Raw genomic sequence first — 177,879 nt, 5'->3', positions numbered from 1 at the left:
ACTTTTGCCTTGAATGCTGCGCTAAACTTTCTGCGTTCCTTCTTCATTTTACAACTGCTAATTTAGAAATTAATTCAGTTGTCTAATATTTGGGGGAAACCGCACTGAGACTAATTAATTCGGAATTTCTATCTTTGTAGTCTGTTATACGATAACTAACATATTATCTGCGTCTCCCTTATGAGACGAACTCGAAATGAGTAATTAACGCATTGAAATCTTCTGATTTTTAATGCTCAGATAATAGTATCCCACTTACTTTATTAAATCTTGAACAAAGCAATTGATTATCAAATCGATTACCTCATCGCTTGGGCTATATCCATCAGGTCAACGTGTGGTGATAATACAATGTCAAAAAATGAATAGTAAACAATTAATAAGTAGAGGTATCGAACTATTTTATAATAAAGCTTCCGAAGAAACGCGACTTGAAAAAGGAATGGGGATATTTGAGTTTGAACGGATTAAGTCACTCATTGAACGATACCTACCAACCTACCCAATAAAAATATTGGATATAGGCGGCGGTACCGGTAAGTACTCGGCATGGCTCGCTCAAAAAGGACACCAGGTTCATTTAGTAGAGCCAGTGTCAAAACATATCGGAATAGCCCAAAATAGGGCAAATAAACTAAAGAACAAGTTTTCGATACACTTTGGAGAAGCTCGCAAACTGGATTTTCCAAGTCGATTTGCAGACCTGATCATATTGCATGGACCGCTTTACCATCTTCAAAATAAAGTGGATAGGGATCAAGCGATTTGCGAAGCTAAACGCGTTTTAAAAAACAACGGAATAATTTTGGGTTTTGCCATTAACTACACGGCATCAACATTGGTTGGCCTCTTACAGGGTCTAATACACAAAAAGGCGTTTTTTGAAATGTGCAAGGAAGAGCTAACAACGGGGTTACATAATCCGCCGGACGATTTTCCTTGGCTTTTAGCTGAGGCATTTTATCATCAACCTGAACAGTTAAAAAGTGAATTTTTATACCAGGATTTAACCCACTTAAATACCTACGCGGTCGAAGGTATGGCTTGGTTAGATAAAGATTACTTCTCCAACATGCTGAATAAAAAACGGCAAAAGACATTAATGGAGCTTATCCAAATTACCGAAAACGACAGTTATCTTTTGCCCTTTAGTCCGCACATCATGATCGCTGTGCAAAAAATATATAACCATGGAAAATAAAGAAAAATACTACAACGCATTAATCGGAAATGATGGTCAACTTAATGAAATTGACCTCGGCGAGAAAATTGGACTTAACGAAGATGAAACACGGACAATAATTGTACGGCTGCTATCCGAACATAAAATTGAACATGCGGAAAATAGAGCTTGTAACTACAGTCCTAAGAAAAAATTGAATAGGAATAAGCAGCATCACTACTTTTTTGCGGGCACATCTAACGCCTCTATTTGTTAGTTATGTCGTTGCATCGTTTGGCGAGACCCTGAACTGACAGTTTGCAGGGTCTCGATAGGGTCTCGCTGGAACATGGAATTATTGAATGATTAGGAAGGCTTATAAAAGAAAAAACCCTATAAACGTGCTGTTTATAGGGTTTTGATAGTAAATGATTCCTTTTTTGCGGAGAGTGAGATATTGGTTCAGCCCCACATGACCCAAACACAAGCGTGAACCTTCACGAATCGAACCCCGGCCAACCCTTCTGGTTCGAATCCTCACCACGCAAAAAAGCCTCCCATTTCTGAAAGGCTTTTTCTGCGGAGAGTGAGGGATTCGAACCCCCGGTCCTGTTACAGACAACGGTTTTCAAGACCGCCGCATTCGACCACTCTGCCAACTCTCCGCCGCAAAAGTACAAACTCTGCTACATTTTGCAAATTCAATTGTGCTTTTTTTGTTAAGGTGCAGATTTCCATCGAAATATATTGTTCCGCAAACAAAACAGGGCGGTGAGGGGTTCTATCAATAAAAATAACGTAATATGAGAAGTTTCCTATTCATTTTAGCCGTCATCTTACTGATCGTTTGGGGTATCGGTGTGTTTTTGTATGCATTGAAAGGCCTATTCAACATCGTGGTTGTGCTGGCCGCAATCGCATTTATCGTAGCCATTTTCAATAGGCCCCGAAGGGCATGATTAAGCCTGTGCTGTAGGCCCTCCGAAATTCATCGGGAATGGAGGCTCGTCATGCGCATCGATCTTGCCGTTTACCGATTCGTATTTTGCAATGTTGTCATCCAGGGCATGCAACAACCGTTTGGCGTGTTCTGGTGTAAGGATTATCCTCGATTTTACTTTGGCCTTTGGCACACCAGGCATCACACGTATGAAATCAACCACAAACTCCGTATTTGAGTGGGTAATGATCGCGAGATTGGAATAAATGCCCTCGGCTACATCTTCTGTCAACTCGATATTTAACTGGTTTTCCTTGTTATCTGTCATATTCTTGGTGTTAATTATTTCCCTTATTCGGGAACGTGTTTTCAATCCCACAAATGTGCAAAGAAAATTTTATTTAATGCTCAGATATACACCTCTAATGCCGAGCTTTCAGCATTACGAGCCTTGCGACTATCCTTTGAATGCCCTGAAATCCTGACCAGACTTAATTGACAACAACGTTTCATATATGAGTCGGACTACATTGTCTACATCGTCCTTGTGAATCATCTCCACGGTGGTATGCATATACCGTAGCGGGAGAGAAATCAGCACAGATGGCACGCCTTCATTGGAGTATGCAAATGCATCGGTGTCTGTGCCCGTCCAACGTGAGGAAGCCTGCCGCTGAAATGGGATATTCTTTTTTATTGCGGTGTCAATCAACAGCTTGTTGAAATTGATCTGCACGGATGGTGCATAGGATACCACCGGACCATTTCCGCAGGCAAGGTCGCCCTGTGTCACCTTGTTGATCATCGGGGTCTGCGTGTCGTGGGTCACGTCCGTGACGATAGCTAGGTCGGGCTTGATGCGATGCGCGATCATTTCGGCACCACGCAACCCGATTTCTTCTTGAACGGAATTGACGATATACAGGCCAAACGGCAACTTTTTCTTGTTTTGCTTCAGTAGACGGGCTACTTCGGCAATCATGAAGCCACCAGCCCGGTTATCAAGTGCACGCCCCACGTAATAGCGGTCATTTAGCACCATAAATCGATCTTCGTACGTGACGACGCATCCCACATGAACGCCCAGCGCTTCTACTTCTTCCTTGCTGGCACAACCGCAATCTAAAAATATGTTCTTTAATGTTGGGGCTTCCTCTTTTTCTCCCGAGCGTGTGTGGATTGCGGGCCAGCCAAATACTGCTTTAACCACGCCCTTATCCGTGTGGATGTCCACCCGTTTGGATGGCGCAATCTGATGATCTGACCCACCGTTGCGGATTACGTAGATCAACCCTTCTTTGGTAATATAGTTAACGAACCATGATATCTCGTCGGCATGTGCCTCAATGACCACCTTGAAATCGGCTTTCGGGTTGATAACAGCGACGGCAGTCCCATAATGGTCTGTAAACGTTTCATCTACATAAGGCTTTAGGTAATCCAACCATAAACGTTGGCCAGCCCATTCATACCCTGTAGGCGAGGGATTGTTTATGTACTGCTCGAAAAACCTGAGCGATTCAGGCGTCACGACAGGAACGTGTTTTTTTGGTTCTTTTTTTGCTTTTACCATGTTACTAACTGAATTTGATTAGCTAAAAGTAATGAATTAGCTGCAAACAAATATGAATAAAATACATTGATCATCATGCGTCTTGCATGACAATTGGAGGAATAGATATGAAAAAGTATTTTTTTAAGTTACTTGTCAGGATCAACAACAAGCTGCTGCCAAAATACAGCGGCAAAGATCCTTCCCGGCTGACCAAAGGCCAGCAAGCTATACTGGGCTTCCGCTATTGGGCGCTAATCAATTCACTTTGAGATCGCCGGAACCTGCTTTCGTCTTTTTTTTCGACGCGCGAAGATTCAAAAACTCCACCAACACCGAAAACGCCATCGCGAAATAAATATATCCTTTGGGAATGTGCTGCTCGAATGCTTCTGCCGTCAAAGAGACGCCGATAAGCAACAGGAAAGCGAGTGCGAGCATCTTTACTGTTGGATGTGTATTGACAAAATTGCTGATGGCTTTTGCAGAAATCATCATGATGATAATCGCAATAACCACCGCAGCAATCATTACGCCGATGTGGTCAGCCATTCCCACTGCCGTGATCACGGAATCTAACGAGAAAACCACATCCAAGATGACGATCTGCACAATGACATTGCCAAAAGTAACCGCTTTGCCTTTCAGCTTGTGGCGGTGCTCCTCCCCTTCCAGTTTGGTGTGGATCTCGGAGGTGGCTTTGTAGATCAAGAAAAGCCCTCCAAGCAGCAAAATCAAATCCCTTCCGGAGAGGTTCAGAAAATGGTCGATGTTTCCATTTTGTATATCCAGCCATTCGCCTATGTTCAGAAAAGGCTTGGTCAAGGACATAATCCACTTAATCGAAAACAGTAGGGCCACGCGCATGACTAAAGCCAGCATCAGCCCCAGTTGCCGTGCTTTTTGCTGTTGGTCAGCGGGTAATTTTCCGCTTAAAATGGAAATGAAAACTATGTTATCAATACCCAAAACGATTTCCAGTACGGTAAGGGTAAGCAGCGAGATCCAGATCTCAGGATTTGAGAGCCATTCCATAATATCATGTCAATACACAAAGCTACACATTGTTTTTAATTATTCAGCTCTCTTGATCGCTATTTGAGCACTTCCCGCGATATAACCAATTTCTGGATTTCGGAAGTACCCTCGCCAATGGTACATAGTTTGGCGTCCCGGTAGAACTTTTCTACAGGAAAATCTTTGGTATATCCGTATCCGCCAAAAATTTGCACGGCTTCGGTGGCGCATCGCACGGCGACCTCAGAAGCATAATACTTGGCCATCGCCGAGTTTTTGGTTACATCCCCGCCTTGGTTCTTCAATTCGCTCGCCTGTCTTATCAATAGCTCAGCGGCCTCGATTTCTGTGGCCATATCTGCCAATTTGAAAGATATTCCTTGAAAATTAGCAATAGGCTGGCCGAATTGATGACGCTCCTTAGCGTATTTCACGGCGGCGCCAAGGGCTCCCTTGGCAATACCTAACGCCAGGGCTGCTATGGAGATACGACCGCCATCGAGCACTTTCATGGCTTGCCTAAACCCGTCTCCTTCTTCACCAAGGAGATTTTCCTTCGGCACCCGGCAATTATCAAAGATCAGCTCCGTGGTTTCGGAGGCACGCATTCCGAGCTTGTTCTCTTTTTTCCCGTGTGTGAACCCCGGGGTACCTTTTTCTATAACCAGCGCCGAAACACCCTTAGAGCGGCCCTGTTCACCTGTGCGTACCATCACCACAGCAAGGTCTCCGCTTTTCCCGTGGGTAATCCAGTTTTTAGATCCATTTACAATGTATTCATCTCCGTCCAGCACGGCCGTGGTACCCATACGCAGCGCGTCGGACCCGGTGTTGGCTTCCGTAAGTGCCCAAGCCCCTATCCGCTCAGCTGTTGCCAATTTCGGCAGCCAGCGCTGCCGTTGGCTGTCACTGCCGAAGGTAAGGATATGTCCTGTACAGAGTGAATTGTGAGCAGCAAGAGAAAGACCCACTGAACCACATACCCTAGCCACCTCTACAATAACATCGACATATTCATGGTACCCCAGGCCGGCACCTCCGTATTCTTCGGGTACTAAAACGCCCATGATGCCTAGTTGACCCATGGCCTTGAATGTATCCACCGGGAAAATTTGCTCCTCATCCCACTCCATTACATATGGACGAATCTTTTTCTCCGCGAATTCGCGCACCATGCGACGAATCATTTCGCGGTTTTCATCGCCCATTATCGCTGATTCTATGTACATATTTTAATTGGTTTTGAGCAATTATACGCAATACGAGCTGAAATGCAAACAAAAGAAAATACGGTGTATTATAGAATAAAACAGTTTTTAGTATGAATTCATCGCAATCATGTGTTGCAGCTAATAACCGGCGACCCGCTGCACCGAAAAAAATATTAAAAATAGATAAGTACGAACGGACAGAAAAGCTACCTTTGGTATTATTCAACTATTTAAAAAGGTAAACATGAAGCGTACTGCTGCTTTCGGACTATTGTCCGTATTACTCTTTGGATACGGCAATCTTCTGGCCCATGGCCTGGAACGCCCAGAAAAGTCACTTCTTCCGAAGAAACGGGAACTGGTCCTTAGACTTAATTTCCAGCAGGGAGATAAGTACCTTTTTTCGACTGCAATCAAACAAAACATTGAGCAGGAAATGATGGGTCAGAAAATGATCATTACCCAAGATGTCGCTACGGACTACATTTATGATGTCCAATCGGTTCAAAATGGATTTACAACGATTCAGGTCACCATCGATGGCCTAAAAATGGATACTGATATGGGCGGCATACAGCGGCTTAGGTACGATTCGGACGATCCCGAATCGGGCACGAGTGATTTGCAAGTGATGACAAACATGATCGGCAAATCGTTCATTGTACATATCAACGGGGAAGGAAGTGTGAAAAAGGTAGAGGGGATCGCCGAACTCATTGGTTTTGTTGATGGGGCCCAAGCGGAATTATTGAAGCAGGTCTTCGGCGATTCAACTATGATTCAGACCTTAAATCAAATTACTGATATCTATCCTAATAGAAAAGTAGCTATCGGCGATACGTGGACGAAGACATTCTCGGGACCCATAGCCGGTTTCATGCAATCTACCGCGGCCTCTAATTTTTCCCTATCAGAAATATCTGGTGATATGGCAACACTGGACTTCGACGGGCAGATGAGTTTTTCAAAACTACCTGGCGGAGGCAGCAATCCGATGCTGCAGGGTGCGGAGATCAACCTGAGCGGTACCCAAAAAGGTACGCTCGAAGTGGATACAAGGTCAGGGATGCCACTGAAAACGACAATGAAACAGGATGTCAGCGGCAATATCGAGGTACAGGGACTGCAGATTCCGATGACAATCGTTTCGGATATTACCGTGACAGGGAAAAAGCTGTAACCGAAACTTGCTCAATAGCTTATCAGGGAAAAAATGTCTTTGCTATAGGCATACAGCTGTTCCCTGCCTCCGAGAGATTCCAAGCTGACGATAAACGCATAGCCGGCAACACTGCCGCCAAGCTTCCGGATTAGCTCGCTGGTAGCTGTCACCGTGCCGCCAGTGGCCAGCAAATCGTCGTGTACAAGCACCCGTGTACCGGGCTCAAAAGCGTCTTCATGGATTTCGAGGACGGCTTTGCCATATTCGAGGGCATATTCTTGGGACACGGTGCGCCATGGAAGTTTGCCCTGCTTGCGCACGGGCACAAACGGCTTACCTAAACGCTGCGCAAGCATCAATCCGAACAGAAATCCACGGCTCTCGATGCCGGCAACCGCATCGATCCTTGTCACAGGCAATTGTGCCACTAAGCTATCCACAACGGATTCGCATAGTTGTGGATTTCGGAGAATCGGGGTAATGTCTTTGAATATAATGCCGGGTTTGGGAAAGTTTGGCACATCGCGTATGGCGGATTTAAGCTGCTGATCAATCATCGGATAGGGTTACGTAAGGTGCAATTTTACGAAAATTTTCTTCATCCATCACGGCGATTTGCAATAAGTCATGGGTTGCACGGTAAGGCCCGTGCTGCTTGCGGTATTGCACAATCAGGTTGGCCAACTTAGGGCTGATGAACGGGTGCGCTTTTAGCGCTTCGTAATCTGCCGTGTTGAGTGCAATTTTTTTTACAAGGGAAGTATCCACATGAACGAATTTTTTCAATCCGTCAAACCGAAGCGTATCAAACCCATACACATCCATCAGCTGCGACACATGATGAAACCCCCCAAGCCGGTTTCTAAACCGGACGATTCGGGAAGCATATACCGGGCCGATGCCGGGCAGCTGCTGCAGGTCGGTCGAATCGGCAGTATTTAGTTCAATGGCTAAAGCGGTCCGTTCTTTTAAAATTGGTGTGATTTTCTTTGCCGATTCGCTGTGCTCGGTCGGCGGCGCCGCCTCTTGGCCCGGTGACTTAACCGGTATATGGATATAAGGAGCCAGCCGGGCATAGTCGCTGTCTCCAATCGAATAAATTTTTTTCAAGTCCTCTTTGACACGGAAATGCCCGCCCTTTGCTTCGTAGTTCTTAATCACGCGTATCTGCCTGTCCGAGAGTCCAAGCCGTTTCCACTCCACCGCCGGCAAACCATTGGGGTCAAAAGTAAAATAGTCGATGTTTTCCAGGTGCGTAACGACATCCAACAATTGGGACGTGCTGTCGATTCGCCTTGGGGATTTCGGGGTGGCAGTGGAGAGAAAATGTTCGACCTTATCGATATGGGCGGAGATATCGGTATCTTCGGAGACGTGAATAAGCCGGTAAAAACGAGGCGCTGCCCAAAGCGCCAACAGGAATATACTGAGCATACATATGCCATTCAGCTCCCTGCGGCTGAAGGCAAAACACCTTTCAAACCACCTATGTATCATTGTCTCTGAGGTTCTTGGTCCTCAAAGATAATAAAAACCGCCGTAACCTGCGATTCGGGTGCGGTAATTGCAACCCGCCAAGTCAACGGCGGTTTTCGAAAAGAGCCTATGCCATGTATTCATTTGTCAATGACAACAAACTCTTGTGATTACTTGCTTTTGTACGAGTTTTGGTTTTGTATTTGTTGATCTGCCTGCGCAAGGATTCCACCGCAAGGTCGGTGGCTTCTTCAAAAGATTTTGCCTGTGCTTTTGCAAATAGTTGGTTGCCCGGGATGTTGAGTTTGAACTCCGAGACTTTGTTTGCTTCATCTTCTACATTTTCCAGCTTGAGGTAACACTCACCATCAATGATGGGATCAAAAAACTGGTCAAGTTTGTTTGCCTTCTTTTGGATAAATTGGATCAACTTCCTGTCTGCAGTGAACCGGATAGATTGCACGGTAATATTCATGTTTCCTCCTTTTTTAAGCCTTTGGATGGGCCTGTTTATAAATTGATTTAAGTCGTTCTACTGAATTGTGCGTATATACTTGCGTTGCTGCCAGCCCTGCGTGCCCCAATAACTCTTTTATTGCATTTAAGTCCGCCCCATTATCAAGCAAAGCCGTGGCAAAAGTATGCCGTAATACGTGAGGGCTTTTCTTTTGCTGCGGAGATATTGTACCGAGGTAATGGGTCACAATGTCATAGATCAATGTGGGATAAGCATTCTTCCCTTCTTTAGTAACGATCAGATTGTCCGAAATGTTATTAAAACACTGTTCTTTTTTTTCTTTAATATACTGTTGAAGCAATGCGGCTAATGTCCGGTTTAAGGGGACAAGCCTTTGCTTATTCCGCTTGCCAAAGATGAGGACGTTGTTGTTGTAAAAATCGAGGTGCGCCTCTTGAATTTGCAGCAGCTCCGAAAGCCTGATACCGGTACCGAATAAAAGTTCGATGACGGCCTTATCCCGCAAGCCCTCGAACGTATCGGGAAAAACGCCGTCCATATCTAATAATGCCGACAATTTTTTTTTGTCGACCACCACTGGAAGTTTCTTTGGGGTTTTCAGCGCTTTCACCAACGCAAAGGGATTGTGCGTGGCTGTTCCCTCGCGCATCAGAAATTTATAATAGGTACGGAGTGCAGAGAGACTCCGGTTGATACTTACCGGACGTTGGCCGCTTTCAAGCAAGGCCGCCAGGTAGGCCCTTGCTTGGCGGTGCGTCACCTTATTGATATCTATTTCATGTTCGGTTAAGTAACCTATGTACCGCTGCACCTCGTGGCTATACGCCGTGAGGGTATGCACGGAATAGCGTTTTTCGTATCGAATGAAATTTGTAAAACGGTCTATAAACATCGAAAACTACCCATATATTCCACTCGTTGAATATACGGATAGTTTTCCGATGCTGCAAATAAATAGCAGCAAAATTAAGTGTACCTAAACGTTGTCTTGGTTGAGGCCTTGCTTGTAAATCGCCTTTTTAACTTGCGTACGACGGGCAACGGATTTCTTTTCATAAGCCTGACGTGAGCGTAGCTCGCGCAACACACCGGTTTTTTCGAACTTCTTCTTGAACCGCTTCAACGCCCTATCCAGCGATTCACCTTCTTTTACATTTACTATGATCATATCCTGTTATACCTCCTTTCGTACGTTTTTGTGCGCCCACCTGGGCTCGAACCAGGGACCAAAAGATTATGAGTCTTCTACTCTAACCAACTGAGCTATAGGCGCGGCAAAAAAATATTGTTTTGCGGGTGCAAATTTACATCTTTGCATAGATAATCAGAAATTTTTTATGCAAAATATTACTGCAATTATACTCGACTACGGCAATGTGTTGTTTGATATCGACTTTCTTAGGCTGAGGCAATCATTTATGGACTTGGGCATCAAGAATGTCGATTCGTTTTATGGTCACCGGGCACAGCACGATCTTTTTGATGCTTTTGACAAAGGAGCCATTACAGCCGCCGCATTCCGCGATGGTATCCGGAAAGCGGCAGACAATCCTCGGCTAAGCGATGAGGCTATCGACACCGCCTGGAACAGCTTGCTCATTGGCGTACGACCGGGACACCACGATCTACTGTGTGAACTGAAAAAACGCTATCGGACGTTTTTACTCAGCAACAATAACGACATCCATTATCAGTGGATTATGTCCTATCTGAAACGTGAATTTGGGCTTGAAGGCAATGCCGCTTTTTTTGAGAAAGATTATTATTCCCATTTGCTTGGCATGCGCAAGCCCGACAGGGAAATTTTTGAGTTTGTGCTGGACACCCATGACTTGATACCGACACAAACCCTATTTGTCGATGATAGCCCCCAGCATATCGATACGGCCAGAAGGCTTGGAATACAAGCACACCTGCTCGAACCGGGAGACACGCTGGATGCCTTACTAAATCGGATATCTTGATCAGACCAAGAAATCTACGATCCCCGCCCTGATCTCTATCTTAAAAGGTTGTCGTTTCCGCACAGTGATGAGCTCGTCATCTACATGAATGAGCCTGTTATCGCTGCGTATAATAATGTCCCGATTCGCTTCAATCAATTGCCACGGGATGGGCGATGCTTTACGATGCGCTTTAATTCTTAGATTTTGCACGTATTCAATAAATGCTTCCCGATCGGCCTCTTTCAATAAAACAACGTGAAATATTCCGTCGGAAGGGTCTGCATGGGGAACGAGTTCGAGATTGGGTCCCACCGATTTGATGTTTAACACTTCCGCCAGTAAGTAGTTGTCTTCATACACCACGCCGTCGACCTTAAACTGCCCCCACTTGGGCTTATAATGCTGTGCTATTTCTACCAATTTACCAAGCGCGATGTCCAGTTCCTCGTCGGCACTTTTTACATTGGACAGGTCTGTGTCGCCCATTGCCTTAATCAACCTTGGCAACAGGCCGCACCCCATGCCTTCCAGAAAAAACTTACTTTCACGCAGATTGCGAATTGCTCCAACATCGATAGGTCTCGGATTCCAATGCGCGATGGTATGCCCCAAATTCGCCAGCGACGCGGATGCCCCTATTGTTTTTGCGAAATTATTTGCCGTACCGGCTGGTAAAAGCGCAACTGTCAAGCGCTTGTCCAACACTTTACGAGCAAGCAACTTTTTCATCACCTGCCGTACCGTGCCATCTCCACCTGCGATGACAACTAATGCAGTCTCATTTTTTATTCGCCCCCACCCTTTTGCCTTTGTGGAATTGTATTTACAGGTGAATCCGCAGGACACAACGGTCTCAATCAAATCCATTTTTATATGATGATGGTCACCTGCCTTAGGATTATGAAATAAATGGGCATGTTTACCGGCCTTTGTTTTTTGCATAAAACTTCTATTGAGATCACTGTACAAAACAAAAAATCAAGAAGACTTGTTTTATCCGTGAGTAAGGTAATCATCTTGCGCTTAAAGCGCTTCATATATAATAGTTTTTTATGCGGATTTTAGTCACCAACGACGATGGTATATACAGTCCCGGCATCAGTGCGCTGGCGCGGATAGCCTCAAAATTCGGGGAGGTGGTCGTCGTGGCCCCTGACGTTGAGCAATCCTCTATGGGCCACGCAGTGACGCACTCGCGGCCACTTTCATGTAAAAAGTCGCCTATTGAATTTCCTGGCATCGAAGCATACCGCGTCAATGGCACTCCGGCAGACTGCGTAGCTTTGGGCACGCATTTACGCAACAACATCCAAGTTGTTCTTTCTGGCATCAACATGGGGCCGAATCTGGGAAATTCCATGTGGCATTCCGGAACACTCGCGGCAGCGAAGCAGGCCGTTTTGTTTGGCAAAAAGGGCATTGCGTTCAGCACGCCAGTTGGGAACTCCGAGCCGGATTTTGACGTGCTCACGCCATATGTCGAACAGACTTTGGAATTGCTGCTTAAGGATCCCGGTGAAATCGCACTTTACAACGTCAATTATCCACCTCAGCCGCAAGGTATCCGCTGGACAAGGCAATCGGTCCGGTTTTACGATGGCCGGATACAGCCTGGAAAGGATCCCATGGGCCGCAAGCATTACTGGTTTACTGTAAGTCCTCTCGAACCGGCTGATAAGGGCACAGACCGTTGGGCGGTGGAGAACGATTTTGTCTCGATCACGCCGCTACGGCTCGATCTCACGGACGAAGGGTTGCTCAAACAGCTGACCGATGCCGATAGCTGACGATAGCGGCATCTGGTTTTTGTGCGAAAATTTTGCTACTTTTACAATGTTATCGAAAAGAATTCGCCATGTTTAATAAAAATATCCCCCAAGTCGCGAGCCTGTTGATATCGGAACCCTTCATGCTGGACCCTAATTTTCAACGAGCAGTCGTCTTACTGTGTGAGCACCATGCTGAAGACGGAACCGTTGGCTACGTACTCAACCAGCCCGCAACGCTTCAACTCAGGGATGTAATAGACGACCTTCCCGAAGCAGAATTTCCGCTGTTCTTTGGCGGACCGGTAGCTCAGGAAAGTATACATTTTATACACAAGTGCTACGACAAACTACACAGTGGCATCGGCTTGGGCAATGGCATCTTTTGGGGCGGCAATTTCGAAAGCCTGCAGATACTCATCCGAAACGGGGATATCACACCTGATGAAATCAAATTTTTCATCGGCTATTCCGGTTGGAGCCCAGGGCAACTGGACGACGAGCTCGGGGAAAATGCATGGGTGATCAGCAACGACTACAATCCTGACATCACCTTCGGCGACGACGGAGAAAATCTATGGAAGGAAGCAATCGTGTCGCTGGGGCCGAAATATGCCCATGTTGCTAATTTTCCACAAAATCCAATGTGGAATTGAAATAAAGAAAAAAACTTCCGAAACGACACTTCAATAGGCACTGACTTCTCAGCTTGGTATGCGTTGAAGTTGGAGGCTTTAACCCCCAGGCAGCAATTGAGATACCAACAAATTGTGCCGCAGCCCAAACTACCCTTTCAATCGGTCGATAAATTGTTATCTTAGCGCCCATTCTTTTGTAACCAACTTAACTGAAAATGGAACAAGCGATCAACGCTATTAATAACATCATTTGGAGCAACGCATTGATCATCCTCTGCCTTGCGACGGGTATATATTTTTCATTTGCTACTGGATTTTTACAAATCAGATACTTAAAAGATATGACCAGGTTGCTGTTTAGAAGCAGCTCATCAACCAAAGGTGTGTCGTCATTTCAGGCGTTTGCTCTTGCGCTGTCTGGGAGGATAGGGACCGGCAATATCGCTGGGGTGGCTACAGCGATAGCGATGGGGGGTCCGGGCGCAGTGTTCTGGATGTGGCTCATCGCGTTCCTAGGTAGTGCCTCTGCCTACGTGGAAGCTACGTTGGGTCAAATATACAAGGAGGTGAAGGATGGGCAGTATCGCGGTGGACCGGCTTTTTATATCGAAAAAGGACTTGGTGTAAAATGGTACGCCATCTTGTTTGCGATAGCTACGATCTTGGCCACCGCGGTATTCCTCCCCGGCGTACAAAGCAACAGCATTGCACAGAGCAGCCAAACTGCCTTTGGTATACCCGTTGAGTACATGGGGCTCGGGCTGGTGCTGTTACTCGGACTGATCATCATCGGGGGTGTCAAGCGGATTGCCAAAGTAGCTGAGGTCGTAGTGCCGTTTATGGCTGGAGGTTATATTATACTGGCTTTATCAATCATTGCGATCCATTTTAGGGAAATTCCAGAGGTGTTTATGCTGATCGTCCGTTCCGCTTTCAATTTTGAACCTGCTTTCGCCGGTGTGATAGGGATGGCTGTGGCGTGGGGTGTAAAACGGGGGATTTATTCCAATGAGGCCGGGCAGGGTACCGCACCACATGCTGCAGCGGCGGCAGAGGTGAGCCATCCAGCCAAACAGGGACTGGTGCAGGCGTTTTCCGTTTACGTCGATACACTGTTTGTCTGCACGGCAACTGCTTTCATGATTTTATTTACCAGCAAGTATAACATACAGCATCCCGAAGGTGGGTATATCGTGGAAAACATTCCGGGAATAGAAATCGGTCCAGCATATACCCAACATGCGATTGCTGCACATTTCCCCCTTATAGGTGGCCCAGCAGTAGCCATAGCGCTGTTGTTTTTCGCCTTTACAACGATTATGGCATACTATTATATGGCCGAAACCAATTTAAGCTACCTCGATCGTAAAGGAAAGCACAAGTGGTTGGTGTGGGTGCTCCGGATACTCATATTAACGGCTACGTATTACGGTACCGTCAGAACTGCCGAAGTAGCATGGACATTGGGAGACATCGGCGTAGGCCTGATGGCCTGGCTTAATTTGATTGCGCTGCTGCTGCTACGTAAGCCCGCGCTGAAGGCATTAAAAGACTACAGCCAGCAGAAGAAAGCCGGAAAAGACCCGGTGTTCAATGCCGAAGAACACGGCATTTCGGGAGCATCGCATTGGAAGGCTGATGCGGGCTTAAAGGGGTAAACGCTTAGCATGTATGAGGTAGCGCAGGGCGATAGCAACACGTTATATAACCGTCTATCGGTTTTCAAGCTCGGAGACCCGCTTCTCTACCGACTCCATGATCGCGGTTAAATTGGCAATGGCGTCACGCTCTAATTGGTTGTCCGCTATTTGCTGTTCCAATCGTTTTATCCGCATGCCCAATTCGTCCAACCGCTCTTCCAATCGCTGGAAATCAACAGCTGGCTGACTGTCTCTTTTGTTAAAGATGGGTAGGGCAGCAACGACTAATGCAAGGATGCCGATGGCGATGGCGAGGTAAGCAATCATGGTATGGTTATTTTCAGGATTATCAATATTGTCGGCAACTTGTTCGGGATAGATTGGATTCGGCCCAACGGCGCCGAGCGGCGATTCCAAAGCCGTATCTACAGCGAGTTGTTCTGCCGGCACCTCTTCCACCGGTGAGTGAATCAGGTTCTCCAGGCGCGTGACAAAGTCGTTATAGCCGGTGAGCTGCTTCCGGTACCCTTTCCCCGGCCGTTCGAGGATATCGGCAAAAACTTGGTTCCGCAAAGCAACTAAACCTGCTTCATCTGCCACTTCCATAGATTGCCATGCGCTGTACCACCGCTCGATGCCTGCTATAGAATTTTTAGACAACTGTTGTTTGAAACAATTGTAATCCAGCGTTTCACAGGTGATCGTAAAACCAGTATCCTTTGACACGGCTTTATCGGTTGCCAGAAAATTGATGGTTTCGCGGAGGAGCTCATATTTGGCTTTATCCACTTCATCTTGTGCAAAGGCGTTCCAAGCTAGCACACTTATATAAAATAACGTCAACAAACTGCTCTTCATCTTATAAAATTTGGTAATAAAACGTGCCCATGGACGATTCTTGCAGGCTAAAATAGGGAGAATATAAGGAGAATAGCAAGGTCGGGTGAAATTTTTGCTCTCTATTGCGATTCCCTGCTTCGGTTGCTGTTCTTGCTATCGTTGCATGGTCTTATAAGGAGACCGGGTTATTCGCCGAACCACTCGTAATCAGTTTGCCGCATGGAGGCATGAACACATAAACTACCGGTCAATGTCTGATTGTCGTAAAAAATAAGGCATTACGCTAAGATAATATGAAGATTTAACTGACACACAAAAAAAAGATCGTAAAATTGCCGTATGACCGTTGCACTGGCTAAGGTCTTATTATCGTTAGATGAAATTACTATTATCTTACCTGAGCAGACATAAGGGTCTGATTCTTTTAGCCCTATTGCTGGCGGCTATTAACCAGGTTTTCTCCTTGCTGAATCCCTATATCCTGGGTAACCTGATCATTGACCCCTATGCAAACAGGGCGGCCGATTTCCGCGAACAGGGTGCGGATTCGACATTCTTCAGAGGCATCACTGTCGGTTTGCTGCTGATCATCGGCGTTGCCATGGTTTCGCGGATAGCCAAGGCCTTTCAGGATTACGTGGTAAATGTTGTAATCCAAAAGTTTGGTGCCCGTTTATATACGGACGGCTTACAGCACGCACTGCGATTGCCTTTTCAGGATTTCGAGGATCAGCGCAGCGGGGAAACATTGTCGGTGTTGCAAAAAGTGCGCGCAGATTGTGAGAAATTTATCACCAATTTCGTGAACGTTTTGTTTGCCACGCTGGTAGGCATTGTTTTCGTAGTCATTGTGTCGTTTCAGCTTAGCCCTTCTTTACCAGCGATTTACCTCATAGGCGCCGTAACACTGGCTTTCCTGACCAGCTACCTGAGCAAGAAGATTAAGTTTATCCAGAAAAGTATCCTCAGCGAAACGAATGCGCTGGCTGGATCGACCACCGAATCGCTGCGCAACATCGAATTGGTGAAAAGCCTCGGACTTACCCAGCAGGAGATCCAACGGCTCAACTCCTCAACGATGAAAATTCTGCAGTTGGAACTACGCAAGGTGAAAAGCGTCCGCGCTGTAAGCTTTGTGCAGGGCACGTTTGTCAATTTTCTGCAGCAATGCATTATGTTTGCATTACTGTTCTTTGTGTTTAGTGACAAGATCACCGTAGGGCAACTGATGATGATGCAGTTTTATTCGTTTTTCATTTTCGGTCCGCTCCAGGAATTGGGCAACATCATCCTATCATACCGCGAGGCAGAAGCTTCCCTAAACAACCTGCAGGAACTGTTCAAGCGAAAGCCAGAATTTCAACCCGTCAATCCAGAGAAAATCAATGCCATTACCAGCTTACGGTTTGACGAAGTGAGCTTTCAGCATCAGTCAGCCACCAGGCCGGCGCTGGAAAAAATATCTTTTGAAGTGATACGGGGTGAGACGATAGCATTCGTGGGGCCCTCGGGCGCGGGGAAAACCACACTGGTGAAGCTCCTGGTAGGCCTGTACCACCCCAGTAACGGACATATCTTTTATAACAACGTTCAGGGCGATCGGATAGATTTTGATGAGCTACGCCACCAAATAGGCTTTGTGACGCAGGATACGCAGCTGTTTTCCGGCACAATAAGGGAAAACCTGCGCTTTGTCAATCCGCATGCGACGGACGCGCAGATCATTGACGTGATGCACAAGGCTGCCGGCCAGAGTATCTTGGGGCGGGCGGACAACGGGCTGGACACGATGATTGGTGAAGGCGGGCTTAAATTATCCGGTGGCGAAAGACAGCGGCTTTCCATAGCCCGGGCCCTTTTACGCCAACCCCATCTGATGATTTTCGATGAGGCAACCTCTGCCCTCGATTCGATTACGGAGGAAGAGATTTCCAATACGATCCGCCGTATCACAGCTGAACGTCATCACATCACCATTATGATCGCCCACCGGTTGTCAACCATCATGCACGCCGACCGAATTTTTGTATTGGAAAAAGGGAAGATTGTAGAAACAGGCAATCACGTGGCGCTGCTTGGCGCAAAGGGACTGTACTACGCCATGTGGCGACAACAGATCGGCGAGCGAAAAGAAGAGGCGGCCTCGGCAAACAGCATTACCGCCTAGCGGTTGGCAAAGTAAGAAGCTGATGCTTGTTATTCCCTACCGCAGTCGACGAGCACCAAACTATATGGGCTGCTTAATATATTTCTTGCCCAATCGCTTCAGTAAGAGGTATCCTAGAACTCCCGATAGTGCAGAGGCAACCAAAATGGCAAATTTTGCCTCTGTCTGGTAGTGTGGGTCTACAAATGACAGCAACGCAATGAATATAGACATGGTGAAGCCGATCCCACCCATGAGTCCAATAGCTATTACCTGCAACCAGTTCGTACCTTTGGGGAGCTCGCTTATCCGAAGTCTGACTGCTATGTACGAGAGCAGCGTAATACCTAAGGGCTTACCGATGAACAATCCGGCAATAATACCCATGCCCAGTGGACTAGCCAATCCTTCCAGCATGCCTCCTTCAAACCGGATGTTGGTATTGGCTAGCGCAAACAGGGGCATGATCAAGAAATTGACTGGTGTGGCAATAGCATGTTCCACATGCTGAATGGGTGAGTGCCCTCCCTTTCTACCCTGCAACGGTATGGCAAAGGCGGTAAGTACCCCCGCAATGGTGGCATGTACACCGGAATGATGGATGAAATACCACATGAATAGGCCGGGAATCAAGTAAAACCAAAGGGATTTGACGCCCATGCGGTTGATGAACATTAGCAGGGCAAAAATACCGAGTGCATACAACAAGTAGGTAGACTGAAGTTCAGCTGTATAGAAGATGGCAATAACTAAGATAGCCCCGAGGTCATCGACGATAGCTAATGCGGTAAGAAACACCTTCAATGCTACCGGAACCCGTTTACCCAAAATGGATAAAATACCGATAGCAAAAGCGATATCGGTAGCCATAGGGATACCCCAGCCATGGCGAGTACTCGTGTCAGCATTGAACAGCACATAGATCGCTGCAGGAACCAGCATACCGCCTAACGCAGCAAAGAAGGGCAACGATGCTTTTCTCGCGGATGACAGCTGCCCATGGGCCAGTTCTTGCTTGATTTCAATCCCAACCATCAGAAAGAAAATTGCCATCAGTCCATCATTTATCCAGTGGAGTACACTGTATCGCAAATGGACGGCGGTTGTTTCAAAGCCGATTTTGGTGACTAACAAGGATTCAAAACCGGGACCTAACGGCGAGTTCGCAATTGTAAGTGAAATCACCAGGAACACGAGTAATGTGATGCCGCTCGCTGAGTCAGCTTCAAAAAATTGCTTGATCTGTTTACGCATTGGGAAGAATGAATCGTTTCAGTCGGCTAAATTAAAAAATGTGAATGAAATCGTCTAGTCGATCGATAAAAAAACCTTAGTTGTTATAGGTTGACGTACCCCCGAAATATCGAACACATCCGACATGACTTTTGGATCCCGAAGGCGGCAGGTTCACCGTTGCTTTAGTGGAATTTTCCGCCGTCAGTACGTTTATCTCAAATAAATGCTATTTTCGGCGCATGGATACGAACAGCTTGTTAGCTAAATTCAATATTAAGTCGGAACAAGAGGAATTCGACGTGATCCATGACACCGTCGAAAAAGGCATTTTCTTCAAAGGCACCAACCTTTGGATTTTGATATTCGCTATTATCATCGCCTGCGTGGGTCTGAATGTGAATTCCACTGCAGTAATCATCGGCGCGATGCTTATATCGCCACTGATGGGACCTATTTTAGGTATGGGATATAGCTTGGCAACCTATGACTTCCGGCTTCTGAGGAAGTCTTTGGTAAATTACGGCTTCGCAGTTGCTTCAAGCCTTGTCGCCTCCACCGTCTATTTTTCCGTCTCTCCCCTCAGTGAAGCCCATTCCGAACTGCTTGCACGCACCCAGCCGAATATCTACGATGTCTTAATTGCGTTGGCGGGAGGATTGGCCGGCATCGTTGCGCTTTCAAGCAAACAGAAGGGCAACGTTATTCCGGGCGTGGCTATCGCCACGGCCTTAATGCCTCCACTGTGTACGGCCGGCTATGGACTGGCCACGGGCGCATGGAATTATTTTTTCGGCGCGTTTTACCTGTTTACCATAAATACCGTATTCATTGCTGTTTCAACGCTCATTATTGTACGTTTTCTTAAGTATCCCATTTGGCACGGTGTTAACGAAATCGCAAAAAAGACGGCTAACCGCTGGGTGAGCGTAATTGCGACGATCACCATACTACCAAGCGTGTATTTTGGCTATGTATTAGTCCAGCAGGAACGGTTTACCCGCAACGCAAATACCTTTATACGAAACGAAACCTATATCGAAGGCGACTATCTGCTAAAAACCGAAATTGATCCGTCGAAAAGGACCATACGTCTTATCTATGGTGGCCGGCTTATACCGGAGAGCGTCAAACAGGAAGTGATCGCCAAAACCAGGCATTACGACCTTGAGGATGCGCATGTTTCCATCCAACAGGGATTCTCTTTGAACGATGAAGACACCAATGAAAGTCTCATGGCTATCAATACTCAGCAGACGGAAATCAGCCGGCTTAGGGCCGAGTTGGCCAATGCCTTGCATAACCAGGACAGCCTGAATCAAAGCAGGCACCGAGGCCGGCAGCTACTACTTGAGCTGAAACCGCTATTTCCTGAAATTACTTCATGTGGCACAGCTGAACAGGTTATGTATGTCGACTCGGCGCGCTATAACACCTACCTTTCACTTTTTATAGGTACTTCCGATCCTAAAACCACTACCGCAAACCGAAGCAAACTAGAGGCATGGCTGCGATCTCGGCTGGACGCTGATTCTATCAGGGTATACATAGAACAATAACATAAACTAAAATGTTGTGTTGCATTTTTGGGTACGATTCGTTATCTTTGTTTCAACTTAAGGTCAACTCTTGACCTCCTTTGATCTGAATCCCTTTTTTTAGGACAGTAAATTGCCGAAATTAGGGGGCAGGTATTGGGTCACCTGTAAAAATATCAATATCCCGTCTTTGTACGAACTAACGCTTTTCAACACAGCCGTTTGAAATGCGTTGCAGTAATTTCTTAATTGACCGAATAATGATGTTATTAGCTACAGACCTCGATGGTACGTTTCTTGGCGGATCCGCACAGCAGAAACAAAATCTTTATCACCTCATCCGCAATAATCCTGACATTAAATTGGTATTCGTGACGGGCAGAGGTATCGAAACTGTCTTGCCTTTGGTACATGATCCGCTCATACCAAACCCGGACTATATCATTGCTGATGTAGGAGCGACCGTGGTGTACGGAAAAAACATGCAGCCGGTTGCCAGCATCCAAGGTGATATTGAACGGCAATGGCCCGGAAAATTTGTCGTGCGCAGCAAGCTGACTGAAGTGTCTGGACTTGTTACACAGGAAGTACCGCAGCAACGGCGATGTTCTTTTTACTACGATGAATCTACGGATATTGAGCAAGTGCAACAGATTGCCGAATCACTGGGGTGTGAGGTGCTCACGTCGGCAGGCAAATATCTTGATATCCTACCTAAGGACGTCAACAAAGGCACTACGCTCATTAAACTACTGCAACACATCGGATTCCCCGAGGAACAGGTGCTGGTGGCCGGAGATACGTATAATGATTTTGCGCTCTTCGACACAGGGTACCATGGCGTCGTCGTAGGTGATTCCGAACCCCGGCTGCTTTCCAGCACACAAGAAATGCCTAACGCCTATCACGCTACAGCGGCGGGAGCCGGAGGGATTCTGGAAGCGATGGAACATTTCCCCGCCTTCCGTCGCTACCGAGACAGTGCATCCGACGCAGCGGTGGTTGCAACACGCGAGAGTAAACAGTTACTCATGGTATATCACCGCCTTCCCTTTGATACCGAAATGAAGGATGGGAAATCCAGGCGCATACCACCGCGCAGTCCAAATGGAATCATCCCTTCCCTGTTGGGCTTTTTTACGAACGGACGGCCTGGTATCTGGATTGGAGAGGAAGCTTCGGACGCATTAGGGGAAGAACAGGGGCTCAACCCTTATATTGATCGGGAAAAGTATCCTAACCTGAAAGCATCGATCATCCCGTTGCCCAAAAAGGACATTGATCTGTTCTATCGGGTCTTTTCGAAGGAGGCATTCTGGCCAACAATCTTTTCTTTCATCAACAAAGTAAAGTTCAATCACGAACATTGGCGCCACTACTTACGCATCAACGAACTTTTCGCCAGTCGCATAGCGGATGAAGCAGAGGCAAATGCGCTCGTTTGGATTCATGAATACAATCTCTGGATGGTGCCGGCGTTTCTCCGCCAGCAACGCCCGGATGTGAAAATTGGATTTTTTCACCACACGGCGTTTCCGCCGGCTGACATTTTCAATATCATCCCATGGCGGCGGGATATTATCGGGAGCCTGCTCCAGTGCGATTTTATCAGCTTCCATATCCCTCGTTATGTCGAAAATTTTGTTGATGTAGTGAAAAGCCATGCACCGGTGCAGGTACTAAGCCGTGTAAATGCAGCAAAACAATTTCTGACCTACAGTTGTGCACTAGGTATAGATCAGATGACCAAGCTGATTCGTGTCGGCGATCGTACCGTCCGATTAGGCGCACAGCCTGTGGGTGTTAATATGCAGAATATACAGCGGATTTATACGGACAAGCACACAAAGTCACGGATCGAAAGCATGCGTATCGGTACCGAAGGAAAACAAATAGTCCTTTCTGTGGAACGCCTCGACTATGTAAAAGGCCCGCTGGAAAAAATTGAAGCTTTTGGCGAATTTCTGGACGAGCATCCGGAATATCACGGCAAGCTGGAACTCATCAATATTTGTACACCGCCTTCTCAAGGTATGAAAGTCTATGACCGCATACAGCACGAGTTGGAACAGGCCGTGGGCAAGATAAACGGTCGCTATTCAAACCTCGAATGGACGCCCATCCGCTTTTTCTTCCGGTCTGTCCCGTTTGAGGAGGTGATATCTTATTATGCCATCTCCGATGTGGCTTGGATTACACCACTCCGTGACGGCCTGAATCTAGTCGCAAAGGAATACGTCGCCGTACAGGGCCTGCAGCAACATCCAAAAGGCGCATTGATCATTTCGGAATTTGCCGGCGCGTCCGTGGAACTGCCTTACGCCATACGCACCAACCCTTATGACCTGAACGACCTGAAGAGCAGCCTGCTCACCGCGCTGTCGATGGACAACGCCGAACGGTCAATGCGCATAAAACGACTTTTCGAAATTGTAAAACACTACGATGTGCAACGCTGGGGGCAAGACTTCCTCGAAGGCCTGGAAAACTCCTTCCAAGACACGGGCAGTGAAGGCTCTTCATCGAGTGAAACGCTGTAAACCTGTAAAGACGACGTAGCTTCCCATACAGAAGGAAATCACAAACAAGGCACCTACGAATCCGCAAGTGCCTTGTTACTTCGGGTAAGTAATGGGACTCGAACCCACGACCCCTAGAACCACAATCTAGTGCTCTAACCAACTGAGCTATACCTACCGTGTTATTGGACTGCAAAGATAATAATCAGTCCAGAATCCAACAACAAATTTCAAAAAAACTTAGCCGATCAAACTCACGCTCCGCTTGACAAAATTAGTAAGCTCATTTCCAGTGAGTAATCCACGGGACAGTAACGCCAAATCGAACGCCTGTTTAGCCAGCTGCTCCTGTTCCTCTGCTTTTTCTCCGGAAAGTATCCGCTTGATCAGGGGATGGTTTCCATTTACGGTTACTTTGTAATTGTCGGGCACACTGCCATAGAAGTTCATTCCCCCTCCGGTCTGCGCCATGTCTTTCATACGGCGCATAAACTCGTCGATCGTGACGGTAACCGGCAACTCGTGCTCACTCAACGGTTCCACATGCACTTTCATGTCCGTGCGGTTGATGGCTTTTTCAAACACTTCCACCGTCTTTTTGCTCTCCTCTTCGGTCAGTACCAGTTTTTTGCTCTCTTCCTTTTGGATAAGCTTGTCGATCACGTCAGCATCCACACGTTTGAGCTGCGTCTTCTCAGACTTCTGTTCCAAATAGCCTACAAAATGGCTGTCTATTGGCGAGTCAAAAACTAACACATCATATCCTCGTTCCTTAGCTGTAGCTATGTAGCTGTCTTGCTGTGCAACATCGTTTGTATAGAGGTACACAATGTTACCTTCCTTATCCTTTTGGATGTCCTTTACCTTTTCAGCAAATTCCTTTAACGTGTACGTATCGCCTTCCGTATTTTTAACCAAGCAAAAGTCGTGGGCTTTCTCAGCAAATTTATCGTCACTGAGCATACCATATTTTACAAACAGACTGATGTCTTTCCATTTCTCCTCGAACCCCTTCCTGTCGCTCTTGAAAAGCTCAGCCAATTTGTCTGCTACTTTTTTGGTGATGTGAGCGTTTATTTTCTTGACATTGCTATCGGCCTGCAAGAAACTTCTTGAGACATTTAATGGAATATCAGGTGAATCGATAACCCCATGCAACAACATCAAAAATTCAGGTACAATATCTTTTACTTCATCCGTGATGAACACCTGCCGGGAGTACAGCTTAATTTTGTTCTTCTGGATTTCGAAGTTTTCCTTAAGCTTTGGAAAATACAAAATGCCGGTCAGGTTGAATGGATAATCGACGTTGAGATGGATCCAGAAGAGTGGTTCGTCTAACGAATAAGGATACAGCTCGCGGTAGAAAGCCAAATAATCCTCATCCTTCAACTCAGACGGCGACTTCGTCCAAGCGGGATGGGTATTATTGATGATATTGTCTACCTCTATGGTTTTGTATTGGGGCTTACCGTCTTTGTCCTCGCCATCCGGTTCGCTGTTGGTACGCGTGCCGAAGCGTATAGGTACCGGCAGGAATTTTCCATATTTTTCCAATATCTCTTGGAGTCTGCTTTTATCCAGGAACTCTTCGGAATCTTTGTTGATGTGCAGAATGACATCCGTTCCCCTTGTTGCCCGGCTACCCGTGGTTATTTCGTATGACGTACTACCATCGCACACCCAACGCGCCGGTTCCGCCCCTTCTTGGAAAGACAACGTCTGGATTTCCACTTTATCGGCGACCATGAAGGCCGAGTAGAAGCCAAGACCGAACCGGCCAATGATCTCGTTGGCATCCTTTGCCTCTTTGAACTTCTCAACAAACTCCGTCGCGCCGGAAAAAGCAATTTGATTTATATATTTCTTCACCTCATCGGCCGTCATGCCAATGCCGTTATCTGATATCGTGATCGTCTTAGCCTTTTCGTCGAACGCCACATCAACAATCAAGTCGCCCAGGTCTCCCTGGTATTGACCCAGCGACGATAGCCGCTTGATTTTCTGCGTCGCGTCAACGGCATTTGACACCAACTCACGAAGAAAAATTTCGTTGTCAGAGTACAAAAATTTCTTAATCACCGGAAAAATATTCTCGGTGTGAATGGATATGTTTCCTTTTTCGTTCATAATGCAAATTTAATAGCCAACAATTCTAAAGGTTGTCGTTGCTTTCTTAAACAAGATGCGTTCCACCTGAGATAAAACGACAACTTGACAGCATAACGCTGACATACGCGGCAAAAAATAAGCCGCCAAGCAAAACTTGGCGGCAAGGTTGGCTGTGTATAGTTTACAGCGTTGGTATCGTTATAATAGTTTGATCTTAGAAGCTAAACCCTACTCCAACTTTAAAAAACGAATCATTCCCTTCGACGAAATCGCCACCGGCTGTCAGCCGTGAAAACACACCGTATTTGGGTGCTGAAAACTGCACATACGGTCCGATCCATTGATATGCATCTGCCATTGATTCCGAAGTGGGTCCGCCCAGCAAGTGCTCGAAATGGGCACCGAAAGAGAGTTTCGGACTGACGCGGTATCCTAGGTTTGTCCAATAGTGAATGTAAGAATTAGTGGAGCCGTCCGCTGGCGCTTTATCCCGCAGCGGTGCATAATACCCGAAGTAAACCTCGCCCTCTACGCTGGGTTTATCGAGAGATAGGATAAGATTCGGCACAATACCGTCGCCAAAAATGGATGGCCCCGCTGCACCACTAGAAAGTAGATTGCCCCCCGTGACGCCTATGTTGGGATTGATGGCGACACCATCGGCGACATTGAAGTTTGCACCTATGCCGAATTCGGTCCAGTTGCCCCAGCCGCCACCAGTGCCGCCGGACCAAAGTATACCATAGAACGTCAAATCAACGGTGGGACTAACCGAATAGGCGCCTGAAAAAACAGGAGCAAAACCGAAAAACTGATCGGAGTTCAACGAAATGCTAAATGAAAAATCATCGTCAGACTGCGCGTTTACCGTTGCTGAGTGCAAGAGCACCATCATACCCGCTAAAGCCACCGGCTTTAGAAATTGCGTAAATGTTGTTTTCATACTTTTTTATTTTTGTTTAATTGTTTCAATCACGCAGTGTGAACAATTCCAGCGCCCAACCCACGGTATCCTGTAGGGAAGCAACGCTGACTGCACTGCCCCCTGCTCTATTTTTCGAGCAGGATGGTATACCCTCGTATCCCATGTTCTTCACTATCAAGCCCATGCTTTTCTAAGTGTGGATCAACCCGCAGACCAACCGTAACTTTAAGAATGTAAAAAATGACAAACGCGCCGATAGTAGCCGCCGCTCCGCACGCCAGCACTCCATAAAGCTGTGCTATGAAGGACGCGCCTTCTCCGAAAATTCCTGTGGCAAGCGTACCCCACACTCCGCAAGTCAGGTGTACCGACACCGCACCTACGCAATCGTCAAGTTTCAGCTTATCCAGCAGGATGACCGAGAACACGACCAAAATACCGGCGACTCCACCGATGAAAAAAGCCGCTAAAGGCGTAATAATGTCTGCTCCGGCGGTCACTCCTACCAATCCAGCGAGCACCCCGTTCAGCACCATCCCGAAATCGATCCGCTTCATAGCGGCCATACTGGTAAAGTGCCCGCCGATCGCGCCGCCACACGCACCCATTGTGGTTGTCACTAATACAAGAGATACGGTGCCTGGGTCTGCAGAAAGCACCGATCCGCCGTTGAATCCGAACCAACCTAACCAAAGCAGAAACACACCAATGGTAGCTAAAGGAACCGATGATCCGGCAATCTCGCTCGTTTTTCCGTTGTTATACTTACCAATACGCGGTCCGAGCAGCCAAATGCCGACGAGGGCGCCCCACCCACCTACCGAATGCACGATGGTGGAACCCGCAAAATCGACGAAACCGAGCTCATCCAAAAAGCCACCGCCCCATTTCCAGCTTCCTATGATCGGATATACGATCGCCACGTAAACCAGTGTGAATGTCAAATATGCGGACAGCTTTATACGTTCGGCGACAGCACCGGATACGATAGTAGCCGCAGTGGCCGCGAACATCGCCTGATACAGAAAGTCGGTCCAAAATGTGTACCCGCCGTCCGCATAACCGGCAGAGGTATCAGCCGCTCCGGAATTTAGCCATATTAAATGCCAGCTCTCCTTATTAAAACCAAGAAAACCGTTAAACAATCCTGGATACATCAACGCAAACCCGATCATTGCGTAAGTCACTATCCCTAATACCGGTGTTAATGTATTTTTAAATAAAATATTAACCGTATTCTTTGCTTGGGTGAACCCGGCTTCTACACAAGCAAACCCCAAATGCATGATAAAAACCAACGCCGTAGCCACCATCATCCAGACGTTGTTTGTGGTAAATATTGCATCAGCTACCGACCCACTACCCGTCGGCTGAGCTATTTCGGTTAACGGCAGGCCCGCACCCAATAGTAAAATTCCATCAAACCTAAAAAAAACAGAAAAAAGCGAAATCATAAAAACCAAAAATTATGTTAAACACTTAAAAGCACAAGTTTTTAGAATACCATAGACAAATATGGTAATAAAATTCAGATAAATATCCAAATTTTTAAAAATAAATACAAATATTTTTGTGTTTATAACAATACGTGCATAAATGTTATAAAAATTTTGCCACCTAACAAGCTAAAAAGTGATCAAATTACTGAAATAAACTAGAAAAACAACAAAAACGAGAAACAACAACAAAAATACCGACAATGGCAATTAAATAATCAAAACAAATACCCACAACACTCGCAGATCATCACCGAAAGAAAAAATGGTCACACCTATACAAGGCTTGCCTAAGCTGCTCCTTAAACTTTATTGGAAAAAACCTATTTTTACCACCAAAGCGTTAATGATGAAGAAAATCCTCTCGATAGACGGAGGCGGAATCCGTGGAATCATTCCAGGGATGCTGCTGGTAGCATTGGAACGGCGATTGAAACGCATAAGTGGCAATCCAAACGCTGCGATTGTAGATTATTTCGATTTTTTTGCTGGAACAAGCACGGGAGGCATTCTTATCTGCTTGCTACTCTGCCCCGATGAGCGTGACCCTTCGCGCCCCAAATTTTCAGCACAGGACGCTTTGGACCTCTATGTCGCCCATGGCAGTGACATCTTTAAGGCTGGCTTCTTCAGACGGCTCTTAGCTAAGTTTGGCCTCACAAGCGAACGGTACCCCAGCGCTACATTAGAACTCGTGTTACAGACGTATTTTGCGGACATTAAACTCAGCCAGCTCCTTAAACCCTGCATCGTCACCGCTTATAACATAGAGCTTCGGAAAACACACTTTTTCAGGCAACAGACCGCAATCGTACGGGGCGATTCGCGCGACTTTTATCTGCGCGACGTTTGCCGGGCTACTTCAGCCGCACCTACTTATTTCAGCGTGGCGGAAATTTATTCAATGAGTGGTACCCGCTATCCCCTACTTGATGGTGGCGTATTTGCGCCGAATCCGTCGATGAGCGCAATGGTAGAAGTGACAAAGGCATTCAACGAAACGAAAATCGATGACATTTCCGTCTTTTCGCTGGGTACCGGTCGATCCAGGAAAGCCTACGATTACGAGTACTTCAAAAACAGCCGCGCGGTGTCCATTGGGCCAGCGCTAATCGACATCATGATGAGCGGAGCTGCGGAAAGTAGTGACTTTTTTCTTCAACAGTTGTACAAATCTACAGGAAAGGAGACGCAATACATCCGGATAGAACCCGCTAATCTCCACAGCATTCGTGAGGAACTTGACGCAGCAAGCCACGGCAATATCCAGAAATTAATTGCACTTGGCGACCGGATGGTCAGTGAAAATGACGACCTGCTCAACCGGATGGTCACTAAGCTGGTTAACCAAAAAGGAAACGACCATCAGAGAAACCCCTGGCGGTTTTTATCGGCAAAGGGAGGATAGACCGAATTGAATCGTAAGGTATAAAGCTAAAAATCACAATTAACATCCAATTACCCCATGGAACAAAAAACAATTGCGCTCATCGCCCACGATGGAAGAAAACCGGAAATGGTGGGATTTGTAAAAGACCATAAGGAGCGATTGAGCCTTATCAAACTGGTGGCCACGGGCACCACGGGTTCATACATCAGACAAACGGGACTTGATGTTGAACTGAAACTCAGTGGACCGAAGGGTGGCGATGCACAGATCGCCGCTTTAGCTGCCGAGGGAAAAATCGACGCAATCATCTTTTTTCGAGATCCGCTGGGTAAGCATGCTCACGAGCCCGACATCCAGATGCTTATGCGGGTATGCGATGTTTACAATGTGCCATTGGCTACTAATCCGGCCACCGGAGAACTTATACTTAAAGGGATACTTTAAACTTTTTTACTAAGTTTGCAGCCACCACCAACCCCTATCGGCATGGTCAAAACAGACAACGGTATTGCATACTCTCCATTCCGCCACATTACGCGAGAAGAATGGAAAGAACTCAATGGCCGCCTGTCATACCCGATTGCGGAAGATGACATCCATAAGCTGAATGCACTGAACGAGCCGCTAACCATGCTCGAGATCCAGGAGGTATACTTTCCGTTGAGTCATCTGCTCCAGCTTCATATCGATAGCTATCGCCAACTACATCATAATGCAAATGCCTTCTTTAACAACCAAAGCAAGCGCCTTCCCTTTATCATCGGTATCGCGGGGAGTGTGGCTGTTGGAAAGAGTACGACGGCGAGAGTATTGCAAAAAGTGCTGTCACTTGCCCCGGGAAGCCCCAAGGTAGACCTTATCACGACAGATGGGTTTCTCCATCCTAACCATTACCTTGAATCGAAAGGAATACTCAATCGCAAAGGATTTCCGGAAAGCTACGACACACGGCGGCTGCTAAACTTTTTGTCGGACATCAAATCCGGGAAAGAATCGGTATCTGCTCCGGTTTACTCGCACCTGGTTTATGACATTGTGCCTAACACACAACAATGGGTGACACAGCCTGATATACTGATTGTAGAGGGCATCAATGTGTTACAAGTAAATGTAAGGGGTAAAAACCGCGGGCCGCAAGTCTTCGTCTCCGACTTTTTTGATTACTCCATTTACGTCGACGCAGATCCGGACAATTTGGTGCAATGGTACGTGCAACGGTTCGAATGGCTGCGCAAAACAGCCTTCCAGAATCCCGAATCGTATTTCCATCGTTATGCCAGCTTGAGTGAAAGCGAAAGTGCGGCGATGGCTACCAGTATCTGGGACGAGATAAACAAACCGAATCTGCTGAAAAATATCCTACCCACACGCTTCCGCGCGGACCTTATTCTCGAAAAAGGCAGCCACCATTTTATAAAAAGTGTTAAAATCAGGAAAGTTTAGTTGCCTTTTTCATAAGCAGCCTGCCCGGCGTCATAAGCTATGACCTGAAGGTAGAGATCATTTCGGATTTGCTTACGCAGATTACTATCGCGTTTTGTGGTAAAAAACTGCAACCTGTATTGCACCATGTCCTTACCGACGCCCACTACTTTGAACTGAAAACTGCCAGCAACGATATGATTGGCATATCGCACAACGACCGCTTCCAGACTTCTCATCAGCGCCTCTTGGTTGTATGAATGTGCCAGCGGAAGTTCGAAGTCTAAGGAAAGTTTCTTTGAGTTTTGTAGCGATTGGTTGATGATGTTAGCCGTAAACGCGGTATTATTGGGTATCAGCACTACATCATCGTCTTCATTCTTCACCATGATGTTGGCCAACGTGATATCCATAATTTTGCCCTTATGCTCGCCGATCAGTACATTATCACCAATGGTAAATTGATCAGAAAACATAATTAGGAGCCCGCTGATCATATTAGTGATATAATCCTTGAACAACAGCGCAAAAGCCATGGCAACGATGGTAATGCTGGTCAGAAAGTCAACGGGGTTGATTCCAAATACAAGCATGAGGCCGATTATGCCGAAAGCAACATTTAGTATCGTAGCGATTTGGCTAATACCTAAAACATAGTTACCTCTTACACGATCGCTTTTCTTTTTTCTTCTCCGGTAAAGCGAAATAAAAACAAACCGTCCAATGGAAATAAGGATGCTGCCGGTCAAAAACGTGTTGACACCATAAGCTATCCGGTTAAAACGTGGGTATTCGCGGTAAAATTCGTCAGCGGCGGCAAACGAGTAAGCGATGGCCGCCCACAACCCCAGCTTAAGTACAAAAAAGAAACGGTCGCGGAGAATTCGCCTTCTCGCTATGCCGGACATCGGTGTCATGGTCATAAATTAGAGAATTACATGCAGATCAGCTATTTCCGTTCATAAACCATAAACGTATACCCATAGGCATGGCGCTCATCCGGGTTGCAGTGAGTGGCTGCTTTAAGCCTCCATTCATTCTCGTCCGGTTCGGGAAAATATACATCACCTTCAATGGTGGCATGAACCCTGGTAAGGTAAATCCGCTCAGCCAACGGCAGCGCTTGCTTGTAGATTTCTGCGCCACCCACCACAAACACCTCCTCTTCATTCATACTACGGCCCAACGCTTCATCCAGTGTGTTCACGACCTCCGCACCTTCAATGGCATAGTCGCGCTGCCGGGTTACAACAATATTTCGACGGTTGGGCAACGGCTTACCCACAGACTCGTAAGTTTTCCGCCCCATGATGACTGCATGCCCCGTAGTGGTCTGTTTAAAAAACCGGAGGTCATTTGGCAGGTGCCACAGAAGTTGGTTATCCTTACCGATGGCACCAGTTTCAGCTGCAGCTACAATAATAGATAGAAATGATTTCTTCATCGCTCGCTAGGGTTTAAACTGCCACCGGCGCTTTGATGTGTGGGTGTGGGTGGTAATCCGTCAATTCAAAATCTTCATATTTAAATGCAAAGATGTCGGTAACGGAAGGATTAAGAGTCATCATGGGCAACGGCCGTGGCTCCCGACTCAATTGCAGCTCCACCTGCTCAAAATGGTTCCTGTAGAGATGAGCATCGCCAAATGTATGAATAAAATCCGCTGCCTCCATATCGCAAACCTGGGCTACCATCATGGTAAGCAACGCGTACGACGCGATATTGAACGGAACGCCGAGGAATATGTCTGCACTGCGTTGGTATAATTGGCACGAAAGCTGCGGCTTATTATTTCCTTTCCGGGGATCTGCAGGAGCAACATAAAACTGGAAGAATGCATGGCATGGCGGAAGCGCCATATGGCTGATTTCAGCTACATTCCATGCCGATACGATAATACGGCGTGAATCAGGATTCGTTTTCAATGAATGGATGACCTGCTCGATTTGGTCGATATGGCGGCCGTCAGGCGTTGGCCACGATCGCCATTGCGAGCCGTATACCGGGCCCAGGTTTCCTGCCTCATCTGCCCACTCATCCCAGATGCTAACCCCGTTTTCCTTTAAATAACGAATGTTGGTTTCGCCGCGGAGAAACCAGATCAATTCGTGAATAATGGAACGAAGGTGTACCTTTTTGGTGGTTACCAGCGGGAAGCCCGCCTTGAGGTCTAACCGCATCTGGTATCCAAAAACGCTGCGTGTGCCTGTTCCTGTCCGATCTTCTTTGTCTACACCGTTTTCATATACATGGCGCATTAAATCCAGGTATTGCTTCATGGTCATCCTCCCGTTTATCGGGTAAAGATACACAGATTTCATGGCCGCTGGCAGACAAAAAATATCCACAACGGGTGCAAATGTTAGTAACTGTTTGCTATACTAGCCCTTTTAGCGCAATTTCATAGGCCCGTGAAGAGACATTCGTTTTGGCAGGAGATAGCCTACGGATGTTTGCCAGCGCGCCAAAAATGACGTTGGAAACATCAGAGAAGATCGCATCATCGCTCATTTCCACGTTTCGGTTCATTAAATAAGCGAACACCCTTGCCATGCCGCAATTGGCAATAAAGTCGGGAATCAGTGATAGCCGCTGGTCTACGTATTCCATAACGGGCCCGTAAAAAATCTCTCGATCAGCAAAAGGCACATTCGCGCCTGATGAGATTACTTCCAGCCCATGAGCAGCCAATCGGGCTACATGGTCCTTTGAAACCAGCCGGGAGGCTGCTGCCGGAACAAATATATCAGCGGGAACATCCCATATTTTATCGTTCACCTCGTCAAAGGGCCGCAGGCGATCATCACATAAGCTGTTGCCCTTACGATTGATATAAAGTTGCTGAATAGTTTCTGCATCAAAACCCAGTTCGTTTATGACACCCCCCGCCCTGTCTAGAATGCCGACAATCCGCACTCCCATCTGTGACAAGTAATAGCCAGCTGCGGCCGCGACGTTGCCCCATCCCTGGATTATGGCGCGCTTGCCAGCAACCTCGCCATCAAAAAGCGCATAATAATGCTTAATCGATTCGGCCACGCCGAATCCGGTAATCATATCAGCCACTTTATACTTGCGCTTCAAGTCAGGTGTATATGCCGGGTCTTCCAAAACCTTCGACACCCCGTAACGCAACTGTCCGATCTGATGTATCCGCTCATTTTCACGGACATTGAAATGCCCACTAAGTACGCCCTCTTGCGGGTGCCAAAGGCCATAGTTTTCTGTGATCGGAATGACTTCATGAATTTCATCCACATTTAAGTCTCCCCCGGTACCGTAATAATTCTTGAGGAGCGGAGTGACCACCTTATACCACCGTTCCAGTACGCCCTGTTTACGAGGATCTGAGGGATCGAAGTTGATGCCAGATTTAGCGCCGCCGATAGGAGGTCCAGACACAGTAAACTTCACTTCCATGGTTTTTGCCAGAGATTCTACTTCGTTTCTGTCCAATCCCACCCGCATGCGGGTGCCACCACCCGCCGCGCCACCACGCAGTGAGTTGATGACCACCCAGCCTTCCGCTTCGGTCTCAGGGTCCTTCCATTCAAACACAACTTCGGGGAGCTTTTCCTCAAAACGCTTAAGCAGGGTTTTCATCATAACTGGCTAAATTTTGGCAAACTTAGGTAACCTTGGTAAGATAAACAAGGCACATAGCGAAAAGAATAGTCCCGAGTGAAAACACCCGGGACAAGTAAAACATATTAAATCGAGTCATCCATGTGTCGGATCTTTATACCGGCTCGTCCTCATACTCTTTCACTTCCTTGTGCACATACTCCTCAATCATGAGTTCACTAATCGGGCGGCCTTTCTTATCCAGCCCCAAACGGTGAAGAATGTTGTCCATGATTTGGTACATTACCGGAACGACAATGAGCGTCAGGAACAACGAACTGATCAACCCGCCAATGATCACCCATGCTAGGCCGTTTTTCCACTCGGCGCTTGGACCGGTAGCTATTGCGATGGGCAACATCCCGAATACCATCGCAATGGTGGTCATCAAAATAGGCCGCAAGCGAGCTTGGTTAGCCAATATCAGTGCCTCTCGAGTCGATTTCCCTTCCGCCTTAAGGTGGTTGGTGAAGTCGACCAGTATGATGGCGTTTTTAGCAACCAAACCAATCAACATAATCAACCCGAGAATGGTAAAGATATTCAATGTGTTGTTGGTAAGTGCCAACGCCAATAGCGCACCGATGATGGACAGGGGAATGGAAAACATCACCACAAACGGATATACGAAGCTGTCATATAATGCCACCATAATGAAATACACCAGCAGGATGGAGCTCAGCAAGGCGATACCCAGCGTACCAAATCCTTCCGACTGTTGCTCCATATCCCCACTCCAAACGTAGCTTACACCACCAGGAGTGTGAATATCTGGCAACTGGCTTTCCAAGTCCGCGGCGATGGCGCTCACCGGACGGCCAACGACCTGCGATTGCACTTTTACCGAAGTACTCTTATCTCGCCGCTCCAACTGGCTTGGCCCTGAGCCTTCGCGTATCATGGCGAACTGCGACAACCGTATCAGTTCCCCCCTATCGTTGGCAAACTGAAGGTTACTTACGTCGTCCACATTCTTACGGTCGTAATCGTCAAAACGGATATTGATATCGTATTCATACTCACCCGAACGGTATTTTCCGTCGGTATTGCCGTTGAACGCGGTCTGCATGGTTGCACCCACGGTCTGCAGATTTAATCCGAGAGCCGCCATTTTGTCGCGGTCAACTTCCACCGTGATCTCTGGCGTACCGCCTTCAACGGAAAGTTTTGCTTCGGAAGTTCCCGGAATTTTGCGAAGCCGGTCAAGAATACCCTCAGCATAAGTCAACACACTGTCCAGATCAGACCCCATCACCACCATTTCCAAGGGTGCTTGTTCAGCAAAGCCGACGATACTGATGGGGACGGTCTTGATCTTTGCGCCCACCAATATTTTTTCCATCTCCCGCTTTAATTTGGCGGCGTAAATATTACTGGGGTCTTCCCGTTCTTCTCGGCCGACTAACCTAACCGTGATCTCAGATTTGTAGGTCGTGGCCTGAGTGCCGGCAAAACCATCGCTGGACTGCCCGACGGTTGCGATGAGCGAAACAACCTCCGGTTTGGAACTCAAAAATTCCTCAGCCCTACGCGTCATGTGGTTGGTCTGTTCGATGGAAGCATCCTTGGGCATTTCTATCTGGACCAAAAACTCACCGCGGTCGCCCTGAGCAAAGAACTCTCCGCCGATGAAGCCGCCGGCCAACAAGCCAAATGAAGCAAACAACAGCAGCGTGACGACCGTCAGCGTAATAGCCTTATGGTTGAGCGACCACTTCAACACGTCGGTCACCCAACGGGTAAACCGGTGTAATTGGTTTTCGAACCATAAGATAAACCGACCGAAGATCGTACGGTTAGAAACCCGCTCCAGCTTCCCAAAGCGAGAAGTGAGTAACGGCACTATGGTAAATGATACTACAAGGCTGAGCAAAGTAGCGATCACGACTACAACGCAAAATTCCCGCAGGATATCGGACACCATACCTGTACTGACAGCAATGGGGAGGAACACCACCACAATGACCATAGTAATGGAAATAACGGTAAACCCAATCTCCTTTGCCGCGTCAAACGATGCCCTTACTTTATTTTTGCCCATCTCCATATGGCGGTAGATGTTCTCAATCACTACGATGGCATCGTCCACTAAGATACCCACCACCAGCGAAAGGCCCAACAGCGACATGAGGTTCAGTGTAAAGCCAAAAAGGTTGATGCCGATGAATGTAGCGATTAGGGAGACAGGGATGGCCACCATTACAATTACCGCGTTACGCAGGCTATGGAGGAAGAAAAGCATCACCACCGCTACTAATAGCACAGCCAAAAACAGGTCAAAGATAACGGCATTAGCCGATTCCAGTGTATAAGTAGAACTGTCGTTAGCTACCTCAATATTCAACCCCTCGTTTTGATAGGCCCTCATCAAGTTAGCGATGATCTCCTGTGTGCCACGGCTTACTTCCACGGCGTTGGCATCCGATTGCTTCAGCACCTGCAAAAGCAAGGCACTCTTTTGGTCCACTCGGGCAATTTTCTCCACATCCTTTTGTGCATCTTGCACATCGGCGATATCGCGGATACGTATTTGCCCGCCGGTGGGCGTCGTAGCGACGACCAAGTTGCGCAACTCGTCCACCGATTTATATTTTCCCGCTAAGCGCACCAAAATATCCTGGTTTTGCGTTTTTACACTTCCAGTAGGGAAATCCAGGTTGGACGTTAGAATCGCTTGCTGCACTTGCAGAATAGACAAGCCGTAGCCTTGCAGCTTAGACGCATTGATACTCACCTGAATCTCGCGTTCCTGACCACCGATAAGGTTAACCTGTGCCACCCCCGGTACTCGCGAAAGTACAGGTTGGACACGCTTGTCAATAAGATCGTAGAACGCAGCATCATCCATGTTGGCCGTGGTAGCCAGCGATAGGATTGGAAGGTCATCCATAGAAAATTTCGCCAGCGAAGGAGCCTCTGCGTCGTCTGGCAAGTCAGACAAGATCGCGTTCACCTTCCGTTGTGCATCGTTCAGGGCATAGTCTACGTCAGTGCCGCTATTGAGCTCGATGACGACCATCGACAAACTTTCGAAAGATGTGGCGTCGAGCTTCTTGATGTTCTCCATCGAGGCGACCGCGTCTTCTATTTTTTTGGTGACCGTATTCTCCACTTCGCTGGGTGAGGCACCTGGATAAATGGTGGTAACGGACACCACGCTGGGCGAAAATTTGGGAAGCAACTCGTAATTCAACGAGAAGTAGCTCATGATACCCAGCAGCGTCAGCGCAGTGAAGACCACGATGACAATGGATGGGCGTTTAATCGATATTTCTGCTATCTTCATGTTAGATAAGATATAAAATCCACATTAATCCTGAGGTTGCACCTTTGCACCTTCAGACAGGTTGATCTGACCGCTGGTGATGACGGTTTCACCTTCCTCAATTCCTTTCAGTATTTCCACCTGCTCGCCAAAAATTCTGCCTGCAACCACCTCACGGGGTATGGCCGTAGTATCCTTACTCAGCACATAGATGCGATTGCTGTTAACGCCACCTATGAATGCGCTGCGCGGAATCAATATGGCCGGCTCCTGCTGGGGAAACCTAAAATGAGCTGTGCCATACATACCGGCTTTCAACTCCGTATCCCTACTATTGTCAACCGTAATTTCCACGGGGTAATTTAACGAATTGTCGGCCTTCGCGGCAATGAAGCTCACCGTACCGTTAAATTCCTTATCTGGAAACACTGAGCTTGTAATGGTCACCTGATCTCCCACCTTGAGATTGACTACCTGACTTTCATTGGCTCTTACGTTCAGCTTCAGCCGAGATAAATCGACAATTTCAAACAATTCAGTTCCTGGCGACAGGTATGCGCCCACCTCGATATCGCGGCGATTGATGATCCCATTGATCGGCGCTTTTATGCTTGCATCCTGCACCCTGCGATTTGCTTGTGCAAGTCTTATTTCCGCATTCCTCAACTGCAGTTCAATATCATCCAGCTGCGCTTTGGTTACGCCACCCGTTTCGAAAGAACTTTTATATCGTTCGTAATCTGTCTTAAGCTTCTGCAAGGCGTCTTCGGCAACCTGCTTATCCAGACTCAAGATTTCTGGATCGACCAACGCCAGCACCTGTCCCCTGCTCACCCTTGAACCTTCGTTAACTAAAATGCGAGTCACTCTGCCGCTTACTTCGGAAAGCAAGGTGAGGTCTTGATTTGCCGCAAAATTCCCATTTGTTGAGAAGTCCAGTACGATCGGCTCCTTACGCACCTCAGCAGCCTTCACTACGATGGCGCCTCCGCTCTCTGCCACAACGGCCGTTTTCGCCTCGTTTTCTTTCTTGTTATTCGTTAAAACCCATCCGATAAGAGCGAGTACTCCTACAACAACAACGATGGTAATGATGATTCGTTTCATATGTTAAATTGATGATGATTATTCGTTTACCAGTGATTTGATTTGTCCGTTTGACTTGACCAGTTCGATTTGCGCAACTTTGTAATTCAGCAAAGCCTCATTATAGCTGTTCTGCGCGACTACCAAGTCCGTTTCGGCGGTGAGCAAATCGGTTAGACTGGCCAACCCGTTTTGATAGTTGTTTTGGGTACTGTTGAACACTTCTTCGGCGAATTCCTTATTTGTGCGTTGCGTTTCGATCGTGTTCAGGCTATTCTTAATCTGTATCTTGGCATTTTCGTAAGCCATAGTCAATGCGTTTGACGTGCTCCTCAGGTCTTCGTGAATTTTTTGCAATTCAACATCAGCCTGCCTAACCCTGGACCGTCTTGCGTGCCCGTCGAAAATCGGGATGCGGAGGTTTAGCGTCACCGCCGACATGTCAAATGACAGCGCCCGGGGCGTATAAAGATTGAACCTGTCACTCTGTGTATTATACATGTAGTTGCCGCTCAGCGATAAGGTAGGATAATATTCAGCCAGATACGCTTTGCGCTGCAAACCAAGGAGTTCTTCCTGTTTTTTCAACACTTGGAAATCGAGCAACCGCTCTACGCGGAAGTCTCCATCTTCCAAACTAGCCACAGCTTCGCGCTCCAAGCGTTCCGCTTCAGTGCCCGGAATGACAATTTCCTGTGCAATCGGCATGCCCATATAGTATTTGAGCAAGTTCTGCTGTTGCGTTATTGCATATACCAATTGTTCTCGTTGGGCAAGCAAATTGCTTTTATTTACCTTTATCCGATCAAGATCAATCTTTTTGGCCAAACCTAGCTCGTATTGGGAGCTTGTAGTCGTCTCTAATTGGGATACCCGTTCAATATTTGCATCGATCACCTGCAGTTGTTGCCGTGTGATGATCACCTGATAATAGTTAGTGGCCACCTGTTGGATCAGGTTTTCCTCGGCCAGTTGAGCGGCGATGCGAAAGTATTCTGCCGAACTTCTTGCCGCTTTTAAGCCAGTAAAAACCTGTTGATTAAATATTTGCTGATTCAATTGCACCTGTGACATGGCATTCCAAGTTTGACCTGCCGCTATGGCAATAAATTCCCCGGGAGTTCCTCCCATGAATTCGGCAGGCAAGACGAACTGCTGAACCAGCAAATTGTTAGTCAGCGTACTGACCGCTTCAATCTGAGGTAATGCAGAAGCCCTAGTTTCAGCTACAACGTGTTTGCCATTTTCGATTTCGAGACGAGCTTTACGCACTGCTTCGCTGTTATTCAAGGCGTAATTCAGCGCATCCTTCAAGGTCAACACCTCTTGGGCCGAGAGATTTGCCCATAGACCAATAAATACGGCTACTAAAATTAATCGTATATTCATCGTTGAATTATTCATTTAAATTGCTTCTATCGTTATTTCTGATGCCATTGATAAAGACGGTGGCAGCGCGTTTTTGCTTCTCGATAATACGGTACAATTCATCCTTGTTAATGATCGCGTGCGGCGTGGTGTGGTTACAAAACATAGTCAAGCCCCGCATCACGGAAACGTATAGTTCAGACGTAGCAGAAACATCAAATGTTACAAGTTCGTTACGTTTTATTCCATTCTCAAATATCCTCGCCGTCGTATCCAGTTCACGTTGAAACAGCTGTTTGAACAATTTCAGCCATCGCTCGTCATTCATATTCATTTCATGAAGGTCGAGAACAAGCATGTAATACTTTTCGAGATACTCTTTCTTGATGTCCAGCATCCGGATGAGTAAGCCCAATGTATCGGGGATTGTTTCAAACGCCTGTTTAACCACAATTTCGGTTTCTTCGATAATTCGATAAGCGATCGCTTCTATTAACGAGAACTTGTCTGGGAAGTAATAATACAGATTGGCTTTTGACAACTTCAAATCTTCGGCGATCTCGCTCATGGAGGTTTTGGCAATACCAAAATGAGAAAACCGCCGTAATGCTGCGTTTAAAATCTGATCCTGCTTATCGTCTGTCATCCGATTTGTACCATTTTACTGTTTGACTATTTTTAAAAATCGGTCAAAAGTAAAACATCAATATTATATACCAAAGTAAAATTTGGCTTTTCTAAGCATGCCCCCTTCTTATGACACGGCGTTTACAATCCGCTGTGCAAAGGAACAAGCGTATGGTGACAGCCCTATGGCAGTGGATATCGCAAGAATTATTGATCTGAATAGAATAATATCGGTTATCTGGAAAAAGTCAGTTCGTTTTGGAAGACCCTAGCATATTTTCGCTTGTCGAGTTTATATAAGCGCGCTGCGCGGTAGGACACGCCGCGCTGAAATTCCGGAAGTTCTTTTAAAATGTTATAATTTAACATCTTTTTCCGGAAGTTCCGCTTGTCTAACTTGCGGCCCCATATGGCCTCATAGAGCTGTTGCAATTGGGTAAGCGTAAATTTTTCAGGCAGCAGTTCAAAAGCGATGGGGCTATAACTTATTTTACGTCTTACCTTCAGAATGCTTTTTTCGATAATATGCTGATGGTCGAAAGCCAGCTCAGGAAGATCATTCAGCGGATGCCATACGGCCTGCTTTGCGTAGTCTGTCACCGGCTCAGGTTGGCTTTTAAGATCATCCAAACGAACCAAAGCATAATATGCTACCGTGATGATGCGCCCTTGGGGATGCCTTCTCAAATCGCCAAACGTATATAGCTGCTCCATGTAAATGCCCCGAAGGCCGGTATGCTCATACAAAATACGCTTCACGGCATCATCTATGGTTTCGTTATGCTCTACAAAAAATCCGGGGAGCGCCCACCACCCTTTGAACGGATATTCATTGCGTTCGATCAACAGGACTTTTAATTCCCCTTCATGGAACCCAAAAATAACGCAATCTGCAGTAAATGTGGACTGTAAATGTGGTAAATTTGCTTGCAAAGCTTTGATTATTTGTTTATTAATTGACCAATTTTTACTAAATTTGCTCACTTAAACCTTTCAAGTATAAAAAAATATTCTTGAAAATTTCGATAGTGTAACAAATACACACTATATTCGTGCTGCTAATTTACAAAGATAACTATTAGAAAAGTGCAACGCATAACAAAAGTCGGAATATTTACCTCAGGCGGCGATGCCCCCGGCATGAACGCATGCATACGAGCAGCGGTACGGACCGCTCTACATGCCGGCAAATCTGTGGTAGGCATATATCATGGCTATCAAGGGATGATCGACGCTAATTTTCAGGAGATGAATAGCCGCTCCGTGAGCAACATCATCCAGTTGGGCGGCACCATTCTCAAAACAGCTCGATGCCAAGCGTTTCGTACGCCAGAGGGAAGGAAACAGGCATATGACAATATCAAAGCAGCCGGCATTGATGGGCTCATCGCTATTGGTGGGGACGGTACTTTTACCGGTGCTGAAATCTTTTCCCGCGAGCACGACATCCCCGTGATATGCATCCCCGGCACGATAGATAACGACTTGTATGGATCTGATTTCACGCTGGGCTACGACACTGCGACCAATACTGTCATCGAAGCCATAGACAAAATACGGGACACGGCCGCTTCACATGACCGCCTATTTTTTGTAGAGGTAATGGGCCGCGACTCTGGCTGCATCGCCTTGAACGCAGGAATTGCTGGTGGCGCAGAGGCGATATTGCTGCCGGAAAAATCGACAGGCATTAAAGAGCTGTGCAACCAATTGGAGGATGCGGCTAACAGCAAAAAATCCTCTACAATCGTTATTGTAGCAGAGGGGGAAGAAAATGGAGGCGCTTACAATGTGGCTAAGGAGGTCAAAGCAAGGTTCGACTTTTACGACACCAAAGTCACCATACTCGGCCATCTTCAACGAGGGGGATCCCCCAGTAGCTTCGATCGTGTACTGGCCAGTAGGCTTGGTTTTGCTGCTGTCAGGTACCTGCTGGCCGGTGAAACAAGGGTAATGGTGGGGCTGCGGGGAAATGAGATTAAGACCACCTCCCTTGAGGAGGTGTTGAACAAAAAGGTGTTCAAATTGAGTGAGGACATGCTTGAAATGATGGAAGTTTTATCGATATGATTGCGGTTGTTTTCAGCGGTTCGAGATTTTCAGACTGGCGGCTGGCAGACCGGCGAAAAATCGTCACCGGTTTCCGTATGATGGGAATCAACCCGTACCTGCACGACGAACGCTTTATTCTGCAACTGCTAAACAAAAACAACAACCTAATTAACTATGCCGAACAAATCAAAAGGATATATTTTTTTGGTGCCGGCTCATCTTCCGCCGAACGAAAGGAGAAAATAGCCTTAGTTTTCCGGCAATTTTTCGTCAACGCGAAGGTCACGGTAGACCACGACGTCAAAGCCTCTGCTCTTTCCACGTTCGGAGATGGAAAGGGACTGATTGGTATATTGGGTAGCGGCTCTAATGCTGCTTACTTCAATGGAAAAAAGACTGTAGACAATAACTTCGGCTTGGGATACATCCTGGCCGATGAAGGTTCCGCCAATTGGATTGGCCGAATGCTGTTAAAGAGCTTTCTTACTGAAATCATGCCCGACGACCTACGCGAAAAATTTTCCGATAGGTATCCGATGGACCGGAAGATGATTTTGGATAAGGTATACAATCAGGCAAACCCGACACTATTCTTGACGTCGTTTGCAGATTTCGTGATGGAAAACCACAAACACCGTTTTGTCAAAAAAATAATCCTTCATGGCTTTAAACTTTATATCGAAACCTACATACTGCCGCTCACGAAACAATACCCTGGTATGACCGTTAATTTTACAGGAAGCGTGGCCGCGGGTTATGAGGAATGGCTGCGAGAGGTAGCAAGCCGATACGGTATAACAATCAGTACAGTGATCAAAGAGCCAATACATAATTTATTGAAGTACTATATAAATAAAAACTAATAAACATGAAAATTGGAATCAATGGATTCGGCCGCATTGGTCGTTTGGCATTTAGGGCAGCGGTAAACCGCCCGGGTATTGAGATTGTTGGGATAAACGATTTGGTAGACCCCGATTACATGGCTTACATGCTGAAATATGATTCGACCCATGGCAAATTTGACGGCACTGTGGATGTAAAAGACGGCAATCTGGTCGTCAATGGCAAAACCATCCGGGTTACGGCAGAAAAAGATCCGGCGAACTTAAAATGGGGCGACATCGGCGCTGAGGTGATTCTCGAATGTACCGGATTTTTTTTAACCAAGGAAGCTGGACAAAAACATATCGATGCCGGAGCGAAGAAGGTCGTGTTGTCTGCACCTGCAAAGGATGACACGCCAACTTTTGTGATGGGAGTAAACCACAAAGAACTGAAAGCAGATCAAACCATTGTGTCGAACGCCTCCTGCACAACCAATTGCCTGGCGCCATTGGCTAAAGTGCTGAATGACAAGTTTGGCATCGTTGAAGGGCTAATGAGCACAATCCATGCGGTTACTGCCACACAGAAAACCGTAGACGGCCCATCGGTTAAAGATTGGCGTGGAGGCCGGGGTGCTTATCAAAACATCATCCCCTCCTCAACCGGTGCCGCCAAAGCTGTCGGATTGGTATTGCCCGAATTAAAAGGAAAATTGACCGGTATGTCGTTCCGTGTACCGGTTGCAGACGTTTCTGTGGTAGACTTGACGGTCCGCCTTGAAAAGCCTGCCAGCTATGAGGAAATCAAACAAGCTTTCAAGGAAGCCTCCGAAGGTGAATTGAAAGGCATTCTCGGCTATACCGAAGATGACGTGGTATCCCAAGATTTTCTGGGCGATACGCGCACCTCGATTTTCGACGCGAAAGCGGGGATTTCACTTAATGACAACTTCGTGAAGGTCGTTTCCTGGTACGACAACGAGTGGGGGTATTCCAACAAACTGGTTGACCTGGTTGAATTGATAGGGAAAATTTAAAACCGCCCGATCGGCAGATCACCAAGCAAAAGGCTTCTCATATGAAGCCTTTTGCTTATTGTTTGTTGAACAACTCACTTTATTAACCACTTCCACGGTTGCTTAGTTAATCGCCTCACATCAAAAAACCGCCGCCAAGCAAATCGTCCCCTTCGTAAAATACAGCGGATTGCCCCGGAGCTATTCCCTTTACAACATGGTGGAAGTCAACTTTAATCTTTTCACCCACCTGGGCAATGGTGCTGGTCATACCAGCGTCCTTATAACGAATTTTCGTAACGGCCTCCATCGGCTGCTCAATAGATGCGTATTTCACAAGATTCACATTTTTCACGAAAGCCTCCTGCCGCTGCAGTTCATGCTCATCACCCAACACCACAGTATTGCTTTCCGGCAATAGTTGAGTAACGAAGACTGGTCGTCCCAATGCAATGCCGAGGCCCTTGCGCTGGCCTACCGTATAGTAAGGATAACCTTGATGCTGGCCAACCACAGTACCATCAGCAAGTACAAAGTTTCCAGGTCCTATCCGTTCATCAATGTTATGTACACGGTTTCGGAGGAATGCACGGTAGTCGTTATCTGGCACAAAACAAATCTCGTAGCTTTCCGACTTATTAGCCAGCTCTAACTGCCCCATTTCGGCCGCCATTTGTCGAATTTCGGCCTTCGTATAGCGGCCCAGCGGGAATTGGGTACGCGCGAGGTTTTCCTGCGATACACCCCACAGTACATATGACTGGTCTTTGTGGGTGTCTCGGCCTTTCGAAATCACATAACGGCTGTTGTCCTGCTGCCGGATGTTGGCATAATGCCCCGTTGCGATGAATTCACAGTCGAGCTTATCCGCCCGTTTAAGCAGCGCTTCCCATTTGATATGCGTATTACAAAGTACACACGGGTTAGGTGTACGGCCAGCTAGGTATTCATCAACAAAATTGTCAATAACGAAGTCACCAAATTCTCCCCGAATATCCAAAATATAGTGCGGAAATCCGTAGGATACGGCTAATGCGCGTGCGTCATTGATGCTGTCCAAGCTACAACAACCGGTTTCCTTCGACGACCCGCCTCCGGACGAAGCATAGTCCCATGTCTTCATCGTCAGTCCAATCACCTCATATCCCTGCTCATGCAGCATCACAGCGGCGACCGAGCTGTCCACGCCACCGCTCATAGCCACCAAAACTCTACCTCTCTTACTCATTGCTGTTAATAAAATGCAAAGATACGGCTATTTTTATTATGGCCATGTTCCTGCCATGTCATTTTATCCTCAACGCAATCAGCGTTTTGGTCTGCTAAAGGAAAAATTTTTTGAAAAAAGTTTTCGGAAATAAAAAAAGGCGCTACATTTGCAGTCCCAAAACAACGATATCGTTGACTGCGGAAGGGTACCATAGCTCAGTTGGTAGAGCAAAGGACTGAAAATCCTTGTGTCGCTGGTTCGATTCCAGCTGGTACCACTAAACCTGATTTATTGCATAAATAAGTCAGGTTTTTTTTCGCCTCACTTTTTCAATTCACATCAACATCAATATCAAAATGGCACCGCCAGAAAGATTAGAAAGGAATGTGAACCTTTGTGTCAAGCTTTCGTAGGTTGCACTCCACCAGCCCAACACGATTATAAAAAACCTTTTCCCCGCTTAAATGTTACCTAAGGTATAATAAAAACATAACAAAGCACAAGCAATATTAATAGCATATTTTTAACTAAACACCTTCGTAACATGAAAAAAGTAACATTATCAGCAATCGCCCTCGTAGTGGTGGGATTTTTAGCATCCTGTGACAATACAGGACAGAACAATCAAAGAAACGATGACACGACCACCTTTGGTAGCCCCGCGGCTCCCATCCCCCCCACTGATACCACCATGAATGACACGTTGATGGACGATACGTTAGGCAGAGACAGAAACAGGTTGTAGCCTACGAAAGCAATTTCATTAAATAACCGCCTTAGTAAGGCGGTTATTTTAGTTTAATGGATCAACACAAAAATACACATTCATTTGTAGCCTCCGCAAAAAACACTATTTTTGTCCCGTCAAGGGAAATTAGCTCAGTTGGTTCAGAGCACTACCTCGACAAGGTAGGGGTCACAGGTTCGAGCCCTGTATTTCCCACAATCCCCGGCTATTTCGGCCGGGTTTTCTTTTTTTAGGTTATTCGTGCTTTTTCCCGTATTTTTGCCATTGAAAATGAGCAGAAGAGTCGCTTTTTATACCTTAGGATGTAAACTGAATTTTTCAGAAACATCATCCATTGGCCGTGTGTTCCAGAACGCAGGATATGAAACGAAACCCTTCAACACCCAGGCGGACATCTATGTGATCAATACATGCTCAGTCACAGACAATGCCGATAAAAAGTGCCGAAAAGTAGTGCGGGAGGCCCTAAATCACTCACCAAACGCATATATAGTTGTCGTGGGGTGCTATGCACAGTTGAAACCTCAGGAAATTACCCAAATCCCGGGCGTAGATCTCGTCTTGGGCGCTGCTGAAAAGTTCAATATCGTTGACCATATCAATGACTTGACCAAACAACCCAAGGCAATTGTACATAATGCGCCGATTGGCGAAATTAATCAATTCGTCTCTGCATTTTCGATAGGTGACCGCACCCGCACGTTTCTCAAGGTACAAGATGGATGTGACTACTCCTGCACGTTCTGCACCATTCCGTTGGCAAGGGGCGCTAGCCGAAGCGGAGCGATTCACGATATTGTGCAACAAGCAGAAAGCATTGCGGCCTCTGGTGTAAAGGAGATTGTGCTTACAGGGGTGAATATCGGTGACTTTGGAATACGCGAAGGGGAGCGTAAAGAACGTTTCTTCGATCTCGTGAAAGCCCTAGATGGTGTAAACAGGATAGATCGTTTTCGGATATCGTCTATTGAACCCAATCTACTTAGCGACGAAATCATCGAATTTGTAGCCCGGTCTTGCCGTTTTGTTCCTCACTTCCATATACCATTACAGTCCGGCTCCAATAGGATACTAGGAATGATGCGGCGACGCTACAAAAGGGAATTATATGCAAGCCGGGTGGCAAAAATCAAGGCACTGATGCCTGACTGCTGCATCGGTGTTGATGTTATTGTCGGCTTTCCCGGAGAAACGCTGGAAGATTTCTTAGACACCTATCATTTCCTTAATAACCTCGACGTTACTTACCTGCACGTATTCACCTATTCGGAGCGCGAAAACACGATCGCTGCGCAAATGGAGGGCGCCGTACCCGGAACCCAACGAAATGAACGTAGCAATATGCTGCATATACTTTCAGAGAAAAAGCGCAGGGCGTTTTACGAAAACCAATTGGGTAAAAAGGGCGAAGTGCTTTTTGAAGGGGACATTAAAGACGGATACATGCAAGGTTTCAGCCGAAATTACATAAAGGTGCGCACGCCATACGACCCGCTATTGGTAAATGAAGTGGTGCCTATGAGATTCACTGCGATAACCGATAACGGTGAAATGGAGGCTATTGAACTGCCTGAATTATTACACCATTAGAAAAGTCAACGCTCGTACTCCCCGTTACCAACGTTATTTTGTCTCTTTTTCTGCCTGCCGTGCTTGCCGCCGGAAAAATCCCCGAAATAAAAAGTTGTGCTGCAATGCCTCCATATTTTGATCGAGCTTCTCGGTGCTCTGCTCCAAATTTTGCAATGTTTGCCGAATGTTTTCAGCAGCTGCCGGATCGTTGAGCAATACACCTACCGCATTATTTTCGCCATCCAGCTTAGTCGCGGCTTCGTTCAAATTCACCATTAACGCAGACGCCGTCTGGGTGATACCCTGTAGTTGGGCAACAGCGCCCTGAAGATTTGCATATATAACGGTATCGGTCAGCAAATCGTTAATGAGTGTGCCTTCTTGATTGAGCTTTGCCGTCAATTGATTGAGGGCCGACGATGCCTGTGCCGTGTTGGCTGTGGTCTGGTTCAGGTGTTGAATCATGCGCTTGATATCCAAGGCCATGGCAGAATCACTGATTAATGCCCCCAACGTACCCTCTCCCCGCGCAAGGCGGGCACTCACCTTGCCAAAGTTCTCTGTGATTTCCACCAAATTTCTGTTATTGGTCTGCAAGGTTGCCATCATCGCGTCCAGCCCTTCGTCAGCAGACGCTTGCAACACATCGCCGCTCTCAACAGGAGGCACGTCACCGCTTCCTCCTTCAATTACGATGAGCTTATTTCCGATAAAACTTTCCGACCCGATTTTGGCTACAGCGTCTTTTCTGATATATTCCCGCGATTTTTCTTCAATAGCCATCACGATTTCAACCTGTTGAAGATTCTTGAATGTAATGCTTTTGATCGTCCCGATTTTTACACCGGAAAACCAAACATTGTTGCCGGGCTTAAGCCCGCTCACGTCATTAAAAACGGCAGACACGTGAATATTTTTCGAAAAGCGGTTCTGCTGTCCACCAAGCACCAAAATGCCAGCAACCAGTATAGCTATGCCCACCAGCACAAACAATCCCACGATTACCGAACGTTTACTTTCTGTAGCACTCATAAGTCTATCTTATAAAATTGTAATCATAAAACGGCTTTACCCGTTCGTCATCCGTGTCAAAAATTTCATCGAAGTTGCCCTGCCTTTCAAATTTACCATCCAGTAACATCACAATGCGGTCGCCCACACTCTTTGCGCATGCTAGGTCGTGCGTGATAATTATTGAAGAGGTCTTGTATTTCTCCTGAACTTCATTAATAAGCCCGTTGATTTCAATACAAGTTATGGGATCAAGCCCCGCTGTCGGCTCATCATAAAGCATGATTTCGGGTCGTAGAATCAGCGTACGCGCAATACCGATGCGTTTACGCTGGCCGCCTGATAATTCCGATGGCATCTGGTTGATCGTCTGCAGCAGCCCTACGGCGTCTAACACATCCTCAACTTCATAATTGATTTCGGCACGCGTTAGATGCCGCTTATTGCGTACTAAAGGGAACTCCAAATTTTCCCGCACAGTCATGCTATCGTACAGGGCGCTACTTTGAAAAGAAAATCCGATTTTGAGCCGAAGCCGTTGCAACTGCTTCTCATTCAATTCGCCAACATGTTCTCCCAAGACCTTGATAGTGCCGCTATCTGGTCGCAAAAGGCCAGATATCAGCTTGATCAAAACCGATTTTCCGGTACCTGACCTTCCCAGTACCACTAGGTTTTCTCCATTATATAGTTCGAGGTCGACGCCGCGTAGCACATGGTTCTCGCCGAACGACTTACTGACGTGCTGCACGGTAATCACCCGCTTATTGTAATCGATATTTCCGCTTGTCTTGCCCATTGTTTAAGCGCGCATCGCCTGAATAATCTGTACGATTAATATTTCTTCAATAAATATGAGGAACATGGACATTACCACCGCCCAATTGGCCGCCCTTCCCACGCCTTCCGTTCCCTTTGATGAATGATACCCCTGATAACAGCCCACGATGCCGATCGTAAATCCAAATACCACTGCTTTAAGCAACAATGAAAATATATCTAGGTAAGTGACTGCTTCAAAGACCTGATCAAAATATACACGGAAGCTGGTGTTTTCCACCTGATTGACGCTTAAATAGGCCCCGAACAAACCTACTGCTGCGGTATAAAACGACAAAATAGGAATACTGATCGTAGTTGCCAAGACACGACTAACTACCAAAAACTTAAACGGATTGGTGCCTGACACCTCCATTGCATCAATCTGCTCGGTTACTTTCATCGACCCCAGTTCCGCACCTATCTGCGACCCAACTTTGCCGGAAGCGATGAGCGCCGTCACCAACGGTGCCAATGCCCTGATGATTGCGATGGATATCAATGCAGGCAACCATGAGGTGGCACCGAATTCGGCCAAAGAGGGGCGAGATTGGTTGGTGAATACAATGCCTGTAATAAAGCCTGTAAGCGTAATCAATGGTAGTGATTTCCATCCTACGACATAACACTGACGGATAATCTCTTTAAACTCGTAGGGAGGCCGGAAGACTTCCCGGTAGAAACGCATCACAAACCGATGAATACTCGCCAATTCAATTAGGATGCGTTTAATCTTTTTAACCATCTGGCACCATTAGTAGTGAGGACACAAAAATAGAAGTTTAATTTTAATATGCGGCGAAATCCGTCCATATTTACCGATTTCCTTAGCTAAACATCTGTTGTGCGAAAATGTTCTTAAAATCAAAGCCGTAACAATTGCATGGATATGTAAGTCCTGTAATTAAACTATCAGCCGGTTTTCGCAGTCATACCATCAGTAAACAAAACAGAGTGTCGCACATTTAAATCACGTGTCATGAAAACGTTAAGGAAAGCCGGACTATCAATACTCTCTGCATTAGCCTTTATGGTCATTGCAGCATCCAACACCGTGAAGGCTCAGCCCGGCATGAGCGTTTCATTCCAGTTGTTTTACGACGAACTGGCACCATACGGCAATTGGGTAAACGACCCCGAATATGGATATATTTGGCTGCCTGATGCCGAGCCGGGTTTCCAACCCTACGCCACTAACGGACACTGGGTGATGACAACCTATGGCAACACTTGGGTCTCGAACTATGCTTGGGGATGGGCTCCATTCCACTACGGTCGCTGGCTGTACACAGATTATTACGGATGGGCATGGGTTCCCGGTTATGAGTGGGGACCAGCTTGGGTAAGCTGGCGGAGCGGCGGCGGCTACTATGGGTGGGCTCCGCTGGGTCCACGTATGAGCATTAATGTCCATATCGGTGTCCCTCATCATCACTGGATATTCGTACCGCAACGTTATATCTCCAGTCGAAGAATTTACAGTTATTACGTACCTTATCGAAATCGTGTATCGATCTATAACCGTACGACGATTATCAATAACACATACGTATATAACAACCGTACCTATGTGACTGGTCCAAGGCGTAGCGAAATTGAACGAGTGACGCGTAGCCGGATTTCCGTACGCGAAATCAGCAATGCCACTCGCCCAGGAAGACCCGCAGTAAATAGCCGTACGGTAAGCATTTACCGTCCGGAGGTAGACCGAAACTCCCGTACTTCGGCACGGCCATCGAGGGTAGCGGATGCTGGCACGGTAAGGTCGGCCAGCACCCGCAGCAACAGCAATTCTTCCCGGGTATCGGCTGCTACTACGGGACGCAGTTCGACGACAACAGGGAATAGCACAGCGACAACACGTAATAACAACACCGCACAGCGGAATGCAAACGCGACCACTTCGCGCAGCTCATCCACAACGGAAAGAAGGAATGCCACGAGGGGTTCTGCCACAGCGACTGGCCGGAGCACTGAAGCCGTAGGCCAATCAAGGTCTTCCAGCTCCTCAACAAACAGCCGAGCGAGAAGCTCCGAAAAACGCGGTTCGGAAATTACGGAACGCAATAAAACCGCCCGCCCGACGAACAGCGGACGGCAGCGCGAAACAACGGCCAGGCCAGCAACACTTCAGTCGACCAGCACACGCCACCAGACGCCCTCGCGTACACAGCCTGTTGCGGCATCCCATTCCACCTCTTCGCGCAACGTGCAACGGGCTTCTGCACCCAGGCAAAGCAGTGCACCTTCACGAAGCAGTTCTGTAAGTAGTCGTTCGCAGTCTCGTCCGGCCGTGTCAGCGAATAGAGGTTCAGAAAAGAGCAACAACGCTACCCGTAACGGATCAACTGAAAGCCGGAGCTCATCCGGACGAAGCAGGGGTTAGATTGATTATTTTTTCAAAAATAAAAAGGAAAAAGGAGGATAAGCCTCCTTTTTTCCGTTCAAACACCTACCTTTGAAGTCAATAAGCCATTTTTAACCCATGGACAAAAGTAGAAGGACATTCATTGGAAGTTCATTGATGGGAGCCGCTGCGGCCATCAACCTCCCACAAATTGTGACGGCCGCCATAAGGCCTGCCGCTGGCGCGCCGAAAATCCGGCTCGAACAGGGCGACGTAATTCTTTTTCAAGGGGATTCTATTACAGACGCTGGGCGCAACAAAGAAGACGCTACCCCGAACAATGCCCACTCGCTGGGCAGCGGGTATGCATTTCTTGCAACGGCAAGTCTGCTGCTTACCCATCCTCAGAAACAACTTAAAATCTATAATAAGGGGATAAGCGGTAATAAAGTGCATCAACTGGATGAACGCTGGCAGGCCGATTGCATCGCCCTCAAGCCGAACGTCCTGAGCATCCTTATCGGAGTCAACGATTATTGGCATACACGCACTGGCGGTTATAAAGGCACACCACTGGTTTACCGCGATGATTACCGGAAACTGCTCGACCGCACGATGGCATCACTTCCCAACGTGAAACTGATCATCGGGGAACCGTTTGCCGTCAACAACGTTAAAGCCGTCACAGAGGCTTGGTTTCCTGCGTTCGACCAATATCGCCATGCTGCGCACGAAATCGCCAAGGAGTATAAAGCAGTATTCATCCCCTATCAACGGCTGTTCGACGAAGCGGGCAAACGCATAGAACCGGCGTACTGGACCTATGATGGAGTCCACACCACATTGGCGGGCGCACAGCTTATGGCCGAAGCTTGGTTGACAGCGATCAGTCAGTAACCTGTGGACCACTTGTCCGGCTACCCGATACCGTTGTACACCGCGCACAATGATACATTCTATTCTAGACAACGACTTTTACAAGTTTACCATGCAACATGCTGTGGTGAAACTATTTCCCAAGGCGAAAGCGAAGTATCAGTTTATCAATCGAGGCAATCATAAATTTCCGGATGGCTTCGCCCATAGGCTGCAGGTAGTCATTGATGAGCTAGCAAGCCTGCAGCTCACCAGACAGGAAAAACTTTTCTTTGCAACTAGTTGCCCATACATCGACCCCACCTACTTTGATTTTCTTCAAGGTTACCGGTATGACCCAGATGAGGTACAGGTCAAACAGCGCGGCGACGACGTCCATATTGTCGTTGAAGGGTACTGGTACCGTACCATCCTTTGGGAAGTCCCCCTCATGTCGCTCATCTGCGAGCTCTACTATCAGCTGGCCGGTCAGCAACGGCAACCGGATGACCAAGTCACGGAGACGGCTCGTGAAAAAATCGAAAAATACCGCGAATTGGGTGTCACTATCGCTGAATTCGGTACCCGCAGACGCCATTCTTACGGAGTGCACCAACAGGTGGTGCAGGCCTTGACACAATTTGGCGAGGGCGCATTTATCGGGACAAGCAACGTTCACTTGGCTATGCGCTACCGAACCAAACCCATAGGTACCCATGCACATGAGTGGTTTATGTTCCATGCCGCTAAATACGGGTTCAAGATGGCGACCCTTCTTGGGCTGGAACATTGGTCAGACGTATACCGGGGCGATCTGGGTATTGCCCTTTCCGACACATACACCACCGATGTGTTTTTTTCGCAGTTTGATAAAAAGCTCACGAAATTGTTCGATGGTGTCCGCCACGATAGCGGGGATCCGTTAACGTTTGCGGACAAAGCTATTCGGCATTACGAGCAAAAGGGCATCGATCCAATGTCAAAAACCATCATCTTTTCCGATGGCTTGAACTATGAAAAAGTGGCTCGCATCGCAGAATATTGCCGCGGCCGCATCGGCATGTCATTTGGTATTGGCACTAACCTTACAAATGATGTAGGGTTAGTGCCGATGAATCTTGTCATCAAAATGACCGAAGCTTTTCCTGAAGAAGCTCAATGGACTCCGGTGATTAAACTTTCTGACGAATCGGGCAAACATACCGGCGATGCCGGCACCATCGCGCTCGCTAAACAAATCCTACACATTACGTCGTATGGCACCTGATCCACTGGGCACAGCCCTTATTGACTATTACCGCGGTAGGACCAGTGAGAAGCTACTGCTCAGGACCAGCTATACTGATATTGAGGAAATGCCAGTCGATGTGTTTTTCCGCGAGCCGGAGGACTTTCCAGCGCTCGAATATATCGCCTTAGCATTGTGCGATGGCCGTGTGCTTGACGTGGGTGCCGGGGCAGGAAGTCATGCATTGTACCTCCAGAGACAGGGAATTGAGGTAGTTGCATTGGAACATTCACCGCAAGCCTGTACCGTAATGCGCGAACGCGGCGTGCGGCAAGTCGTACTAGAAGACTTTTTCAACTACAGCGCAGCTACTTATGACACGCTTCTGTTCATGATGAATGGAATTGGTGTAGCAGGGACCGTGGATCGGCTGAAGAAACTGCTCCAGCATAGCCGATCGTTGCTGAAGGAAGGCGGACAGCTGCTATTCGATTCATCAGACGTCGCCTATCTCTATGCGGATGGCTTCATTGAAAAGCCCGAAGGATATTACGGTGAGATACAGTATCAATATGAGTACAAGGGCGTGCGGGGAGAACCTTTCAACTGGCTGTTTATCGATCAAGCGACATTAATCCAGCACGGCCAGCGCGAAGGCTGGGTGGTGCAAATCTTGTATGAAGACCAAAATGATCAATATTTGGCACGGATGACGCCTGTGATGTGACGATACCAGGATGTTACTACGGCGGCTTTATTTACTGGATAATGAATTCGACTAATCAATCCACGCGAATCCTGTATACGGTACCAATACGTCCGGAATTTTTATCCCTTGCTCTGTCTGGTTATGTTCCAAGATAGAAGCCAATATTCGCGGCAAAGCCAGCGCGCTTCCATTGAGCGTATGCGCTAACTGCGTCTTACCGTTTTCTCCTTTGAAACGAACTTTTAGGCGATGGCTTTGGAACGTCTCGAAATTGGAAACGGACGATACCTCCAGCCACCGCTGTTGCGCGGCACTCCAGACCTCCATGTCGTACGTAAGCGCTGAGGTGAATCCAATGTCCCCGCCGCAGAGACGTAACACGCGATAGGGAAGGTCTATTGCCCGAAGCAACGATTGCACATATAGGCTCATTTCTTCCAACACTTCATACGACTTTTGGGGATGTACAACCTGCACCACTTCCACCTTGTCGAACTGGTGTAACCGGTTCAGGCCACGTACGTGTGCACCATATGATCCTGCTTCGCGACGGAAACAGGGCGTATAAGCTGTAAGCTTGATGGGAAAGTCGGATTCCTTTACAATCGTATCGCGGTACATGTTGGTCAACGGCACCTCTGCGGTGGGAATAAGATAAAGGTCATCGACACCTACGTGATACATCTGCCCCTCCTTATCGGGAAGCTGCCCGGTACCAAAACCAGATGCCTCATTAATTAATATCGGCGGTTGCACTTCGCGATATCCTGCTTTTCCGGCTTGGTCAAGAAAGAAGTTGATCATTGCACGCTGTAACCGGGCACCCTTTCCTTTATATATCGGAAAACCCGAGCCCGTCACCTTGGTACCCAATTCAAAGTCGATGATGTCATACTTTGCGGCCAGTTCCCAGTGCGGCAAGGCGTGCTCCGGCAATTCCGGCCGCCGGCCATGCTCCAATACGACCTCATTATCTTCCGCACCGACGCCTCTTGGGACAGACGGGTGAGGTAGATTGGGTAAAAGCACCAGTTTTTCGTGCAGTCCGGCTTCAACGGAATCAAGTTCTTCCACAAATTTCTTCTGTTGCTCCTTATATCCGCTCGATTGCGCCTTAATAGCTTCTGCACTATCCCGCTTGCCCTGTCGCATCAGCTCGCCGATCTGGCGTGCGGCGGCGTTGGCTTCCGCAGCTAATGCGTCAGATTCCGTCTGAAGCTGCCGGCGGCGCTCATCTAAAGCAATCACCTCATCTATCAGTTCCAACGCCTTAAAATTCCGGACACCCAGCCGTTCGATCACACTGTCCCGGTTTTCGCGGATATAGTTAACTTGCAACATATTTTCGTTTATTTGTGCCGGCAAAGATAACGATGAAATACGAAAATCGAAGTTAGAAGCACGAGATAATCCTAATACGCAATCTTACAAAATGCTATATTTAGTCCCCACTCCCATAGGAAATCTCGAGGACATGACCCTTCGGGCTATCCGCGTCCTCAAGGAAGCCGATGTTATCCTCGCAGAAGACACCCGCACCAGCGCACCGCTGCTGAAGCATTTCGGCATCGAAAAAAAAGCCTATGCGCATCATCAGCACAACGAACATAAGGCCATCCATGAAATCATCCGCTTTCTCAAAGGCGGCCAGCATGTCGCACTGATTTCGGATGCGGGCACGCCTGCCATATCCGACCCTGGCTTTCTGTTGGTCCGCGAAGCCATCACCAACGGAATCGATGTGCAATGCTTACCCGGTCCTACGGCTTTCGTACCTGCACTTGTCGCTTCGGGATTACCGTGTGACCGGTTCTGCTTCGAAGGGTTTCTCCCTGTGAAAAAAGGTCGACAGACGCGGTTGAACAGCTTGGCCAGTGAAAGCCGTACCATGGTGTTTTACGAGTCGCCCCACCGGCTACTCAAAACCCTTCAGGCATTCATCGACACCTTCGGAGGCGATCGTCCGGCATCCGTGTCACGGGAAATCACCAAAATATACGAAGAAACCGTCCGCGGCCGACTCACCGAACTGAAAGCTCATTTCGAAACGCATCCCGTAAAAGGTGAATTTGTGGTTTGCGTACAGGGCTCCACCGGTTTTTCTTGATCCATCCTTCAGCGCAACCAAGCTAAGGTACACAAATATCACATGGCATGTGCGTTTTTAGGGCAAAACTTGCTATCTTAGCATGGAAAACAAATTCCATGAATATTGACAAGTACCTCAATGACGGACAAGACCCCAAAACGGTGGAAAAACTGTTGCTTAAACTGCAGGACATGCTCACGGCTGGAGAGGTGGTCACCTACATCGCTGTACAAAAGAAACCGGCTGTAACGTTACTTCCTGATAGTATTGCATTGACCAGTAAGCGGATTTTTATCTGCGAATTTACTAAACTGGGCTTAACCACCGACTTTGAAATCCGTTCTTGGAACGACATCAAGGAGGTTGGCTTCAAAGAGGAAATTTTTGGCGCAAAAGTGACCATCAGCCCGCAAACAGGCGAAAGCCTAAGCATCAACTACATCCCCAAAACGCAGGCTCGAAAAGTCTTCCAGCTTGCTAACGAGGTACTCGAAACGCAGAAAGGACAATCGCCGCTTACGAAGTCTCCTGACGTCCCTCTTGTACAGGAAGTTGACGAAGACGAGCGTTTCCCTTTGCAACCGGAAGAGGAACCCGTGCTAAAGCTTCGCGATGCCCTCCCTCCTGAAACGGAGCAGGATGATGAGCTTACGCTTAAGCTCAAAAAACTGAAATCGCTATTCGAACGGCAGCTGATCACCCAAGAGGAATACGAAAACAAAAAAGACGAACTGCTATCACAATTATAATCGTGAATAAATCAGCTCAGAATTACCTTTTAGCCTTGCTAAGTGCTTTTCTTTTGTGGTTAGCGTGGCCTCCTATTCCTTACACCGCTCCCCTTCTCTGGATTGCTTTTGTACCGCTTTTGCTAGCATTGGAGTCTGTCATGCGGAGCGATGCGCCAAAAAAAGGCACTAAAGTATTCTTCTTAGGCGGCCTTATGGGTTTGGTGTGGAATACGGCCTCTATCTACTGGGTATTCAATGCCATGAATGCAGTCATGCCGGTATACGTTGCCGCACTGGTCTCGATTATTCCGTTTGGCTTGTCTGCGGTACTGATGGGATTTGCCATCCGGCTGTATTACCAATTGCGCAAGCGGTATCCGATCGGACTTGCGTTGATCGGTTTGGTGTGCTTTTGGGTTGCATACGAGTACCTACATCAAAGCTGGGATTTGGCTTTTCCTTGGATGACGCTGGGTAACGGATTTGCAAACGCCCACCAGCTGATCCAGTGGTATGAACATACCGGCGTCTATGGCGGCACTGTGTGGATCTGGGCAATTAACATCTTTGTCTTTCTTGTTGTACTGTCCATTAAGGACGGCTTTCCACATGCTCACCGCAATAAATTGGCGATGGCACTCCTTGCACTGGTGCTGATTCCCACGGCATGGTCCTTGTACCGCTATTTCACTTATGAAGAACACAGCAATCCCTCCAGCGTGGTGGTCGTACAGCCAAATGTAGACCCCTACGGCAAATTCACCTTCATCACACCCGAAGAGCAGTTAGACAACCTCATTAGGCTCTCGGAGTCTGTTGCGCAACCAAACACCGAGTTTTTTATTTGGCCGGAAACAGCCATCGCTTCCCCACCTCCTGGATATGACGAAGACACATTCTTACAACATTCAGCGTTCCGCAAGGTGCAGCAGTTCCTTGCTCCGTACCGCAATGGAAACATTTTATCGGGGATCGAAAGCTATCGCCTGTTCGACGAACAGGCGTCGCCGACGGCAAGAAAATGGGGAGACGCGTATATAGACGTGTTCAATGCCGCGGTCTTAATTGAAAATTCACCAAAACTTCAGTTTTACCATAAGTCGAAGCTGGTTGCCGGTGTTGAGCAGTTCCCGTTCGGCGGTGCGCTGGCGTTCATGAAACCGCTCTTCAGCGCTTTCGGCGGTACCACAGGTGGGTATGGGCGCCAGAATGAGCCGTCCGTCTTCTATGCACAAAGCGGTATCGGAGCGGCTCCTGTCATTTGCTACGAATCGATATGGGGTGATTACGTGGCGCAATATGTCAAGCAGGGCGCACAGTTTATCGCAGTGATTACCAACGATGGCTGGTGGGGAAACACCGCTGGCAAAGACCAGCATTTGGCGTACGCTAAATTACGTGCTATCGAAACCCGCCGATGGGTCGCCCGGTCGGCTAATACAGGCATTTCCGCTTTCATCAATCAACGTGGCGATGTGGTGCAAAGAACCGGGTGGTGGGAGCCTGCTGCACTCATACAGGACATTAACCTTAATGAAGAAATCACACCCTATGTCAAAACAGGTGATTACTTCGCCTTTGCCGGATGCGCCGGTGGACTTGCGTTGAGCATTCTCCTCTTGCTCTCATTCAAGAAAGGAAAAAAAATTCGCTAACTTTGTGCTCCGGTCTCTGACTTCCGTTTCCGGACTCCAAATCAGCGTAAAAATGTTCACAGGCATCATCGAAACCATCGGCACCGTAACGCATATCCGGCAGGAAGCCGGGAACCTACACATTACGGTGGCCTCCGCTTTATCGGACGAACTGAAGATTGACCAAAGTGTTTCTCACAACGGCGTTTGCCTCACAGTGGTGGCTTTGTCACCCGGTGAACATACAGTGACAGCCATCGCAGAGACCTTGGAAAAAAGTAATTTGGGCTGTCTTCAGGTCGGGAGCCCCGTAAACCTGGAACGCTGTACCAAGATCGGCGACCGACTGGACGGACACATTGTGCAGGGGCACGTAGACCAAACCGCAAAATGTACCTCCGTCGTTGACCAGCGTGGAAGCTGGCTATATACCTTCGAATATGAACGCGCTGGAAGCAATATTACGGTAGAAAAAGGTTCTATCACTGTAAACGGGATCAGCTTGACGGTAGTAAACGCTGGGCACAACCGGTTTTCTGTAGCCATTATTCCATACACCTTTGAAAACACCAACCTCAACCAAGTGAAACCAGGCGACGACGTTAATCTCGAGTTTGACATCATCGGGAAATATGTCGCACGGATCATGGAATTAAAGCAATAATCCGTTTTGGGGCCGAACATTGCAAATGGATTGGAACGCCGCCATCAACGATTTCACGCACTATCTCCGGATGGAGCGTGCCATGTCGGCTAACACGGTGGAAGCCTACCTCAACGACATGGCGAAGCTCCGCCAATTTGCCGAACTGCAGGGAATCCCACCGAACGAAATAACTACCCAACAGTTGCAGGATTTTTTAGTGTGGATCAATGGATTCGGTCTTTCGGCTCATTCCCAGGCACGTATATTATCCGGCATCAAAACGTTTTATGTATATCTGAGCCTGGAACACGGGCTGATTGAAAACCCCACGGCGCTCATTCAGCCGCCTCGATTAGGACGCAAGATTCCCGATGTGCTCAACGTAACCGAAATAGATAAACTAATCGCCGCCATCGACCTATCAACGCCCGAGGGGATGCGCAACAAAGCCATGCTGGAAGTATTGTATGGTTGCGGACTGCGAGTTAGCGAGTTGGTGGGACTTAAGGTCTCCAACCTGTTCCTCGACGTCGAATTTATTAAGGTAGAGGGAAAAGGAAGCAAGGAACGCCTAGTACCCATCGGGGCACAAGCGATTAAATATCTTCGAATTTATTTGGACGAGGTTCGCATACACCAAAAAATCAACTCCGGACAAGACAATTTTGTATTCCTCAACCGAAGAGGTTCGCCACTTACCCGCGTGATGGTGTTTATCATTATTAAGGAACTGGCTAAATCCATCGGATTGAAAAAGAAAATCAGCCCGCACACGTTTCGCCATTCCTTTGCCAGTCACCTTGTGGAAGGAGGTGCCGATCTGCGTGCGGTACAGGAAATGCTCGGACATGAAAGCATTACCACCACAGAGATTTATACACATGTCGACCGGGAATACCTCCACGCGGTGATTACCCAGTATCACCCCCGGTCATAACGCTCGCGGTCACTGCTGGTAGTCAAAACATCGCCCATTCGGCTGGCTAGTTGTTCTGCCTCCTCGTTTTATCAAGCCTGATCATAGCTCCGAAATCCAAGCCCATGGCCATTGCTTCGACGGTCATAGCGATCCGCTTCGTCCGTGTCAATTCCGTTTTGGCTTCGTTAATATACTTAATAAAGTAGTTTCGGTGTGATTTGGTCAGCGCCATGAACCGTTCCATCAGATCGGCCTCATCATTCAGGAAACAAATTTCCAGATCTTCCGGCACTTCAATTATAAAATCTTTATCTTCTTCCAGGCGGAGAAACAGCAGATCCCCCACCCCCTTGCCCAGCGCCTTCCGCATGTTGCCGTTGATGGCCAGTATGTAATCTCCCCGGCCCTTGGGCATCAGCGAAAGGCCCGAAAACGTACACCCATCGATTTCGCCGCGTACACGGTAGGGCTGTTTGTAATCAGGTTTCAGCTGCTGCGCAATCGCATGTGGGACGTTGATATACGCCCATCCTATCATCGCTGCGCCGTGCGAGTCCGATTTCAATATTTTCGCTTCAAAGGCTACCATTGCAGATCGGAGTTGTCGATATAAAACACCTCATACGCTGGATTCAATCCCGACAAAACAGGTTTGTCTTCGAACAATCCGTATACGGATGAACCACTGCCGCTCATAGCAGCATACACCGCTCCGCTTCGATATAATAAATCCTTTAACGCCCCAATGCCAGGGTGCCGGGCAAAAACTCCAGCTTCAAAATCATTAAAAACTGCATGGTGCCATTCCGCTATTGGCAGCGAGAGGGCTGATGCCAGCTGCCGACCAGTTGGGTTAGGCATTACCGTGCCGTATGCCGTTGCCGTCGAAATGTGTACGTCAGGTTTCACCAGTACGATATGGTAGGACGAGAGATCAAGCTGAACGCTCTGGAAAACATCGCCGATCCCCGTTGCCAGCACTGGCGTATTCCTGATGAAGAATGCGCAATCCGAACCTAAACGCCGGGCAAAATTCATCAGCTCGGCTTCCCCCATTCCTAGGGCAAACATTGTATTGAGCAATTTTAACAGAAATGCGGCGTCCGCTGATCCGCCGCCAAGTCCAGCTCCGATAGGTATGGTCTTATGCAAATAAATTTCTACAGGAGGTAAGTCATATGCAGTTTTCAGCAACCGGTAAGCTTTTAAGCAAAGGTTATCCTGACAATCCCCCGGAATGAGCAACCCCGATGAAATGAACCGAACAGACTTCGCCTCAACCACCTCCAACACATCGTAAATCTTCACGGGATAAAACACCGTTTCCAGGTCGTGGTAGCCATCATCCCGCCGTTGCAGGACCTGTAAGCCAATGTTGATTTTGGCATTAGCAAATGTAATCATCGGCCTAAATCTGCGATGCCAAAGAAAATCTTTCTGCGTTGGCCAGACTCTTTGAGTTTGCGAACAGGGATAAGCTGTCCGGTGTGCTCCCTTTCACCACATCACTACGCAAAAATTGTTCCTTGGAATGAGTTATGTGAGTTACGGTCTCCCAAATGGTGTTCTCCCACACACCTTCGGGCTGCCAGCGAGCTAATGCCGCATCAATACCGCTAAGTAAATGCATATACAGAAGATACCACCCGTCCGATACTATAGCCAGCTGCCAATACCGCTGTATGATTGATTTTCTATCCATCAAGTTTACTATTTATTTTGCTTACAAACTTAGCTAACCCACCGTTTTTTCACAACTATATCTTCATCGGAGCTCGAATAAGCCTCACCACCTTCTACCTGTCGCTGATTGGCTAAAACCTATCGCCGGACTAACTGTTCTACACTTTACACGCGATATAAAAAAACAATCGACCATGAAACGACATTACATTACCATCGCATTATGCGCCATGCTATTCTCCTGCAATCAGACTTCGACTCGAAATCAGGGCCAAGAGACCGCTCAAAACGACCGTATGCAGACGACCAACCATGAACAAAAGAACTGCTTCCTACGGCTGGACGGAACAGCGCAGCAGGATTCATCATTTATCCAATTAGTTATCCGCGACGAAACAGTCAGTGGAATATACAATGTCATCCCTCAAAAAAAAGACGCCCGGCGCGGCACGGTTTTGGGAACATTGGATAACGGGGTATTAGACCTCGTATGGACCTTCGCGCAGGAAGGCATGCAAGATACCCTGCGTGTGGTTTTCGCCTTACGAAACGGGAAGCTAATACAGAAGCCATTCGTAGTTGATCCGCTGACCGGCCGTCAGCTCACCGTAGACACCAGCAGCTTTTCTGTAGTTTACGAACCCATAGATTGCGTCACTATGAACGGAGGAGACTATGCTGGCTCGCGGTAAACATATCCCGCCAAATCCGGTTGATCTCGCTGGAACCATCTGCGGCAATCAAGCCCAGGAGCGGATATACCCTCACGACCTCCTCCCGGGACGTGCTTACCACCGCTCTGCTTTGGTCGCTTACCGCTTGCAACGCGGGCGGAGATATTATATCATTGTGCAACAATTCATCCCAAGATGCATCGAGGGCAGCATAGAATAATGTACGTGCTTTAATCAACCTCCTACCGCCGTTGTACAGTAGGTCGGCTGGCACCGATGAACCGATAGTGGTGGCACATGCTAAAAAATGCTGTGCCATGCCCAACGTGTTCGCTGCCAACGTAGCCTCCGCTAACTGGAGAAACGGATATCGATAAATAGGATGGTCAAGCGTAGCCTTATCCGGTGCGATAACAAACGCCTGAGACTCGTTTACCCATAAAGTATCTACCGTAAACGAGTGACTGGCCGTGGCCGTTAGTCCAAACGCATTCCAGTCCTCCTTAATCCTGACATGGTCGCGCGGAAAGAAAAAGGAGGAAATCACAGGGTTGCCACCTTGATCCACCAACACTTCGCCATTCCGCTCAAGGACACAGTTTGCAGTGAAATGGGTGAGATGGGGTGCTCCAGTGGCATAATTCCATGTTCCGGAGATCTTAAACCCGCCATTGCCGATCACCGCCCTGCCCGACGGCTGTCCGCTTCCGCCCAAACATACCTCCCTACCTGAGAAAATCGCCGGGGCAATCGACTGATCCATGAAGCCTACAAACATGTTTGCCCCTGCGCAGAGCGTGACCGTCCACCCTAAACTGCCATCTATCCGTGCTAACTCCTCCTCAAGGCGCACACCATCAGGCAAGGTCAACTCTAAGCCGCCCAGAGCACGGGGCACAAACAGTTTAAACCATCGCTTGTCGTAGATAATGGCGAGTTGATCATCTGTGAGCTGACCTGTCGCCTCAGCCTCGGCTGAAAAACTGCGCAGCCATTCGACGTCTCGGGCGGACACTGACAATATTGGATTATCCGTGACTTCTTTCATCAAACTGCAGTTGTCTTTCCCGGTTAATGATGCGCCGCCATTCGAAATAACCGAAAACGGCCACAATAAACAAAAATAAAGTCAGCAGCGCATACAAGTAGAGTCCTTTATATGCTAAAAGCGGAACAGCGAACGCGTTGCTGATATTGAGCAATAACCAATTTTCTATTTTCCGTTTGGCTAGCAGCCACATACCCGCCCAGGCCGTGGCACTTACCCAGGCATCCCATACCGGAACGGTCGAATCAGTGAAATAAATCAGCGCATAGTATAGCGCCGGAAAACCTACTGCCACAATTATGACGGTAATGAGCCATTCGTTTATCGTCGAATAGCTGGCTTTCACCGGTGCTTCACCAATCCGTGAAGCCCAATATAGCCAACCATAGATGCTCATCACAAGGTAATACAGGTTTAGTAAGATTTCGGCATACAGCCCCGCCTCATATAACACGTAAATGGTAATCAATACGCTCGCTATTCCGAAAGGATACAGCAGCAGCCTATTCGCTTTCGCTAACAACACCTGGATCACACCGCAGGCCACCCCTATCCAATGCAGTAGGGGCGTAGCGGCTAGTTGGCGGCCCAATTCGCCGGCCCAGTCGGCGATAAATGCGAGGCACGAAACCATCAGACCGATTCAAGCGCGCCTTCCAGCTTCAGGATTGTTGCTGAGCGTTCACGTGTTTCCCAGCACAGTTGCTCATCGGAAGCAAGCGACCGACCAAAAGAAGGAACCATCTCACGCAATTTGCTCAGGTATTGCGCGGTCTTTGCGCGCTCAGGAAAACACCGGGCCAGCAGATCGATCATAATGGAAACGGACGTAGATGCGCCTGGTGATGCACCCAACAATGCGGCGATCGAACCATCGGCGCTGCTAACCACCTCGGTGCCGAATTCAAGTATACCACCATGCTTTTCATCCTTCTTAATTACTTGCACCCGTTGTCCTGCAACTTCAAGTTCCCAATCTTCCCTGCGCGCGGTGGGCACATATTCCTTTAATACAGCCAGCCGATCTTCGGGGCTTTGCCGCACTTGGTTGATCAGGTACTTAGTCAATGGGAGGTTGTCCATCCCTGCGGCAAGCATGGGGCGGATGTTGTTAAATTTGATGGACGCCGGCAAATCAAGCCAAGATCCGTTTTTAAGGAATTTGGTAGAGAACCCTGCATAAGGTCCGAAAAGCAGCGCTGTTTTTCCATCAATGACTCGCGTATCGAGATGCGGCACAGACATCGGGGGTGATCCTACGGCGGCTTTGCCGTATACTTTGGCGTGATGTTTGGCGATTACCTCCGGATTTGTGCATTTTAGCCATTGCCCACTGACTGGAAATCCGCCGAACCCCTTGGCTTCCGGTATTCCCGATTTTTCAAGTAATAGCAACGAACCGCCGCCAGCACCAATGAATACAAACTTTGCAGATACTGTCCGCTTTTTATCGGTAGTAAGGTTTTTGACCGTAACCACCCAGCGCCCATTGGCTGCCCGCTCGATATCGCGCACCTCATGTGCTAAGCGGAGCTTTACGCCGTCCTTCTGCATCAGATGAAGAAACAGCGATCGCGTCAGGGCACCGAAATTCACATCGGTCCCGATATCAATTTTGGTCGCCGCGAGCTCTTCATCAGCGTTACGTCCTTCCATAACTAGCGGGACCCATTGTCTGAGCACATCATGATTTTCCGTATACTCCATGCCGTGAAACAGGTGGTGATCGCGCATGGTTTCGTAGCGTTTGCGGAGAAAGGACACATTCTCTTTGCCAAATACCAAGCTCATATGCGGAACACTGCGAATAAAACTTTCGGGGCGTTCTATCAGCTTATTAGCAATCAGATATGACCAAAACTCTTTAGAGAGTTCAAACGCTTCGGCGATTTTGATAGCCTTAGTAATATCCACCGACCCATCAGGCCGCTGTGGGGTATAGTTCAATTCACAGAGCGCGGAATGCCCTGTACCCGCATTGTTCCATGCGTCAGAACTCTCCGCGGCAACCTCGTCCAGTCGTTCAAAAATTTCGATGTTAGCACTGGGATGCAATTCGTTAATCAACGTTCCCAATGTGGCGCTCATGATACCCGCGCCTATCAAAATAACATCTACCTCTTCGGCGTTTCTTTTCCTTCTTGTACCCATTACACTAAAATTGCCACAAAATTAATGACAGAAATCAGATAACTGCTCAAATTCGATTATTAATTACAAAACTTTAACAATACTGCAGTACACCCTCAGCCAGTCATCAAGACGCCTGGCTGGATGGCGTGTTCGTCGCGCCCGGGGTGTCCGGCTTCGGCCCCCTCCGCTTTTTAAAGTGCCGCTTTTTTTTCTGCGTAGCTGCTCCGTCTGCTTTCCTTTCTGCAGCACCAATAGCTGCTCCCCCGTCGCCTTGTTCTGCCTTCGCCTGTGCCGGGCGCTCAGGTTTCCGTCCCCCTTTGTGTTTTTTCCTGGTGTAGTCTCCGCCTCTCCGCTTATCGGGCTCCGATGGTCGTGAATCAACTTCCATCCCTTGCGGCAGCGTCACTTGCTCTACTTCCCTATTCATCAGCTGCTCAATCGCTGAAAAACGCCGGCTGTCGCGGCTGTTCACAAAAGTAATGGCCGTACCGGTGCGCTCCGCGCGCGCCGTGCGCCCGATGCGGTGAATATAGTCTTCCGGATCTGGGGGTACATCATAATTGACGACCAGGTCGATGCCTTCCACATCAATACCTCGAGATAACACATCGGTACCAACCAAGACGGGCAACTGCTTATTTCTGAAGCGGAGCAAAATCTTCTCTCGCGTGTCCTGCTCTAAATCAGAATGAAACGGCTCAACGTCCAGGCCCAATTTACTGAGCTCCCTGCCCAAGCTTTTAACTTTCTCCTTGGTGGATGAAAAAACGATTATGCTTCGGTAGTCACCACTTTGAAGTATTTGTTTTAACAGCGCTGTTTTATGATAGTCTGCCACTCTATACTGCTGTTGCACGATTCCCTCAGCAGGTTTCGATATCGCAATATTAACCTGCTTGGGGTTTTTTAGCAGTGTCTTGGCAAACGTCCGTATTTTAGGTGGCATTGTAGCCGAAAAGAGCATGGTCTGTCTTTCTGCTGATACTTGCCGCACAATACGGTTGATGTCATCCTTAAACCCCATATCGAGCATACGGTCGGCTTCGTCAAGCACTAAAAACTTGATTTCGTCGAGCCGCACCAAGCCCGAACTCATATGTGCGATGAGCCGTCCCGGCGTTGCTATAACGATATCCACCCCTTCCCTCAGCGCCCGGCGCTGCTGTTCATACCCTATGCCGTCGCCACCGCCATAAATGGCGATGGACGTGATTCCTGTGAAATAGGCCAGTCCCTCCACCTGCTGGTCGATCTGCACCGCCAATTCGCGCGTAGGAGCCAGCACCAGTGCACTGATGGGCGGCCGTTTGTCCATACCGCATATCGCATCCATCACCGGCAACAAATAGGAAGCAGTCTTACCCGTGCCTGTCTGCGCACATGCAATCAGATCGTGCTGATTTTTAATAATCGGAATGGTTTCAGCCTGTATTGGCGTGGGTGTTTTATAACCCATGCTGTCCAGCCCCTCAAAGAGGCGGCTCTCAAAATTAAAATCGCTAAATGTCAACGTCTATTAATTAATATACTAATAATATGCAAAAATACGCATTTTAACTGGATTATTTCAATCCTCGTATTGGAATGGCTCGTTGAAGAAGTATAGAACGCCCTAAACTCACTCAGTAGCGCCATGAAAACGAAAACGGAAATCTACGTCACTCACTCTCGGTGCTGACCACTTGACCGTGATTGTCAAATTTTCGTTAATAATCGGTATTGACGGCAAACTGTCACAAATAATGTTTTCCTTTGCCAACCGAATGAACGTTCAATTAAACACTGCGGCGGAAAAGAAACAGGCTATCTATCAAAGTACGCTGAGGCTGATTAGGGAGTTTGGGTTTCACGGCACGCCCATGAGCCAGATCGCTCAGGAAGCCGGCGTGGCCACGGGCACCATTTATCATTATTTTGCGTCGAAAGAAGAACTCATCGTTGAGCTTTTTCGTTACAGCAAAGAGCGGATGCTGAACGCCATCTTCAGAGAAGATGAGCGCGCACTCAGCTACCCCCGTCGGTTTATGACGATTTGGATGAATCTCGTGGAGCACTACATCCAACATCCGGAAGTGTTGAGTTTTATGGAACAATTTTTTTCTTCACCATATGTCAAAACACTCTACAGCGAAGAATGCGTGTACTTTCAGGATGAAATGTCCAACTTTCTGAAACAGGGAGTGGACGAAGGACACATTAAACCTTTGGACATCAACATCATCAGCGCAGCATTCGTCGGTACGGTATCTGCTACGGCTAAAAGACATATCAATGGCCGTTTCACATTTAAAGAAGAAGACTTAAAGAAAATGGTCGGCATTATCTGGGATGGCATTAAAAATTGATTCACACTATAAAAATATTACAAGGTATATGTTTCTCAAAAAACTGGCATACAGCATATTAATCTTAATCATCTACCATAGCGCTTCGCTTACGTCGATTGCGCAAGTGGCTCGTGATACGCCACCGCAGCAGGCAGACTTACAAGAGATCATCGACTTCGCATTGAACAATCGGGCATCTGTTCAGCAGGCGTTGCTGGATGAAGAAATCGGTGAGCGGGACATTGCATCGGCACTCTCAGGGTGGTTTCCCCAAATCAGTGCCAACGCCACTTATAACCGGAATATCATTATTCCTACTTTAGTGATTGGCGACCAGATTATACAAGCGGGCCAAAACCACACCAGCGCGCTGGTGTTCCAAGCTGACCAGCAAATCCTAAATCCGGGCTTATTACAGGCTTCAAAAGCCGCGAAATATATTCGGCAGCAAAACGCTCAGAACACGGAAAACAGCCGGATCAATACGGTGGTTGAAGTAAGCAAGGGCTATTATGATATCCTCACCAGCGAAGAACAGCTGAATATCATTAGGGAAAACATAGCCCGCCTGGAAAGACAACTGAATGACGCCCGGGCCCGCTACGACGCCGGCATTGTGGATAAAACGGATTACAAGCGGGCCGAAATTTCGCTGAGTAACACGCGGGCTGAGTTAAAGCGGGTAAACGAAGTGTTGAAATACAAGTATGCTTACCTTAAGGAACTCATTGGACTCAGAGCAGAGCAGCCGTTGACCTTGTCGTTCGACAATGCGTCAATGGAGGAGCAAATCTTGCTGGATACGACGATGACCGTAAACCGCCAGAACCGGATCGAATACCAACAACTCCAGACCTTGCGGCAACTTCAAACCATCAACACCCAATACAACCGATGGACCTTCCTGCCCAATTTGTCGGCGTTCTACAATTATGCATGGGACTACCGAGAAAACCGCTTCTCGGCATTGTTCGATGTGGATTATCCACGTTCGGTGTTCGGGCTTACACTTAATGTCCCGATCTTTCAAGGTACCAGAAGAATACAGGAGGTCCGCAAATCGAGGCTGCAGGAAGAGCGCCTCGATTGGGATATCGTCAATCTCGAAAACCAGATTAACACGGAGTATGAGATGGCCATCGCAACGTATAAAGCCAACCTCAACGACTGGCGGGTAGCGCGGCAGAATGTAGTCCTCTCCGAAGAAGTGTATAACACGATCAAGCTGCAGTACGATGAAGGAATCAAGACGTATCTGGATCTGATGACCGCCGAAACAGATCTCCGCACTTCGCAGATTAATTACCTCAACGCACTGTTTGCCGTATTGTCCGGCAAACTGGACGTTCAGCGTGCGCTGGGCATTGTAGATGCCGGCAATTGACCTCGGAAGGAAGCATATAAAACCATTGCATACCCTGAACATAATTGATATGAACAACTATAACATCGCAACGATTCTTCTGATTGGCGCAGGCATGGTAGCAGCCTGTGGCAACAAACAACAGCAAAACCAGGCGGCAGGTCCGCAAGCCATCCCTGTGTCCACCAGTACCGTGACTGAAGAAACCGTCGTCGGTCGTGAAGGGTATCCTGGTACCGTCGTAGCGCTCAATGAAACCGAATTGCGCGCCGAGGTGAGCGGGTACATTACGGGCATCTTTGTTGCTGATGGCGCTACGGTAACCAAGGGGCAGAAACTCTATGAAATAGACCGCACCCGTTACGACGCGGATGTAAACCAAGCCAAATCTAGCCTGGCAATTGCAGAAGCGAACCTCTCTAGAATTAAGCGCGATGTGGCGCGTTACCGCAAATTAGCAGAACAGGATGCCATTGCACGGCAAACGTTGGACTACGCAGAAACGGATTTGGAAAACGCCGAAGCGCAGGTATTGGCTGCCAAAGCCGCATTAACCACAGCACGGACCAACTTGAACCGATCGACAATATTCGCGCCGTTCAATGGCACCGTTGGCATTTCTCAGGTACGTATGGGAGCGTTGGTCAGCACTGGGACTACCCTGCTCAACACTATTTCGTCTATGGATCCCATTGCCGTTGACTTTCCAGTGAGTGAAAGCCAGGTATCCCGCTTCGTTGCGCTGCAAAGTTCAGAGACAGTGGTGCGCGACTCCATTATTACAATTAATCTGCCCGGCGGCAAACCGTACACACACCCCGGCAGGATCACGGCTATCGACCGGGCGGTAGACCGCACAACAGGAACGATCACCGTAAGGGCGAGCTTCCCCAACAATGACAGGACACTATTGCCGGGGATGAATACGACGGTAAACGTACGTGTACAGCCTGAAGGCATACAACTGGTCATTCCTTACCGGGCTGTCACCGAGCAACTTGGACAAACGTCTGTATATGTCGTCACCGACAGCAGCACCGTGGAGCAGCGCGGCGTAAGGCTAGGGCTGAAGGTCGCCGACCGCGTGGTGATTGCCGAAGGGCTTGCTAAAGGAGAGACTGTAGTGACCGACGGCATCATCAACCTGCGGCCGGGCGCTAGGGTACAGGTAACCCAACCAGGGCAGACAAAATAACGCCCAACAACAACTATCAAGCATTTAGGACAGCATCAACATGATTTCAGAAGTATTCATAAGAAGACCGGTTACCGCCATCGTCATTTCCATCCTGATTACCCTGATTGGGACGATTTCGATTACCACCCTGCCAGTCAGCCAGTATCCAAACATCACGCCTCCCACTGTACAGGTACAGGCAACCTACACGGGTGCGGATGCGCAAACCGTGGAACAGACGGTGACCACGCTGATCGAAAGCCAGATCAATGGCACACCGGGGATGACATATATGCAATCCAACAGCACGGCCGACGGACGGTCAGCCATCACGGTTACGTTCGATGTGGGTACCGACATTGACATCGCTACCTTGGATGTGCAAAACCGAGTAGGGATAGCCGAACCGGCCCTGCCGGAAGCTGTTCGCCGACTCGGTGTGGTTACCCGTAAAGCGAATACCGATGCGTTGATGATGATTTCACTGATATCGCCGAATGGGACGCGCGACCAGAAATTTCTGGCAAACTATGCCAATCTATATGTTCGCGATGCCTTGATGCGGGTCAAAGGTGTGGGAGACGTGATGGCCTTTGGCCAGCCATTCAGTATGCGCATATGGCTAGATGCAACCAAGCTGTCTAACCTCGGCCTTACCCCAGCTGACATCAACGCTGCCATTCAAGAGCAGAACATCCGGATGCCGGGCGGTACCGTTGGCGCACGCCCGCAAATGAACACCCAAGTGTTTGAGTATCCCGTCATTCTCGACGGCGACCTGAATGAAGAAGAACAGTTTGAGCAGATTGTCGTAAAAAGCAACGCAGACGGATCACTCGTATACCTGAAAGACGTCGCCCGTGTGGAACTGGGCGAGTTTGCCTATGCTATCACCAACAAACTTAACGGCGTCACCGCTTCCGGCATGATGGTAAACCAAATGCCCGGCGGTAATGCGGTGGAAACCGCTGAAGGCATTTATGCAGCCCTTGAGCAGTTAAAAGCCGACTTTCCCAGCGATATGGACTACGTGGTCAACTATGAAACGGTGACCGTAATCCAGGAGTCTATCAGCAACGTGCTCCACACATTGATCGAAGCCCTTATATTGGTTACGCTGGTTGTGTTCATCTTCCTGCAAAGCTGGCGGGCAACGCTGATACCCTTACTGGCTATTCCCGTCTCCATCGTCGGTACTTTCATTTTCTTCCAACTCTTCGGCTTTACGATCAACAACCTCACCATGCTCGCCTTTGTGCTGGCCATTGGTATTGTGGTAGACGACGCCATTGTGGTTGTCGAAGCCGTGCAGCATTACATCGACAACGACAGGTTGCCGGCACCGGAAGCCACGAGGCGCGCCATGAAGGAAATTACTGCACCCGTCATTGCCATCGGCTTGATTTTGGCCGCCGTATTTGTGCCGGTCGGCTTCATCCCAGGCATGGTGGGCCAACTATACCAGCAGTTTGCGATCACGATCGCTGTTTCAGTATTGTTGTCGGCCTTTGTTGCGTTGACCCTCACTCCCGCTCTGTGCTCACTTCTGCTCAAGCCTTCGGAGCTGAACGAAAAATCAACGGGGATCAATCGGTTGTTTTACAAGTTTAACATCTGGTTCGCAAGGGTCACTAAACGGTATTCTAACGGCGTGCGGGTAGCTATCAAAAGGGCGCCGTTGGTTATCATCCTCCTAGTATGTATTTACGTTGGTACCTTAGGTCTGTTTTCGGCCAAGCCGACAGGTTTTATCCCGACGGAAGATGCCGGCATCATGATGGTCGGTGTCACGCTACCTGAAGGTGCTTCATCACAGCGCACGTCTGACGTCCTCGACGCAATGTCCGACTCGCTGCGGAAAGACAATCCGGAAATCAAAAATGTAATGCGTATTTCGGGAATTAACCTATTGAACCGTTCGTTTAAGCCCAATGGCGGCACATTCTTCATCCAGCTACACCCTTGGGAGGAACGGAATCGCACGGCCCAGGATGTGATCGCTGCCATGCAACGAAAGTATCAGGGATTCCAACAAGCGACGATCATGCCTGTGTCCCCGCCAGCGATTCCCGGTTTAGGCACCAGCGGCGGCTTCAGTATCCAGCTGATAGACCAACGCAGCGGTGACATCAAGGACTTTGAGGCGCAAGTAGGCCGTTTTCTTGCAACGGCCAACCAACGCCCCGAAATCGGCATGGCCTATACACTGTTTAACTCGAATACCCCAAACTACCTGGTGACAGTGGACCGCGAACAGGCGAAACGGATGGGCGTACCCGTTTCTAACGTTTACAGCACCATCTCCTCGTTCCTCGGCAGCAGCTACGTCAACGACTTTACACGGTATGGCCGAAACTTTCGCGTCGTAACTCAGGCGGACACCGCATTCCGCATGAGTATTGAAGATATCAGCAAATTGTACGTCAAGAACCAGCAAGGCAGCTCCGTACCACTCAGTACATTGGTATCACATGAAATCGTGGAAAGCCCGTCCATCATCAACCACTTCAACATTTTTCGGTCTATCGAAGTGATGGGCAGCGCCGCGCCCGGCTACAGCAGTGGCGATGCCTTGCAAGCCTTAGAGGAGACCGCCGCTGAGACGCTTGGCGCAGGATTCACCTACGAGTTTTCGGGAATCAGTTTGCAGGAAAGAGAAGCGGGCAATATGACGCTGATGATTTTCGCCTTGTGTATCATCTTCGTTTTCCTCTTATTGGCGGCCCTATATGAAAGCTGGTCAGTACCATTTTCCATCCTGCTATCCGTGCCACTCGGTATATTCGGTGCTATTCTGGCACTCACCTTCCTCCCGCGGCTGGATAACAATATTTATGCCCAGATCGGTCTAGTGGCCATAATCGGCTTGGCAGCGAAAAACGCTATCCTGATCGTAGAGTTCGCAAAAGAACGGGTAGACATCGGCATGGGACTATTGAAGGCTACACTGGAAGCCGTAAAATTAAGGCTACGGCCGATCATTATGACGTCATTCGCATTCATTCTGGGCATCGTCCCGCTGATGTATTCTGCCGGTGCCGGTGCCATCGCGCGGCAAACCATCGGCTGGACGGTATTCGGCGGCATGCTTATCGCCACATTATTTGCCATTTTCATCGTACCGGTGTTGTTTGTATTGATCACGAAAATGGCCTATGGCAAAAAGAAACTCGCCGCTCTGGAAGCCACTTACCGACCGGAAGCACACAAGGACATCCTGCACACAGACGATGAGGAAGAGTAGGGAATGATTGACAATGGGAATTGGAATTAACTTTTCAATTTTCCGTTTTCAATTAAAACGCTATATTTGCATCCCGATCTGAACAGCGGATCAAAGTGCCGCCCGGATGGCGAAATTGGTAAACGTTGCGGTCTCAGAAGCCGTTGGGAGCAGTCCCTTGAGAGTTCGAGTCTCTCTCCGGGCACTTAAAAAAGTGCGATTCCTTCGTGAAATCGCACTTTTTTTATTAAGTACACGCTTCGTCAACCGCAACAATTGGCATCACACCGCGGTTCAATGGATTCCGATTTTTTTTACAAATTTGCATTATGGAATTTAAACACCCAGTTTCACCATTGCCAAAGGGATTCATTGCAGAAAAACGTCAGCTTTATGCGGAAACTATTCAGATGATTATCGTAACGGGTGAGGTGCTCCCTTTTTTTCCTGAAATGAAGTTAAGGGCGTTAAACGATTTTGATTCTCAAACCGGCAAAACATCGGGTGCACAATGGACTGAATTTTTCCATGGAAGCCGGAAGGATGGCTTCATTGAACGAAGTGGTGACACTGTCCTATAGCGATTCCGATATGGAAATATCCATCATCATCCCTGTGTTCAACAGACCATCGGAAGTCCGCTCGCTGCTGGAAAGCTTATGCCAGCAAACTGACACTGCATTCGAGACGGTAGTCGTGGAAGATGGATCTTCATGCACCTGCGTAAATGAAGTGGAAGCTTACCGCGACAAGCTGGACATCAAGTATGTGTACAAGGAAAATTCCGGACCCGGACTTAGCCGCAACGAAGGGTGCCGGAACGCACGCGGAAATTACTTTATTTTTTTGGATTCCGATTGCATTTTACCCCCCCAATATATCTCGGTCGTAAGGCAAAACCTTTCAACAAACTTTGCCGATGCATTTGGTGGGCCGGATGAAGCACGGGACGATTTCACGCCCCTGCAACGCGCGATAAACTACTCCATGACCTCGTTTTTCACAACTGGCGGCATCAGGGGTGGCAGCGAGAAGCTCGGCAAGTTCCATCCCCGTAGTTTCAACATGGGATTTTCCCGTCGCGTGTTTGACGAAACTGGAGGATTCTCGACGATGCGATTCGGTGAGGACATAGACATGAGCGTACGGATCACCGATAAGGGGTTCCGTACGCAACTTATAAAGGAAGCTTATGTTTACCATCGACGAAGAACCAATCTTCGCCGCTTCTTCAAACAGGTGTTCAATTCAGGAATTGCAAGGATCAACTTGTATAAGCGGCACCGCGGCTCCCTAAAGATTGTCCATACCGCCCCTGCCGTGTTTACGGCCGGGATAGCCCTGATATTGATTTTATCGGCAGTCGTTACCCCCTATCCCCTCTTACTTTTGCTGTTCCATGCCGCCTTTATCCTATTGGATGCCTCGGTCAGAAATCGAAGTCTGTATATCGGGTTGCTTGCAGTGGTGACAAGCTATGTGCAGCTTGTCGGCTACGGTACAGGGTTTTTCCATGGGGCTTTCAGAAGGCTCGTGCTGAAAAAGAGCGAATTTGCGGCGTTCGAGAAATCGTTCTACAAATAGCACCGCTATAATCGCGCCTCTCTCGGAGACACATGTAAAAAGCACCCCAGTCCGGGTGCTTTTTGGCCAACTTAGCGTGCAGATTCCGGAAGGGGGCCCGCGGTCACATCCGTTTTTATCCGCTGCAGCACGTCGGCTGCCTCGGACTCATCAATAGGATGGCTGTCGTATTTGTGGTACAATTGCAAAAATTTAGCTGGATCCACCGGATCTTCGGAAAGCACCATTTTCATTCCTCTGAAAAAGTCCTCCCGCTGTTGCGGTGGATTAAACAACATCAGGGCTTTGACTTCTTGGGATGTACCATTGTAAAACCCATGAGGGGTAAACCGCGGTATGTGTACAACCCCTCCTTTAGCCACTTCAACCTCCCGGTCAATCAACTGAATCGTCAGTGTGCCTTGAGTAACCACAAATGTTTCATCCATGAAGCGGTGGTAGTGCAACTTCGCTCCGGTAACCTGTGGTGCTAATGTGACTTCATACAGCCCCGTCTGATTGTGGGTCGTCTCCGTTGTGAGTTTAAAGGAGAGTTTAGAGCCCATTATCTCGAGCGTTTCCCCTTCACCCTCGTTTACGATTACCGGATTATTGGTCAAGCGATCCGTCAGAATTTGCGCTATTTCCGATGTGTGTCCAGTGCGTTCCGCCTTAGACGGTTGTGCATTGCTTTCAAAACTTCCCATGGCAAATAAAATCATTAATGTCATACCTTGTGTTTTCATCTTGCGATTGTCTTTTTTATAAGACAAAAAATGATGAATAAATGTGACAATCTTCCTTTATTGAAGATGAAGATGCTTGATTTTATCCGGATCAACAACCGAATTGATTTGTGTAATTCTTTTTCCGTTGGACGATGTCTCAAATATTTGACAGGCTTTTAGCTGACTCCCATCATAATAGAACATTGCAGGCTGGTGGTTTACCTCCCCGACCGAAATGCGATAGCTGACTTGGTAGTTATTATAAACAAATACCAGTAATTCAGCGACATCGCGTGCTCCAACACACATTTTTTTGACAACATTTAATTTTGTTCCCCCGTCTGCATAAAACAAGATGTCCTCTGCGAGTAGCTCCTCGACATTAGCGATTTCCTTGCTTCGAATGGCCCCAATGTATTTTTCTAGAAGTTCTGCCGCAGTTGCTTTCTTGCTGTTAGGCTCGCAGACTTCGCTTGTATTTACTTTGAGTTTACGTTTTGCGCGGCTCAGCAGTTTGCGCGAGTTATCTTCGCTAATATTTAACGTTTCCGCGATGTCTTGATGGCTGTAATCAAAACTCTCCCTTAAGATAAATACGGCGCGCTCCTGCGCCGTAAGTCGTTCCAGTAAAACCAACAATGAATAGGAAAGAATGTCTTTTAGGTAAACGTCGCTATCTGCGCGCTCAGTAGCTATCGGTTCGGGCAACCAAACATCGTCCTGTCTAAGCTCCTTTTTCCGGTTTCTTATATTGATAGCCCGGTTAATAACGCTTCGGATGAGGTAATTCCATTCGTCGGAGATCCCTTCTTTCTTCGAAAAGGTAAGGAACTTCAGCAACACGTCCTGCACGGCATCTAATGCCTCATCCGCTGATCCCAAAATATTGTAGGCGTATGGGAACAGAAGTTTTTGATATTCTTTATTCATATATTGCTAAAAGCAACGCAACGCGAAGCAGGGCGCTATCCATTCGCTAGTCAAAGATAGGCATCTGTATCGTAAGTTGCCGGCCATGGAATAAACGAAAACGTTAACTGATGTGCACCTTCGGCTTTTGAGTGGCACTGGAACGACGCCGGAAACACTAAAAAACATACTACTGCAACGCGCCTGGCTTACCAAAATGTACATCGGCGAAATCTAGGAAGGCCTGCCAGTCATAGCGGGTGACATCATGCTTCCCCGCGCGGATATGGTAGCCGACATGGTTTTTTATGGGCTGGTGAAGGGGCGGTGGCGTGGCGGAGGGAAGGCCCTTCAAGCCGTACAGTGCATAGGCAGGCCCGGCGTGATAAGCAGACAGGTATTCACCCTTGGGGTCTGCCCAGCGGTCACCTTCGGCGCTGGCTACGTACACGGGCCGCGGGGCCATGAGCGCGATGAGCTGGTGCTGGTCAAACGGCATGTCCGCTTCGCGCTCGTGATATTGATCAAACGCAGCGCAGAACCATGCAGGCTTGATGCCGCTCACAATGGCGATGGTTTCGCCATACCTCCGCCGGGAAAGGGCGGCGCCTCCCGCGCCGGAATTATTGGAAATGACAATTTTGAAGCGGGTGTCTTGCGCACCGGCCCACAGCGCGGCCTTACCCTGCCGCGAATGGCCCATAATGGCGATGCGCTCCATATCAACACGGGGGTCGGTAGCCAGGTAGTCGAGCATACGGCTTGATCCCCAAGCCCACGCGCCGATAGCCTGCCACTCGTCTGGCGCTTTTTTGCCCACGCCATAGCCGGGGAAGAGCGAAACGATGCTGTGGCGCTTCAAGCCGGGCCTATCGGGGAAAATATCGTGGTAACACATGGTTGCCAGGCCGTACCCCCGGCCGATGATGTCGTCATAGGCCCACCGGTTGGTCTGGCAGCCCCGCTCCCAGTCAGGATGCCCGGGCTCCCTGACCAGGGCGAAGTTTTTAGAATACAGAATAGTGGTATCCGGCGTGGTACTGTGGTTGCCCTTGAAGTTGTAACCCACGAATAGCGGCACCTTGCCGGCCACGTGATTGGGCAAGTACATCAGCAGGAGAGCCTCCAGCGTTTTCTCGCCGTTGCTGAAAATGAGCTTTACCTGCCGGCTGGTAGCCTTGCCCCCCAACGCCGCCGTGTTTTCGGTCAGCACTTCATAACTTACCGTAATGCCCGAATCATCGGGCGTACGGCCGTACATCTGGGAGGTGAAGAGCTCCAAGATCTCGGGCCGCCGTTGTTGCTCCCACTGTTGGGCGGTGGTGACCTGCTGCCCGCTCTCGGTCACCAGCAGCGCCGGCAACGTATAAGCAGGTACTTTGGATTCGTCGTAGTTGACATCCCCTTGCTGCGCCCAGCCTGACGTAGACAAGGCCAAGGCTGCGACCGTGATATACGTGATCTTCTTCATGGTCTTAAAGGTAACGCTTTTATTCCAATTCCACCGTTTGAATGGCACATTTTGTCCCTTACAGGGAGAGCCGATACATTGATTGGGTGCTAATGAGCGGCGTAATCCTTCTAATAAATTTGCACATTTTTTTATATTTAAGTAGATTTACCACAAACCATTCATAGCGGTTGAAAAATGAACACATTCCATGAGCTAATTAACGGCAGCAAGCCTGTACTGGTGGATTTCTTTGCTACGTGGTGCGGTCCATGCCAAACGCAAGCCCCAATACTGGAAGAAGTGAAACAGCGGATCGGCGATGCAGCGGTGATCATCAAAATCGACGTGGACAAAAATCCACAAGTAGCCGCTAAATATCAGATACGCGGAGTCCCGACACTTATTATTTTCAAAAACGGACAGGTCAGGTGGCGTCAATCCGGCGTGTTTCCTGCCAATGAATTGGAACGGTTGCTTTCGGAAACCGCATAAACGACATAGCCGTGCACTTACATTTTGATCAACCGAGCAACATACATTGTATCCGCGCGGCGGCGGTAGCCATGCAGCACTTCGGCACACTCCAGTTTTAGCTTACCGCCTTGCTGCAGATATGCAACCACCTGTTCATTCTCTGCTGCAAACGCCGAGCAAGTGACGTAAACGAGGGGCTTTCCCGGTTTGAGGTGGTTGATCACATTTTCTGCAATCTGCTTCTGTTGGTCTGCAAATCGCCTGATAGCGCCAGTATCAAACGATGAAATCATTTCGGGAGTCCGGCTCCACGTACCCGAGCCTGAGCACGGCGCATCGAGGATGATACCATCGAACCGTTCGCTACCGAGGATAGCCGTTGTATCTTTGGTTAGATCGATGATCTTCCGTCGGTAGGTCTTAATGCCTGCGCGCTGAAAACGCCCGTCGAGGTTCCGGAGAATGCTGTTGCGCACATCTGACACCAATAAGTTTACCCCCGGATGGTTGTCCAGCAACAAAAGTGACTTTCCTCCCGCCCCCGCACATGCGTCCCACCAGCTCTCACCCGGTTCGGCATTGAAATACGCGCCTGTTTGCTGCGATGAATAATCCTGCACTTCGTATTTGCCGGAAATACCATCGACGCGTTCCAGCGCCGTTCCGTTTGGAAGTACGGCCGTACATCGATCCAGCAGCTCATATTCGATGCCTTCGCTGGCTAACACGGAAACCACCGCTTTGGCATGCATTCGGTATAAGCGGATAAACAGATCAGGCTGAACGAACATACTTTTGGTATACGCCGCCGTGTCAATTCCCATCGATAATCTTTCATAGAAAGGAAATACCTCCGCCAGACGAAACGGAGTGTGCTCCTCCAACAACGCCACTTTCTCTTCAAAAGTAGCATGTTTTACCGGGTATACTGAAGGCAATAGTAACGGGGCCACCACACTTTCACTATCGCATAGAAAATCAGCTATAGCCAGCCGCATGGGCAACTCCGACTGACTGGCAGCATGGCCTATCCGGAAGTAGCGATAAACAAGGCGCGAGATTTCCCGCCTGTCCCTGGAGCCCATCTGCCGGTTTCTCTTGTGAAACCCGGTAAGAAAACGCGCTAACGGTATGCCAGACATCTGTTTGTACTCCGCTAACAGCCGTTCAACCATGCGTATTTGCTGACCTATGCGTTTCTCAACCGACATGCAGAACAGTAGTTAATCCAGCGGTTGGAAGTTTCCGTTCCGGTATTGTAAAATGGAGATCGCTTGGTTCACATATCCCCAGGCCGGATTATACTCAAACTCAAATGCATTGTGGAGACCGACGTATTTTTCCTTGAGAATATGCTTCTTATATTCGGTCCCGTATTTTGCTAATAAGCCGCCGAAAAAATAAGCCGCGTCATAGCCTTTATAGGCAAACTCGGTGGGCGTCACACCAAATTGTTCATAATATCGCTGATCAAACCTACGCACAACATTGTCCAATTTATCAACATAATACGAGGTGGTGATGCGCGTATTAAATGCGCCCAGCCCATGGGAGTCATCGAAATCCAATTTCACCCAGTTCGGATGGCCGTACAGTTGAATTTGGTAAGAAAGTTCATCGTGTAACTTTCTTAGGTTCGCTAAGACCGGCGATATCTGGTATCTGTTGGTCGTGGCCAGCACCACAAGATTGCGGCCACCAAGAAGCACCGTACTTTCTAAACGCTCCTCATCTTGCACCTCCACGACCTTAATATCCTTCTTCAACCGTTGGATTTCTGCTTTGAGCGGCGACAGGAATTGCCGGCTTGCCGCATCTTGCGTGTCATAAATGATAACCACGTCTCCTGTTTGGTACTGTTTTGCGATATCCATGGCCAACGCGCGTACATGTGTCGTGATGGGTGCCGTTATGGTCACCAGATTGGGCAGGTTGAACTCCGAGGGCATACTTGCTGCAAGAGGAGAAATCTGCAATGCTTCGCCGAGTGATGCATTAAACCCAAACACCTGTATTTCCTTTGGGTAGATCGGCCCCACCACCAGTGCGGCACGTTGCACTTCTTCCAGCTTTGCAATGCGGGCATTTTGGCTGGCATCATCGCGCGTATCCAACACGTTAAGCTTAAAATTGGCCCCTTCGTCGGCAAGCACATCCAGTCCCACCTTGAATCCTTGGTAAAAGTCCAGTGCCAGCGCCGAGCGTTTGATATCCGCAGCACTTGGTGCATGCGGATTGGCCTTATCCAATTCGAACGGCAGGAGCAGCGCAATGTTATTCACATCTACTTTGTCTGTCTCCACCGGTTTTTCTTCCCGCTTGTCCTTGACGGCCGGCGTCTCCTTACCAGGCGGCGGCGTCTTGCTGTCGGGTCCGCGTAATACCCGCACCTTGGGGGTACAGCCCAGGACGAAGAGCGACATCACCATTGTTATGGCTAAAAACCTACTCCCATTCAATCGTAGCCGGAGGCTTTGAACTAATGTCATATACAACCCTATTTATCCCCTTTACGTGATTGATTATTTCGTTTGATATTTTTGCCAGTAACTCATAAGGCAGGTGTATCCAATCGGCGGTCATGCCATCAAGTGACCCGACCGCGCGTAGTGCAACCACATGTTCGTATGTACGCTCATCTCCCATCACGCCTACTGACTGCACCGGCAGGAAAATCGTACCGGCTTGCCACACACGGTCATACCAACCAGATTCACGCAGGTTACGAATATAGATGTCATCAGCCTCTTGCAAAATCCGTACCTTCTCGGGTGTGATTTCACCCAATATCCGGATTGCCAATCCCGGTCCCGGAAATGGGTGTCTTCCCAAAATGTTGGGCGCCACGCCTAGTGCTTTGCCAACCTTGCGCACTTCATCCTTAAAAAGCGTGTTGAGTGGCTCAACCACCTTCAGCTTCATAAAATCGGGCAGCCCGCCCACGTTGTGGTGCGATTTAATTGTAGCTGAAGGACCGTTGACAGATACAGACTCAATGACGTCCGGATAAATGGTGCCTTGTCCCAGCCACTTTACCTCAATACCTGCTGGAAGTTCGGATTGCACTGCATGGGCAGCCGTGTCAAATTCGTCGATAAACGCAGCGCCGATGATCTTGCGCTTGTGTTCAGGCTCACTTACACCAGACAACTTTTGGTAAAATCGCTCCTTGGCATTCACTCCTTTGATATTGAGCCCCATATGCCGATAAGACTCAAGCACCTGTTCATATTCGTCTTTACGCAATAAGCCGTGATCTACAAAGATGCAATGGAGATTTTTGCCAATTGCCTGATGCAACAGCACCGCGGCTACAGTTGAATCTACACCGCCGGACAAAGCCATGATTACATGGTCGTTACCCAACTTTTCTTTAAGTGTTGATACCGCCGTTTCTACGAACGCATCGGCCGTCCACGATGGCGTACAGCCACAGATGTCTATGACGAAATTTTTCAACAGCGTCGTACCGTCCGTACTGTGGGTTACTTCAGGGTGGAATTGGATGCCATACGTTTGCGTACCTTTTACGTGGTAGGCCGCTACCTTGACACTTTCTGTACTAGCAATAACCTCAAAATCAGACGGGATAACGGCAATGGTATCGCCATGCGACATCCACACTTGCGAGGCAGCAGGAATGTCCGCTAGCAGCGCACTCGCGTGGTTCACATAATGAAGGTTAGCTCTCCCATATTCGCGGATGGTGGAAGCCACCACTTCGCCACCCGAGTGCTGTGCAATATATTGCGCGCCATAGCATACGCCCAGTAAGGGAAACCGGCTTTGCAGCGAACGGAAATCGATCTGAGGTGCCTCTTCTTGACGTACGGAATAAGGGCTTCCCGAAAGAATTACTCCCTTTACACCAGTATCGAATTCGGGAAGGTGATTGTATGGATGTATCTCACAATATACATTCAGTTCCCGCACCCGGCGTGCTATCAGTTGGGTATATTGGGAGCCGAAATCAAGGATAATGATTTTTTCTGGCATGGGCCAAAGGTACGGAAAACCATTATGATTTTAGATTATTAGCTATCGTTATTTGTTTTTTATGGCTCCATTGCGCCTTTGGCGGTTTGGCATCATCTTTTTCGTATCCGCCGCGTATCAGTGAATCATTATTCGCCCGTGTAAGCACTCTTCAACGTTACAAACTATCAGGTAACGGCAAATAATTGTCTGTAAAAAAAGGATGCACCCCAACGTTGGTACACCCTTTCTCATAGCATATGGAGCCAAGCCTAAAGCTTACTGTTCACGTCCAATGCGTTCAATTCATCAAATGCTTGTGTTAGCCTTTTCACGAATGTCTCTTCGCCTTTGCGTAGCCAAACGCGCGGATCGTAATACTTTTTATTGGGTGAATCGGCGCCTTCCGGATTGCCGATCTGGCTTTGTAGATATCCTTCTTTGGATTGGTAATATCCGCGCACACCGTCCCAAAATGCCCATTGCATATCCGTATCGATATTCATCTTGATGGCACCATATGAAATAGCCTCTTCGATTTCTTCGGGTGCCGACCCAGAGCCGCCGTGGAAGACGAAATTGACGGGTTTCTCTGCCGATAAGCCGAATTTCTGACGAATATATTCCTGCGAGTTGTGAAGGATGACAGGTTGTAATTTAACGTTACCCGGCTTATATACACCATGCACGTTTCCGAACGCCGCTGCTACGGTAAATTTATCGCTCACTTTATTCAGCTCTTCATATGCATATGCAACCTCTTCGGGCTGAGTATAAAGTTTAGAACTATCTACATCGGTATTATCGACGCCGTCTTCCTCACCACCTGTAACGCCGAGTTCGATTTCGACGGTCATACCAAGAGGATTCATGCGTTCGAGATAACGCTTCGAAGTCTCAATGTTTTCCTCAATAGGCTCTTCGGATAGATCAAGCATATGCGAAGAAAACAGCGGTTTTCCCTGCTCCCTGAAAAACGCCTCTCCGTGGTCAAGCAATCCATCAATCCACGGAAGCAATTTCTTGGCTGCATGGTCTGTATGAAGAATTACTGCTACCCCATAATGTTCGGCTAACAAATGTACATGACGTGCAGCGGATACTGCGCCGAGTATACAGGCTTTCATTCCGTCATTGTTCAGTGATTTACCGGCGTAAAACTGTGCGCCTCCATTCGACAATTGGATAATGACCGGAGAATTAACCGCCTTTGCGGTTTCCATCACCGCATTAATTGAGTTGGTGCCGATTACATTGACTGCTGGAAGGGCAAATTTATTTGCTTTTGCCACTTCAAATAGTTCCTGCACCGCATCTCCGGTAATAACCCCTTTGAAATTTTTCAAACTCATGATACTATCTTTTTGGCTCCGAAAGTAGGGATAATATTTGTAAATACGTAATCGCAGAGGCAGAGTGTCCATCGTGCTAATAGCGCAGCACAACCCCACCGTAGAAATTGCGCGGTGCCGCTGCATTAAAGAACCGGCCACCAAAAGCGTTGATATCGTTGCCTAGGCTATATCGCTGGTTCAGCAGGTTATCCCCGCCGGCAAATACCTGCAATGTCAAACGCTGGTTCAATGCTGTTTCCCACTTCACTTTTGCCTGCAACAGGTGGTAGGGGTCGGCAAAGACCGTATTGGCATCGTTAAGGGGGATAGCAGCCGTATAGTTGTGTAAGACATAGCCGCTGATTTCAAAGGGAAACCGAATCAGCAGACTACTTACCACAGTGCTGCCCGGCACGCCCGTAAGGTTGTTGCCGGTAAAATCATCATCTGCTACCCGATAGTTGCCGAACCGGAACCGGCTAAGCGTAAGGTTGGTGCCGACCTGTACGCCCCTAAGGACACCCTGCCGACGCGGTTCAACCACCCATGCGACAGCCGACAGCTCTACACCCCGTTGGATGACTCCGCCGGCGTTGTCAAAAAACTCGGCTCCTGTTTCACGCAGTTGACGGATAATCGCATCTTCCATTCTGTAGTAAAAGACAGCCCCGTCTACAAACACGTGCCGATTAGGCGTCTGCCAGCGAAAACCGGCTTCGTAATTCCATCCAGTTTCCGCCTCCAGCGCCGTATTGACGATATTATCTGATGGCCGTATTTCGGCAATGGTGGGCGGAGAATACCCGCGAGAGACAGATAGGCGTCCCGATAGCTGGGGCATAAACATGTAAGACAACGCTGCCCTTGGCATCCACTCCGCGTCAAATCGCCGGTCGGTAAACAAAGGTTCACTGATCGGAAAATCAGATTTATATCCATACCGGTAGTAATTTAGGCTGAGGGAGGCTTCCATCGTTAACCGGTTGCGCACATCGGCGCTCAGGCGTACAAAATAGAAATGTTGGTGGCTTTTCAATGCATCGATTGCCTGTTCGTCGCCCTTAGAGCCACCATGGTTGTCATAGTTGGCAATATCTGTACCGCCCTGCTGCCATTCGAGTCCGGCATTGAATCGCCATAAAAAGGCATCCGGGTTGCCAGCCGCATAGTCAAGGTATGTACGTACGCCGAAATTATACTCGTCCCTTACTTCATAGTTGGTAATAAACGGATTACTAAAATCGGTGTGGGTGCCGAAAATACTGAACACATGCTTGAACTTGTCACTGATTTGCACATCATGCACCAAGCCCCCGATCAGCGATTTGTTGATAATGCCAGCCTGTTGCTCCGCGGCTCCGGGAATCGCAGCGGTAGCGGGACGTGCAAACCTCGGATTCTCTGCATATTGCGCTTCAGTCAGCCCTCCGGGCGTTCTATACTGCAGATCGGAATACAACGCGATCAGCCGCAATTCACCGGTTGGCATATAGTTCCACCGCTGAACGGTTTGGAAGGTAGCCCGTGTCATCGCTGAGTTCTCCCGATACCCGTCGGCACGCTGGTACGCCTGGTTAACGCCGAACTGATAAGTAGGCGAAGGGTTGAACTTCACCGATAGTTGTTCCTGAAAAAGGCCGAATGATCCGCCGTTGACCCGCAGCGAGCCGTTGTAGCCATTATCCTCACCCATCCCTTCAGGCCTGATAAGTACCACACCGCCTGAGTTGGCGCCGAACAAACTCCCATCCGGACCTTTCAGCACGTCGATACGGTCTACACCATCCGGATCGAGCAGATTCAAATAGGTATTGCCTCCTGCATCCGTTAGCGGAATCTCATCGAGATATATCTTTACGTTCCGAACGCCAAACGGCGAACGGAGCAGGCTTCCCCGAAGCGAAAGCCGGTAACTACCCGGGGAACGCTCTTCCATCCGTACGCCGGGCACCGTGTTAAAAGCAGGCACTAACGAGTGGCCGCTCTGCTGCTCCAAGGTGCCGCGGCCGACCACGCCGGCCGAGGTAGTAAGCCGCAATAACGGTTCGTCCACAAAATAGGCCCGGACGGTCACTTCTTCCAAGTGTGTGGTCGTATCCTTAACCGGCTGAGCAAAACAGGAAACCGAAAATGTAGCAAAGAAGAAGGTAATGGCACGAATCATGGTTTTTACAACTTTTGAACGAAATTAATCAATATGCGCACATGTTGTGCCAATCACCGCTTTTGTAACACGAATTAAACTTTTTCGGTTCAAAACAGTCTAACCCAAGGACACGAAACAGAGGGAAGCAACCATGACAGCGATGAAAATCATCCTTGCTTGCATATTGATTGGTGGTGGTGTTGCTGCTTTCGCACAGCAGCCCGATACTACCCGTAAAAGTAGGGCAATACATATTTCTAAACTGGAAATCGGTAAAAAGAAAAAAGAGGTACTTGGAGGCAAAGACTCGTCATTGACAGTGCGTATTGACACGTTGATCATGAAAGACCGAAGCCAGCTCGTATTTTTCGGCAAGAAAGATGTGAAGCTTGAAGTAGGGCATGCCGAAATCGGGAAGCGGGCTTATATATTCGGTACGGACGGTAAAAACAACGGAACCGACTTTGACATTGATATGCGATTTGAGCAACTCGGCGCACTTTATGTTTTAGCAGGTGGCCACGATGCGAACAACAATGGGTCGCGTACACACCCGAATGGCGACGGAGGAGATGTAACCTTCGTTTACCACGATGAGGGTATAGTACCGCAAACCGATGATAGAAAAGCGCCCCACTATCTTCATATAGATACCCGTGCCGGCGGTTACCGCGTAAATCCGCAAAATGATCTCCGGAACATTTATAGCTTGATCAATATCGGTTCATCCGGCAGGCCGTTGGGCAACCTCGCTCAGGGCACGGTGTATTCTGGTTCGCCTGGTAGGGACGGCAAAAGCACCGTGAAGGCAAGGTAAGCTAAGGCGATGGTGATTTGTGACAACCGCACGGCCGGTCTAAGAGTCCAGCGCTCCGAGAGCGCTGTTTATTTGTGGGTAACGGAATTTGAACCCTGCATTTCGGATCTTTTCCACAGACATCCGCGTACTGCTCAGAAGCATGTCGCTCATCTGACCCAAGAATGCCCTAAGTAAAAAGCTTGGAACTTTTGGCAACCACAATGGTCGCTTATATCGTTTGGCTATCGCGCGGATAAATGCCGAAAAAGTGATCTGCTCAGGTGCCGCCATATTGTATACGCCGTGTATTCCATTATGCTCCAGCGCAAAAATATACATAGACACGGCATCCTCAATATGTATCCACGGAATCCATTGCGTTCCTGAACCGGGCACTACGCCCAGCCCTTTCTTAATCATCGGAGCTAATTTGCCATAGACCCCACCATGAGGAGAAAGCACCACGCCGCTCCGCAACGACACGGTACGTAGTCCTAACATACGGCCCTCGTCTACCGCCCGTTCCCAATGTGCACATGTCTGGCCGAGAAAATCATTCGCAGGCAGCTTATCTTCAGTCATTAATTCATCTCCCCGATCACTGTAATATCCAGCAGCAGATGCGGATATCACTGTTCGAACTTCATGCGCATCAACCGTTTCAAGTAATCTATACAGGATACCAATGGACTTTGTTCGGCTTTCCAATATGGCTTGTTTCCGCCTGTTGCTCCATGGCAAGCCGACAATACTTTCACCCGCCAGGTGAATGATACACTCCACCCCTTCCATGCAGGATGGATCCACCTCGCCTGCGGCGACATCCCATCGATAAAATGATACGCTTGGAGAATTGATTTGCCGGTTGCTTCTGCTTAAAGCATTAACCGCATAATTTCGATCTACCAGTGCTTTTATTAGTGCCTGCCCTACAAGACCACTCGCTCCAGTAACCAGCACTTTCTTCCCCATAACTAGGTTCTTTCCCATAACGGTTTTATAATTTACAGACCCAGGGCATATTTTAGGGAAGCATTGAAGGGAGACAAGTCGACCGGATAAAGCGCACCCAGCCCATTGTTTACCGTGACCAGGTCTTTCGTCATGTAAGCAATAAATGCAACGGATACGTCCTGCTCAAACTTGTAAATGTGTCTTCCGAAGAAAATCGACAGCGGCACACCTAAACCCGGTAAAGCCCAGACTCTTTTTTTCAATTTGGCGACAACAAGGTAACGTTCGAATGCTTCCTTATAAGTCATCACTTCAGGGCCGCCTATATCAAACGTCTTTCCATAGGCCGCTGTATCCAACATAATTTTGTTCAGATACGCACACACATCCAACAGGTGAATGGGTTGGCAGCGGCTCGTGGCAAATTCCTTAGGCAGCACGACTAACCGCTGTTTTGCCAAGTTTGAGAGGATGTTCATCAGGGCTGAGCCCTTACCGATGATATTGCTGATCCGGATAATCGTGAAGTCCAAGCCGCTTCGCCCGATGTAGGACTTAATTTTGCCTACATTTTCATCAGACAGCTTCGTGACATAAATCAAGTGCTCACATGCGGTAATCCGCAGGGCACGGATGTACTTCTGCAGGGCAATTAACTCCATCTCCAGCCGGATGTCTATTTCATTCACAGGCGACTGGTTGAAATAAAAGGCAACACGGGTTTCTTTATCAACATCGGCGGGGAGCGCACCCTTGAACAAATCGCCTTCTATCATAGAGATAGCATATTTCCCTGGTACGTGCTTATAGAATAAGCGCTTGCTTCTGATCAGACAGGTTACCTGATGACCTTCCTCTGCAAGACATACCGAAATGTTTCGTGCTAAATAATTATTAAGGCCGGTTATCAGGATTTTCATACGCAATTCTCACCATTTTTGAGGCGGCTTGGTTTATACATTAGCTAAATACAAATAAGAGCAGATTATGTTTCCGGTAAACAGCTATTCTGTGCAAATTTAACATTTCTTGTCGGAAAACGAATTGTGATTTAATTGTCAATTTCATGCTCCTCCCAGCGCTGTCTGCCATTCATCAATAATAAACCTTATATTTGTAGGATTTAATCCACAATCAATCATGGACAAAAGGACAATCTTGGTTTGGTTCAGAAATGATTTGCGCATCCACGACAACGAGGTTCTGCTTCGTGCAGTTGAGCGCAGCCACCAAGTTGTTCCGGTGTATTGCTTTGACCCTAGATATTTTTGCGATACGAAATACGGCACCAAAAAAACTGGCGTGCTGCGGGCTGCCTTTCTCCGTGAAAATGTGACCGAATTGCAACATAGTCTCCGCCAGCTTGGGGGCGATTTAGTTATCGCTCATGGTTATCCTGAAGTAGTGCTTCCCCAACTTGCGGAAAAATACCAGGCCGATGAGGTATATCATCACCGCGAAGTAGCCTACGAGGAGACACGCATTTCGGCGCTTGTCGAAGAAGCGCTATGGAAGATGCAGATCAACCTTAGGCATTTTATCGGCCACACCCTGTACCACAAGGAAGACCTGCCATTCCCGATAAGAGATATTCCCGACGCCTTTGCGTTGTTCAAGAAAAAGACCGAAAGGGAAAGCGCCATCAGGCCACAATTGGGAAGCCCAGATACGATTAAAACCCCCGCGGAACTCGATGCCGGTTTCCTTCCCACCCTATCCGAACTTGGATTCGATAAAACGGAGGTCGAACTGGCGTCTACCTTACAGTTTATAGGCGGTGAATCGGTGGCTCTAAAGCGTATGCAGGCATTCCTATACGGCCAAGCGCTCACGCCCGATTATTCCGGTCTGTCACCCTACATCGCTGTCGGCGCATTGTCTCCCAATACGCTATACCACGCTGCAAAAGAAGCCGAAAAGACGACGTTTGATAAAAAGCGCGTTGAGCACATCATCGTTAAATTGATGTGGCGTGATTACTACCGGTTCATGTTCAAAAAACACGGCAATCGTTTCTTCCAGCGTGGCGGCCTGACCAACAGCCCACAACCTGTCAGTCAAGACGAAGAAAAAAACTTTAACCGTTGGAAAGCTGGAAAAACCGGCATAGCGATTATTGATCAAAGCATGCAACAGCTGCATGAGACCGGACACATCCCGCATCATGAGCGGCAGATCACTGGCACTTATCTCATCCATGAACTGAAAGTCAGCTGGCTTAAAGGCGCTGCGTGGTTCGAAGAGAAACTTCTAGATTACACACCCGCCAACAACTATGGCAATTGGGCCCACCTGGCAGGCGTGGGCAGCAGCATGAAAGACAATAAGCAAGTAGACATCAAGAAGCTGACCACGCAATTCTACCCGAGGGAAACAGCTGCTTTCGAGTAATTGAAGATCGCAAAAAATCTCCCTGGAATCAAAATTTGGCTATAAAATTGTGGGATATTGCTATGGTAAACAATTTAATAATTATAACTTTGACGCATTATTGCACAAACAACTAAATGGACAAGCTTTCTTACTTAAGTAACGCGGATTCGGCCTTCATCGATTCGTTATACAAAGCATATAAAGAAGATCCCGATGCTATTGATTTTGGTTGGCGAAAGTTTTTTGAAGGATTTGACTTTGGCCAGAACGGTTACGCCAATAAAGCCCCTGCAACGCCTGACCACGTACTGAAGGAGATCAACGTACTGAACATGATCAATGGCTACAGGGACCGCGGCCACCTTTTCACTGAAACGAACCCCGTACGCGAACGCCGCAAATACTATCCTGGCAAGGAATTGGAAACTTTCGGCTTGAGCGAAGCGGATATGGACACGGTCTTCAACGCGGGCATTGAGGTAGGATTGGGACCCGCAAAGTTGCGCGATATCCGCCAACTGATTGAAGATACCTATTGCCGTTCGATCGGTGCCGAATTCAAGTACATCCGCAGCCCCGAAAAAATAAAGTGGCTGCAAGAACGTATGGAGGGCGAGCGGAATACCGCTAACTTTACCATTGAAAAGAAAAAACGCATCCTAAAGAAATTAAACGAGGCTGTGGTGTTCGAGAATTTTCTGGGCACGAAGTTTCTCGGACAGAAGCGTTTTTCTCTGGAAGGCGCCGAGAGTCTCATCCCGGGCCTCGATTCGGTCATTGAAAAAGGGGCCGACTTGGGCATCCGGGAGTTTGTGATCGGCATGGCCCACCGAGGCCGTCTGAACGTGCTTACGAATATCCTGGGCAAATCGTACGAAAGTATCTTTTCGGAATTCGAAGGCAAAACCTATGCTGAAGAAGCCGAACAAGATTTCGGCGGAGATGTAAAGTATCACCTAGGTTACTCAACGGATATCGCCACGGACAACGGGGCTAGTGTACACCTAAGCCTGGTGCCCAATCCTTCGCACCTTGAAGCGGTGGACCCCGTCGTCGAAGGGATTGTACGCTCGAAAATCGACATGAAATACGATGGCGATGCAACCAAAATCGCTCCTATACTTATCCATGGAGACGCGGCTATTGCCGGGCAAGGCATCGTTTACGAGGTCATCCAAATGTCAAAGCTGGAAGGCTTCCGCACCGGCGGCACGATTCACATTGTGGTCAACAACCAAGTTGGTTTTACCACCAACTTCAAAGACGGCAGGTCGTCAACATATTGTACCGATGTAGCGAAAGTGACGTTATCACCCGTATTTCACGTGAACGGGGACGACGTTGAAGCGTTGGTCTATGCGATCAACCTCGCAGTAGAGTACCGACAGAAGTACCATACCGATGTTTTTATAGACCTTCTGTGCTACAGACGGTATGGCCACAACGAGGCTGATGAGCCTAAGTTTACACAACCGTTGTTGTACAAGGCTATTGAGAAGCATCCTAACCCGCGAGAGATTTACAACAAGAAGTTATTGGAACAAGGGAGCGTAGATGCTAATTTGGCCAAGGAAATGGAGAAAGATTTCCGCAAGCTGCTTCAGGAGCGCCTTGATGAGTCAAAAGAAGACAAAAATCTGACCCAGGATAACCCCATGTACTCCGGTGCATGGAAAGGACTTCGCAAAGCGAAATACGACGATATCTTCGTCCCGGCAAAAACCGGGGTATCAGAAAAGACGTTTTTAGCCGTCGCCAAAGAAATATCTACCCTACCAAAGGACAAAAAGTTTTTCCGAAAAATTTCCCGTTTGTTCGACGAACGGCTGAAGATGGTTGAGACTAAACGGTTCGATTGGGCCATGGGCGAGCTCATGGCATACGCTACGTTGCTGAATGAAGGTGCTCGCGTACGGGTGATCGGACAAGACGTCGAACGGGGCACATTTTCGCACCGACATGCGGTCCTGACGCTTGAAGACTCCGAAGAGGAATACATCCCATTGCAGCAGATTGATGGAGGCGAGCGGTTCAACATTTACAATTCGCACCTTTCAGAATATGGCGTATTAGGCTTTGAATACGGCTATGCGCTGGCAAATCCACATTCGCTAACCATATGGGAAGCTCAATTCGGTGACTTTTACAATGGTGCACAGATTGTTGTCGACCAATACATTTCAAGCGCCGAGACCAAATGGCGGCGTTCAAACGGGCTGGTCATGCTTCTGCCCCATGGATTGGAGGGCCAGGGTCCCGAACACTCTTCTGGACGTATCGAACGCTTTTTGGAATTATGCGCCGAAAATAACATGCAAATTGTAAATTGCACCACGCCAGCCAACTTCTTCCATGTGCTGCGTCGGCAGATCAAGCGCGATTTTCGCAAGCCACTCGTGGTTTTTACGCCTAAAAGCCTATTGCGACATCCCAAGGTAGTTAGCCCGGTTGCGGATTTCGGACTCAAATCGCAGTTTCAGGAAGTCATCGACGACAGCTATGTAAAATCAGCTGACGTACGTCGGGTGCTCTTCTGTTCAGGCAAAATTTATTACGACTTGCTTGAAAAACAGCAGGCTGACCAACGCAACGACGTGGCCATCGTACGTGTAGAACAGCTCTACCCCACTCCGATGGATAGACTCCGCGGGGTCCGCAACAAGTACAAACACGCTACCGAATTCTTTTGGGTACAAGAAGAACCGGAAAATATGGGTGCATGGCCTTATATTTGCCGCAAATTCAGGAACCGCAACATTTCCCTGGATATCATTTCTCGAAAGGAAAGCAGCAGTACCGCCACGGGATACGCTAAACAACACATCACCCAGCAGCTTGCGGTAGTGGGCAGGGCCTTTGAAGACCGTGCCGGAACGGAAGTAAAGGACAAGGTTAAAAAAGCGGTAAAAGTGGCCAAAAAATTTGATTGACGAACATAAACAGCGATAACAAGTCAACTATGAGCGTAGAAATAAAAGTACCAACCGTCGGCGAGTCGATCTCAGAGGTCATCCTGTCCCAGTGGTTGAAACAGGACGGCGATTACGTAGAGATGGACGAGAATATTGCCGAGCTGGAATCCGACAAAGCAACCTTTGAACTGCCCGCAGAAAGGTCGGGCACTCTCCGTATCATCGCCCAAGAGGGCGATACGCTGGAAATCGGCGCCTTGGTAGCCACCATTGAGGAGGGAGACGCCCCCAGCGCAGCCGATAGCGGCAAAACGACCCCGCAAGAGACGTCGGAAGCTGCGGATAGTCCCCAAGGGGAAACGGAAAGTAAGCCGACTGAATCTGCCGACGCAAGCAGCAGCTATGCTGCCGGAACAGCTTCCCCCGTAGCAGCAAAGATCCTTCGTGAAAAAGGCATCGACCCTGCGTCGGTAAAAGGTACGGGCAAAGATGGCCGCATCACGAAGGAAGATGCCGAAAATGCCGAAGCGCCTAAGGCAAAAGCAGCAGAGGGAACCAAATCGGCACCGAAGCAGCCGACCGCAGCCGCGCCGAAAGCCATCAGCGGCTCACGGAACGAGCGGCGCGAAAAGCTGTCGTCGCTCCGTAAAACCATCGCCAAACGGCTGGTGTCCGTTAAAAATGAAACAGCCATGCTCACTACGTTCAATGAGGTGAACATGAAGCCCATCATGGACCTGAGGGCCAAATACAAGGAAATATTCAAGGAGAAGCACGGGGTGGGACTTGGCTTTATGTCATTCTTTACCAAAGCCGTATGTACTGCGCTGAAGGAGTGGCCTGCGGTAAATGCCCGAATCGATGGTGAAGAGATCGTATATAGTGATTTCGTTGACGTATCCATCGCCGTATCAGCGCCAAAAGGGCTGGTCGTACCCGTCATCCGGAATGCCGATTCGTTGTCGCTCCATGAAATTGAAAAGGCAGTGGTCGAACTGGCTACAAAAGCCCGTGACGGTAAGCTGACCATCGAAGAAATGACCGGCGGCACATTCACCATCACCAACGGTGGAGTATTCGGTTCGATGATGTCTACGCCCATCATCAATGCGCCCCAATCGGCCATACTGGGCATGCACAATATTATTGAGCGCCCGGTTGCGGAAAATGGACAAGTGGTCATCCGTCCAATGATGTACATCGCCATGTCGTATGACCATCGTATCATCGACGGCCGTGAGTCGGTCAGTTTTGTTGTACGCGTGAAGCAGTTGCTTGAAGATCCCGCACGGCTGCTACTGGAAGTTTAGAAAATACCGTTCCGCGATGCTGGAACATCCCGAAAAAGAACTGCGATGCGGAAACTCATTATCCAGCATCGCAGTTTTTTTTGGCACAATAGATTAATTACCTTTGCCACATGATACTTGACTCCGAATTTTTCTCCAAATTTCTGAGATTCGGTCTCGTAGGGTTGTCGGGGGTGGTTGTGGATTTCGGGATCACATGGATTTGCAAAGAAAAACTCCGCTTACATAAATACTTAGCCAATTCCCTCGGGTTTTGTGTCGCAACCGTAAGCAATTACTTACTGAACAGGTACTGGACGTTCAAGGTTATGGGCAACCAGGGGATGTTGCTGGAATTTTCGAAATTTCTGGGCTTCGCTTTGATAGGGTTGCTGATCAATAACCTGGTTGTGTTTCTCTTACATGGGAAACTGAAGTTCAACTTCTACGTAGCTAAACTGATTGCCATTGCCATCGTATCTATTTGGAACTTCCTTGGCAATTATATATATACCTTTTCTACTTAGCCTAATTGATCAGTTATGCCAGCCCGATCCACCAACACCATCTGCTATTTTTTACTGGCGTGGTTTGCCGTCAATTTCATTCAATCAGCATTCTCCGAACTGCATTACGACGAGACCTATTACTGGGTATTCAGCCGGTTTCTGGATTGGGGGTATTATGACCATCCACCAATGGTTGCAATGTTCATAAAAGCCGGCTCGCTGTTTACGCATTCCACACTTGGCGTAAGACTGCTCAGCGTGATATCCAATGTTGCCGCTATCTTTATTTTATGGCAGATCGCAAAAACCTATGCAAAAGATGCCCGGCTTTTTGTGTTACTGTACAGTAGCATGCTTATCTTGCATGTATATAGTTTTATAACCACACCGGACACACCACTATTCCTTTTCACAGCGTTATTTTTCTACATCCTGCATCGGTACCTCAACGAAGACCGGCTCAAATACGCATTGCTGCTTGGCTTGATTGCTGCTTGTATGCTTTACAGTAAGTATCATGCGGTGTTGGTTTTTCTATTTACCGTCCTCGCACACTGGCAGCTGCTCAGGCGGGCCAGTTTCTGGCTGATTGCTGCGTTGGCAACGATACTTTTCCTGCCCCACATCTTGTGGCAGATCAACAACGGTTTGCCGTCGGTGGAATATCATCTCTTTGACCGAACCGCACGGATTTATCGATTCTCGTTTACCACTGATTTCATCGTAAGCCAGTTTCTGATAGCCGGTCCGTTGACAGGCATCTTTCTTTATTACTATGCATTTAAGCATAAGACATCTGATGCCTTCTTGCGAGTGCTGAAATTCAACTGTTTTGGCTTTTTACTGTTCTTCCTGCTCAGTTCGTTCAAAAGCCGCGTTGAGGCCCATTGGACCTTACTGGCATTCATTCCTCTCTTCCTTTTGGTTTATCTGTACCTTGTCCGGATGACCGCTGTCCCACGTTGGTTCATCAAGTTATGCTATGCAAATATCGTCTTGATCCTATTAGTACGGGTAGTATTGATCTTTCCATTGTCAGACCTGTCCCGCATCAAGGGATTAAAACAGTTTTGGGGGAAAGAGCAATTTGCAGAGCAAATCCACCAGGTCATTGGCGATGAATGGCTTATTATGGACAACGGTTTTCAGGATGCATCGAATTACAATTTCGTAAATAATACGATCAAAGGCTTTGCGTACAATACACGTGATTATAGGAAAACACAATACGACTATTGGCCCATTGAAGACAGCCTGCGCAACCGCAATGCATATTACGCTTCCTTCAAGCGCCTTGATGACCTACTTCAAGATTCCATTGAAACAAACAAGGGGACACTTTATTTTGCTTACCTGGACTCAGTGCGAACCTACCAGAAGGTAACCATCGCCGCAGTCGGAATGCCAAAAGACCTCCATGCCGGCGCTTTGCAGCAGGTACACCTTGAACTTTACAATCCCTATGAGGATACCATTACATTTTCCAATGCCGGAGAAAAATGGGCTTGTTACATTGAATATGGGTTTACCAAGCATTTTTTTGAGCAGACATCTTTCAGCGAGATCATGGGCGATTACCGGCAGATACGGATCCCGCCTAAGGAGTCGGCTTCCTTTCCGGCTACCATCAGGATGCCAGATGCGCCCGACGACTACTCATTGGTGTTTTCCATTCGGACTGCACCCTTCGCAGGGTCCAGAAACAGCAGGAAAATACCCGTTTCTATCTTAAGCAATTAACCATGTCTATCCATCTCCGCCGGTTATCCACATTATTTTTCGTTGCCTTTCTATGGATCGGAAATCTGCCCGCACAGGATATTGGGTGGCAAATCGGTTTTCATGGCTTTGCGGACAACCGGGAGTATGCCAAATCAGGCTTGTATTCACAATCTATACTCGGCATGCGCATCGCGCCTGAACTGATTTTTTCCATGGACAGCGCCCATTTTTTACACGGCGGCGTTAACTTCCTCCATGAGTTTGGTTCAGTGGCGGCCAAGGACGTTGTACCAACCGTCTATTACAATTACAGACAACAGGGGCACGACTTCTATATCGGCATGTTTCCCCGAAAAGACCTGCTCGCCGGCTACCACCGGGCAATCTTAAACGACACATTGAACTACTATCGACCGAACATCGAAGGGCTGCTATGGCGATATGGAAACAAAATTTTCCGCCAGCAAGTGTGGATTGACTGGACCAGCCGGCAAACCGAGACCGAACGCGAGCAGTTTATGGTCGGCCTGTCGGGCCGGGTTAATTCAGGTTCGCTGTATCTCGCCCATCAGATCACGTTATGGCACGATGCCGGCAAAAAGAATAACACCGACGAAAATGAAACGCCCGTACGGGATAATGGTGCGGCGATGCTGAAAATCGGCATCGACCTATCCGAGCTATCTTTCCTCGACTCGCTGGATATCAGCGGTGGAGGCATCGTATCATATGACAGGCTCCGCAGCATATATGATTGGCGCACACCAAAAGGCGTCATTACAGACATCTACGCCGAATACCGAAAAATCTTCATAGCCAACACATTTTATGCCGGAGAAGGACTCGACATCGCCTATGGCGACCGGTTCTATACGTCCGGCCTTTACGACAGGTTGGAAATCGGATGGAAACCGCTGCAATATAAAGGATTGGAAAGCCAGTTTACGCTAAGCTTCCATTTTACACGCGGCGCTGTGGATAATCAACAGCAGTTTACGTTGCGGTACAACATCGGCAAACTGTACGTTACACAACGGTGACCTTCACCCCCAACCGCTCCAGCTCCTTTACCGTATGCGGCGAAATGCCACGATCAGTTATGACACGATCCACTTCCTCAATGCCGCATATCCGCCCAAAACCGCGCTTTCCGAATTTCGTGGAATCGGCCAGTACAATGACCTTTTGCGATACCTCCATCATCTTGCGGTTGAGATGGGCCTCCTGTGCATTTGTTGTTGTCAAACCGAACTCCAAGTCGATGCCGTCCACTCCCAAAAACAGCTTGCTGCAGAAGAAATCGCTCAAAATACGCTCAGCATACAATCCAGCTACTGAAGTAGAGCTTTTACGAAGGATACCGCCAAGCTGCAAAATTTCGACATTTGAGTGCTTAATTAACTGAACGGCAACATTTAACGCCGAAGTGACTACTGTCAGGTTACCGACCGGCTGAATTTCCCTAGCCATAGCCTGTACGGTTGTGCCGGAGGCAATTATTATGGAATCATTATCCGATATCATTGAAGCGGCCTCTCTGGCAATAGCCGTTTTTTCGGCCGCCTGTATCTTCTCTTTTTCGAAAACCGTCCGGTCAATCGTATATGGGTTGATTAGCGTCGCCCCTCCATGTGTTCGGAAAAGCATTTGGCGGTCCTCTAGCAACTTCAGGTCCTTTCGTACCGTTACAGACGATACATCGAGCAGCTCACACAAGTCAGTCACATTTACCGACCCTTTCTGCTGGAGCTGGTTCATAATAAATTGGTGGCGCTCAACGTTGTTCATGTCAGCCACGAAGATACATTTTTTCTCCCCTAAACGAATAAAAATGATGCAAATGATTTTGTTTCGTTCAGTTTCGTTTATTTTTTAAAAATTTCATTTGATTTTGTCTTCACATTTCAATAGGTTTGCATTCGCAATTAATATTTTCAGGTACTTACATTTTTAACCGATTGTTTATGCCTTCCCTACTGCTAGACCGTTCCGTTGGACTCCGCCACAGCGATACGCAACCCATCTGGGACCTGGCCATCATCGGCGGTGGGGCCACGGGCCTTGGCATTGCTGTAGACGCCGCTGCAAGAGGATACAAAACCATACTTCTGGAACAACATGATTTTGCCAAGGGCACGTCCAGCAGGAGCACCAAACTCGTGCATGGTGGCGTACGCTACCTGGCGATGGGAGACATAAAGTTAGTATATGGAGCATTGCGAGAGCGGGACATAATTTTCAGGAATGCCCCACACGTGGCTCATACGCAGCCCTTCATCATCCCCTGCTATTCGATTTTCAGCAAGTGGAAATATTTGATCGGACTAAAGATATACGATTGGTTGGCAGGCCGAAACCGCATCGGAAAGTCAACATTCGTATCAAAAAAAGAGATAGGTGAAGCCCTTCCCGGAATAAAGACGAACCAGTTGAGGGGCGGCATACGTTACTTCGACGGGCAATTTGACGATGCCAGGCTAGCCATCAACCTCGCGCAGACGGCAGTGAATTATGGCGCGACCATACTAAATTACTGTAAAGTAACAGCTCTATTCAAGGACAACGATGGCAAGGTGACAGGTCTCCGCTTTACGGACATAGAAACAGACAGGCAGATTCAGGTAACAGCTAAAGCCGTTGTCAATGCCACTGGTGTTTTCGTAGACGATATTCTGCGGTTGGATACCGACGGACACCTGCCGTTGGTGAGCCCCAGCCAAGGGACACATGTGGTGGTAGACCGTAGTTTCCTCGGAAATCGTGATGCATTGATGATTCCAAAGACAAGCGATGGAAGGGTGTTGTTCGGTGTACCATGGCATGGCTACCTCCTACTCGGCACTACCGACACACCAATAGATGCTCATAGCCTCGAACCGAAGCCCTTGGACAGCGAAATCGACTTTATCCTGAAGAATGCGGCTATCTACCTAAAAAAACCGCCTCAGCGAACGGACATTTTAAGTATATTTGCCGGATTGCGACCTCTCGCAGCACCCAAAAAAGCGGACGGATCAACCAAAGAAATTTCACGCGACCATAAGTTAATGGTCAGCACTTCCGGATTGATTACCATAACTGGCGGAAAGTGGACAACCTACCGCAAAATGGCAGAGGAAACGGTTGATAAAGCCATTGAAATCGCAGGGCTAGCAGAACGGGCATGTCACACCAAAACCATCAAAATCCATGGTTACATCACGGAGCAGGTATCCGGACACTGGGCAACTTACGGCAGCGATGCGCCGAAAATACGTGCATTAGCCGGTGCGTACCCCCAATTGGCGGAAAAACTTCATGATGATTTTGACCACATTGCTGCTGAGGTCGTGTGGGCCGTAAGGCATGAAATGGCCAGAACGGTGGAAGATGTGTTGGCAAGGCGACTGCGTATACTTTTCCTCGATGCCGCGAAATCCATAGCGATGGCTCCGAAGGTAGCCGCAATTATGGCAGGAGAACTTCAAAAAGACAACGAATGGACCGCCGGACAAATCGCGCAATACCTTTCGCTTGCCAAAACGTATCTGCCACCCAGAGATGACCATGGCGTGCGAGAAAATGTCAAAGCGAATTGAATACCAACAAATAACCGATATATGAACCAATATATTTTAGCGTTAGACCAGGGAACGACAAGTTCACGTGCCATAATATTTGACAGCAACGGCCAGATCGTCGCGCTTGCGCAGAAGGAATTTAAACAATATTACCCCAAATCAGGATGGGTTGAACACGATGCGCAGGAAATCTGGTCGAGCCAACTTTCCGTAGCGGCTGAAGCGGTGGCAAAAGCCGGGTTAAAATCCTCCTCCATTGCCGCCATCGGAATCACTAACCAGCGCGAAACGGCAATCGTGTGGGATCGAGCGACGGGCCGCCCCATCCATCCGGCTATTGTGTGGCAAGATCGGCGCACTGCGCAGTATTGCGACGAGCTGAAGGCTCGGGGACATGAACCTACCATCAGAGCGAAAACCGGGTTGCTTATCGACGCCTATTTTTCGGCAAGCAAAATCAACTGGATATTGAATAATGTGGAGGGCGCGCGCAACATGGCCGAAAAAGGCCAACTCGCCTTCGGAACCGTCGACAGCTGGCTGGTCTGGAACCTAACCGGCGGTGAGAAACACATCACCGATGTAACCAACGCGTCCCGCACCATGCTTTACAATATCAACACGTTAGCGTGGGATCAAGAACTGCTCGAACTGTTCGGCGTCCCGGAAAGCATGTTACCGGAAGTAAAATCGTCGTCCGAGGTTTTCGGGGAGACGGCTGCGAATATTCTGGCAGCCAGAATACCCATCGCCGGTATCGCGGGCGACCAGCAGGCTGCGCTTTTCGGTCAACTGTGCACAAAAGTAGGAATGGTCAAAAACACCTATGGCACCGGGTGCTTCATGCTTATGAACATTGGGAGCAAGCCCGTGCTGTCCAGCAACAACCTGGTGACTACCGTTGCCTGGCAGCTGGGCGGTAAAGTTAGCTACGCGTTGGAAGGTAGCATTTTTATTGCGGGTGCTATCGTGCAGTGGCTACGCGACGGGCTGGGCATTATACGCAACTCCTCGGACGTGGAAGACTTAGCATCCAAAGTGGAAAATACCGATGGTGTTTACCTCGTTCCGGCTTTCGCAGGACTTGGAGCCCCCCATTGGGATCCGTATGCCCGGGGCACCATCGTCGGACTTACCAGGGGCAGTACAGCTGCCCACATTGCACGGGCTGCCCTGGAAGGCATCGCCTTTCAAACGGTTGACATCCTCCGGGCCATGGAAGCCGATGCTGGTGCTGGAATCAAGGAACTACGGGTAGACGGCGGGGCAACGGCAAATAAGCTTTTGCTCCAGTTTCAAGCGGACATCCTACAGGCAAACGTCGTCAGACCACAGATTACCGAAACCACGGCCATCGGCGCTGCCTATCTTGCAGGGCTCGCCGTAGGATTATGGGCCCATCTCGATGATATCCAAAGCCAGTGGCAGGTTGACCGTACTTTCACTCCGGATCACAGTTATGACGTGAGTACGGCCATGAATAACTGGCATAACGCCGTGGAAGCAGCGAAAAATTTTAAACAACTATAAACAATTGATAGTAAACGCGATAAGCGGCATGCTGTCGACTAACAAAACTAACAGACTAACGACCAATTATGACACCATTTATTGCGGAGATTATCGGTACCGGTTTTCTTATCTTACTAGGATGCGGCGTGGTCGCCAATGTTGTGCTCAAGGACACAAAAGGGAATAGCGGCGGTTGGATTGTCATCACCACAGGCTGGGCATTGGGTGTGTTTACCGGTGTCGTTATTGCGGGACCGTATAGCGGAGCCCACCTTAATCCGGCAGTTACCCTTGCCATGTGGATTGCGGGAAATATGGAGACCGCGGATATCCTACCATACGTCACCGCACAGTTCATCGGCGCCATGCTCGGCGCTTTTTTAGTCTGGATCATTTACCAAGACCATTTTAAGCGCACTGAAGACCCTGTAGCCAAACAGGCCGTGTTCTGCACCGCTCCAGCCATCCGCAACCTTCCGGTAAATTTGATCAGCGAGATTGTTGGCACGTTCGTACTAATACTTACCATCTTCTACTTCACCGATGCAGAACTGACGGACGATCGTGCCATTCCAATAGGCCTCGGTTCGCTGGGTGCACTGCCCGTGGCCTTCTTAGTCTGGGTCATCGGCTTGTCGTTGGGCGGTACTACCGGTTATGCGATTAATCCGGCACGGGATTTAGGCCCCCGCATTGTGCATGCCCTGCTGCCTATCAAGGGCAAAGCCGGGATTAACAGCTCCTATGCATGGGTGCCCGTGGCAGGGCCGCTCATCGGGGCAACATTGGCAACGGTGCTGTTCTTGTCGCTGGGTAGGTAGCATGGCCAGCAAACTCATATTACAAAAACTTGTAGCTAACTGAATTAACCTACAAAATCTCAAAATTGCGGCGTAAAGCCACCAAATAGTCAGTATTCATATGAAAACATTACACAACACATCGATCCGGGGTGGTGTCTTGTCAGGTGTCCTGCTTCTCTTGATGGCTACGGTCATCAGATCAGGGACCATACAAGCCCATGAACGGCTGCCTTATGCCACCATCCAACAGCAAATAACGGTGAGCGGCATCGTGCAAGACCAAGAAGACGGACAGCCCCTCAGTGGTGTTTCCATCACCTCCGGAAACCGGGTGCTTTCGGCCACCAAAGCGAACGGACGCTTTGATGTAACCGTCCCGGCCGGTAGCGCGCTAACATTCTCACTTATCGGATTTAATCCGCGCGCCGTCACGGTTAGCGAAGCTCAAGCTAATCTGGTGGTTGAGCTCTCTTCATCCACTACAGAAATCGACGAAGTGGTGGTCACTGCCTTGGGTATTGAACGCGAAGCGAAATCATTGGGCTACTCCATCTCAACGATTGATGGCGATGAGCTGACCCAAGCAATATCCAACAATTGGTCGGACGCGCTAACCGGCAAGGTTGCGGGGCTCAACCTGGTAAAGTCCGGCGCGGGACCGGCAGGGTCGACCCAGATCATTCTCCGGGGCGAAACATCCCTTACTGACAACAATGCACTCATTGTCGTCGATGGAGTTGTTATCAGCAACAGTTCGGGCAGGCTAACCGGTGAGGGGTCCGGCAATTACCTCAGCGGGGATTCTCCGGTTGATTTCGGGTCGAGTCTTGCCGACATCAACCCGGATGATATTGAAAGCGTATCCGTACTGAAAGGGCCCGGTGCATCCGCATTGTACGGATACCGTGGAGCCAACGGTGCCATCATCATCACGACGAAAAGCGGCAGGTCCGGACAAAAAGGACTGGGCATCACATTTAATTCCAATACTTCGATCGCTACGATCAACCGCTGGCCAGACTATCAAAACGAATACGGTCAAGGCGTACGCGAAAGCGGTGGGCTGTATTACTCTTACGGACAGTCCGAAGACGGGGCAAGCACCCTGAGCACTAGCTCGGCCTGGGGGCCGAGGTTCAACGGTCAGATGTACTATCAGTACAACCCCGACTATCACCGAATGACACCTCCTGAACGTACCCTCTGGAGACCGTACAAAAACAATCAGCGTGATTTTTTCCAACCCAGCGTAACGCTGACCAACAACTTATCCATGTCGGGGGGAAATGATAAAACAACCGCCCGGCTCTCCTATACCAATGCGTTTAATGAATGGATTATTCCGGAAATGGGATACTCACGCCACTCCATCGCGCTGCAGGTCAACCATAAAATCTTTGAAAAATTATCCATCTCGGCAAAGGTGAATTACAACAACAAGTCGAGTGACAACCTGCCAAACAGCGGTTACAACAACCAATCATACATGTATTTCATCCGCGGACTCACCCCAAACATGAATCCCGAATGGTTCAAGGGCGGATGGTTGCCTGGCAAGGAAGGCATCGATCAGCTCAAGCCGTTTTCAAACTTACTGGATAACCCGCATGTAATGTCTTATGATATGATCAATTCAATGCGGAGAAACGGCGTTATCGGGAACGTACAGGTAGATTACCGGTTCAATGACCTGTTTAGCATCATGGTCAGAGGATCTACGGACTTCCAATACGATGCCAGGAGACAGGTCCGGCCGTTCGGCACCAACAAATTCAACTATGGTTACCTCAGCGAAATGAATATTTTCACGCAGGAAACCAACGCCGACTTCCTCGTTCGATATGACAACAGCAGAAGAGACACCTGGAAACACAGCATATCAATCGGCGGGAGTATGATGGATAATCAATACACTCGCGATTGGCTATCGACCAGCAGGTTGGTTACGCCGAACACATACAACTTTGCCAATACCGCTGAAAACCTGGCGTACAGACCATATAAGAGCCGCTTCGCTGTAAATAGTCTTTACAGCTTGGCCATGCTGTCCTACAAAGACTTCCTGTACTTCGATGGTAGCGTAAGAATAGACTGGGCAAGCACACTCGCTTCCGTGGAACGGGGCGAGGTAACCCCCTTCTTCTATCCCTCACTCAATGCCAGTTTCGTTCTTTCCGATGCCTTTGAGCTGCCCGCAGCCATCAATTTCTGGAAGCTCCGCGCATCTGCAGCTGCCGTTGGCGGCGGTGGAACGCGCCCTTATTTGAACTCCTATACTTACAATCCCGTGGCTAATTTCGGATCAGGCCTGGAAAACCCAACCACCATTCCTAATCCGAACTTGCGCTACGAGCTGACGACTTCCTACGAACTGGGAACAAATATGCACCTCATTAAAAACAGGCTGCAATTTGACGTTACCGTTTACCAGAGCAACACGCGCGATCAAATTCTTTCTACTCCGATTGATCCGTCGAGCGGCTATCGCTTTCAGGTTATCAACGGAGGGAATGTGCGGAATACTGGGATTGAAATCGCAGCAAATGGAAGTCCCATACGCCGGAAAAGTGGCTTCTCTTGGAAGATTTACGGCAATTTCACTGCCTTCGATACGGAGGTGGTAAGCCTGGCTGATAGCGTAGATAAGATTGTGATATCTACGATATACGGCAGCAGAGGGACCGTCGAAGCCCGTGTCGGTGGACGAATGGGCGATTTGTACGGCTTCGGATACAAGCGCGCGCCTAGTGGCGAAATACTTTACAGTAACGGGCTGCCCCAGACAAGTGACGAACTGGTGTACCTCGGCAATGCCAATGCCAACGTCAGATTTGGCTTCGGTAATGAGTTCAGTTACAAAAACTTCAGTTTCAACATATTATTCGATGGTCAATACGGCGGAACTGGATTTTCGCTTACCCATGCTGTACTCATGGAAGAAGGCAAGCTTCAAAAGAGTGTTCCCGGACGGATGAGTGGCATTATCGGGAACGGTGTAGTAGCCAATGGCGATGGTACATACAGCCCAAACACCACCGTAGCCGAAGCCGGAGCATATTACTATGCGCATTTCAACCGCGACAACCTCGAAGCTAATACCTTTTCCACGGATTTTATTAAACTGCGGGAATTGCGCCTCGATTATAAGCTACCGACAATTGTTGTCAACAAGTGGCGTTTACAACAGGCTGTTATTGGCATTTACGGTCGCGATCTGCTGGTGTTTTCTCACTGGCCGGCATTCGATCCTGAATTTGCCTCGCTTACGAATGGATCCATCGAAAAGGGAGCAGAAGTAGCTCAATTTCCTTCGACACGCACATTCGGCTTAAATCTGAAAATGTCATTTTAAAAAAGCAGATTATGAAAACTACGCTGAAGATCAACTATATAGCAGCTGCAATGGCGATTTGCCTGGTGTCTGCAGGCTGTGTAAAGAACTTCGTGGAAATCAACACGAACCCTAACAACAGCAACACAGCAAGCCCGCAAAGTTTGATCGGCCCGCTGTTGCTCTCTACATTAAACAATACACTTACCCGCAACTTCCGTATCAATAACGAACTGATGCAGGTTACAGTCACCACTGCAGACAGTCGCGAATTTCACCGGTACGAAATCCGGCCGGCGGAATCGGAATATATGTGGCGAAACTGGTATCTGGCGCTGACCAATGTCCGCGATATATACACTTCAGCCGCCGCGGGCCAGCAACCCGGTTACCAGACTTATCAGGGAATATCGCTGATATTGGATGCATGGATTTCGTCCCTGCTGACTGATATGTTCGGCGATGTGCCCTATTTTGATTCCAACAAAGGCCGGGACTTCATTATCACAGCTAAATTCGATGCGCAACCGGCTATCTATGCTGACCTATTTCAGAAATTGGATTCGGCCAACCAGCTGCTCAAACTTGGCGCCCTGCCCGAAACCGACGATGTAAGAGCCCTTGATCCCATCTATAACACCGACCCGAATTTATGGCGGAGATTCGGCAATTCGCTGTACTTACGGCTATTGTTGCGCGTAGCGCACAAAGAAGAGTTGGATGCTATTGACAAAATCAAGGAAATGATAGACATCAATCCTGGCGAATATCCGCTATTTAGGAGCAATGCCGATAATGCTATCTTGCTCTATACCGGGCAGCAACCCTACATTACCGCCTTTCATACGGCACGTGATTTCGACTTCAACGGAGATAAAGGCTACGCCGAGTTCTTTATTAATAACTTGCTTACCCTCAACGATCCGCGACTACCTATATTGGCGACGCAGGCTACATTGGGTGTATATTCCGGGATGCAAAGCGGGTACCCGAGGGGGTCCGTTCCGCAACGGGAGTCGACACTGCACGCGCCAATGAAAAGTAACTCAAGGCTCGGAGGCAATATGATGAATTATGGCGAATTACAGCTTTTACTGGCAGAGGCAGCATTGAAAGGCTACATCGACAAAGATCCAACCGCCTATTACAGAAACGGGGTTTATGCAGGAGTTGAGTTTTGGGATGCCGAGATAGACGACACCTATTTTGATAACCCTGCCGCGAACTTTGCGGAGGCAGACACCGACAATGAAAAGCTGAAGATGATTCATTTTCAAAAATACCTCACCTTGCTCTTCACCGATTTTCAGCAGTGGTATGAATATCGGCGCACGGGAGCATTAGATCTGTATCGCGGCCCAGGTTTGGAAAACAATGGACAGATGCCATCACGGCTCAATTACCCGATCATTGTCCAGTCGCTTAACAAAGCGAATTATGATGCCGCCGTGGCGGCTATGGGCGGAGATAGTATAAACGAAAAAGTATGGTGGCAACGCCAATAAGACAATAAAGTATGAATACGTTCAACCATTTAAAGGTTATCGCTGCGACGATGTTCACAGCGGTACTATGCGCTGGGTGCCTTAAAGAAGACATCAACCACGCGGCTGGCAAATTAAACCCTGAAATATCCATCTTTTCTATACGGGAGGCTTTGTCGGGTGATGAAGCTGCATTAAACAAGGCTTTTTTGGATGATGCGGCTTATACTTCCGGTATAGTCATTTCCAATCACGAAAATCATAACATGCCAAGCGACATCATCGCCATCCAGAGCACTTGGAAAAGCCAGACACGCGGCATCCTGCTGCGCGTAGATGATGCAGCTCGCTATCGGTTTGGTGACTCCCTGCGCATCCGTATAGCAGATTTGCAATTGAAGCGGGAAAACGGGAGCTTGTTAATTGACGGTGTCAGCGCTGACCGGATAGAGAAGCTCGCCACTGGTGTTGCCATACCTCATAATCCGGTAGCCATCCAGACATTATTAAGTCGATTCGATACCTACGAATCAACGCTCATCAGCGTTACCGCTGACATTGAGCCCGAGCCGGACGAAAACGCACCCTTCAGCGGCGACCATATATTGGTAGATGCCGAAGGCAATCAGCTGGTCATGCATACATCCGCCAATGCTTCTTTTGCACAAGAGAAAATTGCTCCCAGTGCAACGTTTCAAGGTGTCGCCTTTCGACAGGGCAACGACATCCAGATCCGTTTACAGAAATACGAAGACATGACGTATCCAAGCGGCCGGTTATATGCCGGTTGGCCGGAAACGTTCGAAGAACCATCGCATCCAAAGGGTAGTTACAATATGCCCGACATTGGCAATAACGTATCATTTCAAACAGGTGAATGGCACCTTTACCAAGCCATTATTGGCACGACCGCGGGTAGGGACCGCATCGTATCGGGAAGCAACGCAATCCGTATGCAACAGAACCGATCTGATGATGAGTATTTGCAAATGAATTTCGATGTGCCTCACGGGGCTTCGAAAGTGACGTTCTGGTACGGCTCCTACTACACCGACCGTTCCTGCACTTTTCAACTGGAATATTCAATCGATCAAGGACAAACCTGGAACATCGTAGGTGAGCCGATTCGTGATGCGCACACAACTTCGGAAAGCTTAGATGCTAAGCAGGCCGTATTTTTAGTGGACATTGCCGTACCCGTGAGGTTCAGGATCAATAAACTGGGACTGGGGCAAAGCAGTCCGACGGTTGAAAACGGCCGATTAGGAATTGATGATTTTGCGGTTTATCAGCATTATTGATTTCCGGTAACATCTTATGCTATCGGGTATAGGAGTGCTGACACACTCTTGTACCCGAAGCAATGCTAGCAGGGCAATAGCCCGGTCGATTAGGTCAACTCCCTGACGTATAGCGACGGATCGAAATGCATGGCGAGGTGCCTCCCCTGCCCATGTATCGTCCAGATTTGTGTTGGATTTACCTGGGCAATGTAGTGTAGTATGTCTTTCCAATCGACATGGTCAGAAATGTATATGGCCATGTCGTTGTGCCGCTGCAGGTGCTGCCAACCCGATGCGAAGACACGGATCACGTCGGTGGCTTTATAGTAGCTATTAAAGGTCATCGGTGGGACGATATAAACGCGATTCCTCTCGCTAGCTTTCATCTCTTTCCTGCTGTAAGGCTCATATCGTAAGTGATCGATACCGAGCGATTGATACAGCCGGTGTAAGGGAAGTATCCCATGATGTACAAATACCTTTCTGTCCGGACAATACGTATTCATCAACGAGGTCAACCGTTGCGCCTTGCCCAACGCGTATGCGCCCAGCAGGATATTATAAGGCACATCGTTTATCTTGCTGATTTCAGCTATCGGATCCGGATGAATAATTTTCGGATCCGCAAATGTGGTTTCTGTTATTAAAACGTCTGCTTGTACAGGTTCCAAAGGCTCACAGGTATCGTCACCCTGCAATTTATAGTCGCCGGTATACAAATACCTGATTCCGTTGTGTTCCATGACAATTTGAGCAGACCCCAGGATATGCCCTGCAGGCACAAAATGAATATGGACCCCACCGACGACGAAACGCTGATGAAAGCGACATTCCACAAAGCTATGCGATGGTTGGCGGCGGTAGCGATGCCGCATAAAGGCAGCCGTGGGTGGCGTACAATAAATTTCCCCATGCCCCGGCGTGGCATGGTCGGCATGAGCGTGTGATACCAGGGCGCTGCCTACCGGCAGCAATGGGTCTATGAAAAAATCGCCGTAACGGCAATAGTATCCTTCTTGTCTCCTGACCAGAAAATCCGATAAGATATTTCCCATCACAAACGTTGTGAGCGAAAAAAACGGTCAAGTTCCAATACCTGAGGGATAACGGCCCGTCGTCCATCATTAACGATGCTGAAATCAGCCAATCGCTCTTTCTTATCGTCGGACCACTGCCTCGTCATTCGGGTTTCCACCTGCTCAGCGGTCACACCATCGCGTTGCATCACCCGTTCCATCCGCAAGTGCACTGGGGCCGTCACCAACACATTATAGTCATTCAGCTTATACGAACCACTTTCAAACAACAACGCTGCTTCTTTGATCGTATAAGGCGCCTGCTGCCGAGCCGCCCACTCCTCCCCTGCCCGTATGACCACTGGATGTACCAATGCGTTCAGCCGGCTTAACTGGTCTTCATCCCCGAACACCTTCGCTGCCAAGTAAGCCCGGTCCAGCGAGCCATCGTTCCGGTAAGCTTCCGTCCCGAACGCTGTGGAAATGGCGTTCACCAACTGCGGGTCGTCGACCATCAGCCGCTTAGCTTCGGTATCCGCATCGAAAATCGGGATTCCTAACACACGGAACATGCGGCAGATGACGGACTTTCCACTCCCAATTCCTCCGGTTATTCCTACTTTCAACGGCTGCATAAAAATCAACACTCATTTACGTACGAAAAAATCAACATTTTGCGGCTCTACCTTAACCAATCTGCAGAAATCGGGCATTTGTGTTATGATCACGGGTAGGCTATTGACACCATTGTCTATCCAGTCTTCCATATTGACCACCGCTTCAAATGTGTTATTGGTCACTTTCACGAAATCACGCAACGACACCATGACCGTTAGCCTGACCTTTCCGGGAAACAACTTCACGGAGTTGAATTGCTTGGCATTCTCCACCTTAATCGGTACCTCAAGAATTTTTTCCGTCACCTCACCCACAGGTATTTCCACGTTTACCGACGTGGGATAGACATTGATGTTTGCCCTTTGGTTTTGCTTCAATGGGGCGGCAGCGCGGATGTCACTGCTGACATCAGAGACGCGAATAGTGTCGGTTTCCCATTGCTCAATCTGCACAACATCTTCCAAGGGGCCGGTAATGGTGACGTACTCAGGCGAGATACGTATATTATCAATAATATTGTATTGCCTTCGGAAATCGAGTTTATACAGTGCCTTTACGGGCACTTTTCGTTCGGTCTGTTTCGAAAAATCGAAGTAGAGGGTATCAGGCGATACCGAAACGACGCGTTGGTTGCTGGGAAACTGCCGGTTTATAAACCCCAACTGATTTGTAAACACAATCCAATGCCGGCGCTCAAGACCACTTAGATCTACCTGAATGCTCTGCACAGCAGGTTTCAGTCTGGCAACCAGAAGCTGCCAACCCGCCGCTTCCAGCTGTATGTTGACAGTATCTGACTGCAACGGATGGAACGCCCTGTTATCCGGCACGTTGACATACTGAACTCCTGCGCTAACCGTGTATACATAGGTATTGGATATTGCAAAAAGCGTCCATGCCAAAAAAGAGAAAACAACGCATTTGGCAAAAATGCTAAGCTTGCGCCGCTGTGTTTTACTTAAATTCAATACGGGCATACCAACGCAAACTTAACAAAAAAGCCCAATTTCTATCTACCAGGCCTAAACTTTAGGGGCAGCGTTCAGCGCTTTAGATGCATCCAGTGCTATCGCTGATTTGTCAAAGCGGATTTTGACGCTCCCTCCCACATCCACAAGAAAAGTAGTTTCCGAAATCTCCACGATACGTCCATGAATGCCGGCAGATGTCACCACCCGGTCGTTAACTTTAAGTTCTTCGATATACTTCTTATGATCCTTAGCTTTTTTCATCTGCGGCCTGATCATAAAAAAATAGAAAACCACGATAATCAAAATCATAGGTAAAAACCCCATGATCCCCCCTGCCCCTCCAGAACCAGTTGCTTGCAATAAAATTGTCGATGTAATCATTTGTATTATTTGTTTGTGTTAAGTTGTATTGTTCGCTTACTTGTTCACTTCTCCCCTGATATGCAACAGCGTATTAGGACTCGATGCATTAGATGTGACGGTAATTACCTTGTGTTGCTTCCCCAACTGCCCAGCGCTGTTGAACACCACTTTCACCATGCCTTCCTCACCCGGGGCAATCGGATTTTTGGAGTATTCCGGAGTTGTGCATCCGCAGGACGCATGTACATTGGAAATAATCAGCGGCGACGTGCCGGTGTTCGTAAAAGTAAATTCGTGTTCAATTTTCTCGCCCTCTTTGATCTTTCCGAAGTCATGCGAATCGTCACTCACCTCCATCACAGCACCTCCGGTTTCCACACCGGGAATTATAGTTTGCCCGATTGGCTGCTCCCCCATCTGATCCAGGGGTATCTCTTCAGCATCATGTTCTTGGTTTCTTCCACTATTGCAAGATGTGATCACCATCAATCCAGCAAAAAATAAGGATATCCCTTTCATATGCGTATCGTTTATTTATTCAGATTTCACAACTATTCCACTTATTAAAAACAAGGCATGGTGTCGCTTGTTTGATTATTGCATCAATCCCCGCCCCTGTTTGCGTATCCTGCCCGACGCCTGCAATTCACCTAAGATCTTATCCAGAATCCCATTGATAAACGTATTGCTTTTTGCGGTACTAAACACTTTCGAAATTTCGATGTATTCATTGATCGTCACTTTTACCGGTATCGTCGGGAAATTCAGTAATTCACAAATCGCCATCCGCATCAGGATATTGTCAAGCAGCGCGATCCGGTCACTTTCCCAATTCTTGGTTTTCAAGCTAATCAGCCGCTGGTACTCATCTGCATAACGTATTGAGTTTGTCAGCAGATCCAGAATGAACACCCTGTCTTCCGGCCAGTTGGGTGTCAGATCCGCGAGTTGGTTTTCGGCTGGGTTCCCGCTCGTAAAATTTTTAAACGTTTTTGCGACCAGCGCCTGAAGCACTTCCTTGTCTACGGGCCAGCTGATGAATTTCTCCTCAAAAACCTGCTCGATAGCCGGAGATTTCAAGATAATCTTTTTGAAAATGAACTTAACAATGTCCTTTTCAGCGTTGACCGATCGGTCGTCCCCATTCAGGTAATCAGCATATGCCTCGCTGTCCCTCAATTGCGAGAAAACCAGGCGTACAATTTCCGGATCGAAACTCCAAGACACCTTGTACTGCTTTACACCGGCTTTATACTTTTCATTTTGGCGCAGCAGCTCCACGAATGTATTGTTGTACAACCGGGTATTGGGTGACAGGTCCGCGGCAGTTGGCAGAAATTTATTCGCCCGATCATCTGCATCGATCCGCACATAGTCAGACACTTCATCCAGCAGATTCAACGCCCAAATATACATCTCGTTCACCTGGTCCACGCTTTTCAGCAATACTTTCTCAAACTTGTTGACCGTTTTATCTTCCGACAGCTGATATGCGTACAGCGTCTGTAATACTTTGACCCGAAGGTGCCTTCTATTTAGCATAATGATGTAAAGAACGATTGGGTGAAAACACCGATACTTATCTTGCTTTATTGCTTAATTTTTCGCATATCCGCGATCCGCGTTTCTGCGATCTGATTCGCCGCCTTGTACGAGGCTACGTTTTCGGCTTCCGATTTGCGAAGTACGGACCGTGTTGCCTCATAAATGTTTTCCGTCAACGCTGCGGTGCGCATTGCACTATATCCTGCGATTTCAGAATAGCAGCTGATCAGCCCGCCGGCATTAATCAGGTAATCCGGTGCATAAAGGATTTTCTTATCCATCAGCAGCCTCCCGTCTTCCTCCTCATCGCGCAGTTGGTTGTTTGCCGACCCAGCGATGATACGGCATCTCATTTTGGAAATGGTATCGCTATTGACCGTACCGCCAAGGGCGCACGGGGAATAGACATCTACTTCCAATTCATAGATATTGTTGTTGGGCACCGCTACGGCTTTGTATTTATTGGCTACCTCCACCAGCCGCTCTTCAACGATATCGCTCACGTACACTTTGGCGTTCTCCTCACGCAGCAGTGCAATCAGCTGTTCACCCACATTGCCGGCACCCTGAACGGCTATGGTCCGACCCGCCAGGCTGTCATTGCCATATAGTTCCTTTAGAGAAGCCTTTATCCCATAATATACACCTTTTGCGGTAAACGGAGCGGAGTCCCCGCTTCCTCCCAGTGATTTGGGCAAGCCCACTGCGTGCTTGGTTTCCATGCGCAGGTACTCCATGTCTTTTGGGGTGGTACCGATATCCAGCGATGCGATAAACGTGCCGCTCAGCTGCGCGACAAACTGTCCGAACCGGCGCAGCAACACTTCGCTTTTCTGCGTGCGATGGTCGCCAATAATTGCGGCATTGCCTCCACCCAGGTTGACACCGGATACTGCAGCCTTATACGTCATTCCCCTGGATAGTCGCAATACATCGTCTATAGCCTCTTCGGTACTTTGATAGGGAAGCATCCTTACCCCCCCTATTGCCGGGCCGAGTGTGGTGTCGTGTACCGCGATGATGGCTTGCAGACCTACGGCAACGTCACTGCAGAAAACAAGCTTCTGATGGCCGAATTGAGCCATCAATTTAAATGACGAATTATCGCTGGTAGGTACGGGCATAGAATTATCTCAATCGTAATCTGCTATATGGGGGCAAACTTAGCAAAAAATTTACGCATATAACCAATGCCGCCAAACATTTCGTATTTTTGCCTGCTGTCATATTGCACATCGCGGCGCCAAAAATGAAACACCTCGCACACCTCAACAAATATTTTTATAAGTACCGCTGGCGGATGATTCCGGGCGTCATTTTTGTCATCATATCCAACTACTTCGGCGTTTTGCCGGCTCAGGTAATCCGTATAGCCTTCGATTTGGTGAAGGAGAATATCAGCATGTATAGGCTCTTCGATGGCTTCGAACGGCAACAGTTGGTATACAGCGTCTTTGGATCCAGCCTGCTGCTGTTCGGCTCACTGGTACTGGTCCTTGCCCTCATCCGCGGGCTGTTCCTGTTCCTGATGCGCCAGACCATCATTCTGACATCCAGACACATCGAATATGATCTTAAGAATGAGATCTACACCCACTATCAGCGATTGGATATGGCATTCTATCGCAGGAATAATACCGGCGACCTGATGAACCGGGTAACGGAAGACGTGAACCGGGTACGCTCATATCTCGGCCCAGCCATCATGTATTCCATCAATACCGCTGTACTGTCCATTATGGTAATCGCTGCGATGGTGAGCGTAAACCCCACGCTGGCGCTTTATGCGCTGATGCCAATACCGATATTATCAGCCATCCTGTTGGTCGTCAACAAAATGATCAACCGCCGCGGCGAACGTATACAACAGCAGCTCTCTACGTTATCGTCATTTGTACAAGAAACTTTTTCGGGTATTCGGGTGATCAAGACATACAACCAGGAAGCCGATAAAATGAAGCGCTTTAAGGACGAGAGCAACATTTACCGGCAAGCATCGCTCGCATTGGTGAAAACTGAGGCCGTTTTTTTTCCCCTTATTCTGTTGCTTATCGGGTTAAGTACCGTCATCACAGTGTATGTGGGCGGATTGGAGGTGGCAAAAGGCACGATCACCTCTGGCAACATTGCAGAGTTTATTATTTATGTCAACCAGCTGACCTTCCCGGCCATGGCCTTGGCTTGGGTGACATCGTTGATTCAGCGGGCTGCTGCGTCACAAAAACGCATCAACGAGTTTCTGCGCACCCAGCCGGAAATTCAATCGCCTGCGGTACATGAGGATGTTAAAATTCGTGGGCATATACGCTTTGACAATGTCAGTTTCACCTATCCCGACACCGGCATTCAAGCCCTCACCAATGTTTCTTTTGAAGTAAAGCCAGGAACGGTGCTCGCCATCGTTGGAAAGACCGGTTCGGGCAAGTCAACCCTGGCAAACCTGCTACTGCGGATGTATGATGCGCAAACCGGAACTATCAGCATAGACGGTAGGGACATCAGACGGCTTCCTTTGCAATCGTTCAGGAGCCAGGTCGGTTTTGTGCCCCAGGATGTCTTTCTATTCTCGGACACCATTGCGAACAACATTGCCTTTGGTTTGGATGTAGCCGACATGGACCGCGTGGAAGAAGCCTCCAGAAAGGCAGCGGTACACGATAATATTGCTTCATTTGAAAAAGGGTTCGAAACATTTGTCGGTGAGCGGGGAATCACCCTGTCGGGAGGCCAGAAACAGCGGATATCCATCGCGCGGGCACTTATCAAGGAGCCACAGATCTTGATTTTCGACGACTGCTTATCTGCCGTGGATACCAAGACAGAAGAAGAGATTCTCCGCAACCTAAGTATTGCCATGCAGGGCAAAAGCACCATTTTCATCGCACACCGTGTATCCACGATCAAGAATGCTGACCACATCATCGTACTGGACCAGGGTTCTGTCATCGAAGAAGGAACCCATGAAAAACTGCTGGCCTTGAGGGGAAGCTATTACGAGTTGCATGAAAAGCAATTGCTGGAAGAAGCCGTATGAGAGTGTGCCAGAGATTTCATAAAAAAAGCCACAGGCAAATTGCCTGCGGCTTTTTTCATTCATCGTGTCTTACTACCTTATGAGGCCTGCTCTTCAGCTCCGGTTCCTTCGGTCTCCTTTGCTGCGTCAGCAGTTTTTGCTTTCTTTGCCGCTTTAGCAGGCTTCTCATCCACAGCCGCCTCTGCTTTCACGTCCGCGACTGGTTCCGCCTTCGCTTCCGATGTTTTTGGCGATCCGTTCTTTCCAGCGTCCGCTTTTTCAACAGCAACCGGCAGCACCGAAACAAACGATTTGTTGTTGGCTTTCTTGCGGAATACCACTTTACCATCTACGAGTGCAAACAAGGTATGGTCCTTTCCGATACCTACGTTTACGTCCGGATGGTGTTTCGTACCACGCTGGCGAACGATTATATTACCGGCAATCGCATGCTGGCCGCCGAATATTTTTACCCCTAAACGTTTGCTGTGTGACTCACGGCCGTTCTTAGAACTACCTGCACCTTTTTTATGTGCCATGTCTTATTATATGTTTTTAAGGCAATGCCTAGTAAACTATTTAATTTATAATGCGATTCCGGTGATCTCAATTTTTGTAAACTGTTGGCGGTGGCCATTTTTCTTTTTGTAGCCTTTACGGCGTTTCTTCTTGAAAACGATTACCTTGTCGCCCTTCAAATGTGACAAGATTTTAGCCGAAACCTTCGCTCCTTGTAATGTTGGCGCGCCAACGGTAAATTTACCGCCATCTTCTGCTAACAATACGTTGTCAAATTCAATACTAGCGCCCTCATCTCCTTGCAAACGGTGCACAAAGAGCTGCTGGTCTTTTGCAACTTTAAATTGCTGTCCGGCTATATTTACTATTGCGTACATTGTTAATGGATTAATTTAATAATTTTTTCTTTTGAATTTCGAAGCGCAAAGGTAACGCTTTATTTTGAGAATCCAAAGATTATGTATAAATTTGCAGCCCGTTTCATAACGGTAACGATTAATTAATTTACATTTTTAAGGAAAGTATGCAACAGTACGAAACCGTCATCATTCTTACCCCGTTGCTTTCTGAGGATGTTTCAAAGGAGGCCATTGCCAAATTCAGGGATATCCTTAAAGAAGGCGGAGCCGAAATTGTCCATGAGGACAATTGGGGTTTGAAAAAACTTGCGTATCCGATTGAGAAAAAAACAACCGGATTCTATCACCTCATCGAATTCAAGGCTCCCGGTGAATTAATCAGTAAACTGGAAATTGAATACAAGCGCGATGAGCGTGTTATGCGTTTCCTGACTGTGAGATTAGATAAACATGCCATTGCCTACAACGAGAAAAAGCGCAGTGGTGCTTTCAACAAAAAGGCCGAAGCGCCTAAAGCAGCGGAGGTAGCAGAATAATGGCAAACGAACAAATTCAGTACGTGACCGCTCCCAAGGTGGAGGACACCCGTAAGAAATACTGCCGCTTTAAGAAAAACGGCATCAAATACATCGATTACAAAGACGCCAACTTCCTCTTGAAGTTCGTCAATGACCAGGGCAAGGTATTGCCGCGCCGCCTTACGGGCACTTCATTGAAGTTCCAGCGCAAAGTTGCTCAGGCTGTAAAACGCGCCCGTCATATCGGTCTGTTGCCTTATGTTGCTGATTCACTAAAATAGGGAGGTAAACGACATGGAAGTAATCTTAGTACAAGATATCAAGAAACTTGGCGAAAAGGACGATATTGTCACCGTAAAACCCGGTTTCGGGCGCAACTACCTGATTCCTCAGGGACTTGCTGTACTGGCTACCGAGTCTGCCAAGAAAGTGCTGGCCGAAAACATACGCCAGGCGCAATTCAAACAAGATAAGATCAAGAAGGATGCCACCGAACTGGCTGCTAAGCTGGAAGGTGTTAAATTGACTATCGGTGCTAAAGCCGGTGAAAGTGGCAAAATATTCGGATCGGTAAACAGTATCCAAATTGCCGAAGCCCTCAAAAAAGAAGGCTTTGAGGTTGATCGCCGGCGTATCACGTTCGAAAACGACCCCAAGGTAATTGGCGAGTACTTAGCCAACCTAAACCTTCACAAAGAGGTTAAGGTACAGGTGCCTTTCGAAGTGGTGGCTGAGTAAGGCCCCGTTTCTTTTATCAAAAAAAGAGGATGTCTGCATAGGCATCCTCTTTTTTTATATTCCATCTTACGCCAATGGCTGAACCTCGGTGCGCTAATCGTTATCCCACCATACCGGGATAACCATAGCTTGCTGATACCCCGCAGGAATGTTAGCGGGGATATTTTCGGGATTATACTGTCTTTCCGAAGACGGGTACGGCAAACGGAGTGGTATAATATCCAACTCTGGCGCGGTATCCAAGTTTGTCGCTCCAGGGTACAGCTCAGCGTTAACGGGCAGCTCCGGATACCCTGTTCTACGGAAATCGTTATAGGCCTCCAATTGCAAATAGTTAGCAATATACTTTTGAGTCATGATTTGTTCGTAGGCGGTGCCAGCAGCACTGCTTAACGCATTGTCAGCCAGATAACCGCTATAATCAGTACTATTAATCCCATAAAACTCCATCGACGCAACGATCCCCTCCTCATAAGCGTCTATCACCGACTGATTTACCATTTCTCCAGCCCTGAGGAATTCAGCTTCTGCACGCATGAATGGAACTTCGGCATACACCATCCAATAGAGAGGAGCATCTGCCGCACTATAAAAACTGTGAATCTGCGAATAATTGGCGATCGGCGAAGGTGTCGGGTTATTGGTTACGCCGACATACTCACCTTCATTATCACCAGACGTTACCTGGCTTATCTGATACGCGATGCGCGGATCCTCGGTATCTAATAACATATTGACATAAAACAGCGAAGGCCTGTCTCGATTATCCCATTTCCCGTCTATAGCAAATTGGTACCACGGATTTTCAGCACCGGCTTCGTCGACATATCCATATGAAGGCACTGACGCCGCCGTGATGGCACCATCATTGAGCGCCTGCAGAGCAAGTTCTGCTTGCGTTGCAGCATCGTATCCCGGAGCATTGGAGAGTCTGAGGTAAAACCTCGCTTTCAAGGTGCGGGCGAGACGTTGCCAATTATCCATGTTTCCTCCATAAACGAAATCATCGCTTCCCGGTATTTCGCCGATTTCCCTGCTGATCTCTTCAATTGACTCGTCAAGTAGCTGCTGAATTTGGCGATAGATTTCTTCCTGGGTATCATACGAAGGCTTTATCACGCCATCAGTACCTTGGAAAGCGTTTGAAAGTGGCGCGTCCCCATAAAGGTCAGTGATCATCGACATGTTCCAGGCGAAGATGATTTTGGAAATAGCACTATAATTATAATTCTCGTTTTCGGTAGCCTTCTCTATTAATACCTTGCAATTCTGCATCACGTCGATATACGAGTAAAAACGCCAGAAGTTATTAGCGTCATTGGCGGTCAACCGATAGTGACCTTCGTGTGGCCCGGGCACTGCCCTGGCCAAATGCTTAGTCCACAAGCTGCTATTGCGCACTGCCCATCCACCGATTACTTCAAAAGAAAAGTTCGACAACACAGCAGGAAGCAATAAATCTTCCGGCACATCTGAGGGTGCGTTGGGATCAACATTGATATCCAGTTTATCGTTGCAACTGAGGAAGGCAGCTGAAAACAAGAACCCGATTGCTACGACGATATATTTAATTTTCATGATCGCTATACTTAAAATGTAACATTTAACCCAAAAGTTACTCCCCGGGTCCCCGGGGTCACCGCATGGTAAAAGCCCTGAGCATTGCCGGAACCGAACAGACTCCCTTCTGGATCGAGGTAACTGAAGTTCGATTTAATCCACAGATTTCTACCCGTTGCGGAAACGCTGATTCCTTCGAAAGGGGTTCTCTCGATCAATCGATCCGGCAATTGATAGTTTATCGTTACTTCCCTCAGCTTGATGAAACTTCCGTCTTCAACAAGCTCCTCCATTGACTGCGTATAAAAATTTTGGAAATACGCTTGGTCTTGCAACACGGGTGTTGTATTCGGCTGCCCGTCAGATTCCCTTATTCCGTCCCATACCGTATAGGTACCCCGTTGTTCGGTAACCTTGGCAGTACCATAAAATGTGGTGTAGTACAAATCGAAGTTAAACACATCACCACCTTGCCGGGTGTCAATCAACGCCGATAAGGAAAGTCCCTTATAACGAAACGTGTTACGGATTCCGCCGAGCCAGTCGGGGGTAACATTTCCGATTGGCCCCAATTCATCGGCTGGCATAGGATATCCGTCGTCATCGACTAATAAAACACCATTTTCATTGCGCTTCCAACCGAGCGACCAGATAACGCCATACCCATGCTCGCGGTCCGCTCGAATCTGGGGGTCAGTAAAACCTCCGAGGAAGATATTATCAACCCCTTCAGCGATGGACTTCAGCTGATAGCGGTTTCTCGAAAAATTAACCAATACATCCCAGGAAAAACTTTCTGTACGGATCGGGGTGCCACTTAAAATCACCTCGATACCGCGATTAGAAATCTCCCCAGCATTTACAACGCGAGTACCGAATCCGCTCGAAGCAGCAATCTCCTGCTGCAGAATCTGTCTGTTGCTTGTCTTATCATAGTATGAGAACTCAAGGCCCATTCTGTTTCTAAAAAACCGCAGGTCCGTTCCCACTTCTATTTCCGTCACCATCTCCGGGCTAAGTGTATTACTTGCCATGAGCGACGAAATCTGAAAGGCATTGATCCCTCGGAAGGGGAAGATAATCTCCCCCCGGGTACCGTCGCTGGGGTTTGCCTGCGAGTACGTCTGCATCGTCAAATACGGATTGGCATCGTTTCCAGCCTGAGCGTAAGAAGCCCTCAATTTACCATAAGAAAAATAAGGGTTGTCCCGTATATCCAGCAGTTCAGAGAATACCCAACTAAGCGATGCAGAAGGATAAAAAAATGAATTGCTTCCCGTAGGCAACGTGGATGACCAATCATTCCTGGCTGTCACGTTCAAAAAGAGGTAGTTTTTATATTCCAATGTTCCCGAAGCATAAATCCCTACGATTCGTCTTCGTGAATCAGACTGGATGGCTTGTTGCGTTGCGGCATTGGAAATATCAAAAAAGCCGGGAATGTTAAGGTTTAATCCCCTCACCGTTCTACTGGTAAATTTGCGATCATTATAATTCGTCCCGACTAACGCCGAAAAGGACAAATCCTCATTGATATCACTTGTCGCGCTCAAAATCAGATCATTATTCAATTGAGTGCTTTTCAGCAATGTGGCAAACATCCGGCCGTTCGTCGTCCCTTTGGTTCCGATGTTTACTTGTTCTGACACTTCATCTGTATACGTGTCCAGTCCAACCCGGTTTGTTAGTTTCAGCCATGGGAATATATCATAATTCAATTCGTTAGAAGCGATGATCCGATCAACCACGCTGGGCACGGCATTATTGTCCACTAACCAATAAGGATTGTTGAAGCCGGCAGCAGCATCTGCACCTGCTTGCCACGTCACGTTTCCATGTTCCTGGTAAACTTGTTTGCTGTCAAACGTGATTGGGGCAAAATTAAGCCCATAGGTAAACGACCGGGAATTGTTGCCCTCGGCAAATCGATTATTCATCGAGTTAGTATAACTTACCGACGTACTAGACGTGAAATTTTCAGCAAGCTGGGAAGTCATGTTGGCCGTCAAACTGTTTTTTCTGAAATAGTTGTTTGGCACCACCCCTTTTTGGTCCAGGTTGGTGTATGTGATGATATAATTTGATCGCTCCCCCCCGCCGCTGATCGATAGTGAGTTAGTCCATACGTGGGCGGGCTGATAGAACTGCTTACGCGGGTCTATGACCGTAGGCATGCCGCCCAGTGCATCGATTACAGCCTGGCTAACCGAATCTTTGTGAGGGCCCCAGCTCGTCGTGCCTTGGGGGTTCCCGTCAGGATCTTCGTTATATCCCCCCAGTTCAGCAGGCAAGCCGTTCCTGAAAAGCGGCCGCGTCCCACCGGCAGGGGTCAAACCCAAATGGTAGGATGTTTGGTATCCATCCGTAATGGCATTGTCCACAGCAAAGTTAGATGAGAATGACACACGGGGGAATTTCCTGTTCGCATCGCGAACTCCCCGCTTTGTAGTAATCAAAACCACTCCAAAAGCACCGCGCGAACCATATAGCGCGCTGGCCGCTGCACCCTTCAAGACCGATATGTTTTCTATCGTGTTGGGGTCAATATCAATTGCCCGGTTAGCTCCCGCCCCATTGAATAAAATGCTTTCGGACGTCTCTCCACGATTGACTGAATTATCCATAGGAATACCGTCGATTACAAACAACGGTTGATTCTCGCCGGTTAACGAAGAGTTTCCACGGATCACAATCCGGGATGATGAACCCGCTTGGCCACCGGAATTATTAATTTGAACACCAGCGACTTTCCCTGCTAATGCATTGACAATGTTCGGCTCTCTGGAATTAACAATATCTTGGGACTGAACATCCTGAACCGAATAGCCCAACGAACGCTTCTCCCGTTGTATACCAAGTGCCGTCACAACAACCTCACTTAAATTTGTTGCATCGACTTCAAGTACTACATTAATTTGATTTGTTGATGTCAGCTCAACCGTATTACTAAGGTAGCCCACAAAACGAAACGTGAGCGATTTACTATCCGACGGCACGGCGATCGAATAGTTACCCTCACCATCCGTTGTAGTTCCCAAAGTAGACCCAGTTATGACCACCGATACGCCTCCCAGCGGTTCTCCGGTGTCTGAGGCCGTTACCCGGCCGCTGATTCTTCTTTCTTGGGCAAACCCCGATCCCATCAGCAGCACCCCCAAGGTGATGATAAATAATGTTTGTTTCATATAATATGAACTTTGGTGAAAATAGTACAAGAACCGCAGGAACCACGAGCCTACAGCCGTTCTGCATGGATTGAAACAAACCAGTTAACTAATTGTTCAATTTTATATATATAAATTGCATTTCTTTAAATAAATGAGGCGCCTTTTCTACCGATGATCATACTGGATTGAGGATTAACAAAGGTTAGTGGGCAATGGCAATGAAACGGCGATAATTACGTTTAGTTGTTTTGCCTCTCGGGTCTTCGGTAAATAATCACTCGTTTTTCGGTTAAAGTTAACTTTTGTTAATATTTAATGACTATTCGATAAACCAAAATAAATAATTATGAAAACAATAGCATTAACACTTCTGATCGTATTGTGCTCGTTCACAATTTTTGGCTTTTCAAAAGGGGAAGCCCTTTCAACAAATGAAATAAGGTTTGTCAAGGATGGATTTCACGTACAAGTCTTTTATGATAGCTTTAATAATGTTACCAATATAGAGGTCACGCTTTGAGGGCCGGGCACTCCTGGGTTTTTCGTTTGGACTCCGTGGCCGGGAAGTGTCAGCTCAGGGTGTTTTACCGGTATAATATATGTGGAATATACTCCTGTAGGACAGGTAATTTTAGATATCAATTGCAACAATTAGACAAAAAATATTAGTCGTTAGCAAATCGAGTAAGCAGACAGGGGTTACCCCTGTCTGCTCGCATACTAACCATGACATTTATAAAGGTTACGAAGTAGAACACCCAACCATGGTTAGCAAAAAACTAATTGTACATAAACTCCTTTTAATTTCCATGATCATTACAATTTGTATTGTTCCTTCCTTGCAGCACCGTTGATTTCTTGGCTTGGATCGCGTCCTTTTCTGCCTGCGGTTTGTTTTGGTAGACATCCGTGCCTTCAGCCCCTGCCAGGCCATCGCCTTGTAATGGTCAAGGCTGAACCGCCTGCCATCGTAGTCCTATGACGCCGTGCCCAGTACATCGACATAGTGGTTCGACATACACGCATGTCGGGCAAACTCACATTTATTTTATCAGTCATCAAGTCTCGGTTTGGTCTTTCTTTTGGGGCCGCCCGGAGCAAAGAAGATCGATCCGATATAGTGAACCACCTCAACGATCTTATATTTATTGTCAGCAAGTTTGTCGACAAAATAGATATGTTTGTATTTGGTGCTGACTGAGTTTAGATCCAATCCATAATTATCTGAATTTGCGCCCCATTTAGGGCTTTTTAAATCCAGTTTTTTCACAAAACAGGAATCAACAATTTTGTGGTTCTTTTTGTCTACCGTATTGAATAGCAATAATGAAAGCTTTTCAGTTTCGTATATATAGATATCCGGTTCTTTGATATCTTTTCTCTCTAATTTATACATAGCCACTTCCCCTCCATCATATTCATCGAAATAGACATAGACATTAGTTTTTTCACTATCGGCCGCCTGGCCATATGAACACCCAACCATGGCTAGCAAAAAACCAATTGCAAATAAACTCCTTTTAATTTCCATGATCATTACAGTTTGTATTGTTCCTTCCTTGCAGCACCGCAGATTTCTTGGCTTGGATCGCGTCCTTTTCTGCCTGCGGTTTGTTTTGATAGACATCCGTGCCTTCCAGCCCCTGCCAGGCCATCGCCTTGTACTGGTCAGGGCTGACGCCCTGCCCAGTACATCGACATAGTGGTTCGACATAAACGCATGTTGGGCAAACTCACATTTATTTTCTATCAGTCATCAAGTCTCGGTTGGTCTTTCTCTTGGGGCCGCCCGGAGCAAAGAAAATCGATCCGATATAAGGGACTACTTCAACAATCTTGAACTGATTGTCGCCAACCTTATCAGCGAAGTAAATATGTTCATACTTGGTGCTCTTAGCATCCAAATTCAATCCATAATTTTCTACTTCAACGCCCCAATCCGGACTCTTTACCGCGCGCTTTTTCAAGAAGCAAGAGTCAACTATCTTATAATCTTCTTTACTTACTGTATTGAATGACAAACGAGAGCCGTTTAAGTCAAATATATAGATATCCGGTTCTTTGATATTTTTGTCCACCAATTTATACATGGCCACTTCTCCGTCATCATACTCATCGAAATAGACATAGACACTAGTCTTTTCATTATCGGTCGCCTGACCATATGAACACCCAACCATGGCTAGTAAAAAACTAATTGTACATAAACTCCTTTTAATTTCCATGATCGTTGCAGTTGGTGTTGTTCCTTCCTTGCAGCACCGCTGATTTCTTGGCTTGGATCGCGTCCTTTTCTGCCTGCGGTTTGTTTTCATAAACATCCGTGCCTTCAAGCCCCTGCCAAGCCATCGCCTTGTAATGGTCAAGGCTGAACCGCTTGCCATCATATTCCCAAATAGCCCGTCCGAGCACATCAATATAGTGGTCAGCCATATACGCGTGCTGCGCGTCTTCATAGTTATATTCCGTATAGTATTTGAATAACGTTGGGAAATTGACATTGTTTAGATTTGATGGCCCTCTTACAGAAAGCNCAGCGGGGCGTCATCCTTGGTGCAGGAACCTGTTATGAAAACAGTGATGGACATGGCCAGCATTACAAACGGTGCCTTTGCCGTTCTTCTCTTTGCGGGGGGGGGGTAAAGTTCTTTTCATTAGTGCTGTATAATCGGTTATCACAATATTCCGAAAAAAAGACCGGAGTTGCAAGTTTTTTGATGCATTCTATAGTCAAGATCAAACAAACCTATCGCTTCAGCTCCTCGGCCAGCATCACTTTTTCTTCCAGCACATTCTGCCACAATTCTTCCTTCGTTTTATTGTTTCGCTTTCTTTCTATTGGCGGATTACTCCACGTATCAAAGTAAAGAAACCAAAAATCATACGATCCTCCAACAATGTATCCGCCCTTTAACTACATGTTTGATTTTTGAACAATATCCTTATAGTTCTGGGATAGAGGTCCTTTAAGTTTTTATGGTTGATGGACATGATGTTCTGCAATGTGTGTTTCAACCATTGGAACGGGTTTACCTCGTGCTTCTTGCAGATGGCGAAGAACGAATAGATCATCGCCGCGCGCTGCGCAGCCTCGTGAGATCCGGCGAACAGGTAGTTTTTCCGTCCCAGCTTATGGAAAGCTTTCCATAAGCTGGGTTATGCAAAGTCTACGGTTATGCAAAGTGCAGCGTAATAAACAGCACGCATTTGTTGTAATCGACTATTTCATGGCGAGCGACTTCGCATAATAAGCGTTGGTGTTTTATGGATAATTATCGATCAAAAGTGTTTAAGCCACTCCAACAGGTTGTCATTTGACAACCACACCGGTTCCCCTTGCGGCGCTACTGATTTGTAGGCTTTCTCGATCGCCTCTCGTTTAGCCCGCGAATCAGCCCTGGCATATACCTCCGTCGTTTGGACTGAAACATGCCCAAGTATATCACGGATATATACCAGATTGACACCGGCCTGTAGCAGGTGCATAGCTTTGGAATGCCGCAATACGTGACAGCTTATCTTTTCGGGCCAGTAAACTTCGGCTTTTTTCTTGGCCATATCGGCATACTTGAACAAGATATGGTTTACGCCAGCTCGGGTGAGTTTATCTCCGCGGCTGTTGAAGAACAAGGGGTGTTCATTATTGCCGTCCAGATCAAGCCGGTGTTCGGCGATGTAAGGCTTTAACAGCTTGACCTGTTGTTCCAGCATGGGAACGATACGTGTCTTGTTGCCCTTTCCGGCAATACGGATCGTATTCAATACGTCGAGCCTCAAAATACTCGAAACATTTCAGCGTGTACCCCTTCATGCAGTAACGTGAGTGCCCACTGAATACTGGGATGATCCGGCAATTCGTTTGCATTCAGCCATATTTCGATGTTTTTTGCATTCCATTCAAGTGGAACCGGGCGAGTGCTACCTAAATTAAGAGGGTCCATAGTTGAACTTAACCTGAAATTCAGGTCAATCGGCTTATTCTCCCCGATGAACTTGTTAAGCGTGTTTTTGAAGAAACCGTCGGACATGAGTTTTTCCATGATGCAACGAAGACGCTCGTCCGCATAAAAATCATCCGACATGGTGGTATCCAAATGCGTGGTGATAACAGTATTCTCCGGAAGGGGGGCTCCCCCACCGCCATCACCCGGATCGATCCAGTCAATCGCTTCCTGCTCGCCGTTCGAACCGGTGTTGATCGTGATGCAGGTGGTCCTGCTATGCGTGGAATTGAGTGTCCCGTTGACGTAGGCATAAACAGTGGTGGTGAAGCAATGGGTTTCCGTGCCCATCAGCCTGCGGATACCCCTCTCATCGGTGACCGGCCGGCCATCCCGAACGGGCATGTATGCTGGCCGGCCGTTGCCGAACCAGTTCTCCAGCAGTACCGTACCGGAAAAGGGCTCGTGGCCTGCACCGCCGTTGCCGTCCGGTATGTAGGTCAGCAGGTGGTGCTGCCAGCCCGGGAGACCCTCAACTGCCCATATACCCTGTGCGGGCCATCGCCACTCCCCGTGGAAAGGGTCTGCACCAACCGTATCGGCACGAACACGGCAACAGTGTCGCCGCTTTCACGCAGGGAGGCGGCATCCCAGTCGGGCAAGCCTTCTGTTTTGAACAGACCGCTCAGCGTGGTGTCGGCTGCCACGGCATGCCTGCTGCCTTCGAAATCCGTCCTGGCTTCGGCTATGGGGTCCCGACCNCGTTGACGTAGGCATAAACAGTGGTGGTGAAGCAATGGGTTTCCGTGCCCATCAGCCTGCGGATACCCCTCTCATCGGTGACCGGCCGCCCATCCCTTACGGGCATATATGCCGGCAAGCTGCTGCCGAACCAGTTCTCCAGCAGTACCGTGCCGGAGAAGGGCTTGCGGCCCGCACCGCCGTTGTCTTCCGGTATGTAGGTCAGCAGGTGGTGGTGCCAGCCCCCGTCCTTCCCAACCCGGGAGGCCCTCAACTGCCCGAATACCCTGTGAGGGCCGTCGCCACTCCCCGTGGAAAGGGTCTGCATCAACCGTATGGGTACGAACACGGCAACAGTGTCGCCGCTTTCACGCAGGGGACACACTGTCCCAGTCGGGCGAACCCTGTCTTTTGAACAGCCCGCTCAGCGTGGTGTCGGCTGCCACGGCATGCCTGCTGCCTTCGAAATCCGTTCTGACCTTCGACATCAAGCAAAGCTATCGCTTCAGCTCCTCGGCCAGCATCACTTTTTCTTCCAGCACATTCTGCCACAATTCTTCCTTCGTTTTATTGTTTCGCTTTCTTTCTATTGGCGGATTACTCCACGTGTCAAAGTAAAGGAACCAAAAATCATACGAACCCCCAACGACTCCCTTCTCGGGCATGTAGATGAAACGGTCAATTCCCCGATGAAGGTTATAGCCATCGTGCGTATTCCAATCGGTAAATGTCCAAAATTGGTAGGCTTTTTCACCGTCGATTTCAAACTCTCTGGAGAGGTACTCGCGTTGAAGAAGCAGTCTATTGGGCAATAATAGCGTCCCCCCCAACCATCTCACGTCCATTGGAAAAGACCATTGACCGGGAATATTTAGCGTTTCCCGGTAGACGTTCTTCATCTGTTGGATGCTAAGGGTGTCTTGACCGGTATTGATGGTACCGTAAGGCACATTGAACAATGACGGATAGGTATCGATAAAGAAAAACTCAGCAAGACACTGGTTGCTCCTAAAGTACTTGCCTCCTTCGGACTTCACCAAGCTATACTGCAACGTTTTCTTGTCCTTACTGTTTTCCGAAGCGATACGATTTCCTAGTTCACGGCGCAATGACCGTTCTCCAAACACCTGATCTTGGATTTCGTTTAAATCCACTTCACTCCAATTTTTATCGCTGGTAAAATCGGGCAGTATCGAAAATAGGACCAAACCAGCTGCATGGATATTGTATATCTCGATGGTTTCATCCACCCCATAAAGATCTTGTGCGTTAAGTGTGTAACGATTTAAGTCATACAGGCTATCCAGCATATCCAGCATCACGTATTGTGTCCGCTGCTTCTGTGCCGTGGACTCCACCGCAACGCCGCAGCAACACCCGATGAGTATGAATTTTGTTATGATCGCTCGCATCATCCTATTGTCTTTAATCATCACACAGTTCCTTTCCGGCCAACAGGTTTCCGCCTGCATCCCTACCTTTGTAATTCGCGCCGGCCACGGCAACTTCATTTTTTGAATAAGTGGCCTCTCCAATTTCAAAAGAGGTTGCATTGGTGTAAGCACTTGCGTCGGATAACCCACTCCACGCCAGCGAAAACGCATCGAACTGCGATATACCGAACATTCCCTGCAAATAGTTGGCCATCAGGCCGACATATTTCTTGGCCATCGTATTGTGTTGAGTGTTATTTATTACGCCATTTATCAACTCAGCCTTCGTGAGATAAGCATGTATCACCTCGTGTATGAAGACGGCCACCGCCCCTTCCTGCGATACATCCGGCATGTAATCTTCATGGAGCACGATAGTTCCAGTGAATATTTTCGGGATGCCGTTCACTCGTGTCAGATTCATATCCTGCGCTTCGCCGGGTGTGCCGTTACGGGTTACGCCGTCTTTCACGGTAATATTAAGTTCCGTCAAACCCGCGGTTCCATCAAGTTCCTTGATGATATCGGATATGACGTCCATTGCCGATTCCGAGTATGTCATTGCTTTTTCTATCGTTTGTTTTAAACAGGGATTGTCTATCGAGTCTGTTGTGATGTCCTGTGTGACAGTCTGGTCCTCGGGAGGATTTTGCCAAGGCCCTCCACCGCCGCCGTCACCCGGATCAATCCAGTCAATCGCTTCCTGCTCGCCGTTCGAACCGGTGTTGATCGTGATGCAGGTGGTCCTGCTATGCGTGGAATTGAGTGTCCCGTTGACGTAGGCATAAACAGTGGTGGTGAAGCAATGGGTTTCCGTGCCCATCAGCCTGCGGATACCCCTCTCATCGGTGACCGGCCGCCCATCCCTTACGGGCATGTATGCCGGCAAGCTGCTGCCGAACCAGTTCTCCAGCAGTACCGTGCCGGAGAAGGGCTTGCGGCCCGCACCGCCGTTGTCTTCCGGTATGTAGGTCAGCAGGTGGTGCTGCCAGCCCCCGTCCTTCCCAACCCGGGAGGCCCTCAACTGCCCGAATACCCTGTGAGGGCCTTCGCCACTCCACGTGGAAAGGGTCTGCATCAACCGTATGGGTACGAACACGGCAACAGTGTCGCCGCTTTCACGCAGGGACACACTGTCCCAGTCGGGCGACCCCTGTCTTTTGAACAGCCCGCTCAGCGTGGTGTCGGCTGCCACGGCATGCCTGCTGCCTTCGAAATCCGTCCTGGCTTCGGCTACGGGGTCCGGACGGGTGGGCAACGCTTCCAGCGGGGCGTCATCCTTGGTGCAGGAACCTATGAAAACGATTATGGACATGGCCAGCGCAGCCAACGGCACCTTGCCGTTCTTCTCTTTGCGGGGGGGGGTAAAGCTATTTCCATTAGTGCTGTATAATCGGTTATCACAATATTCCGAAAAAAAGACGGGAGTTGCAAGTTTTTTGATGCGGGTGGCAATAAATCCGAGACGTTATTAATTAAAGTGCCGCCCAATTCTAAAACTGGGCGGCGCTTTAACCTATATAAAAGAAATTCTAAATAATTCTTATGAACAAATTACCAGCCTGGGTTTTGTTGATTGCTGATATTCGGATTCACCGTTTGGTCACGGAGGGGAATCCCCCAAACGAATTTATTGTCACCAGCTTGCTTACTCAACACCTGATAGTTCGGACCGGTTTGTATCGGATCTAAATCTTGAGGGTCTCGGCGGGTAAAGCCTTCGCCCCAACGCTTTAAATCATCCAAACGGAATCCTTCAAACGCTAACTCCTTGAACCGTTCCGTTTTAACAGCATCCATTAATGCCTGCCCGGATAAATTGCCTAAAGCATCGAGACCTCTCGCTTGACGCAAAGTATTCAACGCCGCTAAGCTAGCAGCAGGATCACTTTCAACTGCTGCTTCCGCAACAATAAGGTACAGTTCAGCTACACGGAATACTTTTGGATGATGTTGGTAATTGGTCACAGCACCAGTGAATAACTCCGGGTTTCCAGGATACTTGTTGACCAAGTAAAGATCTGTATAATTTGTTCCTTGGATCAACACGTCCAAATTTTCGAAGTATACCGACTTCCGGTGATCTTCATCATCATAGGCATCAATAACCCACTGCGAAGGGATAAAATCAGGAATAAATTTGTCCTGTCCGGCATTATAACCTAAATAAACACTACCCGTTGTGTTGCCTAGTTCATTTGGAGCGGCCAGGTGCGGTTGAAAGATCACTTCTGTCGCAAGATCACGGTGCCACATATCGGTTAATCCCTCTTGGGTCGTCAACAACGGATAGGTACCGGAATTAATAACGGTTTGCGCGGCCGTCCGTGCTCCCGAAAAGTCTTGCATATACAGTTTTACCCGCGCTTCAAGGGCTAATACCGCATCGCTAGTGAAACGAGTTGCACCTTGCTCGCCTTCCACATTAGCCAATAAGCCCTTGGCTGTTTCTATATCCTGTAAAATCTGAGCATAACATTCTGCCACCGTACTACGGGCTGGTTGTAGCGAAATATCATACGTTAAGACTAATGGAACTCCTAAATCGGAAGATGCAGTCGACGGGTTGTAAGCCTTCGCAAAACGCAACGTCAAATTTAGATAATAAAATGCACGGGCCAAATATGCGTCACCTTTATAGCGATTTAACTCCGCTACTTCATTATCATTCCCTGGAGTAATCTGCTCGAAACCCTCGATCTGATTATTGAGGTTGGCAATCGCACTGTAATATCCGGACCATGTGTCCCTAATGGTATAATCATCAGACAGAAAGCCTTCCCACCTATGCGGATTCCCATTTCGGTTTCCAAAATCCAATGACGCGTTCAGCTGATCTGCTTGGATGTCCGTTGAATACTGGTACAATCCTGAAACACGCCCTCTCAAATAAGCATAAAGTCCATTGTTATGAGTTCTGGCATCCCTAACGCTTTGAAATGATTGCGACTGTTCAATTTCTCCGAAAGGGAATCGATCTAAATCGCCACACGACATAGTCACAAGTACCAAAGCTGTACTTGTCAACACATGTGATATTTTTATTTTCTTCATGATTTCCGTCATTTTTTATATTAAGTTTCCTACAACTGAACCTGTAAACCAAAGGTGTACTGCTTAGTATTTGGATTTACGCCCAATGTCAAATTGGAATCTACCTCCGGGTCCGGACCGGTATATTGCGTCCATGTAAGGAGATTTCGACCTACGAAAAATACTTTTGCTCCGCGCAAAAATCCAGTCCTGTCTAGTAGCGACTTAGGAAAATTGTATCCTAAGGTTACATTTTTTAGACGAGTAAACGATGCGTTTTCAATTAGACGGGAGTCGAATTGAGTGAACTGGACGCCATAACGCGGAAACCTTGCATTGTCTCCCGGATTCTTCCAATAGTCAGCAACCACCCGACTTTGATTATAACCTGCAAATTGATTCGGATTCTCCGTAAAGTACCGGTCATTATTGATCAAATACTTACCAGAGATGAATGCAAAATCAAACCCGAACTCGATCCCTTTGTAATTCGATGTTAATCCGAAACCTCCAGCAACAGGCGGGTACCTTTTCAGTCCTGTATTTTGCTGTAACTCGCCCGCATTAAATGACGTAGTCACATTGTTAGGATCTTTATTCGGCACAACAATCATATCTGGGTCCTCATTAGGCACGTACCATTGCGGATCTCCGTTGTCTGGATTCACTCCAGCCCAAACCGGATAAAAATATCCCCGGGGCTGGCCAACAGCCCAAGAAACGCCCGTATTGGGGATAATCCAATAGTCATTGCCCTGAAAAAGTTCAAGTACCGTCTCTTGATTATAGTTCATGTTAAATCTGGGCGTGACACGTAGATTACCCGTTCTGATAACATCGGCAGAGACATCAATATCAACTCCCCTATTTCTCAATTTGCCAACATTTGACGTAATATCAGCAAAACCAGAGGTATACGGATACGGAACATCCACCAACATGTTATCTGTAATACGGTGATAATATTCAAGCTCAACCGTAGCTAAGTTGAACAGCACCGCCGACACACCAGCAGTACCTTTAAACTGACTTTCCCATGCTAATGCAGGGTTGCCAGGCGCGGAGATACCCCATCCCGTTTGTCCATTATAGATATTAGTACCTATCAAAGCCAAGCTTTCATAGTTTTCGATTTGGGAATTCCCCGACGTACCAACGCTTGCTCGCACATTTAAATCTGTCAACCAATCAAGGTCCCGCAAGAAATTTTCATTTTTGGCTCTCCACAATCCCCCAAGAGACCAGAAGGTCGCATATCTATTATCTCGGCCAAAGCGCGAAGAGGCGTCTTGCCTCACCGTTGCATCAAAAAGGTACTTATCATCAAAGCCATAACTTACGCGGCCAAAAAACGAATTAAACACATACTGCGTACGGGACTGTCCGACGTTTCTATTGTTCGGTCCAGCACTCAATAGCATCAAACGATCGTCGGTATGCCCATTAGACGATGCTGAGAATTCTTGGCGATCATAGTCGATAAACTCATGGCCTCCAAGTAGGGTAAAGCGATGTTTTTCAGCAGCATCAAATGCGTATTCGATCGTATTTGTAATAGTCTTTGATAAATCCCGACGAAGTGATTCTGACGCACTGCCATTATAAAGATTGTTATATGATGCATATGTTCTCCCTGAAGCAGTCAGGTCGAAAAATTCAAGTCCACCTTGCACTTTAAGTGTAAGCCCCTTTAATGGGGTCATTTGGATATAACCAGATGGGTTGAACAGTACCTTTCGCTGGTCCGCGGTAATCATGTCAGCTAAGTACTTTGGATGAAATCTTGCCAAGCCCGGAATTTGCTGTTCATAATACAGGTTGCCGTCTTCGTCGTATGGTGTATAGAACGGCTGGGATAACATCGCTAATCCTCGATTTAACGAATTGGTTCCATAAGGGTTTGTCTGTCGTCCATCTGTTCCTACTGAAAGATTCATCCCAACTTTAATCCAGCTACTAATATCTGTAGCGAGGTTTGAGCGAAGTGTATACCGCTCGAAACCGGAACGGTAGGACAACCCCTCTGAATTTAAGTAACCACCTGAAATATAGTATGTTGTACGATCGCCACCGCCGGTCACCGATAGATCGGTTTGAGAGAAAGGTTGATTGTTTAAGTAATATACATCGAACCACCGCGTATCATGGGGCCAATTTTCTCTCAAGTTATCAACTTGTTCTTGATTACGAAAACCAGTTTCCAGCCAAAAATCAAACAATTCAGGCGATGTAAATACATCCTTAAAATAATCTGTTTGAGCCATCTGCGAAACACCGTACTGCGATTTTAAACTAATACTCGGTGGTGAATTGCGCTTACCCTTTTTAGAAGTCAGATATATTACTCCGTTGGCGGCTCGGGAACCATAAATAGATGTTGCTGAAGCATCTTTTAAAACGGTTACGGACTCGAAATCTTCAGGGTTTAAACTGACTAATGAGTTCGGGTCGATTGGAATACCGTCAAGCACGATCAATGGTGTTGAGCTCGCTCCCAAAGAGCCAGACCCGTGTAAGCGAATGGAGGGCGTTACAGAGGGTTCTCCGTTCGACGAAAATATTTGAACACCGGCAATTTGCCCTTGAAGCGCATCTAGCGCGTTAGCACTCGGCCGGGACTCCAAAACTTGACCGGATATATGCTTAACTGATCCCACAACGTTGGACAACGAACGGGCACTTCCATAACCAACTACGACCACCTCATCAATCGCTGTCGCATCCGTTTCCAATACAACACTGATAGTCGTTCTCGACCCTAACGTTATGGTTTGAGTAACATAACCGAGATACCTAAACTCCAAGGCGGTCACATTGGAGGCCACGTCAAGCGAAAAGGTCCCCAACTCGTCCGTTTGGGTGGCGCGGCCCGTACCCACAGCCAAAACCGACACCCCCGCAATAGGTGCCCCATCCTCAGAGGAAGTCACCCTCCCGCTAATTCTTCGTTCTTGAGCATACGCTGATCCGATCAGCAATATCCCCAGCATTAAGAAACATAGTAATTTTTGTTTCATGTGTTTGTAAATTTGGTTAAAAATTAAAAATAAAAGTGCTCCAAAGACTAACTAGCTACTAGTCTTACCATTAATTGATTGCTAAGATTTTCCTTTCTATTCGCTTGGTCGAACAATAAGCGTATAGCCTCCTAACTGGAAAAAAACGGCAACAGTTGAAATTTCGGTCAGTATAATCTCAAACATAAGCTATACTTTAAATAAGGCGCACCGACTTAAATCACAAAGCAGGATCGGAAATAGTTTCACCTATTCAATCGACAAAAACGACTTATCAATCAAAAAATGCTGAAATAAAATGGCTGATCGAAAAAATCGAATTGTCTGTGTGTTTTAAAAATGTGCTTTTATGTGTGTTGTAATTCTATCGCTGCTTCAAAAATACAATGTTCCACCATATAATCAAATTTTTCTCAAAAAAAGTTAATAAATGTTAAAGGAATTGCTAAGCTATTAATCACGGATTTTACTACTTTCGCTATAAAATTGAACAACCATGAGCGCAAAAACCATTTTCATCATCGTATTGACAATATTAGTCACGGTCATCCTCATGAAAAACATGGATGAAGTCAACTTCTGGATATTCGGTACGCGCACGGTACCTAAGCTGGCCGTTTTGGCTACCATGTTTTTTATAGGCGCTATTGTGGGATACCTACTCGGCAGGCCTAAGAAAAGACGCGATGAAGCGGAGGCACACCTAGCCCATCCTTCTTTCGAGGCGAATAAGCCTTTGGACCAGGCTGATGACGATTACATCAGGTAGGCAACTGAAAATAAAATCGGTGCATACCGCCGTCGTATCGGTACGTCACGCTGGCACGATGGAGCTGTGCAATCGCTTTCACTACAGCTAGCCCAAGCCCGGTAGAAGAAGGCTGGTCCGCCGAACGGTAAAAACGCGTAAACATCTTTTCGGCATCTAACGGTTGCTCGCGGCCCGTATTGGCAATTTCAAATCCGTCGGCCGCCACGACGATACGGATGTTGCCGCCTTCACGATTGTGAACAATCGCATTCTTCAGCAAGTTTGTAATCAGTATATCTGCCAGATCGGCATTGAAGACCCCTGTTAACTTGGCCTTTTCGACCATGGTTAGGCTGATACGCTTGTAACCGATCAACTCGTCGAAGTCCGCTATCTGCTGGGTCAGTCGCTGGTTAAAGTTCACTTCTTCCTCACTGGAGAACTGCTTGTTCTCGATTTTGGAAAGCAGCAACAGCGACTTATTAAGCCTTGTCATCCGTTCCAAATACTGGATTGCATTGGCCAGTAGCTGCTGCGCCCCTCCTTCCTGGCTTTGTTCGAGCAACAGTTCAAGCTTATTGATGGCAATGGCTAGCGGCGTCTGCAGTTCGTGTGAAGCGTTCTCAATGAATTGCTTTTGCTGCTGATAGACCGCAATGTTGGCTTTCAGCAATTCGGCGACGGTCTCATTCATGTCACGGAACTCCGTTACCTTAGTAGGCGGAGGGTTAAATGATTTGTCTTCACCCAGTCGGAAGGCTCGCAACTCGTGCTGCAATTGATAGAAGGGCTTCCAGATCTTTCGGAGCACCCAGTTGTTGATGATAAATGCACTGGCGATCACGGCGAGATAGAGCCACAGCAGCGCATGCAGAAAATCACCTACCAAATCGTCGCCCTCCACCATGGAGGCAATGATCTTGAGTTCATAATATTTTTCCTGAGGAGTGGAAAAATAGGTGGTCAGCATACGCAGTACTTCATAGTCTTCCTCATATTCCATGTACATCGACGTATCCTTGAACTCTTCGCGAGCACGCAAAGCGAGCTCGCGTTCCACGGGCCGTATGGCGTAATTGCTCTCATCAAACCGGCTTTTATTGAGCAACGTGGTGTCCCGGATGGCCTTCTTAATGATTAGCATTTTATAGTTTTCAAGGCCATCGTCGATGCTGTCATACACCTCATCCATCATGCTGAAGTAAAAAACAACAGCCCATATGCTGAGGATGAAGATCAGAGAACCAGAGAGGTACAGCAATGTATGGTTGAGCAGCTTCATCTATACGCTCAACTTATAGCCTACGCCGTATATGGCTTGGATTTCCAAATTGGCGCCGTGATCTTTCAGCTTCTTACGCAGGTTTTTGATTTGTGAATAAATAAAGTCAAAATTGTCGGCATTATCTACATGGTCACCCCAAACATGTTCGGCCAGGGCCGATTTATAGATCAGTCGGTTTTTGTTGACCACAAAAAAGGCAAGGATATCAAACTCCTTTCGGTTCAGGTGAATGTCGGTGCCGTCGACGCGGAGCACCCGTCCGTCGAAATCTAGCTCCATATTATTCAGCTTCACCACATCGCGGCCGTCCAGCGCATTTCTGCGTAGCACAGCTTTGATGCGTGCGTTTAATTCCGCAAGGTGAAACGGTTTGGTCAGGTAGTCGTCGGCACCCAGGGACAGCCCCTCGAGTTTGTCATCCAAGGAGTCCTTGGCTGATATGATGATGACATTTTCGCGCTTTTGCTTCGCTTTCAACTCCCTGAGCACATCGAACCCGCTCCCATCGGGCAGCGCTACATCGAGCAAGATGCAGTCGTAATCGTATAGGGAGATTTTTTCCATGGCCGAGCGAAAATCAGCTGCGGACTCCACAATGTATTGTTCTTTGTATAAAAACTGAATAATATTATCCCGCAGCCCTTCCTCATCTTCAATTATCAGTACCTTCATGGAAAAACAGCGTTACGCACAAAGATACACGCCGGTCAGTTGCTCGCTCCGTCTTTCGTTGTGTCACGGTCATGATTGTGGTCGTGATTGTGGTCATGATTGTGGTCATGATCGTGGCCGTGGTCATGGTTATGTTCATGCTCATGCTCATGGTGGTCATGATCGTTCCCCGATTGGTTGCTATTACATGCTGCCAACGCCAATGCGCCTGCAAATAACGCCGCTAATGCTACTTTCTTCATAATTATGATGTTTTAAAATTTATTTATATATACTATGTTTGGCGGCTTCGAGTGTATTCTTCAACAGACCGACAATGGTCATCAGCCCTACTCCGCCCGGTACCGGAGTGATCCAGGACGCTTTAGGTGCGACCTGCTCAAAGTCAACATCCCCATATAGCCGATATCCCGATTTGGTTTCGTCGCTCACCTCGCGGTTGATGCCCACATCGATTACGATGGCGCCATCCTTTACCATATCTGCAGTAATAAAGTGCTTTTTCCCGATGGCGGCTACGACAATGTCGGCGCGTCGCACTTCGTTTTCGATGTCTTTTGTCCGGCTGTGTGTAAGGGTCACTGTACAGTTTCCTGGATTGCTATTTCGGGCAAGCAGAATACTCATCGGACTCCCGACGATATTACTCCGCCCAACAACCACCGCATGCATACCCGCGGTGTCAATACCGTAATACTCAAGCATCAACATAATGCCATAGGGAGTGGCCGGAATAAAGCAGGGCAGGTTGCGTTGCATGCGCCCTAAGTTTACGGGGTGAAATCCGTCCACATCTTTCCGGTGGTCGATTGCTTCTGTTACACGCTCTGGATTGATGTGCTTCGGCAATGGCAACTGTACAATTAAACCATCTACCGTCGGGTCGGCGTTAAGTTCATCGATTTTGGCAAGCAACGCCTCTTCCGAAATATCAACATCATAGTGGATGTTCGTAGATTCAAAACCCACCAATTCGCAGTTACGCATCTTGCTTGCCACATAGGTCTCGCTAGCCCCGTCGTTGCCAACAAGGATAGCCACCAGGTGGGGTCGCCGTCCGGTTGAAGCCAAAAAAGTTGCGGACTCTTGCTTAATGTTCTCTCTGATTTTTGCCGATACGTGTTTTCCGTCCAGTAAATTCATTTGTTTCTCACGTCTACGTTGTTAATCCAGTTTCAGCACCGCCATGAAAGCCGATTGCGGAATTTCCACATTTCCTACTTGCCGCATGCGCTTCTTTCCTTTTTTCTGCTTTTCCAACAGTTTGCGTTTACGGGAAATGTCCCCGCCATAACACTTAGCCGTCACGTCTTTGCGCAATGCCCTGATATTTTCCCGGGCAATGATCTTAGCGCCGATTGAGGCTTGTATGGCGATTTCAAACTGTTGCCGCGGCAACAATTCCTTTAGTTTTTCACAGATTTTTTTTCCAAAATCATAAGCATTGCTGCGATGGATGAGCGACGATAATGCGTCCACCGGTTCGCCGTTCAGGCGGATATCCAGCTTTACCAGATCTGATTGCCGGTACCCGATCTGCTGGTAGTCGAACGAGGCATAGCCCTTGGATATGGTCTTCAGCTTGTCGTAAAAGTCAAAAACGATTTCGCCCATCGGCATTTCGAACACCAGTTCGACGCGGTCTGCCGTAAGGTATGACTGGTTGATGAGCATGCCACGCTTCTGGATACAAAGCGACATCACAGGGCCTACAAACTCAACCTTGGTGATGATATTGGCTTTGATGTAAGGCTCTTCCACAAAATCCAGCTTGCTGGGATCGGGCAGGTCCGATGGATTATGTACCACAATCTCCTCACGGTCCTTGATGAGGAAAGCACGGTAAGACACGTTCGGCACGGTGGTGATCACCGTCATGTCAAACTCCCTTTCCAAGCGCTCCTGAATGATTTCCATGTGCAGCATTCCGAGGAAGCCACAGCGGAAACCGAATCCCAATGCCGCCGAAGATTCCGGCTCGAAGACCAGCGAGGCATCGTTGAGTTGCAAGCGGTGCATACTTTCACGCAGTTCCTCGAAATCCTCAGTATCCACTGGATAGATACCAGCAAACACCATTGGCTTCACTTCCTCGAAGCCCTTGATGGCCACCTTGTTTGGCCTGGCCACATGAGTGATTGTATCCCCTACTTTTACTTCACGGGCTTCCTTAATGCCGGAGATAATGTAGCCCACGTCGCCGGTACGTATCACCTCCTTGGGAACCTGATTGAGTCGCAGCGTCCCGATTTCATCGGCAGTGTATTCCCGGCCAGTAGCCATGAATTTAACTTTGTCGCCTTTACGAATCTCGCCATTTTCCACTTTGAAATAGGCCATTATGCCTCGGAAGGAGTTATACACCGAATCGAAAATCAGCGCCTGCAAGGGAGCCTCCGGATCGCCGACCGGCGCCGGAATACGGTTAACGATCGCTTCGAGAATATCCTGTACCCCCAATCCGGTTTTGCCTGAAGCCGGTATGATGTCTTCACGTTTGCCGCCGATAAGGTCTACGATCTGGTCTTTCACTTCTTCGGGCATCGCTCCCGGCAGGTCCATTTTATTCAACACCGGTATAATCTCTAAGTCGTGCTCCAAAGCAAGATACAAGTTAGAGATCGTTTGCGCCTGGATCCCTTGAGAGGCATCAACAATAAGCAGCGCTCCCTCACACGCCGCAATGGAACGCGACACCTCATAGGAAAAGTCCACGTGTCCGGGGGTATCAATGAGGTTAAGTGTGTATTCCTGACCATCTTTCAGGTAATTCATCTGAATTGCGTGGCTCTTGATCGTGATGCCCCGTTCGCGCTCCAGGTCCATATCGTCCAGCAGCTGCGCCTGGGCTTCACGGGCTGTGATCGTATTGGTATATTCCAACAGCCTGTCTGCCAAGGTACTTTTCCCGTGATCAATGTGCGCTATAATGCAAAAATTGCGGATATGCTTCATACAAATCGACTTCAATCGGCAAAGATAGTTTTTTGGCAGAATATTTCGCGGTGCGATGATGATTGCTTCGCAATTCTCCTACAAAAAGAAAACGAAATGCGCTGCGTGACATTAAACCGTCATTTCTCAAGACATTTCATATCATTTGAATTAATAAACAAAAGCTTCATATATTTGTTGTGAACAACGATGCGACTACCATGCAATTATCCATCATACTGACCAGCAAATACCGGTTGCTTAGCGTTGCCGCAATTGTGGATGTTTTTGAAACTGCAAATCGCTTACTGCGGGATGACGGCAAACCGGAACTGTTCCAGCTTACGTTCGTCGGGCCCACCGCGACCAAGCTGCTGCCCGAGGGCGTCAACCACCTGCCTTACCGGCCGTTCAATAGCGACCAGCAATACGACTTGATTTTTGTTCCGGCTTTCGGATCGGTAGATTTGGTCAAGACCCTGGAAGAAAACAGCTGTTTCATTCCTTGGCTTCACCAGCAATACACAGCGGGCGCCATACTGGCGAGCAACTGCACCGGTGCCTTCCTCTTGGCCGCCTCGGGCTTGCTTGATGGGCGGAAAGCGACCACGCATGTGGATGCCGCCGATAAGCTGGTCGCATGCTTCCCAAAAATCAGGCTTCAACAGGATGCCGTAGTGACGCATGATGCCAATATCTATACAAGCGGTGGTGCCACGAGCGGATTCCACCTGAAATTGGCACTGATACAAAAATATTGCGGACGCGATATGGCAATCCGTATAGCTAAAAAATTCTCCATTGACATGGACCGTGAAAACCAGGCATACTTCGGCCACTTTGCCCCCATTGAAGCACACGCTGACGAATTGGTCATGCGCGTGCAGCACAAGATCAAAAGCCAGTTTCCCGAAATCAGGAGCATCGAGGAGGCCATTGCCGACATCCCGGCGAGCCGGCGGAACTTGGTGCGCCGCTTTAAGCAAGCAACCGGGCTGACACCTATTCGATATTTACAGAAAACCAAAATTGAGGCAGCTAAAAAGCTATTGGAAAACACCGAAAAAGGTTTGTTTGAGATCATGCTTTGCGCCGGTTATAACGACATGAAGAATTTCCGGCAGCTGTTCAAGGAAAACACGGGAATGACACCAAAAGCATACCGCAATAAGTTTGCCATGCGGTTCGACCCGATTATCAGCTAAGCAAAACCGATGCGTGGAGAATACCGTTGCTTCACAACATCCGCGGCATACACAAACAAATTAACACTATGTTGCTCAATAAAATAACTTACTGTGTTCTCGCCGGCCTACTATGGGCACTTTGTGCCCCCGCCCAACCCACACCCGGTAAGGAGAAAATCGTCATCAGCTTTCCGACAGAATACCGGTGGAAAAGCAAAAAGATACCAAAAGATACCAAGGGCATACGGAGCACGGAATATACCGTGAGAGGCAAAGATTCGGAGCGTGCGCCAGTGAAAAGCATTACGACGACCACCATAGACCGGCGCTACTACCCGATGAAGGCCGATGGGATGCCCGCCGAAAAGTGGGAGTATGAGAAAGCAGCCTGCCCCGGGGCCACGCTCGACATCGTCGATAGAAAAATGGCCGAAGGCCGGACGACCATTCTATATGCGATCAAATCCACGAAGTTCCCTGCCAGCGGTGACTGCGGATCGGCGACCTTGCTCACCTATATCGCCGAAGGACCCACGGCGTTCCATACTGTCGAATTGGCTATCCCCGAGGAACAGCTCACCCCCGCACTATACCGACAGTGGTGCGATGCATTGCTGAAAAGCCGAATTGAATAATTCAAGAGCCGCTATAGTACCACCCGTTTCCCCTGCTTCGCAGACATTCGCGCGGCTTCGAGGATTTCTACCACGATCAGGTTATTCGCGAGGGAAGACAGGTCGTCTTGCCCGGTTATCTTGCCGGCCAACAATGCCTCTAAGTAAGCGATATGATCACTGAAATACCCAGCTTCTAACGGAACATCGGCCGGCCTCGCCGGGTTTGCATAGCGGACCAGTGTATGGGAGTCTACCGCGTGCAGGGAAGCATCGCCTCCATATATATGAATGTCTTTGATGCTGTAAGGCCAGTCCCATGAGGCCTGGATAATGCCGGTCACTCCCCCTTCGTATTCTAATAGTATGGTCGCATCATCGTCAACCAACGGATAAATAGCAGGCTTCAACTGCCGGGTGACGGCTGTTACGGCCACGGGCCGCTCGCCCCTCATCAACCACGTCATCAGGTTTGCCCCGTAACAGCCGAAGTCAACCAATGCCCCACCGCCATTTTTTTCAGGATCGGTCAGCCAGCTTAGAAAAGCTTCGCTGCAGCCGATCTCCTTGGGTCCCTGATGCCCGTCCTTTACCGCGATTTTTGCCAACCTGCCAATGTTTCCGGCTTCCATCAGTTCTTTCAACGCTTGGTTACTCGCATACCAAGTGGTTTCGTAGTTGGTCAAAACGGGCGTATTGTATTGGTCAGCAAGCTGCGCAATCCGCTTCGCCTGTGCATTGGTTGTCGCCAATGGCTTTTCCACCATGAGCGGTATCCTCAGTGGCAGGCAGACCTCTGCCACATCGATATGCTCAGAAATCGCGTTATACGCTAACACCGCGTCAGGCTGGGTGTGCGCTAACATCTCGTCAACCGTCTCAAAAAATAACGAATCGGGCAGCTTATAGCTCGCCTGATAGCGGCGCACCAGTTCAACATCGGCCTCCGCTATCCCAATGACATCGACGCGCTGCCGCTGGTAGGCGTGAAGCAGGGTATGCACATGATCGTGGCTCAATCCAGCTACTGCAACCTTCAGGCGGGTCTGCGCGAAAACATCGGAAGATACTAATAAGACAAAGAATAAATACAAGGCAGCAAAACGATGGCTTGGCACCATCATTGTATTTCTCGGGTAGCTCATCATAATACGCGTCAGCATGTAGAAAACAATTAAGCACCAAGTATATGTAAAAAATTTAACATGTGGCTAACCCTTTCCTGTTAGATTAACAGATATTTTCCTATGTTTACACCAACAAAGTTATCTTGCATGAAAACTGTAAACAATTGTGTATTAATGGCCTTTATCGGCGCAATAGCGCTCTCCTATCAGAGCTGCAAGCCAAAACAGGTCGTACTCCAGCCTGCTGCAGAGGTTGTCGAACGGGAAACGCCCGAAGAGCGGATCGTTACAGAAACGCCAAAACAGCAACCCCAGGAGGCTCCTACCCAGCGCGATCCGGTAGCGGCGGAACCGCCGAATTACAATTTCAAGAACATTCAGTTTGAATTTGATTCGTCCGTCCTGAAAACGGAATCGTATGCCATTCTCGACCAGATAGCGCGGGAAATACAAAAGGATCCATCCGCCAGATTCATTGTCAACGGTCATGCCTCTATAGAGGGTACAGCGGAGTACAACATGGAATTGTCCATAGACCGGGCTAACGCTGTGAAGCTTTACCTGGTCAACTTCGGCGTACGGGGAGATAACCTAACGGTTAGAGGACATGGCGCAACGAAGCCTGTGGCAACAAACGACACCGAAGCAGGACGGGCGCTCAACCGCCGGGTGGAAATAAAGCTTGTTGATTAATAGAAGATGGCAGATTTGAAGTACAACCAGCGAGGGGTATCCGCTGGTAAGGAAGACGTGCATAATGCCATCAAGGACATCGACAAAGGATTATTCCCAAAAGCTTTCTGTAAGATTGTGCCCGATATATTAGGCGGCGATGACACGTCTTGCAACATCATGCATGCTGATGGGGCTGGCACAAAATCATCGCTGGCTTATGCTTACTGGAAGGAAACCGGCGACATGTCCGTCTGGCGAGGTATAGCCCAAGATGCCATTATCATGAATGTCGATGATCTGCTCTGTGTAGGCGCAACAGATAAAATTCTGCTGTCCTCCACCATCGGGCGCAACAGAAACGTCATTCCTGGGGATGTCATTGCCGAAATCATCAACGGTACAGAGGAAATCCTTGCCGAGCTACGCGGGCTCGGTATAGGCATCCATTCCACGGGTGGCGAAACCGCGGATGTAGGGGACCTCGTCCGTACAATCATCGTGGACAGCACGGTCACCTGCCGAATGAAGCGGGAGGACGTGATTTCCAACCACCGGATACAGGCGGGCGATGTCGTCGTCGGCCTGGCATCGTACGGCCAGGCCAGTTACGAACGCGAGTACAATGGCGGCATGGGCTCAAATGGCTTGACCTCCGCAAGGCATGATGTGTTTCACAAATCCATTGCCGAGAAGTTTCCGGAAACCTACGATCCCGCGGTACCCTATGAGCTGGTCTTCGCAGGTTCAAGGGGGTTGACCGACAGCATCAATATTCCCGGCCACGGCACAGTCACCGCCGGCAAGCTCGTTTTGTCCCCTACACGCACGTACGCCCCCGTGATCAAGCAGGTGCTCGACCGCTACCGTCCGCAGATACATGGGATGGTGCATTGCAGCGGCGGCGCACAGACTAAAGTGCTGCACTTCATTGACGATCTGCATGTCGTCAAAAACAACCTGTTTGACGTGCCCCCGCTGTTCAAACTGATCCAGAGCGAGTCTGGCACTGATTGGCAGGAAATGTACAAGGTGTTCAATATGGGCCACCGCATGGAGTTGTATGTACCGCCCGCAATTGCCGATGACATTATCGGCATTTCAGGGCAGTTCGGCATCGCTGCGCAGGTCATCGGCTATGTTGAGCCTGCAGCTGTTAGACAGGTGACGGTCAAATCCCCCTTTGGCGAGTACATATACTATTAACTGTTTGCCATATCCAATAAACCATGTCCAAGACAGCTCTGAAGACCATCGGCTGGAAAGAAACCGTAGCCTTGCCCGATTTAGCGCTGCAACGTATCCCGGCTAAGGTCGATACCGGCGCCAAGACATCCGTACTGCATTGCAGCCATATCAAGTTGGTAAAAAAGGGGCGGAAGCAATATGTAGAATTCCGCCCGCTGGATGAACGCTACGGACAAGGCGACAAAATATTCGTACTTCCCTTCCATAGGGAACGGAAAATCAAGAACTCTTTCGGTCAGGAAGAAAACCGCTATGTCATCAACACAACCATAACGATGTTCAATGAAACCTATTCCATTGAACTTTCCCTGCGCGACCGCTCAGGCATGGAGTTTCCCATGTTGCTGGGACGCACATTCATCCGCAAAAAATTTCTCGTCGACGTTTCCCGGGCAAACCTTTCCCGTAGATAGGTGTTTCTATTCAGTTAAGTTATTCAGCACACGTGAAGATTGCAGTATTATCAACAATCAAAAACCTATACTCCACACGGCGTTTGGTGGAGGCCGCACAGCGGCGCAGCCATGAATGTGTGGTCATAGACCACAGCCAATGCTATGTGGGCATCCGGCAGGGCAAACCCAGCATACATTACAAGGGGCAGGATTTGTCGGGTATTGACGCCATCATCCCACGTATCGGGGCCTCAGTGACCTTTTACGGGTCGGCTATTGTTCGTCAGTTCGAGGTAATGGGCGTTATCTCCGCCAATCCAAGCCAAGCTATTACCCGCTCGCGGGACAAGCTGCGCTGCATGCAGATACTCTCCGGAGCTGGTATCGGAATGCCAATCACTGGCTTTGCCCGGCGAACGCATGATGTCGACGACCTGATCAAGATGGTGGGTGGCCCGCCACTGGTCATCAAACTGCTGGAAGGCACACAGGGTATCGGGGTCGTCCTGGCCGAAACCAAAAAGGCAGCATCATCCGTTATCGAAGCATTTTATGGCCTAGGCAACAACATTCTCATACAGGAATACATCAAAGAGTCAAAAGGGACAGACATTCGAGCTTTCGTAGTAGACGGCAAGGTGGTCGGAGCAATGAAACGGACTGCAAAGGAAGGCGAATTCCGATCCAACCTCCACCGGGGCGGCACCGCCGAGTTGATCAAACTTAACAAAGCGGAACGGGAAACTGCCATCCGCGCCGCTCAGGAACTGGGACTCACCGTCTGCGGGGTAGACATGATACCTTCAGACCGCGGGCCGCTCGTGCTGGAAGTCAACTCCTCGCCCGGACTTGAAGGCATCGAAAAAGCGACCAACAAGGACATCGCAGGCGAAGTCATCGCCTTCGTCGAAAAGCAATACACACTGAAACAACAGACCAAAAAAGAACGCAAGGTGAAAGCAGGGCCAAAGCTGTAACTGACTCCGCAGATTCCTAATAATTCTGCTATATTTGCGCTAACACCAGTTAGCACCATGAATACGTATAACAATCCTGTCCTTGAACGGTTGCCGCGCCATTTGCGACAATACATCGTTGCGCAGCACTATGAGCGGTATACCCCCATCGACCAGGCCGTGTGGCGGTATGTGATGCGGCAGAATTACAGCTACCTTAAAGACGTCGCTTATTATCCCTATATCCCTGGGCTGCGGGCTGCCGGGCTTACGATTGAGCACATACCGGATCTGCAGGAGATGAATGACAACCTCAAAAAAATCGGGTGGGGTGCAGCCACCGTTGATGGCTTCATTCCTCCTGTCGCGTTTATGGAGTTCCAGGCGCACCGCGTGTTGGTGATCGCTGCGGACATCCGGCAGCTCGAACACATCGCGTACACGCCGGCCCCCGATATCATCCATGAGTCCAGCGGGCATGCACCCATCATCGCCGAACCGGAATATGCCGAATACCTGCGCTACTTCGGCGAAATCGGAAGCAAAGCCATGTTCTCCTATATGGACTTCGAACAATACGAGGCCATACGTATGCTTTCCATCCTGAAAGAACGCCATGATGCGACACCCGCCGAAATTGCGCAAGCCGAAGAGCGATTGGAATATGTGCAGGCCAACATGGGCCAACCTTCCGAGATGGCATTGCTCAGCCGGCTCCATTGGTGGACCGTAGAGTACGGCTTGATCGGAAGCCTTGACAACCCCAAAATATACGGTGCCGGCTTGCTCTCGTCTATTGGAGAAAGTGCGTCCTGCATGAAGCCGGATGTACCTAAGCTACCCTACTCATCTGAAACGGTTAATTACGCGTATGATATCACCAAACCCCAGCCCCAACTATTTGTTACGCCGACGTTCGAACATTTGCTGAATGTGCTTGAACAATTCGCCGACACCATGGCTTTCCGCGTCGGTGGCAAAGAAAGCTTAGACAAGGCTATTGAATGCCGGAATGTGTGTACGGCAGTCTATAGTTCGGGCTTACAGGTGTCCGGCACGTTTACAGCCACTGGAGGGGACGGATTGAACTACCTGCAAACACATGGGCCGACCGCTCTTGCGGCAGACGGTGTCCAGTTGGATGGACACGGCAAGACCGTCCACAGCGAAGGATTCGGGTCACCCGTAGGCAAACTTGCAGACTACAAAAAAGCCCTCGAAGATTTTTCTGACAGCGAGCTGCAGCACGTCGGGATCGTGTTGGATAAGCATGTTGAATTGCGGTTCGATTCCGGCATTGCGGTGACCGGGATAGTGACCGACATACGGCGCAAACATGGCAAAATTGTATTGATTTCATTCTCAAATGGGGAGGTAAAAAACCGCCATAGCGGAAAAATATACTTCAGGCCCGAATGGGGCAGTTATGACATGGCCGTCGGCGAAAAAATAGTTTCGGTCTTTTGCGGTGCTGCGGATAAAGACGCATTTGAGCAGGTGGCATTGCTCTCGAAAGAATATACTCACAAACCGGAATATAACCTCAATGTTCGGCAGCTTCACCATCTTTATGCCACCGTCCGCCAGGTTCGCGAAACCGGGAAAGACATAGATAGCCTATCCGCCGTGTGGGAGATAATTAAGACGAGGCATACTAATGATTGGCTCTGTGGACTGGAGCTGCTTGAGGTGCTAAGGCATCACGGCGCCGATGGGGTCGCCGTAGAAATCGAGCAATGGCTTGAAACGAAAGTTGCTTTGCAGCCCGAATTGACGAAGCTGATCCATGACGGGCTCAAGCTGGTGGCAAATCCCGCCATCGAACTGAAAATCTGATAGCGCAGAGATCCGCAAAATGCAAATCAACGGAGCACCGGGCCAGCGAATAAACAAATAAAACACTATATTTACCGCCCTAAACGGATCATAACCATGATAGACAGCATATTGGGAGCCATCCATTGGAATGTCAGTCCCGAAATATTCAGTATCGGAAGCTTTGAAGTCCGGTACTACACCATGTGTTTCCTATTAGCCTTTATCTGTAGCTACGTGCTGATGCTTCGTATTTTTAAGCGCGAAAACAAACCGCAGGAACTACTCGACCAATTCAGCATCTATATATTTGTCGGCACCTTGTTGGGCGCACGCTTAGGCCATTGCCTGTTTTACGAATTTGACTACTATAAAAACCACCCGTTGGAAATGATCCTGCCTTTTACTTTTGTGAATGGCAAGTTTACACTTACCGGGTTCCATGGATTGGCAAGCCATGGCGGAGCTGCCGGTATCCTGGTGGGCATTTTTCTCTTTTGCCGAAAGACGAAAACCGATTTCCTGTGGATTACAGACCGGCTGGTCATTGTCATTCCATTGGCTGGGGCTTTTGTCCGCATCGGCAACTTCTTCAACTCTGAAATTATTGGTCTCCCGACCGATCTGCCCTGGGCCGTAGTTTTCGAGCGAATTGATGCCGTGCCCCGTCATCCGGCACAATTGTACGAAGCCCTCGCATACGTGATGATATTTATCATCCTATGGAACCTCTACCACCGCAAACCCCTGTTAAAACCGGGGTTTATATTCGGTCTCTTCCTCATCTTGCTTTTTGGCGCACGGTTCGGGCTGGAGTTTTTCAAGGAAAATCAAGAAGCCTTCGAAGATAACATGAAATATAACATGGGACAATTGCTAAGCCTGCCATTTATTGCAATGGGTGTTTACCTGCTACTCAGGCCATATAAAGGACAGCCCGTCAAGCGGAAGTAAGGCATTAGCAGAATACGGAAATAAGCGCTAACTTTGCTGTTTGATGGCATCCGCAAAGCAGCATCGCTTTTTTATCTTTGTGGTCCTTGGCTTATTGTCGGCCATTGGACCGTTTTCCATCGATATGTACCTGCCCGGTTTTGACGCGATAGCGGCTAGCCTCCACACCTCGGTTGCCCATATCCAGCTTTCGCTCACCTCCTTTTTTATTGGCATCGCTTCCGGCCAGATCATATACGGGCCGCTGCTCGACCGCTTCGGCCGTAAGCCCCCACTCGTCGTCGGGCTGGCCATTTACATCGCTGCATCTGCCGGCTGCGCGTTAACCAATGCCGCCGACAACCTGATCTTATATCGCTTCGTACAGGCGTTGGGTAGCTGCGGAGGCATGGTCGCTTCACGGGCCATGGTGCGGGACTTTTTCGGCCCCACTGAAAGCGCCAGAATATTTTCACTCCTGATGCTGATCATTGGTATTTCGCCCATATTGGCACCCACCGTGGGAAGCTTCGTGATGGCGCACTGGGACTGGCATGGCATATTCTTGATATTGGCCGTGATGGCTACTGGCATTTTGCTGATTGTCATTTTTTTCCTGCCGGAGAGCAAGGGTTCCAACCCCGGAATATCACTGATGCCAAAGCCCGTCGTCCAATCGTACTGGCAGGTGTTCCGCAACCGGCAGTTTTACTCCTATGCTTTTGCAGGCGGTCTGGCATCATCCGGCCTTTACGCTTATCTTGCAGGGTCGCCCTACGTCATGATGACCTTATACGGGTTGGATGAAAAACAGTATGGACTGGTATTCGCCCTCATTGCATCGGCGCTGATTGCCGCCAGCCAGCTGAACCGGTACCTGCTTCGCACCCTACGCAGCGAAAAAGTAGCGAAAACGGCGTTGCTCATCCAATCATCCATCGGCGTGGCATTAGCCGCGTTATCCGTCACTGGGTTGATAAACCTGTATGTGATGGTGGCCTTGATCTTTTTATTTCTCGGTTCTCAGGGCTTCGTTTTTCCCAACACCTCTGCTTTGGCACTCGCGCCATTCAGCAGGTTGGCGGGCAGTGCCTCAGCACTGCTGGGCAGCCTACAGATGGGGTGCGGCGCTGTGACGTCTGCCTTGGTAAGCTATTTGCATAATGGTACGGCCGTACCGATGACCGGGATGATGGCGGGGTGCGCCTCCCTTAGCCTGCTTATTCTGCTATTAGGCTCTCCACGGCCAGCCGGTAGCCATCCAGGCCAAAGCCGCAGATGACACCCTTACAGTTTTTAGCGAGGTAGGAATGGTGCCGGAACGGCTCCCGGGCGTACACATTTGAGATATGAACCTCCACCACAGGTACCGGCACCGCTGCGATCGCATCGGCAATAGCCAGCGAGGTGTGCGTATACGCCCCGGCATTCAGAACGACACCCGTTGCGGAAAAACCGACCTCATGGAGCTTATCTACGATGGCACCTTCATGGTTGCTTTGAAAGTACGACAATTCCAGCGTCGGATACGAAGACTTAAGTGATTCAAAGTAGGCGGGAAAATCCTGTTCGCCGTATATACTTTTTTCCCGCACACCCAACAAGTTGAGGTTAGGGCCGTTGATGATAATAACATTGTTCATAAGCAGCAAACTTAGCAAACAATCCAGTCGATTCAAAGTGGGCAACCCAACTAAAAATCATAATAAAAATTGCGGAATGATCCTCGAACGCCCATGGTCAGCATGCCGGTCTGATGATGCTTACCTTGTTCGGGGATACCGTGCCGCCGGTATACCGCTCCCACCTCGAGCCGTAGGTTATATCTCGGGTTGAACAAGTAGGATATCCGCCCATCTGCATACAACAGGTTGTTGTTTATGCCCTGCCCAATATGGTTTCCATAAACACGCAGGTGGCTGCTGTAAGGCTTGAAAATATCATGCCCGAAGTTCGTTGAGGCGTCCGGGTCAGTTCCAAACTGTCCCCAGGTGCCTTGGAAGGAGAAGTCAAACCGTCGGTAGGAATAATTCAATATTCCGACCAACTCCCTGAAATTGGCACCCCACGGATGGGCCAATGGCTGCCCGTAATTGCTGTAATTACTGACCGGGTCGAAATGCGCATAAGTGTAAGGTCGTGCCATGTTGTATTCCGCTAAAAAATTCAGATCCTTGATCCCGAAGGCGTCGTATCCACGGAAACCAAGCTGTGCAGCCCATTTGTTGTTGACGTGGCCATTGCCAGCGAAAAACTCTTTGGCGGTAAACTCACCCAGCATAAACTGCCCATATACGGTCAGATTCCGAAGCGCTTTGTACTTGGAAGTGAGCCCAAGGTGCATCTTGTCCGGCGACGAGGTATTGGTCAGCTCCACCGGCCGCATGGAAATAATGGGATTGAAGTAATTAAAATCAAATCCCCGCCGTCCAGCGGCATTCTTTGCCCCCCACACCACCGATTGGAACAATCCGATAGACAGCCGGTTGTCTACATTCCAATCCAGGTATTGAAATGCGCCCCATTTCCAGTTGTCTCCCGCCCGCTGTACCGAATCGACCGAACGGGGATGCATCGGGTCAAGCATATACGCCCACATACTCATGTATTGCACATTACCCAGTTTACCGGTCAACTTCAACGCGGTATAGTTTGACGAAATATCCGACAGCAGCATCGAGCGGTAACCATCGCCGATAAATTGCTTGTCGTAAGCCAGCGTCACGTTGAGGTATCTGTTAGCTGTATAAGACAGTACCGCCGACCCATACATCCAGTCCTTTTTACGGGGATTGTCGTACATCGTCTTGCCGTATCCCTGTCCGGGCGTCACGGTGCTTTCGAAGATATAGCGGTCCAGGTAATCCGGGAACACGGCCTGGTTCTCGAAAAAATTCACATACAGCGAAAACTTGTCTTCGATGGTAACCCCCGCCTGCGCACCCCGCGTATTCAGCCATGTAGTACGCCCGCCGCCGGCAAAGTCACGCCCGACCTGGAAATCCGGAAGAAAGTCCAGGTAAAACGTATGGTCTTCCTTTTTTACTTCGACCAGGTGCTCGTTAAAAAGCTTGCGTCCCCACCACGAGGCCCGTCCGGTCACCCCAAGCTGCATCAACGTGTCGTACCGCGACTGCAACGCGCTGTCGATAATGAAAGGCTTGATCGATGTATGAAGGCGCGTATCCGGATCATACAGCACATTGCTGAGTTTCTGGTAAAACTGGAAGGAATACGGTTGGTATGTCGACTGGGCGTTTACCCGGTCCACGTAGCCGCCCGACAGCGCGATAAGCAAGGCCGGAAGGATACAGCGGCGGTATAAACGTAAACGTTTAATCATGGCAAAAAAATCAGTCAGCAAAGATAACATTGCCTACCAAGAATCAAGCCATCTTGTCAATTAAAAACGATAGAAGCCGCCAGTCACGCTCGTTCGGGGCTGACAACGAAACCGGATGCTAAAACGACTTTGCATATTCGAAATAAAATATTTTTTTGCATATTGCACACGATAGCATGTAAATAAAACCCATATAGCGACAATAGACACAGTTAAAACCACATGAAACGTAGAACATTTATCCAAAACAGTGCGTTGCTTGGCGCAGGGATGTGGGCAGGCAATCTATCTTTGGGTTCAACCCGGCAGGAATTCCCAAACGTCCGCTTTCCGAAAGACCAGCGCCATTTTTCCAGTGATGCCATCGAAAATGTCATCAAGGAATTCCAGCGCCACGCAGCCGACAAAGAGATCGGCTGGCTGTTCGGCAACTGCTTCCCCAACACATTGGATACGACTGTATTTCCGGAAGAAAAGAACGGCAAACCTTACACCTATGTGATTACCGGAGACATCGACGCGATGTGGCTCCGCGACAGCTGCGCGCAGGTATGGCCGTATCTCCCCTTTATGGCGCAAGACAAAAACCTGCAGCGGCTGATCGCTGGTTTAGTCAACAAGCAAAGCGAGTGCATCAACATCGACCCCTATGCAAATGCGTTCTATAACGACCCAAACAAAGTGGGCGAATGGGGCACCGACCACACCGACATGAAGCCAGGCATCCATGAGCGCAAGTGGGAAATTGATTCGCTATGTTACGCCATACGCCTCGCCTACGGATATTGGAAGGCCACTGATGATACCGCTCCATTTGACAGCGAGTGGCTAGCCGCTCAGCGCAACATCTTGAAAACGTTCAAAGAGCAGCAACGGAAAGATGGCCTGGGCCCCTACAAGTTTGAGCGTACCACGGCGCGGGGCTCCGACACCCTGCAGGTGGACGGATACGGTTACCCCGTCAATCCGGTAGGTTTGATCTGTTCAAGCTTCAGGCCAAGCGATGATGCGACCATCTTCTCCTTCCTCATCCCGTCCAACCTCTTCGCCGTGGTCAGCCTGCGCCAATCGGCCGAAATGCTCGCCAACCTTGCCAACGAACAGGCACTGGCATCGGAAATGCTCGACCTGGCCCAGGAAGTGGAAAATGCCGTTAAGGAATACGGCATTGTTGACCACCCCATGCACGGCCGTGTATATGCTTACGAAGTGGATGGCTTCGGCAGCTACATGATGATGGACGATGCTAACATTCCCAGCCTGCTGTCTCTTCCCTACCTCGGCGCTGTAAATGTCAACGATCCGATATACCAGCGCACGCGTGCCTACGTGCTATCTGAAAACAACCCGTTTTTCTTTAAAGGTTCGGCAGCTGAAGGCATCGGGGGGCCTCACATCGGACACGACATGGTCTGGCCGATGGCTATTACGATGCGTGGGCTTACATCGCTTGACGACCGCGAAATTAAATCCTGTATCGATCTGCTGAAAAACACCCACGGCGATACCGGTTTCATGCACGAGTCCTTCCACAAGGACGATCCCAAAAACTTCACCCGCTCTTGGTTTGCCTGGGCAAACACCTTATTCGGCGAATTTCTATGGAAAACCTACAAAGAAAAGCCATATTTGCTGAAATAATGGAGCGCCTCGTATATGGGTCCGATAGGCATCTTTGATTCTGGCTATGGCGGGTTGACCGTCTTCAGGGAAATTGTAGGCAAGCTGCCGCAGTATGACTATGTGTACCTGGGCGATAATGCCCGGGTACCTTATGGTACGCGCTCTTTTGAGACGGTATATGCCTTTACCAGGGAATGCGTGGAGCAACTGTTTTCGATGGGCTGCCACCTCGTTGTGCTGGCCTGCAACACCGCCTCTGCGAAAGCCCTTCGCACGATCCAGCAGCACGACCTGCCGCAGTGTCCCGATTTGCGGAAAGTGCTCGGCGTAATCCGGCCAACCACCGAAGTGATCGGCCGATATACCCAAACGCGGCACGTAGGCGTGCTGGCCACATCCGGCACGGTAAAATCTGCCTCTTATTCGATCGAAATACGGAAGTTTTTCCCCGATATATCGGTATACCAACAGGCATGCCCCCTGTGGGTGCCGCTGGTGGAAAACAACGAACTGGATTCTGCTGGTGCGGCCTATTTCGTGCAGGCCGACGTCAACCGCTTACTCCGCCAGTCGCCACGGATCGACACGATCATACTTGCCTGCACGCATTATCCTTTGCTCCTGCCACTTATCCAGCGCTTCGTACCTCCACACATTCGCATACTAGCCCAGGGGGAACTGGTGGCATTGAGTCTCGCCGATTACCTTTCCCGTCATCCTGAAGTGGAGCAACAGTGCACCACGGGTGGCAACGTGACGTTCTATACGACAGACAGTGCCGCGGACTTTGAGGAAAAGGCTGCACGGTTTTACGGCAGTCCTGTAACGGCTTCTGAGACCAAGCTACTGTTATAGGTTACTTTTTGGGGGTCACGATGGTCACCTCCACCCGGCGGTTCCGTTGCCGGCCCTCCTTGGTATTGTTCGGTGCAACCGGCTTAGCCTGTCCATATCCATGCGTCGTGATACGGCTTCCATTGATCCCACGCTCCACCGCATATTTCTTTACAGATTCCGCCCTTTTTTCTGACAACCACTGGTTGTATTCTTCTGTGCCCGTGGCGTCCGTGTGACCGTCCACTATGAGCGAAGCACCCGGATAGTCATTCAATAACTGAACAAGCTTGTCGATTTCGCTCTTAGCCCGGTTGGTCAGGTAGGAGGAATTCAAAGGAAACAGCACATCGGCGTCAAAGGTAACCATAATGCCACGGTCGGTCATTTCAGCATCCCCGAAATCGCGTTGTACGTGATTCAGTCCATCCTGGGTCCCGTCAATGGTGACGTGCGCACCGGGGTTAACGGCGATTTTCTTGTTCTTACAAGAGACAATAGCGAGGGAAGTTACCAACGCAAACGAAAAAAGAATATGGGGCTTCATATAAAAATAAATGCTAATGGGTGTAAAAGTACAAAAAGCTACTTAACAGTAAAATGGTTTTCGACTACCTTTTTAATATCCGGATGGTTGGTAAATAAATCCCAGATCAGTCCGCTACGCCCATTTTCAATCATCACCACCACGGCAGCCTGATTCACCGGGTCATACTCGTCTTTCAGCGCATTTTTTTCAATCGAAATCATCCTGCGAAACCCATACTCAGTAAACAGCGCGTGTCCATATTTCTGATAAAATGTGCGCATAGCCTGCAGCGCTTCATGTGGCAGGTAGCCGTAGCTGGCACCTGCGATTGCTGGATTGATGGCAAACACCGTATCCGCTGAATCTGGCCAAACTTCAGTACCCCATACATCTGGCGAAAATCCACCATAGGCATTTTGGTTGTCGCGCCGCTTGTAGGCAACCGCCAGGTTTACATTGTTCGCAAAATAATCGGCAAACTGGTCCCTTTTATTACGGGGGTCAAAGGCCAGAAACGGCTGGTAAGCCGCCAGCAAAGACGTATCTATCGATCCCACCCTCACGGACAGGCCATAAAGCGTGGTATCACGGGTATATGGCAATTCGGTGTAAGCGGGGACTACCGGTTCGGCATCACTGAGCTTAACCGAAAACGCCGTATTATTGGCCAGCTCCAGCGCATGGTCAGCGTCAGCTAATCGACGATGCACCCCCAGTCCCTTGCTGTAGGCGTCAGCAGCAAGCGCATGCCGGGGAGACGCCAATGCAAGCACATAGCAGGTAAAATCCGCATTAAATCCTCCAAGGGGATGCGCATGCCTGAACCCCGCGGTGGGCGACCAACGGTCAAGCAACACATGCTCCTGGCCTTCAATCACGAACCGGTCCCATGCCACGTCCGCCCACAGGTCATTGATTTTTTCGGTCAGCGAATCAGCTTCACCGTCATCTGCCCCAAAGTATTGCTGTGCCGCGAGCAGCCCTTGCATCAGGAATGCCGTCGCACGCAAATCCGCCTCGGGAACGGTGTCGATAGCAAAGACTCCCTTCCCCGTACGGCCGTCTATCGTCGCTGGGAACGCCCCATTGTAGCGCTCCACCTTTCCCAAGAAGTCCAGTATGCGATTCAGCCTGCTTATCGCCGCCTGGCGCTGCATAAAGCCCCGCTCAACGCCCACGATGTGGGCGAGAATACTTAAACCTGTCTCCTGCACAGAAACTGTCGCTTCATCCACGCCGAAATGTTTGGCATGCATACCGCTGTTCACCTCGGCCCGTGCTGCGAAGTAATTGAAATGGGCGGCCTGTATGAAATCCAGAAAAGCATCGTCGCTCGCCGTCTGGGTAGCTGCTTCGCGCACACTTGAAAATGGTGATTCGAGGTAGTCGTAGTCTACCCAAGCGATTTTATAATAATATGTCCGGTTTGAGTAAGGTACCACATCCGTGCATTTTTGCGCATAAATGGGACGAATAGCCACCGGTTCAAAATGCTCCTTATCTTCAGACCGATAAATTTTGACATACCGGATACTGGGGGTGAGCGGCAGTTGCCACGTAAGGTCGACATGCCTGTCGTAAGCCGTTGCAGCAGTGAGCACGGCAGGCGATGATAGCTTTACCCGGGCCGGCTTGGCCGGTAAAAACTCAACTTGATCAATATACAGCCGGTGGATGCCGCTGCCTGTGCCGCCTCGGAAAAACTGTATGCCATCAATTGCACCGTCCATACCCAGGCCGCCGATATCCCGCAATGGCAGTTGTACGTTCAGCCATACATTGGCCTGAAAATCCGTAATGTATTTAGCCAGGTCAACGGACCCGCTTATCGTATCCTTCCGATACAATGCCAACCGCGGCAATGCATTGCGCTCGGTATCCGACGCAACGAACAGCTTAAATGTAAGTACGGCATCTGCCTTTGGCCGATAAAAACCCGGCGACTGGGGATAGGCAAGCCGCACACGCCATTGCCCATCGGATCGGGAGGTGTACTTCAGCGATAGCGCATTACCTGGCGTAAAAAATATGGAATCCGAAACGGGAAGCTTTCCGCCGACGTTCTCCACCCAGCTTGTCCCCTCGTAATGCACTTCACTGTGGTAGTAGGTGCCACCCAGCAGGCTGTTTTCAAACAACACCTCGGGATACGTGTCTGCTATTGCAGGCCGTATGAAGATGATAAGAAACAAAATTGGTAATGTAATTACTCTAATCATAAGCCTGATTGATATGTCGACATCGATAACAAGCCTATATCTGCAAAAACCAAGCCAGTGTACAATCCCCGTCAAGGGGTGCAGGATAAGTGCCAAACACCAATCACATTTTAAAAAAGCAATACAATTGCCTAACTTAGCACCCTGATTTTTGCTATAACGCATTTATGGAAACAACGTTTGATTTTGAAAAGCCAATTGCAGACCTGCACATGCAGATTGAAAAAGTAAATCAGGTAGCCGAAAAAACCAAGGTCGACATGAGTGCTACATTGACGGAATTGCAGGAGAAATTGGAAAAAACCAAACGCGAAATATACAGCAACATGACCGGCTGGCAAAAAGTTCAGATGTCTCGCCATCCCGACAGGCCCCAGACACTTGATTACATCGGCCGCATCTGTGACGATTTCGTCGAGCTGCACGGCGACAGAAACGTGCGGGACGACAAAGCCATTGTCGGCGGCTTTGCCACCATCGGCGGCCGGTCTGTGATGATTATCGGCCATCAAAAGGGAAAAAACACCAAGGAGCGGCAATTCCGAAATTTTGGGATGGCCAACCCGGAAGGCTACCGCAAGGCACTGCGGCTTATGAAATTGGCCGAAAAGTTCAATAAACCTGTCGTAACATTGATCGATACCATGGGCGCTTATCCGGGGATAGAGGCAGAAGAACGGGGCCAGGGTGAAGCCATCGCGCGGAACTTGATGGAAATGTCGGTACTTAAAGTACCCATTATCTGCATAATTATCGGTGAGGGCGCATCGGGCGGCGCATTGGGCATCGGTGTGGGCGACAAGGTATACATGCTCGAGCACACCTGGTATTCCGTGATATCTCCTGAATCGTGTTCATCGATTCTATGGCGGAGCTGGGATTACAAAGAAAAAGCCGCTGAGGCACTTAAACTTACCGCCGAAGACATGCTTAAAAACGGCCTTATCGATGGGATCATCCCCGAACCGCTGGGTGGCGCCCATCACAATCCGTCGGCAATCGCCGAAACGGTTAAACAGCAGCTGCTTGTTGACCTCACCGCCCTACAGAAAAAGCCAGCTGCCCAACTGGTTTCTGAACGCATCGGCAAGTTCAGCAATATGGGGGTCGTCGTGGAATAGGGCCCGTCTGCGTTGTATCAGCATCCGACATACACTTAATCAATCGCCCGATCCAGGTGTACATATCCTCCATCCACATAAATTAACTGCCCGGTGGTGTGGCTAGACCGCTCAGACAGCAGGAATACCGCCATGTTTGCGATTTCTTCCGTTGTCGTCATCCGGTTCCCCAGCGGTATCCGATTGGTAATTTTCTGCAATGTTTCGTCGGGGTTTGGCAGCGTCTGTATCCAAGTATCATATTGGGGGGTAGCGCATTCGGCAACAATAATGGCGTTTACGCGTATACCATACTTGAGTAGTTCCACAGCCCATTCGCGCGTCAAAGCGTTGCGGCCGCCGTTGGCTGCAGCATAGGCCGAGGTGTTCCCCTGACCGGTCTCAGCGGTTTTAGAGCTGATATTTATAATATTTCCTTTGGTAACTTTTAAAGCCGGAAGTGCGTGATGAGCCATCAAATAATAATGGATAAGCGATTTATGCAGACTGTCTACAAACTGTTGATAGTTGCCGCCCTCCAGGCCCACACCATCATTCACTCCGGCATTGTTGACCAGTCCGTCGATACGGCCAAACCGCCCAAGTGTTTCTTCGATGGTACGTTCGCAATCCTCCGGGCGGGTTAATTCGGCTTCCACCGCAAACGCTTCTCCGCCGGCGGCTTCCACTTCGCGCTGCACCGCTAGGTTGTCAGCCTGATTACGCCCCACAACCACCGGTATAGCGCCCTCGGCTCCCAGTGCGAGCGCGATGCCCCGGCCGATGCCCTTGGCAGCACCGGTGACCACAACTATTTTGTCTTTCAGGTTTAAATCCATAGTTATTCAGCTAAGTTGTAAAATGCAGTTGCATTTGTTCGCCAGATCAACTCCCTTTTATTCGGCGGCAGCTGACAAATGGCGTCCTCCGCCAGGCGGACAACCTGCGCATAGTCAGCCGCGACCAAACATACCGGCCAATCCGAACCGAACATGATCCGTTCGGGACCGAATTCATTAAGAATGTGCTGTGTGTAGTAAGTGAAATCTTCTGCTTTCCATCCATTCCAATCAGCCTCGGTCACCATCCCCGACAGCTTGCAGTATACCTGTTTATGTTCGGCGATCGCCGACAGCTGATCTGCCCACGGCTGACGCGCTCCGGCACTGATGTAAGGCTTCGCAAGGTGGTCGATAACAAAGGGCTGATCCGGGAAATAAGTGACAAACTCCAAGGTAGCATCCAGTTGGTGGGGCTTGACGAGGATATCATACGTATAGCCGTATTCACCGAGTGCTTCGATACCATTAAGGAAATCCGGTCGCAGCAAAAAACGCGCATCTGTTTCTCCCTGCACAATATGGCGAAACCCTTTCAGCTTGGGATACCGGCTGAGATACGCCAGGCGATCCCGGATATCCGCCGCCTGCAGGTCCACCCAGCCGACCACCCCTTTGATAAACAGGAACTGCTCAGCCAGATCCAGCAAGAACAGCGTTTCCTCCGCTGACTGGTCGGCTTGTATCGCCACACAGCCAGCGATACCGTTGGCATCGTAAACCGGCTTCAGGTCGTCCGGCATGAAGTCCCGCTGAATCACCGCCATATCGTCCGTGATCCATGCATCCCGCACTGGATTATACCGCCAGAAATGCTGGTGCGCATCCACTCGCCCGCTGTTTCCTAGCATGGCTTCATCCTCCGTACGCCCTCACCACCTGCCGGGAGGTGCCGAGGCCTTCGGCACCAAGCTCGACCACGTCGCCAGGCTGAAGGTACACTGGCGGTTTAAAGCCCAATCCCACTCCTGCTGGCGTTCCCGTGGATATGACATCCCCAGGTAATAACGTCATGAATTGACTGACATAACTAATGATGAAGGGAACATTAAATATCAGATCGCGCGTGTTACCGTCTTGATACGTTTTACCGTTTACCGTTAGCCAGAGCCTGATATTATGGATATCCGCGATTTCGTCTTTCGTGACAAGGAAAGGACCGATCGGTGCAAACGTATCACACCCCTTGCCCTTGTCCCACGTACCACCGCGCTCCAACTGGAACTCACGCTCAGAAACGTCGTTATGCAAAACATATCCCGCAACATGGTCAAACGCTTCCGCTTCGGCCACATATGAGGCCCGCTTGCCGATCACTACGCCAAACTCCACCTCCCAATCGGTCTTGACAGCGTTCTTCGGGATGACGATATCATCGAAAGGGCCGTTCAGCGAAGTGGTTGATTTCATAAAGATGATCGGTTCAGCCGGAATCGCCGTACCGGTTTCCCGGGCATGGTCCCGGTAGTTGAGTCCGATGCACAGAATTTTTGAAGGGCGCGCAATAGGAGGCCCTAACCGCGTTTCTGCCGGTACCGGCACCAACGCACCTTCATTGGCTTTTACAAATTCCGCTAACCGCGCCAGTCCGTTGTCGCCGAAAAACTCCTCGTTGTAATCGCCTCCTAAAGCGGAAACGTCGTAATTTATACCATCAAGCTGTACCCCTATTTTTTCGCGGCCGGGGTCGCCGTAACGAATTAACTTCATATGCCCGCTGTTAATATGCTTTCAACTATTTAACTTCAAAAATCCGCCGTCTATGGGATAATCATTGCCCGTGATGAATGATGCGTCGTCCGAGCACAGGTAAAGCGCCAATGATGCGATCTCCTCCGGTCGGGCCATGCGGCCTATGGGTTGGCTTTTGGAAAGCGTGTCGAACACCTCGGCTTCCCTGCCCGGATAATTCTTCGCGATAAAACCATCCACAAACGGCGTATGCACCCGTGCCGGTGAAATGCTGTTGCAGCGGATTCCATGGTGTAGGTAATCCCGTGCTACCGAAAGTGTCATTGCGTAGATGGCTCCTTTGCTTGCCGAATAGGCAAATCGGTCGGTCAATCCGACCAACGCAGCTATGGAGGCCATGTTAACGATAGCCCCTCCTCCGCCCTTGCGCATCAAGGGCACTACTGCATGCAGCAGGTTATAGGCGCCTTTAACATTCACCTGCATGATGCGGTCAAAATCTTCCGCTGTCGTGTTCTCAACACTGCCAACATGGGCGATGCCAGCGTTGTTTACCAGTATATCGATGCGCTTTATAGTCTGTACCACGGCTGACACCGCTGCTTGTTCGCTCACGTCACAGGCGTGTACGGCAACCGTTCCTCCGAACCCGTTGATTTCGTCAACCACCTGAACGGCCGCTTCAGCACTCAATTCAAGGATATGGACCGCGGCTCCTTCTTTGGCAAAAAGCGAGCTGATGGCGCGACCTATTCCGCTGCCGCCCCCGGTGATTACCGCCGTTTTCCCCGTTAACTTTTTCATTGACATATTCCAACCATAAAACTAATACCATACATTAAAACTAACACCATACATTGCTAATCCCCCAACCTACAACGACACTCCCCTCCGCCAGGGGATGAAATCATCCTGCCCCAGTTGCACCGCTTTGGGCTGAGTGTCGCCGCTTGCTACCTCAATGATGTAATCCAGGATGCGGTGGGCCGCCTCTTCAATCGCTTCGGTGCCTTCGATGATGGTGCCGCAGTTGACGTCAATGATATCCGGCATCCGTTCGTAGAGTGTGGTATTCGACGAGAGTTTGATCACCGGTGTTATCGGATTGCCGGTGGGTGTGCCCAGTCCGGTCGTAAACAACACGACATTCGCCCCCGCACCGACCTCAGCGGTCGTACTTTCCACGTCATTGCCCGGCGTACAAAGCAGGTTGAGCCCAGGTTTGTTTGCCACTCCCGGATAGTCTACCACGGCGGTCACGGGCGAGGTACCGCCTTTCTTCGCTGCGCCGGCCGACTTGATTGCATCAGTGATCAGCCCGTCCCGGATGTTGCCGGGCGACGGGTTGGCATCAAAACCCGAGCCGGCCGCCTCAGCCCGTGCATTATAGGTTTTCATCAATTCGATGAACCGCAGCGCGGTAGCTTCATCCACACACCGGTCACTCAGCTCCTGTTCCACGCCGCAGAGCTCGGGAAATTCGGAAAGGATTACCGAACCGCCCATAGCGACCAGCATGTCGGAAACAAACCCCAATGCCGGATTGGCCGATATGCCTGAAAAGCCATCCGAACCGCCGCACTCCAAACCGACGCACAGCTTGCTCAATGGCGCGGGCTGGCGCTGCAGTTGGTTGGCCTGCATTAATCCAGCAAAGGTATGTTTCAGTGCTTCGCGGATCAGGTTGGTTTCAGTGCCCATCAATTGCTGTTCGAAAATATACAGGGGCTTGTCGAATAACGGGTCTCGCTTGGCAATCTCCCCGCGCAATATAGAAGCCTGGGCATTCTGGCACCCAAGGCTCAAGACCGTTGCGCCTGCGACATTGGGGTGGGTAATGTATCCCGCAAGCAGCCCGCACAGCGTATCAGCGTCGCTCCGCGTGCCGCCGCATCCCATATTGTGGTTCAGAAACTTAATGCCGTCGACCTGCGCAAACAGCCGCTGCCCGCCTTCCTGTGTTTTGCTGGCCGTGATATCCGCATTCAAAATATCCTCTACCGTGCTGCCCGCCCGGTACAGCCTGATAAGCTGATCCACCTCGGGCTCATAGTCGCGCAACCGCTTACTGTAGCCGAGCTGTTCTTCCAAGGCTTGTTTCATCACTGACACATTGCGGTTTTCACAGAACACCAAGGGGATGACCAACCAATAGTTGGCCGTACCGACCGTGCCGTTGGATCGGTGGTACCCCATGAACGTGCGCCCTTCAAAGGCCGAAACGTCCGGTTTATGCCAGTCCAGTTTGCGTTCACCAAGCTTAACGCTATCCGCGGCATGGTGGATGTTTTGCGTGGTAATCGTTTCACCCGGCGGCAACGCAGCGTTAGTCCGGCCCACCAGCACGCCATACATGCGTACCTCAGCTCCTGCTTCCAGTGCGCCGATGGTAAATTTATGCTTTGCCTTGACACCGCTGACCAAACGGACCGGTTTATCGCCGAAACGGACCTCCATCCCCGCAGGCAAGTCTTGCAGGGCAACCAACACGTTGTCCTCCGGATGGATCTGTAAAAAAAGCTGCTTTTGCTCCATGTTATACGCCATTTCCGCTAATTTCGAAAATTTTATTCATTATCGTCCATTTTTCGCCTTGTTTGGCTCCCGGCACCGGTTGCTGGTATTTCCACATCAGCCGCTCCCATTCCTGTACATGCGGGTTGGCCTCATCGACCATTGCCTTTCGCTCGAAGGAAAACTGCTCGTCGGCGTCCAAGATCATCACTAATCGGTTCGAAAACCGGTAAATCTCCATGCGCCTTATCCCCGATGCCAGGATGGATTGTTCGACCTCAGGCCAAACTTCCCGGTGCCACTGCTCATATTCAGCGATGAGGCTTACATCGTCCTTCAAATCCAGCGTCAATACATATCGTCTCATTCGTTGTTGAGTATAACGGGGCGTTTTGCCCGACGGGAAAGACCATAGAGGGCAACCACCGCAAAACAACACGATGGCACCAGATATGACATATGGATACTGCTTAGTGTGTCTGACAGCAGGCCTTGTACATAAGTCAATACGGCACCACCCAGGATCGCCATAATGAGTCCGGCACCGCCGATCTTCCGGTCACTGCCCAGCCCCTCACTGGCCAGCCCGTAGATAGTCGGAAACATTAAACTCATGCAACCCGAAATAGCGACCAGCGCATAAACCCCGGCATAGCCTCCGCCAAACGACACTAATAACGCCAGCAGCGCTGCCAGTACAGATGACCCAGCCAGCAAATGCGCAGGCTGGATATAGCGCATGAGCCACGATGCGATAAAACGGAAAGCCATAAAAGCTACCAGTGACGCCATATAGTAGTCCGAAGCCTGCGCTTCGTCCAGATTGAGCTCAAGCATCACGTACCGTATGGTAAACGACCACACACCGATCTGTGCTCCCACATAGAAGAACTGCGCCACCACGCCTGTCACGTAATTTCTGTTGCGCGCCAGCCGGGAAAACGCCTGCCTGATGTTGCCTTTATCCGTGTCGGCGTCGACCGGCATTTTCACAAACCTGATCAGCAACCATACCGCCACCAGCACAATGGCCAACCCGACATAAGCCTGCATCACGGCTCCCAGCTCGGCTGACTGGATCTGCTTCAGCGCAGTGCTGTCCATGACAGCCCGCTCGTCATGACCTGACCGGTTGAGCGCCGATAGAATAACCATCTTGCTGATGGCCACACCGGCAATTGACCCAATGGGGTTGAATGACTGGGCGATGTTGAGACGCCGTGTGGCGGTGTGCTCAGGCCCCAGGCTTAGTATATAAGGATTAGCGGCAGTCTCCAGGATGGAAAGGCCGCCTGCCAGAATAAATAACGCAGCTAAAAAATGGGCGTAATCCATGGTTTTGCTGGCCGGATAAAATAATAATGCCCCGGCGGTGAACAGCCCCAGGCCGAGTAAGATGCCCGATCTATAGCTGTGCCGCCTGATGTAGATCGCAGCGGGTAAAGCGAGCAGGAAATAGGCCCCGTAAAAAGATAGCTGGATGAATGATGTCTGCGCATCGGTCATGGACATAATCTTTTTGAAGGCAGCCAGCAAGGTATCCGTCATGTTGTTGGCCAACCCCCAGAGGAAAAACAAGGAGGTGACCAGTATCACGGGAATCGTTGTTCGTCGTTCAGCCATTTGGTTTATTGCATTGGTTTATCTGCTTATGCCACGCAAAGTAAGTAAAGAAAGCGGATAAAAGCTGATAACATATTAGCGAGATATTAAGTTATATTAGCGCATATTTACTAATATTGTCTCAGATCAGCACATATGATTGAAGAATACCGTCAAGCGGCAACCATTTATTGATGAATAACTAACTTAATGAAACCTCAATTACGCAAAGTAAGCACCTCCCCTGCCCACTCGTTCAGCGTGAGGCGCGACACCGTTCCGCAGGTCAACAACCGCTGGCACTACCACCGTGAGGTTGAACTTATTCACTTCGCAAAGGGGCACGGTACCCAATTCGTCGGCGATAGCATCCGCAACTTCGGCGCAGGTGATGTCGTGCTGATCGGCGCTAACCTCCCCCATTATTGGAGCTTTGACAACCGGTATGTCAAACAGGAAGGCATGGAAGAAGCAGACATACGCGTGGCACATTTCAACGACGACTTCTGGGGCGCAACTTTTCTCGACCTACCGGAAAATACAGCCATCAAGCAGTTGCTCTGTACCGCAAAGCGAGGAATTGCCATTTCGGGGAAAGCCCGTTCTGCCGTTCAGAAGCTTCTTGGAGAATTATTGGTGACGGCGGGCGCTAAGCGGATCATTTTACTGATGGAGGCACTCACAGTCATCGCTCATGCGGACGACGTCTGCTTGCTTTCCTCCGTTGGTTTCCACCCGCATTTCCAGCGCGGCGAAAATGACCGCATCAACAACATCTACGACTTCGCGCTGCAGCACTTCAAACGGCGGATTACACTGGATGAGATTGCCGAAGTAGCCGGCATGAGCAGCAACGCATTCTGTCGCTACTTCAAATCGAGGACCGGCAAAACGTTTTCCCAGTTTCTCATCGAACTACGCGTGGGCAATGCCTGCAAGCTGCTTATCGAAAACAACATGAATGTCAAGCAGATCTGTTACGAAAGCGGCTTCCATAACTTTGCGGGATTCCATAAATACTTCAAACAGCTTACGGGAAAGAGCCCGCTGAATTATCAAAAAACCTACTTTTGCTAACAAATGACCGGAATAAGCGTTTTCTACTTGAGCGATCCCTAGGGGAAGCGCATTTTTGAGGATAATATAAACTAAACGCATACTATTATGCTCAGTATCAAAAAGCTGTCCGCATACAGCACCTTTAAAAAGGGTATCATGATACCCAGTTTAGTATTCATCCTTTCCGTTACATTTGTTTCAAGCGTATTCCCTAACCGTACTGCCACGTTGTTGGGCCGTGTTCAGGACTGGATATTTGTTAATATGAACTGGATGTACGTCTGGTCAGTAACCTTCTTCGTCATTTTCCTTTTTTTCTTGGTTTTCAGCAAATACGGATCCATCAAACTGGGCGACAACCATGCCGAGCCGGAACATTCGTTCTTTTCATGGATATCCATGCTTTTTGCTGCTGGAATGGGAATCGGCTTGATGTATTTTGGTGTGGCGGAGCCCATATCACACTTTTCAGACCAGACGTTCAGGCCGCTGAATGACATCACGCGAGCAAAGAATGCACAATTATACACATTCTTTCATTGGGGTATACACGCCTGGGCCATCTATGGCGTAGTCGGTTTGTCATTAGCATACTTTACCTATCGGTTCAAGTTACCTCTCTCGCTCCGCAATTGCTTTTATCCGATTCTGAAAAATAAGGTTAACGGGATTGGGGGCGATGTCATCGACACCTTTGCTTTATGCAGCACGTTTTTCGGCATTACCACCACGTTAGGATTCGGAGTGGTACAGTTAAACGCCGGACTGGTTCAGGTGGGCGTGCTGGGCGGCAGCGGGTTCGGATACCAGGTGGCCATTGTATCGGTCATCATGGCTATCGCCATACTTTCTACCACTTCCGGACTCAATAAAGGGATCAAGTTCTTGAGTCAACTTAATATCATTATCGCGGTTGCGTTTATGCTTTTTATCATCATCGTCGGCCCGACAGTCTTTCTGCTCGGATCCTTTTCTGAAGGAATCGGCTATTATATCAACCAGTTTTTCAATTTAACTTTTAATACCTATGCATATGAACCGGAAACGCAGCCTTGGTTTTTCAATTGGACGATTCTATACTGGGCATGGTGGATTTCCTGGGCGCCTTATGTCGGCTTGTTTATTGCAAGAATATCGCGCGGCCGTACGATCAGGGAGTTTATCGGTGCCGTCTTGATCATACCGACGGCTTTTAATTTTTTATGGATGACCGTATTTGGGAACAGTGCAACTTGGGTGGATCGCAACGTAACGCATGGCGCGCTGAGCCGTATGGCCGACAACGCAGACGAGCTATTGTTCCTGTTCTTATCTCATTTTCCGGTCCCGGCGATAAGCAGCGCTGTAGCCATATTGATCATCTTCATATTTTTTGTTACATCTGCTGATTCGGGAATGTTCGTAATGAACAGCATTGCCACCAAAAACGCCGCCAAGTCGCCGAAATGGCAGCTCGTATTCTGGGGGGTATTGCTGGCGCTTCTGGCGCTTGTTCTGCTCAACGCCGGTGGGTTGCAGTCATTGCAAACGATGACATTGATCACGGCCTTGCCGTTTTCCATCATTATGCTCCTGTTCTGCTATAGCCTCATACAGGGATTAATCATAGACAACAATTATTACGGGAGGGCATTGTCTCCAGCAACAAGCTACTGGTCGGGCGAGTTTTGGAAAGATCGCCTTCAGCGAATCCTGTCGTTCAAAAGCAAGGAGGCGGTCGCCGATTTCATGCTGCAGACGGTGCAGCCGGCGCTGAATGAGCTTGCAGACGAATTTAACAGCCGTGGAATAGCCGCCGTGGTTACGACGAGGGAAAGACCCATGGAAGTGGCACTTACCATCAAGCATGCGTTGATCGAGGATTTTGTATACGGCGTCCGCAATCAATCAAAAGTGATTTCCGACTTTCTGGTTAACGAAGAAAATGTTCCGGGTGCCGCTGGCAACAACACCTATATCCCCAAAACCTTTTTCGGAGACAACAGGACAGGTTATAATGTCGAGTCTTTTACCAAAAAGGAGATCATTGCAGATGTCCTGAAACAGTATGAGCGCTTCATCGAATTGTCGTCTGAAGTAAAAAATGAACTTTTTACGGACAACACCTCAAAACGACCATAATCAACGTTAAAGAACGAAATATATAAAAAAAACCCGCTGATGACTCAGCGGGCTTGTTTGTTTAAAATGGCAGTCCCTAAAAATCACTGTTCCAAACTCAGTGAAAATGGAAAGTCTGCCTGCTTGGTGCCCCGTTTCGTATTCGGCTTATCCGACATATCGAAATCCAGTACCGCACCGTTGATCAATTCGCTATGCTTGAGGTAGTTCTTGCTATATGCTTTGCCATTGAATCTTGCCGACCGGATATAGCGGTTTTCCCTGCCATTATCGGGCGCATTGATTTCGATGGTCTTGTTACCGGGCAGCTGAATGGTCGCTTTCTTGAACAGCGGCGCCCCTATGACGTATTCGTCGACAGCCGGGGTGACCGGATAAAAGCCCAACGCCGAAAAGACATACCACGCCGATGTTTGTCCGTTGTCTTCATCACCGCAATACCCGTCGGGCGTGGGCATATACATGCGGTTCATCGTCTCCCTCACCCAATATTGGGCTTTCCATGGCGCCCCGGCATAGTTGTATAGATAAATCATGTGCTGGATAGGCTGGTTGCCGTGCGCGTACTGTCCCATGTTCGCGATCTGCATCTCGCGGATCTCGTGGATGGTAAAGCCGTAGTAGCTGTCATCGAATATAGGAGGCAGCGAGAATACCGAATCCAGTTTAGTGATAAACGCTTTATGTCCTCCCATCAGTTGGGCCAGCCCCTCCACATCCTGGAAAACCGACCATGAGTAATGCCAGCTATTGCCTTCAGTAAACGCATCGCCCCATTTGAACGGGTTGAAAGGGCTTTGAAAGCTGCCGTCCTTGTTCTTCCCGCGCATCAGGCCAGTTTCTTTGTCAAACAGTTTCTTATAGTTAAAGCTGCGCTCGCGGTATAGCGCCACCTCATCAGCCGGACGCCCCAACGCCTTAGCCAGCTGGTAGATGGCGAAATCGTCATAAGCATACTCCAGCGAACGGGCTGCATTTTCGTTGATATTCACGTCATACGGCACGTAGCCGAGCGTTGTATAATACTCCGCCCCGGCGCGTCCCACGGCGGTGATAGGCCCGGCGTTGTTCGCGCCCTTCAATGCGGCCTCATAAAGTTTATCGATGTCATACCCACGCATGCCCTTGATATAAGCATCAGCCACCACGGAAGCCGAATTGTTGCCCACCATGATGTTGCGGTAGCCGGGACTGGCCCACTCGGGCAACCACCCGCCCTCTTTGTAGGTATTCACCAATCCTTCCTGCATCTTCTGGCTCATCTCGGGATATACCAGATTAAGGAAAGGGAACAGCGCCCGGAACGTGTCCCAGAATCCCGTGTCGGTAAACATGTATCCCGGCAGCACCTGTCCGTTGTACGGGCTGTAGTGCATCACATTGCCGTCAGCGTCGTATTCATAAAACATGCGGGGAAATAGGATCGTTCGGTATAGGCAGGAATAAAACGTGCGTACCTCGTCGATCGTCCCGCCTTCCACCTTTACCTTACCAAGTTCTTCGTTCCATTGGTCTGCGCCTTCCTGCTTAACGGTTTCGAAGTCCTTGTCACCGATTTCCCGCAGGTTCAATTCGGCCTGCTCATGGCTGATGAACGACGAAGCCACTTTGGCCTGCACCTGTTCCCCTCTTTTGCCAATACGGAAACCTACGATGGCCCCCACGTGGTCTGCCTGCATTTCAAGCCGGTTATCTACCAGCGCAGAATCGGCAAAGGTAGCCACATCAGCAAAAGGGCGGTCAAACACCATTACGAAGTAATTTTTGAAATTGTCGGGCACACCGCCGCTATTGCGCGTCGTATAGCCGATGATTTTGTTTTCCCCCGGTATGATCTTTACATACGATCCTTTGTCGAACGCATCGACCACCACATAGGCGCTGTCGGTCTCGGGAAATGTAAAGCGGAAACGTGCAGCCCGTTCGGTCGGTGTGATTTCTGTGGTCAGGTCATGGTCCGCAAGATAGACACTGTAATAATGCGGCTGGGCTACCTCTGCCTTATGCGAAAACCAGCTTGCGCGTTCATTTTCATCGAATGTCGGCTTACCGGTGATCGGCATAATAGAAAACTGCCCGTAATCGTTCATCCAGGGCGACGGTTGATGGGTCTGTTTGAAACCCCGTATCTTGTCGGCTGTATAAGTGTACATCCATCCGTCTCCCATTTTACCGGTTTGCGGCGACCAGAAGTTCATCCCCCACGGCCGGGCAATGGCCGGATAGGTGTTGCCATTGGACAGCAAGTGGACGGATTGCGTGCCCATGAGCGGATTGACATAATCTAATGGATGATCTACTTGCGTCACCTCCTGAGCATGAATAGACGGGATAAACAACAAGCAGAAATAAAAGGACAATAATGATTTCATCTTCGTGAAGATTTGTTATAGGATTTATATTCGTTAATGTATTACAGTCGGCTAATATGGCGAAAATATTAGGAAAACGCAAATGCTAAAAGTATTTAGCATTGTACGCAATGTTTCGGCAGTCCAACCGGTTCCGTCGGTTACGAGAAGCATTCCGGCCCCCATAGCTAACGCCCACTGGTCAACACCAGCTTCCCGATGAATTCACCGGATTCCATCAGTTCATGGGCGCTTCGTGCTTCGGCTAAGGGAAAAACATGGTGGATGACGGGCTTGAAGGCGCCCGAAGATACCAACGGCCAGACCGCCTGCTCCACGGCTTCACGGAGCGTGCTCTTGAAAGCAGCATCACGGCTTCTGAGTGTGCTTCCCGTGAGCGTGAGTCTCCGCTGCATGAGCGTAAGTATATCAAGCGTTGCCCGCTTTCCTCCCGCCGCGTTGATGAACACGAGCCGTCCCTCATCAGCCAACAGCGAAAGGTGCTTTTCAACGTATGGTGCGCCGATGCTGTCCAGGATGACGTCGATCCGTCTACCGGACAACTGTTCTGCAAAATCCTGTGTTTTGTAGTTCACGCAAATCCCTGCGCCCAGGCCTTCGCAGAACGCGCATTTCTCGTCTGATCCGGCGGTAGCATAAACCTGTGCACCAAACAGCCTGGCCAGCTGAATTGCTGTGGTACCGATCCCGCCGCTCCCACCCTGCACCAACAGCGTTTCTCCCGATTGCAAGAGCCCCCGTTGAAATACATTGTGCCAAACTGTGAATACGGTCTCCGGCAGGCAGGCTGCCTCTTCAAAGCCAAGATTTTGTGGAATAGGCAGGCAATGCGAAGCGTCGACCGTTACAAATTCAGCATAGCCGCCCCCAGCGACCAGCGCGCAGACCTTGTCGCCGGGCACCCAGCGTGTCACCCCGGTGCCGCACGATTCGACTACGCCGGCCACCTCCAAACCTGGAATATCCTGTACCACCCCTGGTGGCGCCGGATAGTGGCCTTTCCGCTGGAAGATATCCGGACGGTTTACACCGGCCGCACACACTTTGATAAGCACCTCGCCGGGGGAGGGTTCCGGTATCGGGCGCCGGCGGACCACCAGTCCATCCACGCTTCCGAAAGCTTCGATGACAATTACCCGCATCATGATTTATTAGAAAAGTATTGCTGCAAACGGATGTTCAATGAAAGCATAAAATATCTCGCCAGCCGGTTATTACGCATAAACAGTGCGTCCGGTCCCATCACTTCATGCGTTACCCCCGTATTCTGGTTGAATAAATCGAACCCCTGGAACCGCAGCAATGCCATGTTGTTGTGCAAAAACGTCCATTCAAAGTATGCGTTCAGCAGGGTCGGGTTTGCGTTGACGAAGCTGTTAAATCCGTTGTTGAGCCGATGAGACAGGTCAAACCCGAATGCCCAGCTGTCCGAAAGGTACCCCTTACCTGCGAGGCCAACTAAAAACGAGTTGGCATCAATACCATCGCTGGACCGCAGCGAATATCGGGTACGGTTGAAGGTGTAACTGGTATTGATCTCGGTCTCAATGACGTCCTCCAGCATATACCTCATCTGCAACGCCTGTGAATAGATAAAGTTCCGCCCGAAATTCTTTTTATCGTCAATAAACGACACATTATTAACGTAATCGGTTGTGCCATTCAGGTTCAGCTGAAAATCATCGTTGAATACCGGTGTGCTGTACATGTAGTATCCCCTGGCATCAAAATACCCCGATGTGTTCCGGAAACTGGTTTCCTGAACCGTACTGCTGGGATTCCGGCGGTTGGTCACGATCTTGTTCTGGACCTGATTGAGTGCCAGCTGCGCCTCGAAAAATTGGCTCTTCCCTAATTTGGTCTGACGGAAGCGGGTGGTGATCCTGTTGATGAACTCCGCTTTCAGATCGGCGTTGCCGATGATGATATTCTGCGAGTTGGTCAGGTCGCGTATAGGCTGTATCTGCGAAAAATTGGGCTGGTTATTGGTCCCTAAGTACTCGATAGACCATTCACTCTCGTCACTGATTCGGAAGCGGAGACCGGCGCTGGGTATTAGATTGACATTGCGGTGCTGGGTAAGCGTATCCACGCCAAGCGTCCGTCCCTGAAGCAGCAAAGGCTGCACCCCAAAACCTAACGTATACTTAAGCCGCTTGTTTTGCTCTACCTGGTAATTCAGTCCTACGCGGTTGCTCTCAAAAAAATAGGAGTAATCGACGCTCAGCGAATCCACAAACCATTCTTTTCTCATGTCCCAGACGCTGCGGCGGCTGTCGATCGCCGTGTAATTGTATTCATAGCTGACCTCAAGAATACTCGTCTCATCAATGGGTTCGATGAAAGACGCTCTAAGCCGCCCTACCCGGTTCTGGTTGTTGCTGTTTACCTCTTGGGCCAACGAATAGGCATCGTCCAGCACAGGTTGTCCGGTATTGGCGTTGATGCTTTCGAAGTAGTCGTTGATGTCTTCCAGCTTATCCCGACTGTAGTATTTTCCCTGCATATTGACCACAAATTTGCGGCCCGGCTTGCTGAACATCCGCGAATACAGCACGTCCATATCAAAGTTCGGTGTCGACATCCGCTCCCCGGCGCGATACGTCCGTTCACTAACGACATTGCTGCCAGGACTATTTCGTCTGATGGTGTCGTTGCTAAGATTGTGGGAGGTGATATCCGTATAAGATAAGTTGGGACTTACCTTCAAATAGTTACGGTCATCCAACTGCGCTTCAATATCCCAAGCCATCAAGTGGTTGATGTTGTCTGTATTGACCTCCTTTACTTCCTGCTTGATGATCTGGTAACGGTCATAATGGCTTTGCAGCAACGAATTTCCGATCGTGTTATTTTTGCGGTTTGTAAACGTGTACTTTCCATAGATGCTCACCTTATCTGAAAGGTCATCCGAATAACTGACCCCTGCCGATGTGGTCGTGTTGACCCCGTCTACGGGATCCATGATTCCGGTCAGATCGGCGTTGCCACGCTCCCTTGTACCGGCACCACTTGGCGCTCCGTAGCTGAACAGGCTGGTATTGGTGTTATTCAGCGATCCAAGCACAGAGAACTCCTGCCCATCATTGAAGTTATTGATTCCAACGCTGCCAAGGTACCGCTCTTCGGTTCCTCCACCTCCAGTTACCTGGCCAAAACGGATTCGTTTCCGGTCCTCCTTCAGCACGATGTTGAGTATCTTCTCTGGCTCGGTATCTTTTATTCCTGTGCTGTTTGCCATATCGCCGTAGTAATCGATTACCTGTATCGATTGAATGTATTCGGCGGGCAGATTACGGGTAGCCGTCAGCACATCGCCTCCGAAAAAATTCTTACTGTCCACTTCCACCCTGCTGACCTGTTTCCCATGCGCTATAACCCTGCCGTCACGCCGTACCTGTATATTAGGGAGCTGCTTCAGGGCCTCTTCGAGCAATGAATTCTCGCGTACATTGAAGGCATCAAGATTGTATTGCACTGTATCCTCTTTGATCACAATAGGCTGTACACGATTGATGACAATTTCCCTGAGTAACGTCTGCTCTGGAGGCAGCACCGTAGGAAGCAGTTGCATGGCTTGGCCCGAAAAATTAGTAGCGTACGAGCGATCCAAAATTTTATAGCCGATCAAGCTGAACGTCAGCCGGAACTCCGGGGCTATGATATCGGAAAACCGGAATGCGCCACTTTTATCGGTGACGGCCAGTACCGTATCCAATATGGAGGTCAGCCTCACATTCACCCCTACCAAGGGTGTGCCAGCCGTATCGATCACGAAGCCGCTTACTTCCTTTCGTTCATGCTGAGCCCAAGCCTGCAACGATACAAAAAGAAACGCGAAAACGAGGAGCCTATGTATAGCTATCGATGGCAACTTATCGTCGGGATATAATGTTTTGGTCCGGAATGTTTTCTACTTAATACAAAATCTTATTCGCTCCTATAAAGAACGAAAGATAACACTAAATCCGTATGTGTGCAAAAAAAATCGGGTCGCCTTTAAAAAGACAACCCGATCATGTGGACGTTAGTCGCGGAAACTACCCCTCGTAGCTTACTTTATGGACGTGTTTGTCAATTTCCCACCGTCCGGTTCCTTCCTCTCCAATTACGTCAAACATTTCGAGAATGCGCCGTGCAACGTACTCCTCTTCAATCTGCTCTTCAAGGAACCACTGGATGAACTGAAACGTCACAAAGTCCTTTAGCTTGATACATTTGTCAGCAATGTTGTTGAATTGCTGGGTAACATACATTTCTTGCTCCAACATCTGCTCAAACACCCCGCGGAACGATTCGAAATCCGCCGGAATATTCACAATCTCAGGGGAAATGGCCCGGCCGCCCCGGTCGTTTACATAGTTAAAGAGCTTCATCATGTGCTTCCGCTCTTCTTCCGACTGCTTGGCGAAAAAATCAGCGCTGAAATCATAACCCTGGTCATCGCACCATGACGACATAGCCAGGTAGACAGACGATGAATGAGCTTCAACTTTTATCTGCGCATTCAATATGTTTTCTATTTCTTCGTTCAACGAAGTTTTCAACCGTAATAAATCTTTCATAACGCTATCTTTTTAGTTTCCAATGAAACGGGAGTGCGCCCCCGGACTCTGTTCATACAAATTTACGAAAACAGAACCGCAATTCACTCAACATAAAAGCAATACAAATTCAGTCTAAATTATAAGGAACAAACGGTGGTAACCGGCGATTAAGCCACCCGGCTTGGTGTAGCCTTTAAGCACGATTGGACCACGCTATTGAGCTCGATCATGAATTTAGCGCCATCCAATAGTTCGCGCAGGTTTAATACATCGTTGATGCCCAAGACAAAACAACGTGGTGTCCGGAAAGGCATCACAATCGTAAAATCTGCCGTCCGTGACGGATCGATGATCATTGCTGAAATATCGATAGCATCAATGTTTTTCTTAAAGCCGAAGAAGTCACTCACCCTAAATGATGTCGTGCTTCCCGCAAATTCCAGCCAATAGCAGTTCTGCCTGCTGCACTGGTATACCGCACCGTGATCGGTTTTATATACTTCCTCAAAATTAGCTAAAGGGCAAATCATCTTCCTGATTAAGCATTATTCGGGCCGAATATACGTATTATTTATAATCAGTCCAACTTAATTTATAGATTCAAACGGTGC

General features: G+C 48.7%; 159 protein-coding genes, 6 tRNA genes and 1 pseudogene. 73 read left to right on the top strand and 93 right to left on the bottom strand.

Annotated features, from left to right (window positions below):
• The first annotated feature begins 361 nt into the window (after nucleotides 1-361).
• Nucleotides 362-1,201 (top strand): class I SAM-dependent methyltransferase, encoded by an 840-nt coding sequence (locus ACFOET_RS05460; protein ID WP_379020375.1) that lies wholly within the window; start codon nucleotides 362-364, stop codon nucleotides 1,199-1,201.
• Entirely contained in the window at nucleotides 1,191-1,439 is a 249-nt protein-coding gene (locus tag ACFOET_RS05455) for a hypothetical protein (RefSeq protein ID WP_379020373.1), read from the top strand. The genes ACFOET_RS05460 and ACFOET_RS05455 overlap by 11 nt, the downstream gene beginning before the upstream one ends.
• Before the next feature lie 303 nt (nucleotides 1,440-1,742).
• Here the strand turns inward: ACFOET_RS05455 and ACFOET_RS05450 are convergent.
• Nucleotides 1,743-1,827 (bottom strand) — tRNA-Ser (locus ACFOET_RS05450).
• 138 nt (nucleotides 1,828-1,965) lie between these two features.
• Here ACFOET_RS05450 and ACFOET_RS05445 point away from each other — a divergent pair.
• Nucleotides 1,966-2,121, top strand: a complete 156-nt coding sequence (locus tag ACFOET_RS05445) for a DUF5670 family protein (RefSeq protein ID WP_379020371.1) — start codon at nucleotides 1,966-1,968, stop codon at nucleotides 2,119-2,121.
• Here the strand turns inward: ACFOET_RS05445 and ACFOET_RS05440 are convergent, their stop codons facing one another.
• Both ACFOET_RS05440 and ACFOET_RS05435 read right to left on the bottom strand, forming a co-directional pair.
• Nucleotides 2,122-2,430 (bottom strand): DUF3467 domain-containing protein, encoded by a 309-nt coding sequence (locus ACFOET_RS05440; protein ID WP_379020369.1) that lies wholly within the window; start codon nucleotides 2,428-2,430, stop codon nucleotides 2,122-2,124.
• A gap of 129 nt (nucleotides 2,431-2,559) precedes the next feature.
• The gene (locus tag ACFOET_RS05435; RefSeq protein WP_379020367.1) at nucleotides 2,560-3,675 is read right to left on the bottom strand and encodes a M42 family metallopeptidase; all 1,116 of its coding nucleotides are present in this window, start codon (nucleotides 3,673-3,675) and stop codon (nucleotides 2,560-2,562) included.
• 107 nt (nucleotides 3,676-3,782) lie between these two features.
• Here ACFOET_RS05435 and ACFOET_RS05430 point away from each other — a divergent pair, with 107 nt between their 5' ends.
• The gene (locus tag ACFOET_RS05430; protein WP_379020365.1) at nucleotides 3,783-3,926 is read left to right on the top strand and encodes a hypothetical protein; all 144 of its coding nucleotides are present in this window, start codon (nucleotides 3,783-3,785) and stop codon (nucleotides 3,924-3,926) included.
• On the opposite strand, the gene ACFOET_RS05425 is transcribed toward ACFOET_RS05430, so the two are convergent.
• Together ACFOET_RS05425 and ACFOET_RS05420 are read right to left on the bottom strand one after the other, a co-directional pair.
• Nucleotides 3,913-4,689: a TerC family protein gene (locus tag ACFOET_RS05425; protein WP_379020363.1), complete on the bottom strand. Its 777-nt coding sequence runs from the start codon at nucleotides 4,687-4,689 to the stop codon at nucleotides 3,913-3,915. The genes ACFOET_RS05430 and ACFOET_RS05425 overlap by 14 nt on opposite strands.
• A gap of 59 nt (nucleotides 4,690-4,748) precedes the next feature.
• On the bottom strand, nucleotides 4,749-5,900 hold the full coding sequence (locus ACFOET_RS05420; RefSeq protein ID WP_379020361.1) for an acyl-CoA dehydrogenase: 1,152 nt from the start codon (nucleotides 5,898-5,900) through the stop codon (nucleotides 4,749-4,751).
• A gap of 226 nt (nucleotides 5,901-6,126) precedes the next feature.
• Between ACFOET_RS05420 and ACFOET_RS05415 the strand changes: the two genes are divergently transcribed.
• Nucleotides 6,127-7,062: a DUF6263 family protein gene (locus ACFOET_RS05415; RefSeq protein ID WP_379020359.1), complete on the top strand. Its 936-nt coding sequence runs from the start codon at nucleotides 6,127-6,129 to the stop codon at nucleotides 7,060-7,062.
• 11 nt (nucleotides 7,063-7,073) lie between these two features.
• Here the strand turns inward: ACFOET_RS05415 and ACFOET_RS05410 are convergent, their stop codons facing one another.
• The 6 genes from ACFOET_RS05410 to ACFOET_RS05385 form a co-directional block, all read right to left on the bottom strand.
• Nucleotides 7,074-7,601: an adenine phosphoribosyltransferase gene (locus ACFOET_RS05410; RefSeq protein ID WP_379020357.1), complete on the bottom strand. Its 528-nt coding sequence runs from the start codon at nucleotides 7,599-7,601 to the stop codon at nucleotides 7,074-7,076.
• Nucleotides 7,594-8,478 (bottom strand): ComEA family DNA-binding protein, encoded by an 885-nt coding sequence (locus tag ACFOET_RS05405; protein ID WP_379020355.1) that lies wholly within the window; start codon nucleotides 8,476-8,478, stop codon nucleotides 7,594-7,596. The genes ACFOET_RS05410 and ACFOET_RS05405 overlap by 8 nt, the downstream gene beginning before the upstream one ends.
• A 169-nt stretch (nucleotides 8,479-8,647) precedes the next feature.
• Nucleotides 8,648-8,995, bottom strand: a complete 348-nt coding sequence (gene hpf, locus ACFOET_RS05400) for a ribosome hibernation-promoting factor, HPF/YfiA family (protein ID WP_379020353.1) — start codon at nucleotides 8,993-8,995, stop codon at nucleotides 8,648-8,650.
• A gap of 13 nt (nucleotides 8,996-9,008) precedes the next feature.
• Nucleotides 9,009-9,890, bottom strand: a complete 882-nt coding sequence (locus ACFOET_RS05395) for a tyrosine-type recombinase/integrase (protein ID WP_379020351.1) — start codon at nucleotides 9,888-9,890, stop codon at nucleotides 9,009-9,011.
• An 84-nt stretch (nucleotides 9,891-9,974) separates the two neighbouring features.
• A complete protein-coding gene (gene rpsU, locus ACFOET_RS05390; RefSeq protein WP_379020349.1) occupies nucleotides 9,975-10,166 on the bottom strand; it encodes a 30S ribosomal protein S21 in 192 nt (63 codons plus the stop codon).
• Between the two features lie 31 nt (nucleotides 10,167-10,197).
• A tRNA-Ile gene (locus tag ACFOET_RS05385) sits at nucleotides 10,198-10,271 on the bottom strand.
• A 64-nt stretch (nucleotides 10,272-10,335) separates the two neighbouring features.
• Between ACFOET_RS05385 and ACFOET_RS05380 the strand changes: the two genes are divergently transcribed.
• Nucleotides 10,336-10,962 (top strand): HAD family hydrolase, encoded by a 627-nt coding sequence (locus ACFOET_RS05380; RefSeq protein ID WP_379020347.1) that lies wholly within the window; start codon nucleotides 10,336-10,338, stop codon nucleotides 10,960-10,962.
• Here the strand turns inward: ACFOET_RS05380 and ACFOET_RS05375 are convergent, their stop codons facing one another.
• Nucleotides 10,963-11,886, bottom strand: a complete 924-nt coding sequence (locus ACFOET_RS05375) for a diacylglycerol/lipid kinase family protein (protein ID WP_379020345.1) — start codon at nucleotides 11,884-11,886, stop codon at nucleotides 10,963-10,965.
• A gap of 110 nt (nucleotides 11,887-11,996) precedes the next feature.
• Here ACFOET_RS05375 and surE point away from each other — a divergent pair, with 110 nt between their 5' ends.
• From surE to ACFOET_RS05360, 3 genes are all read left to right on the top strand, one after another.
• Nucleotides 11,997-12,731, top strand: coding sequence for a 5'/3'-nucleotidase SurE (gene surE / locus ACFOET_RS05370; protein WP_379020343.1), 735 nt, complete (start codon nucleotides 11,997-11,999; stop codon nucleotides 12,729-12,731).
• A gap of 68 nt (nucleotides 12,732-12,799) precedes the next feature.
• Entirely contained in the window at nucleotides 12,800-13,366 is a 567-nt protein-coding gene (locus tag ACFOET_RS05365) for a YqgE/AlgH family protein (RefSeq protein ID WP_379020341.1), read from the top strand.
• 197 nt (nucleotides 13,367-13,563) lie between these two features.
• On the top strand, nucleotides 13,564-15,006 hold the full coding sequence (locus tag ACFOET_RS05360) for an alanine/glycine:cation symporter family protein (protein ID WP_379020339.1): 1,443 nt from the start codon (nucleotides 13,564-13,566) through the stop codon (nucleotides 15,004-15,006).
• A gap of 54 nt (nucleotides 15,007-15,060) precedes the next feature.
• Here the strand turns inward: ACFOET_RS05360 and ACFOET_RS05355 are convergent, their stop codons facing one another.
• Nucleotides 15,061-15,846: a hypothetical protein gene (locus ACFOET_RS05355; RefSeq protein WP_379020337.1), complete on the bottom strand. Its 786-nt coding sequence runs from the start codon at nucleotides 15,844-15,846 to the stop codon at nucleotides 15,061-15,063.
• Nucleotides 15,847-16,204: 358 nt separating this feature from the next.
• Here ACFOET_RS05355 and ACFOET_RS05350 point away from each other — a divergent pair, with 358 nt between their 5' ends.
• Nucleotides 16,205-17,995 (top strand): ABC transporter ATP-binding protein, encoded by a 1,791-nt coding sequence (locus ACFOET_RS05350; RefSeq protein ID WP_379020335.1) that lies wholly within the window; start codon nucleotides 16,205-16,207, stop codon nucleotides 17,993-17,995.
• A 60-nt stretch (nucleotides 17,996-18,055) separates the two neighbouring features.
• On the opposite strand, the gene nhaA is transcribed toward ACFOET_RS05350, so the two are convergent.
• Nucleotides 18,056-19,228, bottom strand: a complete 1,173-nt coding sequence (nhaA, locus tag ACFOET_RS05345; RefSeq protein ID WP_379020333.1) for a Na+/H+ antiporter NhaA — start codon at nucleotides 19,226-19,228, stop codon at nucleotides 18,056-18,058.
• A 221-nt stretch (nucleotides 19,229-19,449) separates the two neighbouring features.
• Between nhaA and ACFOET_RS05340 the strand changes: the two genes are divergently transcribed.
• The gene (locus ACFOET_RS05340) at nucleotides 19,450-20,766 is read left to right on the top strand and encodes a DUF389 domain-containing protein (protein ID WP_379020331.1); all 1,317 of its coding nucleotides are present in this window, start codon (nucleotides 19,450-19,452) and stop codon (nucleotides 20,764-20,766) included.
• 239 nt (nucleotides 20,767-21,005) lie between these two features.
• A complete protein-coding gene (gene ggpS, locus ACFOET_RS05335; RefSeq protein WP_379020329.1) occupies nucleotides 21,006-23,285 on the top strand; it encodes a glucosylglycerol-phosphate synthase in 2,280 nt (759 codons plus the stop codon).
• 83 nt (nucleotides 23,286-23,368) lie between these two features.
• Here ggpS and ACFOET_RS05330 read toward each other — a convergent pair.
• From ACFOET_RS05330 to ACFOET_RS05315, 4 genes are all read right to left on the bottom strand, one after another.
• Nucleotides 23,369-23,442, bottom strand: a tRNA-His gene (locus ACFOET_RS05330).
• Nucleotides 23,443-23,504: 62 nt separating this feature from the next.
• Nucleotides 23,505-25,394 (bottom strand): molecular chaperone HtpG, encoded by a 1,890-nt coding sequence (gene htpG, locus ACFOET_RS05325; protein WP_379020327.1) that lies wholly within the window; start codon nucleotides 25,392-25,394, stop codon nucleotides 23,505-23,507.
• Between the two features lie 196 nt (nucleotides 25,395-25,590).
• Complete coding sequence (locus ACFOET_RS05320) at nucleotides 25,591-26,319, bottom strand: DUF6733 family protein (protein ID WP_379020325.1); 729 nt, start codon at nucleotides 26,317-26,319, stop codon at nucleotides 25,591-25,593.
• A 107-nt stretch (nucleotides 26,320-26,426) separates the two neighbouring features.
• Nucleotides 26,427-27,587 carry an ammonium transporter gene (locus ACFOET_RS05315; RefSeq protein WP_379020383.1) on the bottom strand — a complete coding sequence of 387 codons (1,161 nt, stop codon included), beginning with the start codon at nucleotides 27,585-27,587 and terminating at the stop codon, nucleotides 26,427-26,429.
• Between the two features lie 556 nt (nucleotides 27,588-28,143).
• Here ACFOET_RS05315 and ACFOET_RS05310 point away from each other — a divergent pair.
• Genes ACFOET_RS05310 through coaA form a run of 3 tightly spaced genes read left to right on the top strand, consistent with a single transcriptional unit; the run spans nucleotide 28,144 to nucleotide 30,630 of the window.
• Nucleotides 28,144-29,205, top strand: a complete 1,062-nt coding sequence (locus tag ACFOET_RS05310) for a patatin-like phospholipase family protein (protein WP_379020323.1) — start codon at nucleotides 28,144-28,146, stop codon at nucleotides 29,203-29,205.
• A 57-nt stretch (nucleotides 29,206-29,262) separates the two neighbouring features.
• The gene (locus ACFOET_RS05305; RefSeq protein ID WP_379020321.1) at nucleotides 29,263-29,631 is read left to right on the top strand and encodes a methylglyoxal synthase; all 369 of its coding nucleotides are present in this window, start codon (nucleotides 29,263-29,265) and stop codon (nucleotides 29,629-29,631) included.
• 42 nt (nucleotides 29,632-29,673) lie between these two features.
• The gene (coaA, locus tag ACFOET_RS05300) at nucleotides 29,674-30,630 is read left to right on the top strand and encodes a type I pantothenate kinase (protein WP_379020319.1); all 957 of its coding nucleotides are present in this window, start codon (nucleotides 29,674-29,676) and stop codon (nucleotides 30,628-30,630) included.
• On the opposite strand, the gene ACFOET_RS05295 is transcribed toward coaA, so the two are convergent.
• The 9 genes from ACFOET_RS05295 to ACFOET_RS05255 form a co-directional block, all read right to left on the bottom strand.
• The gene (locus ACFOET_RS05295) at nucleotides 30,627-31,532 is read right to left on the bottom strand and encodes a mechanosensitive ion channel family protein (protein ID WP_379020317.1); all 906 of its coding nucleotides are present in this window, start codon (nucleotides 31,530-31,532) and stop codon (nucleotides 30,627-30,629) included. The genes coaA and ACFOET_RS05295 overlap by 4 nt on opposite strands.
• 26 nt (nucleotides 31,533-31,558) lie before the next feature.
• Nucleotides 31,559-32,053 (bottom strand): dihydrofolate reductase, encoded by a 495-nt coding sequence (locus tag ACFOET_RS05290; protein ID WP_379020315.1) that lies wholly within the window; start codon nucleotides 32,051-32,053, stop codon nucleotides 31,559-31,561.
• 13 nt (nucleotides 32,054-32,066) lie between these two features.
• Nucleotides 32,067-32,888, bottom strand: a complete 822-nt coding sequence (locus tag ACFOET_RS05285) for a thymidylate synthase (protein ID WP_379020381.1) — start codon at nucleotides 32,886-32,888, stop codon at nucleotides 32,067-32,069.
• A gap of 97 nt (nucleotides 32,889-32,985) precedes the next feature.
• Nucleotides 32,986-34,215, bottom strand: coding sequence for a Glu/Leu/Phe/Val dehydrogenase dimerization domain-containing protein (locus ACFOET_RS05280; protein ID WP_379020313.1), 1,230 nt, complete (start codon nucleotides 34,213-34,215; stop codon nucleotides 32,986-32,988).
• Nucleotides 34,216-34,348: 133 nt separating this feature from the next.
• The gene (locus ACFOET_RS05275) at nucleotides 34,349-37,519 is read right to left on the bottom strand and encodes an efflux RND transporter permease subunit (RefSeq protein ID WP_379020311.1); all 3,171 of its coding nucleotides are present in this window, start codon (nucleotides 37,517-37,519) and stop codon (nucleotides 34,349-34,351) included.
• Between the two features lie 24 nt (nucleotides 37,520-37,543).
• A complete protein-coding gene (locus tag ACFOET_RS05270; RefSeq protein ID WP_379020309.1) occupies nucleotides 37,544-38,605 on the bottom strand; it encodes an efflux RND transporter periplasmic adaptor subunit in 1,062 nt (353 codons plus the stop codon).
• 18 nt (nucleotides 38,606-38,623) lie between these two features.
• Complete coding sequence (locus ACFOET_RS05265; RefSeq protein ID WP_379020307.1) at nucleotides 38,624-39,973, bottom strand: TolC family protein; 1,350 nt, start codon at nucleotides 39,971-39,973, stop codon at nucleotides 38,624-38,626.
• A 7-nt stretch (nucleotides 39,974-39,980) separates the two neighbouring features.
• On the bottom strand, nucleotides 39,981-40,598 hold the full coding sequence (locus ACFOET_RS05260) for a TetR/AcrR family transcriptional regulator (protein ID WP_379020305.1): 618 nt from the start codon (nucleotides 40,596-40,598) through the stop codon (nucleotides 39,981-39,983).
• 215 nt (nucleotides 40,599-40,813) lie between these two features.
• Nucleotides 40,814-41,512, bottom strand: a complete 699-nt coding sequence (locus ACFOET_RS05255) for an NUDIX hydrolase (protein WP_379020303.1) — start codon at nucleotides 41,510-41,512, stop codon at nucleotides 40,814-40,816.
• A gap of 153 nt (nucleotides 41,513-41,665) precedes the next feature.
• Between ACFOET_RS05255 and pfkA the strand changes: the two genes are divergently transcribed.
• From pfkA to gap, 3 genes are read left to right on the top strand one after another with little or no spacing between them, the layout of a single operon-like run.
• Nucleotides 41,666-42,649 (top strand): 6-phosphofructokinase, encoded by a 984-nt coding sequence (pfkA, locus tag ACFOET_RS05250; protein ID WP_379020301.1) that lies wholly within the window; start codon nucleotides 41,666-41,668, stop codon nucleotides 42,647-42,649.
• Nucleotides 42,646-43,494: a hypothetical protein gene (locus ACFOET_RS05245; RefSeq protein ID WP_379020299.1), complete on the top strand. Its 849-nt coding sequence runs from the start codon at nucleotides 42,646-42,648 to the stop codon at nucleotides 43,492-43,494. The genes pfkA and ACFOET_RS05245 overlap by 4 nt, the downstream gene beginning before the upstream one ends.
• 5 nt (nucleotides 43,495-43,499) lie before the next feature.
• Nucleotides 43,500-44,495: a type I glyceraldehyde-3-phosphate dehydrogenase gene (gene gap, locus ACFOET_RS05240; protein WP_379020297.1), complete on the top strand. Its 996-nt coding sequence runs from the start codon at nucleotides 43,500-43,502 to the stop codon at nucleotides 44,493-44,495.
• 115 nt (nucleotides 44,496-44,610) lie between these two features.
• Here gap and mnmA read toward each other — a convergent pair whose 3' ends face one another.
• Nucleotides 44,611-45,702 carry a tRNA 2-thiouridine(34) synthase MnmA gene (mnmA, locus tag ACFOET_RS05235; protein WP_379020295.1) on the bottom strand — a complete coding sequence of 364 codons (1,092 nt, stop codon included), beginning with the start codon at nucleotides 45,700-45,702 and terminating at the stop codon, nucleotides 44,611-44,613.
• A 186-nt stretch (nucleotides 45,703-45,888) separates the two neighbouring features.
• On the opposite strand from mnmA, the gene ACFOET_RS05230 reads away from it, so the two are divergent.
• From ACFOET_RS05230 to mtaB, 4 genes are all read left to right on the top strand, one after another.
• Nucleotides 45,889-45,961 (top strand) — tRNA-Phe (locus tag ACFOET_RS05230).
• 267 nt (nucleotides 45,962-46,228) lie between these two features.
• The gene (locus ACFOET_RS05225; RefSeq protein ID WP_379020293.1) at nucleotides 46,229-46,429 is read left to right on the top strand and encodes a hypothetical protein; all 201 of its coding nucleotides are present in this window, start codon (nucleotides 46,229-46,231) and stop codon (nucleotides 46,427-46,429) included.
• Nucleotides 46,430-46,552: 123 nt separating this feature from the next.
• Nucleotides 46,553-46,627: transfer RNA gene (locus ACFOET_RS05220), tRNA-Val, on the top strand.
• Nucleotides 46,628-46,702: 75 nt separating this feature from the next.
• The gene (gene mtaB / locus ACFOET_RS05215; RefSeq protein WP_379020291.1) at nucleotides 46,703-48,022 is read left to right on the top strand and encodes a tRNA (N(6)-L-threonylcarbamoyladenosine(37)-C(2))-methylthiotransferase MtaB; all 1,320 of its coding nucleotides are present in this window, start codon (nucleotides 46,703-46,705) and stop codon (nucleotides 48,020-48,022) included.
• A 33-nt stretch (nucleotides 48,023-48,055) separates the two neighbouring features.
• On the opposite strand, the gene ACFOET_RS05210 is transcribed toward mtaB, so the two are convergent.
• From ACFOET_RS05210 to ACFOET_RS05200, 3 genes are read right to left on the bottom strand one after another with little or no spacing between them, the layout of a single operon-like run.
• Nucleotides 48,056-49,036, bottom strand: a complete 981-nt coding sequence (locus ACFOET_RS05210) for an MlaD family protein (protein WP_379020289.1) — start codon at nucleotides 49,034-49,036, stop codon at nucleotides 48,056-48,058.
• 4 nt (nucleotides 49,037-49,040) lie between these two features.
• Nucleotides 49,041-49,814, bottom strand: coding sequence for an ABC transporter ATP-binding protein (locus ACFOET_RS05205; protein ID WP_379020287.1), 774 nt, complete (start codon nucleotides 49,812-49,814; stop codon nucleotides 49,041-49,043).
• A 3-nt stretch (nucleotides 49,815-49,817) separates the two neighbouring features.
• Nucleotides 49,818-50,579, bottom strand: coding sequence for an MlaE family ABC transporter permease (locus tag ACFOET_RS05200; RefSeq protein WP_379020285.1), 762 nt, complete (start codon nucleotides 50,577-50,579; stop codon nucleotides 49,818-49,820).
• 234 nt (nucleotides 50,580-50,813) lie between these two features.
• Here ACFOET_RS05200 and ACFOET_RS05195 point away from each other — a divergent pair, with 234 nt between their 5' ends.
• The 4 genes from ACFOET_RS05195 (at nucleotide 50,814) to ACFOET_RS05180 (ending at nucleotide 54,991) form a co-directional block, all read left to right on the top strand.
• On the top strand, nucleotides 50,814-52,220 hold the full coding sequence (locus ACFOET_RS05195; RefSeq protein WP_379020281.1) for a DUF6600 domain-containing protein: 1,407 nt from the start codon (nucleotides 50,814-50,816) through the stop codon (nucleotides 52,218-52,220).
• Between the two features lie 99 nt (nucleotides 52,221-52,319).
• The gene (locus ACFOET_RS05190; protein ID WP_379020279.1) at nucleotides 52,320-53,078 is read left to right on the top strand and encodes an SGNH/GDSL hydrolase family protein; all 759 of its coding nucleotides are present in this window, start codon (nucleotides 52,320-52,322) and stop codon (nucleotides 53,076-53,078) included.
• 49 nt (nucleotides 53,079-53,127) lie between these two features.
• On the top strand, nucleotides 53,128-54,303 hold the full coding sequence (gene pncB / locus ACFOET_RS05185; protein WP_379020277.1) for a nicotinate phosphoribosyltransferase: 1,176 nt from the start codon (nucleotides 53,128-53,130) through the stop codon (nucleotides 54,301-54,303).
• Nucleotides 54,293-54,991: a class I SAM-dependent methyltransferase gene (locus ACFOET_RS05180; RefSeq protein ID WP_379020275.1), complete on the top strand. Its 699-nt coding sequence runs from the start codon at nucleotides 54,293-54,295 to the stop codon at nucleotides 54,989-54,991. The genes pncB and ACFOET_RS05180 overlap by 11 nt, the downstream gene beginning before the upstream one ends.
• 51 nt (nucleotides 54,992-55,042) lie before the next feature.
• Here ACFOET_RS05180 and serS read toward each other — a convergent pair whose 3' ends face one another.
• On the bottom strand, nucleotides 55,043-56,314 hold the full coding sequence (gene serS, locus ACFOET_RS05175) for a serine--tRNA ligase (protein ID WP_379020273.1): 1,272 nt from the start codon (nucleotides 56,312-56,314) through the stop codon (nucleotides 55,043-55,045).
• Between the two features lie 91 nt (nucleotides 56,315-56,405).
• On the opposite strand from serS, the gene rsmI reads away from it, so the two are divergent.
• The 5 genes from rsmI to xerD all read left to right on the top strand — a co-directional run bounded on the left by rsmI (nucleotide 56,406) and on the right by xerD (nucleotide 61,010).
• Nucleotides 56,406-57,080, top strand: a complete 675-nt coding sequence (gene rsmI / locus ACFOET_RS05170; RefSeq protein WP_379020271.1) for a 16S rRNA (cytidine(1402)-2'-O)-methyltransferase — start codon at nucleotides 56,406-56,408, stop codon at nucleotides 57,078-57,080.
• Between the two features lie 98 nt (nucleotides 57,081-57,178).
• A complete protein-coding gene (locus ACFOET_RS05165; RefSeq protein WP_379020269.1) occupies nucleotides 57,179-57,811 on the top strand; it encodes a PH domain-containing protein in 633 nt (210 codons plus the stop codon).
• A 2-nt stretch (nucleotides 57,812-57,813) separates the two neighbouring features.
• Nucleotides 57,814-59,448 (top strand): apolipoprotein N-acyltransferase, encoded by a 1,635-nt coding sequence (gene lnt / locus ACFOET_RS05160; protein WP_379020267.1) that lies wholly within the window; start codon nucleotides 57,814-57,816, stop codon nucleotides 59,446-59,448.
• A 52-nt stretch (nucleotides 59,449-59,500) separates the two neighbouring features.
• Nucleotides 59,501-60,091 (top strand): riboflavin synthase, encoded by a 591-nt coding sequence (locus ACFOET_RS05155; RefSeq protein WP_379020265.1) that lies wholly within the window; start codon nucleotides 59,501-59,503, stop codon nucleotides 60,089-60,091.
• 25 nt (nucleotides 60,092-60,116) lie between these two features.
• A complete protein-coding gene (gene xerD, locus ACFOET_RS05150) occupies nucleotides 60,117-61,010 on the top strand; it encodes a site-specific tyrosine recombinase XerD (RefSeq protein ID WP_379020263.1) in 894 nt (297 codons plus the stop codon).
• Nucleotides 61,011-61,056: 46 nt separating this feature from the next.
• On the opposite strand, the gene ACFOET_RS05145 is transcribed toward xerD, so the two are convergent.
• The 3 genes from ACFOET_RS05145 to ACFOET_RS05135 are packed head-to-tail and all read right to left on the bottom strand — an operon-like array spanning nucleotide 61,057 to nucleotide 62,694.
• Entirely contained in the window at nucleotides 61,057-61,581 is a 525-nt protein-coding gene (locus ACFOET_RS05145) for a YdeI/OmpD-associated family protein (protein ID WP_379020261.1), read from the bottom strand.
• The gene (gene ispE, locus ACFOET_RS05140; protein ID WP_379020259.1) at nucleotides 61,575-62,396 is read right to left on the bottom strand and encodes a 4-(cytidine 5'-diphospho)-2-C-methyl-D-erythritol kinase; all 822 of its coding nucleotides are present in this window, start codon (nucleotides 62,394-62,396) and stop codon (nucleotides 61,575-61,577) included. The genes ACFOET_RS05145 and ispE overlap by 7 nt, the downstream gene beginning before the upstream one ends.
• A 4-nt stretch (nucleotides 62,397-62,400) precedes the next feature.
• Nucleotides 62,401-62,694: a hypothetical protein gene (locus ACFOET_RS05135; RefSeq protein ID WP_379020257.1), complete on the bottom strand. Its 294-nt coding sequence runs from the start codon at nucleotides 62,692-62,694 to the stop codon at nucleotides 62,401-62,403.
• A gap of 175 nt (nucleotides 62,695-62,869) precedes the next feature.
• On the opposite strand from ACFOET_RS05135, the gene ACFOET_RS05130 reads away from it, so the two are divergent.
• Complete coding sequence (locus ACFOET_RS05130) at nucleotides 62,870-63,367, top strand: hypothetical protein (RefSeq protein ID WP_379020255.1); 498 nt, start codon at nucleotides 62,870-62,872, stop codon at nucleotides 63,365-63,367.
• On the opposite strand, the gene ACFOET_RS05125 is transcribed toward ACFOET_RS05130, so the two are convergent.
• The 4 genes from ACFOET_RS05125 to ACFOET_RS05110 form a co-directional block, all read right to left on the bottom strand.
• Entirely contained in the window at nucleotides 63,333-64,397 is a 1,065-nt protein-coding gene (locus ACFOET_RS05125) for an acyl-CoA dehydrogenase family protein (protein ID WP_379020253.1), read from the bottom strand. The genes ACFOET_RS05130 and ACFOET_RS05125 overlap by 35 nt on opposite strands.
• Nucleotides 64,378-65,031: a nicotinamide riboside transporter PnuC gene (pnuC, locus tag ACFOET_RS05120; protein WP_379020251.1), complete on the bottom strand. Its 654-nt coding sequence runs from the start codon at nucleotides 65,029-65,031 to the stop codon at nucleotides 64,378-64,380. The genes ACFOET_RS05125 and pnuC overlap by 20 nt, the downstream gene beginning before the upstream one ends.
• The gene (locus ACFOET_RS05115) at nucleotides 65,031-66,548 is read right to left on the bottom strand and encodes a malate:quinone oxidoreductase (RefSeq protein WP_379020249.1); all 1,518 of its coding nucleotides are present in this window, start codon (nucleotides 66,546-66,548) and stop codon (nucleotides 65,031-65,033) included. Before ACFOET_RS05115 ends, pnuC begins: the two co-directional genes overlap by 1 nt.
• A gap of 106 nt (nucleotides 66,549-66,654) precedes the next feature.
• Nucleotides 66,655-68,040 carry a DEAD/DEAH box helicase gene (locus tag ACFOET_RS05110; RefSeq protein ID WP_379020247.1) on the bottom strand — a complete coding sequence of 462 codons (1,386 nt, stop codon included), beginning with the start codon at nucleotides 68,038-68,040 and terminating at the stop codon, nucleotides 66,655-66,657.
• 253 nt (nucleotides 68,041-68,293) lie between these two features.
• Here ACFOET_RS05110 and ACFOET_RS05105 point away from each other — a divergent pair, with 253 nt between their 5' ends.
• From ACFOET_RS05105 to ACFOET_RS05075, 7 genes are all read left to right on the top strand, one after another.
• Nucleotides 68,294-68,875 (top strand): TetR/AcrR family transcriptional regulator, encoded by a 582-nt coding sequence (locus ACFOET_RS05105; RefSeq protein ID WP_379020245.1) that lies wholly within the window; start codon nucleotides 68,294-68,296, stop codon nucleotides 68,873-68,875.
• A gap of 28 nt (nucleotides 68,876-68,903) precedes the next feature.
• Nucleotides 68,904-70,241, top strand: a complete 1,338-nt coding sequence (locus tag ACFOET_RS05100; RefSeq protein ID WP_379020242.1) for a TolC family protein — start codon at nucleotides 68,904-68,906, stop codon at nucleotides 70,239-70,241.
• Between the two features lie 49 nt (nucleotides 70,242-70,290).
• Nucleotides 70,291-71,415: an efflux RND transporter periplasmic adaptor subunit gene (locus ACFOET_RS05095; RefSeq protein WP_379020239.1), complete on the top strand. Its 1,125-nt coding sequence runs from the start codon at nucleotides 70,291-70,293 to the stop codon at nucleotides 71,413-71,415.
• 40 nt (nucleotides 71,416-71,455) lie between these two features.
• The gene (locus ACFOET_RS05090; RefSeq protein WP_379020237.1) at nucleotides 71,456-74,641 is read left to right on the top strand and encodes an efflux RND transporter permease subunit; all 3,186 of its coding nucleotides are present in this window, start codon (nucleotides 71,456-71,458) and stop codon (nucleotides 74,639-74,641) included.
• Nucleotides 74,642-74,741: 100 nt separating this feature from the next.
• Nucleotides 74,742-74,825: transfer RNA gene (locus ACFOET_RS05085), tRNA-Leu, on the top strand.
• A 124-nt stretch (nucleotides 74,826-74,949) separates the two neighbouring features.
• Complete coding sequence (locus tag ACFOET_RS05080; RefSeq protein ID WP_379020235.1) at nucleotides 74,950-75,201, top strand: hypothetical protein; 252 nt, start codon at nucleotides 74,950-74,952, stop codon at nucleotides 75,199-75,201.
• Nucleotides 75,164-76,204: a glycosyltransferase gene (locus ACFOET_RS05075; protein ID WP_379020233.1), complete on the top strand. Its 1,041-nt coding sequence runs from the start codon at nucleotides 75,164-75,166 to the stop codon at nucleotides 76,202-76,204. The genes ACFOET_RS05080 and ACFOET_RS05075 overlap by 38 nt, the downstream gene beginning before the upstream one ends.
• A 71-nt stretch (nucleotides 76,205-76,275) precedes the next feature.
• On the opposite strand, the gene ACFOET_RS05070 is transcribed toward ACFOET_RS05075, so the two are convergent.
• The 3 genes from ACFOET_RS05070 to ACFOET_RS05060 all read right to left on the bottom strand — a co-directional run bounded on the left by ACFOET_RS05070 (nucleotide 76,276) and on the right by ACFOET_RS05060 (nucleotide 79,291).
• Complete coding sequence (locus ACFOET_RS05070) at nucleotides 76,276-76,914, bottom strand: cupin domain-containing protein (protein ID WP_379020231.1); 639 nt, start codon at nucleotides 76,912-76,914, stop codon at nucleotides 76,276-76,278.
• Between the two features lie 72 nt (nucleotides 76,915-76,986).
• Nucleotides 76,987-77,841 carry a sigma-70 family RNA polymerase sigma factor gene (locus ACFOET_RS05065; protein WP_379020229.1) on the bottom strand — a complete coding sequence of 285 codons (855 nt, stop codon included), beginning with the start codon at nucleotides 77,839-77,841 and terminating at the stop codon, nucleotides 76,987-76,989.
• Between the two features lie 169 nt (nucleotides 77,842-78,010).
• Nucleotides 78,011-79,291, bottom strand: coding sequence for an alpha/beta hydrolase (locus ACFOET_RS05060; protein ID WP_379020227.1), 1,281 nt, complete (start codon nucleotides 79,289-79,291; stop codon nucleotides 78,011-78,013).
• Between the two features lie 177 nt (nucleotides 79,292-79,468).
• Between ACFOET_RS05060 and trxA the strand changes: the two genes are divergently transcribed.
• A complete protein-coding gene (trxA, locus tag ACFOET_RS05055; RefSeq protein ID WP_379020225.1) occupies nucleotides 79,469-79,765 on the top strand; it encodes a thioredoxin in 297 nt (98 codons plus the stop codon).
• 17 nt (nucleotides 79,766-79,782) lie between these two features.
• Here the strand turns inward: trxA and ACFOET_RS05050 are convergent, their stop codons facing one another.
• From ACFOET_RS05050 to ACFOET_RS05030, 5 genes are all read right to left on the bottom strand, one after another.
• A complete protein-coding gene (locus ACFOET_RS05050; RefSeq protein WP_379020223.1) occupies nucleotides 79,783-80,958 on the bottom strand; it encodes an RsmB/NOP family class I SAM-dependent RNA methyltransferase in 1,176 nt (391 codons plus the stop codon).
• Between the two features lie 12 nt (nucleotides 80,959-80,970).
• Entirely contained in the window at nucleotides 80,971-82,170 is a 1,200-nt protein-coding gene (locus ACFOET_RS05045) for a type 1 periplasmic-binding domain-containing protein (protein WP_379020221.1), read from the bottom strand.
• Between the two features lie 22 nt (nucleotides 82,171-82,192).
• On the bottom strand, nucleotides 82,193-83,743 hold the full coding sequence (guaA, locus tag ACFOET_RS05040; RefSeq protein WP_379020219.1) for a glutamine-hydrolyzing GMP synthase: 1,551 nt from the start codon (nucleotides 83,741-83,743) through the stop codon (nucleotides 82,193-82,195).
• Between the two features lie 251 nt (nucleotides 83,744-83,994).
• Entirely contained in the window at nucleotides 83,995-85,074 is a 1,080-nt protein-coding gene (gene fbaA, locus ACFOET_RS05035; protein WP_379020217.1) for a class II fructose-bisphosphate aldolase, read from the bottom strand.
• Nucleotides 85,075-85,150: 76 nt separating this feature from the next.
• On the bottom strand, nucleotides 85,151-87,220 hold the full coding sequence (locus ACFOET_RS05030) for a TonB-dependent receptor (protein WP_379020215.1): 2,070 nt from the start codon (nucleotides 87,218-87,220) through the stop codon (nucleotides 85,151-85,153).
• Between the two features lie 133 nt (nucleotides 87,221-87,353).
• On the opposite strand from ACFOET_RS05030, the gene ACFOET_RS05025 reads away from it, so the two are divergent.
• Entirely contained in the window at nucleotides 87,354-88,019 is a 666-nt protein-coding gene (locus tag ACFOET_RS05025) for a hypothetical protein (RefSeq protein WP_379020213.1), read from the top strand.
• A gap of 39 nt (nucleotides 88,020-88,058) precedes the next feature.
• On the opposite strand, the gene ACFOET_RS05020 is transcribed toward ACFOET_RS05025, so the two are convergent.
• Nucleotides 88,059-88,991: a TIGR01777 family oxidoreductase gene (locus ACFOET_RS05020; protein ID WP_379020211.1), complete on the bottom strand. Its 933-nt coding sequence runs from the start codon at nucleotides 88,989-88,991 to the stop codon at nucleotides 88,059-88,061.
• 14 nt (nucleotides 88,992-89,005) lie between these two features.
• Complete coding sequence (locus ACFOET_RS05015) at nucleotides 89,006-89,875, bottom strand: Rossmann-fold NAD(P)-binding domain-containing protein (protein ID WP_379020209.1); 870 nt, start codon at nucleotides 89,873-89,875, stop codon at nucleotides 89,006-89,008.
• A gap of 220 nt (nucleotides 89,876-90,095) precedes the next feature.
• On the opposite strand from ACFOET_RS05015, the gene ACFOET_RS05010 reads away from it, so the two are divergent.
• The 6 genes from ACFOET_RS05010 to ACFOET_RS04985 all read left to right on the top strand — a co-directional run bounded on the left by ACFOET_RS05010 (nucleotide 90,096) and on the right by ACFOET_RS04985 (nucleotide 98,800).
• A complete protein-coding gene (locus tag ACFOET_RS05010) occupies nucleotides 90,096-91,346 on the top strand; it encodes a DASH family cryptochrome (protein WP_379020207.1) in 1,251 nt (416 codons plus the stop codon).
• 116 nt (nucleotides 91,347-91,462) lie between these two features.
• On the top strand, nucleotides 91,463-94,258 hold the full coding sequence (locus ACFOET_RS05005; protein ID WP_379020205.1) for a 2-oxoglutarate dehydrogenase E1 component: 2,796 nt from the start codon (nucleotides 91,463-91,465) through the stop codon (nucleotides 94,256-94,258).
• A gap of 29 nt (nucleotides 94,259-94,287) precedes the next feature.
• Nucleotides 94,288-95,550 carry a 2-oxoglutarate dehydrogenase complex dihydrolipoyllysine-residue succinyltransferase gene (gene odhB / locus ACFOET_RS05000; RefSeq protein ID WP_379020203.1) on the top strand — a complete coding sequence of 421 codons (1,263 nt, stop codon included), beginning with the start codon at nucleotides 94,288-94,290 and terminating at the stop codon, nucleotides 95,548-95,550.
• A gap of 110 nt (nucleotides 95,551-95,660) precedes the next feature.
• On the top strand, nucleotides 95,661-96,056 hold the full coding sequence (locus ACFOET_RS04995; RefSeq protein WP_379020201.1) for a GtrA family protein: 396 nt from the start codon (nucleotides 95,661-95,663) through the stop codon (nucleotides 96,054-96,056).
• 15 nt (nucleotides 96,057-96,071) lie between these two features.
• Nucleotides 96,072-97,778 carry an ArnT family glycosyltransferase gene (locus ACFOET_RS04990; protein WP_379020199.1) on the top strand — a complete coding sequence of 569 codons (1,707 nt, stop codon included), beginning with the start codon at nucleotides 96,072-96,074 and terminating at the stop codon, nucleotides 97,776-97,778.
• Nucleotides 97,779-97,780: 2 nt separating this feature from the next.
• Nucleotides 97,781-98,800, top strand: coding sequence for a hypothetical protein (locus ACFOET_RS04985; protein ID WP_379020197.1), 1,020 nt, complete (start codon nucleotides 97,781-97,783; stop codon nucleotides 98,798-98,800).
• Here the strand turns inward: ACFOET_RS04985 and ACFOET_RS04980 are convergent.
• The gene (locus tag ACFOET_RS04980; protein ID WP_379020195.1) at nucleotides 98,787-99,548 is read right to left on the bottom strand and encodes a DeoR/GlpR family DNA-binding transcription regulator; all 762 of its coding nucleotides are present in this window, start codon (nucleotides 99,546-99,548) and stop codon (nucleotides 98,787-98,789) included. The two genes, ACFOET_RS04985 and ACFOET_RS04980, sit on opposite strands and share 14 nt — an antisense overlap.
• A gap of 176 nt (nucleotides 99,549-99,724) precedes the next feature.
• Between ACFOET_RS04980 and ACFOET_RS04975 the strand changes: the two genes are divergently transcribed.
• The 6 genes from ACFOET_RS04975 (at nucleotide 99,725) to ACFOET_RS04950 (ending at nucleotide 109,751) form a co-directional block, all read left to right on the top strand.
• The gene (locus tag ACFOET_RS04975; RefSeq protein ID WP_379020193.1) at nucleotides 99,725-101,338 is read left to right on the top strand and encodes a glycerol-3-phosphate dehydrogenase/oxidase; all 1,614 of its coding nucleotides are present in this window, start codon (nucleotides 99,725-99,727) and stop codon (nucleotides 101,336-101,338) included.
• A gap of 21 nt (nucleotides 101,339-101,359) precedes the next feature.
• Nucleotides 101,360-102,850, top strand: coding sequence for a glycerol kinase GlpK (glpK, locus tag ACFOET_RS04970; RefSeq protein ID WP_379020191.1), 1,491 nt, complete (start codon nucleotides 101,360-101,362; stop codon nucleotides 102,848-102,850).
• Nucleotides 102,851-102,918: 68 nt separating this feature from the next.
• Nucleotides 102,919-103,653, top strand: a complete 735-nt coding sequence (locus ACFOET_RS04965; RefSeq protein WP_379020189.1) for an MIP/aquaporin family protein — start codon at nucleotides 102,919-102,921, stop codon at nucleotides 103,651-103,653.
• Between the two features lie 100 nt (nucleotides 103,654-103,753).
• Nucleotides 103,754-106,987, top strand: a complete 3,234-nt coding sequence (locus ACFOET_RS04960) for a SusC/RagA family TonB-linked outer membrane protein (protein ID WP_379020187.1) — start codon at nucleotides 103,754-103,756, stop codon at nucleotides 106,985-106,987.
• A gap of 11 nt (nucleotides 106,988-106,998) precedes the next feature.
• Nucleotides 106,999-108,471, top strand: a complete 1,473-nt coding sequence (locus ACFOET_RS04955) for a SusD/RagB family nutrient-binding outer membrane lipoprotein (protein WP_379020186.1) — start codon at nucleotides 106,999-107,001, stop codon at nucleotides 108,469-108,471.
• Between the two features lie 11 nt (nucleotides 108,472-108,482).
• Nucleotides 108,483-109,751 carry a DUF5689 domain-containing protein gene (locus tag ACFOET_RS04950; RefSeq protein WP_379020184.1) on the top strand — a complete coding sequence of 423 codons (1,269 nt, stop codon included), beginning with the start codon at nucleotides 108,483-108,485 and terminating at the stop codon, nucleotides 109,749-109,751.
• Between the two features lie 89 nt (nucleotides 109,752-109,840).
• Here the strand turns inward: ACFOET_RS04950 and ACFOET_RS04945 are convergent, their stop codons facing one another.
• The 7 genes from ACFOET_RS04945 to ACFOET_RS04915 form a co-directional block, all read right to left on the bottom strand.
• Complete coding sequence (locus tag ACFOET_RS04945; RefSeq protein WP_379020182.1) at nucleotides 109,841-110,788, bottom strand: MBL fold metallo-hydrolase; 948 nt, start codon at nucleotides 110,786-110,788, stop codon at nucleotides 109,841-109,843.
• The gene (gene coaE, locus ACFOET_RS04940) at nucleotides 110,788-111,384 is read right to left on the bottom strand and encodes a dephospho-CoA kinase (RefSeq protein ID WP_379020180.1); all 597 of its coding nucleotides are present in this window, start codon (nucleotides 111,382-111,384) and stop codon (nucleotides 110,788-110,790) included. Before coaE ends, ACFOET_RS04945 begins: the two co-directional genes overlap by 1 nt.
• A gap of 12 nt (nucleotides 111,385-111,396) precedes the next feature.
• Nucleotides 111,397-112,269 (bottom strand): CdaR family protein, encoded by an 873-nt coding sequence (locus ACFOET_RS04935; protein WP_379020178.1) that lies wholly within the window; start codon nucleotides 112,267-112,269, stop codon nucleotides 111,397-111,399.
• Nucleotides 112,270-112,389: 120 nt separating this feature from the next.
• A complete protein-coding gene (gene yajC / locus ACFOET_RS04930) occupies nucleotides 112,390-112,716 on the bottom strand; it encodes a preprotein translocase subunit YajC (protein ID WP_379020379.1) in 327 nt (108 codons plus the stop codon).
• Nucleotides 112,717-112,755: 39 nt separating this feature from the next.
• Nucleotides 112,756-113,220 (bottom strand): DUF1573 domain-containing protein, encoded by a 465-nt coding sequence (locus ACFOET_RS04925; protein WP_379020176.1) that lies wholly within the window; start codon nucleotides 113,218-113,220, stop codon nucleotides 112,756-112,758.
• Between the two features lie 75 nt (nucleotides 113,221-113,295).
• Nucleotides 113,296-114,243 carry a transcription antitermination factor NusB gene (gene nusB, locus ACFOET_RS04920; RefSeq protein ID WP_379020174.1) on the bottom strand — a complete coding sequence of 316 codons (948 nt, stop codon included), beginning with the start codon at nucleotides 114,241-114,243 and terminating at the stop codon, nucleotides 113,296-113,298.
• A 47-nt stretch (nucleotides 114,244-114,290) separates the two neighbouring features.
• Nucleotides 114,291-115,370, bottom strand: a complete 1,080-nt coding sequence (locus tag ACFOET_RS04915) for a Glu/Leu/Phe/Val family dehydrogenase (RefSeq protein ID WP_379020172.1) — start codon at nucleotides 115,368-115,370, stop codon at nucleotides 114,291-114,293.
• A gap of 125 nt (nucleotides 115,371-115,495) precedes the next feature.
• Between ACFOET_RS04915 and ACFOET_RS04910 the strand changes: the two genes are divergently transcribed.
• Nucleotides 115,496-117,280, top strand: coding sequence for an ABC transporter ATP-binding protein (locus ACFOET_RS04910; RefSeq protein WP_379020170.1), 1,785 nt, complete (start codon nucleotides 115,496-115,498; stop codon nucleotides 117,278-117,280).
• Between the two features lie 77 nt (nucleotides 117,281-117,357).
• Here the strand turns inward: ACFOET_RS04910 and rpmA are convergent, their stop codons facing one another.
• Together rpmA and rplU are read right to left on the bottom strand one after the other, a co-directional pair.
• Nucleotides 117,358-117,798 carry a 50S ribosomal protein L27 gene (rpmA, locus tag ACFOET_RS04905; RefSeq protein WP_379020168.1) on the bottom strand — a complete coding sequence of 147 codons (441 nt, stop codon included), beginning with the start codon at nucleotides 117,796-117,798 and terminating at the stop codon, nucleotides 117,358-117,360.
• A 45-nt stretch (nucleotides 117,799-117,843) separates the two neighbouring features.
• The gene (rplU, locus tag ACFOET_RS04900; protein ID WP_379020166.1) at nucleotides 117,844-118,155 is read right to left on the bottom strand and encodes a 50S ribosomal protein L21; all 312 of its coding nucleotides are present in this window, start codon (nucleotides 118,153-118,155) and stop codon (nucleotides 117,844-117,846) included.
• A gap of 146 nt (nucleotides 118,156-118,301) precedes the next feature.
• On the opposite strand from rplU, the gene rpsF reads away from it, so the two are divergent.
• From rpsF to rplI, 3 genes are read left to right on the top strand one after another with little or no spacing between them, the layout of a single operon-like run.
• The gene (rpsF, locus tag ACFOET_RS04895) at nucleotides 118,302-118,673 is read left to right on the top strand and encodes a 30S ribosomal protein S6 (RefSeq protein WP_379020164.1); all 372 of its coding nucleotides are present in this window, start codon (nucleotides 118,302-118,304) and stop codon (nucleotides 118,671-118,673) included.
• Nucleotides 118,673-118,936 (top strand): 30S ribosomal protein S18, encoded by a 264-nt coding sequence (rpsR, locus tag ACFOET_RS04890; protein ID WP_379020162.1) that lies wholly within the window; start codon nucleotides 118,673-118,675, stop codon nucleotides 118,934-118,936. Before rpsF ends, rpsR begins: the two co-directional genes overlap by 1 nt.
• A gap of 13 nt (nucleotides 118,937-118,949) precedes the next feature.
• The gene (gene rplI / locus ACFOET_RS04885) at nucleotides 118,950-119,393 is read left to right on the top strand and encodes a 50S ribosomal protein L9 (protein WP_379020160.1); all 444 of its coding nucleotides are present in this window, start codon (nucleotides 118,950-118,952) and stop codon (nucleotides 119,391-119,393) included.
• Between the two features lie 93 nt (nucleotides 119,394-119,486).
• Here rplI and ACFOET_RS04880 read toward each other — a convergent pair whose 3' ends face one another.
• The 3 genes from ACFOET_RS04880 to ACFOET_RS04870 all read right to left on the bottom strand — a co-directional run bounded on the left by ACFOET_RS04880 (nucleotide 119,487) and on the right by ACFOET_RS04870 (nucleotide 125,651).
• The gene (locus ACFOET_RS04880) at nucleotides 119,487-120,971 is read right to left on the bottom strand and encodes a SusD/RagB family nutrient-binding outer membrane lipoprotein (RefSeq protein ID WP_379020158.1); all 1,485 of its coding nucleotides are present in this window, start codon (nucleotides 120,969-120,971) and stop codon (nucleotides 119,487-119,489) included.
• Between the two features lie 11 nt (nucleotides 120,972-120,982).
• Nucleotides 120,983-124,138, bottom strand: a complete 3,156-nt coding sequence (locus ACFOET_RS04875) for a SusC/RagA family TonB-linked outer membrane protein (RefSeq protein ID WP_379020156.1) — start codon at nucleotides 124,136-124,138, stop codon at nucleotides 120,983-120,985.
• A gap of 1,033 nt (nucleotides 124,139-125,171) precedes the next feature.
• Nucleotides 125,172-125,651 (bottom strand): hypothetical protein, encoded by a 480-nt coding sequence (locus ACFOET_RS04870; protein ID WP_379020154.1) that lies wholly within the window; start codon nucleotides 125,649-125,651, stop codon nucleotides 125,172-125,174.
• On the opposite strand from ACFOET_RS04870, the gene ACFOET_RS04865 reads away from it, so the two are divergent.
• Nucleotides 125,650-125,823, top strand: a complete 174-nt coding sequence (locus ACFOET_RS04865; RefSeq protein ID WP_379020152.1) for a hypothetical protein — start codon at nucleotides 125,650-125,652, stop codon at nucleotides 125,821-125,823. The genes ACFOET_RS04870 and ACFOET_RS04865 overlap by 2 nt on opposite strands.
• 36 nt (nucleotides 125,824-125,859) lie before the next feature.
• On the opposite strand, the gene ACFOET_RS04860 is transcribed toward ACFOET_RS04865, so the two are convergent.
• From ACFOET_RS04860 to ACFOET_RS04820, 9 genes and pseudogenes are all read right to left on the bottom strand, one after another.
• Nucleotides 125,860-126,345 carry a hypothetical protein gene (locus ACFOET_RS04860; RefSeq protein WP_379020150.1) on the bottom strand — a complete coding sequence of 162 codons (486 nt, stop codon included), beginning with the start codon at nucleotides 126,343-126,345 and terminating at the stop codon, nucleotides 125,860-125,862.
• Entirely contained in the window at nucleotides 126,335-126,553 is a 219-nt protein-coding gene (locus tag ACFOET_RS04855) for a hypothetical protein (protein WP_379020148.1), read from the bottom strand. Before ACFOET_RS04855 ends, ACFOET_RS04860 begins: the two co-directional genes overlap by 11 nt.
• 477 nt (nucleotides 126,554-127,030) lie before the next feature.
• Nucleotides 127,031-127,249: pseudogene (locus ACFOET_RS04850) on the bottom strand (IS66 family transposase); the annotation flags it as partial.
• 150 nt (nucleotides 127,250-127,399) lie between these two features.
• Nucleotides 127,400-127,897: a tyrosine-type recombinase/integrase gene (locus ACFOET_RS04845; RefSeq protein WP_379020146.1), complete on the bottom strand. Its 498-nt coding sequence runs from the start codon at nucleotides 127,895-127,897 to the stop codon at nucleotides 127,400-127,402.
• Entirely contained in the window at nucleotides 127,894-128,412 is a 519-nt protein-coding gene (locus ACFOET_RS04840) for a hypothetical protein (RefSeq protein WP_379020144.1), read from the bottom strand. Before ACFOET_RS04840 ends, ACFOET_RS04845 begins: the two co-directional genes overlap by 4 nt.
• Before the next feature lie 887 nt (nucleotides 128,413-129,299).
• Entirely contained in the window at nucleotides 129,300-130,235 is a 936-nt protein-coding gene (locus ACFOET_RS04835) for a hypothetical protein (protein WP_379020142.1), read from the bottom strand.
• Nucleotides 130,228-131,550, bottom strand: coding sequence for a hypothetical protein (locus ACFOET_RS04830; protein ID WP_379020140.1), 1,323 nt, complete (start codon nucleotides 131,548-131,550; stop codon nucleotides 130,228-130,230). Before ACFOET_RS04830 ends, ACFOET_RS04835 begins: the two co-directional genes overlap by 8 nt.
• A gap of 239 nt (nucleotides 131,551-131,789) precedes the next feature.
• Nucleotides 131,790-133,289 carry a RagB/SusD family nutrient uptake outer membrane protein gene (locus ACFOET_RS04825; protein ID WP_379020138.1) on the bottom strand — a complete coding sequence of 500 codons (1,500 nt, stop codon included), beginning with the start codon at nucleotides 133,287-133,289 and terminating at the stop codon, nucleotides 131,790-131,792.
• Nucleotides 133,290-133,318: 29 nt separating this feature from the next.
• Nucleotides 133,319-136,285 (bottom strand): SusC/RagA family TonB-linked outer membrane protein, encoded by a 2,967-nt coding sequence (locus ACFOET_RS04820; protein WP_379020136.1) that lies wholly within the window; start codon nucleotides 136,283-136,285, stop codon nucleotides 133,319-133,321.
• A 496-nt stretch (nucleotides 136,286-136,781) separates the two neighbouring features.
• Here ACFOET_RS04820 and ACFOET_RS04815 point away from each other — a divergent pair, with 496 nt between their 5' ends.
• Entirely contained in the window at nucleotides 136,782-137,054 is a 273-nt protein-coding gene (locus tag ACFOET_RS04815; protein ID WP_379020134.1) for a LapA family protein, read from the top strand.
• On the opposite strand, the gene ACFOET_RS04810 is transcribed toward ACFOET_RS04815, so the two are convergent.
• Genes ACFOET_RS04810 through lepA form a run of 5 tightly spaced genes read right to left on the bottom strand, consistent with a single transcriptional unit; the run spans nucleotide 137,047 to nucleotide 141,948 of the window.
• Nucleotides 137,047-138,318 carry a sensor histidine kinase gene (locus ACFOET_RS04810; RefSeq protein WP_379020132.1) on the bottom strand — a complete coding sequence of 424 codons (1,272 nt, stop codon included), beginning with the start codon at nucleotides 138,316-138,318 and terminating at the stop codon, nucleotides 137,047-137,049. The two genes, ACFOET_RS04815 and ACFOET_RS04810, sit on opposite strands and share 8 nt — an antisense overlap.
• On the bottom strand, nucleotides 138,319-138,993 hold the full coding sequence (locus tag ACFOET_RS04805) for a response regulator transcription factor (RefSeq protein WP_379020130.1): 675 nt from the start codon (nucleotides 138,991-138,993) through the stop codon (nucleotides 138,319-138,321). It abuts the gene before it with no gap.
• 35 nt (nucleotides 138,994-139,028) lie between these two features.
• Nucleotides 139,029-139,235 (bottom strand): hypothetical protein, encoded by a 207-nt coding sequence (locus tag ACFOET_RS04800; RefSeq protein WP_379020128.1) that lies wholly within the window; start codon nucleotides 139,233-139,235, stop codon nucleotides 139,029-139,031.
• A 19-nt stretch (nucleotides 139,236-139,254) separates the two neighbouring features.
• Entirely contained in the window at nucleotides 139,255-140,136 is an 882-nt protein-coding gene (locus ACFOET_RS04795) for a bifunctional 5,10-methylenetetrahydrofolate dehydrogenase/5,10-methenyltetrahydrofolate cyclohydrolase (RefSeq protein WP_379020126.1), read from the bottom strand.
• Nucleotides 140,137-140,157: 21 nt separating this feature from the next.
• Nucleotides 140,158-141,948, bottom strand: a complete 1,791-nt coding sequence (lepA, locus tag ACFOET_RS04790) for a translation elongation factor 4 (protein WP_379020124.1) — start codon at nucleotides 141,946-141,948, stop codon at nucleotides 140,158-140,160.
• Between the two features lie 200 nt (nucleotides 141,949-142,148).
• Between lepA and ACFOET_RS04785 the strand changes: the two genes are divergently transcribed.
• Both ACFOET_RS04785 and ACFOET_RS04780 read left to right on the top strand, forming a co-directional pair.
• On the top strand, nucleotides 142,149-143,132 hold the full coding sequence (locus ACFOET_RS04785; protein WP_379020122.1) for a GlxA family transcriptional regulator: 984 nt from the start codon (nucleotides 142,149-142,151) through the stop codon (nucleotides 143,130-143,132).
• Between the two features lie 68 nt (nucleotides 143,133-143,200).
• Nucleotides 143,201-143,749 carry a hypothetical protein gene (locus ACFOET_RS04780; RefSeq protein WP_379020120.1) on the top strand — a complete coding sequence of 183 codons (549 nt, stop codon included), beginning with the start codon at nucleotides 143,201-143,203 and terminating at the stop codon, nucleotides 143,747-143,749.
• Between the two features lie 11 nt (nucleotides 143,750-143,760).
• On the opposite strand, the gene ACFOET_RS04775 is transcribed toward ACFOET_RS04780, so the two are convergent.
• A complete protein-coding gene (locus ACFOET_RS04775; RefSeq protein ID WP_379020118.1) occupies nucleotides 143,761-144,891 on the bottom strand; it encodes a Gfo/Idh/MocA family protein in 1,131 nt (376 codons plus the stop codon).
• Between the two features lie 111 nt (nucleotides 144,892-145,002).
• Between ACFOET_RS04775 and ACFOET_RS04770 the strand changes: the two genes are divergently transcribed.
• From ACFOET_RS04770 to ACFOET_RS04740, 7 genes are all read left to right on the top strand, one after another.
• Entirely contained in the window at nucleotides 145,003-145,548 is a 546-nt protein-coding gene (locus tag ACFOET_RS04770) for an OmpA family protein (RefSeq protein ID WP_379020116.1), read from the top strand.
• Between the two features lie 6 nt (nucleotides 145,549-145,554).
• Nucleotides 145,555-146,733 carry an AIR synthase related protein gene (locus ACFOET_RS04765; RefSeq protein WP_379020114.1) on the top strand — a complete coding sequence of 393 codons (1,179 nt, stop codon included), beginning with the start codon at nucleotides 145,555-145,557 and terminating at the stop codon, nucleotides 146,731-146,733.
• Between the two features lie 23 nt (nucleotides 146,734-146,756).
• Nucleotides 146,757-147,188 (top strand): ATP-dependent zinc protease family protein, encoded by a 432-nt coding sequence (locus ACFOET_RS04760; RefSeq protein ID WP_379020112.1) that lies wholly within the window; start codon nucleotides 146,757-146,759, stop codon nucleotides 147,186-147,188.
• A gap of 32 nt (nucleotides 147,189-147,220) precedes the next feature.
• Nucleotides 147,221-148,147 carry a 30S ribosomal protein S6--L-glutamate ligase gene (gene rimK, locus ACFOET_RS04755; RefSeq protein WP_379020110.1) on the top strand — a complete coding sequence of 309 codons (927 nt, stop codon included), beginning with the start codon at nucleotides 147,221-147,223 and terminating at the stop codon, nucleotides 148,145-148,147.
• 57 nt (nucleotides 148,148-148,204) lie between these two features.
• A complete protein-coding gene (locus ACFOET_RS04750; RefSeq protein ID WP_379020108.1) occupies nucleotides 148,205-149,962 on the top strand; it encodes an aromatic amino acid hydroxylase in 1,758 nt (585 codons plus the stop codon).
• 96 nt (nucleotides 149,963-150,058) lie between these two features.
• Nucleotides 150,059-150,895 (top strand): prolipoprotein diacylglyceryl transferase, encoded by an 837-nt coding sequence (lgt, locus tag ACFOET_RS04745; RefSeq protein ID WP_379020106.1) that lies wholly within the window; start codon nucleotides 150,059-150,061, stop codon nucleotides 150,893-150,895.
• A 43-nt stretch (nucleotides 150,896-150,938) separates the two neighbouring features.
• Entirely contained in the window at nucleotides 150,939-152,156 is a 1,218-nt protein-coding gene (locus ACFOET_RS04740; RefSeq protein WP_379020104.1) for a multidrug effflux MFS transporter, read from the top strand.
• On the opposite strand, the gene aroQ is transcribed toward ACFOET_RS04740, so the two are convergent.
• Nucleotides 152,095-152,517, bottom strand: a complete 423-nt coding sequence (gene aroQ, locus ACFOET_RS04735; RefSeq protein ID WP_379020102.1) for a type II 3-dehydroquinate dehydratase — start codon at nucleotides 152,515-152,517, stop codon at nucleotides 152,095-152,097. The genes ACFOET_RS04740 and aroQ overlap by 62 nt on opposite strands.
• Nucleotides 152,518-152,567: 50 nt before the next feature.
• On the bottom strand, nucleotides 152,568-154,217 hold the full coding sequence (locus ACFOET_RS04730; protein WP_379020100.1) for a gliding motility protein RemB: 1,650 nt from the start codon (nucleotides 154,215-154,217) through the stop codon (nucleotides 152,568-152,570).
• A gap of 222 nt (nucleotides 154,218-154,439) precedes the next feature.
• On the opposite strand from ACFOET_RS04730, the gene ACFOET_RS04725 reads away from it, so the two are divergent.
• Nucleotides 154,440-155,858 (top strand): glycoside hydrolase family 125 protein, encoded by a 1,419-nt coding sequence (locus ACFOET_RS04725; protein WP_379020098.1) that lies wholly within the window; start codon nucleotides 154,440-154,442, stop codon nucleotides 155,856-155,858.
• Between the two features lie 15 nt (nucleotides 155,859-155,873).
• Nucleotides 155,874-156,695 carry a glutamate racemase gene (murI, locus tag ACFOET_RS04720; protein WP_379020096.1) on the top strand — a complete coding sequence of 274 codons (822 nt, stop codon included), beginning with the start codon at nucleotides 155,874-155,876 and terminating at the stop codon, nucleotides 156,693-156,695.
• 1 nt (nucleotide 156,696) lies between these two features.
• Here murI and ACFOET_RS04715 read toward each other — a convergent pair whose 3' ends face one another.
• The gene (locus ACFOET_RS04715) at nucleotides 156,697-157,221 is read right to left on the bottom strand and encodes an OmpA family protein (RefSeq protein ID WP_379020094.1); all 525 of its coding nucleotides are present in this window, start codon (nucleotides 157,219-157,221) and stop codon (nucleotides 156,697-156,699) included.
• 38 nt (nucleotides 157,222-157,259) lie between these two features.
• Nucleotides 157,260-159,422 carry a glucoamylase family protein gene (locus ACFOET_RS04710; protein WP_379020092.1) on the bottom strand — a complete coding sequence of 721 codons (2,163 nt, stop codon included), beginning with the start codon at nucleotides 159,420-159,422 and terminating at the stop codon, nucleotides 157,260-157,262.
• 167 nt (nucleotides 159,423-159,589) lie between these two features.
• On the opposite strand from ACFOET_RS04710, the gene ACFOET_RS04705 reads away from it, so the two are divergent.
• The gene (locus tag ACFOET_RS04705; RefSeq protein ID WP_379020090.1) at nucleotides 159,590-160,543 is read left to right on the top strand and encodes an acetyl-CoA carboxylase carboxyltransferase subunit alpha; all 954 of its coding nucleotides are present in this window, start codon (nucleotides 159,590-159,592) and stop codon (nucleotides 160,541-160,543) included.
• Nucleotides 160,544-160,578: 35 nt separating this feature from the next.
• On the opposite strand, the gene ACFOET_RS04700 is transcribed toward ACFOET_RS04705, so the two are convergent.
• The 7 genes from ACFOET_RS04700 to fucP all read right to left on the bottom strand — a co-directional run bounded on the left by ACFOET_RS04700 (nucleotide 160,579) and on the right by fucP (nucleotide 167,190).
• A complete protein-coding gene (locus ACFOET_RS04700) occupies nucleotides 160,579-161,361 on the bottom strand; it encodes an L-fucose dehydrogenase (RefSeq protein ID WP_379020088.1) in 783 nt (260 codons plus the stop codon).
• Between the two features lie 2 nt (nucleotides 161,362-161,363).
• Nucleotides 161,364-162,212, bottom strand: coding sequence for an amidohydrolase family protein (locus ACFOET_RS04695; protein ID WP_379020086.1), 849 nt, complete (start codon nucleotides 162,210-162,212; stop codon nucleotides 161,364-161,366).
• Nucleotides 162,213-162,216: 4 nt separating this feature from the next.
• Nucleotides 162,217-163,071, bottom strand: a complete 855-nt coding sequence (locus ACFOET_RS04690) for a fumarylacetoacetate hydrolase family protein (protein WP_379020084.1) — start codon at nucleotides 163,069-163,071, stop codon at nucleotides 162,217-162,219.
• Between the two features lie 21 nt (nucleotides 163,072-163,092).
• Nucleotides 163,093-163,857, bottom strand: a complete 765-nt coding sequence (locus ACFOET_RS04685) for an SDR family NAD(P)-dependent oxidoreductase (protein ID WP_379020082.1) — start codon at nucleotides 163,855-163,857, stop codon at nucleotides 163,093-163,095.
• Between the two features lie 69 nt (nucleotides 163,858-163,926).
• Nucleotides 163,927-165,600, bottom strand: coding sequence for a UxaA family hydrolase (locus ACFOET_RS04680; RefSeq protein ID WP_379020080.1), 1,674 nt, complete (start codon nucleotides 165,598-165,600; stop codon nucleotides 163,927-163,929).
• The gene (locus tag ACFOET_RS04675) at nucleotides 165,590-165,934 is read right to left on the bottom strand and encodes an L-rhamnose mutarotase (RefSeq protein WP_379020078.1); all 345 of its coding nucleotides are present in this window, start codon (nucleotides 165,932-165,934) and stop codon (nucleotides 165,590-165,592) included. Before ACFOET_RS04675 ends, ACFOET_RS04680 begins: the two co-directional genes overlap by 11 nt.
• Nucleotides 165,931-167,190: an L-fucose:H+ symporter permease gene (gene fucP / locus ACFOET_RS04670; RefSeq protein WP_379020076.1), complete on the bottom strand. Its 1,260-nt coding sequence runs from the start codon at nucleotides 167,188-167,190 to the stop codon at nucleotides 165,931-165,933. The genes ACFOET_RS04675 and fucP overlap by 4 nt, the downstream gene beginning before the upstream one ends.
• A 189-nt stretch (nucleotides 167,191-167,379) precedes the next feature.
• Between fucP and ACFOET_RS04665 the strand changes: the two genes are divergently transcribed.
• Both ACFOET_RS04665 and ACFOET_RS04660 read left to right on the top strand, forming a co-directional pair.
• Nucleotides 167,380-168,246, top strand: a complete 867-nt coding sequence (locus ACFOET_RS04665; protein WP_379020074.1) for an AraC family transcriptional regulator — start codon at nucleotides 167,380-167,382, stop codon at nucleotides 168,244-168,246.
• An 87-nt stretch (nucleotides 168,247-168,333) separates the two neighbouring features.
• The gene (locus ACFOET_RS04660; protein WP_379020072.1) at nucleotides 168,334-170,349 is read left to right on the top strand and encodes a BCCT family transporter; all 2,016 of its coding nucleotides are present in this window, start codon (nucleotides 168,334-168,336) and stop codon (nucleotides 170,347-170,349) included.
• Between the two features lie 83 nt (nucleotides 170,350-170,432).
• Here ACFOET_RS04660 and ACFOET_RS04655 read toward each other — a convergent pair whose 3' ends face one another.
• The 5 genes from ACFOET_RS04655 to ACFOET_RS04635 all read right to left on the bottom strand — a co-directional run bounded on the left by ACFOET_RS04655 (nucleotide 170,433) and on the right by ACFOET_RS04635 (nucleotide 177,798).
• On the bottom strand, nucleotides 170,433-172,721 hold the full coding sequence (locus ACFOET_RS04655; RefSeq protein ID WP_379020070.1) for a GH92 family glycosyl hydrolase: 2,289 nt from the start codon (nucleotides 172,719-172,721) through the stop codon (nucleotides 170,433-170,435).
• A 167-nt stretch (nucleotides 172,722-172,888) separates the two neighbouring features.
• Nucleotides 172,889-173,866 (bottom strand): NAD(P)H-quinone oxidoreductase, encoded by a 978-nt coding sequence (locus tag ACFOET_RS04650; protein WP_379020068.1) that lies wholly within the window; start codon nucleotides 173,864-173,866, stop codon nucleotides 172,889-172,891.
• Entirely contained in the window at nucleotides 173,863-176,595 is a 2,733-nt protein-coding gene (locus ACFOET_RS04645; RefSeq protein WP_379020066.1) for an outer membrane beta-barrel protein, read from the bottom strand. The genes ACFOET_RS04650 and ACFOET_RS04645 overlap by 4 nt, the downstream gene beginning before the upstream one ends.
• 166 nt (nucleotides 176,596-176,761) lie before the next feature.
• Nucleotides 176,762-177,286, bottom strand: coding sequence for a ferritin (locus tag ACFOET_RS04640; protein ID WP_379020064.1), 525 nt, complete (start codon nucleotides 177,284-177,286; stop codon nucleotides 176,762-176,764).
• Nucleotides 177,287-177,435: 149 nt separating this feature from the next.
• On the bottom strand, nucleotides 177,436-177,798 hold the full coding sequence (locus tag ACFOET_RS04635; protein ID WP_379020062.1) for a hypothetical protein: 363 nt from the start codon (nucleotides 177,796-177,798) through the stop codon (nucleotides 177,436-177,438).
• Nucleotides 177,799-177,879: the final 81 nt, after the last annotated feature.

Source organism: Parapedobacter deserti (genome assembly GCF_042646065.1).
Classification (GTDB): domain Bacteria; phylum Bacteroidota; class Bacteroidia; order Sphingobacteriales; family Sphingobacteriaceae; genus Parapedobacter; species Parapedobacter deserti.
This window is presented reverse-complemented; position numbering and strand designations above follow the sequence as displayed.

Excerpts from the sequence above, each read along its gene's own strand:
- ACFOET_RS05350 (WP_379020335.1), top strand. The coding sequence starts at position 16,205 with ATGAAATTACTATTATCTTACCTGAGCAGACATAAGGGTCTGATTCTT.
- ACFOET_RS05405 (WP_379020355.1), bottom strand. The coding sequence starts at position 8,478 with ATGCTCAGTATATTCCTGTTGGCGCTTTGGGCAGCGCCTCGTTTTTAC.
- ACFOET_RS04925 (WP_379020176.1), bottom strand. The coding sequence starts at position 113,220 with ATGAAAGGGATATCCTTATTTTTTGCTGGATTGATGGTGATCACATCT.
- serS (WP_379020273.1), bottom strand. The coding sequence starts at position 56,314 with ATGTTGCAAGTTAACTATATCCGCGAAAACCGGGACAGTGTGATCGAA.
- nusB (WP_379020174.1), bottom strand. The coding sequence starts at position 114,243 with ATGCTAAATAGAAGGCACCTTCGGGTCAAAGTATTACAGACGCTGTAC.
- ACFOET_RS05315 (WP_379020383.1), bottom strand. The coding sequence starts at position 27,587 with ATGCATTTGGGGTTTGCTTGTGTAGAAGCCGGGTTCACCCAAGCAAAG.
- ACFOET_RS05225 (WP_379020293.1), top strand. The coding sequence starts at position 46,229 with ATGAAAAAAGTAACATTATCAGCAATCGCCCTCGTAGTGGTGGGATTT.
- ACFOET_RS04780 (WP_379020120.1), top strand. The coding sequence starts at position 143,201 with ATGTTGCTCAATAAAATAACTTACTGTGTTCTCGCCGGCCTACTATGG.
- ACFOET_RS04820 (WP_379020136.1), bottom strand. The coding sequence starts at position 136,285 with ATGAAACAAAAATTACTATGTTTCTTAATGCTGGGGATATTGCTGATC.
- ACFOET_RS05270 (WP_379020309.1), bottom strand. The coding sequence starts at position 38,605 with ATGAAACGAATCATCATTACCATCGTTGTTGTTGTAGGAGTACTCGCT.
- ispE (WP_379020259.1), bottom strand. The coding sequence starts at position 62,396 with ATGATTACATTTGCTAATGCCAAAATCAACATTGGCTTACAGGTCCTG.
- ACFOET_RS04705 (WP_379020090.1), top strand. The coding sequence starts at position 159,590 with ATGGAAACAACGTTTGATTTTGAAAAGCCAATTGCAGACCTGCACATG.
- ACFOET_RS05015 (WP_379020209.1), bottom strand. The coding sequence starts at position 89,875 with ATGAAAATCCTGATAACCGGCCTTAATAATTATTTAGCACGAAACATT.
- rpsR (WP_379020162.1), top strand. The coding sequence starts at position 118,673 with ATGGCAAACGAACAAATTCAGTACGTGACCGCTCCCAAGGTGGAGGAC.
- glpK (WP_379020191.1), top strand. The coding sequence starts at position 101,360 with ATGAACCAATATATTTTAGCGTTAGACCAGGGAACGACAAGTTCACGT.
- ACFOET_RS05410 (WP_379020357.1), bottom strand. The coding sequence starts at position 7,601 with ATGATTGATCAGCAGCTTAAATCCGCCATACGCGATGTGCCAAACTTT.
- lgt (WP_379020106.1), top strand. The coding sequence starts at position 150,059 with ATGATAGACAGCATATTGGGAGCCATCCATTGGAATGTCAGTCCCGAA.
- ACFOET_RS04815 (WP_379020134.1), top strand. The coding sequence starts at position 136,782 with ATGAGCGCAAAAACCATTTTCATCATCGTATTGACAATATTAGTCACG.
- ACFOET_RS05455 (WP_379020373.1), top strand. The coding sequence starts at position 1,191 with ATGGAAAATAAAGAAAAATACTACAACGCATTAATCGGAAATGATGGT.
- ACFOET_RS05130 (WP_379020255.1), top strand. The coding sequence starts at position 62,870 with ATGAAACGACATTACATTACCATCGCATTATGCGCCATGCTATTCTCC.
- ACFOET_RS04985 (WP_379020197.1), top strand. The coding sequence starts at position 97,781 with ATGTCTATCCATCTCCGCCGGTTATCCACATTATTTTTCGTTGCCTTT.
- ACFOET_RS04945 (WP_379020182.1), bottom strand. The coding sequence starts at position 110,788 with ATGGGAAATATCTTATCGGATTTTCTGGTCAGGAGACAAGAAGGATAC.
- ACFOET_RS04740 (WP_379020104.1), top strand. The coding sequence starts at position 150,939 with ATGGCATCCGCAAAGCAGCATCGCTTTTTTATCTTTGTGGTCCTTGGC.
- ACFOET_RS05010 (WP_379020207.1), top strand. The coding sequence starts at position 90,096 with ATGGACAAAAGGACAATCTTGGTTTGGTTCAGAAATGATTTGCGCATC.
- ACFOET_RS04830 (WP_379020140.1), bottom strand. The coding sequence starts at position 131,550 with ATGTCCATAATCGTTTTCATAGGTTCCTGCACCAAGGATGACGCCCCG.
- ACFOET_RS05105 (WP_379020245.1), top strand. The coding sequence starts at position 68,294 with ATGAACGTTCAATTAAACACTGCGGCGGAAAAGAAACAGGCTATCTAT.
- ACFOET_RS05070 (WP_379020231.1), bottom strand. The coding sequence starts at position 76,914 with ATGACATTAATGATTTTATTTGCCATGGGAAGTTTTGAAAGCAATGCA.
- ACFOET_RS04695 (WP_379020086.1), bottom strand. The coding sequence starts at position 162,212 with ATGCTAGGAAACAGCGGGCGAGTGGATGCGCACCAGCATTTCTGGCGG.
- ACFOET_RS05260 (WP_379020305.1), bottom strand. The coding sequence starts at position 40,598 with ATGACAGACGATAAGCAGGATCAGATTTTAAACGCAGCATTACGGCGG.
- ACFOET_RS05365 (WP_379020341.1), top strand. The coding sequence starts at position 12,800 with ATGTTTAATAAAAATATCCCCCAAGTCGCGAGCCTGTTGATATCGGAA.
- ACFOET_RS05180 (WP_379020275.1), top strand. The coding sequence starts at position 54,293 with ATGGCACCTGATCCACTGGGCACAGCCCTTATTGACTATTACCGCGGT.
- ACFOET_RS05355 (WP_379020337.1), bottom strand. The coding sequence starts at position 15,846 with ATGAAGAGCAGTTTGTTGACGTTATTTTATATAAGTGTGCTAGCTTGG.
- gap (WP_379020297.1), top strand. The coding sequence starts at position 43,500 with ATGAAAATTGGAATCAATGGATTCGGCCGCATTGGTCGTTTGGCATTT.
- rpmA (WP_379020168.1), bottom strand. The coding sequence starts at position 117,798 with ATGGCACATAAAAAAGGTGCAGGTAGTTCTAAGAACGGCCGTGAGTCA.
- ACFOET_RS04715 (WP_379020094.1), bottom strand. The coding sequence starts at position 157,221 with ATGAAGCCCCATATTCTTTTTTCGTTTGCGTTGGTAACTTCCCTCGCT.
- ACFOET_RS05005 (WP_379020205.1), top strand. The coding sequence starts at position 91,463 with ATGGACAAGCTTTCTTACTTAAGTAACGCGGATTCGGCCTTCATCGAT.
- ACFOET_RS04910 (WP_379020170.1), top strand. The coding sequence starts at position 115,496 with ATGAAACACCTCGCACACCTCAACAAATATTTTTATAAGTACCGCTGG.
- ACFOET_RS04875 (WP_379020156.1), bottom strand. The coding sequence starts at position 124,138 with ATGAAACAAACATTATTTATCATCACCTTGGGGGTGCTGCTGATGGGA.
- fbaA (WP_379020217.1), bottom strand. The coding sequence starts at position 85,074 with ATGAGTTTGAAAAATTTCAAAGGGGTTATTACCGGAGATGCGGTGCAG.
- ACFOET_RS05340 (WP_379020331.1), top strand. The coding sequence starts at position 19,450 with ATGGATACGAACAGCTTGTTAGCTAAATTCAATATTAAGTCGGAACAA.
- ACFOET_RS05460 (WP_379020375.1), top strand. The coding sequence starts at position 362 with ATGAATAGTAAACAATTAATAAGTAGAGGTATCGAACTATTTTATAAT.
- ACFOET_RS04835 (WP_379020142.1), bottom strand. The coding sequence starts at position 130,235 with ATGATTAAAGACAATAGGATGATGCGAGCGATCATAACAAAATTCATA.
- ACFOET_RS04690 (WP_379020084.1), bottom strand. The coding sequence starts at position 163,071 with ATGAAGTTAATTCGTTACGGCGACCCCGGCCGCGAAAAAATAGGGGTA.
- ACFOET_RS05190 (WP_379020279.1), top strand. The coding sequence starts at position 52,320 with ATGGACAAAAGTAGAAGGACATTCATTGGAAGTTCATTGATGGGAGCC.
- murI (WP_379020096.1), top strand. The coding sequence starts at position 155,874 with ATGGGTCCGATAGGCATCTTTGATTCTGGCTATGGCGGGTTGACCGTC.
- ACFOET_RS05195 (WP_379020281.1), top strand. The coding sequence starts at position 50,814 with ATGAAAACGTTAAGGAAAGCCGGACTATCAATACTCTCTGCATTAGCC.
- ACFOET_RS04840 (WP_379020144.1), bottom strand. The coding sequence starts at position 128,412 with ATGGGCACGGAAACCCATTGCTTCACCACCACTGTTTATGCCTACGTC.
- nhaA (WP_379020333.1), bottom strand. The coding sequence starts at position 19,228 with ATGCGTAAACAGATCAAGCAATTTTTTGAAGCTGACTCAGCGAGCGGC.
- ACFOET_RS04635 (WP_379020062.1), bottom strand. The coding sequence starts at position 177,798 with ATGATTTGCCCTTTAGCTAATTTTGAGGAAGTATATAAAACCGATCAC.
- ACFOET_RS04640 (WP_379020064.1), bottom strand. The coding sequence starts at position 177,286 with ATGAAAGATTTATTACGGTTGAAAACTTCGTTGAACGAAGAAATAGAA.
- pncB (WP_379020277.1), top strand. The coding sequence starts at position 53,128 with ATGATACATTCTATTCTAGACAACGACTTTTACAAGTTTACCATGCAA.
- ACFOET_RS04765 (WP_379020114.1), top strand. The coding sequence starts at position 145,555 with ATGGCAGATTTGAAGTACAACCAGCGAGGGGTATCCGCTGGTAAGGAA.
- ACFOET_RS05050 (WP_379020223.1), bottom strand. The coding sequence starts at position 80,958 with ATGTCGGTTGAGAAACGCATAGGTCAGCAAATACGCATGGTTGAACGG.
- ACFOET_RS05020 (WP_379020211.1), bottom strand. The coding sequence starts at position 88,991 with ATGGGAAAGAACCTAGTTATGGGGAAGAAAGTGCTGGTTACTGGAGCG.
- ACFOET_RS04980 (WP_379020195.1), bottom strand. The coding sequence starts at position 99,548 with ATGAACAACGTTGAGCGCCACCAATTTATTATGAACCAGCTCCAGCAG.
- coaA (WP_379020319.1), top strand. The coding sequence starts at position 29,674 with ATGGTCAAAACAGACAACGGTATTGCATACTCTCCATTCCGCCACATT.
- ACFOET_RS05245 (WP_379020299.1), top strand. The coding sequence starts at position 42,646 with ATGATTGCGGTTGTTTTCAGCGGTTCGAGATTTTCAGACTGGCGGCTG.
- rpsF (WP_379020164.1), top strand. The coding sequence starts at position 118,302 with ATGCAACAGTACGAAACCGTCATCATTCTTACCCCGTTGCTTTCTGAG.
- ACFOET_RS05290 (WP_379020315.1), bottom strand. The coding sequence starts at position 32,053 with ATGAAGAAATCATTTCTATCTATTATTGTAGCTGCAGCTGAAACTGGT.
- ACFOET_RS04995 (WP_379020201.1), top strand. The coding sequence starts at position 95,661 with ATGATACTTGACTCCGAATTTTTCTCCAAATTTCTGAGATTCGGTCTC.
- ACFOET_RS05395 (WP_379020351.1), bottom strand. The coding sequence starts at position 9,890 with ATGTTTATAGACCGTTTTACAAATTTCATTCGATACGAAAAACGCTAT.
- ACFOET_RS04775 (WP_379020118.1), bottom strand. The coding sequence starts at position 144,891 with ATGCTGACGCGTATTATGATGAGCTACCCGAGAAATACAATGATGGTG.
- ACFOET_RS04665 (WP_379020074.1), top strand. The coding sequence starts at position 167,380 with ATGAAACCTCAATTACGCAAAGTAAGCACCTCCCCTGCCCACTCGTTC.
- ACFOET_RS04965 (WP_379020189.1), top strand. The coding sequence starts at position 102,919 with ATGACACCATTTATTGCGGAGATTATCGGTACCGGTTTTCTTATCTTA.
- ACFOET_RS05210 (WP_379020289.1), bottom strand. The coding sequence starts at position 49,036 with ATGAGTGCTACAGAAAGTAAACGTTCGGTAATCGTGGGATTGTTTGTG.
- ACFOET_RS05135 (WP_379020257.1), bottom strand. The coding sequence starts at position 62,694 with ATGGATAGAAAATCAATCATACAGCGGTATTGGCAGCTGGCTATAGTA.
- ACFOET_RS04805 (WP_379020130.1), bottom strand. The coding sequence starts at position 138,993 with ATGAAGGTACTGATAATTGAAGATGAGGAAGGGCTGCGGGATAATATT.
- ACFOET_RS04680 (WP_379020080.1), bottom strand. The coding sequence starts at position 165,600 with ATGGCGTATAACATGGAGCAAAAGCAGCTTTTTTTACAGATCCATCCG.
- ggpS (WP_379020329.1), top strand. The coding sequence starts at position 21,006 with ATGATGTTATTAGCTACAGACCTCGATGGTACGTTTCTTGGCGGATCC.
- ACFOET_RS05025 (WP_379020213.1), top strand. The coding sequence starts at position 87,354 with ATGACAGCGATGAAAATCATCCTTGCTTGCATATTGATTGGTGGTGGT.
- hpf (WP_379020353.1), bottom strand. The coding sequence starts at position 8,995 with ATGAATATTACCGTGCAATCTATCCGGTTCACTGCAGACAGGAAGTTG.
- ACFOET_RS05430 (WP_379020365.1), top strand. The coding sequence starts at position 3,783 with ATGAAAAAGTATTTTTTTAAGTTACTTGTCAGGATCAACAACAAGCTG.
- ACFOET_RS05115 (WP_379020249.1), bottom strand. The coding sequence starts at position 66,548 with ATGGGTACAAGAAGGAAAAGAAACGCCGAAGAGGTAGATGTTATTTTG.
- coaE (WP_379020180.1), bottom strand. The coding sequence starts at position 111,384 with ATGCAGCCGTTGAAAGTAGGAATAACCGGAGGAATTGGGAGTGGAAAG.
- ACFOET_RS05415 (WP_379020359.1), top strand. The coding sequence starts at position 6,127 with ATGAAGCGTACTGCTGCTTTCGGACTATTGTCCGTATTACTCTTTGGA.
- ACFOET_RS05360 (WP_379020339.1), top strand. The coding sequence starts at position 13,564 with ATGGAACAAGCGATCAACGCTATTAATAACATCATTTGGAGCAACGCA.
- ACFOET_RS05090 (WP_379020237.1), top strand. The coding sequence starts at position 71,456 with ATGATTTCAGAAGTATTCATAAGAAGACCGGTTACCGCCATCGTCATT.
- ACFOET_RS05285 (WP_379020381.1), bottom strand. The coding sequence starts at position 32,888 with ATGAAGCAATACCTGGATTTAATGCGCCATGTATATGAAAACGGTGTA.
- ACFOET_RS04655 (WP_379020070.1), bottom strand. The coding sequence starts at position 172,721 with ATGAAATCATTATTGTCCTTTTATTTCTGCTTGTTGTTTATCCCGTCT.
- rplU (WP_379020166.1), bottom strand. The coding sequence starts at position 118,155 with ATGTACGCAATAGTAAATATAGCCGGACAGCAATTTAAAGTTGCAAAA.
- ACFOET_RS05075 (WP_379020233.1), top strand. The coding sequence starts at position 75,164 with ATGGCTTCATTGAACGAAGTGGTGACACTGTCCTATAGCGATTCCGAT.
- ACFOET_RS05280 (WP_379020313.1), bottom strand. The coding sequence starts at position 34,215 with ATGATGAAAACCCTGCTTAAGCGTTTTGAGGAAAAGCTCCCCGAAGTT.
- ACFOET_RS04990 (WP_379020199.1), top strand. The coding sequence starts at position 96,072 with ATGCCAGCCCGATCCACCAACACCATCTGCTATTTTTTACTGGCGTGG.
- fucP (WP_379020076.1), bottom strand. The coding sequence starts at position 167,190 with ATGGCTGAACGACGAACAACGATTCCCGTGATACTGGTCACCTCCTTG.
- mnmA (WP_379020295.1), bottom strand. The coding sequence starts at position 45,702 with ATGAGTAAGAGAGGTAGAGTTTTGGTGGCTATGAGCGGTGGCGTGGAC.
- ACFOET_RS05145 (WP_379020261.1), bottom strand. The coding sequence starts at position 61,581 with ATGGTAGCCTTTGAAGCGAAAATATTGAAATCGGACTCGCACGGCGCA.
- ACFOET_RS05030 (WP_379020215.1), bottom strand. The coding sequence starts at position 87,220 with ATGATTCGTGCCATTACCTTCTTCTTTGCTACATTTTCGGTTTCCTGT.
- ACFOET_RS04950 (WP_379020184.1), top strand. The coding sequence starts at position 108,483 with ATGAATACGTTCAACCATTTAAAGGTTATCGCTGCGACGATGTTCACA.
- ACFOET_RS05425 (WP_379020363.1), bottom strand. The coding sequence starts at position 4,689 with ATGGAATGGCTCTCAAATCCTGAGATCTGGATCTCGCTGCTTACCCTT.
- ACFOET_RS05420 (WP_379020361.1), bottom strand. The coding sequence starts at position 5,900 with ATGTACATAGAATCAGCGATAATGGGCGATGAAAACCGCGAAATGATT.
- ACFOET_RS05375 (WP_379020345.1), bottom strand. The coding sequence starts at position 11,886 with ATGCAAAAAACAAAGGCCGGTAAACATGCCCATTTATTTCATAATCCT.
- ACFOET_RS05445 (WP_379020371.1), top strand. The coding sequence starts at position 1,966 with ATGAGAAGTTTCCTATTCATTTTAGCCGTCATCTTACTGATCGTTTGG.
- ACFOET_RS04760 (WP_379020112.1), top strand. The coding sequence starts at position 146,757 with ATGTCCAAGACAGCTCTGAAGACCATCGGCTGGAAAGAAACCGTAGCC.
- ACFOET_RS05045 (WP_379020221.1), bottom strand. The coding sequence starts at position 82,170 with ATGTCGCTCTTCGTCCTGGGCTGTACCCCCAAGGTGCGGGTATTACGC.
- ACFOET_RS04825 (WP_379020138.1), bottom strand. The coding sequence starts at position 133,289 with ATGAAGAAAATAAAAATATCACATGTGTTGACAAGTACAGCTTTGGTA.
- ACFOET_RS04955 (WP_379020186.1), top strand. The coding sequence starts at position 106,999 with ATGAAAACTACGCTGAAGATCAACTATATAGCAGCTGCAATGGCGATT.
- surE (WP_379020343.1), top strand. The coding sequence starts at position 11,997 with ATGCGGATTTTAGTCACCAACGACGATGGTATATACAGTCCCGGCATC.
- rplI (WP_379020160.1), top strand. The coding sequence starts at position 118,950 with ATGGAAGTAATCTTAGTACAAGATATCAAGAAACTTGGCGAAAAGGAC.
- ACFOET_RS05095 (WP_379020239.1), top strand. The coding sequence starts at position 70,291 with ATGAACAACTATAACATCGCAACGATTCTTCTGATTGGCGCAGGCATG.
- ACFOET_RS05125 (WP_379020253.1), bottom strand. The coding sequence starts at position 64,397 with ATGAAAGAAGTCACGGATAATCCAATATTGTCAGTGTCCGCCCGAGAC.
- ACFOET_RS05310 (WP_379020323.1), top strand. The coding sequence starts at position 28,144 with ATGATGAAGAAAATCCTCTCGATAGACGGAGGCGGAATCCGTGGAATC.
- ACFOET_RS05165 (WP_379020269.1), top strand. The coding sequence starts at position 57,179 with ATGAATATTGACAAGTACCTCAATGACGGACAAGACCCCAAAACGGTG.
- xerD (WP_379020263.1), top strand. The coding sequence starts at position 60,117 with ATGGATTGGAACGCCGCCATCAACGATTTCACGCACTATCTCCGGATG.
- rpsU (WP_379020349.1), bottom strand. The coding sequence starts at position 10,166 with ATGATCATAGTAAATGTAAAAGAAGGTGAATCGCTGGATAGGGCGTTG.
- ACFOET_RS04700 (WP_379020088.1), bottom strand. The coding sequence starts at position 161,361 with ATGGATTTAAACCTGAAAGACAAAATAGTTGTGGTCACCGGTGCTGCC.
- ACFOET_RS04785 (WP_379020122.1), top strand. The coding sequence starts at position 142,149 with ATGCAATTATCCATCATACTGACCAGCAAATACCGGTTGCTTAGCGTT.
- ACFOET_RS04675 (WP_379020078.1), bottom strand. The coding sequence starts at position 165,934 with ATGAGACGATATGTATTGACGCTGGATTTGAAGGACGATGTAAGCCTC.
- ACFOET_RS04725 (WP_379020098.1), top strand. The coding sequence starts at position 154,440 with ATGAAACGTAGAACATTTATCCAAAACAGTGCGTTGCTTGGCGCAGGG.
- ACFOET_RS05065 (WP_379020229.1), bottom strand. The coding sequence starts at position 77,841 with ATGAATAAAGAATATCAAAAACTTCTGTTCCCATACGCCTACAATATT.
- ACFOET_RS04800 (WP_379020128.1), bottom strand. The coding sequence starts at position 139,235 with ATGAAGAAAGTAGCATTAGCGGCGTTATTTGCAGGCGCATTGGCGTTG.
- ACFOET_RS04770 (WP_379020116.1), top strand. The coding sequence starts at position 145,003 with ATGAAAACTGTAAACAATTGTGTATTAATGGCCTTTATCGGCGCAATA.
- ACFOET_RS05265 (WP_379020307.1), bottom strand. The coding sequence starts at position 39,973 with ATGAATATACGATTAATTTTAGTAGCCGTATTTATTGGTCTATGGGCA.
- odhB (WP_379020203.1), top strand. The coding sequence starts at position 94,288 with ATGAGCGTAGAAATAAAAGTACCAACCGTCGGCGAGTCGATCTCAGAG.
- ACFOET_RS05440 (WP_379020369.1), bottom strand. The coding sequence starts at position 2,430 with ATGACAGATAACAAGGAAAACCAGTTAAATATCGAGTTGACAGAAGAT.
- ACFOET_RS04660 (WP_379020072.1), top strand. The coding sequence starts at position 168,334 with ATGCTCAGTATCAAAAAGCTGTCCGCATACAGCACCTTTAAAAAGGGT.
- ACFOET_RS04855 (WP_379020148.1), bottom strand. The coding sequence starts at position 126,553 with ATGGCTGACCACTATATTGATGTGCTCGGACGGGCTATTTGGGAATAT.
- ACFOET_RS04870 (WP_379020154.1), bottom strand. The coding sequence starts at position 125,651 with ATGGAAATTAAAAGGAGTTTATTTGCAATTGGTTTTTTGCTAGCCATG.
- ACFOET_RS04650 (WP_379020068.1), bottom strand. The coding sequence starts at position 173,866 with ATGATGCGGGTAATTGTCATCGAAGCTTTCGGAAGCGTGGATGGACTG.
- ACFOET_RS04795 (WP_379020126.1), bottom strand. The coding sequence starts at position 140,136 with ATGAATTTACTGGACGGAAAACACGTATCGGCAAAAATCAGAGAGAAC.
- ACFOET_RS04880 (WP_379020158.1), bottom strand. The coding sequence starts at position 120,971 with ATGAAAATTAAATATATCGTCGTAGCAATCGGGTTCTTGTTTTCAGCT.
- ACFOET_RS05295 (WP_379020317.1), bottom strand. The coding sequence starts at position 31,532 with ATGACCATGACACCGATGTCCGGCATAGCGAGAAGGCGAATTCTCCGC.
- lepA (WP_379020124.1), bottom strand. The coding sequence starts at position 141,948 with ATGAAGCATATCCGCAATTTTTGCATTATAGCGCACATTGATCACGGG.
- ACFOET_RS04750 (WP_379020108.1), top strand. The coding sequence starts at position 148,205 with ATGAATACGTATAACAATCCTGTCCTTGAACGGTTGCCGCGCCATTTG.
- ACFOET_RS05275 (WP_379020311.1), bottom strand. The coding sequence starts at position 37,519 with ATGAAGATAGCAGAAATATCGATTAAACGCCCATCCATTGTCATCGTG.
- pnuC (WP_379020251.1), bottom strand. The coding sequence starts at position 65,031 with ATGGTTTCGTGCCTCGCATTTATCGCCGACTGGGCCGGCGAATTGGGC.
- rsmI (WP_379020271.1), top strand. The coding sequence starts at position 56,406 with ATGCTATATTTAGTCCCCACTCCCATAGGAAATCTCGAGGACATGACC.
- mtaB (WP_379020291.1), top strand. The coding sequence starts at position 46,703 with ATGAGCAGAAGAGTCGCTTTTTATACCTTAGGATGTAAACTGAATTTT.
- ACFOET_RS04915 (WP_379020172.1), bottom strand. The coding sequence starts at position 115,370 with ATGCCCGTACCTACCAGCGATAATTCGTCATTTAAATTGATGGCTCAA.
- ACFOET_RS04960 (WP_379020187.1), top strand. The coding sequence starts at position 103,754 with ATGAAAACATTACACAACACATCGATCCGGGGTGGTGTCTTGTCAGGT.
- ACFOET_RS04730 (WP_379020100.1), bottom strand. The coding sequence starts at position 154,217 with ATGATTAAACGTTTACGTTTATACCGCCGCTGTATCCTTCCGGCCTTG.
- ACFOET_RS05060 (WP_379020227.1), bottom strand. The coding sequence starts at position 79,291 with ATGAAGAAGATCACGTATATCACGGTCGCAGCCTTGGCCTTGTCTACG.
- ACFOET_RS04685 (WP_379020082.1), bottom strand. The coding sequence starts at position 163,857 with ATGAAAAAGTTAACGGGGAAAACGGCGGTAATCACCGGGGGCGGCAGC.
- ACFOET_RS05305 (WP_379020321.1), top strand. The coding sequence starts at position 29,263 with ATGGAACAAAAAACAATTGCGCTCATCGCCCACGATGGAAGAAAACCG.
- ACFOET_RS05200 (WP_379020285.1), bottom strand. The coding sequence starts at position 50,579 with ATGGTTAAAAAGATTAAACGCATCCTAATTGAATTGGCGAGTATTCAT.
- trxA (WP_379020225.1), top strand. The coding sequence starts at position 79,469 with ATGAACACATTCCATGAGCTAATTAACGGCAGCAAGCCTGTACTGGTG.
- ACFOET_RS05155 (WP_379020265.1), top strand. The coding sequence starts at position 59,501 with ATGTTCACAGGCATCATCGAAACCATCGGCACCGTAACGCATATCCGG.
- ACFOET_RS04860 (WP_379020150.1), bottom strand. The coding sequence starts at position 126,345 with ATGGAAATTAAAAGGAGTTTATGTACAATTAGTTTTTTACTAGCCATG.
- ACFOET_RS05080 (WP_379020235.1), top strand. The coding sequence starts at position 74,950 with ATGGAATTTAAACACCCAGTTTCACCATTGCCAAAGGGATTCATTGCA.
- ACFOET_RS05435 (WP_379020367.1), bottom strand. The coding sequence starts at position 3,675 with ATGGTAAAAGCAAAAAAAGAACCAAAAAAACACGTTCCTGTCGTGACG.
- ACFOET_RS05380 (WP_379020347.1), top strand. The coding sequence starts at position 10,336 with ATGCAAAATATTACTGCAATTATACTCGACTACGGCAATGTGTTGTTT.
- ACFOET_RS05100 (WP_379020242.1), top strand. The coding sequence starts at position 68,904 with ATGTTTCTCAAAAAACTGGCATACAGCATATTAATCTTAATCATCTAC.
- guaA (WP_379020219.1), bottom strand. The coding sequence starts at position 83,743 with ATGCCAGAAAAAATCATTATCCTTGATTTCGGCTCCCAATATACCCAA.
- ACFOET_RS04710 (WP_379020092.1), bottom strand. The coding sequence starts at position 159,422 with ATGATTAGAGTAATTACATTACCAATTTTGTTTCTTATCATCTTCATA.
- ACFOET_RS05205 (WP_379020287.1), bottom strand. The coding sequence starts at position 49,814 with ATGGGCAAGACAAGCGGAAATATCGATTACAATAAGCGGGTGATTACC.
- ACFOET_RS04865 (WP_379020152.1), top strand. The coding sequence starts at position 125,650 with ATGATCATTACAGTTTGTATTGTTCCTTCCTTGCAGCACCGCAGATTT.
- htpG (WP_379020327.1), bottom strand. The coding sequence starts at position 25,394 with ATGAACGAAAAAGGAAACATATCCATTCACACCGAGAATATTTTTCCG.
- aroQ (WP_379020102.1), bottom strand. The coding sequence starts at position 152,517 with ATGAACAATGTTATTATCATCAACGGCCCTAACCTCAACTTGTTGGGT.
- ACFOET_RS05320 (WP_379020325.1), bottom strand. The coding sequence starts at position 26,319 with ATGAAAACAACATTTACGCAATTTCTAAAGCCGGTGGCTTTAGCGGGT.
- ACFOET_RS04810 (WP_379020132.1), bottom strand. The coding sequence starts at position 138,318 with ATGAAGCTGCTCAACCATACATTGCTGTACCTCTCTGGTTCTCTGATC.
- ACFOET_RS04975 (WP_379020193.1), top strand. The coding sequence starts at position 99,725 with ATGCCTTCCCTACTGCTAGACCGTTCCGTTGGACTCCGCCACAGCGAT.